This window comes from Citrobacter sp. Cf125 (assembly GCF_030333935.1).
GTDB lineage: Bacteria > Pseudomonadota > Gammaproteobacteria > Enterobacterales > Enterobacteriaceae > Citrobacter > Citrobacter freundii.
This window is the reverse complement of sequence record NZ_JAOWEY010000025.1, coordinates 1-230686: the sequence shown is the minus strand read 5'-3', so window position 1 is coordinate 230686 and position 230686 is coordinate 1. Positions and strand designations below refer to the sequence as shown.

General features: G+C 51.3%; 203 protein-coding genes, 2 tRNA genes and 2 pseudogenes (1 of these 207 cut by a window edge). 92 read left to right on the top strand and 115 right to left on the bottom strand.

Features of this window, described 5'->3' with window-relative positions:
- Positions 1–1351, top strand: the 3' portion of a protein-coding gene (locus OGV89_RS17790; protein WP_032936972.1) for an SgrR family transcriptional regulator. It extends 350 nt beyond the left edge of the window; only the last 1351 of its 1701 coding nucleotides appear in the window; its start codon lies off the left edge, out of view; it ends in the stop codon at positions 1349–1351.
- Positions 1352–1416: 65 nt separating this feature from the next.
- Positions 1417–2112, top strand: a complete 696-nt coding sequence (gene queC, locus OGV89_RS17785; protein ID WP_286559047.1) for a 7-cyano-7-deazaguanine synthase QueC — start codon at positions 1417–1419, stop codon at positions 2110–2112.
- A gap of 117 nt (positions 2113–2229) precedes the next feature.
- On the opposite strand, the gene fadM is transcribed toward queC, so the two are convergent.
- The 9 genes from fadM to bolA form a co-directional block, all read right to left on the bottom strand.
- Positions 2230–2628, bottom strand: coding sequence for a long-chain acyl-CoA thioesterase FadM (gene fadM / locus OGV89_RS17780; RefSeq protein WP_003021636.1), 399 nt, complete (start codon positions 2626–2628; stop codon positions 2230–2232).
- A 102-nt stretch (positions 2629–2730) separates the two neighbouring features.
- A complete protein-coding gene (locus OGV89_RS17775; RefSeq protein ID WP_003835951.1) occupies positions 2731–3105 on the bottom strand; it encodes a helix-hairpin-helix domain-containing protein in 375 nt (124 codons plus the stop codon).
- A gap of 146 nt (positions 3106–3251) precedes the next feature.
- On the bottom strand, positions 3252–5126 hold the full coding sequence (ppiD, locus tag OGV89_RS17770) for a peptidylprolyl isomerase (protein ID WP_016149702.1): 1875 nt from the start codon (positions 5124–5126) through the stop codon (positions 3252–3254).
- Positions 5127–5393: 267 nt separating this feature from the next.
- Entirely contained in the window at positions 5394–5684 is a 291-nt protein-coding gene (gene hupB / locus OGV89_RS17765; RefSeq protein ID WP_219352570.1) for a nucleoid-associated protein HU-beta, read from the bottom strand.
- 190 nt (positions 5685–5874) lie between these two features.
- Positions 5875–8229 (bottom strand): endopeptidase La, encoded by a 2355-nt coding sequence (gene lon, locus OGV89_RS17760; RefSeq protein WP_003021627.1) that lies wholly within the window; start codon positions 8227–8229, stop codon positions 5875–5877.
- Between the two features lie 184 nt (positions 8230–8413).
- Positions 8414–9688 (bottom strand): ATP-dependent protease ATP-binding subunit ClpX, encoded by a 1275-nt coding sequence (gene clpX, locus OGV89_RS17755; RefSeq protein WP_003831013.1) that lies wholly within the window; start codon positions 9686–9688, stop codon positions 8414–8416.
- A 126-nt stretch (positions 9689–9814) separates the two neighbouring features.
- The gene (gene clpP, locus OGV89_RS17750; RefSeq protein ID WP_003021624.1) at positions 9815–10438 is read right to left on the bottom strand and encodes an ATP-dependent Clp endopeptidase proteolytic subunit ClpP; all 624 of its coding nucleotides are present in this window, start codon (positions 10436–10438) and stop codon (positions 9815–9817) included.
- A gap of 247 nt (positions 10439–10685) precedes the next feature.
- On the bottom strand, positions 10686–11984 hold the full coding sequence (gene tig, locus OGV89_RS17745) for a trigger factor (protein WP_003021622.1): 1299 nt from the start codon (positions 11982–11984) through the stop codon (positions 10686–10688).
- A gap of 343 nt (positions 11985–12327) precedes the next feature.
- Positions 12328–12645, bottom strand: coding sequence for a transcriptional regulator BolA (gene bolA / locus OGV89_RS17740; RefSeq protein WP_003021619.1), 318 nt, complete (start codon positions 12643–12645; stop codon positions 12328–12330).
- A gap of 305 nt (positions 12646–12950) precedes the next feature.
- Between bolA and OGV89_RS17735 the strand changes: the two genes are divergently transcribed.
- From OGV89_RS17735 to OGV89_RS17700, 8 genes are all read left to right on the top strand, one after another.
- The gene (locus OGV89_RS17735) at positions 12951–13529 is read left to right on the top strand and encodes a lipoprotein (RefSeq protein WP_003021617.1); all 579 of its coding nucleotides are present in this window, start codon (positions 12951–12953) and stop codon (positions 13527–13529) included.
- A 44-nt stretch (positions 13530–13573) separates the two neighbouring features.
- A complete protein-coding gene (gene ampG / locus OGV89_RS17730) occupies positions 13574–15049 on the top strand; it encodes a muropeptide MFS transporter AmpG (protein ID WP_016149701.1) in 1476 nt (491 codons plus the stop codon).
- A gap of 458 nt (positions 15050–15507) precedes the next feature.
- Positions 15508–16455 (top strand): cytochrome o ubiquinol oxidase subunit II, encoded by a 948-nt coding sequence (gene cyoA, locus OGV89_RS17725; protein ID WP_003021613.1) that lies wholly within the window; start codon positions 15508–15510, stop codon positions 16453–16455.
- 19 nt (positions 16456–16474) lie between these two features.
- Positions 16475–18466: a cytochrome o ubiquinol oxidase subunit I gene (gene cyoB, locus OGV89_RS17720; protein ID WP_003021610.1), complete on the top strand. Its 1992-nt coding sequence runs from the start codon at positions 16475–16477 to the stop codon at positions 18464–18466.
- Complete coding sequence (locus tag OGV89_RS17715; RefSeq protein WP_003831007.1) at positions 18456–19070, top strand: cytochrome o ubiquinol oxidase subunit III; 615 nt, start codon at positions 18456–18458, stop codon at positions 19068–19070. The genes cyoB and OGV89_RS17715 overlap by 11 nt, the downstream gene beginning before the upstream one ends.
- Complete coding sequence (locus tag OGV89_RS17710; RefSeq protein ID WP_003021607.1) at positions 19070–19399, top strand: cytochrome o ubiquinol oxidase subunit IV; 330 nt, start codon at positions 19070–19072, stop codon at positions 19397–19399. The genes OGV89_RS17715 and OGV89_RS17710 overlap by 1 nt, the downstream gene beginning before the upstream one ends.
- 11 nt (positions 19400–19410) lie before the next feature.
- Entirely contained in the window at positions 19411–20301 is an 891-nt protein-coding gene (gene cyoE, locus OGV89_RS17705; protein ID WP_003835956.1) for a heme o synthase, read from the top strand.
- A gap of 221 nt (positions 20302–20522) precedes the next feature.
- Positions 20523–21887 carry an MFS transporter gene (locus OGV89_RS17700; protein WP_286559045.1) on the top strand — a complete coding sequence of 455 codons (1365 nt, stop codon included), beginning with the start codon at positions 20523–20525 and terminating at the stop codon, positions 21885–21887.
- An 80-nt stretch (positions 21888–21967) separates the two neighbouring features.
- Here OGV89_RS17700 and OGV89_RS17695 read toward each other — a convergent pair whose 3' ends face one another.
- Positions 21968–22459 carry a YajQ family cyclic di-GMP-binding protein gene (locus OGV89_RS17695; RefSeq protein ID WP_003831002.1) on the bottom strand — a complete coding sequence of 164 codons (492 nt, stop codon included), beginning with the start codon at positions 22457–22459 and terminating at the stop codon, positions 21968–21970.
- A gap of 174 nt (positions 22460–22633) precedes the next feature.
- On the opposite strand from OGV89_RS17695, the gene panE reads away from it, so the two are divergent.
- From panE to OGV89_RS17680, 3 genes are read left to right on the top strand one after another with little or no spacing between them, the layout of a single operon-like run.
- Entirely contained in the window at positions 22634–23545 is a 912-nt protein-coding gene (gene panE / locus OGV89_RS17690) for a 2-dehydropantoate 2-reductase (protein ID WP_003021593.1), read from the top strand.
- Positions 23508–24098 (top strand): protein deglycase YajL, encoded by a 591-nt coding sequence (yajL, locus tag OGV89_RS17685; RefSeq protein ID WP_003847587.1) that lies wholly within the window; start codon positions 23508–23510, stop codon positions 24096–24098. Before panE ends, yajL begins: the two co-directional genes overlap by 38 nt.
- A 32-nt stretch (positions 24099–24130) precedes the next feature.
- On the top strand, positions 24131–25213 hold the full coding sequence (locus tag OGV89_RS17680) for a hypothetical protein (protein WP_032941217.1): 1083 nt from the start codon (positions 24131–24133) through the stop codon (positions 25211–25213).
- A 65-nt stretch (positions 25214–25278) separates the two neighbouring features.
- Here the strand turns inward: OGV89_RS17680 and thiI are convergent, their stop codons facing one another.
- On the bottom strand, positions 25279–26727 hold the full coding sequence (gene thiI / locus OGV89_RS17675) for a tRNA uracil 4-sulfurtransferase ThiI (RefSeq protein ID WP_003835961.1): 1449 nt from the start codon (positions 26725–26727) through the stop codon (positions 25279–25281).
- Between the two features lie 208 nt (positions 26728–26935).
- On the opposite strand from thiI, the gene xseB reads away from it, so the two are divergent.
- From xseB to yajO, 4 genes are read left to right on the top strand one after another with little or no spacing between them, the layout of a single operon-like run.
- On the top strand, positions 26936–27178 hold the full coding sequence (gene xseB / locus OGV89_RS17670; protein WP_038638224.1) for an exodeoxyribonuclease VII small subunit: 243 nt from the start codon (positions 26936–26938) through the stop codon (positions 27176–27178).
- Positions 27179–28078 (top strand): (2E,6E)-farnesyl diphosphate synthase, encoded by a 900-nt coding sequence (ispA, locus tag OGV89_RS17665; RefSeq protein ID WP_003021584.1) that lies wholly within the window; start codon positions 27179–27181, stop codon positions 28076–28078.
- A 24-nt stretch (positions 28079–28102) separates the two neighbouring features.
- Positions 28103–29965 (top strand): 1-deoxy-D-xylulose-5-phosphate synthase, encoded by a 1863-nt coding sequence (gene dxs, locus OGV89_RS17660; RefSeq protein WP_032936978.1) that lies wholly within the window; start codon positions 28103–28105, stop codon positions 29963–29965.
- 56 nt (positions 29966–30021) lie between these two features.
- On the top strand, positions 30022–30996 hold the full coding sequence (gene yajO / locus OGV89_RS17655) for a 1-deoxyxylulose-5-phosphate synthase YajO (RefSeq protein ID WP_003847594.1): 975 nt from the start codon (positions 30022–30024) through the stop codon (positions 30994–30996).
- Positions 30997–31099: 103 nt separating this feature from the next.
- Here the strand turns inward: yajO and pgpA are convergent, their stop codons facing one another.
- The 6 genes from pgpA to nrdR all read right to left on the bottom strand — a co-directional run bounded on the left by pgpA (position 31100) and on the right by nrdR (position 35207).
- A complete protein-coding gene (gene pgpA / locus OGV89_RS17650) occupies positions 31100–31618 on the bottom strand; it encodes a phosphatidylglycerophosphatase A (RefSeq protein ID WP_003021578.1) in 519 nt (172 codons plus the stop codon).
- On the bottom strand, positions 31596–32573 hold the full coding sequence (thiL, locus tag OGV89_RS17645; protein WP_003835968.1) for a thiamine-phosphate kinase: 978 nt from the start codon (positions 32571–32573) through the stop codon (positions 31596–31598). The genes pgpA and thiL overlap by 23 nt, the downstream gene beginning before the upstream one ends.
- A gap of 77 nt (positions 32574–32650) precedes the next feature.
- Positions 32651–33070: a transcription antitermination factor NusB gene (gene nusB, locus OGV89_RS17640; protein ID WP_000801129.1), complete on the bottom strand. Its 420-nt coding sequence runs from the start codon at positions 33068–33070 to the stop codon at positions 32651–32653.
- Positions 33071–33089: 19 nt separating this feature from the next.
- Positions 33090–33560 carry a 6,7-dimethyl-8-ribityllumazine synthase gene (gene ribH / locus OGV89_RS17635; protein ID WP_003021575.1) on the bottom strand — a complete coding sequence of 157 codons (471 nt, stop codon included), beginning with the start codon at positions 33558–33560 and terminating at the stop codon, positions 33090–33092.
- 90 nt (positions 33561–33650) lie between these two features.
- A complete protein-coding gene (gene ribD, locus OGV89_RS17630) occupies positions 33651–34754 on the bottom strand; it encodes a bifunctional diaminohydroxyphosphoribosylaminopyrimidine deaminase/5-amino-6-(5-phosphoribosylamino)uracil reductase RibD (protein WP_003021573.1) in 1104 nt (367 codons plus the stop codon).
- 3 nt (positions 34755–34757) lie between these two features.
- Positions 34758–35207 carry a transcriptional regulator NrdR gene (gene nrdR, locus OGV89_RS17625; protein ID WP_003021571.1) on the bottom strand — a complete coding sequence of 150 codons (450 nt, stop codon included), beginning with the start codon at positions 35205–35207 and terminating at the stop codon, positions 34758–34760.
- 153 nt (positions 35208–35360) lie between these two features.
- On the opposite strand from nrdR, the gene OGV89_RS17620 reads away from it, so the two are divergent.
- Positions 35361–35900, top strand: coding sequence for a SadB/YajI family lipoprotein (locus OGV89_RS17620; protein ID WP_003021567.1), 540 nt, complete (start codon positions 35361–35363; stop codon positions 35898–35900).
- 298 nt (positions 35901–36198) lie between these two features.
- A complete protein-coding gene (locus OGV89_RS17615) occupies positions 36199–37062 on the top strand; it encodes a nucleoside-specific channel-forming protein Tsx (protein WP_003021561.1) in 864 nt (287 codons plus the stop codon).
- A 45-nt stretch (positions 37063–37107) separates the two neighbouring features.
- Here OGV89_RS17615 and OGV89_RS17610 read toward each other — a convergent pair whose 3' ends face one another.
- From OGV89_RS17610 to queA, 7 genes are all read right to left on the bottom strand, one after another.
- Entirely contained in the window at positions 37108–37800 is a 693-nt protein-coding gene (locus OGV89_RS17610) for a helix-turn-helix transcriptional regulator (RefSeq protein ID WP_003021558.1), read from the bottom strand.
- A 23-nt stretch (positions 37801–37823) separates the two neighbouring features.
- Complete coding sequence (locus OGV89_RS17605) at positions 37824–38189, bottom strand: VOC family protein (protein ID WP_003021554.1); 366 nt, start codon at positions 38187–38189, stop codon at positions 37824–37826.
- Between the two features lie 169 nt (positions 38190–38358).
- Entirely contained in the window at positions 38359–39330 is a 972-nt protein-coding gene (secF, locus tag OGV89_RS17600; protein ID WP_003021550.1) for a protein translocase subunit SecF, read from the bottom strand.
- A 10-nt stretch (positions 39331–39340) separates the two neighbouring features.
- Positions 39341–41188 (bottom strand): protein translocase subunit SecD, encoded by a 1848-nt coding sequence (gene secD, locus OGV89_RS17595; RefSeq protein ID WP_003021547.1) that lies wholly within the window; start codon positions 41186–41188, stop codon positions 39341–39343.
- 27 nt (positions 41189–41215) lie between these two features.
- Entirely contained in the window at positions 41216–41548 is a 333-nt protein-coding gene (gene yajC / locus OGV89_RS17590; protein WP_003021544.1) for a preprotein translocase subunit YajC, read from the bottom strand.
- 22 nt (positions 41549–41570) lie between these two features.
- Complete coding sequence (gene tgt / locus OGV89_RS17585; RefSeq protein WP_003021535.1) at positions 41571–42698, bottom strand: tRNA guanosine(34) transglycosylase Tgt; 1128 nt, start codon at positions 42696–42698, stop codon at positions 41571–41573.
- A 55-nt stretch (positions 42699–42753) separates the two neighbouring features.
- On the bottom strand, positions 42754–43824 hold the full coding sequence (queA, locus tag OGV89_RS17580; RefSeq protein WP_003021529.1) for a tRNA preQ1(34) S-adenosylmethionine ribosyltransferase-isomerase QueA: 1071 nt from the start codon (positions 43822–43824) through the stop codon (positions 42754–42756).
- A gap of 90 nt (positions 43825–43914) precedes the next feature.
- Between queA and acpH the strand changes: the two genes are divergently transcribed.
- Complete coding sequence (acpH, locus tag OGV89_RS17575) at positions 43915–44496, top strand: ACP phosphodiesterase (protein ID WP_003847601.1); 582 nt, start codon at positions 43915–43917, stop codon at positions 44494–44496.
- Positions 44497–44664: 168 nt separating this feature from the next.
- Complete coding sequence (locus OGV89_RS17570) at positions 44665–45267, top strand: peroxiredoxin (RefSeq protein WP_003021524.1); 603 nt, start codon at positions 44665–44667, stop codon at positions 45265–45267.
- 121 nt (positions 45268–45388) lie between these two features.
- Here the strand turns inward: OGV89_RS17570 and OGV89_RS17565 are convergent, their stop codons facing one another.
- From OGV89_RS17565 to OGV89_RS17555, 3 genes are all read right to left on the bottom strand, one after another.
- Complete coding sequence (locus tag OGV89_RS17565; RefSeq protein ID WP_003021520.1) at positions 45389–47257, bottom strand: amidohydrolase; 1869 nt, start codon at positions 47255–47257, stop codon at positions 45389–45391.
- Positions 47258–47278: 21 nt separating this feature from the next.
- Complete coding sequence (locus tag OGV89_RS17560; RefSeq protein ID WP_003021516.1) at positions 47279–47824, bottom strand: antibiotic biosynthesis monooxygenase; 546 nt, start codon at positions 47822–47824, stop codon at positions 47279–47281.
- A 173-nt stretch (positions 47825–47997) separates the two neighbouring features.
- Positions 47998–48639, bottom strand: a complete 642-nt coding sequence (locus tag OGV89_RS17555; protein ID WP_003021513.1) for a hydrolase — start codon at positions 48637–48639, stop codon at positions 47998–48000.
- 273 nt (positions 48640–48912) lie between these two features.
- On the opposite strand from OGV89_RS17555, the gene OGV89_RS17550 reads away from it, so the two are divergent.
- Positions 48913–49815 carry a LysR family transcriptional regulator gene (locus tag OGV89_RS17550; RefSeq protein WP_049002390.1) on the top strand — a complete coding sequence of 301 codons (903 nt, stop codon included), beginning with the start codon at positions 48913–48915 and terminating at the stop codon, positions 49813–49815.
- On the opposite strand, the gene malZ is transcribed toward OGV89_RS17550, so the two are convergent.
- From malZ to phoB, 5 genes are all read right to left on the bottom strand, one after another.
- Positions 49809–51626 carry a maltodextrin glucosidase gene (gene malZ, locus OGV89_RS17545; protein ID WP_286559042.1) on the bottom strand — a complete coding sequence of 606 codons (1818 nt, stop codon included), beginning with the start codon at positions 51624–51626 and terminating at the stop codon, positions 49809–49811. The two genes, OGV89_RS17550 and malZ, sit on opposite strands and share 7 nt — an antisense overlap.
- Before the next feature lie 138 nt (positions 51627–51764).
- On the bottom strand, positions 51765–53138 hold the full coding sequence (gene proY, locus OGV89_RS17540) for a proline-specific permease ProY (protein WP_003847609.1): 1374 nt from the start codon (positions 53136–53138) through the stop codon (positions 51765–51767).
- An 81-nt stretch (positions 53139–53219) separates the two neighbouring features.
- Positions 53220–54539 (bottom strand): branched-chain amino acid transporter carrier protein BrnQ, encoded by a 1320-nt coding sequence (brnQ, locus tag OGV89_RS17535; protein ID WP_003021501.1) that lies wholly within the window; start codon positions 54537–54539, stop codon positions 53220–53222.
- Positions 54540–54944: 405 nt separating this feature from the next.
- Positions 54945–56240: a phosphate regulon sensor histidine kinase PhoR gene (phoR, locus tag OGV89_RS17530; RefSeq protein WP_003847611.1), complete on the bottom strand. Its 1296-nt coding sequence runs from the start codon at positions 56238–56240 to the stop codon at positions 54945–54947.
- Between the two features lie 50 nt (positions 56241–56290).
- Positions 56291–56980 (bottom strand): phosphate response regulator transcription factor PhoB, encoded by a 690-nt coding sequence (gene phoB, locus OGV89_RS17525; protein ID WP_003021496.1) that lies wholly within the window; start codon positions 56978–56980, stop codon positions 56291–56293.
- 190 nt (positions 56981–57170) lie between these two features.
- On the opposite strand from phoB, the gene sbcD reads away from it, so the two are divergent.
- The 3 genes from sbcD (at position 57171) to araJ (ending at position 62878) form a co-directional block, all read left to right on the top strand.
- On the top strand, positions 57171–58373 hold the full coding sequence (gene sbcD / locus OGV89_RS17520) for an exonuclease subunit SbcD (protein WP_003847614.1): 1203 nt from the start codon (positions 57171–57173) through the stop codon (positions 58371–58373).
- On the top strand, positions 58370–61513 hold the full coding sequence (gene sbcC / locus OGV89_RS17515; protein ID WP_286559039.1) for an exonuclease subunit SbcC: 3144 nt from the start codon (positions 58370–58372) through the stop codon (positions 61511–61513). Before sbcD ends, sbcC begins: the two co-directional genes overlap by 4 nt.
- Before the next feature lie 192 nt (positions 61514–61705).
- Positions 61706–62878 carry an MFS transporter AraJ gene (gene araJ, locus OGV89_RS17510; RefSeq protein WP_032937081.1) on the top strand — a complete coding sequence of 391 codons (1173 nt, stop codon included), beginning with the start codon at positions 61706–61708 and terminating at the stop codon, positions 62876–62878.
- A 7-nt stretch (positions 62879–62885) separates the two neighbouring features.
- On the opposite strand, the gene mak is transcribed toward araJ, so the two are convergent.
- Entirely contained in the window at positions 62886–63794 is a 909-nt protein-coding gene (gene mak, locus OGV89_RS17505; protein ID WP_060855542.1) for a fructokinase, read from the bottom strand.
- Between the two features lie 91 nt (positions 63795–63885).
- Here mak and rdgC point away from each other — a divergent pair, with 91 nt between their 5' ends.
- Positions 63886–64797: a recombination-associated protein RdgC gene (gene rdgC, locus OGV89_RS17500; RefSeq protein WP_003021479.1), complete on the top strand. Its 912-nt coding sequence runs from the start codon at positions 63886–63888 to the stop codon at positions 64795–64797.
- Positions 64798–64846: 49 nt separating this feature from the next.
- On the opposite strand, the gene ppnP is transcribed toward rdgC, so the two are convergent.
- From ppnP to OGV89_RS17475, 5 genes are all read right to left on the bottom strand, one after another.
- The gene (ppnP, locus tag OGV89_RS17495; RefSeq protein WP_003021477.1) at positions 64847–65131 is read right to left on the bottom strand and encodes a pyrimidine/purine nucleoside phosphorylase; all 285 of its coding nucleotides are present in this window, start codon (positions 65129–65131) and stop codon (positions 64847–64849) included.
- Between the two features lie 71 nt (positions 65132–65202).
- The gene (locus tag OGV89_RS17490) at positions 65203–65880 is read right to left on the bottom strand and encodes an AroM family protein (protein WP_003830963.1); all 678 of its coding nucleotides are present in this window, start codon (positions 65878–65880) and stop codon (positions 65203–65205) included.
- A 246-nt stretch (positions 65881–66126) separates the two neighbouring features.
- A complete protein-coding gene (gene yaiA, locus OGV89_RS17485) occupies positions 66127–66318 on the bottom strand; it encodes a protein YaiA (RefSeq protein WP_003021472.1) in 192 nt (63 codons plus the stop codon).
- Between the two features lie 26 nt (positions 66319–66344).
- Positions 66345–66890, bottom strand: a complete 546-nt coding sequence (gene aroL, locus OGV89_RS17480; RefSeq protein ID WP_003836009.1) for a shikimate kinase AroL — start codon at positions 66888–66890, stop codon at positions 66345–66347.
- Positions 66891–67076: 186 nt separating this feature from the next.
- The gene (locus OGV89_RS17475) at positions 67077–67532 is read right to left on the bottom strand and encodes a YaiI/YqxD family protein (protein ID WP_003021467.1); all 456 of its coding nucleotides are present in this window, start codon (positions 67530–67532) and stop codon (positions 67077–67079) included.
- A 189-nt stretch (positions 67533–67721) separates the two neighbouring features.
- On the opposite strand from OGV89_RS17475, the gene proC reads away from it, so the two are divergent.
- Positions 67722–68531 (top strand): pyrroline-5-carboxylate reductase, encoded by an 810-nt coding sequence (gene proC / locus OGV89_RS17470; protein WP_003021462.1) that lies wholly within the window; start codon positions 67722–67724, stop codon positions 68529–68531.
- 17 nt (positions 68532–68548) lie between these two features.
- Here proC and adrA read toward each other — a convergent pair whose 3' ends face one another.
- The 5 genes from adrA to OGV89_RS17445 all read right to left on the bottom strand — a co-directional run bounded on the left by adrA (position 68549) and on the right by OGV89_RS17445 (position 73381).
- Positions 68549–69664, bottom strand: a complete 1116-nt coding sequence (adrA, locus tag OGV89_RS17465) for a diguanylate cyclase AdrA (protein ID WP_199998546.1) — start codon at positions 69662–69664, stop codon at positions 68549–68551.
- Between the two features lie 91 nt (positions 69665–69755).
- A complete protein-coding gene (gene psiF, locus OGV89_RS17460; RefSeq protein ID WP_003021454.1) occupies positions 69756–70076 on the bottom strand; it encodes a phosphate starvation-inducible protein PsiF in 321 nt (106 codons plus the stop codon).
- Positions 70077–70173: 97 nt separating this feature from the next.
- The gene (gene phoA / locus OGV89_RS17455) at positions 70174–71589 is read right to left on the bottom strand and encodes an alkaline phosphatase (protein ID WP_003021451.1); all 1416 of its coding nucleotides are present in this window, start codon (positions 71587–71589) and stop codon (positions 70174–70176) included.
- 104 nt (positions 71590–71693) lie between these two features.
- Entirely contained in the window at positions 71694–71936 is a 243-nt protein-coding gene (locus tag OGV89_RS17450) for a sigma-S stabilization anti-adapter protein IraP (RefSeq protein WP_003021448.1), read from the bottom strand.
- A 248-nt stretch (positions 71937–72184) separates the two neighbouring features.
- Positions 72185–73381, bottom strand: coding sequence for a multidrug efflux MFS transporter (locus OGV89_RS17445; RefSeq protein WP_003021445.1), 1197 nt, complete (start codon positions 73379–73381; stop codon positions 72185–72187).
- A 301-nt stretch (positions 73382–73682) separates the two neighbouring features.
- On the opposite strand from OGV89_RS17445, the gene ddlA reads away from it, so the two are divergent.
- Positions 73683–74777: a D-alanine--D-alanine ligase gene (gene ddlA / locus OGV89_RS17440; protein WP_003021442.1), complete on the top strand. Its 1095-nt coding sequence runs from the start codon at positions 73683–73685 to the stop codon at positions 74775–74777.
- A 23-nt stretch (positions 74778–74800) separates the two neighbouring features.
- Here ddlA and OGV89_RS17435 read toward each other — a convergent pair whose 3' ends face one another.
- Positions 74801–75019, bottom strand: coding sequence for a DUF2754 domain-containing protein (locus OGV89_RS17435; protein ID WP_003021440.1), 219 nt, complete (start codon positions 75017–75019; stop codon positions 74801–74803).
- Positions 75020–75283: 264 nt separating this feature from the next.
- Between OGV89_RS17435 and OGV89_RS17430 the strand changes: the two genes are divergently transcribed.
- A complete protein-coding gene (locus tag OGV89_RS17430; protein WP_003021437.1) occupies positions 75284–75607 on the top strand; it encodes a DUF2755 family protein in 324 nt (107 codons plus the stop codon).
- Here OGV89_RS17430 and OGV89_RS17425 read toward each other — a convergent pair.
- Both OGV89_RS17425 and sbmA read right to left on the bottom strand, forming a co-directional pair.
- Positions 75592–76695, bottom strand: coding sequence for a DUF1615 domain-containing protein (locus OGV89_RS17425; protein WP_003847631.1), 1104 nt, complete (start codon positions 76693–76695; stop codon positions 75592–75594). The genes OGV89_RS17430 and OGV89_RS17425 overlap by 16 nt on opposite strands.
- Positions 76696–76710: 15 nt before the next feature.
- The gene (gene sbmA, locus OGV89_RS17420; protein WP_200002978.1) at positions 76711–77931 is read right to left on the bottom strand and encodes a peptide antibiotic transporter SbmA; all 1221 of its coding nucleotides are present in this window, start codon (positions 77929–77931) and stop codon (positions 76711–76713) included.
- Between the two features lie 384 nt (positions 77932–78315).
- On the opposite strand from sbmA, the gene ampH reads away from it, so the two are divergent.
- Positions 78316–79473 (top strand): D-alanyl-D-alanine-carboxypeptidase/endopeptidase AmpH, encoded by a 1158-nt coding sequence (gene ampH / locus OGV89_RS17415; protein WP_003021428.1) that lies wholly within the window; start codon positions 78316–78318, stop codon positions 79471–79473.
- A 1-nt stretch (position 79474) separates the two neighbouring features.
- Here ampH and iprA read toward each other — a convergent pair whose 3' ends face one another.
- Together iprA and OGV89_RS17405 are read right to left on the bottom strand one after the other, a co-directional pair.
- Positions 79475–80098, bottom strand: coding sequence for a hydrogen peroxide resistance inhibitor IprA (iprA, locus tag OGV89_RS17410; RefSeq protein ID WP_003847633.1), 624 nt, complete (start codon positions 80096–80098; stop codon positions 79475–79477).
- A gap of 89 nt (positions 80099–80187) precedes the next feature.
- Positions 80188–83091 (bottom strand): autotransporter YaiT-related protein, encoded by a 2904-nt coding sequence (locus OGV89_RS17405; protein ID WP_286559036.1) that lies wholly within the window; start codon positions 83089–83091, stop codon positions 80188–80190.
- Between the two features lie 507 nt (positions 83092–83598).
- Here OGV89_RS17405 and hemB point away from each other — a divergent pair.
- Positions 83599–84573 carry a porphobilinogen synthase gene (gene hemB, locus OGV89_RS17400; RefSeq protein ID WP_003021420.1) on the top strand — a complete coding sequence of 325 codons (975 nt, stop codon included), beginning with the start codon at positions 83599–83601 and terminating at the stop codon, positions 84571–84573.
- Positions 84574–84632: 59 nt separating this feature from the next.
- On the opposite strand, the gene tauD is transcribed toward hemB, so the two are convergent.
- The 4 genes from tauD to tauA are packed head-to-tail and all read right to left on the bottom strand — an operon-like array spanning position 84633 to position 88049.
- Positions 84633–85481: a taurine dioxygenase gene (gene tauD, locus OGV89_RS17395; RefSeq protein ID WP_003021417.1), complete on the bottom strand. Its 849-nt coding sequence runs from the start codon at positions 85479–85481 to the stop codon at positions 84633–84635.
- Entirely contained in the window at positions 85478–86308 is an 831-nt protein-coding gene (gene tauC, locus OGV89_RS17390; protein WP_003021414.1) for a taurine ABC transporter permease TauC, read from the bottom strand. The genes tauD and tauC overlap by 4 nt, the downstream gene beginning before the upstream one ends.
- A complete protein-coding gene (tauB, locus tag OGV89_RS17385; protein WP_003847641.1) occupies positions 86305–87072 on the bottom strand; it encodes a taurine ABC transporter ATP-binding subunit in 768 nt (255 codons plus the stop codon). Before tauB ends, tauC begins: the two co-directional genes overlap by 4 nt.
- A gap of 14 nt (positions 87073–87086) precedes the next feature.
- Positions 87087–88049: a taurine ABC transporter substrate-binding protein gene (gene tauA / locus OGV89_RS17380; RefSeq protein WP_196005417.1), complete on the bottom strand. Its 963-nt coding sequence runs from the start codon at positions 88047–88049 to the stop codon at positions 87087–87089.
- A gap of 303 nt (positions 88050–88352) precedes the next feature.
- On the opposite strand from tauA, the gene OGV89_RS17375 reads away from it, so the two are divergent.
- From OGV89_RS17375 to fbpC, 6 genes are all read left to right on the top strand, one after another.
- On the top strand, positions 88353–88982 hold the full coding sequence (locus OGV89_RS17375) for a response regulator transcription factor (RefSeq protein WP_003021406.1): 630 nt from the start codon (positions 88353–88355) through the stop codon (positions 88980–88982).
- Positions 88982–90523 carry an MASE1 domain-containing sensor histidine kinase gene (locus OGV89_RS17370; RefSeq protein WP_286559033.1) on the top strand — a complete coding sequence of 514 codons (1542 nt, stop codon included), beginning with the start codon at positions 88982–88984 and terminating at the stop codon, positions 90521–90523. The genes OGV89_RS17375 and OGV89_RS17370 overlap by 1 nt, the downstream gene beginning before the upstream one ends.
- A gap of 85 nt (positions 90524–90608) precedes the next feature.
- Positions 90609–91913 (top strand): MFS transporter family glucose-6-phosphate receptor UhpC, encoded by a 1305-nt coding sequence (uhpC, locus tag OGV89_RS17365; RefSeq protein ID WP_044714438.1) that lies wholly within the window; start codon positions 90609–90611, stop codon positions 91911–91913.
- Positions 91910–92941, top strand: coding sequence for an ABC transporter substrate-binding protein (locus tag OGV89_RS17360; RefSeq protein ID WP_003021397.1), 1032 nt, complete (start codon positions 91910–91912; stop codon positions 92939–92941). Before uhpC ends, OGV89_RS17360 begins: the two co-directional genes overlap by 4 nt.
- Before the next feature lie 69 nt (positions 92942–93010).
- The gene (locus OGV89_RS17355; protein WP_003838617.1) at positions 93011–95089 is read left to right on the top strand and encodes an ABC transporter permease; all 2079 of its coding nucleotides are present in this window, start codon (positions 93011–93013) and stop codon (positions 95087–95089) included.
- Positions 95090–95100: 11 nt separating this feature from the next.
- Complete coding sequence (gene fbpC, locus OGV89_RS17350) at positions 95101–96147, top strand: ferric ABC transporter ATP-binding protein (RefSeq protein ID WP_071687712.1); 1047 nt, start codon at positions 95101–95103, stop codon at positions 96145–96147.
- A gap of 103 nt (positions 96148–96250) precedes the next feature.
- Here the strand turns inward: fbpC and mmuM are convergent, their stop codons facing one another.
- The 9 genes from mmuM to OGV89_RS17305 form a co-directional block, all read right to left on the bottom strand.
- Positions 96251–97183, bottom strand: a complete 933-nt coding sequence (gene mmuM / locus OGV89_RS17345) for a homocysteine S-methyltransferase (RefSeq protein ID WP_061549851.1) — start codon at positions 97181–97183, stop codon at positions 96251–96253.
- A complete protein-coding gene (gene mmuP, locus OGV89_RS17340; RefSeq protein WP_046669946.1) occupies positions 97170–98573 on the bottom strand; it encodes an S-methylmethionine permease in 1404 nt (467 codons plus the stop codon). The genes mmuM and mmuP overlap by 14 nt, the downstream gene beginning before the upstream one ends.
- Positions 98574–98847: 274 nt before the next feature.
- On the bottom strand, positions 98848–100062 hold the full coding sequence (gene mhpT / locus OGV89_RS17335; RefSeq protein ID WP_008320943.1) for a 3-(3-hydroxy-phenyl)propionate transporter MhpT: 1215 nt from the start codon (positions 100060–100062) through the stop codon (positions 98848–98850).
- 68 nt (positions 100063–100130) lie between these two features.
- Entirely contained in the window at positions 100131–101144 is a 1014-nt protein-coding gene (gene mhpE, locus OGV89_RS17330) for a 4-hydroxy-2-oxovalerate aldolase (protein WP_003021379.1), read from the bottom strand.
- Positions 101141–102091, bottom strand: a complete 951-nt coding sequence (gene mhpF, locus OGV89_RS17325; protein ID WP_003838629.1) for an acetaldehyde dehydrogenase — start codon at positions 102089–102091, stop codon at positions 101141–101143. The genes mhpE and mhpF overlap by 4 nt, the downstream gene beginning before the upstream one ends.
- Positions 102088–102897 (bottom strand): 2-keto-4-pentenoate hydratase, encoded by an 810-nt coding sequence (gene mhpD, locus OGV89_RS17320; protein ID WP_061549853.1) that lies wholly within the window; start codon positions 102895–102897, stop codon positions 102088–102090. Before mhpD ends, mhpF begins: the two co-directional genes overlap by 4 nt.
- 9 nt (positions 102898–102906) lie before the next feature.
- Positions 102907–103773 (bottom strand): 2-hydroxy-6-oxonona-2,4-dienedioate hydrolase, encoded by an 867-nt coding sequence (gene mhpC, locus OGV89_RS17315; RefSeq protein ID WP_016149676.1) that lies wholly within the window; start codon positions 103771–103773, stop codon positions 102907–102909.
- 28 nt (positions 103774–103801) lie between these two features.
- Complete coding sequence (gene mhpB / locus OGV89_RS17310; RefSeq protein WP_049002702.1) at positions 103802–104746, bottom strand: 2,3-dihydroxyphenylpropionate/2,3-dihydroxicinnamic acid 1,2-dioxygenase; 945 nt, start codon at positions 104744–104746, stop codon at positions 103802–103804.
- A gap of 1 nt (position 104747) precedes the next feature.
- On the bottom strand, positions 104748–106412 hold the full coding sequence (locus OGV89_RS17305; RefSeq protein WP_286559031.1) for a bifunctional 3-(3-hydroxy-phenyl)propionate/3-hydroxycinnamic acid hydroxylase: 1665 nt from the start codon (positions 106410–106412) through the stop codon (positions 104748–104750).
- 191 nt (positions 106413–106603) lie between these two features.
- Here OGV89_RS17305 and OGV89_RS17300 point away from each other — a divergent pair, with 191 nt between their 5' ends.
- The 3 genes from OGV89_RS17300 (at position 106604) to OGV89_RS17290 (ending at position 108398) form a co-directional block, all read left to right on the top strand.
- Entirely contained in the window at positions 106604–107416 is an 813-nt protein-coding gene (locus OGV89_RS17300) for a DNA-binding transcriptional regulator (protein WP_286559358.1), read from the top strand.
- A 135-nt stretch (positions 107417–107551) separates the two neighbouring features.
- Complete coding sequence (locus OGV89_RS17295; protein ID WP_049002700.1) at positions 107552–107857, top strand: putative quinol monooxygenase; 306 nt, start codon at positions 107552–107554, stop codon at positions 107855–107857.
- Positions 107858–107876: 19 nt separating this feature from the next.
- The gene (locus OGV89_RS17290) at positions 107877–108398 is read left to right on the top strand and encodes a hypothetical protein (protein ID WP_003838645.1); all 522 of its coding nucleotides are present in this window, start codon (positions 107877–107879) and stop codon (positions 108396–108398) included.
- Between the two features lie 82 nt (positions 108399–108480).
- On the opposite strand, the gene OGV89_RS17285 is transcribed toward OGV89_RS17290, so the two are convergent.
- The 3 genes from OGV89_RS17285 to OGV89_RS17275 all read right to left on the bottom strand — a co-directional run bounded on the left by OGV89_RS17285 (position 108481) and on the right by OGV89_RS17275 (position 109956).
- Positions 108481–108912: a hypothetical protein gene (locus tag OGV89_RS17285; protein ID WP_003838647.1), complete on the bottom strand. Its 432-nt coding sequence runs from the start codon at positions 108910–108912 to the stop codon at positions 108481–108483.
- Positions 108913–109147: 235 nt separating this feature from the next.
- Positions 109148–109624, bottom strand: coding sequence for a cold-shock protein (locus OGV89_RS17280; RefSeq protein WP_003021353.1), 477 nt, complete (start codon positions 109622–109624; stop codon positions 109148–109150).
- 86 nt (positions 109625–109710) lie between these two features.
- The gene (locus tag OGV89_RS17275) at positions 109711–109956 is read right to left on the bottom strand and encodes a YmjA family protein (RefSeq protein ID WP_003021350.1); all 246 of its coding nucleotides are present in this window, start codon (positions 109954–109956) and stop codon (positions 109711–109713) included.
- Between the two features lie 377 nt (positions 109957–110333).
- On the opposite strand from OGV89_RS17275, the gene OGV89_RS17270 reads away from it, so the two are divergent.
- Together OGV89_RS17270 and OGV89_RS17265 are read left to right on the top strand one after the other, a co-directional pair.
- On the top strand, positions 110334–111110 hold the full coding sequence (locus OGV89_RS17270) for an MBL fold metallo-hydrolase (RefSeq protein WP_286559028.1): 777 nt from the start codon (positions 110334–110336) through the stop codon (positions 111108–111110).
- An 18-nt stretch (positions 111111–111128) separates the two neighbouring features.
- Positions 111129–112079 (top strand): GlxA family transcriptional regulator, encoded by a 951-nt coding sequence (locus OGV89_RS17265; RefSeq protein WP_044714418.1) that lies wholly within the window; start codon positions 111129–111131, stop codon positions 112077–112079.
- Here the strand turns inward: OGV89_RS17265 and OGV89_RS17260 are convergent.
- Positions 112076–112684, bottom strand: coding sequence for a class I SAM-dependent DNA methyltransferase (locus tag OGV89_RS17260; RefSeq protein WP_378141286.1), 609 nt, complete (start codon positions 112682–112684; stop codon positions 112076–112078). The genes OGV89_RS17265 and OGV89_RS17260 overlap by 4 nt on opposite strands.
- A 164-nt stretch (positions 112685–112848) precedes the next feature.
- Here OGV89_RS17260 and OGV89_RS17255 point away from each other — a divergent pair, with 164 nt between their 5' ends.
- The 4 genes from OGV89_RS17255 to OGV89_RS17240 all read left to right on the top strand — a co-directional run bounded on the left by OGV89_RS17255 (position 112849) and on the right by OGV89_RS17240 (position 118866).
- The gene (locus tag OGV89_RS17255) at positions 112849–113931 is read left to right on the top strand and encodes a LacI family DNA-binding transcriptional regulator (RefSeq protein WP_286559025.1); all 1083 of its coding nucleotides are present in this window, start codon (positions 112849–112851) and stop codon (positions 113929–113931) included.
- Positions 113932–114052: 121 nt separating this feature from the next.
- Positions 114053–117136 carry a beta-galactosidase gene (locus OGV89_RS17250; RefSeq protein ID WP_286559023.1) on the top strand — a complete coding sequence of 1028 codons (3084 nt, stop codon included), beginning with the start codon at positions 114053–114055 and terminating at the stop codon, positions 117134–117136.
- A 51-nt stretch (positions 117137–117187) separates the two neighbouring features.
- Entirely contained in the window at positions 117188–118441 is a 1254-nt protein-coding gene (locus OGV89_RS17245) for an MFS transporter (protein ID WP_003847667.1), read from the top strand.
- A 152-nt stretch (positions 118442–118593) separates the two neighbouring features.
- Positions 118594–118866 (top strand): YceK/YidQ family lipoprotein, encoded by a 273-nt coding sequence (locus OGV89_RS17240; protein ID WP_003838662.1) that lies wholly within the window; start codon positions 118594–118596, stop codon positions 118864–118866.
- 44 nt (positions 118867–118910) lie between these two features.
- Here OGV89_RS17240 and prpE read toward each other — a convergent pair whose 3' ends face one another.
- The 4 genes from prpE to prpB form a co-directional block, all read right to left on the bottom strand.
- Positions 118911–120797 carry a propionate--CoA ligase gene (gene prpE / locus OGV89_RS17235; protein ID WP_130714939.1) on the bottom strand — a complete coding sequence of 629 codons (1887 nt, stop codon included), beginning with the start codon at positions 120795–120797 and terminating at the stop codon, positions 118911–118913.
- Positions 120798–120837: 40 nt separating this feature from the next.
- Positions 120838–122289 carry a bifunctional 2-methylcitrate dehydratase/aconitate hydratase gene (locus tag OGV89_RS17230; RefSeq protein WP_016149668.1) on the bottom strand — a complete coding sequence of 484 codons (1452 nt, stop codon included), beginning with the start codon at positions 122287–122289 and terminating at the stop codon, positions 120838–120840.
- A 163-nt stretch (positions 122290–122452) separates the two neighbouring features.
- Positions 122453–123622, bottom strand: coding sequence for a bifunctional 2-methylcitrate synthase/citrate synthase (prpC, locus tag OGV89_RS17225; RefSeq protein WP_003838667.1), 1170 nt, complete (start codon positions 123620–123622; stop codon positions 122453–122455).
- Between the two features lie 80 nt (positions 123623–123702).
- Complete coding sequence (gene prpB, locus OGV89_RS17220) at positions 123703–124584, bottom strand: methylisocitrate lyase (protein WP_057064072.1); 882 nt, start codon at positions 124582–124584, stop codon at positions 123703–123705.
- Positions 124585–124836: 252 nt separating this feature from the next.
- Here prpB and prpR point away from each other — a divergent pair, with 252 nt between their 5' ends.
- Positions 124837–126447 (top strand): propionate catabolism operon regulatory protein PrpR, encoded by a 1611-nt coding sequence (prpR, locus tag OGV89_RS17215; protein WP_016149666.1) that lies wholly within the window; start codon positions 124837–124839, stop codon positions 126445–126447.
- Positions 126448–126479: 32 nt separating this feature from the next.
- Here prpR and yahO read toward each other — a convergent pair whose 3' ends face one another.
- Positions 126480–126755 (bottom strand): DUF1471 family periplasmic protein YahO, encoded by a 276-nt coding sequence (gene yahO / locus OGV89_RS17210; RefSeq protein WP_003021310.1) that lies wholly within the window; start codon positions 126753–126755, stop codon positions 126480–126482.
- A gap of 272 nt (positions 126756–127027) precedes the next feature.
- Between yahO and OGV89_RS17205 the strand changes: the two genes are divergently transcribed.
- The 4 genes from OGV89_RS17205 to OGV89_RS17190 all read left to right on the top strand — a co-directional run bounded on the left by OGV89_RS17205 (position 127028) and on the right by OGV89_RS17190 (position 131138).
- On the top strand, positions 127028–127660 hold the full coding sequence (locus OGV89_RS17205) for a LysE family transporter (protein WP_003847678.1): 633 nt from the start codon (positions 127028–127030) through the stop codon (positions 127658–127660).
- A 79-nt stretch (positions 127661–127739) separates the two neighbouring features.
- Positions 127740–129128, top strand: a complete 1389-nt coding sequence (locus tag OGV89_RS17200; RefSeq protein WP_143114134.1) for a diguanylate cyclase — start codon at positions 127740–127742, stop codon at positions 129126–129128.
- Positions 129129–129347: 219 nt separating this feature from the next.
- The gene (locus OGV89_RS17195) at positions 129348–130445 is read left to right on the top strand and encodes a 4Fe-4S binding protein (RefSeq protein WP_200002989.1); all 1098 of its coding nucleotides are present in this window, start codon (positions 129348–129350) and stop codon (positions 130443–130445) included.
- Positions 130446–130628: 183 nt separating this feature from the next.
- Complete coding sequence (locus OGV89_RS17190) at positions 130629–131138, top strand: hypothetical protein (protein ID WP_225624061.1); 510 nt, start codon at positions 130629–130631, stop codon at positions 131136–131138.
- Between the two features lie 99 nt (positions 131139–131237).
- Here OGV89_RS17190 and foxA read toward each other — a convergent pair whose 3' ends face one another.
- The 3 genes from foxA to OGV89_RS17175 all read right to left on the bottom strand — a co-directional run bounded on the left by foxA (position 131238) and on the right by OGV89_RS17175 (position 135481).
- Positions 131238–133346, bottom strand: coding sequence for a ferrioxamine B receptor FoxA (foxA, locus tag OGV89_RS17185; protein ID WP_286559017.1), 2109 nt, complete (start codon positions 133344–133346; stop codon positions 131238–131240).
- 121 nt (positions 133347–133467) lie between these two features.
- The gene (locus OGV89_RS17180; RefSeq protein ID WP_061549897.1) at positions 133468–134451 is read right to left on the bottom strand and encodes a helix-turn-helix transcriptional regulator; all 984 of its coding nucleotides are present in this window, start codon (positions 134449–134451) and stop codon (positions 133468–133470) included.
- Between the two features lie 124 nt (positions 134452–134575).
- Complete coding sequence (locus tag OGV89_RS17175; protein WP_286559014.1) at positions 134576–135481, bottom strand: LysR substrate-binding domain-containing protein; 906 nt, start codon at positions 135479–135481, stop codon at positions 134576–134578.
- A 109-nt stretch (positions 135482–135590) separates the two neighbouring features.
- Here OGV89_RS17175 and OGV89_RS17170 point away from each other — a divergent pair, with 109 nt between their 5' ends.
- On the top strand, positions 135591–136220 hold the full coding sequence (locus tag OGV89_RS17170) for a LysE family translocator (protein WP_121539774.1): 630 nt from the start codon (positions 135591–135593) through the stop codon (positions 136218–136220).
- Between the two features lie 100 nt (positions 136221–136320).
- Here OGV89_RS17170 and OGV89_RS17165 read toward each other — a convergent pair whose 3' ends face one another.
- The 4 genes from OGV89_RS17165 to pepT all read right to left on the bottom strand — a co-directional run bounded on the left by OGV89_RS17165 (position 136321) and on the right by pepT (position 140220).
- Positions 136321–136557, bottom strand: coding sequence for a hypothetical protein (locus OGV89_RS17165; RefSeq protein ID WP_003838687.1), 237 nt, complete (start codon positions 136555–136557; stop codon positions 136321–136323).
- 96 nt (positions 136558–136653) lie between these two features.
- Positions 136654–137283, bottom strand: a complete 630-nt coding sequence (locus tag OGV89_RS17160; RefSeq protein WP_032937024.1) for a DUF2913 family protein — start codon at positions 137281–137283, stop codon at positions 136654–136656.
- Positions 137284–137605: 322 nt separating this feature from the next.
- A complete protein-coding gene (gene dcuC, locus OGV89_RS17155) occupies positions 137606–138967 on the bottom strand; it encodes a C4-dicarboxylate transporter DcuC (RefSeq protein ID WP_003830889.1) in 1362 nt (453 codons plus the stop codon).
- A complete protein-coding gene (gene pepT / locus OGV89_RS17150; protein WP_071698317.1) occupies positions 138964–140220 on the bottom strand; it encodes a peptidase T in 1257 nt (418 codons plus the stop codon). Before pepT ends, dcuC begins: the two co-directional genes overlap by 4 nt.
- 1316 nt (positions 140221–141536) lie before the next feature.
- Between pepT and OGV89_RS17145 the strand changes: the two genes are divergently transcribed.
- A complete protein-coding gene (locus OGV89_RS17145) occupies positions 141537–141794 on the top strand; it encodes a YjhX family toxin (RefSeq protein WP_003021255.1) in 258 nt (85 codons plus the stop codon).
- A gap of 10 nt (positions 141795–141804) precedes the next feature.
- Positions 141805–142551: an SAM-dependent methyltransferase gene (locus tag OGV89_RS17140; protein ID WP_046669781.1), complete on the top strand. Its 747-nt coding sequence runs from the start codon at positions 141805–141807 to the stop codon at positions 142549–142551.
- Positions 142552–142607: 56 nt separating this feature from the next.
- On the opposite strand, the gene OGV89_RS17135 is transcribed toward OGV89_RS17140, so the two are convergent.
- Positions 142608–143171 (bottom strand): DJ-1/PfpI family protein, encoded by a 564-nt coding sequence (locus OGV89_RS17135; protein WP_003838695.1) that lies wholly within the window; start codon positions 143169–143171, stop codon positions 142608–142610.
- A gap of 403 nt (positions 143172–143574) precedes the next feature.
- Between OGV89_RS17135 and OGV89_RS17130 the strand changes: the two genes are divergently transcribed.
- The 4 genes from OGV89_RS17130 to OGV89_RS17115 all read left to right on the top strand — a co-directional run bounded on the left by OGV89_RS17130 (position 143575) and on the right by OGV89_RS17115 (position 153843).
- Positions 143575–144687 carry an agmatine deiminase family protein gene (locus OGV89_RS17130; RefSeq protein WP_286559012.1) on the top strand — a complete coding sequence of 371 codons (1113 nt, stop codon included), beginning with the start codon at positions 143575–143577 and terminating at the stop codon, positions 144685–144687.
- A 503-nt stretch (positions 144688–145190) separates the two neighbouring features.
- On the top strand, positions 145191–147413 hold the full coding sequence (locus OGV89_RS17125; protein ID WP_286559010.1) for an EAL domain-containing protein: 2223 nt from the start codon (positions 145191–145193) through the stop codon (positions 147411–147413).
- Positions 147414–147951: 538 nt separating this feature from the next.
- A complete protein-coding gene (locus tag OGV89_RS17120) occupies positions 147952–149508 on the top strand; it encodes a hypothetical protein (protein ID WP_032937030.1) in 1557 nt (518 codons plus the stop codon).
- Positions 149509–149514: 6 nt separating this feature from the next.
- Positions 149515–153843 (top strand): AAA family ATPase, encoded by a 4329-nt coding sequence (locus tag OGV89_RS17115; RefSeq protein ID WP_048241478.1) that lies wholly within the window; start codon positions 149515–149517, stop codon positions 153841–153843.
- Between the two features lie 159 nt (positions 153844–154002).
- Here the strand turns inward: OGV89_RS17115 and OGV89_RS17110 are convergent, their stop codons facing one another.
- Positions 154003–155391: an APC family permease gene (locus OGV89_RS17110; protein WP_003838705.1), complete on the bottom strand. Its 1389-nt coding sequence runs from the start codon at positions 155389–155391 to the stop codon at positions 154003–154005.
- A 343-nt stretch (positions 155392–155734) separates the two neighbouring features.
- Positions 155735–157153 (bottom strand): glutamine synthetase family protein, encoded by a 1419-nt coding sequence (locus tag OGV89_RS17105; protein ID WP_032937032.1) that lies wholly within the window; start codon positions 157151–157153, stop codon positions 155735–155737.
- A gap of 212 nt (positions 157154–157365) precedes the next feature.
- Here OGV89_RS17105 and puuD point away from each other — a divergent pair, with 212 nt between their 5' ends.
- The 13 genes from puuD (at position 157366) to cbdX (ending at position 170229) form a co-directional block, all read left to right on the top strand.
- Positions 157366–158130, top strand: coding sequence for a gamma-glutamyl-gamma-aminobutyrate hydrolase (gene puuD / locus OGV89_RS17100; protein WP_032937033.1), 765 nt, complete (start codon positions 157366–157368; stop codon positions 158128–158130).
- Between the two features lie 25 nt (positions 158131–158155).
- The gene (puuR, locus tag OGV89_RS17095) at positions 158156–158713 is read left to right on the top strand and encodes an HTH-type transcriptional regulator PuuR (protein ID WP_003830877.1); all 558 of its coding nucleotides are present in this window, start codon (positions 158156–158158) and stop codon (positions 158711–158713) included.
- A 138-nt stretch (positions 158714–158851) separates the two neighbouring features.
- On the top strand, positions 158852–160339 hold the full coding sequence (gene puuC, locus OGV89_RS17090; RefSeq protein ID WP_286559008.1) for an aldehyde dehydrogenase PuuC: 1488 nt from the start codon (positions 158852–158854) through the stop codon (positions 160337–160339).
- Between the two features lie 2 nt (positions 160340–160341).
- Positions 160342–161622, top strand: a complete 1281-nt coding sequence (locus OGV89_RS17085; RefSeq protein ID WP_003838714.1) for an NAD(P)/FAD-dependent oxidoreductase — start codon at positions 160342–160344, stop codon at positions 161620–161622.
- A 210-nt stretch (positions 161623–161832) separates the two neighbouring features.
- Entirely contained in the window at positions 161833–162960 is a 1128-nt protein-coding gene (gene hyaA / locus OGV89_RS17080) for a hydrogenase 1 small subunit (RefSeq protein WP_071524462.1), read from the top strand.
- Positions 162957–164750 carry a Ni/Fe-hydrogenase large subunit gene (gene hyaB, locus OGV89_RS17075; RefSeq protein ID WP_286559006.1) on the top strand — a complete coding sequence of 598 codons (1794 nt, stop codon included), beginning with the start codon at positions 162957–162959 and terminating at the stop codon, positions 164748–164750. Before hyaA ends, hyaB begins: the two co-directional genes overlap by 4 nt.
- Positions 164751–164768: 18 nt before the next feature.
- Positions 164769–165503 (top strand): Ni/Fe-hydrogenase b-type cytochrome subunit, encoded by a 735-nt coding sequence (hyaC, locus tag OGV89_RS17070; RefSeq protein ID WP_044699252.1) that lies wholly within the window; start codon positions 164769–164771, stop codon positions 165501–165503.
- The gene (gene hyaD, locus OGV89_RS17065; protein ID WP_060855518.1) at positions 165500–166081 is read left to right on the top strand and encodes a hydrogenase 1 maturation protease; all 582 of its coding nucleotides are present in this window, start codon (positions 165500–165502) and stop codon (positions 166079–166081) included. The genes hyaC and hyaD overlap by 4 nt, the downstream gene beginning before the upstream one ends.
- 5 nt (positions 166082–166086) lie before the next feature.
- On the top strand, positions 166087–166491 hold the full coding sequence (gene hyaE, locus OGV89_RS17060; RefSeq protein WP_003847722.1) for a hydrogenase-1 operon protein HyaE: 405 nt from the start codon (positions 166087–166089) through the stop codon (positions 166489–166491).
- On the top strand, positions 166488–167345 hold the full coding sequence (locus OGV89_RS17055) for a hydrogenase expression/formation protein (protein ID WP_032937039.1): 858 nt from the start codon (positions 166488–166490) through the stop codon (positions 167343–167345). Before hyaE ends, OGV89_RS17055 begins: the two co-directional genes overlap by 4 nt.
- An 88-nt stretch (positions 167346–167433) precedes the next feature.
- Positions 167434–168978, top strand: a complete 1545-nt coding sequence (gene appC, locus OGV89_RS17050; protein WP_121539767.1) for a cytochrome bd-II oxidase subunit 1 — start codon at positions 167434–167436, stop codon at positions 168976–168978.
- Between the two features lie 11 nt (positions 168979–168989).
- Positions 168990–170126 (top strand): cytochrome d ubiquinol oxidase subunit II, encoded by a 1137-nt coding sequence (gene appB / locus OGV89_RS17045; protein WP_003838730.1) that lies wholly within the window; start codon positions 168990–168992, stop codon positions 170124–170126.
- Between the two features lie 13 nt (positions 170127–170139).
- Positions 170140–170229, top strand: coding sequence for a cytochrome bd-II oxidase subunit CbdX (cbdX, locus tag OGV89_RS17040; protein ID WP_003838732.1), 90 nt, complete (start codon positions 170140–170142; stop codon positions 170227–170229).
- 52 nt (positions 170230–170281) lie between these two features.
- On the opposite strand, the gene OGV89_RS17035 is transcribed toward cbdX, so the two are convergent.
- Complete coding sequence (locus OGV89_RS17035; protein ID WP_106901984.1) at positions 170282–170995, bottom strand: GNAT family N-acetyltransferase; 714 nt, start codon at positions 170993–170995, stop codon at positions 170282–170284.
- Between the two features lie 192 nt (positions 170996–171187).
- Positions 171188–172657 carry a MocR-like pyridoxine biosynthesis transcription factor PdxR gene (gene pdxR / locus OGV89_RS17030; RefSeq protein WP_270921555.1) on the bottom strand — a complete coding sequence of 490 codons (1470 nt, stop codon included), beginning with the start codon at positions 172655–172657 and terminating at the stop codon, positions 171188–171190.
- A 123-nt stretch (positions 172658–172780) separates the two neighbouring features.
- On the opposite strand from pdxR, the gene OGV89_RS17025 reads away from it, so the two are divergent.
- From OGV89_RS17025 to OGV89_RS17010, 4 genes are all read left to right on the top strand, one after another.
- Positions 172781–173230 (top strand): GNAT family N-acetyltransferase, encoded by a 450-nt coding sequence (locus OGV89_RS17025; RefSeq protein WP_286559004.1) that lies wholly within the window; start codon positions 172781–172783, stop codon positions 173228–173230.
- Between the two features lie 167 nt (positions 173231–173397).
- A complete protein-coding gene (locus OGV89_RS17020; protein WP_003838740.1) occupies positions 173398–174402 on the top strand; it encodes a LacI family DNA-binding transcriptional regulator in 1005 nt (334 codons plus the stop codon).
- A gap of 153 nt (positions 174403–174555) precedes the next feature.
- Positions 174556–176007: a Na+/H+ antiporter NhaC gene (gene nhaC, locus OGV89_RS17015; RefSeq protein ID WP_286559002.1), complete on the top strand. Its 1452-nt coding sequence runs from the start codon at positions 174556–174558 to the stop codon at positions 176005–176007.
- A gap of 12 nt (positions 176008–176019) precedes the next feature.
- Positions 176020–177201 carry a MalY/PatB family protein gene (locus OGV89_RS17010; RefSeq protein ID WP_286559000.1) on the top strand — a complete coding sequence of 394 codons (1182 nt, stop codon included), beginning with the start codon at positions 176020–176022 and terminating at the stop codon, positions 177199–177201.
- Between the two features lie 165 nt (positions 177202–177366).
- Here OGV89_RS17010 and OGV89_RS17005 read toward each other — a convergent pair whose 3' ends face one another.
- The 14 genes from OGV89_RS17005 to proB all read right to left on the bottom strand — a co-directional run bounded on the left by OGV89_RS17005 (position 177367) and on the right by proB (position 193368).
- Positions 177367–178482: a hypothetical protein gene (locus OGV89_RS17005; protein WP_286558998.1), complete on the bottom strand. Its 1116-nt coding sequence runs from the start codon at positions 178480–178482 to the stop codon at positions 177367–177369.
- 739 nt (positions 178483–179221) lie between these two features.
- Positions 179222–179297 (bottom strand) — tRNA-Thr (locus OGV89_RS17000).
- 164 nt (positions 179298–179461) lie between these two features.
- Positions 179462–179926, bottom strand: a complete 465-nt coding sequence (locus OGV89_RS16995; protein ID WP_003843778.1) for a methyltransferase family protein — start codon at positions 179924–179926, stop codon at positions 179462–179464.
- Positions 179927–180118: 192 nt separating this feature from the next.
- The gene (locus OGV89_RS16990; protein ID WP_286558996.1) at positions 180119–181567 is read right to left on the bottom strand and encodes an EAL domain-containing protein; all 1449 of its coding nucleotides are present in this window, start codon (positions 181565–181567) and stop codon (positions 180119–180121) included.
- A 341-nt stretch (positions 181568–181908) separates the two neighbouring features.
- A complete protein-coding gene (locus OGV89_RS16985) occupies positions 181909–182382 on the bottom strand; it encodes a FidL-like protein (protein WP_003838775.1) in 474 nt (157 codons plus the stop codon).
- Entirely contained in the window at positions 182357–183088 is a 732-nt protein-coding gene (locus OGV89_RS16980; RefSeq protein ID WP_003843779.1) for a winged helix-turn-helix domain-containing protein, read from the bottom strand. Before OGV89_RS16980 ends, OGV89_RS16985 begins: the two co-directional genes overlap by 26 nt.
- A gap of 144 nt (positions 183089–183232) precedes the next feature.
- Positions 183233–183928 carry a fimbrial biogenesis chaperone gene (locus OGV89_RS16975; RefSeq protein ID WP_003031358.1) on the bottom strand — a complete coding sequence of 232 codons (696 nt, stop codon included), beginning with the start codon at positions 183926–183928 and terminating at the stop codon, positions 183233–183235.
- The gene (locus OGV89_RS16970; RefSeq protein ID WP_003843780.1) at positions 183925–185541 is read right to left on the bottom strand and encodes a fimbrial adhesin EcpD family protein; all 1617 of its coding nucleotides are present in this window, start codon (positions 185539–185541) and stop codon (positions 183925–183927) included. Before OGV89_RS16970 ends, OGV89_RS16975 begins: the two co-directional genes overlap by 4 nt.
- 4 nt (positions 185542–185545) lie before the next feature.
- A complete protein-coding gene (locus tag OGV89_RS16965; protein ID WP_003843781.1) occupies positions 185546–188038 on the bottom strand; it encodes a CS1-pili formation C-terminal domain-containing protein in 2493 nt (830 codons plus the stop codon).
- A 58-nt stretch (positions 188039–188096) separates the two neighbouring features.
- Positions 188097–188774 (bottom strand): EcpB family pilus assembly chaperone, encoded by a 678-nt coding sequence (locus tag OGV89_RS16960; RefSeq protein WP_003031363.1) that lies wholly within the window; start codon positions 188772–188774, stop codon positions 188097–188099.
- A 52-nt stretch (positions 188775–188826) separates the two neighbouring features.
- Positions 188827–189414: a common pilus major fimbrillin subunit EcpA gene (gene ecpA, locus OGV89_RS16955; protein WP_003031365.1), complete on the bottom strand. Its 588-nt coding sequence runs from the start codon at positions 189412–189414 to the stop codon at positions 188827–188829.
- 595 nt (positions 189415–190009) lie between these two features.
- Positions 190010–190729 (bottom strand): Crp/Fnr family transcriptional regulator, encoded by a 720-nt coding sequence (locus OGV89_RS16950; RefSeq protein WP_003843782.1) that lies wholly within the window; start codon positions 190727–190729, stop codon positions 190010–190012.
- A 270-nt stretch (positions 190730–190999) separates the two neighbouring features.
- The gene (proA, locus tag OGV89_RS16945) at positions 191000–192253 is read right to left on the bottom strand and encodes a glutamate-5-semialdehyde dehydrogenase (protein WP_003031370.1); all 1254 of its coding nucleotides are present in this window, start codon (positions 192251–192253) and stop codon (positions 191000–191002) included.
- A gap of 11 nt (positions 192254–192264) precedes the next feature.
- Positions 192265–193368: a glutamate 5-kinase gene (gene proB / locus OGV89_RS16940; protein WP_003031373.1), complete on the bottom strand. Its 1104-nt coding sequence runs from the start codon at positions 193366–193368 to the stop codon at positions 192265–192267.
- A 289-nt stretch (positions 193369–193657) separates the two neighbouring features.
- Between proB and phoE the strand changes: the two genes are divergently transcribed.
- Entirely contained in the window at positions 193658–194713 is a 1056-nt protein-coding gene (gene phoE, locus OGV89_RS16935) for a phosphoporin PhoE (RefSeq protein ID WP_003843783.1), read from the top strand.
- Positions 194714–194769: 56 nt separating this feature from the next.
- Here the strand turns inward: phoE and crl are convergent, their stop codons facing one another.
- The 3 genes from crl to gpt all read right to left on the bottom strand — a co-directional run bounded on the left by crl (position 194770) and on the right by gpt (position 197032).
- A complete protein-coding gene (crl, locus tag OGV89_RS16930; RefSeq protein ID WP_003031376.1) occupies positions 194770–195171 on the bottom strand; it encodes a sigma factor-binding protein Crl in 402 nt (133 codons plus the stop codon).
- A gap of 57 nt (positions 195172–195228) precedes the next feature.
- Positions 195229–196473 (bottom strand): esterase FrsA, encoded by a 1245-nt coding sequence (gene frsA, locus OGV89_RS16925; protein WP_003031378.1) that lies wholly within the window; start codon positions 196471–196473, stop codon positions 195229–195231.
- Between the two features lie 100 nt (positions 196474–196573).
- Entirely contained in the window at positions 196574–197032 is a 459-nt protein-coding gene (gene gpt / locus OGV89_RS16920; RefSeq protein ID WP_003031380.1) for a xanthine phosphoribosyltransferase, read from the bottom strand.
- A 261-nt stretch (positions 197033–197293) separates the two neighbouring features.
- Here gpt and pepD point away from each other — a divergent pair, with 261 nt between their 5' ends.
- Positions 197294–198751, top strand: coding sequence for a cytosol nonspecific dipeptidase (gene pepD / locus OGV89_RS16915; protein WP_286558993.1), 1458 nt, complete (start codon positions 197294–197296; stop codon positions 198749–198751).
- 100 nt (positions 198752–198851) lie between these two features.
- Here pepD and dinB read toward each other — a convergent pair whose 3' ends face one another.
- From dinB to lafU, 3 genes are all read right to left on the bottom strand, one after another.
- Complete coding sequence (gene dinB / locus OGV89_RS16910) at positions 198852–199907, bottom strand: DNA polymerase IV (protein ID WP_286558992.1); 1056 nt, start codon at positions 199905–199907, stop codon at positions 198852–198854.
- A 66-nt stretch (positions 199908–199973) separates the two neighbouring features.
- Positions 199974–200615 carry a hypothetical protein gene (locus OGV89_RS16905; RefSeq protein ID WP_003838789.1) on the bottom strand — a complete coding sequence of 214 codons (642 nt, stop codon included), beginning with the start codon at positions 200613–200615 and terminating at the stop codon, positions 199974–199976.
- 56 nt (positions 200616–200671) lie between these two features.
- Positions 200672–201586 carry a putative lateral flagellar export/assembly protein LafU gene (gene lafU, locus OGV89_RS16900; RefSeq protein WP_197081265.1) on the bottom strand — a complete coding sequence of 305 codons (915 nt, stop codon included), beginning with the start codon at positions 201584–201586 and terminating at the stop codon, positions 200672–200674.
- Between lafU and OGV89_RS16895 the strand changes: the two are divergent.
- A pseudogene (locus tag OGV89_RS16895) lies at positions 201498–203216 on the top strand (flagellar biosynthesis protein FlhA); the annotation flags it as partial. The gene lafU and the pseudogene OGV89_RS16895 sit on opposite strands and share 89 nt — an antisense overlap.
- A gap of 37 nt (positions 203217–203253) precedes the next feature.
- On the opposite strand, the gene OGV89_RS16890 reads toward OGV89_RS16895, so the two are convergent.
- Entirely contained in the window at positions 203254–204015 is a 762-nt protein-coding gene (locus OGV89_RS16890; protein WP_003843845.1) for a C40 family peptidase, read from the bottom strand.
- A gap of 349 nt (positions 204016–204364) precedes the next feature.
- Here OGV89_RS16890 and dpaA point away from each other — a divergent pair, with 349 nt between their 5' ends.
- Positions 204365–205105 (top strand): peptidoglycan meso-diaminopimelic acid protein amidase, encoded by a 741-nt coding sequence (dpaA, locus tag OGV89_RS16885; protein WP_003843847.1) that lies wholly within the window; start codon positions 204365–204367, stop codon positions 205103–205105.
- On the opposite strand, the gene OGV89_RS16880 is transcribed toward dpaA, so the two are convergent.
- Both OGV89_RS16880 and lpcA read right to left on the bottom strand, forming a co-directional pair.
- Positions 205076–205843: a class II glutamine amidotransferase gene (locus OGV89_RS16880; RefSeq protein WP_003031388.1), complete on the bottom strand. Its 768-nt coding sequence runs from the start codon at positions 205841–205843 to the stop codon at positions 205076–205078. The two genes, dpaA and OGV89_RS16880, sit on opposite strands and share 30 nt — an antisense overlap.
- A 111-nt stretch (positions 205844–205954) precedes the next feature.
- Positions 205955–206536, bottom strand: a complete 582-nt coding sequence (lpcA, locus tag OGV89_RS16875) for a D-sedoheptulose 7-phosphate isomerase (RefSeq protein ID WP_003031390.1) — start codon at positions 206534–206536, stop codon at positions 205955–205957.
- A gap of 239 nt (positions 206537–206775) precedes the next feature.
- Between lpcA and fadE the strand changes: the two genes are divergently transcribed.
- From fadE to OGV89_RS16835, 9 genes and pseudogenes are all read left to right on the top strand, one after another.
- Positions 206776–209220: an acyl-CoA dehydrogenase FadE gene (fadE, locus tag OGV89_RS16870; protein ID WP_003031392.1), complete on the top strand. Its 2445-nt coding sequence runs from the start codon at positions 206776–206778 to the stop codon at positions 209218–209220.
- 110 nt (positions 209221–209330) lie between these two features.
- On the top strand, positions 209331–210098 hold the full coding sequence (locus OGV89_RS16865; RefSeq protein WP_286558990.1) for an amidohydrolase: 768 nt from the start codon (positions 209331–209333) through the stop codon (positions 210096–210098).
- A 179-nt stretch (positions 210099–210277) separates the two neighbouring features.
- A complete protein-coding gene (locus OGV89_RS16860; protein ID WP_016149590.1) occupies positions 210278–210688 on the top strand; it encodes a Spy/CpxP family protein refolding chaperone in 411 nt (136 codons plus the stop codon).
- A 288-nt stretch (positions 210689–210976) separates the two neighbouring features.
- Positions 210977–211801 carry a PRD domain-containing protein gene (locus tag OGV89_RS16855; protein ID WP_106902010.1) on the top strand — a complete coding sequence of 275 codons (825 nt, stop codon included), beginning with the start codon at positions 210977–210979 and terminating at the stop codon, positions 211799–211801.
- Positions 211802–211832: 31 nt separating this feature from the next.
- Positions 211833–213105 (top strand): annotated as a pseudogene (locus tag OGV89_RS16850) (PTS transporter subunit EIIC); the annotation flags it as partial.
- The gene (locus tag OGV89_RS23035) at positions 213078–213419 is read left to right on the top strand and encodes a PTS sugar transporter subunit IIB (protein WP_395149632.1); all 342 of its coding nucleotides are present in this window, start codon (positions 213078–213080) and stop codon (positions 213417–213419) included. The pseudogene OGV89_RS16850 and the gene OGV89_RS23035, both read left to right, overlap by 28 nt.
- Positions 213419–214603 carry a MalY/PatB family protein gene (locus tag OGV89_RS16845; protein WP_286558985.1) on the top strand — a complete coding sequence of 395 codons (1185 nt, stop codon included), beginning with the start codon at positions 213419–213421 and terminating at the stop codon, positions 214601–214603. Before OGV89_RS23035 ends, OGV89_RS16845 begins: the two co-directional genes overlap by 1 nt.
- Positions 214596–215192: a KpsF/GutQ family sugar-phosphate isomerase gene (locus OGV89_RS16840; RefSeq protein ID WP_003843858.1), complete on the top strand. Its 597-nt coding sequence runs from the start codon at positions 214596–214598 to the stop codon at positions 215190–215192. The genes OGV89_RS16845 and OGV89_RS16840 overlap by 8 nt, the downstream gene beginning before the upstream one ends.
- Before the next feature lie 73 nt (positions 215193–215265).
- Positions 215266–216216: a phosphoglycerate dehydrogenase gene (locus OGV89_RS16835; RefSeq protein ID WP_200003299.1), complete on the top strand. Its 951-nt coding sequence runs from the start codon at positions 215266–215268 to the stop codon at positions 216214–216216.
- A 49-nt stretch (positions 216217–216265) separates the two neighbouring features.
- Here OGV89_RS16835 and OGV89_RS16830 read toward each other — a convergent pair.
- Together OGV89_RS16830 and dnaQ are read right to left on the bottom strand one after the other, a co-directional pair.
- A tRNA-Asp gene (locus tag OGV89_RS16830) sits at positions 216266–216342 on the bottom strand.
- A 134-nt stretch (positions 216343–216476) separates the two neighbouring features.
- The gene (gene dnaQ / locus OGV89_RS16825; protein WP_195826924.1) at positions 216477–217205 is read right to left on the bottom strand and encodes a DNA polymerase III subunit epsilon; all 729 of its coding nucleotides are present in this window, start codon (positions 217203–217205) and stop codon (positions 216477–216479) included.
- Positions 217206–217269: 64 nt separating this feature from the next.
- On the opposite strand from dnaQ, the gene rnhA reads away from it, so the two are divergent.
- Positions 217270–217737: a ribonuclease HI gene (gene rnhA, locus OGV89_RS16820; RefSeq protein WP_003838896.1), complete on the top strand. Its 468-nt coding sequence runs from the start codon at positions 217270–217272 to the stop codon at positions 217735–217737.
- Here rnhA and OGV89_RS16815 read toward each other — a convergent pair.
- Positions 217734–218456 (bottom strand): class I SAM-dependent methyltransferase, encoded by a 723-nt coding sequence (locus tag OGV89_RS16815; RefSeq protein WP_003031413.1) that lies wholly within the window; start codon positions 218454–218456, stop codon positions 217734–217736. The genes rnhA and OGV89_RS16815 overlap by 4 nt on opposite strands.
- Before the next feature lie 33 nt (positions 218457–218489).
- Here OGV89_RS16815 and gloB point away from each other — a divergent pair, with 33 nt between their 5' ends.
- Together gloB and mltD are read left to right on the top strand one after the other, a co-directional pair.
- Entirely contained in the window at positions 218490–219245 is a 756-nt protein-coding gene (gloB, locus tag OGV89_RS16810) for a hydroxyacylglutathione hydrolase (RefSeq protein ID WP_003031418.1), read from the top strand.
- A gap of 71 nt (positions 219246–219316) precedes the next feature.
- A complete protein-coding gene (mltD, locus tag OGV89_RS16805; protein WP_003031421.1) occupies positions 219317–220675 on the top strand; it encodes a murein transglycosylase D in 1359 nt (452 codons plus the stop codon).
- 49 nt (positions 220676–220724) lie between these two features.
- On the opposite strand, the gene OGV89_RS16800 is transcribed toward mltD, so the two are convergent.
- The 3 genes from OGV89_RS16800 to OGV89_RS16790 form a co-directional block, all read right to left on the bottom strand.
- Positions 220725–221495: a class I SAM-dependent methyltransferase gene (locus OGV89_RS16800; RefSeq protein WP_286558981.1), complete on the bottom strand. Its 771-nt coding sequence runs from the start codon at positions 221493–221495 to the stop codon at positions 220725–220727.
- Positions 221496–221571: 76 nt separating this feature from the next.
- Positions 221572–222372, bottom strand: a complete 801-nt coding sequence (locus OGV89_RS16795; protein ID WP_003031427.1) for an endonuclease/exonuclease/phosphatase family protein — start codon at positions 222370–222372, stop codon at positions 221572–221574.
- A 131-nt stretch (positions 222373–222503) separates the two neighbouring features.
- The gene (locus OGV89_RS16790; RefSeq protein WP_003838907.1) at positions 222504–223679 is read right to left on the bottom strand and encodes an MFS transporter; all 1176 of its coding nucleotides are present in this window, start codon (positions 223677–223679) and stop codon (positions 222504–222506) included.
- Positions 223680–223783: 104 nt separating this feature from the next.
- Between OGV89_RS16790 and yafC the strand changes: the two genes are divergently transcribed.
- Positions 223784–224698: a DNA-binding transcriptional regulator YafC gene (yafC, locus tag OGV89_RS16785; protein WP_003843865.1), complete on the top strand. Its 915-nt coding sequence runs from the start codon at positions 223784–223786 to the stop codon at positions 224696–224698.
- A gap of 21 nt (positions 224699–224719) precedes the next feature.
- Here the strand turns inward: yafC and dkgB are convergent, their stop codons facing one another.
- From dkgB to OGV89_RS16765, 4 genes are all read right to left on the bottom strand, one after another.
- A complete protein-coding gene (dkgB, locus tag OGV89_RS16780) occupies positions 224720–225523 on the bottom strand; it encodes a 2,5-didehydrogluconate reductase DkgB (protein WP_003843867.1) in 804 nt (267 codons plus the stop codon).
- A 100-nt stretch (positions 225524–225623) separates the two neighbouring features.
- Complete coding sequence (locus tag OGV89_RS16775; RefSeq protein ID WP_286558979.1) at positions 225624–228221, bottom strand: DUF6531 domain-containing protein; 2598 nt, start codon at positions 228219–228221, stop codon at positions 225624–225626.
- A 23-nt stretch (positions 228222–228244) separates the two neighbouring features.
- A complete protein-coding gene (locus OGV89_RS16770) occupies positions 228245–228673 on the bottom strand; it encodes a DcrB-related protein (protein WP_137348615.1) in 429 nt (142 codons plus the stop codon).
- Positions 228670–230652 carry a type VI secretion system Vgr family protein gene (locus OGV89_RS16765; protein WP_286558976.1) on the bottom strand — a complete coding sequence of 661 codons (1983 nt, stop codon included), beginning with the start codon at positions 230650–230652 and terminating at the stop codon, positions 228670–228672. The genes OGV89_RS16770 and OGV89_RS16765 overlap by 4 nt, the downstream gene beginning before the upstream one ends.
- Positions 230653–230686 lie beyond the last annotated feature (34 nt).

The window sequence follows — 230686 nt, the reverse complement described above, 5'->3', positions numbered from 1 at the left end:
AAACGACACGCCAACCCTGCGTATCCCCTATTATCGCCAGCTTGACCCTTTGCACCCTGGATTTCTCCCCGGTCGCGCGGAGCAACACCTTGCTGGACAAGTTTTCTCTGGCCTGACCCGATTTGACAGCACTACGCAACGTCCCTGTGGAGACTTAGCCCACCACTGGAATATCTCCGCTGACGGCCTGCGCTGGGATTTCTATATTCGTTCCACCCTGCATTGGCATAACGGCGATACGGTAAGCAGCACGCAGCTACATCAACAGTTGCTGAAGCTGTTAGAGTTACCAGCGCTGAATAAGCTATTTATCAGCGTAAAGCGCATTGAGGTTACGCATCCCCAGTGTCTGACCTTTATTCTGCATCGTCCCGACTTCTGGCTGGCACACCGTCTGGCGAGCTACAGCAGTCACCTGGCGCATCCTGAGCACCCGTTTGTGGGTACCGGCCCGTTCCGGTTGACACTGTTTACTCCTGAGCTGGTGCGTATCGAGAGTCACGATCACTACCATCTGAGTCATCCGCTGCTAAAAGCCATTGAATACTGGATAACCCCGCAGCTCTTCTCCCAGGATTTGGGCACCAGCTGCCGCCATCCGGTGCAAATTGCGATTGGTAAACCCGAAGAGTTACCTATGCTAAGCCAGGTAAGCAGCGGGATCAGCCTTGGTTTTTGCTATCTCACGCTAAGAAAAAGCGCGCGCCTGAATACGCAGCAGGCTCGTCGACTGGTCGATATTATCCACCGTTCTTCCCTGCTACAAACGCTTGAAGTGGATGAAAATCTGATCACGCCAAGCAATGCACTGCTGCCCGGATGGAGTATCCCGCAATGGGATGAACTCGACGAGGTAGCATTACCGGAAAAGCTGACGCTGGCTTATCATCTGCCGGTAGAACTTCACGCTATGGCTGAACAGCTTTGCCATGCGTTGGCTCTGCTCGGCTGTGAATTAACGCTTATTTTTCATAATGCTAAAAACTGGGATGGCAATCATCCCCTAGCCCAGGCCGACCTGATGATGGGCGACAGGCTGATTGGTGAAGCACCTGAATATACTCTCGAACAGTGGTTGCGCTGCGATCAGCTCTGGTCACATGTATTGAATGCGCCAGCATACACACATTTGCAAACGACCCTGGATGCCCTACAAATCCAGGCCGATGAGGACGATCGCCACGCGGCTTTACAACAAGTTTTCGCCACGCTAATGCATGACGCTACCCTGACGCCACTGTTCAATTATCACTATCGCATCAGCGCGCCACCAGGGGTGAACGGCGTACGCCTGAATCCTCGTGGCTGGTTCGAATTTACCGAAGCCTGGTTGCCACCTCCTTCAGCGTGAAGAAGCTGGTCGGCGACACGCCCAGGCGTTACCATAAGGGCTTCGTTATTTTGTCAGGAAAAGCCATGAAACGTGCCGTTGTTGTATTCAGTGGAGGTCAGGACTCCACGACTTGTCTGGCGCAAGCGCTGCATCAGTATGATGAAGTGCACTGCGTGACCTTTGATTATGGTCAGCGCCATCGCGCTGAGATTGATGTCGCACGTGACCTGGCCTTAAAACTTGGCGCACGCGCGCACAAAGTGCTTGATGTCACGCTGCTCAGTGAACTGGCTGTCAGCAGCCTGACCCGCGATAATATTCCGGTACCCGATTACGAACCGGATGCGAACGGCATTCCCAATACCTTTGTGCCAGGACGCAATATTCTGTTCTTAACGCTGGCAGCGATTTACGCGTACCAGGTGCAGGCAGAGGCAGTCATTACCGGCGTTTGTGAAACGGATTTCTCTGGATACCCGGACTGTCGCGATAAGTTCGTCAAAGCCCTGAACCATGCCGTAAGCCTGGGGATGGCGAAAGATATTCGCTTTGAAACCCCACTGATGTGGATCGATAAAGCCGAAACCTGGGCGCTGGCTGATTACTGGGGCAAGCTGGACCTGGTACGCGAAGAAACACTAACTTGCTATAACGGCATCAAAGGTGACGGTTGCGGTCACTGTGCGGCGTGTAATCTGCGTGTCAACGGCCTGAACCATTATCTGGCGGATAAACCGGGAGTGATGGCGGCAATGAAGCAGAAAACCGGCCTGAAATAATTGAGTGAATAGTGCCGGATGGCGGCGTAAACGCCTTATCCGGCCTACCGACAGCATTCATCGTACACAATATCGCCCGTAGGCCTGATAAGCGAAGCGCCATCAGGCAACGTTGAGCTACTGCACCATCTGCTCCAGTTTTTCGCGTAACTCCCCTTCCAGCGGCAGCGCTTTTTGCGTTTTCAAATCAATACAGACGAAGGTAATCAACGCGTCGGCCACTACCTGCCCTTCCGGTTCCAGGGTAATAGTCTGGTTTAACACCCCGCTTTTGCCATTTAGCTGTTGCACCTGACTAGTGATGGTCAGCAGGTCGCTTAGCACCGCTGGACGACGGTAGTTAATATTTATATTCACGACCACAAAAGCGATGTTATGTGCAGTCATCCATTGAAAGCTGTCGCTGTTTTCCAGACCATCCCAGCGGGCTTCTTCCAAAAACTCGAGATAGCGGGCGTTGTTGACGTGCTGATAGACATCAAGATGAAAACCACGGACTTTGATTTGTGTTTGCATAGCGCAGGAACCTTACGTTTTTATAAGAATATATTCAGGGTAGTGAGGTCATAACTGGTATGACCTCTCTAGTCTGGCAAATTTTCAGCGCTGTGCAAGTTATTAAAGTGTTAAAAATGCCAAATTACGCTCCACCAGCGAACTGCCCATACCCGGCACCTGCTTTAAGTCCTCCACCGTTTTAAACGGTCCGTACTCCTCACGATAGCTCACAATCGCCTGCGCTTTCTTCAGACCTACGCCATTCATGACTCGCGCTAAATCCTCCGCAGAAGCGCTGTTGATGCTTACCCTGGTGCCTTCATCGTCGCTTGCTTTAGCGGGCAGTGTGGCTTTGCTTTGTGCCGCCCCTGAGTTTTCCGCTTTGGTTTGAGTCGCCTGGCTTTTGGCGACAGGCTCAGCCGCCAATGCAGTTTGGGCCATACCAGCGCAGGTCAATGAAAGAGTGATAAGCAGGGCTTTGATTCCATGTTTCATACTGTTTTCTCCTTGTTTGTTAACAGTGGAATCACGATAGCGAGGTGCAGAACGGCAGACAAATGGCAAATATCAGAAATGGAAAAGGCCGCGAAAGCGGCCTTTGGTAGATACAACTTTTTGCAATTTTTTGCGAACTGCCTCGGTTATTGCTGCTGTTCCAGCGCATCACCGATTTTAATTTTTGCGGCTTTACGCAGGTTGCTCATCAGCGCTTCGAAGACAATCTGCGCGTTGTTCTGAGTGATCCCCTGAACCATCGCTTTCTTCTGCGCTTCAGGCATAGAACCGGCTTTCACCTCGTCCAGCGCCAACAGAACAACGTTACCCTGCATGTCGTTCGCTACGCCGTAGCTCGGCTTGTCTTTCGCCGGCAGGCTCAGGCCAAAGGCAGCCTGGCTCAACGGATCCTGACCCGTACGGCTCAGCGTTTTTGCCTCGCCAAAGCTCAGACCCGCAGCTTTCATCGCTTCATCACCTTTACCGGCTTTCAAATCCGCCAGCAGTTTATCGGCATCAAGCTTCGCCTGCTGCTCTGCTTTATTGTGCTTAACGAGCGCAGTTACCTGCTCTTTCACTTCAGCCAGTGGCTTCACGGCTTCAGCTTTGTGCTCTGCAATACGCAGCACGAACGCGCGATCGCCATCCACGGTGATGATATCGGAGTTACTGCCAGGTGTACCGTTCTCGCCAACCAGACCACCATTGAAAATGATGTCAGCGACTGGTTTGAAATTCAGTTCTTCCGGCAGGCTGTCACGGCTAAACCAGCCCGTTTCAACCGCTTTCATACCTGCTGCCTGCTCTGCACCCGCCAGAGATTCGTTATCGTTGCTGGCCGCATCGCTGACTTTCTGTTGCAGCGCATAGTAGGCATCCAGCGCTTTTTCCTGCTTCACTTTTGCCGCAATGTCGTCACGGGCTTCGCTCAGCGGTTTAACCTGTGCAGGCTGTACGTCGTCAAGACGCGCAACGAGGAAACCAACGGAAGACTTAATTACGCCAGACAGTTGGCCTTTTTCTTTCAGACCGGCATTTTTCAGCTCATCCGGGGTGGTTGAATCTTCCAGCCATCCCATATCGCCGCCTTTACGGGCAGAGATGATATCGGCAGATTTTTCTTTCGCCAGCGCAGCAAAATCACCGCCTTTATTCAGCTCGTCCAGTACCGCTTTGGCTTCATCTTCAGTTTTGGTCTGAATGATGCTATAGCGGTTACGCTGCGGCTGAGTGAACTGATCCTGATGCTGGTCATAGTAAGACTGAATATCAGCATCGCTGGCCGTCTCCTGCATAGCAGCAGCATCCAGCTTGATATAGCTCACGCGGAACTGTTCCGGCGTCATAAAGTTGTTTTTATTCTGCTCGTAGTAGCTGGCAACTTCCTGCTCGGTAACAGACTGCTTCGCGGCCAGTGCGTTAACGTCAATCGTCGCCTCGCGCACGATCCGCTGCTGTGCGACCAGCGCCGCCAGTTCGTCCGTTTCGCCTTTCAGCATAAAGTCCGTACCGGCAACACCGTTAATCAGCTGCTGGGTAGTAAGCTGATTACGTAATGCCTGAGCGTACTGGTCTGCAGTCATGCCCATCTGATTAACAATTGCGTTATAGCGGTTGTTATCAAATTTACCGTCGACCTGGAAAGCAGGCGTGGCAAAAATAGCCTGTTTAATCTGATCGTCGCTGATGTTGAGCTTAAGCTCGCGGGAATACTGATCCAGCAGCGCTTCGTCAACAAGACGATTCAGCACCTGCTGACGCAGCGTTTTCATGTAACCTTCGTTCGCGGCCAGCTCGGAGTATTGATCGCCCAGCTGTTGCTGCATGCGGTTACGTTCGCTGTTGAACGCATTCTCGAACTGCCCGCGGCTGATCTCCTGGCCATTCACTTTGGCGGCGAAGTTATTGCCCCCGCCAATCAGGTAACCACTCACGCCGGTCAAAATGAACGACACGATAATGATACCGAAAATAATCTTGAGCACGAGACTGTTAGCAGCCGTGCGTAAGCTGTCCATCATGGTGTAACCACACTCCGCTGTAGATGACTATACGCGTTATCTCTAAAGCCGCCTGCGCGTTGACACAACAACGGCGGCAAGGATTATGAGTATATATGCTTCACGCAGCATAGCGTTTCCTGAACGCTGCGCACAAAGGCCTATTGTGACAAGAAACAGGGGTAATTGTCAGCCCACAACACGTAGAAAGTACCGGAATTACAAATAAAAAAGGCACATCAGTCGATGCGCCCTTGTACTTCGTCACATCCCCAAAGGGGAAATCACTTAGTTTACCGCGTCTTTCAGTGCTTTACCTGCACGGAAGCCCGGTACTTTAGCCGCGGCAATGGTGATCTCTTTACCTGTTTGCGGGTTGCGACCAGTACGGGCAGCACGCTCTTTAACGGCAAAAGTACCAAAACCTACCAGCGCTACGTCATCACCTTCTTTCAGAGATTCGGTAACAGAAGCAATAATTGCATCTAACGCACGTCCAGCCGCAGCTTTAGAGATATCAGCCCCTGCAGCAATTTTGTCGATCAGTTGAGATTTATTCACTCTTCTCTTCCTCTTTATAATTTATATCGCACCTGAATCCTTCAAAGTGCGACCGCGCAGCAGTTATATCAGGCCTGCCATGCCCTTACAACACCCGTTAATGATGGCAAGCCTAATCCGTCATCTAAATTAGCTATACAAAAAAAGGCTGGCAAGCCCGAAATGGCCTGCCAGCCCTGTTTTTATTAATGCTCTTTGCGCGAGGTCACTATTTTGCCGTCACAACCTGCATTCCAGAGGGTTCATTTTGCAACGCAAGAGCCAGAACTTCCTCAATGCGTTTCACCGGATGGATGTCCAGATCGGCAATTACGTTATCCGGAATCTCTTCCAGGTCACGTTTGTTCTCATCAGGAATTAAGACCGTTTTAATACCGCCACGGTGTGCCGCCAGCAGTTTTTCTTTCAAACCACCGATTGGCAGAACCTGACCACGCAGGGTGATCTCGCCGGTCATCGCCACGTCGGCGCGAACCGGGTTACCGGTAAGACAAGAAACCAGCGCGGTACACATGGCAATACCCGCACTTGGGCCATCTTTCGGCGTCGCTCCTTCAGGTACGTGAACGTGAATGTCGCGTTTTTCGTAAAAGTCCGGATTAATACCCAGTTTTTCCGCACGCGCACGTACCACGGTCAGTGCAGCCTGAATAGATTCCTGCATGACTTCACCCAGAGAACCGGTGTAGGTCAGCTTACCTTTACCCGGTACGCAGGCGGTTTCGATGGTCAACAGATCGCCGCCCACTTCCGTCCACGCCAGGCCGGTTACCTGACCAACGCGGTTTTCGTTGTCCGCGCGGCCATAATCAAAGCGCTGTACGCCCAGATAGTCGTGCAGATTATCGCCATTGATCTCGATATGTTTCAGCGACTTGTCGAGCAACAGCTGTTTCACCGCTTTACGGCACAGTTTGGAGATTTCGCGCTCCAGACTACGCACGCCCGCTTCACGGGTGTAGTAACGAATAATGCCTACAATGGCGCTATCGTCGACCGTCAGCTCACCTTTTTTCAGCGCGTTACGCTCAATCTGTTTCGGCAACAGGTGACGTTTTGCAATATTCAGCTTCTCGTCTTCGGTATAACCGGACAGACGGATCACTTCCATACGATCCAGCAACGGCGCCGGAATATTCATGGAGTTAGAGGTCGCAACGAACATCACGTCGCTGAGATCGTAGTCCACTTCCAGGTAGTGATCGCTGAACGCCACGTTCTGCTCTGGATCCAGTACCTCAAGCAGTGCGGAAGCCGGATCGCCACGCATGTCGGAAGACATTTTGTCGATCTCATCAAGCAGGAACAGCGGGTTTTTAACACCCACTTTAGCCATTTTCTGGATCAGTTTACCCGGCATAGAACCGATATAGGTCCGGCGGTGACCGCGAATTTCAGCCTCATCACGCACGCCGCCCAGCGCCATACGGATGTATTTACGCCCGGTCGCCTTGGCGATGGACTGCCCCAGAGAAGTTTTACCTACCCCCGGCGGCCCAACCAGACACAGGATCGGCCCCTTGATTTTATTCACACGGCTTTGGACCGCGAGATACTCAAGGATACGATCTTTGACGCGTTCCAGACCGTAATGGTCGGTATCGAGGATTTCCTGCGCCTGACGCAGGTCTTTTTTGACCTTGCTACGCGCATTCCACGGTACCTGAACCATCCAGTCGATGTAGCCACGCACTACGGTCGCTTCCGCCGACATCGGAGACATCATTTTCAGCTTCTGCAGTTCCGCTTCCGCTTTCTCTTTTGCCTCTTTCGGCATTTTCGCCGCGTCGATCTTACGCTTCAGCGCTTCGTTTTCGTCCGGCGCATCGTCCATCTCGCCGAGCTCTTTCTGAATAGCTTTCATCTGCTCGTTCAGATAGTACTCACGCTGGGATTTTTCCATCTGCTTTTTCACGCGGTTGCGAATGCGTTTCTCAACCTGCAGCAGATCGATTTCAGACTCCATCATCGCCATCAGATATTCCAGACGTTCGTTAACGTCGGACATCTCCAGCACGGACTGTTTGTCAGCCAGCTTCAGCGGCATGTGCGCTGCGATGGTGTCCGCCAGACGTGCAGGATCGTCGATGCTGTTCAGCGACGTCAGCACTTCTGGTGGGATTTTCTTGTTCAGCTTGATGTAGCCTTCGAACTGGCTGATAGCAGTACGCACCAGCACTTCCTGTTCGCGCTCATCAATAGCAGGCGAGTCAAGGTACTCTGCTTTCGCAGAGAAATGCTCGCCGTTGTCAGACAACGCTGAAATACGCGCGCGCTGTAACCCCTCGACCAGCACTTTTACGGTGCCGTCAGGCAGTTTCAGCATCTGCAAAATAGAGGCCACGGTCCCGACGGTGAAAAGATCGTTTACACCCGGCTCATCCGTTGACGCTTCTTTCTGTGCGACCAGCATGATTTTTTTATCATGGTCCATAGCCGCTTCCAGACAACGGATAGATTTTTCCCGCCCTACAAATAAGGGTATGACCATGTGCGGATAAACCACCACATCGCGCAACGGCAATACGGGGATTTCAATGCGTTCAGAACGCTCAGGATTCATAGAGCTCTCTCTTAGTTTAGTTTCCGCCAGGTAATCAGGTGGTACGACTGTGCTTCACACCACCTTTAACATGTATGTCAGTATATGGGGATGTTTCCCACACATTCAACGCCATGTTTACGGAAAAATAAAAGGGGAGATAAAATCCCCCCTTTTTAATTAAATGTCTGTATGAATTGATGAATTATTCGCCAGATGCCTGCTGTGCTTCCGGCTTACCGTAAATCAGCAATGGCTTGCTCTGGCCGCCAATCACCGACTCGTCGATCACCACTTTTTCGACGTCTTCCATAGAAGGCAGATCGTACATGGTGTCGAGCAGCGCGGCTTCGACGATAGAACGCAGACCACGGGCACCGGTTTTACGCGCCATCGCTTTCTTGGCGATCGCATCCAGCGCTTCCTCACGGAACTCCAGATCAACACCTTCAAGATTGAACAACGCCTGGTACTGCTTGGTCAGGGCATTTTTCGGCTCTTTGAGGATCTGAATCAGCGCTTCTTCACTCAGTTCGCTCAGGGTTGCCACAACCGGCAGACGACCGATGAACTCAGGGATCAGACCAAATTTGATCAGATCTTCCGGTTCGACCTGCGACAGCAGTTCACCTTCGCTGGCTTTATCAGACTGTGCTTTTACCGTTGCGCCAAAACCAATGCCGGAGCCAGTTTCAACACGGTTAGCAATCACTTTATCCAGACCGGCAAAGGCACCACCGCAGATAAACAGGATCTTGGAGGTATCAACCTGCAGGAATTCCTGCTGAGGATGTTTACGACCACCCTGCGGCGGAACGGCAGCAACCGTACCTTCGATCAGTTTCAACAGCGCCTGCTGTACGCCTTCGCCAGAAACGTCACGGGTAATGGACGGGTTATCAGACTTACGAGAAATCTTGTCGATTTCATCGATATAGACGATCCCACGCTGTGCTTTCTGCACGTCGTAATCGCACTTCTGCAACAGTTTCTGAATAATATTTTCAACATCTTCACCCACATAACCGGCTTCGGTCAGCGTAGTGGCATCAGCCATAGTGAACGGCACATCCAGCAGGCGCGCCAGCGTTTCAGCCAGCAGCGTTTTACCGGAACCCGTCGGGCCAATCAGCAGGATGTTACTTTTGCCCAACTCAACCCCATTGCTGGTGTCGCCGTTGCGCAGACGTTTGTAATGGTTGTATACCGCGACCGCCAGCACTTTCTTCGCCTGCTCCTGACCGATAACGTAATCGTCCAGGTGGTTGCGAATTTCATGTGGCGTCGGCAGCGCACTGCGTTCACGGTGCGGTGCTACTTCCTTAATCTCTTCGCGAATGATGTCGTTGCATAAATCAACACATTCGTCGCAGATATACACGGATGGACCGGCAATCAGCTTACGCACTTCATGCTGGCTTTTGCCGCAAAAAGAGCAGTACAACAATTTGCCCGAGCCATCTTTGCGTTTATCTGTCATGGGTCAAAACCTCTTCTTTGTTCTTTGTGCCGCACACGACGACGCAAATGCCATTCTCAGGCGCAAGACGCTAGTCAGCGTTGTGCCGCTCCAGGTAATTATAGCGGCACACCTGCGCACTGGGCATTAATTACGATGGGTCAAAATCGAGTCGACCAGACCGTACTCTACCGCTTCAGAAGCGGAGAGGAAGCGATCGCGCTCGGTATCACGTTCAATCTGCTCAAGAGATTGACCCGTATGATGCGCCATAAGTTCGTTCATGCGCCCTTTTACCTTCAGGATTTCACGGGCATGAATTTCAATATCCGTTGCCTGGCCCTGGTAACCGCCCAGAGGCTGGTGGATCATGACGCGAGAGTTAGGCAGGCAAAAACGTTTGCCTTTCGCCCCGGCGGTCAGCAGGAACGCCCCCATTGAGGCCGCCTGGCCCATACAAATGGTGCTGACGTCCGGCTTAATAAACTGCATGGTGTCATAGATAGACATCCCGGCAGTGATCACTCCACCAGGGGAGTTGATGTACAGGTAGATATCTTTTTCTGGGTTTTCTGCTTCCAGGAACAGCATCTGCGCCACGATCAGGTTAGCCATATGGTCTTCGACCTGGCCGGTCAGAAAAATGACGCGTTCCTTAAGTAGACGAGAATAGATATCAAAAGAGCGCTCACCACGTGAGGTCTGTTCAATGACCATCGGCACCAGCGCCATATGGGGTGCAAAGTTATCTCGTTCGCCGCTGTATGACATTTCCGTCTCCTGGATAAAATTTGAAAAAACCTGCTGTGCTGATTGTAACCTTATGGACGGATTATCAGCTAGTCCCTCAGTAATGGGTACGACATCGCCATAATTCAAGCATAACAATCTTTTGTTGTAACGCTAACACTGAAACGCTGTTTTCGCACTCTTCCCATGCAAAATGCGTGACAAAAAAAAACCCGCCACCAAAAGGTGACGGGCTTGCGTACGAAATTCGTGCTAAAAAAGCGACGAATTACGCCTGCTGGTTCATCAGCTCGTTGAAGGAAGTGGCTTTTTCAGTCACTTTCGCTTTCGCCAGAACGGCTTCAACAGCCTGCTCTTCCAGAGCGACGTTACGCATGTTGTCCATCAGCTCTTTATTTTTGCTGTAGAACTCAACCACTTCTTTCGGATCTTCGTAAGCAGAAGCCATCTCTTCGATCAGGCCTTTAACGCGATCTTCGTCAGCTTTCAGTTCGTTGGTGCGAATCACTTCGCCCAGCAGCAGACCAACAACTACGCGACGCTTAGCCTGTTCTTCGAACAGTTCACGCGGCAGTTCCAGAGCTTGTTTCTCGTTGCCGCCGAAACGCTGTGCAGCCTGACGACGCAGAACGTCGATTTCGCTGTCGATCAGCGCAGCCGGAACGTCGATGTCGTTAGCTTTTACCAGACCTTCGATCGCCTGAGACTTAACGCGGTTACGCACAGCGCCTTTCAGCTCGCGTTCCATGTTTTTGCGTACTTCAGCGCGCAGACCTGCTACGGAACCATCTTCAACGCCGAAACGTTTGATGAATTCTTCAGTCAGTTCCGGCAGTTCGCGTTCTTCAACTTTCTTCAGGTTGATAACGAACTTAGCGGCTTTACCTTTCAGGTTTTCAGCGTGGTACTCTTCCGGGAAAGTCACGTCGATAGTGAACTCTTCGCCAGCTTTGTGGCCTTTAACGCCTTCTTCAAAGCCTGGGATCATACGACCCTGGCCCATCGCCAGTACGAAGTCAGACGCTTTGCCGCCTTCGAACTCTTCGCCGTCTACAGAACCGGTGAAGTCGATGGTTACACGGTCTTCTGCATCAGCAGCGCCGTCTTTGTCTTTCCAGGTAGCCTGCTGCTTACGCAGGGTATCCAGCATCACGTCAACGTCAGCGTCGGTGACTTCAACAACCGGTTTTTCAACTTCGATTGCTTCCAGACCAGTCAGCTCAACTTCCGGGTAAACTTCGAACTCTACCGCGTAAGTAAAATCTTCACCCAGTTTGTATTCGCCCGGAACGTAGTTCGGTGCGCCAGCCGGATTGATTTTTTCTTTGATGATCGCGTCAACGAAGTTGCGGCTCATCAGGTCGCCCAGAACGTCCTGGCGAACAGATGCGCCATAACGCTGAGCAACAACATTCATCGGTACTTTTCCTTTGCGGAAACCGTCAATACGCACTTTCTTCGCTACGTTGACCAGCTCGCTTTTCACAGCGGTCTCGATGCTGTCAGCAGCGATAGTAATCGTTACACGGCGGCCAAGGCCTTGAGTGGTTTCAACTGAAACTTGCATCTTGTTACCTCAAAAAATCACAGTGCTCGGTCAACTCTTCTCCGCAAGCACAGGTTGTTGGCTTCGCGGAACTGGGATGTTCTCATAAGCAATCACATTCCCTGTCGTCAGAATCATCCCGAAGACATTCCGAAAAATAAGACGCGCATTATAGCGGCATCACTTTTATGAGTCGAGAACGGTTATCGCGCGTTGCTGCGGCTTTTTTCACAATTCCCGGCTAATTTTTGTCTGAATACTGTACGACTGCCCCAGAATTCAGACAAAACAAAACGGCCCGCAGGCCGTTTTCACATAATCTGTAGCAACATACTGGAAAAGCGTCGGTTGTTGCAAATCCGTTTTACGCGATGCTTCCCGCCCCACGACACGGAGGCGATGCAAAAATCGTATCCTGCAACGCTTCCCACTCCTTAATGGTGTAGGTATGCAGGGCAAGAGCATGAACGGTTGTGGAAAGCTCCGCCGTTAACGTGCTGTAAATCATCCGATGACGATTAAGAAAACGTTCACCTGTAAAGCGATCGCTAACCAGCACAACCTTAAAGTGGCTTTCAGAACCAGCCGGGACATTGTGACGATAGCTTTCATCCACAACTTCGAGGAACACGGGTTCGAACGCTGCCCTTAATTTTTCTTCTATTTGCTCACGAATCATCATGAAATTTTCCTCCGACAACGCTGAGATGTCACCCATCCCTTTAAATACTAGCCGCTTTTACCGTTTTCATTACACCTTAGCAACAAAAAATTAGCGCTTGTCTGATTTTCTCAGCCAAACGGATGAAGTTCACTGAATCCTCACTTCGATTTATTGCAAAAAGTCCGTTTATGGTCTCCACAAAGCCATAAAACGGACAACACAATGAATTTACATGCGTTACCCACTTCCCCTCATCGTTGGCGATGTTATGATGGCGGGAATTTTCTCCAACCATACAATTTAGATTCGCTGAGAGCCCTGGCATGTTTAAAAAAATCCTCTTCCCGTTAGTCGCGATGTTCATGTTAGCTGGATGCGCAACGCCGCCGACCACTATTGAAGTCTCCCCGAAAATTACCCTGCCACAGCAGGACCCAAGCCTGATGGGCGTGACCGTTAGCATCAACGGTGCCGACCAGCGTCAGGATCAAGCGCTGGCAAAAGTCACCCGCGACAACCAGCTGGTTACGCTGACTGCGTCCCGCGATCTGCGCTTCCTGCTGCAAGAAGTACTGGAAAAACAGATGACCGCACGCGGTTATATGATTGGACCAAACGGCGCTGTAAACCTGCAAATCATTGTTAGCCAGCTGTACGCTGACGTGTCTCAGGGTAGCGTGCGCTATAACATTGCCACCAAAGCAGATATCGCCATCATTGCGACCGCTGCTAACGGCAACAAAATGACCAAAAACTACCGCGCAAGCTATTCTGTTGAAGGCGCACTGCAGGCCTCTAACAAAAATATCGCTGACGCCGTTAACAGCGTGCTGACCGACACCATCGCTGATATGTCTCAGGACACCAGCGTTCACGATTTCATCAAGCAGAACGCTCGTTAATTTCTGCCCATATGGCCCGGCGTTCGTCGGGCCTATAGAAGCCCATGTCCAGTCATTACTTACGTATTTTTCAGCAACCACGCTCAGCTATCCTGCTTATTCTGGGGTTCGCCTCCGGTTTACCGCTCGCACTCACCTCCGGTACGCTTCAGGCGTGGATGACGGTCGAGAATATCGATCTTAAAACCATCGGTTTCTTTTCCCTGGTAGGTCAGGCCTACGTATTTAAGTTTCTCTGGTCCCCGTTGATGGACCGTTACACGCCACCGTTTTTAGGTCGACGTCGCGGCTGGCTGCTGGCGACCCAGGTGCTGTTGTTAATTTCTATCGCCGCGATGGGCTTTCTGGAGCCTGGCACACAGTTACGCTGGATGGCCGCACTCGCAGTGGTGATCGCTTTTTGCTCGGCCTCGCAGGATATCGTCTTTGATGCCTGGAAAACCGACGTGTTGCCCGCAGAAGAGCGCGGCACCGGCGCGGCTATCAGCGTGCTGGGCTATCGATTAGGGATGCTGGTTTCAGGCGGACTGGCCCTGTGGATGGCCGATCGCTGGCTGGGCTGGCAAGGGATGTACTGGCTGATGGCAGCGCTGTTGATTCCTTGTATCATCGCCACCCTGTTAGCACCCGAACCGACTGACACCATTCCGGTACCTAAAACGCTGGAACAGGCGGTTGCGGCTCCGCTGCGCGACTTCTTTGGTCGTAACAACGCCTGGCTTATCCTGCTGCTTATTGTGCTGTATAAGCTCGGGGATGCCTTCGCCATGAGCCTGACCACCACCTTTTTGATCCGCGGCGTTGGATTTGATGCGGGTGAGGTTGGTGTGGTGAATAAAACGCTCGGGCTTCTGGCAACCATCGTTGGTGCATTGTACGGCGGGATCCTGATGCAGCGCCTTTCGCTGTTCCGCGCATTGCTGATATTTGGCATTCTGCAAGGGGCGTCAAATGCAGGCTACTGGCTATTGTCCATCACTGACAAACACATGTTCAGTATGGCGGCCGCCGTCTTCTTTGAAAACCTGTGTGGCGGAATGGGCACGGCGGCGTTTGTCGCTTTATTAATGACGCTGTGCAATAAGTCCTTCTCAGCGACCCAGTTCGCCCTGCTCTCCGCGCTTTCAGCCGTTGGTCGCGTTTATGTTGGCCCGGTGGCGGGTTGGTTTGTCGAAGCACACGGCTGGCCGACGTTTTATCTGTTCTCCGTGTTTGCCGCGATCCCCGGCCTCATACTGCTGCTGGTATGTCGCCAGACCCTGGAACATAGCTGGCAAAATGAAAGCTTTATTCCGCGTACGGAATTTCGTGGAGCGTACAGTCTGGCATTAATGACGTTGGTAGTAGGCTGCTGCCTGCTGCTGGCTTGGCTGCTGCTGTTAACCATGAATGCGCTGGATTACACCAACTTCTCCTTCCTGCCGGAACTGCTTGAAGTCTCGGTGGCGGTCGCGGTCTGCGGGGTGATTTTTGGCGGATTGCTGGATTATCTGGCTCTGCGCAAAAACCGTCTGGCATAAAAAACCGTATTAATAAGCCGTTGTAATCACCTTGCGTAATTATAACGGCTAAATAAACAACAATTGATAAAAATAATATTTGTTATTTTGTGCGCCAAAGAATTTGGAAATTATTGACGCCTTTTATATATTTTATTTTCCTTACTCGATTCAGCCACTACAGATTTATTTTTTGTTCCCAAATTGTCTTTTTATTGATAATCAATTGTTAAGCAATTGTTTTATTTTCGTATTGGTTATACCAATTGCCCTCAGCCTGTCCCCTACCTGCCTGCTTTCGTTATAACGTGATGTTGCAACAGGTTCTTAAAGTCAAAGCGACATATATTGCAACATATGTGACATGCACGGCAGAACCCAGTAACACAGATCCAAGGATGTTTACAGTAATGTAACCTTCCCGTAAAATGCCCTCACACTTTAAACGCCACCCGGTCCCGTGGAATTGAGGTCGTTAAATGAGACTCAGGAAATACAATAAAAGTTTGGGATGGTTGTCATTAATTGCAGGCACTGCGTTACTCAGTGGCTGTAATTCTGCGCTGCTTGACCCTAAAGGACAGATTGGACTGGAACAACGTTCACTGATACTGACGGCATTTGGCCTGATGTTGATTGTCGTTATTCCTGCCATCTTGATGGCTGTTGGTTTTGCCTGGAAGTATCGTGCAAGCAATAAAGATGCGAAGTACAGCCCGAACTGGTCACACTCCAATAAAGTGGAAGCTGTGGTCTGGACGGTGCCGATCTTAATCATCATTTTCCTTGCCGTTCTGACCTGGAAAACCACTCACGCTCTTGAGCCAAGCAAACCGCTGGCGCATGACGAGAAGCCCATTACCATCGAAGTGGTTTCCATGGACTGGAAATGGTTCTTCATCTATCCGGAACAGGGTATCGCTACCGTGAATGAAATCGCCTTCCCGGCGAATACTCCGGTTGAGTTCAAAGTGACATCCAACTCCGTGATGAACTCCTTCTTTATCCCGCGTCTGGGTAGCCAGATTTATGCCATGGCCGGCATGCAGACTCGACTGCATCTGATCGCCAACGAAGTCGGTACTTATGATGGTATCTCCGCAAGCTATAGCGGACCAGGCTTCTCCGGTATGAAGTTCAAGGCTATCGCAACAAAGGACCGCGCCGAATTCGACCAATGGGTTGCTAAAGCTAAACAGTCCACGAACACCATGAGCGACATGGCTGCGTTCGAGAAAGTGGCTGTGCCAAGCGAATACAACCAGGTGGAATACTTCTCCAACGTGAAACCCGATTTGTTTAAAGATGTTATTAACAAATTTATGGCTCACGGTAAGAGCATGGACATGACCCAACCCGAAGGTGAGCACAACGCACACGAAGGCATGGAAGGCATGGACATGAGCCACGCGGAATCCGCTCACTAAGGGGCCGAGGAAGAATACGATGTTCGGAAAATTGACGCTGGATGCAGTGCCGTTCCATGAACCCATTGTCATGGTTACGATCGCTGCCATTATCATCGGTGGTGCGGCCTTACTGGGCCTAATCACTTACTTCGGTAAGTGGACCTACCTGTGGAAAGAGTGGCTGACTTCGGTTGACCACAAACGCCTTGGCATCATGTATGTCATTGTTGCAATCGTCATGTTGATTCGTGGCTTTGCCGACGCCATCATGATGCGTAGTCAGCAAGCGCTGGCTTCTGCAGGTGAAGCGGGCTTCTTGCCACCTCACCACTACGATCAGATCTTCACGGCTCACGGCGTGATTATGATCTTCTTCGTGGCAATGCCATTTGTTATCGGTCTGATGAACCTGGTGGTTCCACTGCAGATCGGTGCACGTGACGTTGCATTCCCGTTCCTGAACAACCTGAGCTTCTGGTTCACCGTTGTCGGCGTAATCCTGGTTAACCTGTCTCTGGGCGTGGGTGAATTCGCGCAGACCGGTTGGCTGGCGTATCCGCCGCTCTCGGGAATAGAGTACAGTCCAAGCGTCGGGGTCGATTATTGGATATGGGCAGTCCAGTTGTCCGGTATTGGTACAACCCTGACCGGTATCAACTTCTTTGTGACCATCATTAAGATGCGTGCACCAGGAATGACCATGTTCAAGATGCCGGTATTCAGCTGGGCGTCTCTGTGCGCGAACATCCTGATTATCGCTTCTTTCCCAATCCTGACGGTTACCGTCGCGTTGCTGACCCTGGATCGCTATCTGGGTACCCATTTCTTTACCAACGATATGGGCGGCAACATGATGATGTACATCAACCTGATTTGGGCCTGGGGCCATCCGGAAGTGTATATCCTGGTTCTGCCGGTCTTCGGGGTGTTCTCCGAAATCGCAGCAACCTTCTCACGTAAACGTCTGTTTGGTTACACCTCGCTGGTGTGGGCAACCGTGTGTATCACCGTTCTGTCGTTCGTTGTTTGGCTGCACCACTTCTTCACCATGGGTGCAGGCGCTAACGTAAACGCCTTCTTCGGTATTACCACCATGATTATCGCCATCCCGACCGGGGTGAAGATCTTCAACTGGCTGTTCACCATGTATCAGGGCCGTATCGTATTCCACTCAGCGATGCTGTGGACGATTGGCTTTATCGTGACCTTCTCAGTCGGCGGCATGACCGGCGTACTGCTGGCGGTTCCGGGTGCAGACTTCGTACTGCACAACAGTCTGTTCCTGATTGCGCACTTCCATAACGTTATCATCGGCGGCGTCGTATTTGGCTGCTTCGCAGGTATGACCTACTGGTGGCCAAAAGCGTTTGGCTTCACGCTGAACGAAACCTGGGGTAAACGCGCATTCTGGTTCTGGATCATCGGCTTCTTCGTGGCATTTATGCCGCTGTACGTGCTGGGCTTCATGGGTATGACCCGTCGCCTCAGCCAGCAGATTGACCCGCAGTTCCATCCGATGCTGGTCGTTGCCGCCTGCGGTGCCGCGCTGATTGCATTGGGTATCCTGTGCCAGCTGATTCAGATCTACGTTTCTATTCGCGACCGCGAGCAGAACCGTGACCTGACCGGTGACCCATGGGGTGGTCGTACGCTGGAGTGGGCAACATCTTCCCCGCCTCCGTTCTATAACTTTGCCGTTGTGCCGCACGTTCACGAGCGTGATGCCTTCTGGGAAATGAAAGAAAAAGGTGAAGCGTACAAGCAGCCTGCGCACTATGAAGAAATTCATATGCCGAAGAACAGCGGTGCCGGTATCGTCATTACCGCCTTCGCAACACTGTTTGGTTTCGCCATGATCTGGCATATCTGGTGGCTGGCGATTGCAAGCTTCGCAGGCATGATCATCAGCTGGATTGTGAAAAGCTTTGATGAAGACGTGGATTACTACGTGCCGGTCCCGGAAGTCGAAAAACTGGAAAACCAGCATTTCGATGAGATTACTAAGGCAGGGCTGAAAAATGGCAACTGATACTTTAACGCACGCGACTGCCCACGCGCACGAACACGGGCACCACGATGCAGGCCAGACCAAGATCTTCGGATTCTGGGTCTACCTGATGAGCGACTGCATTCTGTTCTCTATTCTGTTTGCAACCTATGCCGTTCTGGTGAACGGCACCGCAGGTGGCCCAACAGGTAAAGACATTTTTGAACTGCCGTTCGTTCTGGTTGAAACATTCCTGCTGTTATTCAGCTCCATTACTTACGGCATGGCAGCGATTGCCATGTACAAGAACAACAAGAGCCAGGTTATCTCCTGGCTGGCGTTGACCTTCTTGTTCGGTGCCGGATTCATCGGGATGGAACTCTATGAATTCCATCACCTGATTGTTAACGGCATGGGCCCGGATCGTAGCGGTTTCCTGTCTGCGTTCTTCGCGCTGGTCGGCACGCACGGTCTGCACGTCACCTCCGGTCTTATCTGGATGGCGGTTCTGATGGTGCAAGTCGCTCGTCGCGGCCTGACCAGTACTAACCGTACCCGCATCATGTGCCTGAGCCTGTTCTGGCACTTCCTGGATGTGGTATGGATCTGTGTGTTCACTGTTGTTTATCTGATGGGGGCGATGTAATGAGTCATGCTAACGAGAGCGGCGGCGCATCCCATGGCAGCGTAAAAACCTACATGACAGGTTTTATCCTGTCGATCATCCTGACGGTCATTCCGTTCTGGATGGTGATGACAGGTTCTGCCTCTCCGGCCGTCATTCTGGGAACTATTCTGGCAATGGCAGTGGTACAGATTCTGGTGCACCTGGTGTGCTTCCTGCACATGAATAGCAAATCTGATGAAGGTTGGAACATGACGGCCTTTGTCTTTACTGTGCTAATCATCGCCATCCTGGTTGTGGGCTCCATCTGGATTATGTGGAACCTTAACTACAACATGATGATGCACTAAGAGCGGCGATTATGATGTTTAAGCAATACCTGCAAGTAACGAAACCAGGCATCATCTTTGGCAACCTGATCTCGGTGATTGGGGGGTTCCTGCTGGCCTCGAAAGGCAGCATTGATTATCCCCTGTTTATCTACACGCTGGTTGGGGTGTCACTGGTTGTGGCGTCGGGTTGTGTATTTAACAACTACATCGACAGGGATATCGACAGGAAGATGGAGAGGACCAAAAACCGCGTGCTGGTTAAAGGTCTGATTTCCCCTGCGGTCTCACTGGTATACGCCACCCTGCTGGGTATTGCTGGCTTTATGCTGCTGTGGTTTGGCGCGAACCCTCTGGCCTGCTGGCTGGGGGTAATGGGCTTCGTGGTCTATGTGGGCGTCTATAGCCTGTACATGAAGCGCCATTCCGTTTATGGCACGCTGATTGGCTCACTCTCCGGCGCTGCGCCGCCGGTGATTGGCTACTGCGCCGTAACCGGTGAGTTCGATAGCGGTGCGCTGATTCTGCTGGCTATTTTCAGCCTGTGGCAGATGCCGCACTCTTACGCGATTGCGATTTTCCGCTTTAAGGATTATCAGGCTGCCAACATCCCGGTACTGCCGGTGGTGAAAGGTATTTCCGTCGCGAAAAACCATATCACGCTGTATATCATCGCATTTGCTATCGCCACGCTGATGCTAACCCTGGGCGGCTATGCAGGTTATAAATACCTGATTGTTGCTGCGGCGGTGAGCGTCTGGTGGTTGGGCATGGCGCTGCGCGGTTATAAAGTGGAAGATGACAAAGTCTGGGCGCGCAAGCTGTTCGGTTTCTCCATCATCGCCATTACCGCGCTTTCCGTGATGATGTCCGTCGACTTTATGGTGCCAAACTCGCAGAACCTGCTGACTTACGTCTGGTAAGTTAATCGTCACATCTTCTATGCCGGATGGCGGCTGACGCCTTATCCGGCCTACAAAAAAGCACATTGCTTGTAGGCCGGATAAGATACGTGAGTATCGTCATCCGGCATTTTCGTTTCCAGCCGACTCCCCTCACAACCCCAACATTTGTTAATAAAGCGCATATTTACCCAGCCTGCTTAGCGCTTTACACTAGGCGCGAAATTAATACAGAGGTGGGAATGAACGATTACAAAATGACGCCCGGTGAGTTGCGCGCCACCTGGGGTTTAGGGACCGTATTCTCGTTGCGCATGCTTGGCATGTTTATGGTTCTACCGGTTCTGACCACGTACGGTATGGCGCTACAGGGCGCCAGCGAAGCGTTGATTGGCCTTGCCATCGGCATTTACGGCCTGGCGCAAGCCGTCTTCCAGATCCCCTTTGGTCTGCTCTCTGACCGCATTGGTCGTAAGCCGCTTATTGTCGGCGGACTGGCGGTATTCGTTCTCGGCAGCGTGATTGCTGCCCTCTCCGATTCAATCTGGGGCATTATTCTTGGTCGCGCATTGCAAGGTTCCGGAGCAATTGCCGCGGCCGTGATGGCGCTGCTTTCCGACTTAACCCGCGAGCAAAACCGCACCAAAGCGATGGCGTTTATCGGCGTCAGCTTTGGTATCACCTTTGCCATTGCGATGGTGCTGGGGCCAATCGTTACCCATGCGCTGGGGCTCCACGCGCTGTTCTGGATGATTGCCGCCCTTGCTACCACGGGTATCGTGCTGACCATTTGGGTCGTTCCCAATAGCACCAGCCACGTACTAAACCGTGAATCGGGCATGGTAAAAGATAGCTTCAGCAAAGTGCTGGCGGAGCCCAAACTGCTGAAGCTCAATTTCGGCATTATGTGCCTGCACATTTTGCTGATGTCCACTTTCGTCGCGTTACCAGGACAACTGGCGAAAGCCGGTTTCCCCGCCGCAGAACACTGGAAAATTTATCTGGTGACGATGCTGCTATCCTTTGTTTCCGTGGTGCCGTTCATCATTTACGCCGAAGTGAAGCGCAAGATGAAACGCGTGTTCCTCGCCTGCGTGTTACTAATCCTTATTGCAGAGATTGTATTGTGGAGCGCTAACATTCGTTTCTGGGGTCTGATTGCGGGCGTGCAGATTTTCTTCCTCGCCTTCAACCTGATGGAAGCTCTCCTCCCCTCGCTTATCAGCAAAGAATCGCCTGCGGGTTACAAAGGCACGGCAATGGGTGTTTACTCCACCAGCCAGTTTCTTGGCGTGGCGATTGGCGGTTCGCTCGGCGGTTGGGTGGTTGAAATGTTTGATGGTCAGGCCGTATTTCTGGCCGGTGCGCTGCTGGCGGCAGTTTGGTTGATTGTGGCAAGCACAATGAAAGAGCCGCCATATGTCAGCAGCCTGCGTGTGGAAATTCCACCAGAAATTGCCGCAGATGACACGTTAAAGCAGCGCCTGCTGGCAAAAGAAGGAATAAGCGAAGTGTTAATTGTGGTGAAAGAGCATTCGGCCTACGTGAAAATCGACAGCAAAGTCACCAATCGATTTGAGGTTGAGCAGGCCATCAGCCAGACGTGATGATTACCGGATGGTAACTAACGTCTCGTCCGGCCTACAAATAGCGTGTGCGACCTGTAGGCCGGATCAGGCATTACGACTTAATCGCGGAAGTTTTTAAACTGGAATGGCTGGCCGAGATCGCCACCGCGAACCAGCGCCATGACGGATTGCAGATCGTCACGCGCCTTACCGGTCACACGAATTTCTTCGCCCTGAATCTGCGCCTGCACCTTCAGCTTGCTGTCTTTGATCAGCTTAACGATTTTCTTTTGCACCGCGCTTTCAATGCCCTGCTTCAGCTTAGCTTCAACAAACCAGGTTTTACCACTGTGCACGAAAGTTTCTGGTACGTCCAGCGAGGTGCCTTCAATACCGCGTTTCAGCAGCTTGGCACGCAAAATATCCAGCAGCTGATTAACCTGAAAATCAGACTCGCTCAGCACCTTAATCGTCTTATTTGACTCATTCAGCTCAAAAGTGGCTTCAACGCCACGAAAATCAAAGCGTGACTCGACTTCACGGCTGGCGTTATCCACCGCGTTACGGGCTTCCTGAAGATCAACTTCAGAGACAATATCGAAAGATGGCATCTTTTCCTCTCCCTTCATTTTTGATGCGAAGCATAATACCTGCAAAGTTACTCAACAGACAGCGCTATACTAGGCTGTATCCTTTCATTGTACGTGGTAGCGACATCTGCGAACAATAATAGGGTGCGGTCGATATGGATTAACACCTGGTGCTGTTGCAGGTGAGGAGGAAGAATGAAAATTACCGTACTGGGATGTGGAGCGTTAGGACAGCTATGGCTTACAGCGCTGTGCAAACATGGACATGAGGTGCAAGGGTGGCTGCGCGTACCGCAACCCTACTGCAGCGTAAACCTGATCGACACGGATGGCTCAGTTTTTAATGAATCCCTGACGGCAAATGACCCCGACTTTTTGGCAAAAAGTGACCTGCTGCTAGTCACCCTGAAGGCCTGGCAGGTTTCTGATGCGGTAAAAGGCCTGTCTGCAATTCTGCCTGAAACCACGCCCATTCTGCTTATTCACAACGGCATGGGGACGATTGAAGAGTTACATAACATTAAGCAACCCTTGCTGATGGGAACCACCACCCACGCAGCACGCCGTGACGGGAACGTCATCATTCATGTCGCTCAGGGAACAACGCGTATTGGGCCGGCGCGTGAGCAAGACGGCGATTTCAGCTATCTGGCTGAAACCCTGCAAGAGGTGCTGCCGGACGTCGCCTGGCATAACACTATTCGCGCCGAGCTTTGGCGCAAGCTGGCCGTCAACTGCGTCATTAACCCGCTGACCGCATTATGGGATTGCCCAAACGGTGAGTTACGCCATCATCCGGAAAAAATAGCGCTCATCTGCGAGGAAGTAGCAGCGGTGATCGAACGCGAAGGCCACCACACATCAGCGGATGATTTACGCTATTATGTCGAGCAAGTGATTGACAGTACGGCGGAAAATATCTCATCTATGCTGCAGGACATTCGCGCCATGCGTCATACCGAGATCGACTACATTACCGGTTATTTGTTAAAACGTGCACGCGCGCACGGCATCGCCGTTCCGGAAAATGCCCGCCTGTTTGAAATGGTTAAAAGAAAGGAAAGTGAGTATGAGCGCTCAAGCACTGGTATGTCTCGCCCCTGGTAGTGAAGAAACCGAAGCGGTTACTACTATCGATCTACTGGTTCGCGGCGGAATTAAGGTCACAACCGCCAGCGTCGCCAGCGATGGCAACCTGACGATCGTGTGCTCGCGCGGTGTGAAACTGCTGGCGGATGCGCCATTAGTCGAAGTTGCTGACGGCGATTTCGACATTATCGTACTGCCGGGCGGTATTAAAGGCGCCGAGTGTTTTCGCGACAGCCCTCTGCTGGTCGAAACCGTGAAGCAGTTTCATCGCTCCGGACGCATTGTCGCGGCAATCTGTGCCGCGGCTGCCACCGTCCTCGTCCCGCACGATATTTTCCCCATCGGTAACATGACCGGTTTTCCGGCGCTGAAAGACCAAATCCCCGCTGATCAATGGCAGGACAAGCGCGTCGTATGGGATCCGCGCGTCAACCTGTTAACCAGCCAGGGACCGGGAACCTCAATCGATTTCGGTTTGAAAATCATTGATCTTCTGGTCAGTCGTGAAAAGGCTTACGAAGTTGCATCACAACTGGTGATGGCAGCGGGAATCTATAACTACTACGAGTAAATCTTCAGGCCACTCCCTTATAAGGAATCATAATGAAAGGATATCTGAGTGGAGTGGCTTTATTGCTCCTTTCCGGTTATGCCACAGCGACGCAACTCGACATAAAGAGTATTGAGTATCGCTATCCCGGAAGCACTGAAATGCAATATCGCGTGCCATGGTTTTCCTCGACGGATAACCCCAAGGTTGCGAAACGTATTAACGATTATATTTTCGCAACCTTTATCAATCAGCTACCGGGTAATACTCCGCAGGCCACAGTAAACCAGTTTGCGAAATCAGCCATGAATCCCACCGCAAACCTTAACTACACGGTTGAATTTCGCGACGAAAAAATCCTGACCATGAATATGTTTGTCGAAGGTTGCGGAGCGTATTGCGAATCGTACAATGTACCGCTCAGCTTCGATTTAGCCAACGGCGCGGCAATTACCCTCAACGACCTCTTTTCCCGTTCTACGATGGCCGAATTAAATACTCGCATCAGAAAAGATATCCGTGGCCAAATCGACACATTTGTTGATGCGCATAAATCGCAAACACCAGAACAAATAAAAGAAGAGAAAGGTGAAGTTTTTAACTACGCCGAATTCTACGCATCGTGCGCAACCTACACCGACGGTTTGTACTACATCGACAAATTCTCCCTGCAAAAAGACCATCTGGCCTTCCTGAACGGACGCTGTAGCAACCACGCCAGCCGCGCACTCGACGAGTTGGGTGATTTCACCACGAAAATCCCAACCGCGGAACTGCAAAATCGGCTCACGCCGTACGGCCAGTATCTGACTGGAGCAAAGAGTACAACACAGGTTTCCCCAGCGCCCGGCATTGACGGCAAAGTCATGTACGGCACGCTGGGAAAAAGCATGCGTATTGTGTTGAAGGTGGACTGCAAATACGGTGATTTTTTTGAAGGGGCTTACTTTTACCAGAAATTTGGCGCACCGATTGAATTAACCGGCAAATGCGATACAGCCGACAATCAACATTATGAACTGAAGACATCTGCTGCTGAACAAGCGCAAGAGAAGATAACGCTGGAGTTAAAAGACGGTGTCTATCAAGGCGTCTGGGAGTCGAACGGGAAGACGCTTCCTGTGCGTTTTGAATAATATCGTTGCATTGCCGGATGGCGGCGTAACCGCCTTATCCGGCCTACAACACGGTGTTTACTCAATTACGGGCGATACACCTTCACGTTCTCAAAGCCCTGCTCGCGCAGATAAAGCGCCTGCAGGCGGCTCATCACCCCGCGTTCACACCACAGCAGCCAGGTTTTGCTCTGGTCCAGATCGCCGAATTTGGTGCTCAGCTTGTAGAACGGCAGAGAAACGACGTCCACGCCGTCAACCTTCAGCGGTTTATCATCCTGTTCATCCACAGAACGGATATCCAGGATCACATCGTTCGGGCCGAAACCGCTCACGGTTTCCACTTCTACCACGGTTTGCTGCGTCTGCTGGGCGATATCGCGAATATCAATATTATTCGCTTCTTCAACCACTTTATCGAGGATAGAGAAATCGAAGTTTTCTTCTTCGGCCTCAATCTTCGATTTGATCGCTTTCACCGTCGGGCTTTTTGAAATTACACCGCAGTATTCCGGCATGGTACGAGCAAAATCCTCGGTGCCAATTTCACGCGCCAGATTGATGATGTGCTCTTTATCATGCGAGATAAGTGGGCGCAGGATCAGGGTGTCTGATACGTTATCGATCAAACGCAGGTTGGTCAGCGTCTGACTGGACACCTGGCCCAGTGCTTCACCGGTTACCAGCGCCTGTACGCCGTAGCGCTCAGCGACTTTCGACGCCGCGCGAACCATCATACGCTTGAGAACCACGCCCATCTGGCCGTCATCAACTTTCTCCAGGATCTCACCGACCACCGGTTCAAAGTTGATAGCAACAAAACGCACGCGATGCGAGCTACCAAAGCGGTTCCATAGATAATGCGCCACCTGGCGAACGCCGATTTCATGCGCTGCCCCGCCCAGGTTGAAGAAGCAGTAGTGCACGCGGCAACCACGACGCATCAGCATGTAGCTGGACACGCCGGAGTCGAAACCACCGGAGATCAGCGACAGTACGTCTTCCTGCGTCCCAATCGGGAAACCGCCAATACCTTCATAGCGGCCTTTAACCAGCAACAGGCGGTCGTTTTCGATTTCAAGATTAACCGTCACGTCCGGCTTCGTCAGCTTCACGCGCGCGGATTCAATATGCTGGTTCAGTCCACCGCCAACATAACGTTCCACCTCAATGGAGCTAAACTCATGCTTACCACGACGCTTAACGCGTACGCAGAAGGTTTTACCTTCCAGTTGGTCGCGATACTGCACCAGTGCTTTCTCGAAAATATCGTGCATATCGGTAAACGGCACGTCTTCTACTTCGAGAATGTGGTGGATCCCCGGAATACGGGTCAGCGCGTCGCGAATGTCCAGGCGCTGGCTTTCATCTTTAGCGCGAACCTCAACGTGATCCCAGTGACGGACAACGGCAAGGTCTTCATCGTAGTGCTTTAAAACGTTACGAATGTTCCCTGTCAGAATTTTTATAAAGCGCAAACGCACAGATTGGCTTTTGATGGTGATTTCTGGGAACAATTTAATGATAAACTTCATGGCGGCAATGGTTCTTTGGCAAGTCTGAATGACTTGTAATGGAAAAAAATACAGCAGCCCATACCCTGCGGCTGCATCCAGGCGCGCAAGTATACCACTATCATGGTCATCCTGTGCACATCGCCTTACCATTGCGCGTTATTTGCTTATCAGTGCGAGTCCGTTACCATAGTCTTGTGCTGCCAATACAGAGAGTCAGACATTCATTATGCCGAAGAAAAATGAAGCGCCCGCCAGTTTTGAAACCGCGCTGAGCGAGCTGGAACAGATTGTTACCCGCCTGGAAAGCGGCGACCTGCCGCTGGAAGAAGCGCTGAACGAATTCGAACGTGGCGTACAACTGGCGCGTCAGGGACAGGTCAAATTGCAACAGGCTGAACAGCGCGTACAAATCCTGCTGTCAGATACTGAAGACGCGGCCCTTACGCCTTTTACACCGGATAATGAGTAAATGGATTTTACGCAGCAGTTACAGGCTTGCGTTGAGCAGGCCAATCAGGCACTGAGCCGTTTTATCGCGCCACTGCCCTTTCAGAACACTCCCGTGGTCGAAACCATGCAATATGGCGCATTATTAGGCGGTAAACGCCTGCGCCCGTTTCTGGTGTATGCGACCGGTCAGATGTTTGGTGTCAGCCTGAGTACGCTTGATGCTCCCGCTGCCGCCGTCGAATGCATTCACGCCTATTCGCTGATGCACGATGATTTACCCGCGATGGACGACGACGACCTGCGCCGCGGTCTGCCGACTTGCCACGTAAAATTTGGTGAGGCAAACGCGATCCTGGCCGGAGATGCGCTGCAAACGCTGGCATTCTCCATTATCAGCGACGCTCCAATGCCGGAAGTATCTGACCGTGACCGCATCGCGATGATCTCTGAACTGGCTCAGGCCAGCGGTATCGCCGGTATGTGCGGCGGTCAGGCGCTGGATCTGGAAGCTGAAGGTCATCAGGTTGAGCTGGATGCGCTGGAGCGTATTCACCGCCATAAAACCGGGGCATTGATTCGCGCCGCCGTACGTCTGGGAGCATTAAGCGCAGGCGATAAAGGGCGAGAATGCCTGGCAATACTCGACAAATACGCAGAAAGCATCGGTCTGGCCTTCCAGGTTCAGGATGACATCCTGGATGTGGTAGGCGATACTGCAACATTGGGTAAACGTCAGGGTGCTGACCAGCAGCTTGGCAAAAGTACCTATCCTGCACTTCTGGGTCTTGAGCAAGCCCAGAATAAAGCCCGGGATTTAATCGAGGATGCCCGCCAGTCGCTAAGTTTGCTGGCCGCACAGTCACTCGATACCTCGGCACTGGAAGCGCTAGCGGACTACATAATCCAGCGTGATAAATAAACCAACATATCCCATGAGCTTGCGATGAGTTTTGATATAGCCAAATACCCGACCCTGGCGCTGGTCGACTCCACCCAGGAGTTACGTCTGCTGCCAAAAGAGAGCCTGCCAAAGCTTTGCGACGAACTGCGCCGCTATTTGCTCGACAGCGTAAGCCGTTCCAGCGGGCACTTCGCCTCTGGTCTGGGCACGGTGGAACTCACCGTCGCGCTGCACTATGTCTACAATACCCCGTTTGACCAGTTAATCTGGGATGTAGGACATCAGGCTTACCCGCACAAAATACTGACCGGTCGCCGTGATAAAATCGGCACCATTCGTCAGAAAGGCGGTTTGCATCCGTTCCCGTGGCGCGGTGAGAGCGAGTATGACGTACTGAGCGTTGGGCACTCTTCAACCTCCATCAGCGCAGGTATCGGTATTGCGGTTGCCGCTGAGAAAGAAGGCAAAGAACGTCGTACCGTATGTGTGATTGGCGACGGCGCTATCACCGCCGGGATGGCGTTTGAAGCGATGAACCACGCAGGCGATATTAAGCCCGACATGCTGGTTATCCTCAACGACAATGAAATGTCGATTTCAGAGAACGTTGGCGCGCTGAACAATCATCTGGCGCAACTACTCTCTGGCAAACTCTACTCCTCGCTACGCGAAGGAGGGAAAAAAGTCTTCTCCGGCGTACCGCCGATTAAAGAGCTGCTCAAACGTACCGAAGAACACATCAAAGGCATGGTTGTGCCGGGTACGCTGTTTGAAGAACTGGGATTTAACTATATCGGTCCGGTGGACGGTCACGACGTGCTGGGGCTTATCACCACACTGAAGAACATGCGCGATCTGAAAGGCCCGCAGTTCCTGCACATCATGACCAAAAAAGGTCGTGGTTACGAGCCGGCAGAAAAAGATCCAATCACCTTCCACGCGGTACCAAAATTCGATCCATCCAGCGGATGCCTGCCGAAAAGCAGCGGCGGCCTGCCGAGCTATTCAAAAATCTTCGGTGACTGGCTGTGCGAAACCGCGGCGAAAGACAATAAGCTGATGGCAATCACCCCGGCGATGCGCGAAGGCTCCGGTATGGTGGAATTTTCACGTAAGTTTCCGGACCGCTACTTCGATGTGGCGATCGCCGAACAGCACGCGGTGACGTTTGCTGCCGGTCTGGCGATTGGCGGCTATAAGCCGGTCGTGGCTATTTACTCGACCTTCCTGCAGCGCGCCTACGATCAGGTGCTGCATGATGTCGCCATCCAGAAACTGCCAGTTCTGTTCGCCGTTGACCGGGCAGGAATTGTTGGCGCAGATGGACAAACCCATCAAGGGGCGTTCGATCTTTCCTTCCTGCGCTGCATCCCGGAAATGGTCATTATGACCCCGAGTGATGAAAACGAATGCCGCCAGATGCTGTTCACCGGCTATCACTATAACGACGGTCCAACGGTCGTGCGTTATCCGCGAGGTAACGCGGTGGGCGTAGAGTTGACCCCGCTGGAACAACTGCCTATCGGGAAAGGTATAGTGAAACGTCACGGGGAGAAAGTGGCAATTCTCAACTTCGGTACCCTGATGCCGGAAGCCGCTCAGGTCGCAGAGTCGATGAACGCCACGCTGGTCGATATGCGTTTTGTGAAACCCCTGGATGAAACGTTGATCCTTGAAATGGCTGCCCAACACGAGGTGCTGGTTACCATTGAAGAGAACGCCATTATGGGTGGTGCTGGCAGCGGTGTAAACGAAGTGCTGATGGCCCATCGTAAGCCCGTCCCGGTGCTGAACATTGGCCTGCCAGACTTCTTCATCCCGCAGGGAACTCAGGATGAAGCTCGCGCCGATCTGGGTCTGAATGCCGTCGGAATTGAGGCCAAAATCAAGGCCTGGCTGGCATAAACCCCTCCCCGCTCCTGCTATGCTTAATTCATCACGAGCTAAGCAGGAGTGGATTGATGAAATACAACATCTTAGGAAAAACCGACCTACGGGTCTCCCGCCTTTGCCTGGGCTGCATGACGTTTGGCGAGCCTAATCGCGGCAATCACGCCTGGACGCTACCTGAAGAAAGCAGCCGCCCGATAATCAAACACGCCCTTGAGGGCGGCATTAACTTTTTCGATACCGCCAACAGCTACTCCGCTGGCAGTAGCGAAGAGATTGTCGGTCGCGCGCTGCGTGATTTCGCCCGCCGCGAAGATGTCGTCGTCGCTACCAAGGTTTTTCACCAGGTTGATGATTTAGCAGAAGGATTATCCCGCGCACAAATCCTGCGCTCAATCGACGACAGCCTCCGACGTCTGGGTATGGACTATGTCGACATCCTGCAAATTCACCGCTGGGATTACAACACACCTATTGAAGAAACCCTTGAGGCTCTAAACGACGTCGTGAAAGCCGGTAAAGCGCGCTATATCGGCGCCTCCTCCATGCACGCTTCGCAATTTGCTCAGGCGCTGGCCTTACAGAAGCAACACGGTTGGGCACAGTTCGTTAGCATGCAGGATCACTACAATCTGATCTACCGCGAAGAAGAACGCGAAATGCTGCCACTGTGCTATCAGGAAGGCGTGGCAGTGATCCCCTGGAGTCCGCTGGCACGTGGACGCCTGACGCGCCCATGGGGAGAAACGACAGCACGCCTGGTTTCCGATGAAGTCGGTAAAAATTTGTACAACGAGAGCGATGAAAACGACGCGCAAATTGCCGCACGACTGACCGGTGTCAGTGAGGAGTTGGGTGTTACGCGGGCGCAGGTTGCGCTGGCCTGGCTGCTGAGCAAACCGGGGGTGGCAGCGCCGATTATCGGCACATCGCGCGAGGAACAGCTGGATGAGTTGCTCAATGCGGTGGATTTAACGCTGAAGCCGGAGCAGATTGCCGAGCTGGAAACGCCGTACAAACAGCATCCGGTGGTGGGATTTAAATAAGTATTGGCGATGGCTAATTGTAGGCCCGATAAGCATAGCGCATCCGGCACTGATTGCCCGATGGCGCGACGCTTATCGGGCCTACAACAGCCCCCCAAAAGGGTTAAATGATACCTACCGGCCAGTGATGACCGATAAAATACAAAATTCCGGCAGAGAGTATTCCGGCCACAATATCATCGATCATGATCCCCGTCCCGCCATGCACGTTGCGATCGAACCAACGAATCGGCCACGGCTTCCACATATCCAGAATACGGAAAATCACAAATCCGGCGGCAACCCACTGCCAGTCATTGGTCGGCAGCGCCATTAGGGTAATCCACATCCCGACAAACTCGTCCCAGACAATGCTACCGTGATCGTGCACACCCATATCTTTCGCCGTTTGATGGCACAGATAAACGCCGATACAGATAGATAACATCACCACCAGTGAATACAGCTGCCACGGTAGAAAGGTCATTAAATACCAAAAAGGGATCGCCGCCAGCGATCCCATCGTGCCAGGAACAATTGGGCTCAACCCGCTGCCAAAACCGGTGGCTAGCAGGTGCCACGGATTGCGCATACTCAGGCGGCTTTTGGCGACATCTTTTTTAAGGCGCGGCAAAATGGTCATATCCTTTCCAGTCAAACGTGACGGATTTTCCATCGCGCGTAAAGTGAATGCCTTCCACGTCTGCGCTCATCTGCCCAATGCAGGTAAACGCTGCGCCGAGATTTCCCAGCGCCACATCCAGCGCACCACGGTTAATTTCCGGTACGGTAAAGCATAACTCATAATCTTCACCGCCCGAGAGCGCCCAGCGTAGGGCCTGTTCCGGCTCAACGTGCCGGGCGAATGCCGTGGAGTAAGGCAGCGCATCGACGTTAACCCGCGCGCCACAGCCGCTGGCATTAACGATATGCCCCAGATCGGAAATCAGGCCATCGGAGATATCGATAGCCGCACTGGCCAGATCGCGCAGGGCTTGTCCCTGCAAAATACGCGGCGTGGGACGCAGATGGCGTTTAAGCAGATAGTCTGCGTCTTTTGCATCTCCAACCTGCAACCGATTCTGTAAAATCGCCAGCCCCGCCGCGCTGTCTCCCGGCGTACCGGTAACATAAATCCAGTCCCCCGGCTTCGCACCAGAGCGTTTTAAGGCCCGTCCTACAGGAACGTAGCCATGGATACCCAACGTCATCGACAGTGGCCCACGCGTGGTGTCACCGCCAATCAGCTGCATATCATAGTAATTAAGCAGTTCAAACAGGCCATCACTGAAGGCTTCAAGCCAGGCTTCATCAACGTCAGGTAACGTGAGTGCCAGCGTCAACCACGCAGGATCGGCCCCCATCGCCGCCAGATCGCTCAAATTCACCGCCAGTGCTTTCCAGGCGAGATCGGTGGGATCAATGTCGGGGAGGAAGTGATTGCCTGCCACCAGCGTATCGGTACTGATCGCCAGCGTCTGTTTTTCAGGGATATTCAGGAGTGCGCAGTCGTCACCAATACCGGTTTCGACATCAAGACGAGACGTTCTTACGCGGTCAAAATAACGGGCAATCAGGGAAAACTCGCCGCATGCCATACGTTATGCCTCAGCAGAAAAAAAAGAAAAAGCCGGGGACAGCGGAAACAGGTTCCACCATCCAGCCGGCCTCGGGATTACTTTTTGTTGGGGCGAATCACAGGTGCTGCTTTATCCAGTACGCCGTTCACGAATTTATGGCTATCTTCAGCGCCGAAGGTTTTCGCCAGTTCAATCGCTTCGTTGATGGCCACTTTGTACGGCACATCACTACGTTTAGACAGTTCAAACAGCGCAATACGCAGTACGGCTTTTTCTACCTGACCCAGCTCTTCTAACAGACGAGACAGGTAAGGCTTCATTAATCCATCCAGGTACGCGCTGTTAGTCGCCACCCCGGACAGCAGTTCGCGGAAATACAGAACGTCGACATCTTTAACGTCCTGTTCCGCCAGGAACTGGTATTCAACATCAGCGATGTCGTTCTGGGACAACTGCCAGGAGTAGAGCGCCTGGACGGCACACTCACGGGCGCGGCGACGAGCAGCAGGTTTCACGGATTTCCCCTTACAAAAATCAGGCCTTAATGGCTTTCAATACATTAATCATTTCAAGCGCAGTCAGTGCAGCTTCTGCGCCTTTGTTGCCGGCTTTAGTGCCAGCACGTTCGATGGCTTGTTCAATACTTTCGGTGGTCAGAACACCGAAGGCTACCGGAATGCCACTGTCCTGAGCGACATGCGCCAGGCCATTGCTTGCACCGCCAGCCACATATTCGAAGTGCGCGGTACCGCCACGGATCACCGTACCAAGCGCAATTACCGCGTCGTATTTACCGGTTTTTGCCAGTGCGTCAGCGGCCAGCGGCAGCTCATATGCACCTGGAACCCAAACAACGGTAATGTTTTCATCTTTAACCTGGCCAATACGTTTCAGGGCGTCGATAGCCCCTTCCAGCAGGCTGTCATTGATAAAGTTGTTGAAACGCGCAATGGTGATGGCGACGCGAGCGTCCGGGGTAGCAACGTTAGCTTCAATAATGTTCATATTCTTCCTTCGGGTTCGATTTATGGCCCCGTAAGGGGGGCGGATTTTATCATAATATTCTGTGCGCTGCTTCCTCTAAATCAGAAAGCCTCACGCAGTCGTTAAATGCAGGCAAACGTCCGGGCCCACCTGGCGTATCTCATTGAATTTAAAATGGGGTGCGTCAGCCAGTTTCTCAAGGCCTGGAAGCACACATAATCCTCGCGCATCGCTGCCTAACAGTTTAGGCGCAACATACACGATTAGCTCATCGACCAAACCGGCCTGTAATAATGCCCCCGCGAGCGTTGGACCTGCTTCAACCCAAATGCTGTTAATTTGCTGTTTGCCCAGTTGCATCATCAGCACCACCAGATCCAGATGCCCGTTATGTTCCGGCACCTTCAGGCTACGAACCGTCTCCGGCCAGCTACGAGGGTCGTCTTCAGTCCGGACAATCCAGGTTTCTCCAGGCTGTTGCACAATACGATGCTCCGGCGTGACCTGATTCTGGCTATCCAGAACAATGCGGATTGGCTGGCGCAGCTCTTCCTGCGGGTAACTCGCCTGAGTTGACTCCCCAAGCTCCGACCAACGCACGGTAAGCTGAGGGTCGTCTGCCAGCACCGTAGCACTGCTGGTTAAAATGGCATGGCTTTGCGCGCGCAAGCGTTGCACATCGCGGCGCGCCTGTGGTGAGGTAATCCACTGGCTTTCACCGCTGGCCATCGCCGTACGGCCATCAAGCGACGCGCCAAGCTTAAGCTGCAGATACGGGAATCCCGTACGCATGCGCTTGAGAAAGCCTTTATTCAGTTGCTCAACTTCGCTCATCATCAGCCCGTGGCTGACGTCGATGCCCGCCTGCTGCAAACGGTAGAGCCCACGTCCTGCGACCTGCGGATTGGGATCCTGCATCGCCGCAACCACTCGCGATACACCCGCCGCAATCAGCGCATCGCAACACGGCGGCGTGCGACCATGATGACTACAGGGTTCAAGCGTCACATAGGCCGTTGCCCCTTGCGCTTTTTCTCCAGCCATCCGCAGAGCATGAACTTCGGCATGCGGTTCGCCCGCACGGTGATGATATCCTTCACCGACGATCTCCCCATCCTTCACAATCACGCAGCCTACGTTGGGGTTGGGGTGAGTGGTAAAACGTCCGCGCGCAGCAAGCTTCAGCGCACGCGCCATGTACAATTCATCCTGCATGGCTTAGTCCTGTAGGCGAGCAATCTCTTCGCCAAATTCTTTGATATCTTCGAAACTCCGGTAGACAGAGGCAAAGCGGATGTAGGCGACTTTATCGAGCTTTTTCAACTGCTCCATCACCAGGTTGCCAATCATCTTGCTCGGCACCTCACGCTCACCAGTCGCACGCAGCTGTGATTTGATATGGTTTAACGCCATTTCGACGTCATCCGCACTAACAGGCCGTTTCTCAAGCGCTCTGAGCATGCCGCTACGCAGCTTTTCTTCATTAAAGGGTTCACGCACGTCGTTGCTTTTCACAACGCGCGGCATGACAAGTTCAGCCACTTCAAAAGTGGTGAAACGTTCGTTACAGACCAGACACTGCCGACGGCGGCGTACCGAGGAGCCCTCGCCTACAAGACGAGAGTCAATTACCTTAGTGTCTACGGCGAAACAGAATGGGCAATGCATACGGCGTCCTGTACCTCAGTGGTTAACAGAATCTATTTTACCCTGAACTGCCGTGACAACAAAGGCACTGCGCTTTTGAGACAAAGGATCGATGCCTTCGTGCTCAGTCCACACTACCATTATGCTATCGCGACAATGAAGGAAGTAATCACAATGACAAGACGTTACCTAAGAATTCTCCTGGTGGGAAGTCTCTTTAGTCTTAGTGCCTGCGCACAGCAAAGCGAAGTACGCCAGATGCATCAAAGCGTTAGCACATTGAATAAAGAGATGGCGCAGCTTAATCAGGAAACAGTAAAAATTACGCAACAAAATATGTTGAATGCAAAATCAACCAGCGGCGTCTATCTGCTACCGGGTTCCAAAACCCCGGCACGACTGGACAGCCAGATTGGCACTTTACGCATGTCGCTGGTAAACATTGCACCGAACGCGGATGGTACGCGCCTGACGCTACGGATTCAGGGTGAATCCAACACGCCTTTACCCGCCTTTAGCGCCACCGTCGAATACGGGCAAATTCAGGGCACCACGGACAACTATCAGGAAGTGAACGTTCACAACCAGTTGGTCAACGCTCCGGCGAGTATTCTTGCTCCCAGCGACGTAGACATTCCGTTGCAGATAAATGGCCTCACTCCAGATCAGTTAGGATTTGTTCGCATCCACGACATCCAGCCTGTTAGCCAATAAACTTTTTTGCGGAACGTTTTGTGCGTTCCGCAACATCACTCCGCTCCATTTTGTTACTCCCCTGACATAACCGATATTTCTGGTAAAACTTGGCAACATTCATGAGAGCCAGTACAATTCGCCGCCTAAAGTACGCAAACGTGAACGCAATCGATTACGCAAATGATAGAACTGTGAAACAAGACATATTTTTGTGAACAATGATTTTTATAATAGGCTCCGAAGAATTACGAAATATTTAGAAACGCAAATTGCGCATTTTTCACTCCCGAAAGGGATTTCAAACAGTGGCATACATATGAAAAAAACATTACTTGCAGCCGGTGCAGTGCTGGCGCTCTCCTCGTCATTTACTGCCAACGCAGCAGAAAATGACAAACCGCAATATCTGTCCGACTGGTGGCACCAGAGCGTTAACGTGGTGGGTAGCTATCACACCCGTTTCTCTCCGAAACTGAACAACGACGTGTATCTGGAATACGAAGCATTTGCCAAAAAAGACTGGTTTGATTTCTATGGCTACATCGATATTCCGAAAACCTTCGACTGGGGTAACGGCAACGATAAAGGTATCTGGTCTGACGGTTCCCCATTGTTTATGGAAATCGAACCGCGTTTCTCCATCGATAAACTGACCGGTGCTGACCTGAGCTTTGGTCCGTTCAAAGAATGGTATTTCGCCAACAACTACATCTACGACATGGGTGATAACAAAGCCAGCCGCCAGAGCACCTGGTATATGGGTCTGGGTACCGATATCGATACCGGTCTGCCGATGGGTCTGTCCCTGAACGTCTATGCTAAATACCAGTGGCAGAACTATGGCGCATCCAACGAAAACGAGTGGGATGGCTACCGTTTCAAAGTGAAATACTTTGTGCCGATCACCCAGGTTTGGGGCGGCCAGCTGACCTACATCGGCTTCACCAACTTCGACTGGGGCTCAGATTTGGGTGATGACCCGAACCGCACCAGCAACTCTATCGCTTCCAGCCACGTCCTGGCGCTGAACTACGATCACTGGCACTACTCTGTCGTAGCACGTTACTTCCATAACGGCGGTCAGTGGAAAGGTGGGGATACTCTGAACTGGGGCGAAGGCGACTTCAGCGCGAAATCTACCGGTTGGGGTGGTTACCTGGTCGTAGGTTACAACTTCTAATCCAGACAATTTATCGCAAACAAGCCAGCTTAACCGCTGGCTTTTTTATGGCTGGTCTTCACAGCGTACTTTACGTAAAAAGTCACTTAGCGAACGATCCGCAGATTCGCGAAAGTGCCTGTCGAGTGGCGTGATCTTCAGACATCGATCAACGCGAAAACAACGATAATCATCACGCTTCTCGCACCAGCCAACCAGCAGCCAGTGCTCGCCCCAGAAAAATAATCCCAGCGGCTGAACGTCGCGCCACGAGAGGTTCCCGGACTCATCGCGATAATGCAGCGCCAGCACCTGCTGAGCTGAAACCGCGCGATGTATGAGATCGAACGCACTGCGTGAATGCGGCTGATTACCAAAATCTGGCGCGAAAATCCGCGTTTGCTCGGCTCTGCGCCGACTCTCTGGCGGCAATATCGCCAACACTTTTTCCTGTGCTGATTCCAGCGCCTGTGAGAGTGAATCCCCGCCCCATGTTTTCAGCAACCGAATCGCTACCATCAACGCTTCTGATTCGTGCTGGGTTAACATCAACGGCGGCAGATCAAACCCCGCCATTAAGCGGTATCCACTGCCCACTTCGCCTTCAATGGGCACGCCGGATAAAGAGAGATCGCGGATATCGCGATAAATCGTCCGTTCAGAAACTTCAAGACGTTCTGCCAGCAGCGCCGCCGTTGTCACTCGCCTGCCACGCAGGATTTGTACAATCTGAAACAAGCGGTCGGCGCGTCTGCTCATTTTAATCCTCAGTGCTGAAAATATTACGCGGGTTGATGTAAACCAACACGATTGCCTTCGCTGTCAGTAAATAGCGCAATCGTACCAATGTCCTGCCCCAGTTCGAGTGGGCCAAACACACACTGACCGCCAGCAGTGGCGACGCGTTCAAGCGTTGCCGCCAAATCGTCCGTATGCAGATAAATAATAGCGCCCTGCGCTGAAGGAGTAATACCGTCAAATTTAGCCAGCGCCCCGCCGGGAGCGGGATCCTGATGCGGAAATACGGCCAGCTCAGCGCAGTCCATATTTTCCCGACGCAAAGAAACCTGCATCACTGGTTCATAAAAAGCGATGGCGCGATCCATTTGTGCTACAGGGATTTCAAACCAATTAATTACGTTGCTCATACTTCCTCCTGCCTGTGTGGGTAATCTCAGAAGGACTATAAGACAGGGCTACTGACAGCATACTGTCAGTAGTGTGGCGACAGGAAAAGATAATTGCCTGTCGCTAATTCACAGGCAAAAAAAAATCCCGACCTTACGATCGGGATTCCAGTATCTTCACTCTTAATGGTTAAGGAAGAATCGACGGTTGATCCGCCCCTTCTTTCTCGACCTTCTGCTGCAGCATGTGCTCACGCTTCATACCCAGCTTCAGCGCCAGCGCCGATGCCACGTAGATAGAAGATGCGGTACCGATGGAAACACCGATCAGCATCGTCAGCGAGAAGCCTTCCAGTACCGGACCACCGAACAGGAACAGCATCAGAATAACCATCAACGTTGTACCGGACGTAATCAACGTACGGTGCAGCGTTTGAGTCAGTGACACGTTAAAGATTTCGTAAGGAGTACCGCGACGAATTTTGCGGAAGTTTTCACGAATACGGTCAGATACAACGATACTATCGTTCAGCGAGTAACCGATTACCGACATCAGTGATGCGACGATAGTCAGGTCAATCTCGATATGGAACAACGACAGGATCCCAAGTGTGATAATCACGTCGTGCGCCAGAGCGATAACCACCCCCGCCGCCAGTCGCCACTCAAAGCGGAAACCGACGTACACCAGGATGGAGATCAGCGCCGCCATCAGCGCCATCGCACCGGTTTGCGCCAGATCAGCCCCCACGCTCGGACCCACGAATTCAATTCGCTTCACCGCGGCGTTTTGGTTGGTGGATTCGTTAATCACACTCAACACTTTGCTGCCCAGCACCTGACCGCCGTCTGCACCTTCAGTTGGCGGCATACGTACCATAATGTCGTGGCTGCTGCCGAAGTTCTGCAGAAGCGGATCAACGAAGCCCGCTTTCTCCAGTGCATCGCGCATCACGTCCATATCGGCCGGTTTTTCCAGCGTGATTTCAATAACCGTACCACCGGTGAAATCGAGACCCCAGTTAAACCCGCGTACGCCCATCACCACGATGGCCGCAATCAGCAGGAAACCTGAAATGCCGAAAGCCCAGTAGTCCCAGCGCATAAAGTCCCAGACTTTACGGCCGTGGTTTAATTGTTCAACAGTATATTCCTGTGCCACTTCGCACTCCTCAGATTGACAGCTTTTTGACGCGCTTGCCGCCATACAACAGGTTTACGATGGCACGTGTACCGACAATCGCGGTAAACATCGACGTCGCCACACCAATACCGGTAGTAATCGCGAACCCTTTAATTGCCCCGGTGCCAACTGCGTACAGGATGATGACCTTGATCAGCGTCGTAATGTTCGCATCAAAGATGGAGCTAAATGCGCCCGCATAACCTTCGTTGATGGCCTGCTGCACCGAACGCCCGTTACTCAACTCTTCTTTGATACGTTCGTTGATCAGTACGTTCGCATCGACCGCGACGGCAAGGGTTAAGACAATCCCCGCAATCCCCGGCATACTTAGCGTAGCGCCCGGCAGCAACGACATAATACCGACAATCAATACCAGGTTAGCAATCAGCGCACTGGTCGCAATCAGACCGAACTTCTTATAGAAGAAGATCATGAACAGGATAGACACCACCAGACCGGCCAGACACGCTTCCAGACCCTGTTTAATGTTCTGCATACCCAGGGTTGGGCCGATGGTACGTTCTTCCACAATCTGAATCGGCGCAATCAACGCACCGGCACGTAACAGCAGAGAAAGCTGACGCGCTTCGTTCGGGTTGTTGATACCGGTGATACGGAAGCTGTTACCCAGGCGAGACTGGATATTGGCAATGTTAATCACCTCTTCCTGTTTCACCAGTACTGCACGACCGTTAGCATCTTTCTTACCGCTGTCTTTGTACTCCACGAACAGGGTCGCCATCGGCTTACCGATGTTGTCCTTGGTGAAGTTGGACATGATGTTACCACCCGCGCTATCCAGCGAGATGTTAACCTGCGGCTGATTGTATTCGTCCTGGCTGGAAGTGGAGTCGGTGATATGGTCACCGGTCAGGATCACGCGCTTGTACAGCACAACAGGCTGACCTTCACGAGACTGTTTCACTTCCGAATCACCCGGAACACGACCCGATGCTGCAGCGGACTGGTCAACGTTGGTGTTTACCAGACGGAACTCCAGCGTCGCGGTTGCGCCCAGAATTTCTTTCGCACGCGCGGTATCCTGAATACCCGGCAGTTCGACCACGATGCGGTCAGCGCCCTGACGTTGTACCACCGGCTCAGCAACACCCAGTTGGTTAACACGATTACGCAGAATGTTGATGTTCTGCTGTACCGCGTACTCACGGGCTTCGCTCAGGCGCGCATCGGTCATTACAGCACGCAGTGCATTGCTGCCCTGGCTGGAAATAACCAGATCCTGGTGACGTTTGCTCAAGTAAGAGATAGCTTCATCACGGGCGCTGCTATCACGGAAAGTGATGCTCAGACCGTAGTTATCTTCTTTGCGAACGGTAGTATAAGGAATGCCTTTTTCACGCAGATCGCTGCGCAGGCTATCGATATTTTGTTCCTGCAACTTACTCAGCGCGGTATCCATATCCACTTCCATCAGGAAGTGAACGCCGCCACGCAGGTCAAGACCGAGTTTCATCGGTTCTGCATGAATGGCAGCCAGCCAACGCGGGGTTGCCGGAGCAAGGTTAAGCGCCACGACGTACTGATCGCCCAGTACGCCCATTAATACTTCACGTGCGCGCAGTTGGGTATCAGTGGAGTCGAAGCGCGCGAGAATAGCACCCTCTTCCAGAGCCACAGACTTAGGTGTGATTTTATCTTCTTGTAACGTTTTCTGGACCTGGATCAGCGTTTGCTCACTGGCGGCGGCACCGCGCACGCCAGTGATTTGAACAGCCGGATCCTCACCATACAGGTTGGGAAGCGCATAGAGCAGACCGACGACAATAACGACGATCAGCATGACATACTTCCACAAAGGATAACGGTTTAACACGGCAGTTCCCTTTGGGAAAACAATAAATTACAGCGCCTTCATGGTGCCTTTCGGCAGAACGGCAGCTACGAAATCACGTTTAATAACCACTTCAGTGGTGTCGTTCAGCGCGATAGCGATGTAGCCAGATTCTGCTACTTTGGTCACGCGACCCACCAGACCACCGTTAGTCAGCACTTCATCGCCTTTCGCAATGGAGTTCATCAGATTTTTGTGTTCTTTGGTACGCTTTTGCTGCGGGCGCAGGATCATGAAGTAGAAAATCAGACCAAACACCACCAGCATCAGAATCAGAGACATCGGGCTGCCCTGCGCCGGAGCACCTGTTGCCGCTACCGCATCAGAAATAAAAAAGCTCATTCAAATTCCCTCATTATTAAAATTAATCAACGTTCACAGGTGGAACTGGTCTACCCTGACGTTGGTAAAAATCGGTCACGAAGCTCTCTAATTTACCCTCTTCAATAGCCTTGCGTAAACCCGCCATCAAACGCTGGTAGTAGCGAAGGTTATGAATCGTGTTGAGACGCGCGCCCAATATTTCGTTGCAACGGTCGAGATGATGCAAGTAAGCGCGCGAATAATTGCGACAGGTGTAGCAATCACACTCAGCATCGAGCGGACTGGTGTCGCTTTTATGTTTCGCGTTACGAATTTTTACCACGCCGTCAGTCACAAACAAATGACCATTACGGGCATTTCGCGTTGGCATCACACAGTCAAACATATCGATACCGCGACGCACGCCTTCAACCAGATCTTCTGGTTTACCGACGCCCATCAGGTAACGCGGTTTATCTGCCGGAATCTGCGGGCAAACATGTTCCAGAATGCGGTGCATATCTTCCTTCGGCTCACCGACAGCCAAACCGCCGACAGCGTAGCCATCAAAGCCGATATCTACCAGACCTTTGACGGAGATATCACGTAAATCTTCGTAAACACTGCCCTGAATGATGCCAAAAAGCGCATTTTTGTTGCCGAGGCTATCAAAACGGTCACGGCTGCGCTTCGCCCAACGCAGAGACATCTCCATCGAGCGTTTAGCATAGTCCCAGTCGGCCGGATACGGTGTACATTCGTCGAAGATCATCACGATATCGGAACCGAGATCGTATTGAATCTCCATCGACTTCTCGGGATCGAGGAAAATCGGATCGCCGTTGATCGGGTTACGGAAATGCACGCCTTGTTCGGTTATCTTCCGGATATCGCCCAGGCTGAACACCTGGAAGCCGCCGGAATCGGTGAGGATCGGCCCTTTCCACTGCATAAAATCGTGCAGATCGCCGTGCAGTTTCATGATTTCCTGCCCCGGTCGTAGCCACAGGTGGAAAGTGTTGCCGAGGATGATCTGTGCGCCGGTCGCTTCAACTTCTTCCGGCGTCATGCCTTTTACTGTGCCGTAAGTACCGACCGGCATAAAAGCAGGCGTTTCTACTACGCCACGATCAAAAACCAGGCGGCCGCGGCGAGCGCGACCGTCTGTGGTATCCAGTTCAAATTTCATCTTCACTCCTGCGTCAGAAAAACAGTCCGACGTTTTAAACACTCATGCCGGAAACTTATTCCCCGACACGCTCAGAAATAGCCTGCGGATTGTACGTGATAAACATCGCATCCCCGTAACTAAAAAAGCGATATTCCGCTTTTACCGCTTCATGATAGGCGTGCATGGTGTTTTTATAACCAGCAAATGCGGAAACCAGCATAATCAGTGTCGATTCCGGCAGGTGGAAGTTGGTGACCAGAGCATCAATCACCTGATATTTATAGCCTGGATAAATAAAGATTTGTGTATCGCCGAAGAACGGCTCGATTAGATCGTTTTTGGCCGCCTGCGCCGCACTTTCCAGTGAACGTACGGAGGTGGTGCCCACCGCAATCACACGGTTACCGCGCGCTTTCGCCGCCAGCACCGCGTCCACCACATCCTGCGGCACTTCCGCATATTCGGAGTGCATAATGTGGTCTTCAATAGTGTCTACGCGCACCGGCTGGAAAGTACCTGCTCCAACGTGCAGGGTGACGAACGCCATTTCAATGCCTTTATCGCGCAGTTTAGCCAGCAGCGGATCGTCAAAATGCAGACCCGCGGTCGGCGCAGCGACGGCACCCGGTTTTTCGCTGTACACGGTCTGGTACAGCTCGCGGTCGGCGTCTTCATCCGGACGGTCGATATACGGCGGCAACGGCATATGGCCAATCGCGTTGAGGATATCCAGCACGCTGCGTTCGTCGTTAAACTCAACTTCAAACAGCGCGTCATGGCGCGCCACCATCGTTGCTTTAATGCTTTCGTCATCGCCCAGCAGCAGCTCGGCGCCCGGTTTCGGCGCTTTCGAGGCACGAATATGCGCCAGAATACGTTTGTCATCCAGCATACGCTCGACCAGCACTTCAATTTTACCGCCGCTGGCTTTACGACCAAACAGACGCGCAGGAATAACGCGGGTGTTGTTAAAGACCAGCAAATCGCCAGGGTTGAGCTTATCGAGCAAATCGGTGAAAGTACCGTGCGTCAGCGCGCCCGTCGGCCCGTCCAAAGACAGCAAGCGACAGCTACTGCGCTCAGCTTGCGGATAGTGGGCAATCAGGGATTCGGGTAGTTCAAAGGTGAAATCGGTAACGCGCATGACACTGACTCAGACTAAAATAAGAGGCGGGTAGTCTAGTGCCGGGGCGTTCTCCCTGCAACCTTTACCCCTCTGGATAAACATTTAACTATGAATTTTCTTGCACATTTGCATCTCGCTCACCTTGCCGACAGCTCGCTTTCCGGCAATCTGCTGGCCGATTTTGTCCGGGGTAATCCGGAAACGCACTACTCGCCTGATGTGGTAGAAGGCATCTTCATGCATCGTCGTATCGACGTGATGACAGATAACCTGCCGCAGGTGCGTGAAGCCAAAGAATGGTTTCGTAGCGAAACGCGCCGCGTCGCGCCGATTACGCTGGATGTCATGTGGGATCATTTTCTGTCGCGCCACTGGTCGGAGATCTCCCCTGAGTTCCCGCTGACGGACTTTGTGCGCTATGCCCGTACCCAGGTAACCACTATTTTGCCAGAATCGCCGCCACGCTTTATCAATCTGAATAACTATATATGGTCAGAGAAATGGCTTGAGCGCTACCGGGACATGGATTTTATCCAGAACGTCCTGAACGGCATGGCCAGCCGCCGTCCACGGCTCGATGCCCTACGCGACTCATGGTATGACCTCAATACGCATTACGATGCGTTAGAAGAACGATTCTGGCAGTTTTATCCGCAAATGATGGACCTGGCGCGGCGTAAAACCCTTTGATTGCAACCCGCATTCCCCGCCGGATAAGCCGTAGCCGTCATCCGGCAAAAGATTGATAGACAAAACCTGTCTCATTGATTGCCAGCGCCTCTTTGTCTTATTCACGAACACTCTCTATACTGGCCCGCGTTGCGTTCCAAAAACCCCTTAACATTGCAGGAGAATTATATGGTACTGGTAACTCGTCAGGCTCCGGATTTCACAGCAGCTGCGGTACTGGGTAGCGGTGAGATCGTTGAAAACTTCAACTTCAAACAGCATACCAACGGTAAAACTACCGTTCTGTTCTTCTGGCCGATGGACTTCACCTTCGTTTGCCCGTCTGAACTGATCGCATTCGACAAACGTTACGAAGAATTCCAGAAGCGCGGCGTTGAAGTTGTTGGCGTTTCCTTCGACTCTGAATTTGTCCACAACGCATGGCGTAACACCCCTGTCGACAAAGGCGGCATCGGTGCAGTGAAATACGCAATGGTTGCTGACATCAAACGCGAAATCCAGAAAGCCTACGGCATCGAGCACCCGGAAGCTGGCGTTGCTCTGCGCGGTTCTTTCCTGATCGACGCTAACGGCGTTGTTCGCCACCAGGTGGTTAACGATCTGCCGCTGGGTCGTAACATCGACGAAATGCTGCGCATGGTTGACGCGCTGCAGTTCCACGAAGAGCACGGCGACGTATGCCCGGCACAGTGGGAAAAAGGTAAAGAAGGTATGAACGCGTCTCCGGACGGCGTAGCAAAATACCTGACCGAGAACGTTTCCAGCCTGTAATTGGCATGAATCGACAAAAGGCCCGCTAGTGCGGGCCTTTTTTATTGTTCGTAGGTCAGGTAGGCAATTGCGTCACTCTCTGTAAGTATCACCCGCGACAATACACTTATCCAAACCACAATTAAAACGCGAAGCAGGAACAGCCAAGCGCGCCCCAGAAAGCCCGGTCATCTGACACCGGAATGCCTGATTGACGCGCAATATCATGCTGATGACCGTGTACGCCACAGCTACCACAGCACTGATGCATCTGCACCATTGCGCCAATTTTAGCCGCAGCAGGCGGCGCTGAGCGATAGTGCCCCGGCACCTTCACCACCGGCGACCAGTCCGGCACAACTGGGATGGCTGGTGGTGCCAGCGGGGTGAAATGCCCTGCCGCATACACGACTTTGCCATCGACAATGGTCATCACTGACTCAATGCCTTTGATCTCTTCTTCCGCCACGTTGAAGTAATCTTTAGACAGCACCACCAGGTCGGCCAGTTGATCTTTCTCGATTCGCCCTTTCTTACCCTGCTCACTGGAGAACCAGGCGCTGCCAGCGGTCCACAGTTCCAGCGCCACGTCGCGCGGCAAGCGGTTGTTATCATCGTACATCGCCATACCGCCAACGGTGCGGCCCGAAACCAGCCAGTAGAGCGCGGTCCACGGGTTGTAGCTAGCCACACGGGTGGCGTCAGTCCCCAGCCCTACCGGAACTTCAGCCGCCAGCATTTTCGCCACCGGCGGCGTGTGTTTGACCGCATCTTTGCCATAACGATCGACAAAATATTCGCCCTGGAACGCCATTCGGTGCTGAACAGCAATCCCGCCGCCCAGCGCTTTAACGCGCTCGATATTCCGTTCAGTAATGGTTTCGGCATGATCGAAGAACCAGTGCAGGCCATTGAACGGGATATCACGATTCACCTTCTCAAACACGTCCAACATGCGGCTGATAGATTCATCGTAGGTGGCGTGCAGGCGGAACGGCCAGCGGTGCTCCACCAGGTGTCGCACCACGCGCTCCAGCTCATCTTCCATACCCTCCGGCAGGTCCGGGCGCGGCTGGAGAAAATCTTCAAAATCCGCTGCCGAAAAGACCAGCATTTCCCCGGCCCCATTGGCGCGGTAGAAGTCGGTTCCCTGCCCCGGTTTGAGCATATCGGTCCAACGTTCAAAGTCTTCCAGTTCCTGTTTTGGACGCTGGGTAAACAGGTTGTAGGCAATACGCACAGTCATCTGCTTGTTGGCGTGTAACTGCTCAATGATCTCGTAATCTTCCGGATAGTTCTGGAAGCCGCCGCCCGCATCGATGGCACTGGTCAGCCCCAGACGGTTCAGTTCACGCATAAACTGGCGGGTCGAGTTAACCTGCATTTCCAGCGGCAGTTTGGGTCCTTTTGCCAGCGTCGAATAAAGGATCATGGCGTTTGGTTTAGCGATCAACATCCCGGTCGGGTTGCCGTTGCTATCACGCACAATCTCACCGCCCGCCGGATCCGGCGTCGCTTTGGTGTAGCCGACGGCTTTCAGCGCAGCGCGGTTCAGCAAAGCCCGGTCGTAGAGATGCAGAACAAAAACCGGGGTATCCGGAGCAGCTTCATTTAGTTCTTCCAGGGTTGGCATGCGACGTTCGGCAAACTGGAATTCGCTCCAGCCGCCCACCACGCGTACCCATTGCGGCGACGGCGTTCTGTCCGCCTGGTCTTTGAGCATACGTAGGGCGTCCGCCAGCGACGGCACGCCTTCCCAACGTAATTCCAGGTTGTAATTCAGTCCACCACGAATAAGGTGCAGGTGCGAATCGTTCAGGCCCGGGATCACCGTATGTCCTTGCAGATCGACAACCTGCGTCCCTTCGGCAGCAAAGCTCATTACCCGCTCGTGGCTACCGGTCGCCAGGATCTTTCCGTTGGCAATCGCCACCGCCTCGACCTGCGGGCGTTGCCTATCGAGAGTATGAATTTTTCCGTGAGTCAGAATCAGTGTGGCAGTTTGAGACATAACAATCTCCTGAGATACCGGTCAGGCTTTTTTCAGCCATCCGGCAAACAGACGGGTTACGATGGGCATCCAGAACCAGACCACCAGCGCAACCACACAGGCATCATTGATGAGATGCAGGAGTAACGAGCCCTTCATTGCAGGCAGCACAATGCCGGTCAACCACGGCACCAGATTGGTGCTAGGAAATATCACCAGCAGGGTTATCAGAAACTGTTTCCAGCGTTTGGGCTGGCGTACATGGGGCGCTGGCGGCGTAAACCAGAATGCCGCTTCGGTACGAATTTCGGTTTTATCACCTTCCGCCAGCAGTGGGACGATCTCTTCCACCAGCACGCGGCGCGTATCAGACTGGGTCCAGTTATACAGATGCTCAAGCGTGTCGAAGCGAATAATGATATTCCACAGGTTGTCGCCATCCGCAGGGCGAATCACGTTCGCCCCGAGATGACCGGGAAACTCGGCCGCCACCGGCATAATTTTCCCCAGCCATTGCTCATACCGCTGCGCCTGCTCAGGCAGCAGGGTGTGGGTAATCACCAACGTCACATGTTTGTTCTGCGCCATGAAGGATTCCTTGTTGAGAGGAAACAGGCCGCTTAGGCCAGGAAAGCAATACACAAAATCATTCATGGTGCATCGAGGCGGCAAGGTTGTGGATCCCCGGGAGCTTACATAAGTCAGTGACTGGGGTACGCAAGCGAAGCCAACAAAGATGCAACATGAAGGATGACGTGTATTTAGGCTTTACGTTCTGGCGCGCCATGCACCATGGTATAGGCATAATCCACGCCCATACCGTAGGCACCGCTGTGCTCGCGTACCAGATCCATGACGGCGTCGTAGGTTTCTTTGCGAGACCAGTCGCGCTGATACTCAAGAAGAACCTGTTGCCAGGTTACGGGTACGGCACCAGCCTGTACCATGCGGTCGATAGAACGCTCATGGGCATCCACGGACGTGCCGCCGGAAGTGTCGGTCACCACATATACTTCATAACCCGCTTCCAGCGCCATCAGTGCCGGGAAAGTCAGGCAGACTTCGGTCCACAGCGCGGAGATAATCAGTTTTTTACGCCCAGTCGCTTCCACGGCCTTCACAAACGCCGCATCTTCCCAGGAGTTCATTGAGGTGCGTTCAATGGGTTTTACATCAGGATGAACCGCTAACAGTTCTGGCCAGATATATCCGCTAAAACTTTTCGTTTCTACAGAAGTATAAATCACCGGAACATTGAATATTTTCCCGGCTTTCGCTAATGCCACGGTATTATTTTTTAAAGTCTGGCGATCGATATTCGCTACACCAAATGACATTTGCGGCTGATGATCAATAAAAATAAGCGTAGAGTTTTGAGGGTCAATCAGTTCCCGAATAGACATATCACACCTTCTTAATCAATAAGTTAAAAGGCAACGGTCTGTATCTGCCGTCAGCAGCAGGATCCTGAATCAGAAAGCTTGTTGAGTATAGCGGGAAATTTCTAACGAGTTATTAAAGAAAACTTACCATCCTGTGAAACTATTAATTCTGTGTTGCGATATATCCTAAACAACATCAAAAAAATGCGCATGATTCATCTAATTTATTCACTGGCATTGTTTTTCTTCATTCGGTACAACAGAAGGGTTTAATTTTCAGGATCTTTTCTGGCTATGCGCATTAATCTGGATGTTTTGCTTATTCTCGACGCACTCGACAAACAGGGTTCATTTGCCGCGGCGGCCGAATCGCTGTTTAAAACGCCTGCGGCACTCAGCTATATGATTCAAAAGCTGGAAAGCGACCTGAATATCGAGTTGCTTGACCGTTCCGGACACCGGGCTAAATTTACCGACACCGGACAGATGATGCTGGAAAAGGGACGTTTATTGCTAAGTGCGGCAAAAGATCTCGAAAAACAGGCGGTACAGCTGAGTTCAGGCTGGGAAAAAGAGCTGGCGATTGCGCTGGACGACTCCTTTCCTTTCGCCTCGCTGTTACCCATTATCGATGAATTTCACGCGCTGAATAAGCAAACCCGCCTCAGTTTTACCCATCATACGCTGGCGGGTTCCTGGGAGGAGCTGACCCATAATGGAGCAGATATTATTCTGGGGGCGATTAATGAACCACCAACGTCAGCGGCCTGGTCCTACAAAATGCTCGGTACATTGGACAATGTGTTTGTCGTTGCGCCTGAGCATCCGCTGGCCGCAGCACCTGATGGCCTGACCAACGAGCAGTTGTGCCTGCATCGGGCGATTGTTATCAGCGACAGCGCCCGCTTCTGCCATCCGTTACAAACCAATCTGCTGGAGGAGCAGGCGCAGATCCGTGTCGATGACTTCCACAGTAAAGTGATGCTACTGCGAGCCGGCATGGGCTGCGGATTTCTCCCCCGCCATATTGCCAGCCCGTGGCTTGCTACGGGCGAGCTGGTGGAAAAAACAGTTATCTCATTTCGCCAAAAAGACGTGGCCTATATGGCATGGCGTAATAACCGTGATGGGCTGGCGCAGCGCTGGTGGCGAGACGCGCTGCTGGCAAGCCCGGCGATTGCGCACTTATATCAATGACCTGACCATACAGAGGCGGAAATCGCCGGCAACGTCAGGATATCGTCGGCAAGCACACCTTTGCCTTCTTTGTGCTGCCAATGACTCACGCTCAGTAATGGCGAGGCTGGCAGGACCACTTCACAAGCCTGGCCACGGTTAATCGCCACTAACACGCGCTGGCGGTTTAGCACCCGTACAAACACCACCACGTTATCCTCGGCGTAAATCACCTGACAACCACCGTGGCGTAGCGCCTGGCTCTGGTGGCGTAATTTTGCCAGCCGCTGGTACAACGCCAGCAGGTTAACGTCCTGTTTTTCAGGCTGCCATGGGAAAGGTTTGCGGCAAAACGGATCGTTGTTGCCATCCAGCCCCACTTCGTCGCCGTAGTAAATACAGGGCACGCCAGGCCAGGTAAATAGCCACACCACCGCCAGCGGTAAACGTGCGACGTCTTTACCGAGCAGAGACTTAAAGCGAGCGGTATCGTGGCTGTCGAGCTGGTTAAACATGCGCAATTGCTGTTGATGCGACAACCCCGCGCGGTAGTTATCCATCCAGGCCATACAGGTCTGAGCGTCAATAGATTGTGGGTCGTATGAAATATCGGTATTGGCGAGGAATCCCCAGAGAGGGAAAGTAAAGCCGCGATAGTTCATGGCGGCATCTTCCGCGTCGGCCTGCAACCACTGGCGAGCATCGCCAAAATGTTCACCCACCACATACGCCTCTGGCTGGGTTTCTTTAGCCGCCTGCGTAATGCCGGCCACGTGTTGTAGGTTGTTACGTGCGCCTCCTGCCTCTCCCAGCATGTGCACCACATCAAGACGCCAGCCGTCCATACTCCACGGCGCTTTCAGCCAGTGACGGACGATACTGTCTTCGCCGCGATAAATTTCATTTACCAGGCTTTCCGAAGAAAAGTCCAGCTTGGGCAGGCTAGAATACCCCAGCCAGTCGAGCGCAACGCCGTCGGCTGAGAAATGATACCAGTCGCGCCAGGGGGATTCTGGGTTATGGCACGCCCCATCCGTTCCCCTACTATGCCGGTCAAACCAGGCGTGCGAATCGCCGCTATGGTTAAAAACACCGTCCAGAATCAAGCGCATGCCCTGCTGTTGGGTGTTGTGCCGCAGGCGTAGCAGCGCCGTGTCGCCGCCAAATTGCGGATCAACATGACGGTAATCTTCGGTATCGTATTTATGCACGCTCGGCGCGGTAAACACAGGATTCAGGTACAGCGCCGTGACCCCTAACGTTTTCAGGTACGGTAGCTTTTCGCTGATGCCGTCCAAATCGCCGCCATAGAACGTGGAGCCACCGGCCTGAGCCGTAAGCGGTTCGTCCCATTCGCGCCGCACGATGTCGTGCCCGGCCGCGTGATGGTAATAGACGTTATCCTGGCCCGCTTCACGCGACTGGCTGCGGGCAAAACGGTCCGGGAAAATTTGGTAAAAGACCTGGTCAGCGACCCACTGCGGACCGTTATCCGGCACATCGACGGCAAACTGCTCCAGACGCGCAGGCGGAAAACGGCTGAATCCCTGTGGGGTGAACCACAACTGACGATCGAGCCAAAGTAATTTAAAGCTATAGCGTCGACGAGGCTGCCCGCTGGAGAGATCGATCGCCGCTCGCCACGCGGTCACGCCCGGCTGCGGCTGGCTGCGCTGCTTGTGCATAGCCAGCGAAATTTCTTCGTTATCGTTTTCTGCGCGTAGCGTCACCCGCTGGGGTGGATTTTCCCCCGCCAGCCATAATGTAATCGTCAGTTGATCTTTGTTTTGCTTAACAAATGGGGCAACCGGAAGGTGCCAGGCGTTCAACATCACGTATCCCCTTTGATGATAATGACGTCACCTTGCCATAGCGAAGTGCAGGATCACTCATCATCTTAACGTTTATTGGGGGAGGAGTTCGGGGGAGGAGAAAATTGCCGGGTAACGCAAAGCTACCCGGCAAAAATATTACTGTGCTTCAGCCAGTTGGCGCTCGCGACGGCGCTTGAATCCCCAGCCGACCAGCAGCAGGACAATCCACGCAAAGCCGACGTACAGCGAAATGCGGGTATCCGGATGATAGCCGATAAGCGCGATGATAAAGACCAGGAAAATCAGGCCAACAATGGTCGTCGTTACCCCACCCGGTACTTTAAATTTCAGCGCTTTGACCTCTTCTGGCGGCAGACGACGACGGAAAGCAATCTGCGACAGCAGGATCATAATCCACACCCAAACCGTGGCGAACGTTGCCAAAGAGGCGATCACCAGGAAGACGTTTTCCGGCATGATGTAGTTAAGATAAACCGCAAACAGCAGCGCGATGGTCATCACCATCACCGTAACCCACGGCACGCCACGACGCGACGTCTTGGCAAACATTTTTGGGGCACTGCCCTGCTCCGCCATGCCGTGTAGCATACGTCCCACACCGAAGACGTCAGAGTTAATTGCCGACAGCGACGCAGTCAGAACCACAAAGTTGAGGATCCCGGCAGCAAAGGTAATGCCCATATGCTGGAACGTCATAACGAACGGGCTACCGTCGGTACCCACCTGGTTCCACGGGTAGATAGACATAATGACGAACAACGTCCCCACATAAAACACCAGGATACGCATTGGTACGGAATTGATAGCGCGCGGAATAGATTTTTCCGGGTCTTTGGCTTCGCCTGCGGTAATCCCGATAATCTCAATCCCGCCGTAAGCGAACATCACCATTTGCAGCGACATCACCATGCCGAGCCAGCCGTTGCTGAAGAAGCCACCATTGCTCCATAAGTTATGGATACCGGTCGGTTGCCCGCCGTTGCCAATCCCCCAAATGATGATACCGAAACCGGCGACAATCATGATGATAATGGTGGCGACTTTGAAGAACGAGAACCAGAACTCCAGCTCGCCAAACACCTTCACGCTCATCAGGTTGATGGCGCAGATAATCAGCACTACGCTGAGTACCCAAATCCAGTGCGGTACGGTCGGGAACCAGACGCCCATGTAAATACCAAAGGCAGTCACATCGGCAATGGCGACAATCAGGATTTCAAAACAATAGGTCCAGCCGGTGATATAGCCTGCCAGCGGTCCGAGGTTTTCCTGCGCATAGCGCGAGAAGGAGCTGGCTGCAGGGTTATGAACAGACATTTCGCCCAGCGCGCGCATAATAATATACGCCGCTACGCCGCCGATAATATAGGCCAGCAACACGCTTGGCCCCGCCATTTTGATGGCATCGGCCGACCCATAGAACAGCCCGGTACCAATTGCTGAACCTAATGCCATAAAGCGGATGTGCCGGGTGCTCAGCCCACGCTTTAGCTTGTTATTACTTTCCATCGATTCCTAACCTGTTAACACAATAAAAAAACCACGGGGCCATGTTAATAGCCCCGTGGTTAAAACTTATTGTCAGTGATATTAGTGTGCGCTGGAGGTCACTTGTCGACCCGCGGCGCGATCCCAGATAACTGCCAGGACCACCATCACGACTGTTGGCATCAACCACGCCAGCCCCTGCTCCGCCAGCGGTAAACGCTGGGTCCAGGCCGGTAACACGTCGCCAATTGCAGAAGCTTTAATGCCATCAAGGATACCAAAAATCAGGCTGATAAACATCGCAGGTGCAATGACGCGGGAAGAATTATGCCACCATGAGCGGGTAAAGCTTAATACAACCAGTGCGATACATGGCGGATAGATAGCCGTCAGCACCGGAATAGAGATCTGAATCAGATGGCTCAGACCCAGGTTAGAAACCACCATCGAGAAGCCGCCGAGGATAAATACCAGCGTACGATAAGACAGTGGAACGTACTGGGCAAAGAACTCTGCGCACGCACAGGTCAAGCCAACCGCGGTGACCAGACAGGCGATGAAAATCAGCGCCGCCAGCAGGAAGCTTCCTGCACCGCCAAAGGTGTGCTGAACATACGCATGCAGAATCGCCGCGCCGTTAGCAGACTGATCGACCAGAATCGCGCTATCAGAACCCAGACGGAACAGCGCGAGATACAGCAGAGTTAAGCCCACACCCGCCATTAAACCCGCCCAAACGGTGTAACGGGTCAGCAGACGCGCTTCAGTAACACCACGCGAGCGAGCGGCGTTAACGATAACAATACCAAACACCATCGCGCCCAGCGTATCCATGGTCAGATACCCGTTCACGAAGCCATTAGAAAATGCCGCAGTTTGGTAGGCTTCCATCGCATTACTGATCGGGCCTGCTGGCCAGACGATTGCGGCGACAGACAGAACAACCAGCGCCAGGATTTTCAGCGGCGCCAGGAAATTACCCACCGTATCCAGCAGTTTGCCCGGATACAGCGAAACCAGAATCACAATCGCGAAATAGATAACGCTATAGATAAACAGCGGCAGCGCAGAGTCTCCGGTCAGCGGTGCAATCCCGACTTCGAAAGAGACCGTCGCGGTACGCGGGGTAGCAAATAACGGCCCAACGGCCAGATAGCAAACAGTCGCCAGTAGCAGACCAGCAACTTTACCGATAGGTGTGCTCAGTCGGTCCACACCACCACCGACTTTCGCCAGCGCGACAACGGTAAGTACCGGCAGGCCAACGGCGGTAATCAAAAAGCCAAAAGCCGCAGTCCAGACGTGTTCACCTGCCTGCAAACCAACCATTGGGGGGAAGATGATGTTACCTGCACCAACGAACAGTGCAAATGTCATAAATCCCAAAGCGATAATATCGCGCGATTTTAACTGATGGGTCATAAAGTCTTACTGCCTGTGGATGTGGTGTTGAAAATAATAAATTTTTGCCTTTCCCTGGGGGACAATACAGCGGCATTTTTGCTCAATTCCAGCGGGAAACACTCCCGACCTGGCGCGGCGAAGAATAGTTTTTCGATTTACCGCGTAAATGCAGTCGGTATGACAGCATCTGGAGCGCAATTTAAACGCTTATAACGTTTTAAAGCAAGGTGGGATCCAAAAACCAGAACAATATAGCGATATGAAAAATTTGGTTAGCACAAAACACCATTTCATGGAAAAAGGTATGGGTAATAGTTCGAACAAAAAACAATCAAACGTCGTAAAATTCAGGAGTCATATATTGACCGTATAGAAAAAGCCAGCTTGTGCTGGCTTTTGGAAAGATAATCTTACGAATGTGCTTTAACCGTTACTTTTGGCAATCAAACGTTCCGGGATCACGAAACTAAATCGCGTCCCTTTGCCTGGTTCGCTTTCGATATTCAAACGGCTGTCGTGATGATGCAGCGCATGTTTCACGATGGCAAGGCCCAACCCGCTACCGCCCGTTTGCCGCGATCGCGCCTTATCTACCCGATAAAAACGCTCGGTCAAACGTGGAATATGCTCGGCGGCAATGCCTGGACCGTTGTCTTCCACACAAAATTCCGCCCCCGAGACCACATGCTGCCAGCGTACGGTAATGTGCGTTCCCGCTGGTGTGTGGTTCACCGCGTTGTACACGAGATTCGAGATAGCGCTACGCAACTGCTCCTCGTTGCCCCGCACGTTCAGGCTGTTATCGACATCAAAGGTAAACGTATGTTTATGCTGGCTCAGGGTTTGCGCTTCGTGCTCGATCACGCGCAGCATCATGGGCACATCGACTTTCTCATTCAGTTGCAACGTCGGAGCAGCTTCAATTTTTGACAGCGTCAGCAGCTGCTTCACCAGGCCTTCCATACGGTACGTTTGTTCGCGCATGGTATGCAGCGCTTTTTCGCGCGTTGTCCCTTCCAGCGGATGCTCCTGCATCATTTCCAGATAACCTTGCAGCACCGTCAGCGGTGTGCGCAGCTCATGGCTGGCGTTGGCGAAAAAGTTTCGCCGTGAACCTTCCAGTTGGTGCATCTGGGTAACGTCGCGCGCCACCATCAGCAGTTGCTTATCCGTGTAGGGCATCACGCGAATTTCCAGATGCCGTCCGGTATTGAGCACCAGATTGATAGGCCGGCTAAAGTCGCGCGTTTTCAGATATTGTGTGAATTCCGGGTATCGCAGCAGGTTAAGAATATTTTGCCCGCTATCGTCCGGCCAGCGCAGTCCCAGAACCTGCTGAGCCAGTCCGTTACACCAGAAGATACCGCCTTCTTCGGTGGTCAACACCACCGCGTCGGGTAGTGATTCCGCCCCGCTGCGAAAACGTTTGATCAGGTTACCCAGTTCTCGACGGCGCTTTTTGTTGCGCAGCTGCATTTGATGCAGCCCATATAACAACGGCTCCCAACTGCCTCGCCCCGGCGGCGGCGTCATGCTTCTGTCAACCCATAGCCACCAGGACAAACGCAATAGATTCCAGAAATGCCAGGTAAGCAGGCCCGTTACCGACGCCAGTAAAAACCAGGGCAGGTAACCGAAAAAAGCGCTAAGGATAAATGCCGGTATGCAGCACAGGATCAGCTCCAGTACCAACCTTTTCCATGACAATCGTTCTAGCAAACGTCTTACTCCATAAACGGCCTAATCCATCAGGCCCTGATTCTTGTCAGTCAGAAGCGGGTCGAAAAACGATATCCCGTCCCGCGAACTGTCTGCACCATTCGATCATGTCCGCTGTGCTCCAGCGCTTTACGTAAGCGGCGGATATGCACATCCACTGTCCGGTCTTCCACGTAGACATTGGTTCCCCAGACATGATTGAGGAGTTGTTCACGGCTGTAGACGCGCTCAGGGTGGGTCATAAAGAAGTGCAACAGTTTGAATTCGGTCGGCCCCATATCCAGCGGATCCTCGCCGGTCATCACGCGATGCGAGGTCGGATCAAGGCTTAGCCCCTGCATCTCAATAACCTCTTCCACCGCCATCGGTGAAATACGACGCAGAACCGCTTTAATACGCGCCACCAGCTCCTTGGGAGAAAACGGCTTGGTAATATAATCATCCGCACCGGTTTCCAGACCCCGGACGCGGTCTTCCTCTTCACCTCTCGCCGTCAGCATCATCACGGGGATATCCCGCGTCATGGCTTCGCGCTTGAGATGTTTAATAAACTGCAGACCCGAGCCGCCGGGAAGCATCCAGTCAAGCAGGACGAGATCCGGCCAGGGTTCATTGAGTTGGTTCACAGCACTGTCATAGTCTTCGGCTTCTACGGGTTGAAAACCGTTTTGCTCGAGCACGAAGCAGACCATTTCACGAATTGGAGCTTCATCTTCTACGACCAGAATACGTCTCGCCATGATTTGCCCTGTTTATAATTAAATCGTTTGCCATCAATACGGTGCCATTATGCGTCAGTTTTATGACAGATTTATGAAAAGATAGCCCAGGTTTAACGCAGCCCGGCGAATTATGACAGCCCGGAGACAAGATATTACCGTCCTTGAAAGGTTATAATCCCCACCACTGTTTTATCGTCATGGAACTCTTATGCGCATCCTTCACACGTCTGACTGGCATCTGGGCCAAAATTTCTACAGCAAGAGCCGCGCCGCTGAACATCAGGCCTTTCTCGACTGGCTGCTGGAAACGGCACAATCCCACCAGGTGGATGCCATTATTGTGGCGGGTGATATTTTCGATACCGGCTCACCGCCAAGCTACGCTCGTGAGCTGTATAACCGTTTTGTCGTTAATTTACAGCAAACCGGGTGTCATCTGGTGGTGCTGGCAGGCAACCACGACTCCGTCGCCACACTCAATGAATCCCGCGATATACTGGCGTTTCTCAACACCACGGTCGTTGCCAGCGCCGGTCATGCGCCGCAGATTCTGCCGCAACGTGACGGCACGCCGGGGGCGATTCTGTGCCCGGTTCCTTTTTTACGTCCACGCGACATCATTACCAGCCAGGCCGGGCTAACCGGGCAAGAAAAACAGCAGCATTTGCTGTCAGCCATCACCGACTATTACCAGCAGCAGTATCAGGATGCCTGCACACTGCGTGGTGATCAGAATCTGCCCATCATCGCGACCGGGCATTTGACCACCGTCGGCGCCAGTAAAAGTGACGCCGTCCGTGACATTTATATCGGTACGCTGGACGCCTTCCCTGCACAAAACTTCCCTCCAGCGGACTACATCGCGCTGGGCCATATTCACCGGGCGCAGGTTATCGGTGGCACGGAGCATATTCGCTACTGCGGCTCGCCGATCGCTCTCAGTTTTGACGAGTGCGGCAAAAACAAATGCGTGCATCTGGTGAGCTTTGAAGCAGGGAAACTCAACGCCGTCGAGAATCTCACCGTACCGGTCACCCAGCCGCTTGCGGTACTGAAAGGCGATCTCGCCGCCATTACCGCCCAGCTTGAGCAGTGGCGCAACGTACAGCAAGAGCCGCCGGTGTGGCTGGATATTGAAATTACCACCGATGACTATCTGCATGATATGCAGCGTAAAATCCAGGCCTTGACCGAAGATTTACCGGTAGAGGTGTTATTGGTGCGCCGCAGTCGCGAACAGCGCGAACGCATTATGGCCAATGAACGTCGTGAAACATTAAGCGAGCTGAGCGTGGCGGAGGTTTTTGACCGCCGCCTGGCGCTGGAAGAACTCGAAGAACCGCAGCGCGAGCGGCTTAATCAGCTGTTTAGCGCAACCGTACAGACGCTTGCCGGGGAGGCTGAAGCATGAAAATTCTCAGCCTGCGCCTGAAAAACCTCAACTCCCTGAAGGGAGAATGGAAAGTCGATTTCACGGCAGAACCTTTTGCCAGCAACGGGCTGTTCGCCATCACCGGGCCCACAGGCGCGGGGAAAACCACCCTGCTGGACGCAATTTGCCTTGCGCTGTACCACGAAACGCCGCGCCTGAATACTGTGTCACAGTCGCAAAACGACCTGATGACCCGCGACACAGCGGAGTGTCTGGCCGAGGTGGAATTTGAAGTGCGGGGCGAAGCCTACCGCGCATTCTGGAGCCAGAACCGGGCACGCAACCAGCCTGAGGGCAACCTGCAGGTCCCGCGCGTAGAGCTGGCCCGCTGCGCCGACGGTAAAATCCTCGCCGATAAAGTCAAAGACAAGCTGGAGATGACCGCCGAGCTTACCGGGCTGGATTACGGTCGTTTTACCCGTTCCATGCTGCTCTCTCAGGGCCAGTTTGCCGCATTTCTTAATGCCAAACCAAAAGAGCGCGCCGAACTGCTGGAAGAGCTGACCGGCACAGAGATTTACGGTCAAATCTCCGCTATGGTGTTTGAAAAGCACAAATCAGCGCGTACGGAGCTGGAAAAACTGCAGGCCCAGGCCAGCGGCGTGGCGCTGTTAGCGCCAGAGCAGGTGCAATCCCTGACGGAAAGTTTGCAGGTACTTACTGACGAAGAAAAACAATACCTTACCAGCCAACAAACCCAGCAACAGCACCTCAACTGGCTCATTCGGCAAAATGAGCTACAAACGGATATAAACCGTCACCAGCAGGCATTACAGGCAGCGCTTCAGGCGCAAGAAGACGCGCAGCCGCAGTTGGCGGCACTGAGTCTGGCACTGCCGGCCAGGGCGTTACGCCCGCACTGGGAGCGAATTCAGGAACAAACGGCTACTATCGAGCGTACACGCCAGAAGATTCAGGAAGTGAATGCTCGCTTACAAAGCAGCTTAACGCTGCGCGGGCGTATTCGCCAGCAGGCGCAAATGCAGTCGACCTTGATACTAGCCGAACAACAGACGTTAACCGACTGGCTTAATGAGCATGATCGCTTCCGCTTATGGAGTAGCGAACTGGCAGGATGGAAAGCGCTGCTGGCCCAACAGTCCGACGCCAGCGCCCAGCTACGCCAATGGCAGCAGCTGCGAGAGAACGACACGCGTAAGCTCAATGCACTAACGCTTCCCGCGCTGACCCTTTCGCCGCAGGAGGTAACGGATGCGCTGGCGCAACATGTGCAGCTTCGTCCATTACGCCAGCGGCTGAGCAATTTACACGGGCAAATCACCCCGAAGCAAAAACAACTGGCACAGTTACGCGCCACGCTTGTACAGCGTCAACAAGAGTTGACCCAGCGCAACGCGGTGCTTGCCGAAAAACGTCAGCGCTATAAAGATAAAAATCAGCAGCTTACTGATGTGAGAGTCATTTGCGAGCAAGAAGCCCGCATCAAAGATCTGGAAAGCCAACGGGCATTGTTGCAATCCGGCATGCCTTGCCCGCTATGCGGCTCCATCGCACATCCGGCGATTGAACGCTATCAAACGCTCGAACTGAGCGTGAATCAGACGCGGCGTGAGGCACTGGAAAAAGAGGTCAAAACGCTGGCCGATGAGGGTTCAACGTTACGCGGCCAGCTTGAGGCGATAACCCAGCAACTTCAGCGGGATGAACGCGAAGCACAGACGCTTTCTCAGGAGGAGCAAGCACTTACTCAAGAGTGGCTGACCGTCACCGCCAGCCTCAACGTCACGCTACAACCGCAGGATGACATTGCCCCGTGGCTGGCCGCTCAGGAAGAGCACGAACAACAGCTTCACCAGTTGAGCCTGCGTCATACCCTGCAGGCGCAAATCACCGCGCATACCGAGCAGATTACCCAGCTCCAGCTGCATATTGACCAGCGCCAGGCGACGCTAACCGCCGAGCTTTCCCGCTATGGTCTGGCCCTTCCACCCGAGGATGACGTCGCCTCATGGCTAAGCGAACGGGCGAACGAAGCACAAATGTGGCAACAGCGTCAGAATGAACTGGCCGAGTTACAGGCCCGGATTGCCCAGCTTGCGCCGCTGCTGGAAACGTTGCCTGAAACCGAGGCGCTTTCTGAAAACATTGAGGATTTGTCGCTGGAAAACTGGCGGCAGGTGCACGACGATTGCCTCTCTTTACAGGGACAGTGGCAAACCTTGCAACAGCAGGAGGCGCAGGACGTTCAGCGCGCCGCGGAAATCCAGGCGCAGTTTGATGCCGCATTGCAGGCCAGCATCTTTGCCGATCGCGACGCCTTTATTGCCGCCCTGCTGGACGAAGAGACCTTTAATCGCCTGGAGCAGTTGAAGCAATCACTGGAAGGCCAGCGACAGCAGGCGCAAACGCTGGTTAATCAGGCCCAGCAGGCACTGGCGGCTCATCAACAGCAGCAACCAACAGAAGTGGATCTCACGCTGACGGCGCAGCATCTGCACGACGCGCTGGCGCAGCTCACCCAACTGCTACGCGATAACACTACTCGTCAGGGCGAAATTCGCCAGCAGCTCAAACAAGATGCTGAAAACCGCCAGCAGCAGCAGGCGCTGATGCAGGAGATTGAAAAAGTCGCGCAGCAGGTCGAAGACTGGGGGTATTTGAATGCGCTGATCGGCTCGAAAGAGGGAGATAAGTTCCGCAAATTTGCCCAGGGGCTGACGCTGGATAACCTCGTCTGGCTTGCCAACAACCAGTTAACCCGTCTGCACGGTCGCTATTTGTTGCAGCGCAAGGCCAGCGAAGCGTTAGAGCTGGAAGTGGTTGATACCTGGCAGGCCGATGCCGTACGTGATACGCGTACGCTTTCCGGCGGCGAGAGCTTCCTCGTGAGTCTGGCGCTGGCGCTGGCGTTGTCCGATCTGGTCAGCCACAAAACCCGAATTGACTCCCTGTTCCTCGACGAAGGTTTCGGCACGCTGGACAGTGAAACGCTGGATACCGCACTGGACGCGCTTGATGCGCTCAACGCTACCGGTAAAACCATTGGCGTGATCAGCCACGTCGAAGCAATGAAAGAACGCATTCCGGTGCAGATCAAGGTGAAAAAAATCAACGGTCTGGGCTACAGCAAACTCGACAAAATGTTTGCGGTGGAGTAATCGGCCAGCGGATATGGTGTCACAGGCCGGATAAGCGCTAACGCTATCCGGCACGCTATGTAGCACAATATTGCATACTCAGGGACGGATATGAAATGGCATTCCACTTCGCTTATCCGCAAGCTATCGCTATTGGCGGCGAACGTTCGTCGCTATGACGCATATCCTGCGTCTTTCTTGTTGGCAGGTGGTATGAAAAAAGTCATTTTCTCTTTAGCGCTCGGAACATTTGGGCTGGGCATGGCCGAGTTTGGCATCATGGGTGTCCTCACTGAGCTGGCGCGGGACGTGGGAATTTCCATTCCTGCCGCTGGCCATATGATTTCATTTTACGCCTTTGGCGTAGTGCTTGGCGCGCCCATTATTGCGCTCTTTTCCAATCGCTTTTCGCTCAAACATATTTTGCTGTTTCTGGTCACCCTGTGCGTGATTGGCAACGCCATCTTCACCCTCTCTTCCTCGTATTTTATGCTGGCGGTGGGCAGGCTGGTTTCCGGCTTCCCTCATGGCGCATTTTTCGGCGTGGGCGCGATTATCCTGTCGAAGCTAGCCCGTCCAGGAAAAGTCACCGCCGCCGTCGCGGGCATGATTTCGGGGATGACCGTTGCCAATCTGGTTGGCATTCCCGTCGGCACCTGGCTGAGCCAGGAATTTAGCTGGCGCTACACGTTTCTGCTGATAGCCGTCTTTAATATCGCCGTAATAGTCTCGGTCGCTTTTTGGGTCCCCAACATTAGCGATGAGGTAAAAGGGAAACTGCGCGAACAATTTCACTTTTTGAAAAGCCCCGCCCCGTGGTTCATTTTTTCCGCCACCATGTTTGGGAACGCCGGGGTTTTCGCCTGGTTCAGCTACGTCAAACCGTACATGATGTATATCTCCGGCTTCTCCGAGGCGCTAATGACCTTCATCATGATGCTGGTGGGATTGGGAATGGTGTTAGGAAATCTGCTAAGCGGTAGGCTGTCAGGCCGTTATACGCCGCTGCGAATTGCGGTAATAACCGACTTCGTGATTGTGCTGGCTCTGCTGCTGCTCTTTGCCTTTGGCGGCATCAAAGCCGCGTCGCTGACCTTCGCTTTCATTTGCTGCGCGGGTCTGTTTGCTCTGTCGGCGCCGTTGCAAATTTTGCTGCTGCAAAATGCTAAAGGGGGAGAACTACTGGGCGCGGCTGGCGGGCAAATTGCCTTCAATCTCGGCAGCGCGATTGGCGCGTACTGCGGTGGCATGATGCTGACGCTGGGATTTGCCTACAACTACGTGACGCTGCCGGCTGCGCTGCTGTCGTTTTCTGCGATGTCCTCGCTGCTGCTCTATGGTCGCCTGAAGCGCGGCGTGCAACAACAGGTTGCACCCGCGACATAACAACCGTTTATACGTGCGGCCACAGCCAGGCCGCGCCGCGCACGCCGCTGGAGTCACCGTGCAACGCCTTGCGTAGAGGCGTTTCACACTCGCCGCCAAAAACAAATTGCTTCATCAACGTCGGAACGTTTTGATACAGTCGGTCGACATTGCTCATTCCGCCACCCAGCACAATGACGTCCGGATCGAGAATATTCACCACATGTGCCAGTGATTTCGCCAGACGAAGCTCATAGCGGCTCAACGCTTGCTCCGCAAGAGTATCCTGCGCATTAACAAGGCTGATAATTTCACTGCCTTTGAGCGGCTTACCGCTCAGGCGCTGGTAGTCGGTGGCAAAACCGGTCCCGGAAATGAAGGTTTCAATGCAGCCTTGTTTGCCGCAATAACAGGGGACTTCCTGCCGATAACGCAGCTCATCTTCGTCCATCCACGGCAGCGGATTATGCCCCCACTCCCCTGCGGTACCGTTACCGCCCGTGTGTGCCCGACCATTCAGCGCCACGCCTGCGCCACATCCGGTGCCGATAATCACCGCAAACACGGTTTGCGCCCCCGCCGCTGCACCATCCACCGCTTCAGAAACCGCCAGACAGTTGGCATCATTTGCCAACCGCACTTCGCGATTCAGACGCGAACTCAGGTCTTTGTCAAAAGGTTGCCCGTTAAGCCAGGTCGAGTTGGCATTCTTTACCACCCCGGTGTAGGGCGAGATTGAACCGGGAATGCCCATTCCCACGGTTCCCGTCTGCCCGGTGGCGTTTTCCGCCATCTCCACCAGCATGGCGATGGTTTCTATCGTTTGCCAATAATCATCACGCGGCGTGGGCAGGCGATGGCGAAAAAGCTGTTCGCCCGCATCGCCAAGCGCAATAACTTCCGTTTTCGTACCGCCCAAATCGATACCTATACGCACTGTTTGCTCCTCTTCCCGATTAACAATGCAAGCATAGCGACAATTCGCTATCATGCCCGCTGGATTTAACGACAAGGCCGTGGAAATTATCATGCTGTGGTTCAAAAATTTAATGGTTTACCGTCTTAGCCGCGATGTTTCTTTGCGTGCCGAAGAGATGGAAAAACAGCTGGCATCAATGACGTTCACCCCTTGCGGTAGCCAGGATATGGCAAAAATGGGCTGGGTTCCGCCGATGGGATCGCACAGCGATGCATTAACGCATACCGCCAATGGCCAAATTATTATCTGCGCCCGCAAAGAAGAAAAAATTCTGCCGTCGCCGGTTATCAAACAGGCGCTGGAAGCCAAAATATTCAAACTGGAAGCTGAGCAAGGTCGCAAACTCAAGAAGACCGAAAAAGACTCACTGAAAGATGAAGTTCTGCACTCATTGCTGCCGCGCGCCTTTAGCCGCTTCAGCCAGACAATGATGTGGATCGACACCGTCAACGATCTGATCATGGTCGACTGTGCAAGCGCGAAAAAAGCGGAAGATACGCTGGCGCTGCTGCGTAAAAGCCTCGGTTCGCTGCCGGTCGTTCCGCTGACAATGGAGAACCCTATTGAGCTGACGCTGACCGAATGGGTTCGCTCCGGCACAACAGCACAAGGATTCCAGTTACTGGATGAAGCTGAACTGAAAGCGATCCTTGAAGACGGCGGTGTGATCCGCGCGAAAAAGCAGGATCTGGTCTGCGACGAAATCGCCGTGCATATCGAGGCGGGCAAACTGGTCACCAAGTTGGCCCTCGACTGGCAGCAGCGTATTCAGTTCGTTATGTGTGACGACGGCTCCATTAAGCGTCTGAAGTTCAGCGACGAGCTACGCGATCAGAACGAAGATATCGACCGTGAAGATTATGCTCAGCGTTTTGATGCCGATTTCATCCTGATGACAGGTGAACTGGCGGCGCTGATTAAAAGTCTGGTGGAAGGATTAGGCGGCGAAGCGCAACGTTAGCCCTGTTTAGCGAATGGCGACACAATATCGCCATTCGTCATTTTTACGCTTACAAATAGCGGCAAAGATAGGATGTTGGCTCTGCTACTTGCAGATGAAACTCACTGTTGCCCGGTACGTTAAACACGTCTCCTGCGGCATAGACTTTCCACTCGGTTTCCCCTGGCAGCAGCACGTTCAGTGCGCCACTAACCACCGTCATCTCTTCAGGCGCCGCAGTACCAAAGGTATATTCACCTTCAGCCATCACGCCTACACTGGCGCGGCCAGTACTGCTGCTGGTAAAACCGATCGATTTTACTTTGCCGGAAAAGTATTCATTACTTTGAAGCATACAACTGGCCCTATCTCGTGATTAAGTTAGGAACCAATATAGGGGGCTGACGTTCCACCTGTCACGCAAAATTACGCCAGCAATTCCGAAGCTAGCCGGGCAATCAACACATTGGACAGCAGAACCGGGACATCCAGCGACTTTTGCAGTAAATCACGATGGCGTTGATGAAAACCCAGGCAGTCCAGCATGAGAACATCAGCGCCTTGCTCAAGGAGATATTTCCCGGCATCAATCAGCTGTTGTTCAGAACCTTCTACTGGATTAGCTACGGCATACACTGGTGGCGTTTGTAACACCTGCCACTTTTGTGTCTGGGCTTTGAGCAATTCAGCAACAGGTACTATGACCCCAACCTGATGCCCTTCGACAATCGAAGCCACTAACGGGGGAATAATGCGTATGGGTTCCAACAAGATGCTATTGCGGGCGGTCAGACGGGTGATTGAGGCGGTACTCATCAGCAGGATCACATCAAATCCCTGATTATCGAGAACCTCCACAATGCTTTGCAGCGAGCGTTCCACTTTCTGACGTGAGACATGAGCAAGTTGGTGGTCGCTAAGCAGTGTTAATAACAGCTCGTCACCGGGTGAAGCCCCGTACTCGGCCATCACATCTTCTCGCTGCATCTGCCCCAGCAGACTGTGGTGAGTAATGTGCTGTTCATCAATATATTCCGTCAGGAGCGGTAACATCTCACACATCGGCACAACGCCAATCGTGAGGATAGCCAACGACGTACTCATTTGTTGCTCCACCGTCTTCTTACTTTGCTGTGAAATCCCGGATAAGTGCCGGGCGCTGACCTGTGCTACAAATGCTCAAAAGCGTAGCAGTAGATCGGCGGTGTATTGTGTAAAGATTCCAGATCATTCCAGTACTGGATTGTTATTGTTTAATTTTCAATTTTTACTGTATACAGCGAAATTTAAAAAAATGTGATGCACGCCCGGACTGGCACTTTTAAGACTCGTGCCAGGGCGGTCTTCGTATCAGGTTTTATCGGGGTCTTCGTAGCGTTTTTTAGCATCCATCGCTTCCTGAGCCGAAGGATGCTCACTGATCAACGAATTCGGTTTAGGGTGATCGGCACGAAGTTGATACCAGGTTACCGTCTGGCCTGGCGTCCCTTTTTCAACCGTAACAATGGTCGCTTGACGTGGGTAAGGTGGTTGTGTCGGCATAGTTCTTCCTTTTCACTGGATGAACATTAAGTATAGACACCGCCCTGCAACCGTGGCGCTGCCTGCGCCAGTATCCCAAGAATGTCTTCCACCACCTGCGCAGGCGCATTAGTGGCATCAACGATATAGTGCGCGGCTTCGCGATACAAAACATCTCGCTGGGCGAGCACTTCCTGCACTTCTTCAGTCAACGGCTTGCCGGTTAAGGTCGGTCGTAATCCTTCTTCAGGCGTCGCCTCCAGACGATCAACCAGTACCGATACCGGTGCGCTTAAATAGATAACCACGCCGTGGCTGCGCATGTAGTGACGGTTAAATTCGGTAAGAATAATACCGCCGCCGGTCGCAACAACCGTTGCTGGTGCTGTGACAGCCTGCAGAGCGGTCGTTTCCTGGGCACGAAACCCTTCCCACCCTTCTCTTTCGACGATTTCCGCCACGGTCATTTGCACGTGCGATTGCAACCAGCGATCGGTATCAACGAACTGGAAATCAATAGCCTTTGCCAGCGCCATACCGGTTGTCGTCTTACCACACCCCCGGGGGCCAACAAGAAAAAGAGGTTGCGTCATCACAGAATTTCCCCAGAGAGCCGCCAACAAGCGGGATCTGATGCGGTTAAAAATATAATCATATCATCAAACTAGTACACAGCCAAAACCGTAAAGAAAAAATTACATAAAGAATGGCGAGATGAGTTAACCCCTACTATAACAAGAATTCACAACGAATAAAGTGTAAATAATAAATTACACACACTATTTTCTACGCTGAACTTCCAGCCACCACTTATCCAGTTCAGCTGCAAAATGCTGTCTGTCGCGGGACGAAAGGCTGTCCGGCCCCCCGGTCTGAATACCGCTAGCGCGTAGCGTATCCATAAAATCACGCATCATCAGACGCTCGCGGATCGTGGCTTCGGTATAACGTTCACCACGCGGGTTAAGCGCCGCCGCACCTTTTTCAATCACTTCAGCCGCCAGCGGAATATCTGCCGTTATCACTAAATCACCAGCACTGCACTGACGCACAATCTCGTTATCAGCCACGTCAAAGCCCGCAGGCACACGTAATGTGCTGATGAAACGCGAAGGCGGGACGCGCAGGCTTTGGTTGGCCACCAAAACAAGCGGCATTTGCATGCGCTCAGAAGCGCGGTACAAAATGTCTTTAATCACATTCGGACACGCATCGGCATCCACCCATATTGTCATAACTTCTCCCCACTGTTGTGCTGCCGCACATTGTCGCGTGCTTTTACTTTCAGGCAAAGTGCTGTTTCTCCTTCTGAACATATTCATTCCGCGCTAAGCTTAGCTTTCCCAGATTTACCCCAAATAATTCAAGTTACTTGAAGTAATTAGGGTATAAAACAATGAATATCATCCATAGGGAGTGACAAGATGGACAAGAAAATTGGTTTTATCGGCTGCGGTAATATGGGCAAAGCCATTCTTGGCGGCATGATCGCCAGCGGTCAGGTTCTCCCCGGACAAATCTGGGTCTATACCCCTTCCCCCGATAAGGTCGCCGCGCTACACGACCAGTACGGCATTAATGCGGCGCAGTCTGCACAAGAAGTCGCGCAGATCGCTGATATTGTTTTTGGGGCCGTAAAGCCAGGCATTATGATTAAGGTGCTGAGCGAAATTACCTCCAGCCTGAACAAAGACTCCCTGGTCGTCTCAATTGCCGCAGGCGTCACCCTCGATCAGCTTGCCCGCGCGCTGGGTCACGACCGTAAAATCATTCGCGCGATGCCAAACACGCCATCGCTGGTGAACGCCGGAATGACCTCCGTCACGCCAAACGCCTTAGTCACGCCGGAAGATACGGCTGACGTGCTGAATATCTTCCGCTGCTTTGGCGAAGCTGAAGTCATTGCGGAGGCAATGATTCATCCGGTCGTTGGTGTCAGCGGTTCAGCACCGGCCTATGTATTTATGTTTATCGAAGCAATGGCAGATGCCGCCGTTCAGGGGGGAATGCCCCGCGCGCAGGCTTATAAATTTGCGGCACAAGCGGTAATGGGTTCGGCGAAGATGGTACTGGAAACGGGAAAACATCCTGGCGAATTAAAGGATATGGTGTGCTCGCCAGGTGGAACCACCATTGAGGCGGTACGCGTCCTGGAAGAACGCGGTTTCCGTTCATCAGTAATTGAAGCGATGATTAAGTGCATGGAGCAATCGGAAAAACTCAGCCGCTCCTGAGTTAACACCGCCGGACGTCATGCCGCCGCTTCAGTGCGGTTACGTCCGGAATTCTTTGCTTTATAGAGCGCCATATCTGCTGATTTTAACCATTCTCTATAGTGTTCAGTTTCAGATGTCAGCGGCGCAACGCCCACGCTAATGCGCAGGTCAACCTGCGGCGCGCAAGATAAACGCAGTTGGGTAAGCCGTTCGTGAACACGAGACATCGCTGCAATCGCGCTGCTCGCCGACGTGCCACACATGATTACCGCAAACTCATCACCGCCAAAACGCCCAATCACATCGCTACCGCGTAAGGTCATCTGTAACTGGCGGGTCAGTGCAACAATGGCCTGATCCCCTACGTCATGGCCCCAGGTATCATTGATACTCTTAAAATGGTCGATATCGATGATAAGAAGCGTGGCATCACGCTGATGGCGACGACAATTATCAAACTCATTACGCAGCAACAGTTCCCAATGACGTCGGTTATACACCCCGGTCATCCCATCTCGCGTACTCATAACCTGTAAGCGGCGTTTATGTTCTGCCAGCCGGATGAGCGTCTTATAACTCACCCAGGCAAACAGCAACGGGTAAACCACTAACACTGGCAGTGACAGCAGCACGCTCTGCTGCGTACTGCTAAAAGCCATGGGGATATCCGTTAACTGTAACGTCACCAGGCAGGAAACCACCAACAACACGGCGCCTGCGATGAAGACTCGCATACCTCCTGCGCCCATCAGGTTGATACAGATAATCATCAACAGCGCCGTGGATGGCAGCAAGTTTATCCCCATAATCCCCATCCACATCCCGGCGAGGATGGCATCGGCTTTTAAGTTGGTATATTCGCTATGCAGTGGATCGACAGCTTTACTTGCCATTTGCCATGCCAGATGTGGCCAGACAAATGCCCATCCCACCAGCAAAAGCCACCAGCCTCCGGTTATTGGCTGAGAAACTAATACCGACGCGATAGGGAAAAACATTCCCCCCAGTCCCACCGCTCGCGGCAGCCTGATTCGTCGGGCAAATCGCAGACCGGAACGTTGGTGGTCATTTTGATGAAGCAATATAAATGCTTCATTTGAGACGACCTTCTTTTGATAAAAATTTTCATCATTCATCGTATTTGGGAATATTCTGAAACAAATTTCCCAAATTATAGGAAGGGGTCTGGCGGCGGAAGTATGATATTTCGGGTGAGCGATTTTATCTGCTCACCCGGAAGTGCTAAGCAGATTTTTTCAGGCAAGCACTCATAAACTTATTACGGTCATCGCCTTTCAGAGACTGCTCCGTCGCCTTGACGTTGCATTCACGCATTTTCTGCTGCTGCGGCGTCAGACTCTTTTCCTCAGGCCCAGATTTACTGTTTTTCAGGCAATCACTCATATACGTCTTACGCGCATCCCCTTTTAAGGTCTGCGCCGTTGCCTGCTGATTGCAGGTGGTCATACGTTGTTGTTGCGGGGTTAATGTCTTCTCGGCAGCACCGACGGTAGTTAAAAAAATAAGACCAAAAAGCAACGTCATTAATAATGTAATTTTCATAGCACCATCCTTTTCTGAACGACGACACACAGGTAAGTTTGGCTGCTAACGATAAAAATACCACCCGACGGCAAAAGTATTGCCGCCGGGCGTCGGGTTATTTCAGTCCTAACGCCGCTTTCATGGTGTAGAACAGGTCGGTTTGATCGGTCAGGCCAACCACATTCGCCGCATGAGGGCCATAGGCTGCAATACGCAGTTGGCTGCCGGTGTGCTCCTGGGACTCTTCTTCAGAGTTGCCATAGCTAATGACCATCACCGCACCATCTTTGGTGTTCAGCGCTTGCGTTAAACCGGGTGCTTTAGTATCCGGTGCGACTATCTGGCTGGCATGCGCGTGGTCAGCGGTTACCACGACCAGGGTGTTGCCATCTTTCTTCGCAAAAGCAAGCGCACGCTGCACCGCTTCATCCAGATCGACAGTTTCACCAATTTGTCCACACGGGTTAGCGGCGTGATCTTGTTTGTCGATTGACGCGCCTTCCACTTGCAGGAAGAAGCCTTTCTCATTTTTGCTTAACAGCTCAATCGCTTTATCCGTCATCTGTGCCAGAGTCGGCACGCTGTCGTTACGTTTTGGATTTGGCGTGCAGGTCACTACCGGCTTATCCAGATTTCCGTGATAAGACGCTTTCGGGCCTTCCCAACGCACTGGCATATTACCGTCAGAGAACAGACCCAACAGCGGTTTATCCTGATTCGCTTCGGTAATCGCCGCCAGCGTCGCGGTATCACTCACCATCTGGTAACCACGGGCCTGTGCTTGTTCACGCAGCGTTTTACCCTGCCACTCACCTGCCGTAGCTGTTTCAGTAAAAGTTTTTGCCCCGCCACCTAACGTAACATCCGCACGGGCATTCAATAATTGTTCGGTAATCGACCCTTTACCGCCTTTTTCCAGCGCGTTCGTCGGGCATTTTTCAGCCGTCACGCTCGGGCCATAGCATTTACGCGAAGTGACATGGGCAACCAGTGCGGCAGGCGTGGCATCCTGCAATTCAGCCGTGGAAACGTTACCTGTCGCCAGACCCGCCGCTTTGGCCATTTCCAGAATAGTAGCGTGATCTTTCTCATGAATATCAACGCCCAGGGCACCATTGTAAGTTTTAACACCGGTCGTCCACGCCGTCGCCGATGCTGCAGAATCTGTCACATAATCGGGCTTGCCGGTTTTCTTATCCAACGCATAATGTGTGTATTGTCCGGTCAACGGTAAAGCATCAATACCTTTAAAAAAGCCGCCCGCGCCTTCAGCATAATTTCGCGCTGCCGTTATTTCGGAATCACCCATCCCATCGCCAATCAGTAAAATAATATTTTTGGCCGGTTTGTCGTTCAGCGATTCGCGCAGAGCCGCGGTTTGGTCGGCAGACAATCGGCGAGCGCCACCCGGCGTGGAGATATCACCTTGAGCGGCACGATTATCCAAAACCGCTACAGTAGATGTTTCTGCATTAATAACCGGGGTAAACAGCAAAGGTAACAGGGCAATAGCGAGTGCGCTTTGTTTCACTTTATATTCTCCATGTATAAATACGGTAAAATTAAAACAAAGCGACTATAAGTATTTGATGTGACACTTTTATGATAATTTGTGGGTGCCCCGCCACAGATGGTTCAAAACGCTTTTGGTACGATCTCGCAAGCGTTATGTATGTTCGTGAGAAACGCGGGCATGCGGTTTACATCAGCCAGCGCCCCCTCAATTTGACGAATAAATATTTGCCGATCGTTCCACGCCATATTGCGCAGCATTTCGATGATTACCCGCTCTAACGTTTCGACCTGTACCGCCAGATCTTGCGACTCTTCTTCTTTTTGCGCGAGTTTAAGTAACAACTCAGTGACGAGGTTTTTCATTTGCCTATTCCCTTAACAAAATATGGGTCACGTTATCATTAAGGCTCACGACTGCCTAGAGGATGAAAGTTGTATTTTTATAAGTAATAAAACGATTTGCGAAAACAATCACAACACAAAATAAGGGTAAATGCGTCTTGACGCAGAATGATTCAATATAAAAAGGTAAGAAAATTAATAATCACACAAATATACAATACACAATTATGGATTAACAACGCTGACAGGCAGCGTTGTTAATCAGGAGCTCAACGCCCCCCGCGCCGACGTCGCAACGCAATAGCCAATTGCCAGATATTGATAAGCACAATGCTTGCTGTAGCAATGAACACCCAACGGAACCCCGCCATTGCCGAAACCGTCGCCCCCATTAATGGCCCGGCGACGTTGCCGAGATACATAAATGACTGGTTATAACCAAAGATGCGCCCGGTTATCTGGTCGCTGGAGTATTTCACTAACAGCGTCTGCACCGCCGGCAACATCGCACCGTCGGCAAAGCCAAGCAGAAAACGGAGAACTCCCAACTGCAACGGCGTGGTGACCCACGACATAGCGAAAAACAGCACCACCGCGAAGATTAACGTCGCCATTAAAATCCGCTCAGTACCAATACGGTCGCCTAATTTACCAAGTCGAGGCGCGGAAATCAGAGCAGAAATGCCCGGTACTGAGGCTATCAGCCCGCTGAGAAAGGCAATATTCGAACTATCTGGGACCATTGATTTAATAAACAGCGCCAGAATTGGCCCAATTGAACCGTTACACAGTTGAATCACCATGGTGGTAAAAAACAGGCTGATCACCAGCGCCGGATGTGAAAGCGAGGCAAATACGGCCTTCCCACTCAGACGTTCGCTTTTTTTAATCGTCGGACGAACGCCCTCTTTGATCAAAAACAGTGTGACCAGAAAACTCACCACCAGCAAAGCGGCGGTAATACAGAATACCGCCCGTAAGCCAACGTGATCGGCAATAAAGCCCCCCATTAACGGTCCACCAATGACACCGCTAATTTGCGCCGTCGACAGCGTACTCAGCGCCCAACCGCTGCGTTCACGCGGAACCTGTGACGCGACCAGCGCCATCGCATTAGGAATATAACCGGAGGTTAACCCCATCACCCCGCGCAGCAGAAAAAGCTGCCAGACGTTAGTAGCAAATGCCTGTAGCAAAATCGCAATGGCCATACCCAGTGAGGCCCGCAGCAGCATTAGCTTGCGTCCTTTGCGGTCGGCTAAACTGCCCCACATTGGAGAGACAATAGCTGAAATCAGGAAGGTGACGCTGAACGTTAATCCGGACCACATTGAGAGCGCTTCATGCGAAGTAACGCCCAGTTGGGAGATATAGAGTGGTAAAAAAGGCAAGATTTGGCTAATCGCCAGTCCGGTAAAAAAGCACCCGAACCAAACGGAAATAAGGTTAACTCTCCAGGATTCCATAAGGACTCATAACGATAAGTAGCTGAAAACTGCGAGCAGCTTAACAAATTACTTAGCTGAATAAGGGTCCACAGGTGCGATAAATCACAGTTTAGTATTTTATCTTCCCGCTCATCATATTTGTGATACAGCTCACATCAAACCCATAATATAAGCAGGGGATTATGCTTCGCGTGCGGGCCGTTTGTTTGTTCTGTTCTATTCCCCTGTCGTCAGCCAAAACAATCTGCCAGAAGCCGAGGAAACCTGCGTTTTGTCGTGGTAATGTATGTGCTTTGCATTCATGGAATGGGTTTTTAAGATGGCAAAGTTGCGGGTAGGAATCGTATTTGGTGGTAAATCAGCGGAACATGAAGTGTCATTGCAATCGGCAAAAAATATTGTCGATGCCATCGACAAGACTCGCTTTGACGTTGTGCTGTTAGGTATTGATAAACAAGGGCAATGGCACGTCAGCGATGCCAGTAATTATCTGCTCAATTCAGACGACCCGGCGCATATTGCGTTGCGACCTTCTGAGACCAGCCTGGCGCAGGTACCGGGTAAACAAGCGCACCAGTTGATCGATGCACAAAACGGTCAACCGCTGCCGACGGTCGATGTTATTTTCCCGATCGTACATGGCACTCTGGGTGAAGATGGCTCTCTGCAGGGCATGCTGCGCGTGGCAAACCTACCGTTCGTAGGTTCTGATGTGCTGGGTTCTGCGGCCTGTATGGATAAAGACGTGACCAAACGTCTGCTGCGTGATGCCGGATTAAACATCGCGCCATTTATTACGCTCACTCGCGCCAATCGCAACAGCATCAGCTTTAGCGAAGTGGAATCCCGCCTGGGTCTGCCGTTGTTTGTAAAACCGGCCAACCAGGGATCGTCCGTTGGCGTCAGCAAAGTAACCAGCGAAGCCCAATACGATCAGGCCGTTGCGCTGGCATTTGAATTCGATCATAAAGTCGTGGTGGAGCAAGGGATCAAAGGCCGCGAGATCGAATGTGCGGTACTGGGCAACGATCATCCGCAGGCCAGTACCTGTGGAGAGATTGTGCTGAACAGCGATTTTTACGCTTACGACACTAAATACATTGACGATAACGGTGCCACAGTTGTCGTTCCGGCAGCAATTGCACCAGAGATTAACGACAAGATCCGCGAAATCGCCATTCAGGCCTACCAGACACTGGGCTGTGCCGGCATGGCGCGCGTGGACGTTTTCTTAACTGCTGAAAACAACGTTGTGATCAATGAGATCAACACGCTGCCAGGCTTTACCAATATCAGTATGTATCCGAAGCTGTGGCAGGCGAGCGGTTTAGGCTATACCGATTTGATCACTCGCCTGATCGAACTGGCGCTGGAACGCCATGCTGCGGATAGCGCGCTGAAAACCAGTATGTAAACCCGCCAGGATGCCTGATATAGCTATTGGGCATCCTTTACTTCATCATCTTCAACGCGGCGACGGATGATTAATCCGGCCAGCCAAAAGCTAATCACCCAGGTCACCAGCCCCACCGCATAGGTTTGCCACCCCTGCGCTTCAAAACCGAGTAAGCCCACCACGCCGTTGAGAATAAAGATAAGCCCAATAGCGAAGGCATAATAGTGCCAGTCTCGGCGGATTTTAACAGGCAGGTTCATAACGGCTCCGGTGGATATACAACATGAAAACGCATCCTCGCACATTTCCTCATACACGTCTGTGGCCTGTGCGGAATTTCTGAAATGTAAATTAATTTCACTTAAGATTGCGTAATTGTGACGATAAGCAAAAAAACTAAATCCAGGAATAATCTCTACCTGAAATTACCATCATTCTGATATTGACATTGCCGATCACCTGTCAGACTCACTTTCAGTTACAGGCATTACGTCAAAAAAAGCAGGTTATTTCCGGAGGTCTTTATGGCTGATTTTACGCTCTCAAAATCCCTGTTTAAGGGCAAGCATCGGGACCCCTCCTCCCTGCCCGGCAACATTGCGTATGCCGTATTTGTGCTGTTTTGCTTCTGGGCAGGCGCGCAGATTTTAAATCTGTTGGCCCACGCTCCCGGCATCTATGAGCAGTTGATGCAGTTGCAAATGCAAGAGACAGGGCGCCCGCGAGTTGAAATCGGCCTGGGCGTCGGAACCCTTTTTGGACTGGTCCCTTTTCTCGCCGGAAGCCTGATTCTTGGCGCCATCGCAGCATTCGCGCGCTGGCGCCGCCGTCATCATAACGATGACTGACCCATACATTTCGCCCGACGATCGTCCACGCGTTTAGCAAACCACGCGGTAGTCAGGTTACGTGTGATCTTCGGGCTTTCCAGTTGAATGCCAGGCAGCATCTCACGGGGAAGCGTTTTCCCGGCCTTCGCTTCCGCCAGCTTATAGACTTTCTCGTACAGCGCGGTCTCTTCAAAGGCCAGACTGTCGCCTTTTTGCAGCTGACGGCGGATCTCACTCTCGCTCATGTCCAGCTTCCCGGCCAGTTTACGTACCGCCAGCTCCGTTTTGCCCGGCTCGCTGCTGCCATAGAGAATTAAATCACCGTCCATCGCCAGCTTCACGCCGCTGGCTTTACTGACCGCATTCTGGAAAGCTGCATTGCGGCTGGCATACCACCCGGCATTGAAATCGGCGAAGCGGAAAATTGGCGCACTGTAATTCGCCGGGTAGTTAAGCAGATGATACGTACCGAACCACAGCCCACCGCGGCGGCTAAATACTTCCTGGCGCACGGTTCCCGCCATTTTCCACGGGTAGCCGCTGGCATGCTGCTCAGCAAAGGCGATGCTAACCTGCATCGGCCCACCGGTATGCACCGGATTAAGCGAACCAAATAACGTCTGCCCCATCGGTACCATGTTGATAAAATCATCAAAGATCGCGCTAAGCTGTTTTTCGGTTTTCACCGTATCCAGGCGCTCGCTGTAGCTTTTCCCCGTTGGCGAGTTAATCTTCAGCGCGGTATGCACCACAAATAGCGGGATGTGCATACGCTCGGCACGACGATCGATCTCTTTCCAGGCGATTTTACTTAAGTTCGGCACGGCTGGATCCGCCTGGTAATTTGACTCCTGTTGCGCGACCGCCAGCACCGAACAGATATTTTCAACCGTCGGCGCCAGCTTCTGGCTTTCAAAAGTCTTTGCCAAATCCTGCGCCCATGCGTCCCGGTCTTTCACGCTGGCGGGCATTTTCTGGCGCACCACGCTCGCCACATCGACGGCTTTCTCCCCCTTTTTTAGCGGCTGCGCGGGTTGGCTACTACATCCCACCAGCACCAGTGCTGCCAGACCAGACAAGGGGTAAAGACGGGAAACCGTCGACATAACATCTCCTTATTATTAACTCAGTGTATGGGTAACTTCCTGAATATCCTGACCATCAAGCTCTCGTTCAAAGCTGCGCAGACGCTTATAAATAGACATCAGTTCCACTAACGTTGTCCAGGAGTTAATCAGATACTGGAACGAGCCGCGCACCTGTCCAAACACGTTGGTGATTTGCGTCATCAGGCCGAGCGTAATCGTACCGGCAACAATCGATGGAAACAGCAGGAACAAACCGAAAACGTTATCAACCTGCAGGTAAAGAATACGGGCGATATTGAAGTACATATAGTGAAAATAGAGACGGAAGTAATTTTGGCGTACCGCATGAAACAGTTCACGCACCGTCGGTGGCGTCGCACGGTTGCCATCATCTTCGCCATAGACCAGTTCTTTACGATAGGCCGCTTCCACGCGCTGGTTTTTAAACTCCAGCCCTGGAAGTTTTATCCCGACCACGGCCAGCAAACCGGTTCCCATCAGCGACCAGACAATCGCGGCAATCACCAGGCCATAAGGCACATGTCCAACAATCGGCAGGTCAGGAACATGGGCAGAGAGCGTAACCAGTACAGGCAGGAAGGCAATCAGCGTCATAATCGCGTTGATAAAGCTGACGCCCATATCTTCCAGCGTAGAAGCAAAACGCATGGTGTCTTCCTGCACACGCTGCGCTGCGCCTTCGATGTGACGCAAATGCTGCCAGTGCGCCATATAGTGTTCGTTCATCGCGGTACGCCAGCGGAATACGTAGTGGCTGACGAAGAAGTTGTTCATCACGCCAATGACCACGGCTATCAGCGCAATGCCGAGAAAAATGCCAACCTCATGATAGAACTGCTCAATCTTCACCTTGTGTGGTGTGCTGAGCGCAGTTTGAATTAGGTCATAAAATGGCGCGTACCAGGCGTTGACAGCGACGCCGACTTCAACCAGAAACCAGGTCACAAAAATAATCAGCGATGTGCCCAGAATAGACCAGTACTGCCAGCGGTGTGGGCTGTAGAGAAACCAGAACAGCGCGAACACCCCGACACAAATAATGTAGTACGCATAAAAAATCAGATAATCCAACGACCAGAAACGCGCTGCGCTAATAGGTACGTCTCCCGACGCGCCGGTAATATGTGCAACCCAGGCTCCCCCACCTGCTTGCCAGAATACAACGGCGACAAGTGCCCAAATAAATGCCGAAATAAAGAACGGCCCCGGCTTTGGGAAAAAAGACTTAAACATAGTGCTCTCCTGCTAACTTCTTATCGTTATGACGACTGCTGTGCATTTGCCACCGTGGAGTGCGGAGGCCAGACGGCTTACGCCCAAAAACACAAGCTGAAACCGACAATTGTGACCAAAACCGAGGCACTTAGTTCGCACCTCGGTTATGAAGAATTGTTTCTGTGGTTTTCACACTCGACAACGTTCCAGTATGTGCAGATTATCACAGCGTAAGATCACAAAAGCGAACATCCGCAATCCAGGAAACTCCTACGTTTACTCATCGTTACGTTTTTCCCACTATCATTGGTTGATAAGCGCTTTGCAATACGCCGATGAGTAGTATAAATACGCATACGCACGACATCCTTTTTCACTTTCTCTAACTCATGGACACCACCGTTGAAACGTAGTCTGCTTTTTTCTGCCGCGCTGTGTGCGGCGTCATTGACATCAGTCCAGGCGGCACAGCCTATAACCGATCCGGTTTTCGCCTCCGATATCGTCGATCGTTATGCCGACCATATATTTTACGGCAGTGGTGCTACGGGGATGGCGCTCGTGGTGATTGATGGTAATCAGCGCGTATTTCGCAGCTTTGGCGAAACGCGTCCCGGTAACAACGTCCATCCACAGCTTGATTCCGTGATTCGAATTGCCTCAATCACTAAATTAATGACCAGCGAAATGCTGGTGAAATTGCTCGATCAGGGCACGGTCAAACTTAACGATCCATTGAGTAAATATGCACCTCCAGGTGCACGCGTGCCGACTTATCAGGGCACGCCGATTACGCTTGTGAATCTGGCGACGCATACCAGCGCGCTGCCGCGCGAGCAGCCTGGCGGCGCGGCAAAGCGCCCGGTGTTTGTCTGGCCAACCCGCGAGCAGCGCTGGAGCTATCTCTCTACTGCCACGTTGAAAGCCGCACCGGGTTCACAGGCATCTTATTCCAACCTGGCGTTTGACCTGCTGGCCGATGCGCTGGGAGCGGCCTCTGGTAAGCCTTATCCGCAGCTGTTTGAAGAAAAAATCACCCGTCCGCTGGGGATGAAAGACACCACCTTTACCCCGTCCCCCGATCAATGCCGACGCCTGATGGTCGCGGAAAAAGGCGCCAGCCCCTGTAACAATACGCTGGCGGCAATGGGCAGCGGCGGCGTCTATTCTACGCCCGGCGATATGATGCGCTGGATGCAGCAGTATCTCTCTTCTGACTTTTATCATCGTAGCCAGCAGGCCGACCGGATGCAGACGCTGATTTATCAGCGTACGCAGTTAACTAAAGTGGTGGGAATGGATGTTCCAGGCAGAGCCGATGCGCTTGGTTTGGGCTGGGTCTACATGGCGCCGAAGAATGGCCGGCCGGGAATTATTCAAAAAACCGGCGGCGGTGGTGGTTTCATCACCTATATGGCGATGATCCCACAACAAAACGTCGGGGCGTTTATCGTGGTGACCCGTTCTCCGCTAACCCGTTTTACTAATATGAGTGACGGTATCAACGATCTGGTTGCAGAGTTGAGCGGGAACAAACCGCAGGTTATTCCCGCATCCTGAGTTAATACTCAAAAGGCAAACGGTTAATGCTCACCAGTTTGCCTTTATTCATTTCAATGTAACCACCTTTACGCAAAGCCGCGAGAACCTCAGCGACAACCGAGCGGGAAATTCGCGTGCGTTGGTGAATATAGTTCATGACGCCGATACGCGAACGCAGTACGTCGTCCCATTTCATCATGGATATCAGCGTCGCGCGAATCTGATCGTAGGAGTTATTGCCGATCAACTGCAGATCTCGCAATTCAAGCATGGAATTTTGCCATGCCAACCAACAAAAAGCTTCACGCCAAAGTTGGCACTCTTCAATTATATTAATTGTTTGTGAGGCAGGTAGATGGTATCCCGTACAATCGCTTTCCGTGATTAATCTGTATTGTATATCTGTTTTCATCACGCCATCTGAAAGCCCCATAATAAACGGTGCCTGTGCAATACCGACCAGCACATTCTCCCCTCGCCTCAGGGAAATTACACCATTTAAAATGATAAAGGTATCGTCACTGTTTATATCACTGGAATAAATTATTTCTTTATCATTATCACACTCAAAGTGTTTACCATATTTCGACAAACATTTATCAAGCTTACCAAATTCTACAAGCGGTTTATTTGCAGACAACATCTGAGCATTCCTTGCAATAAATGCCCGTCAAATCCGTGACGGGCATTTTTCTGAGTTAGATTATCTTTTCTTTAACAACGAGAGATGTCTTACCAGGTATATTTAACGCCAACATTTGCAGACCAGTCTTGATCTACATCACCACCACCAAGATAGTTAGCATCGGTGTAGGCGCTGAAGTTTTTGGTAAAGCTGAACTGAGTACCCAGTCCAACACGTACCGCAGAACCTTCTACACCGTTGTCGATAGAATCGCCGTTTACGTCAGAATCGTTGTTAGAGTCGTCGTAAACGTAGGCCAGTTTGAAGTACGGAGTCAGCGCCTGATCTTCGCTATAGGCGAAGGTATAACCTGCATCTACACCGAGTTCATAGCGCATGCTGTCATAAGACTGACCGTCAACTTTCATGTCGTTGCTCAGCTTATAATCATCACCAGACTGGAACAGACCGGATACGCTGCCGTATGGCGTTACGTAGCCTGCGTCACCCAGCTTCAGGTCATAACCCAGTTTCAAGCCAAAGCCCCAGGCATCAGAAGAGGTGCTGCCATCAACATACTGACCGTTGCTCATGTTAGCAGACAGATCGTTGTTGAAGTGGGAGTAGCTTAAGTTACCGTCAACAAAGATGTTGTTGTCAAAGCGAGCAGAAGAGTAGATGTAGGCAGTCTGGCTATCCTGATCCACCTGACCGGTACGGTCGCTCATATCACCTTTCGCGAAGCCTGCTGCAGCACCGACAATCCACTTAGCGTTGTTACCATCAATTTTGGAATCAACACCAACCATGATGCCGTTAACATCCTGATCGTAGTTAATGGTGCCGTTATCTGCATCGAAGCTACCACCGAAGTAGCTTACCCATGCACCACCGTTATCAACCAGACCATGACGTGCGTTAGTCAGACGAGTACCAACGGTGTCTTGTTCCAGGTTCCAGATATTGGTGTTAGCAGACGGGATGCTCAGCGCCATGTTCGCGTAGTCTGTCAGTTCCATCTGCTGCAGAACAACGGTGTTACCCTGCTGCTGTGCCTGATAGGTGTAAGCACCGAGGTCAGCTTTGTTGGCTGCAGAGAAGGTGGCAGTGGTATTCACATCGTTAACGTAGATCAGCTCTTTGCCTTTGTAATCAGCAACGGAGCCAGCGCCGGTCGCATTGTCGACACGCACTTTGTAGTTACCGGATGCCGCAACAACGTTGTCAACAGAGCTGTTATCCAGTTCGTCGCCATTGTTGATATCGCCGTTACCGTTAACGGTCAGGTGACCGTCAGAGTTCATTGCGATAGTACCGTAACCGTAGTTAGCCTGAGTGGTATCCCAGGTACGATCGTTCACCAGATCGGCATTCAGAACATAGTCGCTGCTGTGGATGTTGAATACACCAGAAACAACATGGTTGCTGTTATCAGCATAATTGCCGCTGGTCAGTTCCAGTTTATCGGTGTTGAATACTTCAGTATCAAATTGATCAACATTAACATCCAACACACCACCATTCGTTACAGTGATGGTATTGGCATACAGGTTAGAACCCGTCGCCCATCCAGTGGACTCGGTCAAATTAACAGTACTATAGCTGTTAATTGTCAGATGATCTGTATCAACTTGACCACCTTCACCAATATTCAATGAAGAGCTATTGGTTAAATCAATAGTATCTGAAGTCAGCATTGAATCAGAAACGTTAACCTGAGAACCATTGTTCACAGTCAGAGTATCAACTAATGAATCCCCAACGGTATCCCACTCAGAACCGTTGTTCAGCGCTACGTTGAACACACCGCTCTGGAAGACTTTATTATCAACAACACGTCCCCAACCATTGGCTTCAGCGGTTCCACCCGGAGTCAGACTATTGGTTGCAACATCAAACATATTTGCTGGGTAGATAGTCTTAGCATCGAAAGTAGCCTGGCCTACCCACTTACTACCATTATCAAGAGTCAGGTTCAGTTCATCAACATTCAGGCTATCGTCAGCCCAACCAAGGTTGGTATCCGCCACACCGTCACCGTTGGAATCATGACCAATAGTGTCAAAATTGGCATTCCAGTTACTGGTAAATGCAACATCACCAATCAGCGTTGAGTCGCTGAAGTACACATTGTTTTTCATTGCATAGTCTGAAGAAGAGCTATCGGTGAAAGACAATGCAACATCGCCCGGACCAGTGTAATCACTTGGCTCATCGGAATTACCAAAGAAAGCAGTATTCGATTCCAGAATGTAATCTGAGCCAGAAGTTACAGTTGAGTTGTAGACGTTGATGTTGTTATCCCAGGTATGGGATTCCGTCGTATAGGTGTTGTTGTAAGTATTCCCTTGAGACAGAGCAATGCCAGCAACACGTGAGTTGTTGGAAATATTGATATTGCTTTCTACATCAAGATTAACCGCAACACCTTCGCTGGTATCAAACGTTTCATTGGTATATTTAGTCACATCAACAGATAAATAAGAATCGGTGAAATACAACGCTTCATAATCATCATCAATGGTGGAATTAGCAATATTCAGAGTAAAAATATCACCGTCATACCAGTTTCCGTCAACAACGGTAGTGTTGTTAAATTCATATCCACCAAAGCCATTGCCATCAACATCAAAACGATCGTAGTAACCGCTTGGCAACATAGATGTAATTGAACCATGAATAACAGAGTTACTGATATTCAGCTGATTCACTGCGCCATCAGTGTAGTCATGATTCAGATAATAGGTAGAAATCGTGCCGTTAACGGTATCGCCGTTAAAAGACTGATCAAAATCACCAGCCGCATTATTATAGTAAACAAAGCCACTATAATTCACGTAGTTACCATCTACAGTTCCGGCTGCATCCATATTGTCCCAGTTCAGGGCCGTAGTGGGATTGTCGTAGTAGGTCCAGGTATCGTAAGTAGAAGCATTCGCCTGAGAAGTGATTGCCAGAGTGCAGGCTAATGCTAATTGTGAGACTACGAGTTTCTTTTTCCAAGTGTGCATTTGTCATCCCTCCTCAGGGACGTAATATAGTTGATCCATCAATTATCAATGCAAAGAAAACATTTTATGTTTCGCAGGGACGATTATGCGGTTTCATTAAGGAAAGGTTCAATTATTCTTTGCCCGTTGTCCGAAAACGGACAACGTAATAAATCCAAGTTACGCCATTTAAGAAATATAAAAACCAACACTTTCAATCAATTAAAAGCTACCCAACATTCAAATCATACAATTCACTAATGAATCAGAACGCAAACAAATATATAGCTAATAAATAAACAAAATCTATACGCCACGCTATAAAAGCAAACACATAGATATTTAAAATAATAAAAAATAATAAACAAAATAATGAATATAAATAAATTGCTATGCTTGTGAATAAATTGTGCTAATGATTCATCCCTTCGTTACAGGAAATCCAGATATAACGCCAACTTTCGTAAACCACACGCCCTCAGGTTCGGGTATACTACGGCCTTCGATTCCACAAACATCAGGCATACCATGACAGACCTAATCCAACGCCCTCGCCGCCTGCGCAAATCTCCCGCGCTGCGCGCTATGTTTGAAGAGACAACACTCAGCTTAAATGACCTGGTGTTGCCGATCTTTGTTGAAGAAGAACTCGACGATTACAAAGCTATCGACGCCATGCCAGGCGTGATGCGTATTCCAGAGAAACACCTGGCGCGCGAAATTGAACGCATTGCTAATGCTGGCATCCGCTCGGTGATGACTTTCGGCATTTCCCACCATACGGATGACACCGGTAGCGATGCCTGGAAAGAAGACGGCCTGGTGGCGCGCATGTCGCGTATCTGCAAACAGACCGTGCCGGAAATGATCGTCATGTCCGACACCTGCTTCTGCGAATACACCTCACACGGCCACTGCGGCGTGTTATGCGATCACGGCGTGGATAACGATTTAACCCTTACCAACCTCGGCAAGCAGGCGGTGGTTGCCGCCGCAGCGGGTGCGGACTTCATCGCGCCTTCCGCCGCAATGGATGGTCAGGTACAGGCGATTCGCCAGGCGCTGGACGCCGCGGGCTTCACCGATACCGCTATCATGTCCTACTCCACTAAGTTTGCCTCATCTTTTTACGGCCCATTCCGTGAAGCCGCGGGCACCGCGCTGAAAGGCGATCGTAAAACCTATCAGATGAACCCGATGAACCGTCGGGAAGCGATTCGCGAATCGCTGCTGGATGAAGCCCAGGGCGCAGACTGCCTGATGGTCAAACCGGCTGGCGCATACCTCGATATTCTGCGTGATATCCGCGAGCGCACCGAGCTGCCGATTGGCGCTTATCAGGTCAGCGGTGAATACGCGATGATCAAATTCGCGGCGCTGGCGGGGGCTATAGATGAAGAGAAAGTGGTGCTGGAAAGCTTAGGGTCGATCAAACGCGCTGGCGCGGATCTGATCTTCAGCTACTTCGCACTGGATCTGGCTGAGAAAAAAATTCTGCGTTAATAACGCCTAACCGGGCCTACAGGTCGTAGGCCCGGCAAGTGAAGCGTCTCCGGTAATCATCACGCCCGATAAAACGGCTTATCTCCCAGAATCGTTGCCCGATGCATAATGCGCCGCTGCGGCAGATAATCCGCATTCGCATAATGCTGCGTCACGCGATTATCCCAAATCGCCACATCGTTGGGCTGCCAGCGCCAGCGCACCTGAAACTCCGGTTTGGTGATATGCGCGAACAAAAAGCTCAGTAACGCCTCGCTCTCTTTTTCCGTGACATCAACAATTCGCGTGGTAAATCCTTCATTCACGAACAGCGCCTGCTTCCCGCTCACCGGATGCGTGCGCACCACCGGATGCAGCAACGGTGGATGTTTAGCGACGGCCTCCAGCCAGCGCAGGTGCTCCTCTGGGGTCTTGCGATATTTATATTCCTGAAATGATTTACGGAAATCATGCTCTGCCCGCAGGCCACTCAGCAACTGACGGAACGGCTCAGACAATGCTTCATAAGCGGCAATCCCACTGGTCCACAGAGTGTCGCCCCCGGTTGATGGCAGCTCTTTCGCCGCTAAAATCGCCCCGGCAGGCGGCGTGTCGATAAAGGTGACATCGGTGTGCCAGTTGTCGTTATCCGGCGGATTATCGTTATGGGTATCCAGCACGATAATTTCTTCTACTCCTTCGGCATGCGGATAGACCGGGTGAATATGCAGATCGCCAAAACGCAGCGCCAGCGCCCGCTGTTGTTGCGGCGTAATAACCTGCTCGCGCAGAAACACCACCTGGTGGCGCAATACCGCATGATAAAGCTGTTCAAACTGATTATCGCTCAGCGGACGCGCCAAATCCGCACCAGAAATTTGTGCGCCAATATACGGCCCCAGCGGGGTTATGCTCAGACGTTCACTCATTGTACTTCTCCATGCCAGGGCGTCAGACGGCGCTGAAGCGCACGCAGACCCAGTTCTAAAATAAACGCGATAACGGCAATCACCGCGATCCCCGCCAGCACCACATCCGTTGCCAGAAACTCACCGGCAGACTGGACCATAAATCCTAAGCCTCGCGTGGCGGCAATCAGCTCTGCGGCCACCAGCGTCGACCAGCCCACCCCAAGTCCGATACGTAATCCGGTGAGGATCTCAGGTAATGCCCCCGGCAAAATAACAAACCACAGCACCTGCGCACGGCTGGCTCCCAGCGATTGCGCGGCGCGCACTCTCACCTGCTGCGCACTTTTCACTCCCGCCAGCGCCGACATCGCTACAGGGGCAAAAATCGCCAGATAGATAAGCAAGATCTTGGACGTTTCACCGATGCCAAACCAAATGACCATCAGCGGTAGATAGGCCAGGGGCGGAACCGGACGATACAGCTCAATGATCGGATCGAGAATGCCGCGCATCGTCGGACTCAGCCCCATAGCGATTCCAACCGGAACGCCCAGTAGCACCGCCGCCAGCAGCGCGATAACAATACGTGTCAGACTCGCCGCCAGATGCTGCCACAGCGTGGCATCCATAAATCCCTGCGGACCGGCAATAACGATCAGCTTTTGTAAAACCTGTCCCGGTGGCGGTAAAAACAGCGGACTGACTAACTGCAGCGCCGCCACCGTCCACCACAACGCCAAAATAACGGCCAACGTACCAAGGCTTAAGGTAATCTGCCGCGAGAACGGCCAGCGCCAGTTGAGCGCGCGCTGGCGACGGGGTTTATCATTAATCACCACGCTCATGAAAATGCCTCCCGTTGTTCAAAGACTCGACCTAACACGTACTCGCGCATGGCGATAAACTGCGGATCGGACTTAATGCTGCGACTCGACTCTCCAGCCACAAAGCGACGGGCGAAATTCAGCGGCAGACGCTCCAGTACCCGGCCAGGGCCTGGCGACAGCAATACCAGCTCTGTCGCCATAAACACCGCTTCTTCAATATCGTGCGTAATCAACAGCACCTGTTTGCCAGTCTCATGCCACAGCTTCAGCAGCAGGGTTTGCATCTGCTCACGAGTAAAGGCGTCGAGCGCGCCAAAAGGTTCATCCAGCAACAACAACTGTGGATTGGCCGCCAGCGCCCGCGCAATGCCGACGCGCTGCCGCTGTCCACCGGAAAGCTGCCAGATAAAGCGTTTTCCCGCGTCCTCCAGCCCGACTTTCTGCAACATCTCCAGGGCAATACGCTGACGCTGTGGTTTATCCACCCCCGCCAGCTGCAGACCAAAAGCCACGTTGGCCTGCACGTTACGCCAGGGCAGCAGACCTTCATTCTGGAACACGACCCCGCGATCTGCCCCCGGACCATCAACCCTGTTACCCGCCAGCGTGATGCTGCCATGCTGATACGGCACAAATCCGGCAATCAGATTTAACAATGTGGTTTTCCCGCAACCGGAAGGTCCGAGTACCACCAGCAGCTCACCGCTATCGAGCGTCAGGTTGATATCCTCCAGCGCCGGTTTTCCACCGTAGCTGGCGGCAAGATGAGAGATTTGCAGCATCAGCGCCTCCTTATTTATTGCACGAAGCGATCGGTCACATACTGGCTGTAATCCGTCGCAACAGCGGGGACTTTGCCCTGCTCTTTGAGGAACTGCGCGGTGTCGATAATGGCTTTGTTCACCGGTCCGGTCAGTTCGGCAGTCTGCTGTTGCGGCGTCAGGTAAGTGTTACCTTTCACCAGTCCCGGCACATCCTCTTCCGGCACGCCGCTTAAACGCGACAATTTGCTGATATTCTCCGGCTGCTTCAGCCACTCATCGGGATTAGCGATATAAGGTTGCTGCGCATCGATAGCGCTTTTGGCAAAGGCTTTCACCACCTCAGGATGCTTCTCGGCAAAATCTTTGCGTACCACCCACACGTCCAGCGTGGGTGCGCCCCACTCACCAACCTGCGATGAGTCGGTTAACACCTTGCCGTCTTTTTCCAGTGCATTGACCGCAGGAGCCCAGACGTACGCGCCGTCAATATCCCCGCGCTGCCATGCGGCAATAATCGCAGGTGGTTGCAGGTTCACAATCTCCACCTGACCGGGTTTAATCCCCCAGTGTTTCAACGCCGCCAGCAGGCTGTAATGGGTGGTGGAGATAAACGGCACCGCAATGCGTTTGCCAATCAAATCTTGCGGTTTACTGATGTTTTTCTTCACCACTAGTGCCTCTGAGTTACCAAGCTTTGACGCCAGCAGAAAAACTTCAATGGGTACTTGCTGACTGGCGGCGACCGCCAGCGGGCTGGAGCCAAGATTACCGATCTGCACGTCGCCGGAGGCCAGCGCCCGGACGATGCTCGCGCCGCTGTCGAATTTGCGCCAGTCAACGGTAGCGCCGCTCTCTTTGGCAAAAGTATTATCCGCCTGCGCCACTTTGGCGGGTTCGGCGGAGGTCTGATAAGCGACGGTTACGTTCACCGCCTGCGCCTGAAATGCGATGAATGCCAGAGCACCGAGAAGTGCGTTACGCGATGAAATAGCCATGATTGTCTGCTCCCCTGTCTTGTTATGGAGGCAGTATTTCGTTGCGGCACAATTTGATAAAGGAATTAAAAATTCTGGCTAAGAACAAAGCGTTTTTAGAAAAAAAGCGGCAATAGTTAGCGATTTTGCTCATTACAGATGGAATTCGTAGGCCTGATAAGGCGCTTGCGCCGCCATCAGGCCTACAACACCCGGCAAATTATTGCGATTTTGTTACATTCGTTACATAACTACACTTGGATGATTGCCAGCGCGGCGCTGACCGGCATCATAGACGCCATTATCAGGCAAGAGAATAAAATCATGATTCATGTTGTGCTGGTGGATGACCATGTGGTGGTGCGTTCCGGCTTTGCGCAATTACTCAGTCTCGAAGACGATCTCAACGTTACCGGTCAGTACAGCAGCGCAGCGGAGGCCTGGCCTGCACTTCTGCATGATGACGTCAACGTTGCGGTGATGGATATCGCCATGCCGGATGAAAATGGTCTGAGCCTGTTAAAACGACTGCGGGCACAGAAGCCCGGTTTTCGCGCCATCATTCTCAGCATCTATGACTCACCCACGTTTGTGCAAAGTGCGCTGGATGCCGGCGCCAGTGGCTACCTGACCAAACGCTGCGGACCAGAGGAGCTGGTGCAGGCGGTACGATCGGTCGGTATGGGCGGGCATTACCTGTGCGCCGATGCGCTGCGGGCGCTACGCGGCGGCGAACAGCCCGCGCAGGTACTGGAAGTACTGACCCCACGCGAGCGCGAAGTGTTTGAGCTGTTGGTCAAAGGCGACAGCGTAAAAGAGATCGCCTTCAAGCTCGACCTCAGCCACAAGACGGTACACGTTCATCGGGCGAACGTGCTGGGCAAACTGCAATGCCACAGCACCATCGATCTGGTGCATTTTGCCCTCGACCACCAGCTATTAACGGGGCATTAATGTCGCGTAGCCTTCGGCATTGGGTTATTTCTCTGTTTATTCTGCTGGCCTGGGGATCGGGCTGGCTGATGCTGTGGACGCTGGGGTTTTACCTGACCCACAACGGCCAGCAGGCGGCGCTGTTCCTGCCGCACGGCGTCTATCTCGCGCTGCTCATCCTGCTTTCTCGCCGTTACTGGCCCGCGCTGGTAGTGCCGCCGGTGCTGATGTTGTTCTGGCTGCACAGTGAGCAATTATTGAATGGCTATATCCTGCTGGCCGCGCCGTTTATTAGCCTGATTCCGGCAAGCATCGGTCAGTCATACTGGCACCGTTTCCCCCTTTACTGGCAGCGCTTAACGCTGCTGCTGTCCGGGGTGACGATCACCTCATTGCTCAATACCGCCCTGCTTTCACCGTTTATCCAAAGTCCGGCAACGTTAATTGGCCTGGCGTCATTTACCGGCGGCGTGCTGCTGACGCCGTTTGTCTATCTGATCTATGAATTTCTGCGCCAGCAGCACCGCTATCATTTGCTCGGATTGGATACCACCAATCCCCCGCTGCGCACCTCGCTTATCATCTGGTGCAGCCTGTTTTTTATTATTGGCATCGGCACCCAGATGGTGTTGTCGCCGGAGATCGAGCGCCTGTTGCTGATCGTGGTGTTCTTACCGAACGTGGTGATGGCGTGGAAATTTGGCTGGCAGGGCGGCGTGTTGTCCGGATTGCTCGGCAGTATGATGATCACCATCGCCCGGCAAATCGGCGTCGGGTTCAGTAATTTACTGGAGCTGGAGATTTTCCTCACCACCCAGGCGCTGCTCGGCATAGGGCTGGGGATCGCCATCAGCCGCCAGCAGCATCTGGCGCAAAACCTGCACCATTATCGCCAGCGTCTGGAAACTGAACTGGCGGCGCGTCGCGCGCTGACCGAACAGCTGATCCGCACCGAAGAAAACACGCGCAAAAGCCTGGCGCGGGAACTGCACGACGAAATTGGTCAGAACATCACCGCCATTCAAATTCAATCACAATTGGTCAAACGCGCACCGGGTCGCGAGCAAACGCTTGAGGCGGCAAATCAGATCAACGACCTGGCCCGGCGCATTCACCACTCCACCCGCCAGCTGCTGCGCCAGCTGCGCCCACCCGCGCTCGATGAACTGTCTTTTAAAGATGCACTACATCATCTGGTGAATGAATTTGCTTTTGCTGAACGGGGTATTCGCTGTCGCTTTGATTATCAGCTAGAGAATACGCCAGAAAACGAAACGGTGCGCTTCACGCTGTATCGCCTGTTGCAGGAGTTACTCAATAACGTCTGTAAACATGCCGATGCCAGCGATGTGTCGATTACGCTGCGCCAGCAGGAACAGCGCTTGTTTCTGGACGTCGCTGACAACGGCGTGGGTATTCTGCCGGAAAAAATTCCCGGTTTCGGTATCCAGGGAATGCGTGAGCGGGTCAGCGCTCTTGGCGGCGAACTGACGCTCGAATCAAACGGTGGCACGCGGGTAATTGTTAACCTGCCCACAAATTTGCAACAAATCAGCCGCTAACCAGGAAAAAGTCTTAGCCACTCTGGACTTTCTCTCATCCTCTTTTGCTTTCACTTTCCTATAGTCAGCACAAACGGAGACAGCCATGCACGCACGCCCAGCCAGCGAAACAGATCAACAATACCGGGCGCTACGCCCTCGGCTGCTGATGTGTATGGTCATTGGTTACGCAGCGTTTTATCTGACGCGCAAAAGCGTTAACTACGTCCTCCCGGCGCTACAAACGGACCTCGGTCTGGATAAAGGCGATATCGGTCTGCTGGGGTCGCTGTTTTACCTGACCTATGGTCTGTCGAAATTTACCGCCGGACTGTGGCACGACAGCCACGGACAACGCGCATTTATGGGCATTGGCCTTTTCGCCACCGGTGTTTTGAATGTGCTGTTCGCCTTTGGTGAATCGCTGACGCTGCTGCTGGTGGTCTGGACGCTGAACGGTTTTTTCCAGGGTTGGGGCTGGCCGCCCTGCGCCCGACTACTGACCCACTGGTACTCGCGCAACGAACGCGGATTCTGGTGGGGCTGCTGGAATATGTCGATCAACATTGGTGGGGCAGTTATCCCGCTGATTAGCGCCTTTGCCGCCCACTGGTGGGGCTGGCAGGCAGCGATGCTGGCACCGGGGATTATCAGCATGGCGTTAGGCATTTGGCTCACTCTGCAACTGAAAGGCACGCCCCGGGAAGAGGGATTACCGACGGTTGGGGAATGGCGGCATGACCCGCTGGAGCTGCGTCAGGAACAGCAAAGTCCGCCGATGGGGCTGTGGCAAATGTTACGTACCACCATGCTGAAAAACCCGATGATCTGGCTGCTCGGCGTGTCGTATGTATTGGTCTATTTGATCCGCATTGCGCTCAACGACTGGGGCAACATCTGGCTGACGGAAAGCCACGGCGTGAATCTGCTCAGCGCCAATGCCACGGTGATGCTGTTTGAAGTTGGCGGTTTGCTGGGGGCGCTGTTTGCCGGATGGGGATCGGATCTGCTGTTCAGCGGTCAGCGTGCGCCGATGATTTTGCTGTTCACGCTGGGGCTGATGGTCTCCGTCGCCGCGCTGTGGCTGGCGCCGGTGCACCACTACGCGCTACTGGCAATGTGTTTCTTTACGGTGGGCTTTTTTGTGTTTGGCCCACAGATGCTGATTGGCCTCGCGGCAGTGGAGTGCGGACACAAAGCGGCAGCAGGTTCAATTACCGGTTTTCTCGGGCTGTTCGCCTATCTGGGGGCCGCGCTGGCGGGTTGGCCGCTGTCGCTGGTCATAGAACACTACGGCTGGTCGGGAATGTTCAGTTTGCTCTCGGTCGCCGCTGTCTTTATGGGTTTATTGCTGATGCCACTGCTCATTGCAGGCATTACCCCTTCTCTCAGTCAAAGGATAAAACAATGAAACTGACGCTTACCTCTACACTAATTGCCTCCGCTCTGACGCTGGCAGCCTTCAGTAACGCAGCTCAGGCGCAGGGCCGTCTGGTGGTGTATTGCAGCGCCACTAACGAGATGTGCGAAACCGAAACCAAAGCCTTCGGTGAAAAATATGATGTGAAAACCTCATTCATTCGCAACGGTTCGGGCAGTACGCTGGCGAAAGTGGATGCCGAGAAGAAAAATCCACAGGCGGATGTCTGGTACGGCGGTACGCTGGATCCGCAGTCCCAGGCCGGGGAAATGGGCCTGCTGCAGCCGTATAAATCACCCAATCTCGAACAGATCATGGAGAAATTCCGCGATCCCGCGAAGGTGAAAGGCAATCTCTCCTCAGCGGTTTACGTCGGTATTCTGGGCTTTGGCGTCAATACCCAGCGCCTGAAAGAGAAAAACCTGCCGGTGCCAAAATGCTGGAAGGATCTGACCAAACCGGAATACAAAGGTGAAATCCAGATTGCTGACCCGCAAAGCTCCGGTACCGCCTATACCGCGCTGGCGACTTTTGCCCAGTTGTGGGGTGAAGATCAGGCCTTTGACTACCTGAAACAGCTCAACGCCAACGTCTCTCAATACACTAAATCAGGCATTGCCCCAGCGCGTAACGCCGCCCGTGGCGAAACGGCGATTGGCATTGGCTTCCTGCACGACTACTCGCTGGAAAAAGAACAGGGCGCACCGCTGGAGCTAATTTCACCGTGCGAAGGTACTGGCTATGAGATCGGCGGCGTTAGCATTCTGAAAGGCGCGCGCAACCTCGATAACGCCAAACTGTTCGTTGACTGGGTACTGTCAAAAGATGCCCAGGAACTGGCGTGGAAGAAAGGTAAGTCCTATCAGATCCTGACCAACACCACCGCCGAGACGTCTCCTAACTCGCTGAAGCTCGACGACCTGAAACTTATCAATTACGACATGGATAAGTACGGCTCGACCGACGTGCGTAAAGCGTTGATCAATAAGTGGGTCAGCGAAGTGAAGATGGGTAAATAAGCCTACATCGGCGATCATTTGCCGGGTGCGGCGTTAATACCGCATCCGGCCTGGAATACCGGAACCGCTATGTCACACACACTTGCACTCCATCCCGTGAAAAAACGGGATGCGATATTTCTTTGGGTTTTGCTTGGCTGGCTGGCGTTTGCCCTGTTGCCAAGCTGGAGCCTGGACTACGGTCTGCTGGAATCGACAGGCGAGGAAATACTCGCCGCCTACGGCTGGTCACAGTTCAATATCAGTTGGTTATGGTATCTGCTGCCGAGCCTGCTACTGGTGCGTCCGTTCCATGAGGCCAGGCGCGAACAGCGCGGCCGCCATTATCTTGATGCGGGCTGGGCTTTTTTCTGTATGGCGTTTATCGTCGCCAGCGCGACTCTTGAGGGGCGTGGCTTAGGCTATGCCACCATTGTGTTGTTTGTAGCACTTGGCGCGATCATGACCCTGGCGCTCACCCGTCTGGAATGGCTGGGCGGCGACCGTTTCGTCATCGGTTCGCTCACCGCGATTGTCGCGCTAATCGGTATTTTTATCGTCTGGCCGAGTATCGCTATTTTTATTCCGATGTTCACCAACGACGCCGGGGAATTTGCCCCGCTGGCGTTTATGAATGTGCTGTCGCAGGCACATATCATTCAGGTGATCCTCAACTCGATTATGCTGTCGATTGCCGTCGGCATCGGCTGTACCTTCTTTGGTCTGGTACTGGCTATCTATACCACCCGGATCGCCAGACGCAGCGCCATAATCGGACGTATCTTCTCGATTTTGCCGATCGTCACCCCGCCGTTTGTCGTGGGTTTAGGCGTCACGCTGATGATGGGACGCTCCGGCTACATCACCGAATTTATGGTCGAATGGTTTGGCTTAACCAACACCAACTGGCTGTACGGTTTTACCGGCATCTGGCTGGCGCAGGTGCTGGCCTTCACTCCGATGGCGTTTATGATCCTCGACGGAGCAATTAAAACCATTCATCCGTCGCTGGAAGAAGCGTCATATACCCTGCGTGCCAGCCGCTGGCAGACCTTTAACGGCGTGTTTGTCCCGCTACTGAAACCAGCACTGGCCAACGCCTTTTTGATTGTGGTTGTGCAGTCGCTGGCTGACTTTAGTAACCCGCTGGTGCTCGGCGGAAACTTCGACGTGCTGGCAACGCAAATCTACTTCTACATCACCGGTTCGCAGCTCGACTACCAGGCCGCCAGTACGCTGGGCGCATTCCTGCTGCTGTTCTCGCTGCTGGTGTTCTGCGTGCAATATATGTGGATTGGTAAACGCTCATACGTCACCGTTTCCGGTAAATCCTACCGGGGCGACGTGCAGCCGTTACCTGTGACGCTGGTATGGAGCGTGGTCGCGCTGCTGGCGGTGTGGATTGCCTTTAACGCCCTGCTGTACGGCAGCATTTTCTACGGCAGTTTCACCGTTAACTGGGGCGTGGACTACACCCTGACGTTAGCGAACTTTACCAAACTGTTCGGTCAGGGGATGAGCGACGGCGCATGGCCTTCACTGCTCGACACCCTGCTCTACGCCGGTATTGCCGCGCCGATCACCGCCATCTTCGGCCTGCTGATCGCCTGGGTAGTCGTGCGCCAACAGTTTAAGGGCAAGAAGACCATCGAGTTCACCACCATGCTGTGCTTTGCCGTCCCGGGCACCGTCGCGGGCGTATCGTACATTCTGGCCTTTAACAGCGCCCCGGTGTACCTCACTGGTACGGCGGCGATTGTCATTATCTCGATGGTAATGCGTAACGTCCCGGTCGGCATTCGCGCGGGTATCGCGGGCTTAGGCCAGATCGATAAATCACTGGATGAAGCCTCGCTCAGCCTGCGCGCCGGTTCGCTGCGTACCATTACGCATATCCTGCTGCCGCTGCTACGCCCGGCGATCCTTTCGGCGCTGATTTACAGCTTTGTGCGCGCCATTACCACCGTCAGCGCCATTGTGTTCCTCGTCACGCCGGATACCCGCGTGGCCACGGCCTACATCCTGAACCGCGTGGAAGACGGCGAATACGGTGTGGCGATTGCCTACGGTTCCATTCTGATCGTGGTGATGCTGGCGATTATTTTCATCTTTGACTGGCTGATCGGTGAATCACGTACCTCCCGTTCAAAAGCCAAAAACCAGGCGTAATGGAGCGCACTATGACTCAGAAAAATTTCGTTGAACTGCGCAACGTCACCAAACGATTTGGCAGTAATACGGTAATTGACAATATCAACCTCACCATCCCGCAGGGGCAAATGGTGACGCTGCTCGGCCCGTCCGGTTGCGGTAAAACCACCATTTTGCGCCTGGTCGCCGGGCTGGAAAAACCGAGCGAAGGGCAGATTTTCATTGATGGCGAAGACGTCACCCATCGCTCAATTCAGCAGCGTGATATCTGTATGGTGTTTCAGTCCTATGCCCTGTTCCCGCATATGTCGCTGGGAGAGAACGTTGGTTACGGCCTGAAGATGCTCGGCGTGTCCCGCGCTGAGGTGAAAACCCGTGTCAAAGAGGCACTGGCGATGGTCGATCTGGAAGGATTCGAAGAACGCTATGTTGATCAGATCTCCGGCGGTCAGCAGCAGCGCGTAGCGCTGGCCCGCGCATTGATCCTCAAGCCGAAAGTGCTGCTGTTTGATGAGCCGTTGAGTAACCTCGACGCCAACCTGCGTCGCAGCATGCGCGACAAGATCCGCGAACTGCAAAAGCAGTTTGATATCACCTCGCTGTACGTCACCCACGATCAAAGCGAAGCCTTTGCGGTTTCCGATACCGTGCTGGTGATGAACAAGGGACACATCATGCAGATCGGTTCACCGCAGGATCTTTACCGCCAGCCCGCCTCGCGCTTTATGGCAAGTTTTATGGGTGACGCCAACCTGTTCCCGGCCACCTTCAGTGACCAATACGTTGATATCTACGGCTACCACCTGCCGCGCCCGCTGCACTTTGATACGCAAGGCGAAGGCATGGTCGGCGTGCGCCCGGAAGCGATCACGCTCAGCGATCGCGGCGAAGAGAGTCAGCGCTGCGTGATCCGCCACGTGGCCTATATGGGCCCCCAGTATGAAGTCACGGTGGAATGGCACGGGCAGGAGATCTTATTGCAGGTCAACGCTACGCGTTTACAGCCGGACGTCGGCGAGCAGTATTATCTCGAAATCCATCCGTACGGCATGTTTGTTCTGGCGGATGCAGCATAACGTTTTGTGGCTTTGTAGGCCGGATAAGGCGCTTATGCCACCATCCGGCAATGCCTGATGCGCTTATCAGGCCTACAGTGAACGATGCAGGCCCGATAAACTCTCAGCTTCGCGCTTTTAGCGCGGCAATATCTTTCGGCGTGGTGCGACAGCACCCGCCAATCAACCGTGCGCCAGCGGCCTGCCACTGCGGCAGATAATCCGCCAGATGCGAACAATGCTCACCGTGATGATGCCAGGTTTTGCTCACGGCATCATACTGCTCGCCCGAGTTCGGATACACCACCAGCGGCAGCGCCGTTAAACTGTGTAAATGCTGCAACGCAGCGGTGGTGTTTTCCAGCGCAATGCAGTTAATACCTAGCGCCACCACCTGCGGATAATCCGCCAGCAACGCAACCACGTCACGCAGCGGCGTACCGTCGCTCAGGTGCTCGCTGTCGCGCAGGGTAAATGAGAACCACGCCCGCGCACGCGGATATGCAGTCAATAACTCAGCCAGCGCGCTAATTTCGGCAAAATTTGGCAGGGTTTCACAGGCCAGAAGATCGGCCCCGGCATCCAGCAAGGCTTCCACGCGCGGGCGGTGAAACGCCTGAAACTCTTCAGCGCTACGTTGGTAATCACCACGGTATTCAGAACCATCCGCCAGATACGCACCGTAAGGCCCGACCGATCCTGCTACCAGCAGCGTGCCCGCCTGCGGGTTCTCTGCCAGATACGCTTCGCGGGCTTTACGCGCCAGCTCCACGCTTTTGCCAATCAGCGCTTTCGACTGCGCTTCATCCAGATCTCGCGCGGCAAAGCCCGCCGGCGTCGCCTGATAGCTGGCGGTGATCGCGCACTGCGCCCCCGCCCGGTAGTAATCGAGATGGACTTCGCGGATAAGCTCCGGATTTTCGACCAGCACTTTGGCTGACCACAGACTATCGGCTAAGTTACAGCCACGCGCTTCCAGCTCCGTCGCCATCGCACCATCGAGCAGCAGGAAATCCTGTTTATCGAGGATGGCGCTTAACGGATTATTCTGCGACATGTTCGGGCTCCTGTTTGGTTTTACGCGGTTGAGTAAGGAAATAAGCACCATAACACACTGCCACAAACGGTAACCCGCACCACAGCGCAATTCTCTGCGCTGGATCGAATGCCAGCCCGACACAAGCCACCAGGCACAGCACAAATCCCAGTACCGGCACCAGCGGATACCACGGCGCGCGATAATGCAATTCACTCAATGCCTTACCCTGCTGCAGATGACGGCGGCGAAAGACGAAGTGTGAAGCGCAAATACTCAGCCACACCGCCACCACCGCAAACCCGGAGATTGCCGACAGCGCGACAAATACCGTATCCGGGGCCACCACGCTGGAAAACAGCGCCAGTACACCACCGAGCATACTGACCGACAGCGCCGTCAGCGGCACGCCGTTTTTCGTTACTCGCGCAAAACAGGCCGGTAGCGTACGTTCATTCGACAGCGACCACAGCATGCGCCCGGAGGCATACAGCCCGGAGTTCGCCGCGGATAGAATAGCCGTCAGGATCACGAAGTTAAAAATATCGGCGGCGTAAGGAATACCCACCTTCTCAAACACCAGCACAAACGGGCTTTTCTCCACGCCCGCCTGCTGCATCGGGATCAGCGCCGCCAGCACAAACACGGTGCCGATAAAGAAAATAATCAGTCGCGCGATAGTGGTACGAATCGCTACCGGAATGACCTTGCGCGGGTTTTCTGTTTCTCCGGCGGCAATGCCGATAAGCTCGGTTCCCGAAAAAGCAAAATTCACCGCCACCATCGTCATCAGGATCGGTAAGCCACCGTGTGGGAACCAGCCTTCCGCCGTGATATTACTCAGTCCAGGCGCGGGTGAGCCATCCTGCATCGGGATAAAACCAAAAATCGCCGCCCCGCCGAGGATTATAAAGGCGATGATAGTGACCACTTTTACCAGCGAGAACCAGAACTCCCCTTCGGCAAAAAAGCGCGTGGAGATGACGTTCAGACCAAAAATAATCGCGCAGAACACCACACACCAGACCCAAACCGGCACCTGTGGAAACCAGTACTGCATACAGAATCCGGCGGCGGTAAAGCTCGACCCCAGCGCCACAGTCCAGGTCAGCCAGTAGAGCCAGGCTACGGTATATCCCGTTGCGGGGCCGAGATAACGCGCAGCATAGACGTGAAACGCCCCAGTCTCCGGCATCGCGACCGAAAGCTCGCCCAGACACTGCATAACCAGCCAGACCACCAGCGCGCCAATCAGATAAGCCAGCAGCGTTCCCGCCGCCCCGGTAGTGGAGATGATGTACCCGGTATTGAAGAATAACCCTGTGCCAATCACGCCGCCTAAGGAGAGCATTATCAGGTGACGCGTTTTCATTGTGCGCTTCAGTGGCGCATTTTGTTGTGTTGTTTGCATATAACCTTCTAAACGTATGGACATCTAAACATCCAAAGAAGGTTTGTTATACCGCGTTTGTTAACAGAATGCAAAGTCAACCCTGCACCAGGCGCAAATGCCCGCGCCGGGCGCTTAATATCGGATGGGGATTAATAATCAAATACAAAAAGGGCCGCCAGCTCATAACGCCTCCGTTGCCAGGCTTTATGTAAACTCTGGCAACGTCCTCACCGGCTGGCGTTCACCCGGAAGTGGGAACCGTATCTCCCTGCTCATACTACCGAATGAGCGTTTAAGCACCGCTGGCAGGGATCGGCATCTGCGATTTGCGACTCATCAGAATAAATACCGCCAGCCCTGCCAGCAATATCCCCGGCGCAGAAGCCGCCATCACCCCTACCGTTCCGGTGCCGAGCGCTAACATTTTTCCTGCCAGCAACGGACCACTCATCGCGCCCAGACGCCCGACGGCGACAGCGGTACCAACGCCGGTGGCGCGGATCTGCGTGCTGTAAAACAACGGTGCCAGCGCATACAACACGCTTTGCCCACCGGTGGCAAACATCCCCGCCACAAATCCAGCCATCAACATGCCGCTCAATGACGATACCGTGCCCAGCGCCAGCAGTGATGCCAGCATCCCGGTGTAGATCAGCAGCGACATCACCACCGGACGCAGTTTGTCCATCAACGCCCCGAGAATTAACGTCCCGCTGGCCGCGCCGATTTGCAGAGCAAACATCACGCCTGCTGCCTGCGAGGGCTGAAAGCCCTGCTCGACCAGCAGCATCGGCAGCCAGTTGATCAGCATATACACCACCAGCAGGGTGAAGAAATAGCACAGCCACAGCAGCAGCGTGGCTGTCGCGGTGGTTGGCGCAAACAGAGCGCGCAGCGGCGCGGCAGCCACCTGCGTTTGTTGGGTATAAACCTGTGATTCCGGCAGCCAGCGCATTAACAGCGGAACCAGCAGCAGCGGGATCACCCCGCCGACCCAGAACACGGTTTGCCAGGCAGAGGCCAGACCGCTAAAACCGAGTGCTGCCGCCAGCGCCGCGCCAATCGGCACACCGCAATACATCAGGCTCACCGCCGTACCACGAAAACGCGGGCCCGCCGCCTCAGAAGTCAGCGCGATCAGATTCGGCAACGCCGCACCCAACCCAACACCGGTCATCAGGCGAGCAAACACCAGCGATGAGAAATCCCAGGATATCGCCGTCGCCAGTGAGAACAGGCCGAACAGCGCCACGGAGGCAATAAGAATGCGTTTGCGGCCATAGCGATCGGCCAGCATGCCACCCACCAGCGCGCCGGGCAGCAGCCCAAGAATGCCCGCGCTGAAGATCCAGCCCATCTGCATTTTATCCAATGCAAACGCATGGGCGATACCGACGGCAGCGATCCCGGCGGCCTGTAAATCCAGCCCTTCCATCAGGGCGACTAAAAAACACAGCCCGACGGTCAACGTCAGGCGGGATGAGGATGCGGGGGTACGGGTAGTCATAAGATGTACCTCTGAGGTCACGATGCAGGTGAATCGCGGCTGATACGTTGCCAGCCGCGTAATCATTTTTATTTTCTGTTGCGCAGATCCAACGCCACGTCGACGATCATATCTTCCTGGCCGCCCACCATCCGGCGTTTGCCCAGTTCAACCAGAATATCTACCGCGCTCAGGCCATAACGCGCCGCCGCCACTTCGCAGTGGCGCAGGAAGCTGGAGTACACGCCGGCATAGCCCAGCGCCAGCGTTTCGCGGTCCACCCGCACCGGGCGGTCCTGCAGCGGACGCACCAGATCGTCGGCGGCGTCCATCAGCGCATACAGATCGGTGCCGTGCTGCCAGCCAAGCTTATCCGCCGCGGCGATAAACACCTCCAGCGGCGCGTTGCCTGCGCCTGCGCCCATACCGGCCAGGCTGGCATCGATACGATCACAACCCTCTTCTACCGCAGCAATCGAGTTCGCCACGCCAAGGCTCAGGTTGTGGTGGGCGTGCATCCCGGTTTCTGTTTCCGGCTTCAGCACCGCTTTCAGGGCGCGGAAGCGGTCACGGATATCAGACATGTTCATCGCCCCGCCTGAATCGACCACATAGATACAGGTCGCACCGTAGTTTTCCATCAGTTTCGCCTGCTGTGCGAGGTTTTCCGGCGTGGTCATATGACTCATCATCAGAAAGCCGACGGTGTCCATGCCCAGTTCACGCGCATACTGAATATGCTGGGCCGACACGTCCGCTTCGGTGCAGTGGGTCGCCACGCGTACGACGCGCGCCCCAGCCTGATACGCATTTTTCAGGTCATGAATCGTGCCGATGCCCGGCAACAGCAGCGTGGCGATCTTGGCGTGCTTGACCACGTCCGCCGCCGCTTCAATCCACTCCAGGTCGCTGTGCGCGCCAAAGCCATAGTTAAAACTGGAACCCTGCAGACCGTCGCCGTGCGCCACCTCAATGGAATCCACCCTCGCGTCGTCCAGCGCTTTGGCAATCTGGCGCACGTTTTCCAGCGAATATTGATGACGAATGGCGTGCATGCCGTCGCGCAGGGTCACGTCAGAGATATAGAGTTTTTTACCGTTCATGCTGCTTCTCCTGCCTGACGAGTGAGTGACTGCGCCATTTTCTCAGCGGTCGCCAGCGCGCTGGAGGTCATAATGTCGAGGTTGCCCGCATAGGCAGGTAAATAGTGCGCCGCGCCTTCCACTTCCAGATACACCGCGGTTTTCAGCCCGGAGAACTGGCCGATGCCCGGCAGATTGACCGGTTTATCCTGCGGGATGACTTCAAACTGGACACGCTGTTTCAGACGATAGCCCGGCACGTACGCCTGCACCGCCGCCGCCATCTCATTAATCGATGCTTCAACTTCAACCTCAGAGGCCGCTTCGCTCAGCACATACACCGTGTCGCGCATCATCAGCGGCGGCTCGGCTGGATTAAGGACGATAATCGCTTTACCTTTTGCCGCGCCGCCAACCACTTCAATCGCCTTCGAGGTGGTTTCGGTAAACTCATCGATATTAGCGCGCGTGCCTGGACCCGCAGATTTACTGGCTATCGAGGCGATAATTTCGGCGTAATGGACTTTTGCCACGCGAGAAACTGCCGCCACCATCGGGATAGTCGCCTGCCCGCCGCAGGTCACCATATTAACGTTCTGCTGATCAACGTTGGCCTCCAGATTCACCACAGGCACGCAGTACGGGCCGATTGCCGCGGGCGTCAGGTCGATCAGGCGGATCGCTGGTTTAACGGCGCGCAGCGCGGCGTCGTTCTTCACATGCGCGCCTGCGCTGGTGGCATCAAAAACAATGTCGATGTCGGCGAATTCCGGCATGGCGATAAGCCCTGTCACCCCTTCATGGGTGGTGGCAACGCCCATGCGTCGGGCACGCGCCAGACCATCAGAATCTGGATCGATACCGACCATCACCGCCATTTCCAGATGCTTCCCGTGACGCAGAATTTTTATCATCAAATCGGTACCGATGTTGCCGGAGCCGATAATGGCGACTTTACGCTTACTCATGACTGACTTCCTCTTGTAACCGCCGCTGAAAAAGTGGCGGCAACTGAACCAATACCGTCGATATGGGCCTCGAAACGATCGCCCGCATTCACCGCCACCATCGGGCCTAACGCACCGGTGAGAATGATATCTCCGGCACGTAGCGGCTCGCCGAGGCTGGCCATTTTGCGCGCCAGCCAGACGGCGGCGTTGATCGGATGTCCCAGGCATTCGCTGCCGCGTCCGCTGGAAACCTCTTCGTTGTTGCGCGTCATTTTCATCGCGCAGTTTTTCAGATCTAATCCTGCCGGACGCTGTGCCGGGCCGCCGACCACATACACCCCGCAGGAGGCGTTATCCGCCACGGTATCAACAAACTTGATTGACCAGTCACGGATACGGCTGCCGACCACTTCCAGCGCGGGCAGCACCCACTCGATGGCGTTATACAGCTCGTCAAAAGTAGTGTCGGCATTGGGCAGATCGCGGTTCAGCACCAGCGCGATTTCCGCTTCAATACGCGGTTGCAGCACGCGCTCAAACGCAATGGTGTCGTTATCGCCGTAGCACATGTCGGCAAACAGCGTACCGAAGTCCGGCTGATCGACGCCAAGCTGCTGCTGCACTTTCGGGTGTGTCAGCCCTACTTTGCGCCCGACCACGCGACGCCCGCGCGCCACTTCATACTGCACGTTGATGCGTTGAATGGCGTAGGCCGCTTCGCCGTTGTCCACACCAATCAATTCACGCAGTGGGGCGATAGCTTCCCCTTTTTCTTCAGCCTGACGTAAATCGGCGGCCAGCTGCTCAATATTATGATTCGTCATGTCCGTTCCTTAAGGGCGTGCGAGGAAATTCAGCACCAGCTGGTTAAAGGCATCCGCATGCTCCCACTGCGCCCAGTGCCCGCAGTCGCGGTAGATATGCAGCTCAGAACCGGCAATTCCGGAGAGCAGGCGCAGACCGGCATCCATCGGCACAAAGCGGTCATTGCGTCCCCAGACAATCAGGGTCTGGGCTTTGATTTCACCCAGACGCGGGCTGAAATCCGGGAACTGTTTCGGGTTGGCCTCCAGACTCTGGACAAAGTTTTCCAGGTGATCGCGACGCGACAGCATGTTATTCAGTCGTGCCTCAAACAATGCCTCGGTCAGGTCGCTGGTGTCGAAGACAAAGATCTCCATCATCAGCTTCAGGTTCTCGATGGTCGGCTCGCGGTATAGCTGATTCAGGCGCTTGATACCTTCGGTCGGCATCGGGGTAAACAGACTCATGCCGCCCGTTCCGCCACCCATTAGCACCAGTTTGCCCACGCGCTCCGGCCAGCTCAGGGTAAACGCCACAGCACTGTGACCGCCCATCGAGTTACCCAGCAGGTGGACTGTTTGAATATCCAATTGATCGACTACGCTTTTCAGAATGCGAGCGTTGAGATCAGATCGCGAACCGCGGTTAACGATCCCATCGCTTTTGCCCCAGCCAGGACAATCCAGCAGGATCACCCGGTATCCGGCCTGTACCAGCGGATCAATATTGCGGCTGAAGTTTGCCCAGCCCGTCGCGCCAGGACCGGAGCCGTGCAGCAGCACGACGGTCTCTTCGCCCTGTCCACAGTCATTGAAATGCACGCGTAGTGTTTCGCCTGCTTCCTGCACCTCCAGAAAACGACTGGTAGCGGCTTCGGTTTGCGGTTGATAAGTCATGATGTTCTCCTGCATATTCAGTTCTGTTTTAGTTCTGCGTAGTGGCACTCAGAGAGCCGAATCCGGCGATCCACTCCGGGATCGGGCGGTAATAACGACCTTCGCTGCGCCAACTGCCAAAGGCAGAAATGGCGGCAAAGGCGGCAACCCAGGTTTTAACTTCGTGCGTTGATTTGCCCGCCATCGCGGACAGCTCTTCGTTACTGACCGCGTCCAGCTCCTGCAAACGCCCCTGCTCAAGCAGGCTCATAAAGCGGTTATCCCAGACAGGGTTCAGCGGGTGCAGCGTGTTTTGATCGACCACGAACTTCTCGGCGGCGCTGATCACCCGCTGCTGGCGCAGCTCGCGCTCGTTTTCAGGTAACTGTTTGCCGCTGCCGAGCAGGCGGTCACGCATATGGGCATCAGCCTTCGCCAGCTCCGGGACCGGCGGTTGATGCGATAGACCACCGGAGCCTAAAAACAGCACGCGCTTATTCAGCGAGCTGGCGAAACGGCCAATCGCTTCCCCGAGCATGCGGGTACGCTGAAAGCCCGGCAGCGGCGTGGCGACGCCGTTAATAAACACCGGCAACACCGGCACCTTATCCAGACCGCCGAGCAAAAACTCCAGCGGCTGCGCGAAGCCGTGATCGACCTGCATGTTGTAGGACACGGCAAGATCGATGCCGCTTTTCATCACCGCGTGGGCGCAGGCTTCAGCGAGATCTGTCGGCACCGGCAGTTCCCCCGCCGCGCTGCCGAAATCGCCGATCGCCGTGGCTCCCACGCCTAAACAGAACGGCGGCATCACGTCGTAGAAAAAACCGTTGTAGTGATCGGGGGCAAACAGCACTACCAGTTCCGGGTCGAACGCCGCAATACGTGCCCGGGCGCTGGCGAGCACGCCGTTAACCTCGTCAAGCACAGCCTGAGCCGGGTCGACATAGCCCACCAGCGGCGAGTGGGAAAGACAGTGAAGATAAGCGTGCATATCAGGCAACCTTTTCAACAGGAATATCGGCAGTAGCGCGGGTAAGTGTCATCACCGACGCCAGTTTATTCAGGGTGCTGCCCAGGGTTTGCGGAATGGCGATGGCGGCCACGAAGCGGTCCGGGCGCATTACCACCAGCGCGGCGTTGTGCTGGGCAAACCACGCGCGCAGGCGGTTTTGCGTATCACCAATGCGGGTAACGCCGTCGTGGTTATCCTGATCGGTATGTATCTGCGTATCCGGCACGACCTGGATAAAACGCGTCCCCAGCGCCTGCCACTGTTGGATCTGCGACTCGCTCATGCCCCATAGCGGGTTACAGCCCCAGCCAATCACCGCGAAATTCGGTCCAATAACGTTGTCGAGCAGCGTCACTTCGCCCGATTCCAGCGTCACCTTCGGCTGGATAAACATCTTGCCGACCGGAGACGTTCTCACGTCACCCTCACGCACCAGTGCTCCCACATGGTATTGCGGCATCGGCTTAAAGCGCATTTCGAGGAAGTAGCGTTTGACCGGCGGAATATAATTCAGCAGCCAGGAAACCCCGTCGCGCACCGCACCGTGCCAGCGTTTTGGCGGCGCCAGCACGTTGCCAGCGGTCACGGAGAGATCGATCATTGCTTTGGCGTGGTCGCGGCGTTCCTGCTGGTAGGTATCCAGCAGCGCATCACCGGCTTTGCCCTTAATGACCAGCGCCAGTTTCCACGCCAGATTGAAAGCATCGCGCATGCCGCTGTTGTACCCCTGCCCCTGCCAGACCGGCATAATATGCGCCGCATCGCCCGCCAGCAGCACGCGGTCAATGCGAAAACGTTCGGCCAGACGGGCGTTATGGGTATACACGCGCTGGCGGATCAGCTCGACGTTGTCCGGGTTCGGCAGCACTTTGCTCAAAAGCTGACGCATATTCTGCGGTTCACTGAGCTGCGCTTCGGTTTCCCCCGGCATCACCATAAATTCAAAGCGACGCACCGCGTGCGGCAGCGCAGCGGAGACATACGGGCGCACCGGATCGCAGCACAGATACACATGCGGTGTGCTGAGCGGATCGTTGGCAATATCCACCACAATCCACTGATTCGGCGCGGTTTTGCCTTCAAACGGCACATTCAGCGAGCGTCTGACGTTGCTGCCGCCGCCGTCGCATGCCACCAGCCACTGGGCCTTCACCGTTTCGCGCTGGCCGTCCGGAGCTTTCAGATTCAGCGTTACTTCACCGTTCTGTTGGCTAAAGGCTTCCAGTTCGCGGGAGAACAGGCAGCGCACGTTGGGAAAACGCGACAGCCCTTCCAACATCACCGCATCCACCTGTGGTTGAATAAACGCATTGCGGCGCGACCAGCCAAATTCGTCGGTCATCGGCTGGATATCAGCAAAGCAGCGGCCTTTCGGCGTGAGAAAGCGCATCGCGTGCCACGGCGTGGTGTGCGGCAAAACGCGCTCGACCAGCCCCACAGACTGCATGGTGCGCAACGCTTCATCGTCAATGCCGATGGCTCGGGGATAGTCGATCAGCGTGTCGAGCTTCTCCACCACCAGCACGTCAATGCCCATCTGGCCAAGATAGTTGGCCATCATTAGCCCCACCGGGCCGGCACCAGCAATCGCGACCTGAACGGTGTGCTGCACAGCGGGTTGGATATCCGGGTTTTTTGTTGTCATTTCAGAACCTCACGACTCGGACAAAACGCAATTGCGGACCCTGGTGAGGCGCAATTTGTTTTGTTAAAAATATGTGAATAATTTTTTGTTGTGCGGTCAGTATAGGAGTGAGTTTTTGCGCTACAATCAAAACATGCCTGGATGTGCACTAAGTGCACAACGTTGTTTTACCTGTAGATTTGTCAATGAATATGAAAAATGACGAGAGCACTGAGTACAAAACCGTACGCGGATTAACGCGCGGATTAATGTTATTAAATATGTTAAACCGGCTCGATGGTGGGGCCAGTGTTGGCTTACTTGCTGAGTTAAGCGGCCTGCATCGCACCACGGTCAGACGGCTGCTGGAAACCCTGCTGGACGAGGGTTATGTTCGGCGCAGCCTGTCCGATGACAGCTTTCGCTTAACCATTAAAGTCCGCCAGCTCAGCGAGGGATTTCGTGACGAGCAGTGGATTTCCGCACTAGCCGCCCCGCTGCTGGGGGATTTGCTGCGCGAGGTCATCTGGCCGACCGACGTTTCCACGCTGGATGTGGACGCGATGGTGGTACGTGAAACAACCCACCGCTTCAGCCGCCTGTCGTTTCACCGGGCGATGGTCGGGCGTCGTTTGCCATTGCTGAAAACCGCATCCGGCCTGACCTGGCTGGCATTCTGTCCGGAGAATGAACGTCAGGAACTGATTGAAATGCTGGCCTCCCGACCAGGAGAAGCGTTCCAGCTTGCGCGCGAACCGCTGAAGCTCAATGCCATTTTAACCCGCGCGCGAAAAGACGGTTTTGGCCAGAACTTTCGCGGCTGGGATCAGGAGGAGAAAATCGCTTCTATCGCTGTCCCCATCCGTAGCGAACAGCGGGTGATCGGCTGCCTGAATCTGGTGTATATGGCCAGCGCCATGACCATCGAACAGGCCGCGGAAAAGCATCTTCCGGCCTTACAAAAGGTGGCGAAACAGATAGAGGACGGCGTCGAGTCGCAGGAGATTTTGGTGGCCGGGAGGTGAGATGGATCACAGTTATGCGGATCATCTGATTGATAGCTGGGATGACTCACTCACCTGCCGATATAACATTGTGGTGTCTTGCCCAAGTGATATCTACATTACATAGTGTGCATTCGTTTTCTGCCAGGAGGCTGCATGTTAAAGGTCATTGCTGAGGATTTCATCAAACCTGAGTTTATTGAAACCGTTCTCCCGTTGTATCGTGAGCTAATATCGGCAACGAAGAAAGAACCGCATTGTATTGCTTACGACCTCTATATTGATGAAAAAGATCTGGGTCATTTTATTTTTATCGAAGAATGGCCAAACCATGCGGCTCTCGATGAACATTGTGCCAGTGAGCATTTCCGACGACTTGTACCGTTAATTGATCAATACACGCGACAGGAAGCACGTTACATATTGATGGATGGCGTGGTAAATCCAACGGTCATATCATAATTAAGAAATAGGATAGGTAATGAAGAAAGTACTTGGTTTACTATTAATTATGTTTTTAACAGGATGCTCCACACCAGGCAAACCAGCCTTTTACTACCCCTGGACACAGTACAAAACGGGCATCGATATTCAGCTGCCAAAAGATCCTAAATATAATGATGCTTTCCATGGGACTTTACGCCTCGATGACGATGGCGATTATGCAATGATCGTTATTTATAACGGCGGTAATGTGGTTACCCAATTCGGCTATGTCACGAAAAGCAATCTTGAAAACTGGATCACACTTTATTCTGGCTTCTTAAAATGGGATCCAAATGATTCAGGTGTAACAACAACGTTCACCATTCCTGATACAGGCTCAACGTTTAACAAAGAATACGATGTTGAGTATCGTGTTGTTCAGAGCAAAAAGCTCTTTGTCATTAATAAACATAGCTCCGGTACCTGGTTTATCGACTTCTCAGAGATATCGATGGACGAGGCAAATGTGCAGAAAGCACTGGATGTCTATGAAGGATTACGAGGCAAGCTTAAGTAGCCAGATGCTGAACCTGGTCTCTTGTAAAGAGGCCAGGGCCATATCAATAAAGAGTGGCGTCAATAGTCTCTCCTTCTGCTTTTCATAATCGCAACATCAATTTTAATTTTTTAATATTTTCATCATCCGGAACCTGGTGTATGTCAACACAGTAGCTCTCTTCATACTCTTCAATTATTCTTTGGGCCTCTCCTCTACGGTTTCGGCCATTCATCCATAACTCATCTCTGGCATCCTGACCTATTCTCATCATGTCATAAGAGCTAATATGCGGTGGTGAGCGGCCAAATATAGCCGTGACACCGTTTTTTTCGTAATTTTCTTGTGCCAGGGAATTACCTATCTCATTAACTGCCAAACCACACTTTAGTAATTTTTTAACTTTCGTTTCCTGACTATCACAACCCTGCAAAACAAACAAACCCGCTATAATGATCACTATTTTATATATTTTCATCTTTCGCCCGAAAAATTCATATAAACTCATTACGAAGTGATCAATTCCGACAGACATTTATGTCCTCATAATGAGGTAAGCATCAGACCTCGGTTTAGTCACTTTCGGGATAACTGTATCATCTGGAATGCTTACAAAACAATTCAATATAATCAAAAGCATTCTTATGCTGCTGCAAGTGTGATTAGGGTTGTCAAAGAAAGCTATTCTTATTTCAACCCATTCACACAATACTAAACCGAAACCCGTCTGAAAAGAGCAGCGTTCCGGTTTTTATTCAGTCTGAAGGGCTTCAGACCTTAAGCAGTTTCACCGTCTCGTCAATGTCGATTTCATCTTCAGAGAAAATCAGCGTCGTGCCCTGAAAGGTGGTGATAGCCAGCTTTTTCAGCGTGCGCATTTCACCAGGCTTCACGTCTGATTTTGGTCGGATGCTGTTCATCAGCACGCCGACAGACAGCACTGCATTTTCTTTGTCGATACGGGTCTCTACAGGGACTTCTTCGCTGTAGACCAGGAATGACTTGATCGAGGTGAGCTTCAGACGCTCGCCTGCGATATAGATGTACTTGCTGTCTGGTATGACTTTTACCGCGTAGGCAGACAAGCCTTTGTTATTGGTGGTGGGCTCAAAAGTCACCGCCGCGTCTTTCTTGATCAGCTCAGGATTAGCAACCTTAATCACATGAAAATAGCGATTGTCGCCGTTTTCATCTTTGATAAATCCAAAGCCTTTATCTTTAAACCACGTTGTGATTGTTCCGTTCATTGCTGTTTCCGCCTGATTAAACCTATTATTCGTAGAGTATACCTACTCAATTTGCGCGCAGTGTAAAACACAGGCCATACCTTTGGCTACTCGTTACCCCAACGATTGAGGAACTCCGCGATATCATCGATACGCTGAGCGTCGACACCGGCCACGGTTGCCATCTCCTGCTGCGCTTCTTCGCTGATCTCTTCGTTGTTCATCAAACGGGTAATCAACTGCTGGAAGTAGTGCGCCAGCGCGTCACGTTCTGTGTCGCTCACCGGCTTTGCGGCCTCGGTCGCGTACTCGTCGGCGATATCATAATATTTAAGCGGAATGTCGTTGTTCATCAGTTGCTCCGGGGGGATATGCGTGTGCCAGCAGTTGCCTGCCGCGTCTGATGTGAATGATAGCATTCTTATTTCATGGTTCGCGATCTGTTTTATTGGTCACTATGCATTACATATATCAATAATGTTTTCTGGCACTGCTTCGTATTTAATAAAATTTTCCGTATTTAAGTAACAGCACTCTTATTCATTTCGATATAATGGCAGCAAATTAAATAACGAGTTACAAAGGAAATATTAAATTACTTTAATTACATAATTGATATATGTAATCTGTTATTGGCCCAATCCCATCGCTAGTCGCCCATTTGCCCACATTCATCTTCTGGACAACACTCTACGATGACACCACTGATCCAACACGTGGAGCAAACATCATGAACATCACGCAAATCCGTAACGCCACGCAGCACATCACCTTTGGCGGTAAAACTTTTCTGATTGATCCGATGCTAGCGGATAAAGGTACTTATCCGGGCTTTGCCGGAACGGCTCGCGCCGAGATCCGCAACCCGACCGTTGATCTGCCTGTCGATATCGACACGCTGCTCAACGTTGATGCGCTGATCGTGACCCATCTGCATGAAGACCACTGGGATGAAGCAGCGGCTCGTGTCGTGCCGAAAGACAAACCGATTTATGTGCAAAACGATCGCGATGCGCAGGTACTGCGGGAACAAGGTTTCACGCAACTGACCGTACTGACGCAAAACACCGCGCTTGGTGATATCACCCTGCGTAAAACCGGCGGCCAGCACGGTTCGGATCGCGCTTACGCCATCCCGCAAATGGCTGAGCGTCTGGGTGATGCCTGCGGGGTTATCTTCCAGCATCCGGCGGAAAAAACGCTGTATCTGGTCGGGGACACCATTTGGCGCGACGAGGTGGAAACCAACATGCGGACTTTTCAACCAGGCGTGGTCATTCTGAACGCAGGCTTTGCCCACGTTATCGGGTTTGGCCCAATTATCATGGGCGCGGAAGATGTGCTAAAAACCCACTTCGTACTACCTGAGGCACAAATTGTGGCGACCCACATGGAGGCGATTAACCACTGTCTGCTTACCCGCGCGGCCTTGAAAGAGTACACCCGCGACAACCAGATTGCGCAATTCATTAACGTGCCGGAAGATGGCGAAACCCTGACGTTTTAAACTCCACAGAGGAATCGTATGCAACCGCTTAACGTCGCCATTGTCGCCGTGGAAGATTTCAGCCCGTTTCACTTCTCAGTGCCGTGCATTATTTTCAGTGACAAAGTGGCGGCGAAAAAGCGCTTTGAGGTACAACTGTGCGCCGAACAGCCGGGCATAGTTTCCTCGCAGGATGGCTTCGCCATTACCGCAGCCTACGGCTATGAAGCAGTGGAGGCCGCCGACATTGTAGTGATCCCCTGGTGGGGCACCACGGCACATCGACCACCACAAAGACTGCTTGATGCGCTCAACTGCGCACGACAAAACGGCGCGCAAATTGTTGGGTTATGTCTGGGCGCGTTTGTTCTCGGCTATGCCGGTCTGCTGGATGACAAACGGGCAGCTACGCACTGGGAGTTCGAGCAGGATTTTCAGGCGCGATTTCCGGCGGCCCGTCTGGATATCAACGCGCTATACGTGGATGACGACGGTATTATTACCTCGGCAGGGACCGCAGCCGCGCTGGATTGCTGCCTGTACGTCATCCGCCAGCGTTTTGGCAGCACGGTGGCGAATCAGATTGCCCGACGGATGATTGTGCCGCCACATCGCGAGGGCGGCCAGGCACAGTTTATCGAACAACCGGTAGCGAAAAATACCCAGGATCAGCGCATCAACGCCCTGCTCGACTATTTGCGCCAGCATCTCCACGAACCGCATAATCTCGACGAGCTGGCGCAGCGAGTGATGATGAGCCGTCGTACCCTCACTCGTCATTTTATGAAGGCCACCGGGTCAAGCGTAGCCGAATGGTTGATTGCCGAGCGCCTGCGCCGTAGCCAGACGTTGCTGGAGTCCAGCCAGTTACCCGTTGAACGCATTGCAGAACAGGTTGGTTTTCAGTCGCCTGTCACCTGGCGTCAGCATTTTAAATCCCACTTTGGTGTTAGCCCGGCTGAATGGCGTAAAACCTTTCGCGGCGATTAGCCTCTTTTTTGCGCCAGCCAGACAGTGTGCCCGGCGCATTGCGGATCTTCCATCACCATCTCGACTACCGCAAAACCATGCGCTGACAGCAATGCGCGGTATTCGTCCGGCGCGAGGCTGGCGTGAAACAGCGGCTCACCCTCAAATTGCCCCATCGCGATGCCATTGTCCGTACCGCTGGTAAACATCAGCGCGCTGCCGGGATGGCTGAGGCGGTCAAAAATCGGGAACATCTTTTGCTGGTCCTGCTGAGTTAAATGGAAAAAACTGTCCCAGGCGATCAGACCATCGAAAGTCTCATTGAGTGCCAGTTCGCGCATATCCTGCTCCAGCCAGCGCTGTGCGGGAAAAGTGTTTCGGGCCCGCGCCAGCATCGCCGGGGAACCATCAACGCCGGTAAGCTGAAAACCTTGCTGGATAAAATAACCGGCAATCGGCTGACCGTTGCCGCAGCCAATATCCACAATGCTGCCCTGCCCGCCCATCACGGAAATGAATTTATCGAGCCAGCTTTTCTCGAACAAGGTGCGCGAGCGCTGGCTGGCAAAGGCATCCGCATGACGTCGGTAGATGGACAGAATATTATTTGCCGCAGAGTCGCTCACAATGTCCTCACTTTTTTCTTCTGTTAAGAAGAACGACGATAAATGCTCCAGCACACGATCCGCAACCCTGGAATGCGCCTCGCAGAACCTATGCGTAAATCCCCCAAAACCGTCCCGCTGTGGCATCATAGCGCGCAGATAACGTCATGACAGGGGTGATAAACGTGAAACCGGTAACGCTATACGATGTGGCAGACCATGCATGTGTCTCTTACCAGACCGTCTCGCGCGTCGTTAATCAGGCCAGCCACGTTTCCGCAAAAACCCGACAAAAAGTTGAGGCCGCGATGGCGGAACTCAATTACATCCCTAACCGCGTCGCACAGCAGCTGGCTGGCAAACAGACGCCGCTGATTGGCGTTGTGACGGCGAACCTTGCCCTGCATGCCCCCTCACAAATCGTTGCCGCCATAAAATCCCGTGCCGACCAGTCCGGTGCCAGCGTGGTGATCGCCATGGTCGAGCGCAGCGGCGTTGAGGCATGTAAAGCCGCGGTCCACAACCTGCTTTCTCAGCGCGTAACCGGGCTTATCATCAACTATCCACTGGATGAAGAAGACGCCATTGCCGTGGCCGCCGCCTGCGGTACGGTGCCGGTGCTGTTTCTCGATGTCTCTGACCTGACGCCAATTAACAGCGTGATTTTCTCGCATGACGACGGCGCGCGCCTCGGCGTTGAACATCTGGTGCAGTACGGACATCAGCGTATCGCCCTGCTGAGCGGACCGCACACTTCCGTTTCGGCAAGGCTTCGCCGTTCGGGCTGGCACAAGTATCTGGCACATTACCAGCTACAACCCGTTATGGAGCTGGAAGGCGACTGGAGCGCGATGTCTGGTTTTCAGCAAACGATGCATATGCTGAATAACGGTAACCTCCCTACCGCCATGCTGGTCGCTAACGATCAAATGGCGCTGGGCGCGATGCGCGCAATCAGCGAGTTCGGTCTGCGGGTGGCGGTAGATATCTCGGTGATTGGCTACGATGATACCGAAGACAGCGCCTGCTACATTCCACCGCTGACCACCATCAGGCAAGATTTTCCGTTATTGGGTGAAACCAGCGTCGACAGGCTGCTGCAACTTCCCCGTGGCGAATCAACCGTGGGCAACCAACTGCTGCCCGTCACCCTGGTTAAGCGCAAAACGGTTCTGCCACCCAACACCCAAACCACCTCACCCCAGGCGCTGGCCGATTCATTGATCCAGCTCGCGCGGCAAGTTTCTCAGCTCGCACCCAAATTGTGAACGCACAACAATTGTGTGAGTCAGTTCACTCATTGAACGCCCCAGCCTTTACAGTTGGGATCGCTTATCCGTATTTTGATTGAAATTGTGAGCGAATAACAAATTCAAACAGGATACCGTTATGAACCTGAACACAGATTCACTCTCCGCTGTTCTGGCCCGCCGTGACTGGGAAAATCCCGGCGTCACGCAGCTCAACCGCCTGGAGGCGCATCCACCGTTCTGTAGCTGGCGTTCAGCAGATGACGCACGTACGAATCAGCGTTCAAGTCAGTTACGCTCGCTGAATGGCCGGTGGCAATTTGCCTGGTTTGCCGCGCCGGAGGCTGTGCCGGAAAGCTGGCTTACAAGCGATCTGCCACAAGCTGATACTGTCAACGTCCCCTCGAACTGGCAGATGGACGGTTACGATGCGCCAATTTATACCAACGTCACCTACCCAATCCCGGTTAACCCTCCGTACGTTCCGGCACAGAACCCGACGGGATGTTACTCGCTCACATTTCATATTGACGATGCCTGGTTAGATGAGGGTCAGACGCGCATTATTTTTGACGGCGTGAACTCCGCATTTCATTTGTGGTGCAACGGCCGCTGGGTCGGCTACGGACAGGACAGCCGCCTGCCATCTGAATTCGATCTTAGCGATTATCTGCAGCACGGCGAAAACCGTCTGGCGGTGATGGTGCTGCGCTGGAGCGATGGCAGCTATCTGGAAGACCAGGATATGTGGCGCATGAGCGGTATTTTTCGCGACGTATCTTTGCTGCATAAGCCCACAACGCAAATTCGCGACCTGCGCATTAATACCCGGTTTAACGACGACTTCAGCCGCGCCATGCTGGCAGTGGAAGTCAGAGTAGCGAGCAACGAGAGCGAAGATTTACGCGTAGCCCTGCAATTGTGGGAGGGAGAAACGCTCACAGCCGAAACGAATTCCCCACTCGGCAGTGAGATTATTGATGAACGCGGTGCTTATCATGACCGGGTGACTCTGTGTCTGAACGTCGAAAAACCGGCTCTGTGGAGTGCCGAAACGCCCAATTTGTACCGCGCCGTTGTGCAGCTGCGCACCGCGGACGGAGCGCTGATAGAAGCGGAGGCCTGTGACGTCGGCTTTCGTCAGGTTTGCATTGAAAACGGACTGCTGTTACTCAATGGTAAGCCGCTGTTGATTCGCGGTACCAACCGCCATGAGCACCATCCGATCAACGGTCAGGTGATGGATGAGGCGACGATGGTGCAAGACATCATCCTGATGAAGCAGAATAACTTCAATGCCGTGCGCTGCTCCCATTACCCAAATCACTCGCTGTGGTACACCCTGTGCGATCGTTACGGCCTGTATGTCGTCGACGAAGCCAACATTGAAACCCACGGCATGGTGCCGATGAATCGCCTCACCGACGATCCCGCATGGTTGCCTGCCATGAGCCAGCGCGTCACGCGTATGGTGCAGCGCGATCGCAACCATCCGAGCATTATTATCTGGTCTCTGGGCAATGAATCCGGCCATGGCGTCAATCACGACGCGCTCTACCGCTGGATAAAATCAGAAGACCCGTCACGCCCGGTACAATATGAAGGCGGCGGCGCAAATACCGCAGCGACCGATATTATTTGCCCGATGTACGCCCGCGTCGATCAGGATCAGCCCTTCCCCGCCGTCCCCAAATGGTCGATTAAAAAGTGGCTGTCGATGCCCGGCGAGCAGCGTCCGCTGATCCTTTGTGAATATGCCCACGCCATGGGCAACAGTTTCGGTGGCTTCGCCAAATACTGGCAAGCATTCCGTCAGTATCCGCGCCTGCAGGGCGGCTTTGTCTGGGACTGGGTGGATCAGTCGCTGATTAAATATGATGAAAACGGCAAAGCATGGTCAGCCTACGGTGGCGATTTCGGCGACACGCCTAACGATCGTCAGTTTTGCATGAACGGGCTGGTGTTCGCCGATCGCACCCCACACCCGGCGTTATACGAGGCCAAACATGAACAGCAGTTTTTCCAGTTCACGTTACTGCCGGGCGCTGAACGCCAGATTGAAGTGACCAGCGAATATCTGTTCCGCCGCAGCGATAACGAAGTTCTGCACTGGTCTATTGCCCAGGACGGCAACCCGCTGGCCGCCGGAGAAATCGTTCTGGATATCGCTCCACAGGGTCGCCAGGTGATTACCCTGCCAGATGTCCCGATGCCGGAAACCGCAGGTCAGCTGTGGCTGACGGTACGCGTAGAACAACCTCAGGCAACCGCGTGGTCAGACGCCGGGCACATCAGCGCCTGGCAGCAATGGAAGCTTCAAGAGAAGCTCAGCCTGACGCAACTGCCGTCTGCCCGCACCGCGCCACAGCTCAATGTGAGCGAAAACGTCTTTACCGTTGAGAACGACAACAAGCGCTGGCAATTCGACCGTCAGTCTGGCCTGCTGACACAGTACTGGATTGGCGATTCAGCCCAACTGTTAACTCCGCTTACTGACCAGTTCACCCGCGCCCCGCTGGACAACGACATCGGCGTGAGCGAGTCAACCCGCATCGACCCTAATGCCTGGGTCGAACGCTGGAAGGCCGCCGGTCACTATCAGGCTGAAGCAACGTTACTACACTGTGCTGCCGACACGCTGAGCGATGCGGTACTGATCACCACTGAACATGCGTGGCAGTATCAGGGCGAAACGCTGTTCATTAGCCGAAAAAGCTACCGCATTGACGGCAAGGGTGAAATGCAGATAACGGTGGATGTCGACGTTGCCAGCGGTACGCCGCATCCGGCCCGCATCGGCCTGAGCTGCCAGTTAGTGCAGGTCGCAGAGCGAGTGAACTGGTTAGGTCTCGGTCCACATGAGAACTACCCGGACCGTCTGGGCGCCGCCTGTTTTGATCGCTGGGATCTGTCGCTTGATGAGATGTACACCCCGTATGTTTTCCCAAGTGAAAACGGTCTGCGCTGCGGCACGCGCGAACTGCACTACGGCGCGCACCAGTGGCGTGGGGACTTCCTGTTCAACATCAGCCGCTTTAGCCAGCAGCAACTGATGGAAACCAGCCACCGCCATTTGCTGCAGCCTGAGGCGGGCACCTGGCTCAATATTGATGGCTTCCATATGGGCGTTGGCGGCGATGATTCGTGGAGCCCTTCCGTGTCGCCGGAATTTCTGCTGAGCGCCGGACGCTACCACTTCCAGTTCGTCTGGGGCCAAAAATAATAATATAAGTTGGGCAGGCCCAAACCTGCCCGCATTTATAGGAAGTCTGTTATGTATTATTTAAAAAACACTAACTTTTGGATGTTCGGCTTTTTCTTCTTCTTTTACTTTTTTATTATGGGCGCGTATTTCCCCTTCTTCCCTATCTGGTTACACGAGGTAAACCACATAAGCAAAGGCGATACCGGCATCATCTTCGCTTGTATCTCACTGTTTTCTTTGTTATTCCAGCCAATTTTCGGACTACTATCCGACAAGCTTGGCCTGCGTAAACATCTACTGTGGGTAATTACCGGCATGCTGGTAATGTTTGCCCCGTTCTTTATTTACGTTTTTGGTCCGTTATTACAAGTTAATATTTTACTGGGTTCAATTGTCGGTGGGATTTACCTTGGCTTTATTTACAATGCCGGCGCTCCGGCGATTGAAGCCTATATTGAAAAAGCCAGCCGCCGAAGCAACTTTGAATTTGGTCGCGCGCGCATGTTTGGTTGCGTAGGCTGGGCGCTGTGCGCCTCGATTGCCGGCATTATGTTCACCATCAATAACCAATTTGTCTTTTGGTTAGGCTCCGGATGCGCGGTCATTTTGGCATTGCTGCTGTTATTTTCAAAAACAGATGCCCCCTCTTCAGCAAAAGTCGCGGATGCGGTAGGCGCCAATAACTCGGCATTCAGCCTGAAGCTGGCGCTGGAGTTATTTAAACAACCAAAACTTTGGTTCCTTTCCCTGTACGTAGTTGGCGTTTCCTGTACTTACGATGTGTTTGACCAGCAGTTCGCCAACTTCTTTACCTCGTTCTTTGCCACCGGCGAACAGGGTACCCGCGTGTTTGGCTACGTCACGACGATGGGAGAATTACTCAACGCCTCAATCATGTTCTTTGCGCCGCTGATTGTGAATCGCATCGGCGGCAAGAACGCCCTGCTGCTGGCTGGTACGATCATGTCGGTAAGGATTATTGGCTCCTCATTCGCCACCACTGCGCTGGAAGTCGTTATTCTCAAAACGTTGCATATGTTTGAGATACCGTTCCTGATCGTCGGTTGCTTCAAATACATCACCAGTCAGTTTGAAGTGCGTTTCTCGGCGACGATTTATCTGGTGTGTTTCTGCTTCTTCAAACAGTTAGCAATGATTTTCATGTCAGTTCTGGCCGGGAAAATGTATGAAAGTATTGGTTTCCAGGGAGCTTATCTGGTGCTGGGGATCATTGCGCTGAGCTTCACGTTGATTTCCGTATTTACCCTAAGTGGACCGGGGCCGTTTTCCCTGCTGCGTCGTCGCGAAAGCGTCGCGCTGTGAAAGCATCTTTGCCGGATGCACCTCACGTGGTTTATCCGGCCTACAACGCGTCATCTTCACACGACCATCCTGACCTGGAGGTTTAAGTTCTGCGGGCAACAAACCGCTTTTTTACCGTTATGGTAAAACGGGGCGAGAAGCCAGGTCATAGCATGAGCAGAAAGACAATTGCGGTAACGGCGCTCTTTATCAGCGCACTACTTTCAGGATGTGGCAGCATTGATGCACGCACGGCAGGCGAGAATTCAGATACCTATTACGTGGGTATGCATCATGATATTGATAAACTAAAAAACCCAGGCGCTTACGATTATAACTATTTCGATTTAGCGCTGTTGTTTGTTGATGTGCCGTTATCGTTCGTGGCCGATACGGTTTATGCGCCGTTTGATTACTATCACGGGCCGTATAAGAAAGTGGATTAGAACGTAGGCCCGGTAAGCATTGCGCCACCGGGCATCACACGATGTTACTCCTCGATCGCCTGACGGATTTGCAGCAGCGACGCGGGATCGTCAATGGTCGTCAGATCGCCGGGATCGCGGCCTTCGCAGATCGCCTGGATCGTCCGTCTGAGCATTTTACCGGAACGTGTTTTCGGCAACTGCGACACAAACCAGACGTGTGCCGGACGGCCAAAGTTGCCAATCTGGCTGTCCACCAGCGCCATAATCGCCTTCTCTTCCGAATGTGCGATGTCGCGATCTTCAAGGCTGTCGCTCTGTTTCGGAATAACAAACGCGACCGCTACCTGCCCCTTCAGCGCGTCCTTCACGCCGACTACCGCCACTTCCGCAACGTTCGGATAGCTGGAAATACTCTCCTCGATCTCGCGCGTCCCCAACCGGTGCCCTGCCACGTTTATCACGTCATCCGTACGCCCCAGAATGAAGTAATAGCCGTCAGCGTCACGAATGCCCCAGTCAAAGGTGGCGTACACCTGGCGAGAAAACAGCGACCAGTAGGTATTCACAAACCGCGCGTCATCGCCCCAGATGGTCTGGATACAGCCCGGCGGCAGCGGCCCTTCAATCACCAGCATACCCTTCTCATTCGCCGCACAAGGTTCACCGGTCACCTCATTGAGCAGTTGTACGTTGTAGCCGTACATCGGCACGCCGGGACTGCCCAGACGCGACGGCCTGTCGTCCAGCCCGCGGGCAATTGCCATAATCGGCCAGCCTGATTCGGTCTGCCAGTAGTTATCGATAACCGGGACGCCCAGCGTTTCTGTTACCCAACTGGCGGTTGGTTCGTCCAGCGGTTCCCCCGCCAGATACAACACCTCCAGCGAGGAGAGATCGTGATTACGGATTTGCGCGGTCGGGAATTTCTTCAGCACGCGGATGGCGGTCGGGGCGGAGAACATCCGGCAGACCTGATACTTCTCAACAATTTTCCACCATACACCACAGTCCGGATACGTTGGCAGACCTTCGTAAACCACCGTCGCCATCCCCGCCAGCAGCGGGGCATACACGATATACGAATGCCCAACTACCCAGCCGATATCCGACGCGCAGAAGAACACGCCGCCCGCTTTACCGCCGAAAATGGTGTCCATCGAGGTCGCCAGCGCGACCGCATAGCCGCCAACGTCGCGCTGGACGCCTTTCGGTTTACCGGTTGTCCCGGAGGTGTAGAGAATGCAGGATGTTTCGTTTGATTCCAGCCAGACAACTGGTACCCGCGCGCCGAGATGCTGTTGGCGCAGGGCGGCAAAGTCGAGGTCACGTCCCTCGACCCGCGCCATTTTCGCCAGACCGCGATCGACCAGCACCACATGACGCGGTCGGTGCTGCGCCTGTTCGATCGCATCATCGAGCAGCTTTTTATACGGCAGGATCTTGCCCCCGCGCGCCCCGGCATCCGCCGAGACGATAACCACCGGTCTGGCGTCGTCGATGCGCGCCGCCACGCTGTGCGAGGCGAAACCACCGAACACCACCGAATGAATTGCCCCAATGCGTGCGCAGGCCAGCAGCGTAATGTGCGCCTCGGCGATCATCGGCATATACACCAGCACCCGATCGCCACGCTGTACGCCCAGCGACAATAGCATCGCCGCCGCGACGTTCACTTCGTCATACAGCTGACGAAAGGTAAAAGTGCGTTCTTCTTCAGTTTCTGATGACACAGCAATCAGCGCCAGCGCGTCAGGCTGTTTCTCCAGCCAGCGGTCGATAGCGTTATGGCACAGATTGGTCGTGCCGCCGCAAAACCAGCGGGCAAACGGCGGGTTGCTGTGGTCCAGTACCTGCGTATACGGCTGCTGCCAGTCAATACGCTGGGCCTGCTCGGCCCAGAACGACTCCGGTTGCGTTATAGAACGTTGATAAAACTCGCTATAAGACATAATGCTCTCCTGTTGAACTTACGCCTTGCTGCACGCTGGTTTAAATAATGAAGAGATCCATATACTCATTGACCGGCATCTGCTCCAGGCGAGTTCTGTCCAGGGAGACATCCAGGATGCGCTGCTGCTGACGGGTCGGGAACTGACGCGCCAGGTTGATTTTGAACTTCTCGACCAGCTTCGGCATGCCGTCAGTACGACGACGCGCATGGCCGATTGGGTATTCCACTACCACTTCTTCAAAGCGTGAGCCGTCGGTGAATTCCAGAGTGATGGCGTTGGCGATGGCGCGTTTTTCAGGGTCGTGGTAATCGGCGGTAAAGGCCGGATCTTCGAAGCAGTTGATCTTCTCGCGCAGTGCATCAATACGTTTGTCCTGCGCCACGCCGTCTTCGTAATCTGCCGCCGTTAAGCGCCCGAACAGCAGCGGAATGGCCACCATATACTGGATACAGTGATCCCTATCCGCCGGGTTATTCAGCGGGCCTTTTTTATCGATGATGCGGATACAGGCTTCGTGCGTACGAATGGTCACTTTTTCGATATCGGCAGCGGTCTTACCTGCGGCCTGTAGCTGCTCGTACAGCGTCATGGCCGCTTCTACCGCGGTCTGCGAGTGGAACTCGGCCGGGAAGGAGATTTTAAACAGCACGTTTTCCATCACATAAGAGCCGTACGGGCGCTGGAAGCGGAAAGATTCGCCTTTGAAAGAGACGTCATAGAAGCCCCAGGTTTTCGCCGTCAGCGCAGACGGATACCCCATCTCACCGGTTTTAGCCATCAATGCCAGACGTACCGCGCGCGAGGTCGCATCGCCTGCGGCCCAGGATTTACGCGTGCCGGTATTTGGCGCATGGCGATAAGTACGCAGCGACTGGCCGTCGACCCACGCCAGCGACACGGCGTTGAGAATTTCATCCCGGTTCAGGCCAAGCATCTCAGCGACCACCGCCGTGGAAGCCACTTTTACCAGCAGGACGTGATCGAGACCAACACGGTTAAACGAGTTTTCCAGCGCGATACAGCCCTGAATCTCATGAGCTTTGATCATCCCGGTCAGCACCGTTTTCATGGTCAACGGCGCTTTCCCCACCGCCACCGCATTACGCGACAGCCAGTCAGCCGTGGCCAAAATACCGCCGAGGTTATCAGAAGGATGACCCCACTCAGCGGCAAGCCAGGTATCGTTGAAGTCCAGCCAGCGGATCATCGCACCGATGTTAAACGCCGCCTGCACCGGGTCGAGCTGGAACTGGGTGCCAGGTACGCGCACGCCGTTCGGTACCACTGTACCTGGGACGACCGGCCCCAGCAGTTTTTTACAGGCCGGATATTCCAGCGCTTCCAGGCCGCAGCCTAAGGTATCAAGCAGGCAATAATGCGCAGTGTCATACGCCACCTTCGAAGTGATCTCGTAGTTCATGACGTAATCAACGATATCAACGATTTCACGGTCAAATTCGGGGCGGACGTTCGAAATATGTGCGGACATAGGGTACATTTCCTGTTTTTTATCTTTATACCCGTCATACTTCAAGCTGCATGCGCGTTGGCTACGCTCGCTCCCCCCAGTCACATAGTTCGCTATGCTCCTGGGGATTCACTCACTTGCCGCCTTCATGCAACTCGAATTATTTAGGGTATGAGGTTTTGAATTAGCAACGTTTTTCAATCGGGACAAATTCGCGATCTTCCGGGCCGGTATAGTTGGCGGAAGGACGGATAATTTTATTGTCCTGGCGCTGTTCGATGATGTGCGCCGCCCAGCCGGTGACGCGGGCGATGACAAACAGCGGGGTGAACATTTCGGTGGGAACGCCCATCATGTTGTAAGAGACCGCCGAGAACCAGTCGAGGTTGGGGAACATCTTTTTCGTTTCCCACATTACGTCTTCCAGACGGTCGGCGATGTTGTACATTTTCAGCGAACCACCTTCCTGAGAAAGCTGTTTCGCCACGCGCTTGATCACCTGATGGCGCGGGTCGGCGATGGTGTAAACCGGATGACCAAAGCCAATCACCACTTCTTTGTTTTCCACGCGTTTACGGATATCTGCTTCGGCTTCGTCCGGCGTTTCGTAGCGCTGTTGGATCTCCAGCGACACTTCATTCGCCCCGCCGTGTTTCGGTCCACGCAGTGCGCCAATCGCGCCGATAATCGCGGAATACATATCGGAGCCGGTCCCGGCAATCACGCGGCTGGTAAAGGTGGAGGCGTTAAATTCGTGCTCGGCGTACAGCACCAGCGAAATATGCATCGCTTTTTCCCAGCTTCGCGACGGTTTTTCGCCATGCAGCAGGTGCAGGAAGTGACCGCCAATGGAATCATCGTCAGTTTCCGGCTGAATACGCTCGCCGTTATGGCTGTAGTGATACCAGTACAAAAGGATTGAACTGAGCGATGCCAGTAGCTTGTCGGCAATATCGCGCGCGCCTGAGACGGTATGACCTTCTTTTTCCGGCAGCGTACAGCCCAGCGCGGAGACGCCGGTGCGCATCACATCCATCGGATGCGAGGCAGCAGGCAGCGCTTCCAGCACGGTGCGTACGTTAGCGGGCAGTCCGCGCAGCGCTTTGAGTTTGCTTTTATAGGCGGTGAGTTCATCGCGGGTGGGTAATTTCCCGTGGATCAGCAGATGCGCGACTTCTTCAAATTCGCACTGCTGCGCCAGGTCGAGAATATCGTAGCCACGATAGTGCAGGTCGTTACCGCTTTTGCCTACGGTACACAGCGCAGTATTTCCGGCGGCAACACCTGACAGCGCAACCGATTTTTTAGGTTTAATGACATGGGTACTATTTTGCAGGATCGTTGTGTCGCTCATGTTGTCCTCGTCATTTTTATAATATGTAGGGTACAAATTTATTGCCGGATGGCGGCTGTGCCTTATCCGGCCTACGACGGTTACTTTTTGCTATACAGCGCGTCGAGTTTCTCTTCGAACTGGTAGTAATTGATGCTTTCGTACAGCTCGTTACGCGTCTGCATAATGTCGATCACGCTCTTTTGCGTTCCTTCCTGACGCAGCACGTTGTAAACCTTTTCCGCAGCGCGGTTCATAGCGCGGAAAGCCGACAGCGGATACAGCGCCATCGCGACGTTTGCGCTGCGCAGTTCATCGGTGGTGAACAGCGGCGTAGCGCCAAATTCGGTAATGTTGGCGAGGATCGGCACCTGCACCGCGTCGGCAAACTGGCGGTACATCGCAAGCTCGGTGATAGCTTCCGGAAACAGCATGTCCGCGCCTGCTTCGACGTACGCCTGGGCACGATCGATGGCTGCCTCTAACCCTTCTACCGCCAGCGCATCGGTCCGCGCCATGATGACAAAGTTGGGATCGGTACGTGCATCCACCGCGGCGCGGATCCTGTCGACCATCTCTTCTTTAGAGACGATCGCTTTGTTCGGGCGATGGCCGCAGCGCTTGGCGCCGATCTGATCTTCAATATGCAGCGCGGCAGCCCCGGCTTTGGCAATCGACTTCACGGTACGCGCCACGTTGAACGCTGACGATCCAAATCCGATATCTGCATCCACCAGCAATGGCAGCGGGCAAACATCCGTAATGCGACGAATATCAGTCAGCACATCATCAAGGGTTGAAATACCAAGATCCGGCAGCCCCAGCGACCCCGCAGCGACGCCGCCGCCGGAGAGATAAATCGCCTGATACCCGGCGCGTTGGGCCAGCAGAGCGTGATTGGCGTTGATGGTGCCCACGATTTGTAATGGATTTTCTTTGCTGAGCGCAGCGCGAAACGCCAGCCCTGGGGAGTGTAGAGACATATCCCGTCCTCTTGTTATCAACTTGTTAGCATTCGTTGATTTACTTAAAGCAAGGGGTATGCCAAAGACCTTAATTTTTAATTAATTTATATATTTCCCTTAAAAAACAATACATTAATATAAGTTACTGTATCTTTATTGCACAAAAGCGTGTCAGCTATCGTTTCATGAAACGTTCCTTCATGTTTCATTGCAACATTTATGAAACACAACTAAACCCTAATACTCGGTTCCTTACTTTTTGGGTTAGTTATGGCTGATACGCATCTTCCACCGCGGGTGAACGACGACAAACCGGTTATCTGGACGGTTTCTGTCACGCGCCTGTTCGAACTGTTTCGCGACATCAGCCTGGAGTTCGACCACCTGGCGACCATCACCCCCATTCAGCTTGGTTTCGAAAAAGCGGTGGCGTATATCCGCAAAAAACTGGCTACCGAGCGTTGTGATGCCATTATTGCGGCTGGCTCCAACGGGGCGTATCTGAAAAGCCGTTTATCGATCCCGGTGATCCTGATTAAACCCAGCGGATTTGACGTGCTACAGGCGCTGGCAAAAGCAGGAAAGCTCACCTCGTCGATTGGCGTCATTACCTATCAGGAAACCATTCCTGCGCTTCTCGCCTTTCAAAAAACCTTTAATTTGCAGCTTGAACAGCGCAGCTATATCACCGAGGAAGATGCCCGCGGGCAAATCAACGAGCTGAAGGCTGGCGGCACGCAGGCGGTAGTTGGTGCGGGATTGATTACCGATCTGGCAGAAGAAGCAGGTATGACCGGCATCTTTATCTATTCGGCGGCCACCGTGCGCCAGGCCTTTGTCGATGCGCTTGATATGACCCGCCTGACGCTGCGTAGAAACGGTCAGTACGCTTCTGGCGATACGTTACGCACCCGCTACGCGCTCGGTGATATGCGCGGTCATTCTGCGCAGATGGAACAGGTGCGACACACCATTATGCTCTACGCCCGCTCGCGTGCGCCGGTGCTAATTCAGGGTGAAACCGGTACGGGCAAAGAGCTGGCGGCACAGGCCATTCACCGTGAGTTTTTCACTCGTCAGGAGAATCGGCGCGGTAAACCCTCGCCGCCGTTTGTTGCCGTCAACTGCGGAGCAATCACCGAATCATTGCTGGAAGCGGAGCTGTTCGGCTATGAAGATGGCGCCTTTACCGGCTCTCGTCGGGGAGGACGCGCGGGCCTGTTTGAAATTGCTCATGGCGGAACCCTTTTTCTTGATGAGATAGGCGAGATGCCGCTGCCGTTACAAACCCGGCTGCTGCGCGTACTGGAAGAAAAAGAGGTCACCCGAGTCGGTGGGCATCAGCCTATTCCGGTCGATGTCAGGGTGATTAGCGCCACACACTGTAATCTGGAGCAGGAGATGAAACAGGGGGAGTTTCGTACCGATCTGTTTTATCGCCTGAGCATTTTACGCCTCAAGCTGCCGCCGCTACGCGAGCGATTGCCCGATATCCTGCCGCTGGCGGAAGGTTTTTTAAAACAGTCGCTGGCGGAACTGGATGTGCCGTTTTCTGAGCCAGTACGCAAGGGGCTGGGTTTAAGTCAGCCGACGTTACTGAATTATGGCTGGCCGGGGAATATCCGCGAACTGCGTAATATGATGGAGCGCCTGGCGCTATTTTTAAGCGTCGAGCCGCAGCCGGAGCTGAATGTTGATTTTTTACAACAGCTATTACCGGAACTGGCCATTGTTGCAGACTCACCACAATCATCGTCATTGCTGACGCCGCAGCAGGTGTTAGCACAATTCAATGGTGATAAAACCGCGGCTGCACGCTATCTCGGAATTAGCAGAACCACGTTCTGGCGCAGATTAAAAGAAAACCCGCCGGTACAATGACCGGCGGGAATCGTGATTTTTACAGCAGCGTATTATTTTTTCTTGTAGATATTGGCTGTGCCATGGATTTTATTATCCGTTTGACCGGAAGTTAATACCACAACATCGGCACCTTTCTCTTCGGCTTTCTTCAGCAGTTCTTCTTTGGCATCTGCGACAGAAACTTCATTGCTCGTTGAGATATCACCGATTTTTGTGTACTGCGACTCAACCTTTTCAAACTCAAGCTTTGTCATAAACTCCGCGGCATATGCGTTGGTCACGACAAAAGCTAACGCACCAATAAGTACTTTAATTCCAGTTTTCATAGACCAGCTCCAGGTTTTGTTATGACGCCATCATCGATCCCTGAACATGAGATAACGCGATTCAAGGATGATTAATAACTAGTCCAGCCTGGATAAAAAATCCACACTCAGCAGAAATATATAGAAATTTTGCAGCGCAGAAAAACCGGCCGTCGAGTATCAGCACATCAACCAGATCAAAGTTTCAATAGCCAGTGTGAGTTGATCCTCAGAACAGCCAGCTCGCTGAAATTATAGTGTTAACTTTATGAATATTTGAGGAATGGTTGCCTATGGAACCGCTACACGCCGTCATGCTCACTGTTAGCCTGTTTGTTTTAACCTTTTTTAACCCCGGCGCAAATCTGTTCGTAGTGGTACAAACTAGCCTGGCATCCGGACGACGCGCAGGTGTGATGACCGGTCTGGGGGTCGCCTTAGGTGATGCGTTTTACTCCGGCCTTGGGCTTTTTGGTATGGCAACGCTAATCACCCAGTGTGAAGAGATATTTTCATTGATTAAGATTGTCGGCGGCGTCTATCTGCTGTGGTTTGCCTGGAACAGCATCCGCCATCAGGCCACGCCGCAAATGCCCACGCTACAGCAGCCGATTTCCGCCCCCTGGTATGTATTTTTCCGCCGAGGATTACTAACGGATTTATCGAACCCGCAAACCGTACTGTTTTTTATTAGTATCTTCTCGGTCACCTTAAGCGCAGACACACCTACGTGGGCCAGACTGATGGCCTGGGCAGGTATTGTGTTGTCTTCCGTTATCTGGCGTATTTTTCTCAGCCAGGCATTTTCTTTGCCTGCAGTGCGACGGGCGTATGGTCGCATCCAATGCGTTGCCAGCCGAGTCATTGGCGCAATAATAGGTGTCTTCGCGCTCAGGCTTATTTATGAGGGTATTAGCCATCGATAAAAGAGTTTAACTTGACCATCGTGAGGTAATTGTCCGTAATACTGCCTGAATTTTTAATCGCACGTTGAGTGGCAGCGAGATGGAACAGATTGAACCGGTAAACGACACATTACTCCTTACAGAATGGCAGGCGCTGATACGACAAACATCGCCTGACGTTCACACGCTCCTCACATCGTTAAGCGATGAAGAGATCCACCATTTAGTGACCGTTTTTTATGACTATATGCTCTCTCATGCCCAGAGTGCATTGTTCCTCAATACAGAACAGGTCAGTACCCGCCTCAGCGGCAGTATGTTTGACTGGTTACGCAGCGTGCTCGGCAGCGCGCACGAAGATCTCTCACAGCTGCTGGCCAAACAACGCAAAATTGGCGTAGTGCATGCCCGTATCGGTCTGCCCATCGATCTGGTGAACCGCGGCGCGCGTAAGCTTAAAGATGAGCTGTATCGGGTGTTGAAAACCAAAGCTGACGACTCGTCTTCCCTGCTGAGCAATGCTATCTGTTTCAGCAGTCTGGCAATGGATACTGCGCTGGAGGCCATGACCGTCTCCTATTCCCCAAGCTACCAAAACTCCCTGCATACACAAGAGCAGTATCGTCTGCAGACTATTTACGATGACGTTAACGTCGAGCGCGAACGGCAAATACGTTCGTTTACCGACTGGGAAAACCAGTTTATCTATAACATTGCCACCGGAATGCCTTTCGGTGAAATGGTGTTTCTGGCGAACTCTGATTTTGGTATGTGGTTCTCGCATAAGGGAAAACATATTCTTGGCAACAGCAATTTGCTCAAAGAAATGGAATCACTGATTGCAGAGATCGACACCCGTCTGACGACAACCCTGTCACCTCAGCATCAGCCCACAGAACCCGAGCGGATGAGCTTATTACAGGATGTTCGCCAGCTGTCGGCAAAAATCCATTTCCTGCTCGCTTCAATGTTTGAGGCGCTGGTTAAGCAGGAAAATGGTAAAGATTCGCTGACCCAGTTGCTTAATCGCCGCTTTATTCCGACCATCATGCGACGTGAAATCTCGCTGGCGTTACATGCGCATAAGCCTTTTAGCCTGGCGATGCTGGATATCGACTACTTCAAGCAAATTAACGATAACTTCGGGCATAATATCGGCGATCTGACGCTCAAAAATGTCGCAGCGGTCATTTATGAACATATCCGTAGCAGCGATTACGTGTTCCGCTACGGTGGTGAAGAATTTATGATTCTGCTCGTCGAGTCAGATGAATCGCAGGCCAGTATTATTCTGGAAACGCTGCGCATGAAAATTGCTGAGATGCGCATGGCAGCCTCTGCGACAGAAACGTTTTCTATTACCGTCAGTATCGGTATTGCCGAATATGATTATCATCCCGACTACAAACAGCTGGTTGATAAAGCCGATCGCGCACTTTATCTGGCAAAAAGTAATGGTCGCGACCGCGTTGAGGTTTATCAGGAATAACCATTGCCCTGCAGAGAAATAAATACCCCGTTCAGGGTATTTATCTGGCTTGCGATAAATATCGAGCTGTTATTTTTATTCAGGCATATTTGCATGATGAAAATAACAGCCACGTAATAAGATGCAAATCAAATACACCAAATCTAAATAGCGCTAGCATATCCCGGTGATAACGCCTTCTGAATGCAGAAGGGGAAATATGAGGGATAGTAAAAAATCATGAATGGGAAGAAGAGAACGCGCTGGCAGCGCCGTCCTGGCACAATCGGAGGCAAACTGCCGTGGAATGACTGGCGCAATGCCAGCAGCTGGCGAAAAGCCACCCAGTTTCTCCTGCTGGCTATTAATATTTATATTGGCGTAACGTTCTATTACTGGGTCCGCTATTTCGAAACCGCCGGCACCAGCATCTATATTCCAAGGCCTGGTGGTATTGAGGGATGGCTACCGATCGCGGGCTTGATGAATATCCGCTATACGCTGGAGACTGGTTTTCTTCCTCCCATCCATGCCGCCTCCATGTTGCTGTTAGTTGCGTTTATCCTGATTAGTCTGTTGTTAAAAAAAGCCTTCTGTTCGTGGTTATGTCCAGTGGGCACACTGTCCGAACTGCTCGGCAATCTGGGGAAAAAAGTCTTTGGTCGCAACTTCACGCTGCCGCGCTGGCTGGATATCCCGCTGCTCAGTCTGAAGTATCTGTTGCTGAGTTTCTTTTTGTATATCGCCCTGTCGATGCCTGCACAGGGGATTCAGTATTTTCTAATGTCGGCCTATGGCATGATTATCGACGTGAAGATGCTCGATTTCTTTCGCCATATTGGCCCCGCTACGCTCATCTTTGTTGTCGTTATCAGCGTCCTGAGCCTGTTTATTCGCAATGCCTGGTGCCGCTATCTGTGCCCTTATGGCGCGCTGCTCGGCCTGTTCTCGCTATTCTCGCCGTTTAAAATCCGCCGTAACGCAGACAGTTGCATCGACTGCGGAAAATGCGCGAAAAACTGCCCGTCGAATATCCCGGTCGACAGACTGATTCAGGTGCGTACCGTGGAATGCACTGGCTGCATGACCTGCGTTGAATCCTGCCCGGTAGCCTCAACGCTGAGCTTTTCACTGCAGACTCCGCCTGGAGCACAAGGCAACGGTGGTAAATCGTTATGGCGTCAGAGGACGCTGTCAGGTGTTGCCATGACGCTACTGGTGCTTGGCATTCTGTTTGCCACCATTGGTTATGCGGTTTATGCCAATGTCTGGGATACGCTAGTACCCGATCATATGTATTTCCAGCTGATCCCGAAGGCAAAGATGATCGGCCATTAATTTTTGTATCAGTATGTTCAAAACCCTGCCAATTCTGGCAGGGTTTCCCGTCTGTCCTGCCATTTTAAGACAATTGAACTTGTGCCATCGTGCTCTCGTTTATACAACCTTAAATATCATCCGTAATAATTTTTCTATTTTGTTATGGGCGACTGGGATCAAAATAATGAACGGGATAACATCATGACTAAAATAAAACTGGTACTGCTATTACCTCTGTTTCTGGCAGGTTGTACGATGAGTGACGGAGAATTAAGAAACGCTTACGCTCAGCATTATCAGCAACCTACCGCCTATGTAGATGCTTATAAACAGAAAATAGCCAGTATGGATATTCATGCGCTGGCCCAATACGCCGCCGCAGAAGATAAGAAAAAAATGCGTGGGCAGCCAAGGCTGAAAATCGACGAATTTATTACCATTGAGAACGTGCAGGCGAAAGGAAATCGGGTGGTTTACGATTACTCACTGTCCGAAAACTGGCTGGCGCTGTCCGCAGATAAACAGCGCGAGAAGCAGACCAATATGAATAAAGACCTGATCTACCGTACCTGCTCGCTGGAAACGGTACGCCTGGCGCAGGCAAAAGGGCTGGAAGAAGAGCATAACTATTACAGTCAGTACCCAGACAAAGTCGCCTTTACTCTGAGAACCAGCGCACAGATTTGTATGCAAAACGGTTTTACACAATAACCGCAATCCACTATGCCTGATGCGCTACGCTCATCAGGCATACAATTTGCACACTGCACCAGGCCGGATAAGGCGCCAGCGCTGCATCCGGCTAAAACATCAGAATTTCCAGGACACACTGCCGACAATGCTGCGCTCGGCGCCGAAGTAGCAGTATGAGAGCGAGTTACAGGCCGCAACGTAGCGCTTGTCGGTCAGGTTGTTAACGTTCAGCTGCGCGCTCAACCCTTTAATACCGATATTCGTTAAGTCGTAACCAATCACCATATCCACCAGAGTGTAGGACGGCAGGGTGTGAGTATTCAGGCGATCGCTGGTAATACCGTTAACGTAGCGCACGCCTGAACCCAACGTCAGACCGTCCAGCGGACCACTTTTTACATCGTAGCTCAGCCAGGCACTGGCCTGGTTACGCGGGGCGTACACTGCGCGCTTGCCCTGCTCTTCCGGGCTGCTTTTCTTATAGCGAATGTCGGTATAGGTATACGCCGCCTGCAAACGGAAGCTATCCGTCAGTTGGCTAATTGCCTCCAGCTCCACCCCTTCAGATTCAATTTCCCCAATCGAGCGGTATGGATCGGTCGGCTCTTCTTTAGTGGCTATATTCGTCTGATTGATACGGAACACCGACGCGCTGAACTGACTGTTAAGTCCTTCCGGCTCATATTTCAGCCCGGCTTCCCACTGCTTGCCTTTCATCGGGTCCAGCAGATTACCGTTCTCATCGGCAAAACTGGTGGGCGTAAAGGCAGTGGAGTAACTCACGTACGGCGCAAAGCCGTTATCGAACAAATAGAGCAACGCGGCGCGGGTGCTGAAGTTGTTTTTATCCAGATCGCTGCGAGTATCCTTGATCTTATCAATATTAGAAACGCTGACCTGATCGTAGCGACCACCGAGCGTAATACGCCAGCGATCCCATGACATCTGATCCTGCAAATAGTAACCCGTCTGGCGCAGCTTGTGTTTCTCACGCGCATACATGTCGATGTAATCAGGCTTCGCGCCGTACACCGGATTAAAGGCGTCAATCGGCGGGAAAGTCCCGTAGTAGCCGGTGGTATTGTTGCTGCGATCCTGATAGTCGATCCCCACCAGCAGACGGTGGTTTACCTGCCAGGTATCAAAGCTGCCGTCGAGCTGGTTATCCAGCGTAATCGCCGACATTTTTTCATCGGAGCCGGAGTAGCCGCGATTAAGCTCGGTTTCATTCAACCAGCCCACCGCATACACCTGGTTCAGCTCAACGTCGGTATGCAGATAGCGCAGCTTTTGCCGCACCGACCAACCGCTATCAAACATATGCTCAATGTTGTAGCCCACCATGTTTTCACGGCGATCGTATTTGTCATAATCATCCTCGCCTTCGTAAAAGGTATTGGAGATCTTTTGCCCGTAATGCGGAACCACGGTGCCGTCATACGGCAGACCGGAGTGGCTTCCGCCTTCCGGGTCACGGTGCAGATAGGCCATCAGATCCAGACGCGTCTGGTCGGTGATACGCCAGGTCAGGCTGGGCATCAGCGCGTAACGTTCTTCCTTCAATGGACCAAACTGCGAGTCCGCGTAACGCGTCATCCCGCTCAATCGCGCCGCCACTCGATCGTTATCATCCAGCGCCCCGGTGACGTCAAACGCCGCGCCGCGCTGGTTATTGTTGCCGGCAAACAGCTTCACTTCACCGCCCGCATCAAACGACGGCTTACGTGAGGTCAGCGCCACAATACCGCCCGGGGACGAACGGCCATACAGTACGGAAGCCGGGCCACGTACGACTTCGATATCTTCGAGGAACCACGGATCAACCACCAGCGAGCTGTGTGAGTTGGTGTCGCCCATCATCTTCAGACCATCGAGATAGACGTTATCCAGGCTACCGTCAGAAAAGCCACGCAGCACGATGTAGTCAAAGCGGTTGGAGGCGCCAATCTGATTGCTGTACACCCCCGGCGTATAGCTGACAGCCTGGCGCACGCTGGTTGCGCCTTGCTCTTCAAACTGTTCACGGGTAACGATCGATACCGACTGCGGCGTTTCAATATCCGGCGTGGCAAGTTTCGTGGCCCCGCTCTGCATCTGCGAGGTGACAACCACCGTATCGTTTTTTGTTGTTTCCTGCGCCAGCAGAGGAAAAGCCACGCTGCCGGTCACCCATCCCACCAGCAGCGCCAAGCGAGTCTTCGCGAACATGAATATCTCCAAAGGCATGTCTAATTGTAAGTGAGAATTATTACCTTTTTGCTGACGGAGATAGCTATGCCGGATGCCAGGTTGCCTATGCGCAGTGCCAAATTGTCAGGAAATCACGTGCGTAAAACGCAAATATGGATTAGCAAGGTTTGAGCAAATCGCCGGGCGAAAAGCCGTAACGGCGACGAAAAGCGGTAGAAAAGTTGGTGGCGTGCTGATAACCCGACATCCAGGCCGCCTGCTGTACGCTATATCCTTCCAGTAGATAGCCGCGCGCATGTTCCAGACGGCAATCGCGCAGGTAGTCGAATACCGAACAGCCATAGGCTGCACGGAACTTACTGCGCAGGCTGCTGGGGCTCATCGCCGCGCGTTGGGCCAGTTCATTAAGGGTGTAGTCATTTTCGGGACTCTCCTCCAGCAGTCGGCGAACGACCTCCAGCCGCTGCTGCTCACCGCTCGCCGCAAGACGTTTACCGCTCTCGACCTGACACATGCTGAGGCCATGACCGAACAGTTGTAATATCAGCCCTTCCAGCATCAGCTGACGAGAAACATGGCTAATGGTACTCTGCTGCGCGAACTGCAGCCCGCTGAGTAAAAACCCCGGCACCTGCCAGATAAGCGTCGGCGTCTGGCATCTTTCCCACTCGCGCATCAACGATTCAAGCAACCCCGTGCGATACGCGCCGTCAGGATACAAACCGAGCGATAATGTACGGAGTTTACTATCAGCATGATGACGGGCACGCATCGTCTGGTGCTCACTCAGGCGCGAGCTAAACGCCATGCCGGAGCGCACCACATGCTCCTGTCCGTTAAGCGTCAGGATCACGCAGCCTTCCAGTACCACCAGCATATACAGAGGACTGTCGTGGCGAGAAGTGGTTTCGTAGGGTTGCAATACCTGTACGTCGGAGTGCGTCACGCACATCCCGCAAGGGAGAGTCATCTCCTCAATTTCACCTTGCAGAACAGGGCTGCCAGACGGCAAATCCGGTCTCTGTGCCAACAGGGGAAAGCGGTAATCGATCCCGTAGCGCTCACCAAAATCCATAAACTCGCTGACGGAGAAAGTGCGAGCGACACGTCCGGAGGCATTCAGGGCGGTGGTGTTGTTCATGCTGTCTTCTGCACAGGAAATGGGATTAACGGTTTATAACTGAAGCAACATTACCATTACCTGCACAATACGACAATAATAATGAGAACCATTATCAATATAGGTAATCAGCAAAATAAACAGCTTAATCCAGCCAGTTTAGATCTGCCGAGGAGGCACACGGCGCAGCCTCTTTTAACCAGCGATACAGCAGCTCAATATTTCTGAGCCGTGTTGAAGCCTTTGGCCAGACAAGGTAATACCCCTCGCCAGTCGCCACAGCATCTTTAAACGGTAACGCCAACATCCCTGCCTGAATGGCCGCCAGGCTTAACAGCAGGTCGGCAACAGACACGCCATGACCACTCATCGCGGCAAGACTACCCTGCTCCAGGGTGTCGAACACTTTGCCTCGCGCGAGATTCAACGCCGGAAACTTCCCTGTGCGGTGCAGCCACCGACGCCAGTCGCGGCGATCCGCTGAGGGATGAATCAGTTCACAGGCAGAAAGATCGCGCTGCGCCTGCACCAGCAGTGCGGGTGAACACACCGGGATAAGCCACTCCTGAAACAGCAACCGGCTGTCGGTATCGTCACCAAAATGGCCATTCCCTAACAGGATCGCACAGTCATACGGTTCACGACTGAAGGATACCGAATCGGTATCCATCCAGACGCTGGAAATTTCGATCACCGGGGTCGGATGCGCTTCACGGAAAAGACGCAGCACATGCAGAAGCCAGCGCATTGTCAACGTAGACGGCGCTTTCAGCCGCAGCTCATGACTGCTGCTGCGAAAGGCATGACACGCGTGTTCCAGACTCTGAAACCCAGCCGTCAACTGCTGCGCTAACCCTTGGCCAGAAGGTGTTATCTCGATACGCGGGCCGCTGCGGATAAATAACTCACAGCCAAACCATGCCTCCAGCGTGCGAATATGACGGCTTACCGCGCCCGGCGTCACGTTAAGTTGAATAGCGGCTTTGCTGAACGTTCCCAGACGGGCTGCGGCTTCAAAAGCCCTCAGGGCATACAAAGGAGGTAGCGTCATCGAGAGTTTCTATGTTGAGTTTTACTCACAGTAGAGCGCAGTTTTATTCGTTTTTCAATGCGCTACGTAAACGGAATACTGGTGGAAAATATCATCAGGATAATCAGGTATGAATTTCACTTTACTGGCTGCCTATAGCCTCAGCGTAGTAACCCTGCTGTTAACGCCGGGTCCTGTCGTGGCGCTGATTACCACCACCGCGGCGCAGCACGGCTATCGCCGGGCTTTTCTCACGCTGATTGGCACTAACGGCGCTTCTTTAGTACTGATTGCTCTGGCTGCACTGATGCTAGCTGGCGTGGTTTCAATCTCTGCGATATGGCTTGGCGTACTGGGTCTTGTGGGATCGTTGTATATCGGAGTGATGGCGATTAACGGCCTGCGGGCCAGGGCCTCAAACCCCGGACTGGGTGCGCGAAAACGCAATAACAGCGGGCTTATCCACGGATTTCTGACCGGGGTCGCCAACCCAAAGGACATTTTGTTTTTCGTAGCGTTTTTCCCCCAGTTCATTGCCATTACGCAAGATTTCACCACCAGCATTCTGACGCTAACGCTGGTGTGGGTTATTTTTGATCTGACGGTGCTGTCTTTTTACATCGTGGTTTTCAAACGCTGGATACCAGAGCGCTTTGCCAGATGCAGCGGTTTTATCTCCTCTCTTTTTCTACTCGCGGTGGCGGTGTTTGGCATTATTTATAATGTACACGCACTACAAATGCTCTCACCCGCGCTGTGATCCTCAACAAATTGTTCAGCCAGACATCTCATCTTGCACCGGAAGGATAAAATAAGAACAAATCGACATTAATATTATTAATGGATTAATAAACCCGGATTCAGAAAATATAGACGATAACATTTTCATGGCGTTCAACTGGCACCCTCACCCATGATAACGCATCAACGGCGATAGGTGCCATGTCATTTTCTAAACGAAGTAGAGGTGTATTGTCATCTGGCACAACCGTGCTTTCACCGATCTCAAGAACGCCCCGAAAAGAAATGGACATATTGTCTGACGTATCCGACAACCTTATCCATTCGGTTGTAATCACTAACTTTCGAGTAAACATTCGCTATCCTTTGCGCGTGGTATATATCCGATACTTTCACAAGTAGATCACTGCTCTTTGAACAAACAGAAATTTTTCCTCTATATCAGTTAAGCATTACTTAACAGAAAGGAAATTGAAATAATGAAACTCATTCGAAATGTGTTTCACAAATTCAACCGGCAGGTTATGTTTGATGAACGTTAACTTTGCAAACTCAACATCGCCGTACACTCGAATACAGAAAGGTTTGACAATCTCGCCCTGCACGCCAAAGCACTCCTGAAGCCGGGCATCATCCATAAAGATAAAGTCACCTTTTCTGACCTTAATACTTTCATGAAGTCCTTGCCACTTCTCTGGAGTGAGCAGAAAGCTCTCCCATCCATTATTTCTCAATACTTCAATCGTATGAGTAAATTTAAAATAGTCGTTTTGCATTGTCACATCACCACTCGACGTGGCGTACAAATATTCTATTTTAAATTTAAGTTGTGCATTGATGCTTTTTTTCTTCCCCTCATCAATTAGCCACTGAAGCTCACTGACAATACTCTTCGAAAATATTTTTCTTTTTTTGGCAATAGCCAGCCAATGCATAATGAATAGATGCTCTGACATTTTAGAGTAGATCTTATGATCCTTTATTGCGATACCAATTGCAACTAACGCACTCCAGGTAAATGTTTCCAGATCATCCTGATAATGATGTCGTAACGTACTAACTCTTCCAGAATCCCTTACCACTTAAACCTGCCCAAATAAATCGTCATTGTTATTCCACGTTATTCTTGTATTACTCTATTAAAAAATTACTACAACTAAAATCGCCAAAATATGATCCAGGTTAACTTATTCCTATGTAATAAACGTGCAAATACAATACATCATACTTATTAATCATTAATCCAGAATAGCTCAACAATGTCCAATAAGAATAATGCGATAAAGATAAAAGTTAATAATAATCACCAGTAATCAATATCATCTGCGGTGATGAGAGCTGTAATCAGAAAAAGCAAACTACCGGACATTTAGCAAGCCGGAAGTTTGCTTGTTACAAACGAAGTTAATAGAAAATACCGATGATCAGGGTATGAGTTACAAAGCCCACAATCAGCGGTACGGCGGTACGTTTAACCACATCAAATGGCGTTATTTTCGCCCCACTGGAAACGGCAATCACCACGCCGGAAACCGGTGAAATTGCCCGCCCCATATGTGATGCCTGCTGCATCGGCAGGATCATGGCAACAGCGTTAGCGCCCATACTTGCCGCGATTTGCGGGATCAGCTCAACGAAAGCAAGGAATGGCGCATTACCCGATCCCATAATAATTGCTGCCGCCAGCGTCACCAGCGCAAACACCACCGCCATAGCAAATGGGGGTAATCCCACGTGCTCCGCCATCAGGATTAATTGATCAATGGCACCAATAACTTTAATCCCGTGAGCAAAAACACCTGCCGCAACCAGCAGCCCAACTACCCCGGTAAAGGCAGTGCCCATGCCTTTAAGGAAATGGCTGAATCCTTCGCATACTGACTTTAAATCACGCACCCGCAGCCATTCAATCAACATACAGACAGCCATCGAAATGAGCACAATGGTGATAATATTCAGGTTAATACCACTGACAAACATTTCCGATGATCCCACCGCCATCAGTATCGGAAGCATCGGGAGCAACGCATAAAAAGCCGGGGCTTTTCCTGAGTCAGTCACCTCAGCGCTACCGATTTCTCGTGGAAGCGTCCCCGCTTTACGGTCGCAATGCCGCTGCCAGAAGAAATGGCAGACGCCGACGACCAGCACGGTTGCCAGCGCTGCGGGTCCCTGGTGGTAAACAACGTATTCCACCACATCCATATTGACCGCTTTAGATCCCCTGATAGCATCGATGGCCGTCGGGGTATATGCCACACCAAGCGAGGTGGCAATAACCCCAGCGGCTGAGGCCGCAGAAAGCCCTAACCCCAGCATAATGGGGAACATCGTCCCCATCAGCAACACGGCTAGCCCAGTGGCGGATGGAATGGCCAACTGCAGGAGGCTGGCGAGCAGATAGGAGAAAAATAGAAGCACATAGGGCGAACGCAGCGCACGCAAAGGTTTCGTCACAACCCGCACAACCGCTTCATTTGCCCCGATATGATCCATGTAATGCGCAAATCCCATGAGCGCCATGATCATCAGGCCGAGATCGGCGGCACGCGTACTAAAGAGATCGCGCATCACCTCGAAAGGATCGAGAAATGAAATCCCCGTACTGGCAACGCCCTTCGGTAATACAGAACCCCATCCGGTTAACGCCGTACAAATCATCAACACCAGGCCAGCAATGAACAACACGGGTTCAGCGCGATAACCTTTCAGGATAAGACGCGCGACCACTACGATAACCAGTAGGGCAATTAACACCTGAATCATGACTGAGCTCTCCCCTGCGCGAACTCAGAAAAGGTTTCCTCAATGACCGCTACCACGACATCGCTGGCGGCCCGCAGTGAACGCACCGGCAGGTATTCATAAATCGAATGAAAGTTATGGGCACCGGTAAAAATATTCGGGCAAGGTAGTCCTTTCTGCGATAACACTGCGCCATCATATCCACCACGCATGGCGACAGGTTGCGGGGTAATGCCACACTTCTGATACGCGCGTAACGCAATATCAATCGGGTAGTGAGCATCGCCCTGCAAGCTATTGAACACATTGGCATAGCGATCGGTTAAATGGCAGACCACGCTGTTTTCTCCCCACAGCGCGCAGGTGCTGACGGCCAGCTGGCGGATATATGCCATACGCGCCTTATACCCCTCTTCGGTAAAATCCCGGATATCCAGCTTAAGTACCGTACGGGCGCTGTTACCCTGAAGTTGTTTTACCCAGTAATACCCTTCGCGTCCTTCCGTATACTCAGGCGCCTCTCCTCCGGGCAGCATCGCAATAAACTTATGCGCCATCAGCAGAGAGTTCTTAAGCTTACCTTTGGCCGACATAGGGTGTGCGGACTGGCCGGTAAAGATGATTTCCGCATCACCCGCGTTCCAGTTCTCATAGACAAATTCTCCAATGCCGCAGCAGTCCAGGGTATAGCCAAAATCAGCCCCAAACGCCGCAACATCAAATGCTTTTGCACCTCGTAATCCCTGCTCTTCATCAGGAACAAAACCGACCTTCACTGGCCCATGCTTAATCTCCGGATGTGCGACAAGGTACTCCAGGGCATTCATAATCGCGGCGATGGCGGCTTTATCATCTGCCCCCAACAGACTGGTACCATCCGTCACCAGCAGGTCATCACCGATATAATTTTTCAGTTCTGGAAATTCACTTTCGCGCAGATAAATTTTTAGCTCCTGGTTCAGACACAAATCCCCACCGCTGTAGTGAAGACGTTGTGCTTTTGTGTCCGCAGTCTGTTCCGCACTGGTATCGAGATGACCAAAAAAGGAAACGACAGGGATCGCGTCTTCCGTATTTGCAGGTAATGTCGCTGTCACAATAGCGGTATCCCTGACCTCAATGTTTTCCATTCCTAATGCTTCAAGTTCTACTGCCAGCAGTTTTGCCAGTTCCATTTGACCAGGTGAAGAAGGCATTATCCCATTAGCACCATTTTCCCTTGAGGTCGTGGTATTGATTTTCGTGTAGTTAATAAAGCGTTCAACAATATCCATTCCAGGAGATCCTTTAATGTATCATTTACGAGGTACTGCAAGAGAAGACCTGCATACAGCGTGGGTTGAATAATCTGAGAACAAAATAAAATCAGCATTCATCCCAGAATGCTGATTTTATGGGCATTACGACAACGATTTATAAAAAGGAAGATAAAAAGCCAGTAATTATGCCAGTAATTAAAAGCTCCGTTCTGATTGATAAAATCATATTCCCTGTCTGTTTTTACTGCATTTTCCATGGTGTTAAGCTAACAGAAGTCATAAACGGCATTCGTATATCTAAGAGATAATAAAAATCATTTAGATTCTTGCACCCAATACCGACACAAGATATACCATCGCTATATTTTTTAATGAACGAATGCTGTAACAGCAAAATGCAACCGTTTGCACCTCTCTACAAATAGCCACTTAACGCACTAAAATCCGTGAACAAAATCACAATTATTTCAAAAGCGAGAATTAACATAACGCTGAAAAACAGGCAGTTATAAGAAAAACTATATAATACCATTATAAATAAATACAAAATTATACTATTCACTATAAAATAGATTCATAGCGATACTATTTCAATAGTACCGTATGGTTCACAGAAAAAAATCTGTCGTCATCACTAATGTAAAGCAACAAGAACAATAATATTAAATTATCTATTTATGACGACTATCAAAATAATATACAGAAAAAAACCTCTGCCCTGAGAAGAGATACAGGGCAGAGGTAATACGGGTGTTAAGGACATTTTTATAGTTTTGATGATAACAGAAGAGCTTCTTGCAGGATTGAGTATACACACTTCATGACGTTAAGAAAATTCCTAAATAGAATTAAACACAAACACCATTAAAAATTCCTTTTATAATAAAGACCTGTTTATCAAATAAAACAAAATTAAGATAAGAAAAGATTAAATATCACTAATCTATAGTGTGACGCAAGTGAGACCAACTACACATCATTACGACCAATACCGCTACTGACGATGTCTGAAAATTCAATAAATTTAATACATTCATACACCGCTCAGCTAGCTGAGAGTTAAAAAATTATAAAATAAGCTAAACGCAATTTTTCGTCATAGATCACATTTTCCCGACAGGACGATTCCCCTACTCGTCCAGGCTGGTATGATTCAGCAGGTAAATATCTATCAACTCAACCCGAGGCTTTGATGCTGGAGAATGTAATCATCAGATAATCAGCTTACCGACCTTTTCAGGCCGGACTGGTTATCAATGCGCCGAAATCGAATGCGGACACCACTGTGTGTTTGCACGTTTTGCACATGATGATTAAACAGGTTTTCCAGTATGAATTTATCCCGTCAGGAACAACGTACCTTACACGTACTCGCCAAAGGTGGCCGTATTGCTCACGTCCGTGATGCATCAGGTCGTGTCACTTCCGTCGAATGCTATAGCCGCGAAGGGTTACTGCTCTGCGACTGCACGCTCGATGTATTCAAAAAGCTCAGAACGAAAAAACTGATCAAATCCGTCAATGGTCAGCCCTACCGCATCAATACCACTGGGCTGAACAACGTTCGCGCCCAACTGGATAATCGCTAAGGAGAGAGAGATGGATATCCCGAAGATTTTTACAATCAGCGAAAGCGCACATCGCATTCATAATCCATTCACCGCGCAGAAATATGCAACGTTAGGTCAGGTTTTACGGATGGCCCCAGGAACCCGCATCCTGGATCTCGGCAGCGGCTCTGGCGAGATGTTGTGCACCTGGGCACGCGATCATGGAATTTCCGGCGTTGGTATCGATATGAGCCAGTTATTCAGCGAGCAAGCCACCCTGCGGGCAAGTGAATTAGGCGTCACTGAGCACGTGCGTTTTATTCATGCCGATGCAACAGGTTATATCGCCGAAGAAAAATTCGATATTGCCGCCTGCATTGGTGCAACCTGGATTGCCGGCGGCGTTGCCGGAACGGTCAAACAGCTGGAACAAAGTCTCAAATCAGGCGGTATCCTGCTCATCGGCGAACCGTACTGGCGCCAGATACCCGCAACGGAGGAGGTCGCTAAGTCTTGCGGCGCGACCTCAGTGACTGATTTTCTCTCTCTGCCAGAACGCGTTTCGTCTTTCGACCAGCTCGGTTATGACGTGGTTGAAATGGTACTGGCGGACCAGGAGGGTTGGGACAGATACGAGGCGGCAAAATGGTTGACGATGCGCCGGTGGCTGGAGGCAAATCCGGACGATGAGTTTGCCGTCGAAGTCAGAGAGCAACTGAGAAGTTCACCAGCACGCCACGTTACCTTCACCCGGGAATATATCGGGTGGGGCGTGTTCGCACTCATGCAGAGGTAATATCTCCTGTCGGTATAGCCAGGCTGGTTATACCGACTTTTTCATCTCATCGTCGCTTACTTCATTAATACTTCAACAAATTTAGCTAACCATTGCGGATGCGCGGGCCATGCTGGTGCCGTCACCAGATTGCCATCAACGTGGGCCTGATCAATGCCAATATCGGCATAATGTCCACCGCTCAGACGGACCTCAGGCGCACAGGCCGGATAAGCGCTACAGGTACGGTTTTCTAACACTCCCGCCGCCGCTAATAGTTGGGGCCCATGACAAACCGCAGCGATAGGCTTATCGGCAGTGTTGAAATCTTGCACCAGCTTAATGACATCAGGATTCAGTCGAAGATATTCCGGAGCACGCCCGCCGGGGATCAACAGTGCGTCGTAATCGGCGGCCCGCGCCTCGGCAAAATTCGCATTCAACGTAAAGCGATGTCCCGGCTTTTCACTGTATGTCTGCGCCCCATCAAAATCGTGAATGGCGGTTTGAACGTAGTCACCCTGACTTTTATCCGGACAGACGGCATCCACACGATGCCCAAGCATTTGCAAAGCCTGAAAAGGCACCATCGTTTCATAATCTTCGACATAATCTCCGACCAGCATCAGTATCTTCTTCATTCACATCCCCCACTCACGGTTATTAATGATGAGAAATAACGGCCATCTTTACTATAGTCCACACGGTTCATGGCATTAATAAATACAACAGAACAATCGGCCAGATCACAATCCGCGGCAAGGCCCGTCAGACGAGGCTTCAGAGCCTACGGCGTGACACATGTTCATGCTGATAAATATAAATTATATATAAATATATAGTTGATAAATTTTAATAGTAGTCAGCCTCACTCATAATATAAAAAGAAGAGATTGCAACGAATATCTCCTGTGCTATATTCCGCATGAAACTTACCCGCAATCAATCTATTTATTATTCAATATTTAAAATACGCAGAACATTAATTATCTATTATTATTTTATTCATCCAATATCAGATAAATATACGCAAAGGTTAATCCTATGATGACAAGACGTTCGTTCGTCTGGCAAGGTCTGGTGACTTCAACGAGTATGCTACTCGCCGGTATGACAGGCATCAGTTTTAGCCAATTTGCCCGCGCAACAGAGGACCGCCGCTGGCAAATGCCGGATGAAGGCGCACCGCATGCGGCAACCTGGATGGCGTTTGGTGCCAGTGCCGAGATCTGGGAGCCTCATCTGCTACCAGTGGTGCAGGAAAACCTGGCGCTAGTTGCTAAAACCATCGCCGCATTTGAACCCGTAAATATGTTGGTACGCGAAGAAGACAGCGAACTCGCCGCGCGTCTGTGCGGACCGTCGGTCAATCTTCTGGTTCACCCGATAGACGATCTGTGGATCCGCGACACCGGGCCGGTGTTTGTGAAAAGCGCCAGCGGCGCGCTCGGCGGTGTGGGATTTAATTTCAACGGCTGGGGCAATAAGCAAGAGCACGAACGTGATGCCGATATGGCTGAATTCGTTACTGATTACGTTCATGCCGAGTTCATCCGCTCGGCGCTGATTCTGGAAGGTGGCGGTATTGAGGTAGACGGCGAAGGCACGGCGATTATTACCGAGAGCTGCGTGCTTAACTCCAACCGTAATCCCGGCGTCAGCAAAGCCGAATGCGAAGAAGAACTTAAGCGACTGCTAGGTCTGGAGAAAATCATCTGGTTGCCGGGTATTGCCGGCAAGGATATTACCGACGGGCATACAGATTTTTATGCCAGGTTCACGCATCCGGGTACGGTGGTGACAGGTCTTGAGCAGGATCCGTCGTCCTTTGATTACGCGATCACCCGACGTCATCTGGACATATTACGAGCCGCCACGGATGCCAAAGGCCGACGGTTGAAGGTCGTCACGCTGGAAGGACCTTCTACCATCCGCCAGACTTATGCGAGTGATGATTTTGCCGCAGGGTATATCAATTTTTATCTGTGTAATGATGCCGTCATTGCACCACAATTTGGCGATAAGCGCACCGATCGTAATACCCATGCTATTTTGCAGGAGCTGTTTATCGATCGTGAAATTATACAACTGAATATTGATGGCATTGCAGCTGGCGGCGGCGGCATTCACTGCGCGACACAGCAGCAATCTCGTTAATGATTAACAATTGAGTGTATTGTGGGAAGGTGGGGAAACTCACTTTCCTGCCAATATCATAATAATTCCTTTAGAAGGATGCCTGCATAGGTTAATTTTTAATAAACAAAGTGCTCAATTAACATTTATGAAATAAACACCTTTAAAAAATAACATTTTAATAGATTTTATCGATCTTTCGTGGTATTTATGATCTGCCAAACCTATCGATAAAATCTATCAAAAGATTTATATTGATCGTTTTTATCGATCGTCTATTCTGTCTTAAATAATGGCTACTGACGGAATTTTTATTATCAGTACAGTCACAAAAATTGTTCTTCCCTGCGTTGTGAAACACACGGAAATTATCGAGGTTACCTTTAAAAAATTTACATAACATATTTTAGAATGGTTTTCAATTAGCGAAAACATCCAAAAATACACATTTCAAACCTCCAGTCTAACCTTTTTTAAGTAGATGACTTAAATCGAGAACGGTGATAACTCACTGAAAATTGCGAATGATGATATTGCTAAGAAAAACTGAAAATATAAATTTCATTAATACATTTAGAGGCTATTTTTGTGTAGGCATCGCGTTTTTTGCATTACAGCTGGTCGCTGGTCATCTCAGTAAGCAAGAGGATGTTGCGGGTATAACACTGCATTTTTACGATCTCACTTTACCTCTTATTTCTGCACTGCTGGTTTTATACCGGCAAAAGGCGCTGCCAATTTTGGGTGCCTTTTTCTTGTATGCCCTTTATTCTTACTCTTTATCTTCGGTATTCACGCTAACGGCACAGCTGCTGGCTGCTCTCATTAGCCAGACACTCTACTTTTTCTCGACAGGTAAACGAGGCGCGGTTAGCTTTGGTCGTAGCCAGCTTACAACCCTGCGTATTGTCTGGCTCGTGTGTTGCAACGCCTTACTATTCATCTCGATTGATTACTGGCTCCAGTCGAACACTGCCTCAGCACCGATCACAAACCTTTTTACACTACAAACACTAATTAACTTACAGTGGTTGATGAACTCTTGCCTGACTGGCATCCCTTTTTGTTATCTGTTGCTTAGAAGCGTTCAAAACCCTGCATGGTGCATTTTATACATCAAACAAGTGAAGACGCTGATAAAATCCGGCCCTCCTATTCTGTATCAAGTATTATGGCTGGTGCTGTTACTCTGCATTATGTCCGCTTTGATCGTCATCAGAGAAGATATTCTTATATTTACAGACTATTCATTACTGTGGTTACTTCCAGTAATGCTGTGGGGAGTGATCTGCATTGGCCATGCTTTTATATCCCCTGTATGGGTAACAATGCTCATCCTGTTGGGATATTATATAAACAGTTATATTTCGCCGGATAACTATAATAATTATTTACATAGTCTCGTGATTTCCTCCACGATAGTGTTTGTCTTTTCTCTTACGATTGTTGTTACCGGTGTACTTGTGGTCCGTAACCGAAAATATCTCCGCCGCCTCAAACAACTTTTTAGATCAGAGCCTAATACCGGACTGCCTAACTTTCAGGCCCTGCAAATGGACATCCGTAAACACGCAACAGAGTGCTTGTGTTACATCCGTTGTACAGAGTTGAATACGCTGGAGCAAACTCATGGAATAGAATTCCGTTTTGAATTTGTAAAAGCGCTAAGCGCATATGTACGTAAATTGATTAAGGATACAGGTAACATTTATTACGCACCAGGTCATGGAATAATTCTTCGCCTTAATACTGTCCCTGACATTCCTACTCTTTACAAAGACCTAAACTCTTTTCGTTTTATCTGGAAGGATTACCAATTGGGACTATCTTGTGGTGTGGCATATACCACCGAGAAAAACCTGATTAAAAATTTATCACAAGCAATTAAACATCTTAATACCCAAAGCTACATCTCGTTAATGCAGGGACAACCGTTGTTACTCAGCCCGCAGGTGCCAGGTGATAAAATTGTCAGTCAGGCTGTCATTCGTCATATGTTGCAAAAAGCAATTGACAGAAAATCGTTTGAGCTTATGGCTCAACCCATCGTATCAACGATGCTGGTTGTTCAGCCTATCGTTTCAACTACGGGACTGACACGTTATCACGAGATACTTATTCGGATAAAAATGGTTGATGGTAAGTTAATCTTTCCAGACACCATCCTACCGGTTGCTCGCGAGGCAGGATTACTTCCTGCACTGGATATCACTGTTATTGAGCAAACATTTCGTTTTATACAGTCACGGCAGAAATCTGACCCGAACAGTCATTTCTCCATTAATCTGACACCTGACTCGCTTAATAAAATTGATTTTCTTGATAATGTTTTCACATTGTTTAGAAAATATTCCATCGCACCTAAACGTATAATTTTTGAAGTCATTGAATCAGATATCATTGACAACGCTAATGTCACTGATGTTCTGAGAGCATTACGTAAAGCCGGTTCTAAAATTGCTATTGATGATTTTGGCACAGGGGCGTCAAGCTATTCACGACTCAGAACATTAGACGCAGATATTCTGAAAATTGATGGCTCCTTCATCCGTAATATACTGACCGATGAATTTAGTCGATGCGCCGTCAGATCCTTCTGCGAAGTAGCAAAACTCAAAAACATGGAAGTAGTAGCTGAGTTTGTTGAAAATGAGGAAATTGAAAAGATGCTAATTAACATGGGTATTGGTTGGTTACAGGGATACCATATAGGGAAACCCGTTCCTATTGAGTTGGCTGAATTATAATAATAATTATATTCCTACATTGTTCCACTTACCGGCTCCCGTGCCGGTTTTTTTATTCCCTTAACTAAAACTGCATATTAATTAAGCAAAACACCATACAACTTAACGTCATAACATCGTGTTGTTGCTACCTATCAGTCTACAGATATTGCCATACAGCCATGAGTTGTAGAGCCTCCCCCCTCCTAAAAATAAGGGTTTTTTTAGAGAATCTTTGAAATTTATATGGAGATTAACGCTCCTCCATATGGAGGTTTTGTATTGTGCAAAAAAAACGGCGAGAAGGATTTTCCTGCATGATAGGCTGGTTTAGCCTTAAAAACATGGCATTTCCCCGAAATTAATCCCTAATGAGAAACTGACCAAGAAGCTTTAAATCGGGTGGCAACCTGAAGATTTTGGCTACCTCAGTCATAGAGTTCATAATCAATATTAGTGATCGCTGCGCTAGTCTGCATTTAGCATTACGGCTAATATCATTTGCGTCAATTATCATAGTCATTTGATGATATATCACACAGCAGATTTAACGGTAAAAATGATGACACAACAAAATAATAATCTCGCTCAGAATATTAACGATGATGAATTTTCCTCCATCACACAGGTAGAATTGCAAGTTGTAGAGGAGATTAATGCTCCCGAGCAGACCGCATCCATTATTAGCTCTTTCGTAACCTCCTGCCAGGCTCGCGGCGATCAGCCATTGGGGCAATGGTTGGATGATGAATTTCGTAAATATCCACAGATCTGGAAAAACGAAGAAGAGTTACTAAACACTCGTCGGCAGATAATACGGTCTACGGAAGCCTTTAATCAGTCTCGCGACTCATTACAGCAGCATATGGATAAAGGTCGTAGCCGTGCCTCCTGGTTGGCTGGCGAGATAGAAAAAAATGCAGCAGTTTCCGGTTCGGTACACGTAGGCCAATACGCCAGCCTTATCGATAGCGCCTTGGTAGACGCTAACGAAAATGCGCGCAAAACAATCACCACGCTGGCCGGGAATATCAACCAAAACCCCAATCTAGATGGTCTTGTTGCGGAACAGCATCACGTCGATACATTTAATATCGATGCAACCACCAAAGGCAGTCCGTATCGTGCACGGGTTGTTGGTTCACAGGAGCTAAACTCCGTTGATATTGAGATTGTTGACGGCAACGGCAATGTGGTCTGCAAATATCAGTCGAAATATGGTGCTGACTCAAACGCCACAAATACACAGCTCAATCGGGGCGACTATAACGATCAACAAGCGCTAGTTCCCGAGGGGCAAGGCGCAGATGTGGTCAACAGCACAGAGGTTATTGAAGCTGACGGAGTGTCTTCTCAGCCACTTTCTAAAGAGAAAGCAAAAGAATTACAGAAAAAAGCTCAACAAGATGCCGAAGCACGTCAGTACGACTGGAATGACACTAATCGTATTGATATTGCCAAGCAAATTGGTAAACAGGCTGTGCTCGGTGCCTGTATTGCGGTGGGTATGCAGGGAACCAGAATCCTTGCAAGGCGTGCCTGGAATCGCCTGAACGGTCGTGAAAATCCATCCACTAGTGAAGACCTCAACGATTTTTTCGAAAGCTCGCTGCGTACCGGTACGCAAACAGCTATACAGGTTGCTGTTTCCGGAGCGGTCGTAGTCGCTGTCAAGAACGGCTTTCTTGGCGCAGCCTTACGCAGTACACCTGCGGGCCTAATTACCAATATCGTCTGCGTGGGCATACAGAATGCAAAGGTACTTTATAAACTGGGCAAAGGTGAACTGACTGGAGAGGAAGCGCTCGATGCCATCGGTAACACCACTATAACCACGACAATGGCTATTGCTGGTGCAACGGAGGGGGCCACGTTGGGCGCAGCGATTGGTACCGTATTTGGTCCAGTCGGTACAGCCGTTGGAGGGTTTGTTGGCGGTGTCGCAGGTGGTATAGCGGGTGGGCAAATTGGTGAAATCGTCTATAACGCGGGCAAGGTTGTTGCCAAAACAGCTGCCAAAGTCATTGCCAGTGTTACTGAAAATACGAGTCATGTCATTAAGTCCTTTAGCCGGGGTATCAGTAACTTTGCCTCAAACCTTTTCTCATTCTGGTAAATACTGATGAATCTGCTCGAACTTAAGACCAAGATAAAATCCCATATCCTCGCTGGATATCCAGGGCTTTACATCCACTCCGGCGAAGAAAGCCGAGTCGATACGCTATTGCAGGAAATAAGTACAGAACTGACACTGTCTCCCAAAGAGTGGAACCTTGGATATGGCTGGGTTGATTTCCATAACAAGCAGCCTCGGAACACGCAGAGTCAGGCCACCGAACTAGCAGAAAGTTTACCTTCGCTGCTCGATGACGATTTGGACGGAAAACTCCTCATCATTAAAGATGCCCGCAGTGCACTGGAAAACCAGCCACTCGCCGTTGCACGGTTAAAGCAATTGCTCAACCGCATTCAGCGCCACCACCGGAGCAAAACGGCTGTAGTACTTGTTTCAGAAACTTTGCACATCCCAGTACAAATCGAGTCGCAAATCACCTTGCTCCCCCTGTCACTGCCCCAGGGTGAGGAAATTAACCAGCAGCTCAGCAGTTTTTGCCAGATGCTTGATCTGTTTGTCCCGGAAAATATGCATCAGCGTCTGCATACTGCGTGTTGCGGACTGAACCAGGAAGAGATCCGATCAGTATTAGCACTAGTTCGTCAACAGCATGAACAAATTAATGACGAGGCGTTGGCTCTTATCCAGCATGGGAAAGAGCAGATTATCGCAAAAAGTGGCGTGCTTGAGATGCTGCACGTAATCGAAAATGCAACTGACATCGGCGGTCTTGAGAACCTTAAAACCTGGCTCACTCGCCGCGCCCAGATTTTCCGCCGCCTGAGTGAAGCTCGCGATTCACGCGTACAGGCGCCTAAAGGTGTACTTATCGCCGGTATGCCCGGTTGTGGGAAGTCTCTTGCAGCCAAAGCAGCGTCCGGTTTATTCCAGTTGCCACTCCTACGTCTTGATATCGGCTCATTATTGGGTAAGTACGTCGGAGAAAGTGAACATAATATGCGTCGGGCGCTAACAATGGCAGAATCAATTAGCCCCTGTATTTTGTGGATCGACGAACTGGAAAAAGCCTTTGTCGGCATGAACAGTGGCAGTGGTTCGGAGGTTTCCTCACGACTTTTCGGCTATTTTTTGACCTGGATGCAAGAAAAAACCGGTGCGGTATTTGTCATTGCCACTGCTAACAATATTACCGTGCTCCCTCCAGAGTTGCTGCGTAAAGGACGGTTCGATGAGGTGTTTTACGTCGGATTCCCCAACGGCGTAGAGCGAGCAGCTATTCTGGACATCCATCTGAAAGGTGAGTCGCTTGAACTGACCCAGAATGAACGCAATAAGCTGGTAACACAGTGCCGTGATTATGCAGGTGCAGATATTCAGAATGCTATCAACGAAGCTCGAGAAATAGCATTCCTTGAAAACCGCCAGTTGGAGCTGAAAGATCTGGAAGCTGCTATCCAGCTTACAGTTCCGTTACGTGAGACCCTGCGTGAACAGGTTGCCCAATACGAAGAGTTGTTTGAGAAACTCAAGCTCAAACCAGCTTCCACCAGCGATGGTCTTAGCGTAGCGCAGATGATTCAGATGGCGGATAGTGCAAACTCGTTGCGCCGCGCAGAGGTCGCTAATAGCGAAGATTGTCCGGATGATTTACTGGAAAAACTGGCGGCAGATGCAGACCTGAACGTACGCAAAGCAGTATATCGTAACCCGAACTGTCCTGAGCAGGTACTCACCCAACGTATTAACATTGTTAATGACCAGCCTGAGTTTGACATCGATCTTTTACATCTGGCCTGTATACATGCAAATGCACCGCATGATCTGATGGCAACACAATTCGAACGGCTTCAGCTCACTATTCAACATCGACTCCAGCTCGCCAGCAACAGCACAGATAGTACATTGCTTCAACATTTAATGCGTGATCCAGAATTAGACGTTTGCGAGATGCTGATTACCAATAAAAATCTCAGTAAATTAATGCAATTACAACTTGCGAAGGATTCCAGGGTCTCTATTCGCCGACGTTTGGCGCGCAATAGCAATCTTCACCCTGAGGCGCAGGAAATACTGGCAAGGGACCGCGATTTTACCGTGCGTGAAGATCTAGCAGATCTTGATGGGCTTAGCGAAAAGGTACAACAGATCCTGACGCTGGACAGCGATCAGGACGTGCGTGAAACACTGGCTAAACGCCGCCGTGAAGGATTACTCGCGGAAGCTGTACAACTAGAGTTAGCAAAAGATGAATGTACGGAAGTTAGGGAGTCATTAGCGTCTAACCCCAACCTGACTGCAACCGCACAGATACGGCTGACTCAGGATACGCGTGTCTCGGTTCGTCGCAAGCTTGCCGAACACCCTAATCTGTCCAATCCCGCATTAAACTCTTTGCTCAAGGACACAGATGAAGTTCTTAGAGAACTCGCCGGTAGCAAACACTTTGATAGCGCCCTGTTGCAAAACAATTTGAGCCAGCATCCGTCAGAAAAAATTCGTATTGCCCTTGCCAGCAATTACGCTCTTCACCCTGAGGTTCAGGAACAACTGACCAAAGACAGCTGCACAGAAGTACGTGAGACATTAGCTGGCAATGCTAACATTGCGGACGACACGATCTGTACCTTAATGGATGATAGCGATGATGATGTTCGTGCACGCCTGGTACACTGGCGCAATTCGCTGCCAGAGAAAGCTATACATCATCTCGCGATGGATCAAAACCATCAGGTTCGAAAATCGTTGGCTTACACTGAAAATCTACCGAGTGAAGTACAGCAGCGACTAGCCAATGATATCTACGATGTTCAAAAAGAGCTGGCAAGTAACGCCACTATAAGTGCATTAACTCAACAGCAATTACTGGATAACGGTAACCAGGAAGTGCATTACGCGTTAGCAGGTAATCGCAACCTGACGGGTCCAATCATGGCGCAGCTCGCTGAAATGCATGATAGCGAAATCCGTGTTCAACTGGCCAGGAACAATGCCCTTACCGCTCCAATCATTGGTAAATTAATAAAGGATGAAGAGGAAGTACAACTGGCGCTTGCACTAAATCAGCATCTCAATGAAGAGTACTATACGCAGCTTTACGACACGGGCTCAGCTGCGATACGCGAGAATCTAGCGGGCAACCCACAAATCGGCGAACCGTTAATGGAACGCATCTATAAAACAGAATTGGCGGTAAACAATCTGGCCACGGCGATGGAAAGCGTACAGTCGATTTTAGCCAGCATGAGGGCAAACTCAGGTTTACCATCAACGAAGAATGTGACAAAAATCGCGCTAGCGCTGGCTGGTAATTCCGCGCTATCGGAAACCCTACAGAATAAAATCCTGAATCTGGAGAACTGCAGCGTAGAGATACTCGAAGCGTTAGCCAGTAACCCGGCGTTGAGTAGGGATGGGCAAGAAGAGTTGGTTACGCACAAAGAGGCCAATGTGCGTCAGAAACTGGCGGCCAACCAAAATACGAATACTAAGATTCTCCACGAGCTGCTCCTTGATGATGAAGACAAGGTTCGCATCGCCCTGTTACGTGATTGGTGGACAGATCGCGAGATCGAATGGCAACTGGCGAACGATAAATCGGTCAAAGTACGCTGCGCAGTTGCGGCCTCACAAAGCCCAGGAAAAGCAGTTCAGGTGAAATTGGCAAACGATAGAGACCAAAGAGTACGTGCCCACCTGATACCAGAGGAGGAAAACTATCTCTTTACACTGAATCCTCTAACACAAACCCTTCTTGCCAGAGATAGCGATCTGTCAATTCGCCAGAAAATGGCCTCTTATCCTAAACTGCATCCGTCGGCACAACTCATACTGGTAGAAGATGATGCCATCTGTGTTAGGGAAGCACTGGCTAGAGGTTCGGAAGGACTCTTCAATTCGCCACTGAGTGAAGAAGTGCAGCATCGGTTGATAAAAGATAACGATCTCAGAATAAGGCTCGCATTGGCGAAAAATAAAAGGTTAACGCCAGAGGTCCAGATATTGTTAGCAAAGGATATAGATAACAGCGTTAAAAGAAAGTTGATTGAAGAATCAGATCGCATGAATCCGCTCTCTCTTCTGGTGCAAGAGCAACTGGCAAATGATCCTGATGTCACGATTCGAAGCGATTTGGCTCGGTGCCTGTTTAGTGGGCTCCTTGCTCCACGAAGCAGCCAGAAAATCCGACTGAGACTTGCTAACGATCCAAATGAAGCGGTTCGCGATATTATCATTAAGATGGGGTTATTTGAATTAACCTATTCAAGTGAACAATATAACGATGCCGTTCTGGACGGTTTGTTGGTAAGGGCAACCCACGAGCAAATGGAATTGATCAATCGCATCAGGGAAAAAAATCGACTTGCGGTTCAGTAAACAACACCGCTAAGCAGGTATGCCACGACTTTCCACCGTGGCATACCGTTTTCATTTGACTAGCCGAAAGCTACGGCCGACTTTCACATCCGATGGTGTAAATCTGGCCACTGCTAAATATTAATCGTCATTACCAGATCTCTGCCGATTCCGTTTCCATCACTCCCATGCGCGCTCAGATTTCGCGGCGTCAAACTGCGGAGGCGGTTTACGAAAGCGTCCGGTCAGGTACGCGAGATACACCAGCCCAACGCCGGCCCATACCAGTCCCAGCGTCAGCGATGTCACTTCCAGATTCACCCACAGTACGGCTACCGTGGCGGCACCGACCATTGGCAATACCAGATAGTGCAACTTTTCCTGCCAGGTATGCTTACGTCCTTCACGACGCCAGAAGTGGTTAAACACGGACAGATTAACGAAGGTAAAGGCCACCAGCGCGCCAAAGTTAATCAGCGCCGTGGCGGTCACCAGATCAAAAAACAGGGCCGACAGCGCCACAATCCCGACCATGATGACGTTCAACGCGGGAGTACGCCATTTGGGATGGACATAACCAAAGTATTTCTCCGGGAAGACGTTATCGCGGCCCATCACGTACAGCAGGCGCGAAACGCTGGCATGCGACGCCAGACCTGACGCCAGCGTATTCACAAAGGTGGTGCACAGAAAAATAGACTGGAACAACTTGCCGCCGACGTACAGCGCAATCTCCGGCAGCGCCGCATCCGGGTCTTTGAATCTGCTAATGTCCGGAAAGAACAGTTGCATAAAGAACGAGGCGGCAATGAAGATCAGTCCACCGTACAGCGCGGTAAGAAAAATGGCTTTTGGAATGGTGCGCGCAGCATCTGGCGTCTCTTCAGAGAGGGTCGTTACCGCGTCAAAACCGAGAAACGAGAAGCAGACAATGGTCGCCCCGGTGATAATCGGAATCAAATGCGCATTCTGACTGATAAACGGTTGCAACGACCAGACGGTCCCGACCCCTTCGCCTTTGTGCAGCCCCTGCACCACGAGGAAAATAAACACCACGATAATCGCCACCTGCACCAGGACAAACAGGGCATTGAAGTTCGCCACCAGGTTAACGCTTTTCAAATTGGCCGCGGTAAGGATCGCCACAAACAGCACTACCCAAATCCATGGCGCAACCCCCGGGAATAGCGCGGAAAGGTAAATTTTCGCCAATAGTACGTTAATCATCGGCAGGAAAAGGTAGTCAAGCAGTGAAGACCAGCCGACCATAAACCCCACATGCGGATTAATCGCTTTTTGCGCATAGGTATAGGCCGAACCGGCCTGCGGAAACTGGCGCACCAGCTTTCCGTAACTGATGGCGGTAAACAGTACGCCCGCCAGGGCCAGCAGGTAGGAGGCTGGAACATGGCCATTGCTGATACCCGAAACAATGCCAAAGGTGTCAAACACTGTCATCGGCGTGAGATAGGCCAGCCCCATCACCACTACCTGCCACAGCTTGAGAGATTTACGCAGCTGTGCTTTGCCCGGCTGGGCTGCAAGATCCACAGAAGAATTAGTCGACATAGCTTTCCTCCCCGCGACGAGCCCAGATCTGCGTTCGAAATGTGGGAACAGCAGACCTGGGTCGTATCGGGGTAGAAAGCCATAAGAAAGGCGTCAATGTTGCACGGCACAGATGCGGCCCGTACTTACTGCGGGAGCCATGGATGCTCACGCGGGGCTGGTTTTTAAACATTGGCATCATCACATTTCCTCGTCACAAACTCTGTCGGTTATCTGAAGACCCGTTGTCGCCCGCGCTCCATTACGCGACATCCGGGAAATGGCAGGTATTCCTGCAATTTTGACGGGCTGGCTCCGCTCAGCCCGCATGATGCGACTTCTTTTTAAATGACCTGTACGACTGTCAGGCGTTTTTCAACATCCACTCAATTTCAGTGTCGGTGATAAGACGTTCAAACTGGATTAATTCATCGTTTTTACAGGCGTGATACACGTGGCTAAAACGCTCACCCAATAATTCACGCAGACTGTCGTTTTGCATAAACTCCCACAGCGCATCGCTCTGGCGGATAGGAAACGGTAGCCCTTCCTGCTCCAGTCCGTTGCCTTCCACCTCTTCCTGCAGCGGCAGATCGTTATCCAGACCGTGAAGGATCCCCGCCAGGATGGTCGACATCACCAGATACGGGTTGGCATCCGCCCCTGCCACGCGATATTCAACCCGATGGTTATCACGATCGCCGCAGGGAATACGCAGCGCCACCGTACGGTTGTTATGCCCCCAGGAAGCCTGAGTCGGCACATACATACCCGGCTGGAAGCGGCGATAGGAGTTCACATTCGGCGCCAGCAGCGCCATTGATGCGGGCATCAGATCAATCATCCCGGCAAGCGCACGCTTAAGTAACATGGAATCATCGCCATTCGCATCGGCCAGCACGTTCTCGCCTTTGTTATTCATGACGCTGATGTGGATATGCATCCCGCTACCGGCATGCTCCTCATAAGGCTTTGCCATAAACGTGGCATGCATCTTATGTTTCTCCGCCACCAGCCGTACCAGACGTTTCAACGCCAGCGCGTCATCGCAGGCGTCGAGCACGTTATCGGTATGGTAGAGGTTGATTTCAAACTGCCCAGGGGAGGCTTCAGCCACTGCGCCGTCAGCCGGGATCAGCTGTAAACGGGCCAGTTCATCGATATCGTTTAACACATCAGCAAAATGGTTCAGGTTATCAACCGAGTAAACCTGACTTTGGGTATTGCGATCGTCCGTACCCGGCGCGCACGGCGGCTGCAGATAACCTTCGGGATCGCGCTTACGATCGAGTAAATAGAACTCCAGCTCTACCGCTACGACGGGGAACAGACCGCGCTGGCGAAGTTTCTGCCAGAGTCGGTTCAGTACGTTCCGCGGCTCAACGTCAAAGGGAGCGCCATCTTCATCCAGCATCGTCAGCATCATCTGTGCAATAAATTCAGGATCGGCGGCCGAAGGGGTTAACGTGCCTGCCACCGGTACACAAGTCCGATCCGGTTCGCCAAGCTCCTGGCCTAATCCCGCCTCTTCGACCACATTGCCAAGAATATCCATCGCGAAAACAGATGCCGGGAAATAGCAACCTTTCTCTAACTTATGCAATCCAGCAACCGGGAGGCGCTTACCGCGAAAACAACCATTAAGGTCGGTTAACAGCACATCCACATACTGCGTATTAGGATAGCGTTCCAGATACTGCTTAACTTCGCGCGCAAACGCGCTACTTCGTCTCTCTTCAGAATGCTGAACAAAATTCTCAACTTCTACGATATTGGTTTCCATGATTCACCGCCGTTGGCCTGGTAAGCTGCTCTGTGATTTGACTGTTAAATATAATGTCCACCATTCGACTCTGGATGCAAACAAATTGTTTGTCAAATGTTAAATTAAGTTTGCTAGAAGGTTATTCCGCTGCTAGATTGAGAAAATAATGAACGGAATTGCACAACAAGGAACCGTTTGGCAATAATTTATTCCAAAACGTGAGGTCGATCATGGGCAATATATTTGACAAGCCAGTTATTGGTGTAGTGATGTGTAGGAACAGGCTTAAGGGTCATGAGACCCAGACTCTGCAAGAAAAGTACCTGAATGCGGTATTAAATGCCGGTGGATTACCGATAGCGCTGCCCCATGCGCTCGCGGAACCCGAATTGCTGAACGCGCTGTTACCGAAACTGGATGGTATCTTCCTGCCAGGAAGCCCAAGCAATGTGCAGCCGCACCTCTATGGTGAAAATGGCGATGAGTCTGACGCCGATCCCGGGCGTGATCTTCTGAGCATGGCGCTAATTACCGCCGGGCTCGAAAGGCGCATTCCCATTTTCGCCATCTGCCGGGGCTTACAGGAAATAGTTGTCGCCACTGGCGGGACTCTGTATCGTCGCCTGTGCGATCACTCACAGTTCCTGGAACATCGTGAAGATGCGGAACTCCCGGTGGAGCAGCAATATGCGCCATCTCATGAAGTCCAGGTTCAACAGGGAGGATTGCTATCTCAGTTAATACCAGGTTGCAGCACGTTTTGGGTTAACTCCTTGCATGGTCAGGGCGCAAAAACCCTTGGCCCGCAGCTGCGCGTGGAAGCACGCTCGCAGGATGGATTAGTGGAAGCGGCCAGCGTCCATGACCATCCTTTCGCGCTCGGCGTGCAGTGGCACCCGGAATGGAACAGTAGCGAATACGCCCTGTCGCGTTTGTTACTTGAAGGTTTTATCACCGCTTGTCAGAACCACCTCGCTGAAAAACAGCGACTCTGACCACTACAGTTAAGGAAATGCAATTATGAGCGATGACGGCCTGGCGCCGGGTAAACGTTTGTCAGAGATCCGCCAGCAATTGGGTCTTTCGCAGCGTCGTGCCGCCGAACTGTCTGGGTTAACGCATAGCGCCATCAGCACCATAGAGCAGGATAAAGTCAGTCCTGCCATCAGTACGCTGCAAAAGCTATTGAAAGTATATGGGCTGTCGCTCTCCGAGTTCTTCGCGGAACCGGAAAAGCCTGACGAACCGCAGGTGGTTATCAATCAGGATGATTTGATTGAGATCGGGAGTCAGGGAGTATCCATGAAGCTGGTACACAACGGAAATCCGAATCGTACGCTGGCAATGATGTTTGAAACCTATCAGCCAGGCACGACAACCGGGGAGAGAATTAAACATCAGGGTGAAGAGATTGGCACAATACTGGAAGGTGAAGTGATACTGACCATCAACGGTCAAACGTATCCTCTTGTTGCAGGGCAAAGCTATGCCATTAACACCGGCATACCACACAGCTTCAGCAACACCTCGGCGGGGATCTGCCGCATCATCAGTGCCCACACTCCCACCACGTTCTAATCAGTAACGGCCTGAGTTTCTCAGGCCTTCTTAAATAACGCGCATTAACAGGGTACATCCCTGGGGTATCGTGCAGCCTGATTTTGCCTGAAAAAGATCAGCAACGAACTTTATCTTATTGATATAAAAGGAGTAGCTATGAACTTTCAGAATCTTAAATATTGGCGTGAGAAAGCCAGCCATTATTCACCGGAAACCCGTTTATTTATTAACGGCGAATATTGTGCCGCCGCCGATAACGAAACCTTTATTACCCAGGATCCGGCAGGACAACGCCCGCTCGCCAAAGTCGCCCGCGGCAAAAAAGCGGATGTTGACCGCGCGGTCACCGCAGCCCGCACCGTGTTTGAACGCGGGGACTGGTCGCAGGCATCACCCGCAGAGCGCAAAGCGGTGCTGCACAAACTCGCCGATTTAATGGAGCAGCATCACGAGGAGCTGGCGCTACTGGAAACGCTCGACACCGGTAAACCGATTCGCCATAGCCTGCGTGATGATATTCCCGGCGCGGCACGCGCCATCCGTTGGTACGCCGAGGCGATAGATAAAGTCTATGGTGAAGTTGCCACTACCTCGGTGAACGATTTAGCGCTGATTGTCCGCGAACCGGTGGGCGTGATTGCGGCCATCGTGCCATGGAATTTTCCCCTGCTGCTGGCATGCTGGAAGCTCGGCCCGGCTCTGGCTGCGGGTAACAGCGTGATCCTCAAGCCTTCCGAAAAATCACCGCTGACCGCGATTCGCCTGGCCGCACTGGCTAAAAAAGCAGGTTTGCCCGATGGCGTGCTCAGCGTTGTGAGCGGGTACGGTCACGAAGCGGGCCAGGCACTGTCGCTGCATCCGGATGTTGATGTGATCACCTTTACCGGCTCGACCCGCACCGGCAAGCAACTGCTCAAAGATGCTGGCGACAGCAACATGAAACGCGTCTGGCTGGAGGCCGGCGGTAAAAGTGCCAACATCGTATTTGCCGACTGCCCGGATCTGCCGAAAGCCGCCGCTAATGCAGCGGCAGGTATTTTCTATAATCAGGGCCAGGTTTGTATCGCCGGTACACGTCTGCTGCTGGAAGAAAGTATTGCCGACGAGTTTATCGCGCTTTTAAAAGAGCAGGCGAAAAACTGGCAGCCGGGCAACCCGCTGGATCCGGAAACAACGATGGGCACGCTTATCGACAACACGCATGCCGACACCGTTCACAGTTTTATTCGCGACGGTGAAGCGCAAGGCACGCTGGCGCTGGATGGCCGCAGCCACGTACACCCGGCGGCCATCGGCCCGACTATTTTTGTCGACACCGCGCCGCAAGCCCACGTCAGCCGCGATGAGATCTTCGGCCCGGTACTGGTCATCACTCGTTTTAGCAGTGAAGCCGAAGCTCTGGCGCTGGCCAACGACAGCGACTACGGTCTGGGCGCCGCGGTCTGGACCCGCGATTTGTTGCGCGCGCACAGCATGAGTCGCCGCCTGAAGGCCGGTTCGGTCTTCGTGAATAACTACAACGACGGTGATATGACCGTGCCATTCGGCGGCTATAAACAAAGCGGTAACGGACGCGATAAATCCCTGCATGCGCTGGAAAAATTTAGCGAATTAAAAACCATCTGGATCTCCCTGGAGTCTTAATCATGACTGAACATACCAGCAGTTATTACGCCGCAAGCGCCAATCAATACGAACCGTTCCCGACCCTTAGCGAATCGGTAAGCTGTGATGTTTGCGTCGTGGGCGGTGGTTATACAGGACTCTCCTCCGCCCTGCATTTATCAGAGATGGGTTACGACGTGGTGCTACTGGAATCCGCACGAATTGGCTTCGGAGCCAGCGGGCGCAACGGTGGTCAGTTGGTGAACTCCTACAGTCGCGATATCGACGTCATTGAACGCACCTACGGCCCGGACGCCGCTAAAATGCTTGGCAGTATGATGTTTGAAGGCGGCAATATCATTCGCGAACGTATCAAACGTTATCAGATCGACTGCGACTATCGTCCTGGCGGGCTGTTTGTGGCCCTGAACCACAAACAGATGGAAACGCTGGAGGAGCAGAAATCGAACTGGGAACGCTACGGCAATACGCAGCTTGAACTGTTGGATAGCAGCGAAATTCGCCGCGAAGTCAGCAGCGATCGTTATGTCGGCGCGCTACTCGACCACAGCGGTGGTCATATTCATCCGCTAAACCTGGCGATTGGCGAGGCTAACGCCATTCGTCTGAACGGCGGGCGCGTCTTCGAACAATCGCCTGTGACGCGTATTCAGCACACCACCCCGGCGGTGGTCAGCACCGAAAAAGGTCAGGTTACGGCACGTTTTGTGATTGTCGCGGGCAACGCCTACCTCGGCGACAAACTGGAACCTGCGCTGGCAAAAAGCAGCATGCCGTGTGGCACGCAGGTGTTAACCACCGAACCGCTGTCGGCGGAGATGGCGCGCTCGCTGATCCCGAAAAACTACTGCGTTGAAGATTGTAACTACCTGCTGGATTACTACCGTCTGACCGGCGATAACCGCCTGCTGTACGGCGGCGGTGTAGTCTACGGCGCTCGCGATCCGGACGATATTGAGCGTCTGGTGATGCCGAAACTGCTGAAGACCTTCCCGCAATTGCAGGGGGTAAAAATTGATTACCGCTGGACCGGTAATTTCCTGTTAACGCTGTCGCGCATGCCGCAGTTCGGCCGTCTTGATACCAACATTTACTATATGCAGGGCTACAGCGGCCACGGCGTGACTTGTACCCACCTGGCAGGACGGCTGATTTCGGAACTGCTGCGCGGGGATGCCGAGCGTTTTGACGCTTTCGCCAAACTGCCGCATTACCCGTTCCCGGGAGGCCGCAGCCTGCGCATTCCGTTTACCGCCATGGGCGCGGCCTATTACAGCTTACGCGATCGCCTTGGGGTTTAAGTTCTTCCGCGATAAACCCGACGCACAGGGCGGTCCCCCCTGTGCGTTTTTTTATTGCCGAATAAGCGAAAAACAGATAACAGGCACGAAAATATCGCAATAGGACATAACCACACACTTTGCATTGTTTCTCCCCGCTAATCGGATAGGCTTTTTTAGATTATCGCTGGCGGCGTGCGCCAGAACTCAACGGGGGAAGAAACGCGTGTTATGAATACGAATAACGAGGAGACCTTTTATCAGGCGATGCGCCGCAAGGGCGTGAGCAGGCGCAGTTTTCTTAAATATTGTAGCCTCGCGGCAACATCGCTAGGGTTGGGAGCCGGAATGACGCCCAGAATCGCCTGGGCGCTGGAAAACAAACCCCGGATCCCGGTCGTCTGGATCCACGGTCTGGAATGCACCTGCTGTACCGAATCATTTATCCGCTCCTCTCACCCACTCGCCAAAGACGTCATCCTCTCTCTGATTTCCCTTGATTACGACGACACACTGATGGCCGCCGCCGGAACACAGGCCGAAGAGGTCTTTGAAGACATTCTAAGCCGCTACCACGGCCGATACATTCTGGCCGTCGAAGGTAATCCTCCGCTGGGAGAACAAGGGATGTTCTGCATTAGTGGCGGGCGACCGTTTATTGAAAAGCTTAAAAGAGCCGCCGCCGGTGCCAGCGCGATTATCGCCTGGGGCACCTGCGCCTCCTGGGGCTGCGTGCAGGCTGCCCGGCCTAACCCAACTCAGGCAACACCGATCGATAAAGTGATTACCGATAAGCCGATCGTGAAAGTGCCCGGTTGCCCGCCGATTCCAGACGTCATGAGCGCCATCATTACCTACATGGTGACCTTTGGAAGGCTGCCGGAACTCGATCGTCTGGGGCGTCCGCTGATGTTTTATGGTCAGCGTATTCATGACAAATGCTACCGCCGCGCCCACTTTGACGCCGGGGAGTTCGTTGAAAGTTGGGACGATGACGCTGCCCGCAAAGGCTATTGCCTGTACAAAATGGGCTGCAAGGGGCCAACCACCTATAACGCCTGTTCCACCACCCGCTGGAATGGCGGTGTTTCCTTCCCCATTCAGTCCGGCCACGGTTGTCTGGGATGTTCGGAGAACGGCTTCTGGGATCGCGGTTCGTTCTACAGCCGCGTGGTCGATATTCCACAGATGGGAACGCATTCTACCGCTGACACCGTGGGCCTCACCGCGCTTGGCGTAGTGGCGGCTGGCGTCGGCGTCCACGCAGTCGCCAGCGCCGTCAATCAACATAACCGCCACAAACAGCAGTTAACTAAAGCCGAACAACCGCAGCCGGACAAAGAGGATAACCAGGCATGAGCAACTCGTATCAAACCCAGGGATATACGTTAAACAATGCGGGTCGCCGCCTGGTTGTGGACCCCATAACCCGCATTGAAGGCCATATGCGTTGTGAAGTGAACATTGATGAGCAGAATATCATCACCAACGCGGTTTCCTGCGGCACCATGTTCCGCGGGCTGGAGATCATTCTACAGGGGCGTGACCCGCGCGATGCCTGGGCGTTTGTTGAACGGATTTGCGGAGTATGCACCGGCGTACATGCCCTGGCATCGGTGTATGCCATTGAAGATGCCATTGGCATCAAGGTGCCCGACAACGCCAACATCATTCGCAATATTATGCTGGCGACGCTGTGGTGCCACGACCATCTGGTGCACTTTTACCAGTTAGCCGGAATGGATTGGATTGACGTGCTGAATGCCCTGAAAGCAGATCCGCGCGCCACATCACAGCTGGCGCAAAGCCTTTCTGCCTGGCCGAAGTCCTCCCCTGGCTACTTTTTTGACGTCCAAAATCGCCTGAAGAAATTTGTCGACGGCGGTCAACTGGGGATTTTCCGCAACGGTTATTGGGGTCACCCGCAGTACAAACTGTCGCCTGAGGCTAACCTGATGGGCTTTGCCCATTATCTGGAAGCACTCGATTTTCAGCGCGAGATCATCAAAATCCATACGGTGTTTGGCGGTAAGAACCCGCATCCTAACTGGATTGTCGGCGGTATGCCGTGCGCGATTAATATCGATCAGCGCGGCGCGGTTGGCGCAGTCGATATGGAACGCCTGAACCTGGTGCAGTCGATCATCACCCGCACCACTGATTTCATCAACAACGTCATGGTGCCTGACGCGCTGGCTATCGGCCAGTTCAATAAGTCCTGGAGCCAGATTGGCACCGGGCTTTCTGATAAGTGCGTCTTGAGCTACGGCGCGTTCCCGGATATTGCCAATGACTTCAGCGCGAAGAGCCTGTTGATGCCAGGCGGTGCGGTGATTAACGGTGATTTTAAAAACGTGCTGCCAGTGGATCTGGCCGATCAGCAACAAATTCAGGAGTTTGTCGATCATGCCTGGTACCGTTATCCGGACGATCAATTAGGTCGTCACCCGTTCGAAGGGATTACTGAACCCTGGTATAACCCGGGCGATGTCAAAGGCAGCGATATTGATATCAAACAGCTCAACGAACAGGAACGCTATTCGTGGATTAAAGCCCCGCGCTGGCGCGGACACGCCATGGAAGTTGGACCACTGGCGCGCACGCTGATTGCCTATCACAAAGGGGATGCCGCCACGATTGAATCCGTCGATAGCATGATGTCTGCCCTCAAGCTGCCGCTTTCGGGTATGCAGTCGACGCTGGGGCGTATTCTGTGCCGCGCGCACGAAGCCCAGTGGGCCGTGAGCAAACTGCAATATTTCTTCGACAAGCTAATGACCAACCTGAAAAACGGCAATCTGGCGACCGCAAACACCGAAAAATGGGAGCCTGAAAGCTGGCCGCAGCAGTGTCGCGGGATCGGCTTTACCGAAGCACCGCGCGGCGCGTTAGGTCACTGGGCATCGATTCGCGACGGGAAAATCGATCTCTATCAGTGTGTGGTGCCGACCACCTGGAATGCCAGCCCGCGCGATCCGAAGGGACAAATTGGTGCTTACGAGGCGGCGCTGATGGGCACCCAAATGGCGATACCGGATCAACCGCTGGAGATCCTGCGCACCTTGCACAGCTTCGACCCCTGCCTGGCATGTTCAACCCACGTACTCGGCGACGACGGCAGCGAACTTATCGCCGTCCAGGTTCGCTAAGCGTTAAGGAACGGAACGATGACTGGAAAAACATCCCCACGCGTCGGGGAGGCGCGTGATACCGCTATCAGCCACTATGTGTTTGAAGCGCCTGTACGCTTGTGGCACTGGCTGACGGTGGGCTGCATGTTGGTGTTGATGGTGACCGGATACTTCATTGGTCGACCGCTGCCGTCGGTCAGCGGTGAGGCCACTTATCTGTTCTATATGGGCGACATCCGGCTGATACATTTCTCCGCCGCCATGGTATTCACGGTGATCCTGCTGATGCGCATTTACTGGGCCTTTGTCGGTAACCGCTATTCACGCGAGTTGTTTATCGTGCCGGTCTGGCGGCGCAGCTGGTGGCGAGGCGCGTTTTCGGTGGTGCGCTGGTATCTGTTTCTGGAAAAAAAACCGGGAGATGATATCGGTCATAACCCCATCGCGCAGGCGGCGATGTTCGGTTATTTCCTGCTTTCCGTTTTTATGATCCTGACCGGTTTTGCCTTATACAGCGAACATAGCCAATACGCCATTTTTACCCCTTTCCGCTATGTGACGGAGTTTTTCTACTGGACCGGTGGGAACTCTCTCGATATCCACAGCTGGCATCGGTTGGGGATGTGGTTCATCGCCGCCTTCATCGTAGGCCATGTGTATATGGCGATTCGTGAGGACATCATGTCTGACGATACCGTCATCTCCACCATGGTCAATGGCTACCGTAGCCACAAATTTCCCAAAGGTCAGCACGACAAGGAGGCGTCATGAGCGAACCACACGTCATCGTGATGGGTCTAGGCAACCTGCTGTGGGCAGATGAAGGCTTTGGCATTCGCGTCGCCGAACGCCTGTACGCCCATTATCACTGGCCGGAATACGTTGAGATCGTCGACGGCGGCACGCAGGGGCTGAATCTGCTGGGCTACGTTGAGCAGGCCAGTCATCTGCTGTTGCTGGACGCCATCGACTACGGTCTCGCGCCGGGCACCCTGCAAACCTACGCCGGTGAAAAAGTCCCCAGTTACCTCAGCGCCAAAAAAATGAGTCTGCATCAGAACAGTTTCTCCGAAGTGCTGGCGCTGGCGGACATTCGCGGCCATCTGCCCCCGCACATCGCCCTTGTAGGACTTCAACCGGTACAGCTGGACGACTATGGCGGCAGCCTGACCGACATCGCGCGTGCTCAGCTTCCGGTGGCGGAGCAGGCCGCACTTACGCAACTGGCTGCGTGGGGGATTGTGCCACAGACCAACGATGAAACGCGTTGCCTGAACTATGAATGCCTGTCGATGGAAAACTATGAAGGCGTGCATATTCGCCAGTATCGCGTAACGCTGGAGAGATAAGCAACATGTTGAATGACAATCCTTTTCCTGCTCTATGGCAACGTATGCTGGCCAGGGGCTGGCAGCCGCTAACCGCGCCCGAACTGGATGACTGGATAACCCACGTTCGCGACGGTGTGGTGTTACTCAGTAGCGATCCCCGCCGTACACCGGAAGTCAGCGATAATCCAGTGATGATTGCCGAGTTGCTCCGCGAGTTTCCCCAGTTTGACTGGCACATCGCCATGGCGGATCTCGAGCATAGCGAGGCGATTGGCGATCGTTTTGGCGTATTCCGCTTCCCGGCTACCCTGGTATTTACCCAAGGTGAGCTGCGCGGCATTCTCAGCGGCATCCACCCGTGGGCCGATCTGCTCAACCTGATGCGCCCCTTAGTTGAACCACGCACGCCGCCGGAGTCTGAACGATGAGCGACACTTTTTTTCATCTGCTGGGGCCGGGAACGCAGCCGGACGATGACAGCTTCAGCATGAATCCCTTACCCCTCACTTGCCAGGTCAACAGCGACCCCAGCATGGCATCACTGGAAAACTGTCCGCACAGTCCGGCGGTGATGGCATTGTTAGCCGATGTGCGCCAGCAGCTCAGGAGGCGCATACCCGCCAAACAGGACGTGCTGGGATGGGATTTATCCGCGCTCAACGCAGACGATCTCACGTTTTTGAATACGCTGCTCGGCGAAGGCGAAGTTTCAGTGCGCATCCAGCATGCTGACGGCAGAGCGTGCGAGATCCAGGAGTCGATTTTCTGCGGCATCTGGCGGGTGCGTTGTCAGAATGACAAGGGACAGTGGGAGGAGCATCTGGAAGCAGGCAGCGCGCCGCGTGCACTGTGGCTGGCGGCAACGTTCAATACACTGCCGGACGACAGCCTGTTGCCCCCGCCGGTGGACGGGCTAATGAATGGCCTGACGCTGGCTCAGGAACTGCTGGCGCACGTGCGCGATCCGGCCTTGCAACCCCATAGCATTAACCTCACCCAACTGCCGATTAGCGATGCGGATCGCCTGTTTCTTGCTCGGTTATGTGGCGAAGGACACATCCAGATCCGCACTATCGGCTACGGTGAGAGCCAAATCGACGCCACGGCGCTGCGCCATGTCTGGCATGTGCGCTGTCTGGATACCCTGAAAGGGCTTCTGCTCGAAAGTTATGAGATCTGTCCATTACCGGAACTGGTGCAGGCTGCGCCGGAAGATCTTCGCGACTCGCTCCAGCGTCTGGATGAAGTCTGCGGCTGGCTGGCATCCGGTCCACCGGCCTGACCCTCTCTCCCGGCCCGCATGCTTTTATGCTGCGGGTCTGGCGTTTTCTTCCTTATCTATTCACTCTCTAATGCCTGATGGAGTTCGCATGTGGGACGTCATTGACTTATCGCGTTGGCAGTTTGCGCTGACCGCGCTGTACCATTTTCTGTTTGTTCCCCTGACGCTGGGGCTAATTTTTATGCTGGCCATCATGGAAACCATTTATGTGGTGACGGGCAAAACAGTCTACCGCGACATGACGCGTTTCTGGGGCAAGTTATTCGGGATTAACTTTGCGCTCGGCGTGGCAACCGGCCTGACCATGGAGTTTCAGTTCGGTACTAACTGGTCGCTCTATTCTAACTATGTGGGCGATATTTTTGGCGCGCCTCTGGCAATGGAAGCCCTGCTGGCCTTCTTCCTCGAATCCACGTTTGTTGGTCTGTTCTTCTTCGGCTGGCAGCGCTTAACCAAATACCAACACCTGATGGTCACCTGGCTGGTCGCGTTTGGTTCCAATATCTCGGCCCTGTGGATCCTCAACGCCAACGGCTGGATGCAATATCCAACCGGCGCTCACTTTAATATTGATACCCTGCGTATGGAGATGAGCAGCTTTAGCGAGCTGGTCTTTAACCCCATCAGCCAGGTGAAATTTGTGCATACCGTGATGTCCGGTTATGTCACCGGCGCCATGTTTGTGATGTCCATCAGCGCCTGGTATCTGCTGCGCGGTCGCAATTGCGAGTTCGCCCGGCGTTCCTTCGCGGTGGGTTCCATTTTTGGCACACTGGCTATCCTCGGCACTCTACAACTGGGTGATAGCTCAGCCTATGAGGTTGCCCAACGCCAGCCGGTAAAGCTGGCGGCAATGGAAGGCGAATGGCAAACCGAACCGGCACCCGCGCCCTTTCATGTCATCGCCTGGCCGCAGCAGGAGCAAGAACGTAACGCCTTTGCTGTGAAGATACCGGCTCTGCTGGGCATCCTGGCCACGCACTCTTTAGACACGCCGGTTCCGGGGCTGAAAAATCTGATGGAGGATGCTCTCCCCCGCCTGCAACGAGGTCGGGAAGCGTGGCTGCTGATGCAGGAAATCGCCAAAGGTAACCGCACGCCTCAGGTACTGAACGCTTTTCACGCTGTGGAGAAAGATCTGGGTTACGGCATCCTGCTGGCGAACTACGCGCCTGATATGAACCATGTCACTCCGGAGCAATATCAGGCCGCGCAACGCGGTGCGATCCCGCAAGTAGCACCGGTATTCTGGAGTTTTCGCATCATGATTGCATGCGGTTCACTTCTGCTGCTGGTGATGGCGATTGCTCTGATACAGACCTTACGCTGGCGTATCGACCAGCATCGCTGGGTACTGCACATGACACTGTGGAGCTTGCCGCTACCGTGGATTGCCATTGAAGCGGGCTGGTTTATGACGGAGTTTGGCCGCCAGCCGTGGGCGATTCAGGATATTTTGCCGACCTGGTACGCCCACTCCGCGTTAAGCGCAGGCCAACTGGCCTTCTCCATGGGGCTAATTCTCACGCTTTACACCTTGTTTTTAATTGCCGAAGTCTACCTGATGCAGAAATACGCGCGCCTTGGCCCGGATGCAATGCATAACCAACAACCAGCGCAACAACAGGGATAAAGGAGATAATCATGTTGGATTATGAAACGTTGCGGCTCATCTGGTGGCTGCTGATTGGCATCATCCTGGTGGCATTTATGGTCACCGACGGGTTTGATATGGGGGTTGGCTGCCTGTTGCCGCTGATCGCGCGTAACGATGATGAGCGTCGGGTACTAATCAATAGCGTCGGAGCGCACTGGGAAGGTAACCAGGTGTGGCTCATTCTGGCGGGCGGTGCATTATTCGCGGCCTGGCCACGGGTCTATGCCGCGGCATTTTCAGGGTTTTATGTGGCGATGATTCTGGTGCTGTGCGCCCTTTTCTTTCGCCCGTTGGCCTTTGATTATCGTGGAAAAATAGCCAATGCACGCTGGCGCGCCATGTGGGACACCGGGTTGGTGATTGGCAGTCTGGTCCCTCCAGTTATCTTCGGCGTCGCGTTCGGCAACCTTTTTTTGGGCGTGCCTTTTATCTTCACTCCACAGCTTCATGTGCAATACCTGGGCACCTTCTGGCAGTTACTCTCACCCTTTGCCCTGCTGTGCGGCGCATTAAGCCTGATGCTGGTTATTCTGCAAGGGGGCGTGTGGCTCCAGTTGAAGACCGACGGCATTCTTCACCAACGTGCGCTGTCTGCTACCCGCCGCAGCGCGATGCTGGTCGTGCTCTGCTTTCTGTTAGCCGGTTACTGGCTATGGACGGGGATCGATGGCTATGTGTTGCTAAGCCAGGATCCTAATGGTCCTTCCAACCCGCTATTAAAAGCAGTAACTACCTCGCCGGGCGCGTGGATGGCGCACTTTTATCAGTCACCACTGCTGTTAATTATTCCGCTGCTTGGCATGATTTTCCCGATGCTCGCGATCTATGCCTGCGGACAACGTCGGGCCGTATGGGGATTTTTGTTTGCTTCACTGGGCCAGGCCTGCGTGATCTTCACCGCTGGAATCACCCTGTTTCCGTTTGTGATGCCTTCAAGCGCGTATCCGCTCTCCAGCCTGACGGTGTGGGACAGCACCTCCAGCCAGATGACACTCAGTATCATGCTGGTTATTGTGCTGATTTTTCTACCGATCGTTCTGCTTTATACCGTGTGGAGTTATTACAAAATGCTCGGGCGCATCAATGTAGAAACGATCCGCCGCCACAACCACGAACTTTATTAAGGAGGACTGTACGATGTGGTATCTGTTTTGGTTTGTCGGCATTCTGCTGATGTGCGGACTCTCCACGCTGGCGCTGGTCTGGCTTGAGTCGCGGCAGAGATAATTCTACACGGGCGCTACGCTTTCTGGCTCCCCGGTTTATTCGGGGAGCTTTTTTATCCCCTTTCCATCAGCTCGTCAAGACGCCTAATCTGCCGTCCCTGATTATCGAAATTACGCTCATCGAGCCACATATCGTAGGCCGGTCGAAGTGACGGGTACTCACCGTCAATGATTGAGTACCATGCGGTATCTCGATTACGCCCCCGCGTGACGACAGCCTGACGAAATATGCCTTCAAAACTGAAGCCAAAGCGCTCCGCCGCCTCACGGGAAGGAGCATTGAGAGCATCGCATTTCCATTCAAAACGGCGATAGCCCAGATCCTCAAAAACGTACTTTAAAAGCAATGAGATGACTTCTGTTGAGATTCGCGAACGTTTCATGCGTACGGAGTAGGAAACATGGCCAACCTCGATCACGCCATTTGAGGGATCAATCCGCATCAGTGCAAACGTACCAACAGTTTTCATACTGGTTAAATCGATCACAGCAAAATGCATCGGATCGGTCTGTTCTTCCATCTTTTTTACATAATCCAGGAAGGTATCGAAGGTCTCAAAAGGCCCGACCGCCAGATATGTCCAGTCACGACAATCGCTTGCTTCGCAGTACGCTTCATACAACTCTTTTGCATGGCGTTCGGCGTTAATACGTTCAAGCTTACAATAGCGACCTGTAATTTGCTGAGCCTGTGGAAAGGGTGCGCCTTTCCAGTCAGACAAAGTCATACCAACGGGTTGATGAAATTGATTAAAGATGCCCGACATATCCATACCTCTTACAAAACAGGGCTAAACCAGCGCAGAGTATGATCAAACTGGGCAGTCCAAAAGAACCACAATGCGTGTTTTTAACAGATCCACACTATTTATCTGTACAAAAAACAGGCGCAATATTTTTACACGTAGCAAAAGAAACGTATTTACTGCATTAATGCTTAGAGCTGAATAAATTATAAGTTAAATAACCTGAGCCAGACGGCGAATCCCATCAACAATTGCCTCTACCGGATGATTTGCAAAACCAATCAAAATTCCCTGTCGTGAAACATCGCTCTGGTAATAACGACTTAGTGATAGTATTCCCATCCCTAGTAATCTGGCTTTCTCTTCAACTTCACTCCCAGTCATCCCATTTTGCAACCAACATACGATATGAACGCCTGAGTCTGAAGGTTGAATAATCATTTTATCAGCAAGATAGCATTGAATAGCATTGACCAACGCAGTTCTTCTTTCATAGCATGCTTTGCGAATTCGACGCACATGACTGGCATAGTGCCCCTCCTCAATAAAATTTGCCATCACTGCTTGTTCAAGATAACTGGTACCGAGATCGGAATAATATTTGGTCACCATAATCTGTTCTTGTAAATCCGGCGGAACAACTAAAAAACCTAAACGGAATTCCGGGTACATCATTTTAGAAAATGTTCCGGCATAGATTACGCGTTGATTCTGATCTAATCCTTGCAGAGCTTGTAAAGAACGGTCGGCATAACGGAACTCACTATTATAATCATCTTCAAATATCCATGCCTGATTCGACTTCGCCCATTCCAGCAACTCAAAACGCCGGGATAAACTCAACGTTCCACTTAATGGATATTGATCCGACGGGACGACATAGGCCAGCTTAGCGTCAGGAAAATGATCAATACCATAGCGGACGTTCATTCCTTCGCTATCTACCGGTACCGGCCTCACCATAGCACCAACAGACATGAAGGTTCCGCGGGCGCCTTTGTAACCCGGGTCGTCCAGCCAAACTTCATTTCCTGCCGACAGCAATGCTCGTGCAGTAATGTTCAATGCCTGCTGAATACCATTTACGATGATTATTTGATCTTCGTTACAGTTCACTCCACGCGTTGTTTTAATGTAGCGGCAAACCGCTTTTCTCAAAGGAAGGTACCCGCAAGGATGAGTGTGGGCTCCCAGTTGATGCCGGGATTGTCTCCAGACTCGTTGCAGTAGCTTTCCCCATAACCCATGCGGGAAGAGATCCGTACACCCGACACCAACCGCAAATAGACGGTTCATGCCGCGCCCTTCATACTCATTTGACCATAAATCGCGAGCAGGATTATTTCGGCTGTGAACCTGCTCATCAGGCGATACGACGTCCACCAACGCCATCTCTGGATAGCTATTGCTGATACTCCGATCCGGAATATGATGTGAGACATACGTTCCAGACCCTTTACGAGTCAGGATATACCCTTCATCTAATAGCCGGTCATAACCGGCGATCGCTGAGTTTCGTGAAATTGACATCATTTCGGACAACGCCCTGGTTGACGGCATTTTTGTTCCTGGCGGCAATCGCCCTTCGAGGATGTGATCGCGGAGGATGTGGTAAACCTGCTCCTTAACCGCACCTTTTCCTAAAACAAATCCTTGAAATAAAGGCGCATTGTTTTTCTTCATTGTATTAACCTTTATACTAAAGTGGATCCTATCAATATATCGAAAGTGTCTCTTTACGAGAGTTTATAAAATTCTTAGTATCATCATACTAACACATTACTCGTATAAAATATCAGGATATATATGATTAACATGAATGCCGTTACTATTGAAAGTGCAGAACAAAAAGACTACGCCAGCTGGCTTCCTTTATGGATAAACTATCAAACATTTTACCGCACTATAATTTCAGATGAAGTAACAAAATTAACGTGGGAGCGTTTCTTTACCCCGAGCGAACCTGTTTATTGTGCTGTTGCAAAATATGATGGGAAAATAGTGGGACTGGTTCATTATCTCTTTCACCGCTCAACCTGGGCAGAATCAAACTATTGCTATCTCGAAGATTTATTTGTTAGCGAAGATGTACGCGGCCAACACATCGGTAAACAACTTATCGAACATGTCCAACAACAAGCCAAAAAACATCACGCGTCAAGATTATACTGGCATACGCATGAAACCAATCTCCGTGGGCAACGACTGTATGACTGGGTGGCCAAAAAGAGCGGGATGATCGAATATCGCATGTAAGTATAATAATACTCAGGATAGTATTGAATAATTAAATACTAAAAATAAGCCTCTGAGTAGATATACTCAGAGGATGTATCGGTGACAAATCCCCCCAACCTGAATAAGATAAGGAAAAAAACCAGCGATAAGCAAATTCTTAAGAATTAAAAAGGTAAAGAGCCAGCATGGCAACGATAAAAGATGTTGCAGAGTTAGCGGGAGTGTCCACCGCAACAGTTTCACGTGTTATTAATCAAACCGCATGGGTTGAACCCGTGACGCGTGAGCGTGTTGAAAAAGCCATGCGCGAACTGAACTATCATCGCAATGCTGCCGCTATTGCATTAGCGAAACGCAGCGGTGACATGCTCGGGTTATTGACCGGCAATCTTGCCGATCCCTTTTTTGCCAGGCTTGCACGAGGCGTGGAAGAAGTATCACGCCAGCAGCAGTTTCGGCTGATGGTATGCAGCGGCGGTCACGATGAAGGAATGGAGAAATCAGGACTCGATTTCCTGATAAACCAGGGCTGCGAAGCTATTGTGGTCCATGCCAGTAGACTGTCTGAAAAGGAACTGTTGCGATATGCCGCTCATTTTCCTGCCATGGTGGTCGTAAATCGCTATATTGCCGGGATGGCCAATCGCTGCGTGTGGCTGGAAAATAGTCAAGCAGCTAAAACAGCCACGCTACACCTCCTGGAGCAAGGACACCGTTGTATTGCCTGCGTGACAAGTGACTTACCGATTATCGATCGCCGTGAGCGGCTGGAAGGTTATCGCCAGGCGCTGGCTGAATATGGTATTACGCCAGATAAAAATTGGGTGATTAGCGTGCCCTTTAATGAAGAAGGTGGCGAACGCGCTGCACATCAGCTGCTTAATTGCGGCATTCCTTTCACCGCAGCGGTGACGTTTAATGATGTGATGGCCGCTGGGATTATGCGCATCCTCCATCAGCAGGGAATTACTCTTCCGCAACAGCTTTCGATCGTTGGATTTGATGATGTGGTGATGGCCCGCTATCTCTACCCAGCACTCACAACAATGCATTATCCCGTTGAGCGCATGGCTCGCTGCGCTTCGCAGCTGGCGATACAGCTTTTTAAGGGCGCAACTCAGCGTCCCAGCGTGAATAGTTTCACTGCAGAGCTGGTGATCCGCGATTCTGTTCTTCCCCCCTCTCTCTGAAATCAATGCGTAAATCGTCAAGCCCCTGAGTTGTGATCAACTTCAAATTTAGCGCCCTCATGTAATCGCTTACATGAGGGCCAATGAACGATCACAGTCAGACAAAAGAGTGTTCTCTACTCTTGAGCGACCTTACAGACTGGAGATTCATGAATGAATGCCTCTCAAAATCAGAAAAAAGCACTCTCATTTGGACTGGCAGTGATCCCTATTTTAGCCATGCTACTGCTGTTAATTATTGGCTACGGCATCATGGGGCTACGTATTGAACCTTTATTGCTTTGTTCTGCTGCAGTCGCCGCGGGCATGGCCTGGTGGCAAGGGTATTGCTGGGAAGACATCATTAATTCGGTGGTGGATAAACTCGCCAAAGCAATGCCGGTTATCATGATTCTTATCTGTGTTGGCGGCCTGATTGGTACATGGATGTTCAGCGGCACCATCCCTTACATGGTGTACTGGGGACTTAAACTCATCAGCCCCGAATACATTCTCATCGCCGCGTTCTTTTTGACCAGCGTCGTATCGGTGTGTACCGGAACCTCCTGGGGTTCCGCCGGAACGGTTGGCGTAGCGCTGATGGGGGTTGCCGCCGGGCTGGATGTCTCATTGGCAGCAGCGGCAGGTGCCGTTGTTTCTGGCGCTTACTTCGGTGACAAGATATCGCCGTTGTCAGACTCCACCAACTTTGCGGCTATTGTCGCAGATACCACCCTTTTCGAGCATATCCAGCACTTATTGTGGACCACTATTCCCAGCTTTCTGCTTGCCGCTGTGGTTTATCTTATTGCGGGCTACAGCAATATGCTCGGCGAGGTCGCCACGCCGCAACGGGTTACCGATATTGTCAACGCTCTGGAGTCGCTATACCACTTCAATATCATTCTGATTTTGCCACCGGTTATTGTGTTGTGGGGCGCGGTTCGTAAAAAGCCGGTCATTCCTTTAATGCTGAGCGCATGCGTATTAGCCCTGATTCTGGGCGTTGTCATGCAAGGACTCAGCATCAAGCAGGGGCTGGATGCCTTTATAGATGGGTTCAACATTACTATGTTCCCGCAAGGGAGTGAGGGCATTATTGCTGATGTTCCGCGCCTGCTGAACCGTGGCGGAATGTTCTCAATGATGAGCACTATTCTTCTGGTATTTTGCGCATTTTCTTTTGCCGGTGCCTTAACGTTAACGGGCGCACTCAACATTATCATTAACCGCTTACTGACGGTCATTCACAGCGTCGGTCAGTTAATTGCGGCAACCATTGGTACCACCCTTCTTGTTACCGGAGCGACAAGCGACGGCAAGCTGGCTCTTCTGGTTCCAGCTGAATTATTTAAAGACGCATACCGCCGCATGGGACTGGATACCAAAAATCTGTCCCGCACAATTGAAGACGCTGGCACCGTCATTGAGCCGTTGTTGCCATGGACCGCCGCCGGAGTTTATATGGCCACAACATTAGGAGTGAGCACACTGGATTTATTGCCATGGGCGATTCAGTGCTATGCCGCAATCTTCTTCGCCTTGATTTACGGCTTCACGGGAATCGGTATTGCGAAGGCGCCATCAGTGACAGAAACAGAAAAAAATATTACGGCAACAGAATAGGGAGAGCATGTAATGGATTTTAATAAGATTATCGATCGCCACGATACCGCCTCGCTGAAATGGGACTTTATGGCGCGATATTTCGGCGAGGATACACATCAACTGTTGCCAATGTGGGTGTCTGATTTTGACTTTACTTGCCCGCCCGCTGTTCAGGAGGCTTTAACTCACCGCGTCGGGCACGGTATTTTTGGTTACAGCGAACGGCCACAAAGCTACTTTGATTCATTAATCTCATGGCTCTCAACCCGGCATCAGCTGGAAATCAAGCAAGAATGGATCTGCAGTATTGAAGGTGTTGTTCCGGGATTATCGCTACTCGTACAAATGCTGAGCCAACCCGGTGAAGGCGTAGTCGTTCAGGGGCCTTATTATGGCTCATTCGCTAAAATTATCTCTTTGAACGGCAGACAGTTGCTGGAAAATCCGTTGTATGAGGACCCGGCTACCGGTTATCAAATGGATTTTGCTCACCTGGAAATGTTATTCCGGACTGAACGTCCACCGTTGATGATTTTATGTAATCCGCATAATCCAACCGGCCGTTGTTGGTCTGTACAGGAGCTGGAACAGCTACTTACGCTGTGCGAAACCTATGATGTGACGTTGCTGTCTGATGAAATATGGGCAGATTTATTGCTTCCTGGAGAACAATTTACTTCAGTTCTGCATCTGGGAGAACGCTGGTATTCGCGTGTAATTTCAGCCACTTCAGCCAGTAAAACGTTTGGTTTGTCGACATTGCGTATTGCTAATTTTCTGATACCGGCACCGGCATTGCGTGAACACTTTTTACGCCGTCTGGATGCTCATGGGCTGGATGTATTCAATGCGCTATCCGTCGAAGCGAGTACGGCAGCATGGCAACATGGTGCACCATGGTTAGACGAGTTACTTGGCTATCTGGCTGAAAATCGACGCTGGTTTATTCAACAAATTGATGAACATCTCCCGTGGGCTCGGGTTGTTCCTTCCCAGGCAACTTATCTACTGTGGATAGATTGCAAAGCGCTTGGACTGGATGATGAGCAGCTCAAATGGGTAATGCTTGATGTTGCCGGTATTGCGCCTTCAATGGGAAATAGCTTTGGTCCTGCTGGAAAAGGTTTTATCCGCCTGAACATGGGATGTCCACGCGCCTACCTCGAAAAAGCGGTAGAGGGGTTGAAGCGTATTGCATTTACATCTTGCTAAATCTGCTCAGTAAACGAATCGGCCCTGGCGCAGGGCCGCTCGATATTATCAGCCATTTTAATAAACAACCAAGTGATATAGTACCAGTTAGCCACCAACATACAGGGGAGTTTAAGCGCGTTTTTGCTATTTCAAGCTAAAACGAGGATTCAGGCAACATTATTTTCATTCACTATCTTCTTGTTTCATTTTCATTAAAAAATGCAACACATTAGGATTATTATCTACAATATTTGTGAATTTCCCCAATAACCTTGAAGCATCTTTTTTGCGATTGTGATTAACATACCAAGTATGGCATACACCGTATAACAATGCGCTTTTTAACTCAATGAATTCATCATCCATGCCTGGATGTTGGTAAAGAAAATTATCCGTATAATCTTCTATTTCTTTAATTTCATGAATTTTTTTAACTGGTATATCAAGAAGTGAATTACTGGCTTTGATCATTTCTAACATTGAATAAAAAATCGTAGGCGATTGGTTTTGAAGAAAAACCTGATTTTTAAAGTCATCAATGATCTTTTCTTTTTTCTTAGTATCTTCAATAAAACATGTCAACTGCGCCAAGTGGCTTAATAAAGTCACATCATTTTCAGCGTCGTTAGTTAGTTTCCATTTATCATAACTATTTTTGACATAAGCGCGTTGAAAACTCTCCTTATCTGGATAAGGATAATACGGATGAAAGCTGAGTGCCTGCACTAAAAACCCAGCAGCGACGTCATCAGATAGTTCTGCACTATAAACATCTACGAAAGAAGCTGTCAGACCAGCCATCAAAAAGTTGAGCTCATCGTCTATAAAAGGATATCTCCCTTTTAAATCAATGACCTCACTTCTTATCTTAACGACCAGGTTAGCCATACCAATAGCGTCCATTTCATCTTTTCGGGCACTTAGTGTACGGGCATTTATATCAATGAAGAGGATCTTAGCTATTATCTCTCGCTTTTGAGCATCAGTTAACTGTGATTGCGAAATAATTTTATCAAAAATCTGATTAAACCATCTACTCTCTAAATTAATGCTATGCGCATTGGGTGATAACAACTTCCCGTTCAAACTATAGTGGATTTTCTCTATTTTATTATCACGTGTAAACCCTACCAACGTTACGACTGAGCGAGAATTCGCTTCAGCCAAATTAATTATTTGCTGTTTAGAACGATGAGTCAAAAACAATGTCGGAAATTGCCAGTTCTCAACCGCAAACGGGGGCACAAATTGGAATGAAGGATTCTCTTTAGATGTGGCCCTTTTCCACGTCTCCTCCATCTGGTTAGTGATGTCATAAGCATTTTATCTGTATTACTACTGTTCCACCCCCCATCTTTTTCATTATAGAAGCCAGAAATGCTTATCTGTGCAAATTCAGGGTATGGTTGGTAGAAAATCGCACAACCCATTGCAAAAAACAACACAAGCAATGAGAAACAACTCGACTTGTTGGGATAACGTCTTTTTTTTCGATGATAAATTAATGTAGTTATTAGAATGACAACAGAACCACATATGAAAGGAATCTTCCATTCATTCAGAAAAAACAAAAAAGAGGAAAAATTAAAAAAAATCAGTGCTGGCAATCCCAAAAAGGTGAGAATATTTCCGGAAAAAGTAGCAATGTCCTGGAATTTCATGAGGGGCCTATCTTCTGGTAGATATTGAAGATAGATTAAAAAATACAGCGCAAGATGACAAGGATTTCTGCCAATAAGTTTATGTTAGTCGCTTGTTTTTTCTAGGTAAATGTTCTTATTCATGTAAAATCACCCCATCCCTAAGTAAAATTGTGGTTTTCATGTAATTCGGAGCTAAAATCTCCGCTCACAGAATGGCGAGGACCTGCGATTGCACGTCTTACAAAACTCCCACGTTGCATTGTTCAACTCATTGAAACAAATATATTGATCATCAGTTCCCTCCATTTTGTCACATCCGCAACGCGCAAAATGCACATTAGTGCTGAACAAAGCAAAACACTGCAATAGTAACTTGATGATTTTACGAGAAAAGGTGGTGCCGATAATAGGAGTCGAACCTACGACCTTCGCATTACGAATGCGCTGCTCTACCAACTGAGCTATATCGGCCCTGAAAAGGACATGTCCACGAATGTGAGCACGGGGTAGAAGGTTAAAACTAACCGGGCGACGCGTCAATGGCCTTGCGAATCAAACGCCTATTTTTGCATCATCCGGATTCAATTACGCACGAATCGTGTCGTCACAGGCATCCTGTACGCGGCAAGGGAACGCTATAACCAGCGGCGAACACGCTGCTCATAGTGTTTCCATTCCAGCCCGAAATGTTTTCGCAGTTGTTCCTCTTCAAAATCAATGTGCAATCTGGCAACCGCCAGCATAAACAGTGGTGCAACCAATATTCCAATCAGGCTACCGACGTAGAGAGCAAAAGCTAACTGGAGTCCACTCATTCCAAGATAGATTGGATTGCGGCTCCAGGCATAACATCCGCCAGTAACAAGCGTGGTCGATTTCTCTGCATGCAGTGGGTTTAGCGTCGTACGTTTCTTCCGCATCTGCCACGCGGTATGCAGTATCATCGCCAAACTGGCGCTAGCCAACAATGCACTTATTACGATAGTCGCCGCGCCAAATGTGAAACGCGGGATCGCCGTCAACGCATCCGCGATGAGGAATAATATTAAGATGAGTGGTGGTGGAAGCCAGACTCTTAATTTTGTCAGGAAATGACGCATGGCTATAGACTAACCTCGGAAGCGGTTTGATTAACGCTGATACCGCTATAAATACCCTGTAAAAGACACATAAACAAACAATGTTTCACTCAGAACTGGCTATCGTCTTCACCAGACAGGCAGGATCTGTAGTACCAACCTCGGCAAAAAAACCGGCATCAGAGGCATCCGCCCCTGATGTTCACGACAGGTTTACGCTGAAAAAGTTGAATCCGACGCTGATTCAAACAGCCCTACAGACTGCTTGTAAAAACGCATAAAATCATCAAACATCACTGGCGGTAAAAATTGATAACCCTGCAGGTAATCCACATTATTTTTCCGCAACCATTGCTGCTGATAGCCATATTCAACGCCTTCCGCCACCATGCGTAATCCCAGGAGTCCGGAAAGATGAATGATTGACTCGAGCATAGGGATATGTTGCTCAACTTCTTTAATAGCCTTGATGAACGTTTTATCAATTTTGATTACATCCAGGTCTAACTCATTGAGATAGCAGAGATTAGCGTATCCCGTTCCAAAATCATCTAAAGCAAACAGCACCCCTCTGTTTCGCAACGATCGTATCAGCTCTTTGAGAGCTGGAGTGATAGTTAGAGTCTGATTTTCGGTTATTTCAATCATTAATTTTATCGGTAGTCTTTGCGTTATCTCCATAAAGTTAAGGCATTCCCAATAAAAAACAGGATTACTTAAACCTGATGGACTGACATTAAAGGAGACGAATAGCGTTTTATTAATATCCTCGCTTCCGTCAACCAGATTACGCGCGACGGTGGTCATTAAATAGCTCGTTAACTCATTCATTAAGCCACTTTTTTCAGCCAGAGGTATAAACTCACGCTGAGAAATCGCATAATTATGGCCCTGTGGCCACCGAGCCAAAACCTCAACACCACAGACGTCCCCATTGATATTTACGATGGGCTGAAAATAAGGAATGATTTCTTCATTCCTTATTGCCATACTCAGTCGGCCAGAATCTGAAACATCATATGCATCGCCATAAATTACATTCTCACCAGAATGACTGTTTGTCGGGTAGCCTTCATGCAATAAATTATTCCTGGTTAAAAAAATGATAGTTTCATTAAAATGAGAAAATCCCAGACGAGCGGTTATCCGCTCCCGATATCGATAAACTGACTTAGTTGTTAGTGAGTTAGCAATACAAAAGTCGTGCAATTTTTCTTTTGTGAATGATGAATACAACATTTCCTCTTCAAATTCAGTCAAATGAAAATTAAAAATCGTCGAACCTTTAGTGACCTCCACAACCTCATTGGGTGCCATTAAATTGGCTCTTAGCTGAGAAATCAATTGATCAGATAATTCTCGTCCATTAATGAAAGCATACTCCTCGTATCCTCGATTAACAGAACGAGTTTCATTCATCCGAAGAACAATACAGTTGATGTTGATAAACTGCGTGCTATTTCTCTGAAACCATTTCCTGACCAGTAGCAATGGTAACCGGTTATCGATCACCAGCATACAGGACGGGTATCGTGGAATAACTGACTGTGTACCAGAAATAAATGATCGCGCATCAACCAGTACCAGATTTGGCAGCCACGCTTTTATCCCTGAGAAAAGAAAAATATCATAACTGAGCAGAAAAACCTTTTTCGTATTCATAGTTACCACCAACTTAAATTTATGGCATAGCAGGTCCCTCGTTATATACACGAGAGAATATACAACACCTTCAGCCTCCAGCAATTATAAGGCGGTTCGTGAATTAACTTTATCCATAAGCCATATCACGTAATTTCAGAGTTTATAATCACAATTATCCATATGCGTATTCCCATTAAATGGTAAATCCATTTCAAATATCGAAAAAGGAAAATTCCTAATTTTCATCAGTACAAATCCTTTTACTCATTTTCACTACAAGGCAAAACAAAAAACCACAAATGCAAGAAACAACAAAATATACAACCACAAAAATCAAAATACTAACACATTACCTTGATTTATGCTGCCCGACAAACCATGAGCGTACGTCGCAGATCTCTTATCGCATAGACATTTCCTGCGATACGGATGACCTTATAATAGAAAATATCCTGTTGAGACATAAGCAGTTCGGTAATGTCATCGGGAACATTGTCATTTTTATTTTTGACAATAGCCAAGCGACGAGTCTGCAGATATCCGTCGCGGTCTTTGCCAATAAAATTCAGGACAACATTACGATCTACAGCATAGTGCTTACCCTGAATATTAAGGCTCCCTATCTGGGATACCCGCCCTTCGGTAGCGGAAGAAATACGAAAAACCAACAGAACTTCACCTTCAATTTTTACGCCCTGAGTTTGCGCCTCCAGATGCAGGTAATTCTTGGCAGAGCAGGTCAGCGTCTCAGGTTCTTGATGGCGATAAAAAAAGTATGCTGTTATCACCGCAAGAAAGATCGCCCCGCTAATAAAGATAATTTTCGCATTCACGGGCAGCCCCTCCTTTATCCAGCGTACAGACCCCCAAAAAATTCTCTTTAAGATCATTACCTGCCGATAAATTATTATCATCATAAAAAACAATTGTTTTCTTGCCATCATGACAAGTCGCATTTATTTTTCGCCACATATCGGAAGATAAAAACGCTTTCGTTTTATCAGCATTATTGTCATCGGCAGTATAAAGTTCACAATCACCTATTGCCCTGATATAGATAAAATTCGTGGCACCAGAATTAAGAGCTGGCAATATCAAAACAGAGCACCCAAGAAAGGTAAACAATAAAATGAACAGAACAATATTTTTGCGTTTCGGTGTTGCGGGTGAGTTCACCGTTTCTGTTACCGAACGAACAGGTACATCTCCACTGAAAGATGACTGTTCATCATTGACCGAAGCATGGAACAAAAATCCCTGCCGGGGCAATGTTTCAATGGGATTATCGGCCCCCAACTCACTAAATGCTTTTCGCAATATACTGATACTTTTATTAAGGCTATGACCCGATGGGGCCATGCCATGCTTTTTCCATACTTCTTCAATGATAAACTCACGATGGAGTTGTTGATTTTTATGGGCAATGAATAGCTCAAGTAGTCTCGCTGTAGATGCCGAAAGGATTATTGTAGTATTGCGATGTTTCAGGCTTTTTCTGGTGGAATCGTACTCAACCTGATCATTAATTATACTTTTCATACTACCTGACTCTTGAATACCGTGACATGGAGTACAAATGACCAAAGTTTCATCTGTGCTGAGCTGAATACTGCATTGTATAAAGATAGTTACAGTATAGGTTCGATATCTAACCATGACATATCGGATCAGACTCAATGCTTACTATTGATTGAGTTTGAAGCACCCCTGACCTACTGGGATGTATTTCTGCAACGCTACGATAAACTTTCGGTTTTTTGTTTTGAGCTCACTACTACGCCAGGTTTCACCCGGCAACACATAACGCATGGTGGCTTCATCATCGGTTGAATTGCACCCTTGGTGTACGATGATTTTAAAAAAAGTATTCCCAGTGTTTTTCAGTGTTCCGTTAGCCTCATCAATGGTGTAGGCCAGATTTATGTTTCTCGGGCGAACAACCAATATGGTGTCCATAGCGATCACCGGGAGAGCCTGCCCGCCTTTCCCTTGATTACGTTCGGTAAACAGCGTGATCGGCATTTCACGAAACAGAATTCGGTAATAGCGTTCTTTATCATCCTGCGGCCCGCGGTAGAAAATCTTAAAAAACTCACTCGCCTGCGGAGCCAGTGAAAAATTCAGCGGAGTAAACAGAAGTTCGCCTTCAGCAATAGCACTTCTGTTTTCACCTCCCGGTCCCGGCTTATCAATTTTTACTGCGCCGATACTGTATAAATTCTGTTTCTGGCTATCGTTATAGATTCGTTTACTGATAAATGCTTTATCCGATGGCATCTCATAAATGGTCGACTCCAGGTAGACTGCCTGTGTAGAGAATGCTGTCAGACCGGAAAGTAGAATAAATACCCATCTAAGCGCCAGACGACGGCGGTTCATGGCGTCACTCCCACCCAATTCGCCGTGACTTTTATCTCTCCACTGGCGCTGACGACACCTTCCCAGTCAGCGCCGGAAACGGTTAACATCGAACGCGAATCATTCATTGGGAAAAGCAATTTCAAATCAGTAGCATAATAGCTTCCATCGTCATTGTTATTTGCGTCCCAGGGCGTCTGTTGCCACTGCGCATCTCTCATACTGACTGCCGCTTCACTGCAGCTATTTCGTTTTTGCACCACGCCCCCCGACTGACTGTTGTACTGCAGAAAAGCGGGAATGGGGACGGACAGCCCGCCTTGCGCAGACGTAAACAGACAGTAAGGGACACTGTTTATCGTCGTACTTTCCCCAATAACTTGCGCGGTAATACTGTCTGCTTGACGGGGACCTGAGACGGTTACGGTGTACTCCATTTCTATAGGAGCGGCATCGCCAATCGTGCCACTACCGCTCGCAGAAGTTGTGTTGTCCGAAGAGACGATACTGATCCCATACTCCTTCGGCACAATATTGAGCTGTAGCGAAGGGGTAAACTGGTAGTGTCCTGACTCTGGTGTTAAGCCATTATAAAAGCCGAAGGTAAAGGGCTGACTGTTAGTAATGCTGATCCCTGAATCGACAAGATTCTTCAAAAATGCTTTTGACAGAAAAATATAAATGTATTCTCCGGAGGTCGTAAAAACGTTGTAATAAGCAGTTGAAGTACCATAGTTATACCAGTTTGAACCATTCCCGGAGTATCTCACGGTGGCCGCTCCGGGCGTAAAACCAAGCATCGCCGTATCGACAAAAGCGCGAAACGTCAAGGAGGCGGTCAGATTGGCCGTTTGTTGCAGGTTATAACTCACCATTTTGCAAATCACACCGTCAGTACCGCCTACCACGCCAAGTTCGCAATAACCAGAGTCTTTGGTGATGCTCGGCGTACCGTCGCTGGCAACCCAAAGCTCCTGAAATGCGTTAGTCGAGACAAGTGACAGATGACCGCGTTTAGTTAACGTGTAATTGACGTAATTCCATGATCCTGTCGATTGGTCTTTGCACCGTTGCCCGGAAGAATAATCATAATTTACAGAAGTATAACAGCGGTTGAACACGTAGGTTTCGCTGCTACCGGTAGGCACATTGCGAAAGTACTCATAAGCAGTATCGGTCAGGGAAGCGAATCCGTAGGCGCCACCAATAACGCCTGCGACAGAGCCGACCTGCGCATGATAAAAACCGTTTTTGTCAGTGCCCAATCCGGCAATAAACCCGGTTGATGGGCATTGGGTGCCACTATAACAACGGATTCCCCGGAAAGGCCCGTTAATCGGGGAGTTATCAATCCACATGTCCTGATAATAATTTCCAGGCGCAGTCCAGCCGACAAAACCTAAATACCCGAGACTCACCTGAGAGGTACCGTATTTTATCCACGTGTTTGACCCGCTGAAACGCGGATCAAGTGCCGATGGGGTAATAAAGTATTCACTATCAATGGCATTTTCGATAAACAAATAGTTATTGCTAACTGAGCCGGAAGAGATTGCATTCAACGCCAAAGCAGGCACAGGTGAAAAACTCCCTACGGCACAGATTACAGTAGCTAATTTAATTAATGCTTTCATTTTATTACCTCTGCGCCATCGTGGTTTGCGTTGCACATTTCACATCGCCAACCCACGCTGCGCCGCGTGCTTTTTCCAAATCAAGATCGGCTTCGCATATGCTGCCATTGGCTGAAATTAACGTGATGACCGGATACTTTTTATCGATATCGATAGCAAACTCACCCTTTTCATCCGTACGCGTTTTACCGATGTGGTTATGGATATCGGTATTTGCAGCCAATTGTCCATCGGGATAACGAATGCGCCCGAATACGGTAACCATGCTTTTCACTTCAGGGTTGATAACACCCACGTTACCCGGATATAGCGTCAGCTCCTGTTTGCGTCCTGAAACAATATCGAAGCTGTCCTCAGAGTTTTTATCATTGAGGATTTCCAGCTTGTACTGAGCATAGGGCGGCAGTGCAATGAAATTTGATTTACCGCTGAGAAGATAATTGCGGTTATTAATCTTCGCAGCCAGTTTCCCTTCACCGGTCAAATCTGTTTTCACAATGATGCCGGACCGCTGCCGCTCTTTACTCAGGCCGAAATCTTTACCTGCCCACGCCAGAGAACCTTGGGAAGAGAAGTTCATATTGGTGGAGTTGTCAGCAGAACGCGTTACCGATACGGTGCCGGCGTTATATTTCGTGTCATAACTCAAATTGCCGTTTACCGAATAATTATTGTCGTAATACTGTTCGCCACTCAGACGCGTTGATGCCGACAATCCGACCGATTTAATCGGGCCCTCAGCATACTGCTTACGCGCGCTGAGATTACCCTGAGTACTGCCATAACGATCCCGGGAGACGCCCATGCTCAACCAGGTCGCCAACGGCAATGATAAATCCAGACTGACATAACGTTCCTGTCGCCCATCGTCATTCCGATTGTTGTAGTAATAACGCTGAATACCTGCACGCAACCCAACCGTGGCATACCTGCCTGAATAAAGGGTCGTGCTGTAGTCCAGATTACGATATTTATTTCCCGAGTAGCGATTCTCCGTCTGACTCACGGTGAGCGAGCCGCCATGAGGAATAAACTTTCCGAGGTTAAGAGTCCCGCCAATGGAATAATTATCACGCTCCTGTATAGGCAGACGATCGCCAATTTTACTGTCTTCACGAGATGCCCATAGGGAACCGTATCCCTCAGGGACATTAAGGTTGATGTTACTGATATTTCGCCATGACGAATCGTTCGCCACTAGCGTCTGATTGCCAATGCTTACGTATTCACTCACATTGAGCGTGACATCCGTTTCATTAACCGCATTGTTGTCAAAACCGTAGAGCGTGGATTTCAGGCCCAGCCCCGATAATATCGCCAGCGTCACCGATGCGGCCCCCCCGGCAATCCAGGTCTGCTCGTTGCCCAAATCTTGATAATGATTTCGCTTGTAACTCACACGGTCATAATCCAGTGAGCCACCAAACAGTTGCCACGAAAGCTGATCAATCCCGGCGGCTTGTTGGCGGGCAAAGATTTTATTAACCCTGCTGATACGACTATTAATTGTCCGGCCATTGACCACGATATCTACCGTGACGTCATACACACCATACGGAAAACGACTGGTATCAATTTCATAACTGCCCATATTAAAGTTCTGCACGCTGAGCAAACGCCCATCACGGAAGACATGAACCTCGCCAGCGGCTGGCAAAAATACGGTAATCGGCGTGAGTGAAAGCGCAGTATTCTCAACAACCGTACTTCCTTTGTTTCCGTAGCTCACACCGTAAATTTTCCCACCATTCAACGCATTCAAACTAGCAATAGACTGCACGTTCCAGGTGTCGAGCATCCCGAGCGCCAGTCGATACCCGTCATAATCACGCTCATACATCGCACGATAGAGTTTACTGGTGCCGTTGCTGTCGCCGATGCCGTAAAACGAACCGTTAATATTGATATGGTGCTCACGCAGCGATGTTGTATTGTCCACCGTCAGATAGCTGCGGGTACTGCTGCCATTATGATAATCGTTGTAGTAGGTACCAAAGTTATAGTTCAGGACGTTAGAGAGAGACTCCACGCTGGAAGGTCCAAGCAGGCTACTGCGTGCGACAATCGCTTCAGTTAACGCATCTTTGCTGACTATCATCTCCAGGTGAAATGAAGAGACGTTGAGTTGCAGGCGTGCATTGTCCGATAGCTCGATATTGGTGTTATCGTGAAATTTCACATCACGAATTTTTTCTACCAACGCACGAGTTTTTCCAGATAACACGGCATTATTAGGCAATTCAGCAAGAGTCAGGGCTTTAACTGTAATATTGCCATCAACAAGCGAAATCATCGCATCGGCAATTTTTTGCTGACTTTTCTCGTCAGTCTCGTTGTAACGAATATATACCGGCACCGTCATTCCCTGCTCCAGTGAACGGGCGAAAGCGCTGGGAATAACGTAATTACCCACTTTTACTGGGGCTGCATGTGAAGTTCCTGGTGTCAGCGCAAGAAAAAGACAAATGCTACCGCCGACAATATATTTTGTTGTCATATGCATCCTTACAATCCGGTATTTTTATTTATCCCGTACAGATGGCTGCTATTGACCATCACTTCACTGTAATAAACTGCTTACCGTGCCAGATACCAATGCGTGAGCGGCTATTACTAATGTCGGTGAACTGCAGTTTTATTTTTGTACCTGGCATAATGTAATAGCGTTCGCGACAACCTCGTCCCTGATCGCGAGCCTTATCCTTACAGGCGCCATAGGCGATCACACGAAACGAAACATTGCCAGTATTGGTAATAACATCGCCATTTCGGCTATATTCAAAACGTTCTTTTCGCGGCGCGACCACCAGAATAGTGCCAATTTCTGCCGACGCTGTTGCTACCGCCATTTTATTCGCCCGGGTTTCCGCGCTCTCGGTGACCGGCTCATCTATCCATTGCAGACGATAATAACGTTCGAGATCATCTGCTGGTCCTTTATAAAAGAAGCGGAAAACATCCTTTGCTTGACCAGGAAGAATAAGATTGGCAGGTGTAGAAAGTAACTCTCCGGAATTGACAGGCTTTATTTCGACTCCCCCCGCCAAAGGTGATGACAATTGTTTTACCGAAACACTGACATAACGCGCCGCATCAGTTGTATTAGTAATTTCTTTCGATAATGAACTCTCAGCAGAAGTCATTATCGATGTGATTTCACCCACATTAATTGCCCATCCGGGAAAAGATGCTACTAACCCTACCAACATCACTGCCGGTAAATATTTTTTCATGACGCCATTCCTGATAAATTCGGGAGAAAAAATTCTCCCGAATTTTTATTACTTAGGCAGACGGAGTCGTCCAGGTTGCATTAAACTGTACTTTTACATCGCCAGTCCAATAGCCGTCTGGCAGAGCAGAGTAATCCGTTACTGCCTGGCTACCATCAGAAGTCGCTGACGCGATGGTGAATTTGAAGTTGGATTGATCGCTGACACGAGCAGCACCGTTATAAGCGCCATCAGCCATCAGGCTTTCAAGACCAGAAGTCGAGCTGGAGTTAACCAGGACAGTATCTGATGAGTTAGTCAGCGCGGTGCCATTCCATGCCACCCCTACGTTCAGGGTAGACGCATCGCCACTGGCGTTGGTCAGCGTGTTACTAATGATCTGAGCAGTCAGCTCAAAATCAGTTGCCGTTTCCTGACCCTGAATAGTCACATCAAAAGCACCGTCCTGAGAGTTGAAGGCTTTCAGTCCTTCAGCATACTGGAAAGTCAAAGAGTTCAGCGGGGTGACAACCAACATACTGGTGGTATCTTTTGTTGCCGTCGCGTCCCACGAGGCAGTTGCAGAAGCAGTAACGTCTGCCATTGCATTTGCTGCAACAAATACAGAAGCCAGAGAGGTTACTAATAATAATTTTTTCATTTTTATCTTCTCCTAAGAACAAACTCACCACCGAGTCTTATTTTTAAGTCACTCCAGCGGTTCCATTAATTGCGAGCCAGAATTGCCGCGCCAAAAAATTATCATTTGAATTAAGTAACATCTCAACAAACCCTGAAACGCAAAAATTACAAAAAACTAAGAATTTTCCCACAAAAAATTTTATCTAAGAAGTCTCCTAAGACAGAATTACTTGAAATGTGCCTTATTTCAGAATTATCACCCACATAAATAAGCAATACCAAACAATTCATCTTTTTTATGTTTTTGATAAATATCAAAAAGATCATACAAATACCACCTAAGCAAAACCCTTACAAAACATAAAGATAATTAACGCCTCCATATTTTCTCTATAATGCTTATTATTTGTTGCAATTATGCTAATTTTTTAACTTCACAAGAAAATTCTCATGAAATATTCATATGAGGGGGAATATTCTTATAAAAGAATCGCTAAGCTGGAGGATTAGTATTCGAATTGATAATTATTTCACAGAAATAAAACCAGGAATTTTCCATATAAAAAGAATATTCCTGGAATATCAAGAGTTATATAACGTTCAACAGGAGAGATTTAGCTGAAACCTTTTAATCCCAAATAACTATTAAGTGTTACCGTTCGCACCCGATGTAGGGTAATCAAATTTTGTTGTTCGAGGGATTTAAATGACCGGCTAACGGTTTCAATCTTAAGGTCGAGATAACTGGCAATTTCCTCCCGGGAGAATGGCAAGTGAAGCGTCGTTTCTGGCCTGCCAATACGTAAATGCATCTCGTAAAACTCCACCAGAAAAGCAGCGATCCTGGCCTCAGCATGTTTATTCGCATAGCGCCGCAGTTTTTCAACAATGAATCCATTGTCCCTGCAGAGAAACTTGATGACTGCGGCAGCAACCGACGGATCCTTTTCTGCTACTTTGAACAACCGCGCAATATCGATATGACATACCTCCGCAGCCGTTGCCGCCTTAATCGTTGTCAGGTACTTCCCCCCTTCGACAGCATCCAGCGCCATGATATCTCCCGGAACATAAAAGCGACTGATAAAATCGTTATCACCGCATTCCACGCTGGACTTGCAGTATCCCTCGTGAATAACAAAAAGCATGTTTGCGGCTTCATCCTGCCGGGCGAGTATCTCTCCTGATTTAAACCTTCTTCTTTTGTCTATTAATCGGTGTTGATTATCACGATCAATTGCCGCTCCCTTTGGACACAGCGAACAATGGCGGGGGGGAAACGGGTTGCCGAGCGGCACTACAGGAATGCGATGTTTGTGAATATCCGATTTCACGCAACAACTCCTCATAAAAATGAGACTGATTCTAATAGATCGGGCCATGGGAACAATACGTGAACTGAAGACCAGGAAAATTCATGCTGGCAGGGAAAATTCTGTGATACATCGCCTTTCTGGCACAGGGACGCATGGGTCAAAACCAGACTGATGATGTTAAAACGCAGGATAGAAAAATGTGGCAGTGGAGTGAAGGTTAGAATTAACAGGGCGATGCCTTAATAGCCTTGAAAATCAGAGTGCTATTATGGAATCGCCCGTTTTCAATTACGCACGGATCGTGTCGTCGCCGAAGCCAACCCATTTGTATGTAGTCAGTGCTTCCAGCCCCATTGGGCCACGCGCGTGCAGTTTTTGCGTACTTACCGCCACTTCCGCGCCCAGTCCAAACTGGCCGCCATCGGTAAAACGCGTAGAGGCGTTAACGTACACAGCTGAAGAATCGACTTCATTCACAAAACGATCGGCGTTGCGTAGCGTACGCGTCAGGATCGCATCGGAATGCTGGGTACCATGCTCGCGGATGTGGGCGATGGCATCATCCAGACTGGTGACGATTTTCACGTTCAAATCCAGCGACAGAAACTCGTCGTCATACTCTTCAGCTTTCACCGCAACCACATTAGCAGGTCCTGCCTTCAATGTAGCCAGCGCCATTTCGTCTCCGTGCAGAGTTACGCCGCTTTGTGCCATCTGCTGGCTCAATGCTGGCAGAAAACGCGCGGCGATATCCTGATGCACCAGCAGAGTTTCTACGGTGTTGCAGGTGCTCGGACGCTGGGTTTTAGCATTGACGATAATCTTCAGGGCCGGGGCGATCTCCGCGGTATCATCAACATAGATATGACATACGCCAATGCCGCCGGTGATGACCGGGATAGTCGACTGCTCACGACACAGCTTGTGCAGGCCCGCGCCCCCACGAGGGATCAGCATATCGATGTACTTATCCATCCGTAGCATCTCAGCGACCAGTGCGCGGTCCGGGTTATCAATCGACTGTACGGCAGCCGCGGGTAAACCGCAGGCTTCCAGCGCTTTTTGGATAACCGCCACGGTGGCGGCGTTCGTCCGGTAGGTCTCTTTCCCACCGCGCAGGATCGCGGCATTGCCGGTTTTCAGGCACAGGGAGGCAACGTCAACGGTGACGTTTGGGCGCGCTTCATAAATTACGCCAATCACGCCCAGCGGGACGCGACGACGCTCCAGACGCAGACCGCTGTCCAGCAGCCCGCCGTCAATCACCTGCCCGACCGGGTCGGCGAGATTACACACCTGGCGTACATCGTCAGCAATCGCTTTCAGACGCGCTGGCGTCAGGGCCAGGCGGTCGAGCATCGCATCGCTCAGGCCGTTGGCTCGCGCCTGCTCAACATCTTGTACGTTCGCGCTGAGGATGCTTTCGGTTTGCGCTTCCAGCTCATCAGCAATGGTTTCCAGTACGCGATTTTTTTCGCGACTGGAGAGCAGCGCCAGCTTATATGACGCGGCTTTGGCAGCAATGCCCATTTTTTCCAGCATATGCCTGTTCCTTAACGGGTGATCATGTCGTCACGATGGACAGCGACCGGGCCGTATTCGTAGCCCAGGATGGTGTCGATCTGTTGTGAGTGATGTCCGGCAATACGGCGCAGCGCATCGCTGTTATAGCGGGTGACGCCGTGGGCAATATCACGCCCTTCGAGATTGCAGATGCGGATCACTTCACCACGAGAGAAGTTGCCTGTCACGCTTTTAATGCCTTTTGGCAATAATGAGCTGCCGCGTTCCAGAATCGCTGCGGTAGCGCCCTCATCAACAGTAATTTCTCCGGCAGGCGGCGCGCCGAAGATCCAGCGTTTACGGTTCTCCAGTGGAGATGCCTGAGCATGAAAACGCGTCCCAACGGAAACGCCTTCCATCACGTCGCCAATGACGCCCGGTTTGCTGCCTGCGGCAATTATGGTGTCGATCCCGGCGCGGCACGCGACATCGGCGGCCTGCAGTTTAGTCCCCATGCCGCCGGTTCCCAGACCCGAGACGCTGTCTCCGGCAATGGCGCGCAACGCATCATCAATACCGTGCACGTCTTTGATCAGCTCCGCCTGCGGATTGGTGCGCGGATCGGCGGTGAACAGGCCCTGCTGATCGGTCAACAGCAGCAGCTTATCGGCTCCAGCCAGAATTGCCGCCAGCGCTGAGAGGTTGTCGTTATCACCCACTTTAATTTCAGCGGTCGCCACCGCATCGTTCTCATTAATGACCGGAACGATGTTGTTATCCAGCAGCGCGCGCAGCGTATCGCGGGCATTGAGGAAGCGCTCTCTGTCTTCCATATCCGCACGCGTCAGCAGCATCTGCCCGATATGAATACCGTAAATCGAGAAAAGCTGTTCCCATAGTTGAATCAGTCGGCTCTGCCCTACCGCTGCCAACAGCTGTTTCGAGGCTATCGTTGCCGGGAGTTCAGGGTAACCAAGATGCTCACGTCCGGCGGCAATCGCGCCTGAGGTAACAATAACAATACGATGCCCTGCGGCATGGAGCTGCGCGCACTGGCGAACCAGTTCTACAATGTGGGCGCGGTTCAGGCGGCGGGATCCGCCCGTTAACACACTGGTGCCAAGTTTTACCACCAGCGTCTGGCTGTCACTCATGATTCTCTGCCATTCAAAATTGGGGAAAATGATATCAAACGAACGTTTTAGCAGGACTGGCCCCGGTTGCCAACAACCAGCGCACAAAGCATGAAATTTTATTGCGCAGGATCAGCAAGCGTAGCGGCAGATTTTGACGCATTTATTACAGAAACAAAAAAACATCCTTTTTTAAAAATATTCTTACTTTGTCATAAAACGTTCATTGCCAGACGTTAAAAACCCTCCTGTCTTTTAACGGGGATCACACCCAGTGAATATTAGCGCGTACTTTTAATCAGGAATGAAAATGAAAAAGAGCACTCTGGCATTAGTGGTGATGGGAATTGTTACGTCGGCATCCGTACAGGCAGCGGAAGTGTATAACAAGAACGGTAATAAGCTGGACTTATACGGCAAAGTAAAAGCCATGCATTACATGACGGATTATGACAGCAAAGATGGTGACCAAAGCTATATCCGTTTAGGTTTTAAAGGCGAAACGCAAATTAACGATCAACTGACCGGTTATGGTCGTTGGGAGGCTGAATTCGCCGGCAATAAAGCTGAAAGCGATTCTAACCAACAAAAAACACGTCTGGCCTTCGCCGGTGTGAAATTAAAAGATTTTGGCTCGTTTGATTATGGTCGTAACCTGGGTGCGCTGTATGACGTGGAAGCATGGACCGATATGTTCCCGGAATTCGGCGGCGACTCCTCCGCACAAACCGATAACTTTATGACCAAACGTGCCAGCGGCCTGGCAACTTACCGTAACACCGACTTCTTCGGCGTCGTGGATGGCCTGGATCTGACCCTGCAATATCAGGGTAAAAACCAGGACCGCGATGTGAAAAAACAGAACGGCGACGGTTTTGGTACTTCCGTTACCTATGACTTTGGCGGCAGCGACTTTGCGGTGAGCGGCGCTTATACCAACTCCGATCGTACTAACCAGCAGAATCTGCAAACTCGCGGTACAGGCGATAAAGCAGAAGCTTGGGCAACTGGCTTAAAATATGATGCTAACGATATTTATATTGCAACGTTCTATTCTGAAACGCGCAATATGACGCCAATTTCCGGTGGCTTTGCTAATAAAACACAGAACTTCGAAGCGGTAGTTCAGTACCAGTTTGACTTTGGTCTGCGTCCGTCACTGGGTTATGTGCTGTCTAAAGGGAAAGATATTGAAGGCGTCGGCAATGAAGATCTGGTGAATTATATTGATCTCGGCGCAACGTACTATTTCAACAAAAATATGTCCGCGTTTGTCGATTATAAAATCAACCAGCTCGATAGCGATAATAAGCTGGGCATCAACGATGATAATATCGTTGCCGTCGGTATGGTCTACCAGTTTTGATATAGCATAAAAAAAGCCGGATGGGGTTGCGCCGCCATCCGGCTTTTCACTGTTCATTATGCCGTTAACTTAACCGGTTCATCCTTAAAGTCGTCAGCAGGTTCCAGCGCCAGATTCAGCGTCGTTAACAAGCCAAGTAATTTTTCATGGAATTCACGTAAGGTGTATTCCAGTCGCTCTACCACTTCAGTCTCTTTCACCGGCACCGCAGTCCAGTTACCGTCTTTATCAAACAAACCAAACTGATAACTATACGTGAAGCGTTTTTCCTGCGCCTCCAGTTCCATCCACCAGCCCCAGAACTCGCGTTTCTCAGGGGCCGGTTTCACGTTGACGCAAACAGCCAGACAATCGAAAAAAAATCGATTATCTTCGCACTGCCCTTCCCGGATGTACGGGCCAAGCGCGGTGAATTTCTTGATCAATCTACTTTTCGGATGCCCACTCGGTAACGTCATTACGATCTCCTTAGGTGAAGCACCTGTTTTACCAAATCGATAAAATTTAGCAAACTTTTAACACAATCTCTGATTGATCCAACTGGTTATTTCCTGCAACCCTTTGTCAAAATTGCGATACACCGGATTGAAGGGGATCTCCAGTAGCTTACCGTCTGAAGATGAAGATGTGATTAAACGTGACTCTTCTTCCGGGCTAAACGGGTCGTTCTTCCAGAACCCCGAAAGCATTGGCGTCGGGCAGCGTCGCCCCAGCAGGCCCTGCACTTTTAATGAATAGCGATTAAGCTCAACGCGCAGCGCTTCATCGGAGGCGTCATGCATCCCCAGGCGGCTAGCCAGTACATCAAGATACATTTCCGGGACGCTCGCCTGACGCTGCGGGTCACTAAGCAGCGCATGAACCACTGGTCCCAGACAGGCCACTGCCTTCAGACGTGATGATTCCAGATATGCCAGACGTACCGCTACGTTAGCGCCAAAGCGGAAACCGAAGGCCGCCACGCGAGTGTGATCCACCCAGGGAACATTAGGCAGCGCTTTTAATACATGCTGATGCAGCAGGCTGGAATCCTGAGTCAGTTTCCATTTTGATGAGAACCCAACTGACGGCATATCCAGCGTCAGCATGGCAATGCCACGCGGAGCAAAGTAGCGCTCATACAGACTGTAATAATCCGTTTGCATGGAATCGAGGCCACCGCACATCAGCACCGTCGGGAACGGACCGTCGCCTTTTGGCATATGCAGGAATCCAGTGATTGGTGCGCCGCCGGTAACGGCAAATTCCATCTCGCGCAATGTCCCCGGCAGTCGCTGCGCGGCCTCTTCATAGGCGCGATTGGCCAAAGCCTGTGCCTGTTCTGCCAGCTCATCGCCTTTCAGGTGTGGGTAAGCGGCAATGTTGTACAACGTAGACGCATGCAGCCAGTGGCGTCCGCTCACCTGCGGATCCTCTTCCATAGACGCTTTCTGTTGCCAGTCCATCGCCTGCTTCGCCCACTCATAGATCCAGTTCCCACCGCGATAGCCGATAACCGTATCGTAGAGTTCTTTATCCGTACGTTCGGCTTCGCTCATCACGATACGTGCCTGCACCTCAAGGATTTCACGCGGGTCGACGCCACGCCAGATCCACATCAGACGATTCACCATGCGATACCAGTGGGGAATGGTTTTACCATCCAGGGCAGATTGTACGGACGGCTGCGCGCCGTGATTAAAACGACGAACCAGCGTTGACGTTTCAGGGTGTTTGAAGCGGGGTTTAAACAGGACTTCGCTGAGGTTAGCCTGTGACATGATTGCAGCCTCCATGAGTACTCACTAAGGCATAGTGTAACCTGACACTGCACAAAAAGAACAACGCCCGGCAGTTGCCAGGCGTTGAAAACTTTTTAGATTAGCGACCAGAGATCGGCGGGACGAACACCACGCCCATATCCCACGGCTGTTCAATCCAGGTATCCTGAGGGATATCAACAACATAATCATTCACCAGCGGGCGACCTGCCGGCTTAGCGAAGATAGTAACGAAATGCGCTTTAGGATACATTTCGCGGATCGCAACGGCGGTACCACCGGTGTCAACCAGGTCATCGATTACGATGAAACCTTCACCGTCGCCTTCGGCACGTTTCAGCACTTTCAGTTCGCGCTGGTTGTCGTGATCGTAGCTGGAGATGCATACGGTATCGACATGACGAATACCCAACTCACGCGCCAGCAATGCGCCCGGTACCAGACCACCACGGCTAACGGCAATAATGCCTTTCCATTGTTCAGAAGGCATCAGGCGGCTTGCCAGTTTACGTGCATGGATCTGCAACATGTCCCAGGTGACGACGTATTTTTCGCTCATGTGAAGTGTCCCAGCCTGTTTATCTACGGCTTAAAAAGTGTTCGAGGGGGAAATAGGTTGCGCGAGATTATAGAGATCTGACGCACTAAAAACCAGTGTTTCGCGGAATCCGCGCCTCTTTTTGCATGCTTTATGCTAGCCGTCAGCGGAGAAAGTGGTATTCTCAATCGCATCGCGCAAGCCTGACTTGTGGTGTTTTTAATTCTGCTAACCCCGTGGCCTGCAAGCAAGTTTTGTAGGACATCGCCAAGGAGACTCAACGTGTCTGAACTGTCTCAATTATCCCCGCAACCGCTATGGGATATTTTTGCCAAAATCTGTTCTATTCCTCATCCGTCCTATCATGAAGAGCAGCTCGCTGAACACATTCTGAGCTGGGCCCAGGAAAAAGGTTTCCACGTCGAGCGCGATCAAGTCGGTAATATCCTGATTCGCAAACCCGCTACCGCAGGCATGGAAAACCGCAAACCGGTCGTTCTGCAGGCGCACCTGGATATGGTCCCGCAGAAAAACAACGACACCGTGCACGACTTCACCAAAGATCCTATCCAACCTTATATTGATGGCGAATGGGTAAAAGCCCGTGGCACCACGCTGGGTGCGGATAACGGTATCGGTATGGCGTCCGCGCTGGCCGTTCTGGCTGATGACAGCGTGGTACATGGTCCTCTGGAAGTGCTGCTGACCATGACCGAAGAAGCAGGTATGGATGGCGCGTTTGGTCTGCAGGCTAACTGGCTGCAGGCAGATATCCTGATCAACACCGACTCAGAAGAAGAAGGTGAGATCTACATGGGTTGCGCAGGCGGTATCGACTTTACCTCTAACCTGCCGCTGTCCCGTGAAGCAATCCCTGCTGGCTTCCAGAGCTTTAAGCTGACGTTAAAAGGCCTGAAAGGCGGCCACTCCGGCGGCGAAATCCACGTGGGTCTCGGTAACGCGAACAAGCTGCTGGTACGCTTCCTGGCGGGCCACGCTGAAGAGCTGGATCTGCGTCTGGTTGATTTCAACGGCGGTACGCTGCGCAACGCGATTCCGCGTGAAGCCTTTGCCACCCTCGCCGTGGCTGCAGATAAAGTTGATGCGTTAAAAGCGCTGGTCAACACCTATCAGAAAATCCTGAAAAACGAACTGGAAGCCAAAGAGAAGAACCTGGCTCTGCTGCTGGATGCCGTTACTCAAGACAAAGCCGCGCTGACCGCTGAGTCTCGCGACAGCTTTGTGCGCCTGCTAAACGCCACCCCGAACGGTGTTATCCGCAACTCCGACGTCGCCAAAGGCGTGGTAGAAACTTCCCTGAACGTCGGCGTTGTAACCATGACTGACGACAACGTTGAAATTCACTGCCTCATCCGTTCTCTGATCGACAGCGGTAAAGACTACGTGGTGAGCATGCTGGATTCACTGGGTAAACTGGCTGGCGCGAAAACCCAGGCAAAAGGCGGATATCCAGGCTGGCAGCCGGATGCCAACTCTCCGGTTATGCACCTGGTTCGTGAAACCTATCAGCGTCTGTTCAACAAAACGCCTAACATCCAAATCATCCACGCCGGTCTGGAATGTGGTCTGTTCAAGAAACCGTATCCAGATATGGACATGGTTTCCATCGGGCCAACCATCACCGGTCCACACTCCCCGGATGAACAGGTTCATATCGAAAGCGTCGGCCATTACTGGACGCTGCTGACTGAACTGCTGAAGTCTATTCCGGCGAAGTAAGTCTGCGCTAAACGCCGGATGGCGCTGTGCTTATCCGGCCTACATGCTGATTTGTAGGCCGGATATAGTTTTTACGCAGCCATCCGGCAATACATCAACATCACAGCCTCAACAGTAGTTGCCTTTCCAGCTGTGGATCCAGCAGCGTGACGTGTAATCCCACCAGCCTTACGCCCCGCCCTCCCCGACGTTCATTCCAGGTTTTGCGCGCCGTCGCAATTAAGTCATCTTTACTTAAGCGCGGCCAGACGTGCTCCTGCGTGGTTTGCTGAAAATCATTAAACTTGAGTTTTACTCCCTGCCGGGCGATCAACAGATCCGGTTTTACCTTGGCCAGACGTCGTTCCAGTTCGGGATATAGCCGCTCAATAATCTCCTCACATTCAGCCCACTCATGAATATCTTCTGCCAAAGTACGCTCGACGCCGACTGATTTGCGCAGTCTGTCATTGTTGACGTCGCGTTCATCAATGCCCTGGCTGCGTTCCCACAACACGCGACCAAACTTACCAAAACGTTTGAGCAACATGGCCAGATCGTATTTTTGAACATCCTCGCAGGTTCGCAACCCCATCGCTTCCAACTTAGCAGCAGAGACTTTGCCAACGCCGGGAATTTTGCCTAACGGTAATGTTCTGAGAAATTCAGGAACATCGGCAGGGGTAATCACATATTGCCCATTGGGTTTGTTGAGATCGGAGGCTATTTTTGCCAGAAATTTGACCGGCGCAATTCCGGCAGAGGCGGTTAACTGTAGCTCGGCAAAAATTGTCTGGCGGATCTCCTGAGCGATCAGCGTAGCTGAGCCATGGCAGTGAGTGCTGTCAGTCACATCCAGATAGGCTTCATCCAGCGAAAGCGGTTCTATCAGCGAGGTATAACGGGAGAAAATAGCCTGAATCTGGCGGGAGGCTTCTTTATAGGCCTCGTAACGACCAGGTAATAACGTGAGATGGGGGCACAGTTTTAACGCCATTCCGGTCGGCATTGCGCTACGCACACCAAATTTGCGCGCCGGGTAATTGGCCGTACTGATGACTCCCCGACGTTCACGACTGCCGCCAATAGCAATGGGAATATCACGCAAGGCGGGGTTGTCGCGCATTTCCACCGCCGCGAAAAAGCAGTCCATATCGACATGTATGATTTTGCGCATCGCTCGCCTCCCACAACACTGTTTAAGTATACAGTATTTTTATGTTGTGAGAAGTCTGTTTATGCCTTAGGCCGGACCATTCATGACGAAGCGTGCATCGCACAGGTAACGCACGATGTCCGTGATCTTATGTTCTGCGGGATTACCCGCCGTACTGACAAAAAGCTTATTCACTTTGCGAATCTTTGCCCGCAGCAGTTTTTCGATCGTCATCAGGCGAAATGCATCATTTTCCACGCAGAAAAGCTCATAGTCGCCCAGACGTTCTCCACAAATTTCACAATGATTCATCCAGTAACGTAGCCCGGTAGTTTTACTTTTATCCAGATAGTAATTGCTGGCTTTGATGTTCTTTTGTATCTCTTCAGGCAGAGAATTAATGTGGAACAGAAAGGTATTCCGCCGAATAGATTGCCAGCCTTTGCCATCCTGATCTTTTCTGATAAAGCGGGTAAACATCACCCCGTGAATATGGGTGAGCTGGTGGCAGCTCCAGCAGTGCATCTTCGAGGTAATCACCAGATAGTACGGCGCAACGATGTTAAAACTGTCGGTGTTGTAGACATAGTCACGAAGCCCCTCATTTAACACATGAGGTTCGGTGTACCAGATACCTGAAACCGGGTCGAAATGCGCGCCCTGACAAGCCCCATCAGTGACATTATCAGTATGAATATCCAATGGAATAATATGGGTTACATCTATCACATTACCTTCCTGAGGGATAATTTGCCCCCACGTTGCGTGGGGGGCGGAAAACAGAATTAATGAGTGACGGGAACAGAGGGCTGACGTAAAGAAGTCACCTGCTTTTGTTTGTCCAGCTTATCAACCAGTGGCTGAACCACTTTCTCGCCGTGCTGACCAAAATATTGATACAGCGTATCGGAAGCACTTTGCGTTAACACCATGATCTCAATACGGCGGTTGCCTGCGCTTTCCGGGTTTTTCGCATCCAGCAGCATTTGGTCCGCCATGGCGCTAACCTGCATGACTTTATCCTGCGGCATGCCGGCATCTTCCAGCACGCGTCGTGCTGACAAAGCACGGTCACCGGAGAGATTCCAGTTGTTGTAAATGTTGCTCTTATAGCTCATCGCATCCGTATGTCCGGTAATGATGAGCTTGTTGTCCAGCGAGTCAAACACGGGGGCCAGCTCAACCAGCAGCGATTTAAAGAACGGCATAATTTTGGCGCTGCCGCGCTCAAACATATTCCGGTTCTGGTCATCTTTAATCAGTACGCGCAACCCCTGAGGAACAATCTCCATCTCGAGGTTGGTTTCCATATGTGCGTTGCGGGCAATGACGTTAATATCGGTCGCCAGCTCACCCAATTCACGCGCTGATTTTTGCTTCAGCAACACCGCTTTTTCATTTACATCCAGCGCTTTTTTGGCGTTATCTTCTGTGATCTTCGCCGTCTCTTGCGGGGTAACCGTTTTATCCAGCTTGTTGCGCGTGACGTTTTTCTTCTGCGCACCCGGCGCTATCGGCTGCTTGCCCAGCTTGTTTAAAGGCGCCATACCGCCACCGTTAAAGATTGACTGGCCGTGCAGCGCCGCCACAATATTTTCTCGGTCAGCCTTGCTGACGCTGTTCACAATTAACTTTATCGTGGTGACCAAAGGTGCGGAGCGTATCTCCGAAGTTTCTGCCCGCTTTACGCTGGACGCCATGCCCGGTAAGCAGATGGCGATCGACGCCGATCTGAACGCAGGACTGATTAATCAGGCGCAGGCGCAAGCGCGACGTAAAGATGTGGCGGGCGAAGCGGATTTCTATGGCGCGATGGATGGTGCGTCAAAGTTCGTGCGCGGCGATGCCATCGCCGGGATGATGATCCTGGCTATCAACCTGATCGGCGGTGTCTGTATCGGGATCTTTAAATACGATTTAAGCGCCGAAGCCGCCTTCCAGCAATACGTACTGATGACCATCGGTGACGGCCTGGTCGCCCAGATCCCTTCTCTGCTGTTGTCGACAGCTGCAGCGATCATCGTCACCCGCGTAAGCGACAGCGGCGATATTGCCACGGACGTACGTAGCCAACTGCTGGCCAGCCCCTCCGTGCTGTATACCGCCACCAGCATTATGTTTGTGCTGGCAGTGGTGCCGGGGATGCCGCATTTCCCCTTCCTGATTTTCAGCGCCCTGCTGGGATTCACCGCCTGGCGCATGAGCAAGCGACCGAAGGTGGCTGAGACCGAAGAGAAAAATCTCGAAACGCTGACCAAAACCATCGCTGAAACCACCGAGCAGCAGGTCAGTTGGGAAACTATCCCCTTAATAGAACCTATCAGCCTGAGCCTGGGATATAAGCTGGTGTCGTTGGTCGATAAATCCAAAGGGAATCCGCTCACTCAACGCATTCGCGGTGTGCGACAGGTGATCTCAGACAGCAACGGCGTGTTGTTACCGGAAATTCGCATTCGCGAAAACTTCCGCCTTAAACCCACCCAGTACGCCATTTTTATCAATGGGATCAAGGCCGATGAAGCCGATATTCCCGCAGATAAGCTGATGGCGCTGCCCTCCAGTGAAACCTATGGCGAGATCGACGGTGTTTTAGGCCACGATCCGGCCTATGGTATGCCGGTCACCTGGATTGTTCCGGCACAAAAAGCTAAAGCGTTAAATATGGGGTACCAGGTTATTGATAGTGCCAGCGTCATTGCGACGCATGTGAATAAGATCATTCGTAACTATATTCCAGAGCTGTTTAATTACGATGACATTACGCAGTTGCATAACCGCCTCTCTTCTATGGCGCCACGTCTGGCGGAAGATTTGAGCGCAGCGCTGAATTACAGCCAGCTCTTGAAAGTGTACCGGGCGCTGCTTATCGAAGGTGTGTCATTGCGCGATATCGTCACCATAGCCACCGTACTTGTCGCCAGTAGCACCGTGACCAAAGATCATATTTTGTTAACGGCGGATGTGCGTCTGGCGCTCCGTCGCAGCATTACCCACCCGTTTGTGCGCAAAGATGAGCTGGCCGTATATACGCTGAATAGTGAACTGGAGAATCTGCTGGCGAATGTGGTGAATCAGGCTCAGCAAAGTGGAAAAGTGGTGCTGGATAGTGTGCCGGTCGATCCCAATATGCTGAATCAGTTTCAGACCAATATGCCGCAGATAAAAGAACAGATGAAAGCGGCGGGGAAAGAGCCTGTGCTGCTGGTCGCGCCGCAGTTACGTCCTTTACTCGCGCGCTATGCGCGCCTGTTTGCCCCGGGCCTACAGGTGTTGTCTTATAACGAAGTTCCGGATGAACTGGAATTAAAGATCATGGGGGCGTTAAGTTAACGCCTGCCGAGGCGGTGTCATTACACCGCCTTTTTGATTACAGAATCGTATTTTCCGTAAGAATACGACGAGCGCCTAGATAATGATCCTGCCAGAAGTCATCGGATAAATTGCTCACCCGAATTGTTTCTCCCGTCCGCGGTGATTCAATAAATTGTCCCTGCCCCAAATAGACGCCCATATGATCGGCAATATCCCGGCTGTGAATATGAAAGAACACTAAATCACCACGGCGAAGATCGCGGTTAGCGACAATAGTAGCCCGTCGATAGTGATACATTTCATTCGCTGTCCGGGGCAATTTTGCCGCCAGGATTTTGTTGTAGGCATAAAAAATCAGCCCGCTACAGTCAAACCCTTCATCCGGATCGGTACCGCCCCACAAATAGGGTTTACCGAGCTGTTGCTCAAGTCGGTGGATGGCCACTTCAGTGATATTGTGTAGATGATTGCTACTGAGAAAATGGTCATTCTCAGCCAGTTCCTGCCAGCGATGGTCGCTGGCTTTTAGTGGGCCAGGGAACCACTCCGGGTGCTGTTTAATCAGCGCTCGGTTCTGCTGGCGCAGCGCGCTTTTACTTTCTGCGTTGCCTTCCACCACGTAGCTTGCCTGCTTTTTTACCTGTGCGTGATACTGCTTCAGCAGCCGGGCGCGGTTACGCATCCGCAAGTGCGCCGCATAGCTTACATGGGCGTCAGATAAATGGGGCTGAACTTTGGCGACAGACGGTAAAGACAGCACAACACACAAAGACAGCAGACCCGGCAAAAAGCGTCGGGGTGCAGAGACAAAAAACATGAAAAGAAGAATACCTGGTCAAACACGTTCGCCGCAGTCTACCGCTATTGCCCATCATTCCTTTTTAATATTCGATTATTAAATAATTAATTTTTTAAATTCAATAGAATAGACATTCTTCACTAATAAGACGAAATGCAGTGTGCTAACCAGCAAAACAAGCCAGTGTCTGACTGCCTTTAAGCACAATTTTCCGTATAAAGGAAAACTAAAGTGTAAACGCCGCACGAGAGACTTGCGAAAAACTCTCTTGGTGCTAATGTGAGCGCTCCAGATCCAGATTTATCCGATTTGGGGACTCTTTTTGCCGTCCTGGCGTGTGTAATCGTTTTATCAAGGAATAAGCAGTATGCGTAAAATCGCATTTTTTCTTGCGATGCTTTTATTGCCGTGCGTTTCATTTGCCGGTTTGCTGAGCAGCAGCAGCCCGACTACGCCTGTCAGCAAAGAATATAAGCAGCAATTAATGGGCTCCCCCGTTTATATCCAGATCTTCAAAGAAGAGCGAACGTTGGATCTGTACGTCAAGATGGGCGAACAGTATCAATTGCTCGACAGTTATAAGATCTGTAATTATTCCGGTGGCTTAGGGCCGAAACAGCGTCAGGGTGATTTCAAAAGTCCGGAAGGATTTTACAGCGTTCAGCGTGGACAGCTGAAACCGGATAGCCGCTTCTATAAAGCGATTAACATTGGTTTCCCTAATGCCTACGATCGCGCACACGGTTATGAAGGTAAATACCTGATGATCCACGGCGCCTGTGTTTCCGTCGGCTGCTATGCGATGACCGACAACGGCATTGATGAGATTTTCCAGTTTGTCACCGGCGCGCTGGTGTTCGGACAATCCAGCGTACAGGTGAGCATTTACCCGTTCCGCATGACCGATGCCAACATGCAGCGCCATAAGTTCTCGTATTACAAAGAGTTCTGGTCGCAGCTAAAACCGGGATACGATTACTTCGAACAAACGCGTAAGCCACCGACCGTTTCCGTCGTCGATGGCCGTTACGTTATCAGCAAGCCGTTGAGTCACGAAGTGGTTCAGCCGCAACTGGCATCAAACTACGCGCTCCCCGAGACAAAATAATGCCCACTCGCCTGGCATAATCTTTTGCCAGGTTTCATTGCCGGTTAACGGTTGAGTGGCAATCACGGTGACCACATCATTGGGTGTGGTCTCTGAGCTAAAATCAATCTCCACATCCTGATCCAGCAATGTCGCCACGCCAAACGGCGCACGCCGCGTGATCCAAAACAAATTGGTCGAGCAGAAGGCCATCACATAACGTCCGTCAGACAACAGCATGTTGAAGACGCCCTTCTCCCGCAGTTCTCCTGCCAGCATCGCGATATATTTAAACACCGCCGTCATATTGCCAGGCGTGCGCGGATAACGCTCCGTCAGCTTGTGGAGCAGCCAGCAGAAGGCTTTTTCGCTGTCGGTTTCACCGACCGGGCGGAAATTACCGGTCTCCAGTGATTTATAACCGCTGAGTTGCCCGTTATGGGCATACGTCCAGTTACGTCCCCATAGTTCACGGGTAAATGGATGGGTATTTTCCAGCGCCACTTCTCCACGATTCGCCTGACGAATGTGGGCAATCACGGAACAGGATTTGATGGGATAGTCTTGTACCAGTTTGGCGATAGGCGAATTAAAGCTGGGTTGCGGATCTTTAAACGTACGGCAGCCCTTACCTTCATAAAACGTAATACCCCAGCCGTCTTTGTGCGGCCCGGTACCTCCGCCGCGCTGGACCAGCCCGGTGAAGCTAAAGCAGATATCGGTTGGCACATTGGCGCTCATCCCGAGCAGTTCGCACATACATCACCTACCTTAAAACCGTGAACTGCCTGATGGCGCTGCGCTTATCAGGCCTACGTGGCGCTCATGTAGGCCGGATACGGCTTCAGCCACCATCCGGCAATCGTCTTCTTATGGTTTAACCATCTCTTTTTCGATCAACTGGATCAGGATATGAATCACTTTGATATGAATTTCCTGAATACGATCAGCGTAGCCAAAGTGCGGCACGCGAATTTCGATATCCGCGCTGCCCGCCATTTTGCCGCCATCTTTACCGGTCAGGGTGATAACTTTCATCCCTTTCTCACGCGCTGCGGCAATCGCTTTAATTACGTTACCGGAATTACCCGAAGTCGAGATGCCTAACAGGACATCTCCCTCACGCCCCACGGCTTCTACGTAGCGAGAGAACACATAATCGTAACCGAAATCGTTGCTGACACAGGAGATATGGCTGACGTCAGAGATAGCGATAGCAGGGTAACCAGGACGGTTTTCACGATAGCGTCCGGTCAGCTCTTCGGCAAAGTGCATCGCGTCGCAATGGGAACCGCCGTTACCGCAAGAGAGTACCTTACCGCCGGCTTTAAAGCTGTCTGCCAACAGGACCGCCGCGCGCTGAATGGCGTGAATATTGGCGTCATCTTTAAGAAAATTAGCCAGCGTTTCCGCCGCTTCGCTCAGTTCGTTACGAATAAGATCCTGGTACATGAGGATATCCTTCAGCATGAATGTAAATGACAAGGTGCAGTGTACCGGATAGCGCTACCAGCGAGAAGTACAAGCCACAGGAATGGTTACGGCTTTTGATTTTTTGTGCCGGTTAAAACAGCAACAATGTGAGCTTTGTTGTAATTATTTTGTAAACACATTGCTAAAAGAATTTACATCCACTACAACCATATCATCACAAGTGGTCAGACCTCCTACAAGCAAGGGAGCTTTTCGTTATGATGATTTTGAGTATTATCGCTACGGTTGTTCTGCTCAGCGTTCTGTTTTATCACCGCGTGAGCTTATTCCTCAGCAGCTTAATTTTGCTCGCCTGGACGGCCGCGCTTGGCGTGGCTGGCCTGTGGTCAGTCTGGCTGCTGGTTCCTCTGGCCATTATTCTCGTACCGTTTAACTTTACGCCGATGCGCAAATCTATGATCTCTGCACCGGTGTTCCGCGGTTTCCGTAAAGTCATGCCGCCAATGTCGCGTACTGAGAAAGAAGCGATTGATGCCGGTACGACCTGGTGGGAAGGTGATCTGTTCCAGGGCAAGCCTGACTGGAAAAAACTGCATAACTATCCTCAGCCGCATCTGACTGCTGAAGAGCAAGCGTTTATTGATGGTCCAGTGGAAGAAGCGTGCCGCATGGCGAACGACTTCCAGATCACTCACGAACTCGCGGATCTGCCGCCGGAACTGTGGGCATATCTGAAAGAACACCGCTTCTTCGCGATGATCATTAAGAAAGAGTACGGCGGGCTGGAATTCTCAGCATATGCTCAGGCTCGCGTTCTACAGAAACTCTCCGGCGTTTCCGGGATCCTGGCAATCACCGTTGGCGTGCCTAACTCATTAGGCCCAGGCGAACTGCTGCAACATTACGGCACCGAAGAGCAGAAAAATCATTACCTGCCGCGTCTGGCTCGCGGTCAGGAGATCCCATGCTTTGCTCTGACCAGCCCGGAAGCCGGCTCCGACGCAGGCGCGATCCCTGATACCGGCGTAGTTTGTATGGGCGACTGGCAGGGCCAGCAGGTGCTGGGTATGCGCCTGACCTGGAACAAACGCTATATCACGCTGGCGCCTATCGCTACCGTGCTGGGTCTGGCATTTAAACTCTCCGACCCGGAAAAACTGCTGGGTGGCGAAGAAGATCTTGGCATTACCTGTGCGCTGATCCCAACCTCAACGCCAGGTGTACAAATTGGGCGTCGTCACTTCCCGCTGAACGTGCCGTTCCAGAACGGTCCGACACTGGGCAAAGATGTGTTTGTACCAATTGATTACATCATCGGTGGTCCGAAAATGGCCGGTCAGGGCTGGCGCATGCTGGTGGAATGCCTGTCTGTGGGACGTGGTATTACCCTGCCATCTAACTCGACGGGCGGCGTGAAATCGGTCGCGATGGCCACCGGCGCGTATGCGCACATTCGTCGCCAGTTCAAAATCTCTATCGGCAAGATGGAAGGTATTGAAGAGCCGTTGGCACGTATTGCCGGTAACGCCTACGTGATGGACGCTGCGGCATCACTGATTACCTACGGCATTATGCTGGGTGAAAAACCGGCGGTGTTGTCGGCCATCGTGAAATATCACTGTACCCACCGCGGGCAGCAGTCAATCATCGATGCGATGGATATCACTGGCGGTAAAGGCATTATGCTTGGCGAAAGTAACTTCCTCGCCCGTGCTTATCAAGGTGCGCCAATCGCTATTACCGTTGAAGGTGCCAACATTCTGACCCGTAGCATGATGATCTTCGGTCAGGGTGCGATTCGCTGCCATCCGTATGTTCTGGAAGAGATGGCTGCGGCACAGAGTAACGATGTGAATGCGTTCGACAAGCTGCTGTTCAAACACATCGGTCACGTCGGCAGTAACAAAGTGCGTAGCTTCTGGCTTGGCCTGACGCGTGGTTTAACCAGCAGCACGCCAACTGGCGATGCGACCAAACGTTACTACCAGCACCTGAACCGTCTGAGCGCCAACCTGGCCCTGCTTTCAGATGTGTCGATGGCTGTACTGGGCGGTAGTCTGAAGCGTCGTGAACGTATCTCCGCACGTCTGGGCGATGTGTTAAGTCAGCTGTATCTGGCCTCCGCGGTGCTGAAGCGTTATGACGACGAAGGCCGTCATGAAGCGGACCTGCCGTTGGTTCACTGGGGCGTTCAGGATGCGTTGTACAAAGCGGAACAGGCGATGGACGATCTGCTGAAGAACTTCCCGAACCGTCTGGTCGCGGGCTTGCTGAATGTGGTTATCTTCCCTACCGGTCGCCACTACCATGCACCGTCTGACAAATTGGATCATAAAGTCGCGAAGATTTTGCAGGTTCCGAGCGCTACTCGTTCTCGTATTGGTCGCGGTCAATATCTGACGCCAAGCGAGCATAACCCGGTTGGTTTGCTGGAAGAGGCGCTGCTGGACGTGATTGCAGCCGACCCAATCCACCAGCGGATCTGTAAAGAGTTGGGTAAAAACCTGCCATTTACCCGTCTCGACGAACTGGCGCACAATGCGCTGGCGAAAGGGCTGATTGATAAAGATGAAGCCGCGATTCTGGTGAAAGCCGAAGCGAGCCGCCTGCGCAGTATCAACGTGGATGACTTTGAACCCGAGGAGCTGGCGACTCAGCCGGTAAAGCTGCCAGAGAAAGTGCGTAAAGTCGAAGCCGCATAACGACACTCGCACGACGTTTAGCCCCGCTTAATGCGGGGCTTTTTATTGCCACATTTTCATTAATGCTCATGCTACAGTGTCAAAATGTTGTTCAACGAGGAGCCTCGATCGTGCCTGGTTTGAAAATTACTCTGCTGCAACAACCATTGATCTGGATGGATGGCCCGGCCAACCTGCGCCATTTTGACCGACAACTGGAAACCGTCGCCGGACGTGATGTCATTGTATTGCCTGAGATGTTTACCAGCGGATTTGCCATGGAAGCGGCAAATAAATCGTTGCCGCAAGAAGAAGTTGTAAGCTGGATGCGTAGCAAAGCGCAGCAGACAAATGCCCTGATAGCAGGTAGCGCGGCGATACAGTCTGAACGGGGGCCGGTGAATCGTTTTTTGCTGGTTGAACCCGAAGGTAATGTGCATTTCTACGACAAGCGCCATCTGTTCCGCATGGCGGATGAGCACCAGCATTACCAGGCGGGTGACGCGCGCGTTATTGTTGAATGGCGCGGCTGGCGCATTCTGCCGTTGGTCTGTTATGACCTGCGTTTTCCGGTATGGTCGCGCAATCGCAACGATTACGACCTTGCGTTGTATGTTGCCAATTGGCCTGCGCCGCGTTCTCTGCACTGGCAGGTTCTGCTTGCCGCACGGGCGATTGAGAACCAGGCTTATGTAGCAGGATGTAACCGCGTGGGCACTAACGGTAACGGGCATCATTATCGCGGTGACAGCCGGGTGATTAATCCGCAGGGTGAGATTATTGCCACCGCCGAGCCGCATCAGGCCACACGCATTGACGCAGAACTGTCTCTCTCAGCGCTGCGTGAATATCGCGAGAAATTTCCCGCCTGGCAGGACGCCGACCCGTTCACGCTATAACTATCGCCTTAACTCCCGCTGCACAACGTTTTTCCGTGGCGGGATTGTTTCACTCCGTAACCAACCGCAAAACAAATTCGCGTGGCGACATGCGGTGGGCATCGTATCCTGCAAAAGATAATCACTCGTAACCAGCGAGTGACTGACAATGTTAATAATTCCCTTATCAGGATCTCGACATGAAGAACTTCTTACGCATGACTTTGCTGGCAGTTACCGTGGCTGGCGCTTCTTTTAGCACGCTTGCAGCAACCACATCTAATGTTCCGGCTCCAGCCCAGGATCCGATAGTACAACATCTTAAGTTGAGCACTGACCAGGTTGCACAGATTAAAAAACTGCACCAGCAGCTTGAAACCAACGTAAGCCAGATTTCGGTGAAGGATGTTAAAGACGGCGCGTTGATTGACGTCATCAAGTCCGGGAAGTGGGATGAAGCAGCCGTCAAAAAACAGCTTTCGGCATTCAGCAACATCGAACAGCAGGCGCGTTATTATCGCGTGAAATACTATTTTGACCTGAACAAAGTGCTGACTCCAGAACAGCGCCAGCAGGTGCAAAAAGACATCGCACAGACGCTGAGCGAGTAATTGCCTACACACTGCTGAAGGAAGGGCGAACAACACTATACATAGGAAAATATCATATATTCCATCCATGAATTCACCACATTAATTATTAGTATGTTGTATGTGTGGCTGGCATCTTAAATTTGGCATGCTAATCCCAAAACAGGACATGCATCTCATTTATTTAAGATAATCCTGTGTAGGGTATACACATCAGTGAGTAATCTTGTAACTGTTAAATCAGGCAAGACAACGTTTGAAGTGATTATTACTTCTTACTTGTCTTGCCTTTTTTTTTGGAGCCATGAAATGATCATCGAAAAAGTCATGAACAATAATTGTGTGCTGGCATCGATGAATGGTCAGGAAGTCATCATTTCTGGCCCTGGCGTAGGTTACAACAGAAAAAATGGCATGTCTGTTCCACCACATCCTGCTAATCGATTTTTTTATGTCAGAAATGAAGAAAAAGGAAAATTATACAAACTGATAGAGAGAGTAGATATTGATTATGTTTTTGTATCTGAAAAAATAGTCCGTTATGCGGAGATAAATCTTGACAAAAAGTTGAACCCATCGCTTTTACTCATTCTTGCCGATCACATTTCGAATGCAGTCTCTCGATGCGCTGCTGGCATCCAAATCAATAATATATTCCTTGATGAGATAAAAGCATTATACAAGTCAGAGTATGCTATTAGTCGGGATGCTTTATCCATCGTCAATGAGTATTTTAACATCCGACTTCCGGATGATGAGATTGGTTTCATCGCCCTGCATATTTTGAATAACTATGAAAACACCTCCAATTATGAATCTCTCAGGACTATAGAGTTCTCACAAAAAATCACAGATATTATTGAAAAGGTTTACGAGAAAAGAGTAGATCGCAACGCATTCAACTACTCACGTTTCATGACCCATTTAAAATATTTCTCCTGTCGGGTGCTATGCAACGAAAAGATAAAGAATAAAGATATCGGTGATATCTATGAACATTTTCTGGAGAAAGATTTAATCTTGCAACATTCTATTATAAAAATAGAAGAGTATTTAAAATCAGAGTTTAACTATGAACTGGCGATGGAAGAAAAGTTGTATCTTTCAATTCGCATTAAGGTATTGATGGACTGATTATATTTCACCTTATCACGAGACAGTTAATATGAAACAGAAAAAAGCCTGGAGTTTTTTTCAGAGCCTGGGTAAGGCATTTATGTATCCAATCGCTCTGCTAAGCGTATGCGGCATGATGTTAGGCCTGGGTAGTGGATTAGCCAGCGAGGAAATGGCCAAATTAATTCCTGTATTAGGATACCCTGTTGTTAAATCATTTTTAGATTTTATTGTTAGCCTGGGTTTATTCGCTTTTGTTAATTTACCGGTATTATTTGCAATCGCCATCCCACTGGGTCTGTTGAAAGAAAAAGAAGATAAAGCATATGGCGCATTTTCCGGCCTGGTCGGGTTTATGGCAATGCATTTGGGAACAAATTTTTATCTTAAAAGTCACGGTCTGCTCGTCCCCACAGATCAGATGTCCACACATGGACAAACTATTATTCTGGGAATTCAGTCATACAATACCAGCGTATTGGGGGGAATCGTTGCAGGGTTGATGGTATTCGCCATGTACAAACGGATCGTCAATCTGCGTATCCCAGAGTCGTTGGGATTCTATAGTGGCCCACGTCTTGTTCCTATCATTACGTTAGTTGTCATGAGTGTTTTCGGCATCATAATCCCTTTTGTCTGGCCTCCTTTCTTTAACATGTTTATGTTAATCGGCCATTGGATATCCACCTCTGGTCCGGTAGGTTACTTCTTCTATGCCGTTGCAGAGCGCGTAACGATTCCCTTCGGACTAAATCATTTAGTCACATCTGTATTCAGATTTACGCCGATTGGCGGATCAGCGATCATCAACGGCGAGGAGTACTACGGCACTCTCAATATGTTTATGGCCTACGTCAAAGAAAACGCCGTCATTCCCTTAGACCTTGCCGGAAAAATGGAACAAGGTAAGCTCATGATCCAGTATGGTTTAGCAGGTGCGGCTCTTGCTATGTATCAGACTGCTCATGTACAAAATCGCAAGGCTATTAAAGCATTATTAATCTCTGCGGTGCTGACTGTGATTATTGGCGGTGTTAGCGAACCGATTGAATTTTTATTCCTGTTTGTCAGTCCTGTCTTATTTGTATTCCATGCCTTTATGAATGGCTTCGCAAATATGTTTTTACCGTATCTCGGCGTGAAAATGGGATTCACCGGCGATTTGATTCAGTTTATAAGCTTTGGCGTATTACGGGGTGCAAGAACTGGATGGCCAGTGGCTGTTTGTGTAGAAATCGCCTACTTTTTCATTTATTACATGGTATTTAAATGGGCCATTCTAAAATACAACTTAATGACTGTTGGCAGAGAAGACAGTGACATGGTTCCATCTGCAACAACAGCTGATTTGATAACACCGACTGTCCAACCAGTGGCAAATAGAAATACAGACGCCAGCACCGCTGAGAATATGATTACGGCTCTCGGAGGAAAAGAAAACATTATCTCTCTGGATAACTGTGTTACACGTTTACGGCTAACAATCAAAGATATAGAAGCAATTGATGAAGCTGCCATTAAAAAGCAGGGAGGGATCGCAATTGTCAAACTCGATAAAAATACCTTACAGGTCATTATTGGTACAAAAGTCATCGCCTTGCGTAAAGATATGGATAAATGTATGGGGTTATGTTGATGGATATTTTTAACACGCCTATTTCGCGAAAAGGAACTTACTGCACGCAGTGGGACTTCTGCGAAGACAGATTTGGTGTACACGATATTATTCCTTTTTCCATATCTGATATGGATCTACCCATACCACAAGCAATTACCAAAGCGCTACAGAAAAGACTGGAACATCCTGTCCTCGGGTATAGTCGCTGGCAACATAACGAATATCTCAACGCGATATGCCATTGGTATGGTCAGAAATATGATACGGTCATTGATGCTAACTGGATTACTTATAGTCCGAGTGTGATGTACTCAATCGCCAAAGCGCTAGAATTATTAACTGTACCTGAAGATAGCATTCTGACTTTCACGCCAGCATATAATGCATTCTTTGATGTTATCAAAAATAGTGGAAGAAAATTACTCACTTCAACATTGATTAAAAATGATGATGGCCGGTATGGCATAGACTGGAACGACTTAAATGCCAGAGCAAAATATGCAAAGGTAATTTTATTGTGCAATCCACATAATCCAACAGGAAAAGTATGGTCTGAGCATGAGTTAATTAAAATTTCAGAGATATGTATAAAAAATAGCTGTTGGCTGTTATCCGATGAGATCCACAGTGATTTCGCTTTTAGCCATAAATTTACGTCTGCACTTAAATTGCACTACGATAAAACGGTTGTTTTTAACTCTATCTCAAAAACATTTAATGTCCCTGCTCTAACGGGCTCGTATCTTATCGCACCTGACATTATCTTTAATGAAAAATTCAGGGTAATAACTCGTTATCGGGATTTTGTGAATTCACCTTCGGTATTGAATATCATTGCCACTATCGTTGCCTACAATGAGTGTGATGTATGGTTACAACAGTTGAAGTCACACCTTCAGTCAAACATTGATTTTGCTGTTCATTATGTTCAAGAAAATCTTTCACCTCTGAAACTCAGAGAATCTGAAGGTTGCTATTTTTCATGGATAGACTGTTCACACATAAGTTGTTCATTCGAAAAATTCTACGCCATGTTAATTCATGAAGGAAAAGTGGGGATCATGGCAGGCAACGTATATGGACCAGGTGGGGAAAACTATTTACGGTTAAATCTGGCTTGCAGCAGGGAAAAACTATACCAGGGCTTATCTCGGGTGGCTTACGTTATTGATAAAATTAATCAGGAAAACAGACATGAATAATACTGAGGTCATCTCACTCATTAAAGGATTTATGCGAAATGAGCAAAAAGCAGTTGAGGAAATTATTAATGCACCGCTTTCAGAAACCGCAAATCTTGTAAAAATACTGCAATCCTGTAGCGGGAAAGTTGTCTTTATCGGCGTAGGAAAATCAGGAATTATTGCAAAAAAATTGGCAGCGACATTTGCCAGCACCGGTACCCCCTCTTTTTTTATTCATGGAACAGAAGCTGTTCATGGCGATCTGGGCATGGTTACCAGTGAAGATGTTGTTATTTTGATATCCAATAGTGGTGAGACAGCAGAACTGTTAGCTACGCTACCAAGTCTGAAAAAAATGAAAAATTTTCTGGTCTCATTTACCCGAAGCCACAATTCGTCGCTGGCTATCTGCTGTGATTTATCGATTGAAATACCCGTAAAGAGTGAAGCCGACACCTTAGGTCTTGCTCCATCCTGCTCTTCTACGGCTGTTCTTGTCGTGGGAGATGCAGTAGCCCTCACGCTGTCAGAACTCAAGCAGTTTACCCGAACCGATTTTGGTTTATTTCATCCAGGAGGTGCTCTCGGCGTTAAAGTAAATTCATAACTTGTGTCATTTTTATTGTAACCGGTCTACGCCATCACAACCTGATGGCGTTCTCAGGTACGAGGTAACAGATATGAAAAATGTATTAATCACCGTTTCCAGTTTTTCGGCTCGTTGTGTAACCGGTTGCAAATTATTGCGCGATAACCAATATAATCTCATTTTCAAGAACAGTGTGAATCATCTTATCGCATCAGAATCAGATAAGTTGAGGGCATCTATTGATGCTGTCATTGCCGGAACGGATTGCTATGACGCCAGTGTGTTTTCTCTTCTACCAAAACTGAAAATCATCTCAAGATTTGGTACTGGCGTTGATAATATAGATACTGACGCGGCAAAAAAATCAGGCATTGTGGTTAATAATGCACGAGGCATCAATGCTAACGCTGTCGCCGAATTTATCATTGGCCTTATATTTTCTGGTCTGAGAAATATTCCCGGTAATCATATGGACATGCAAAACGGCTATTGGGGATACTCGCTGGGAAATGAATTAAATGGTAAACGGGTAGGATTATTAGGTTTTGGGAATATTGCCAAAACGTTGGTTAAGAGGTTGTCCGGCTTCGAGATTGAAATTCTCGCGTACGACAAAAAACCGGATCATGAGATAGCTGAAAAAATGGCTGTTAAGTTTGTTTCGGTTGACGACATCTTCATGCAGTCCAACGTCATTGTCGTGCTTCTCCCTTATACATCATCCTTAGAGAATTTTATCAGTCACAAATACCTTTCTATGATGAGAAATGGTGCCCTGCTCATCAATGCGGCTCGTGCGAAATTAATCGATGAACGCGCTTTGTTGCAGGTGATTGATGAAAGGAATGTGTTTTCCGCCCTCGACGTATTTCAGCATGAACCTTTGCCACAATTCAGCCCTCTGCTACATTCCAGAAATATTATCACGACCCCACACATCGCCGCTGCGACGGTTGAATCGTACCACCAGACAGGTATCCATACCGCGCGGTCAGTTATTGATTTTTTTGATGGTAAAATGATAGATAATATTTTGCAGTGATTAAAACGACGAAAGCCTGAATCATTTCTGATTCAGGCTTTCTGAATAGTGGCGGAATGGACGGGACTCGAACCCGCGACCCCCTGCGTGACAGGCAGGTATTCTAACCAACTGAACTACCACTCCGCGTTGTGTTCCGCTTGGGAACGAAGCGAATATTACGGATTGCCTCGCACCTCGTCAACGCTTTTTCTCACGTTTTTTAATCGTTTGCTGCAAAAATCACCCGAATGGCCATTTTCATACGGTAAATGTACAAACTATGCCCGCCAGAGGCAACTTCCGCCTTTCTTCTGCACCAGGTCAAGGCGTGACTCATGGGCCGCTAACTCTTCATCAGTGGCGAGAACAACACGTAGTTTGCTGGACTGGCGCACAATACGCTGGATCCCCGTGTCATTCCTCTGCTGGCTGTCGCCTTCCATTGAGAACGCCATCGTGGTCTGCCCGCCGGTCATCATCAGATAAACGTCGGCCAGAATCTGGGCATCAAGCAATGCGCCGTGCAGGGTTCGTTTACTGTTGTCTATCTCATAGCGCGAGCACAACGCATCAAGGCTGTTTCGCTTGCCAGGAAACATTTTCCTCGCCAGCGCCAGGCTATCGGTTATTTTGCAGAATTCGTTCGTCTTCGGAATATCCCGCCTGAGCTTCGCGAATTCGTAATCCATAAAACCGATATCGAACGATGCGTTATGGATGACCAGCTCCGCGCCGCGAATGTAGTCGAGAAATTCGTCGGCTACATCAGCAAACGTGGGTTTATCAAGCAGGAATTCGTCTGCGATTCCGTGTACGCCGAACGCTTCCGGGTCCACCAGCCGATCCGGCTTCAGGTAAACATGGAAGTTATTGCCGGTCAGGCGGCGGTTCACCACTTCAACCGCACCGATCTCAATGATCTTGTGGCCTTCATAGTGGGCGCCAATCTGGTTCATACCGGTGGTTTCGGTATCGAGGACGATCTGTCGTGTAATTCCAGTGCTCATAACGGTCATTTATGTCAGACTTATCGTTTGATTTCGATTTGCTAAAACAGGAAGTCTACCAGAGATGCTTAAACAGGTAGAAATTTTCACCGATGGTTCTTGCCTGGGAAATCCCGGACCGGGTGGTTATGGGGCGATTTTACGCTATCGCGGGCGCGAAAAAACCTTTAGCGAAGGCTACAACCTTACAACTAATAATCGCATGGAGCTGATGGCAGCAATCGTTGCGCTGGAAGCCCTGAAAGAACAGTGTGAAGTGATACTCAGCACGGACAGCCAGTATGTGCGCCAGGGCATTACGCAGTGGATCCACAACTGGAAGAAGCGTGGCTGGAAAACAGCAGATAAAAAACCAGTGAAGAACGTCGATCTGTGGAAGCGTCTCGATGCCGCTTTAGGCCCTCATCAAATCAAATGGGAATGGGTTAAAGGCCATGCGGGCCATCCGGAAAACGAACGCTGCGATGAGCTTGCGCGCACCGCGGCCATGAGCCCGACTCAGGATGATATTGGGTATCAGACTGAGGCTTAAGCGTCCGGTTTACGGTATTGCCGGGTCGCGCCAACGGCATGACGGATAGGCGTTTTGCTTTTATTTTGTTTCATCGGGTTGAGTGTAAGCGGAATGGTTCGCTTGCGCGCAACCACCAGCTGTAAACAGCCCAGCGCGGGGATATGGGTGCTTAACATTTTCCCGCCCTTCTTATTCCAGGGCAGAACATGAAAACGACTATAGTGCAGCACTTCAAAATTCAGTAATGATAGCCAGTCCAATTGACGCATGAGGGTAAACATCCGACTGTTATAGGGCGATGTCTTACGCAATACGGGCACCAGTTTACGCAAACCCATCAGGCTTACCGGGTTAAAGCCGCTCAAAATCAACCAACCGTCATCAATCAACACGCGATCGGCTTCACGCAGTAGGCGATGCGGATCAGAACACCACGGTAACGTATGGGCCAATAAACAGACATCCACGGACTTATCGGCAAAGGGAAGATGCAAAGGATCGGCCGTCACCTGCATGGGAGAACCCTGCAAAGAAACATTTACCTGATGAGAAACCGCGCACGCTTCGGAATCGATTTCTGCGCTTAAATTACCAACCTTAAGCAGATGAAAACCGTACATTTTTGCGAACCACGGGTTAAGCTGATACTCCAGCGCCTCACGATAGTGTTCGCCCCAGGGTAGATCATCCCAGCTAACGGGCGCTACGACAGTTTGAGGGATCCTTGCCGGTTTCATCACAACCTTCCGTTACGCATTGAGAGGTAATATATGAATCTTAACAGTATTCCTGCATTTCAGGACAATTACATCTGGGTCTTGTCAAATAATGACCAGCATTGTCTGATTGTGGACCCGGGTGAAGCGGCTCCTGTTTTGAAAGCCATTGCAGAGCATAACTGGGTGCCTGAAGCCATTCTGCTAACCCATCATCATCAGGATCATGTGGGCGGAGTGAAAGAACTTCTGCAGCATTTCCCACAAATAGTGGTATACGGACCGGCTGAAACGCAAGATAAGGGAACGACACACATAGTCGAAGATGGCGATATTGCACTCGTTTTGGGGCATGAATTTAGGGTAATTGCTACTCCGGGTCACACTTTAGGACATATCTGTTACTTTAGCCATCCTTACTTATTTTGTGGTGACACACTCTTTTCTGGCGGTTGCGGTCGACTTTTCGAAGGCACCGCAACCCAAATGTATCAATCACTTAAAAAAATCAACGCCCTTCCTGACGATACATTAATTTGTTGCGCACATGAGTACACATTAGCAAACATGAAGTTTGCCTTAAGCATTCTCCCGCACGATTCGTTCATAAATGAATATTATCGTAAAGTTAATGAGTTACGCGTAAAAAAACAAATGACACTACCCGTAATTCTGAAAAATGAGCGGCGAAATAATCTTTTTTTAAGAACGGAAGATATTGATTTAATTAATGAAATTAACAAAGAAACAATATTGCAACAACCTGAGGAGCGTTTTGCCTGGTTAAGGTCAAAGAAAGATACGTTCTGACAATTCCGGGTTGCCTTTTGAAAACTTCGCCGTTATGATCGGTCGTCTTTTAAGCAACTATTGACACACACATGAAGGCAAAAGCGATATTACTCGCCTCTGTCCTGCTTGTTGGGTGCCAGAATACTGGTAACGTCCAACAACACGCACAGAGCCTTTCTGCAGCTGGTCAAGGGGAAGCAGGAAAGTTTACAAGTCAGGCGCGATGGATGGACGACGGAACATCTATCGCTGCTGATCAAGATTTGTGGGCTTTCATTGGTGACGAGCTAAAGATGGGAATTCCGGAAAACAGCCGGATTCGCGAACAGAAACAGAAGTATTTACGCAATAAGAGCTATCTCCACGATGTAACTTTACGGGCAGAGCCGTATATGTACTGGATAGCCGGGCAAGTTAAGAAACGTAACATGCCTATGGAACTGGTACTACTACCCATAGTGGAGAGCGCTTTTGATCCTCACGCAACGTCTGGCGCCAATGCCGCAGGTATTTGGCAGATCATTCCGAGCACGGGGCGCAATTATGGTTTAAAACAGACCCGCAGTTATGATGCACGTCGCGACGTTGTGGCTTCCACCACCGCCGCGCTGGACATGATGCAGCGTCTGAACAAGATGTTTGATGGCGACTGGCTGCTGACCGTTGCTGCTTATAATAGCGGTGAAGGTCGTGTCATGAAGGCAATCAAAACGAACAAAGCTCGTGGTAAACCCACTGACTTCTGGTCGTTGCCATTGCCTCAGGAAACGAAGCTATACGTGCCCAAAATGCTGGCATTGAGCGATATACTCAAAAACAGCAAACGCTATGGCGTACGTCTGCCAACAACAGACGAAAGCCGCGCGTTGGCACGTGTTCGCCTGAGTAGCCCGGTTGAGATGGCTCAGGTTGCCGATATGGCGGGTATTTCCGTTAGCAAGCTGAAGACCTTCAATGCAGGCGTGAAAGGTTCCACGTTGGGTGCCAGCGGCCCGCAATATGTGATGGTGCCAAAGAAGCATGCAGAGAAGCTGCGTGAGTCTCTGGCTTCAGGCGAAATTGCAGCCGTGCAGTCAACGCTGGTCGCGGATAACACGCCGCTGAACAGCCGTAGCTACAAAGTTCGCTCTGGCGATACGCTTTCTGGCGTTGCTTCACGTCTTGGCGTGAGCATCAATGACCTTAAGCAGTGGAATAATCTGCGCGGGTCGTCGCTGAAAGTAGGCCAGAATCTGACGGTGGGCGCTGGCAGCAGCGCACAGCGACTGGCGAACAACAGCGATAGCATCACCTATCGTGTGCGTAAAGGCGACTCGCTCTCGAGTATTGCCAAACGCCACGGGGTTAACATCAAGGATGTGATGCGCTGGAACAGCGATACGAATAATCTACAGCCAGGCGATCAGCTAACGTTGTTTGTGAAAAACAACGACATGCCGGACTCCTGATAGCATTGTAGAAATGAAGGCACTGGTTTCCCCCCAGTGCCTTTTTCATTTATCCCGCTTTATGTGCCTCAACCATTATCGTGTCGCTGGTAAACGAGCCATCTTCCTGTAACGCAAAGTAGTCTTTCACTTGTGCAGAAGCACTTTGTTGGTAGGCACGAATCGCGTCGCTCAACGCTGCAGGCGCACGCATCCGCGCCACCCACGAACTGAATTCCAGCGCCAGACGATCGGTTAACAAGGTATCGGCAATCAGATTGGCGTCATTGATTAACGACAACCACTCTCCGCTGGAATAGTTGCGTACGTGTGAGGTATCGCGTAATGCCTCCACGGTTTGCAACCAGATATCACGTACTGGGTGGCCAGGCGACATCACATCCATCACAATCAGTACACCCCCGGGCTTCAGAACGCGGTTCACTTCCCGCAGCGCGCGCCCGACATCATGCCAGTGATGCGCGGAATAGCGGCTAATCACCACATCAAATACGTTATCTTCAAATGGCAGGCTTTCAGCATACCCCTGCCGTGTGGCGATATTATCCAGACCTCGGTCTTTTGCCGCCTTAGCAACCACTTCAAGCATCTGCGACGATAAATCATAAGCCATGACCTGCTTTACGTGTTGCGCGGCCACAAAGCTGGCGTGCCCTGCTCCGCATCCCATATCCAATACGCGAGCCTGTGGAAATGCCGACAACCTTTCCCCCAGACGTTGCAAGTCACGGCCAGAGGCGTGCACCGTACTGGTTAAATAGGCATTAGCCTGAGAGCCAAACTGTTTTTCGACGTTGTCATGGTGAGAGCGTGTTGTCATTGTGTTGTCCTTCGGTTGTTGAGAAATATGAAGGGCAACCATCACAGGCCTGCCCTATGGCAGACCTGACACACCGTTATTGTTCAGGTTTGCCGGGACTGAATTCAACGAGTAGCGGGTTGTGATCGGATGCGCGGGTGACCAGCACAGAGGCTTCACTCACGTTCAGACCGCGATAGAACACAAAATCGAGAGGGCGACCAAACGCACGGCGGCGCTGATCGTCAGTAAAGCGAACCTGGCGCAGCGACATTTCACGCGCAAAGCGGTACAGCGCATTCATCCGTCGACGGCTCCAGGCATTAAAATCGCCGGCCATGATCACCGGACCGCTGTGATGAGCAATCTGATCGCCAATAGGAAGTAACTGCTTACTATAGACATCAACGCCAAGGCTAAAGTTAACCGCGTGGATATTCACCACCATTAACAGCCGAGTGTCAGGCAACGGGTACACCGTCACCAGCGCCGATTTCGCCAGCCGTAAAATAGGCTCACGCTCACGCAATGGACAGCAGTAAACAGGATGAGCAGCAGAGAGCGTCATGACGCCAGAGGGATGCTGAGGCAGCACAAAGGCCGGAACCTGATCAGCAGCAAGATAGTTAGCGGTCGCAAACTGCACCAGTTCTGGCGTGGTTTGTGCTTCCTGCAATAACACCAGATGCGCATCTTTGCCAAAATTCTTCAGCACCGACTGCCATTCTGCGCGCTGCTGTTTAAAAATATTCCATACCAGCACGCGAATGCGATCTTCACTGCTTAACGGAACGCCTGCGGGTAATGCCTGGCCAATATGCGCAAACGACCCCGGCGGTAAAATCCGCTCGGCGGGTTGTCCGGCAACATAACGCATGGCATAGGTGTTTTTTCGCACTTTAGACTTTCAAACCTCTGTAACGTCAACCAGTCCGCAGCCGGACTGGTTCTTCTGTTATAGGGATTTTAGCACTCACTTTCAACGAACAATTGCAGTTTGTTTTGTAAGTGGGCGCTTACATCAATGATTTACCCCAAAGCAACGCGCGCGGGCTTATCAAGACGACCGCTGAGTCCCATCAGCAGGAAAGCAACCAGGACAATAAGTGCGCCAATCCACGGCGTCTGCGCCAGACCATAATGCTCGACCGTTTGTCCACCAATCACTGAACCCAGTGCAATGCCAATGTTAAACGCCGCAATGTTCAACCCTGACGCCACATCTACAGCATTAGGCGTAAATTGTTCCGCTTTCTGTACCACGTAGACCTGCAACCCCGGTACGTTACCAAAGGCAAAGATCCCCATTACCAGGATAGTAGCCAGCGCGGCATACTGCGTAGAAGCCGTCAGTTGGAAAACCATCAACAGAACAAACAACGCGGCGAAAATGAATTTCAGCGCAGGAACAGCACCATGCTTATCCGCCAGCTTACCACCCCAGATATTACCGATAGCCACTGAAACACCGTAACCCAGTAAGATCCAGCTTACTGCTGCCGGAGAGAATCCCGCCAGATCCTGCATCATCGGTGCCAGGAAGGTGAATGCCGTGAATACACCGCCGTAGCCCAGTGCCGTAACGGCATAAATCAGCAACAGACGAGGATGAGTCAGCACCTTCACCTGGTCGCGAATGCTGGCGGCTGCACGACCGGGAATGTTGGCGGGGATCAACAGCTGGCTACTGATCAGTGCAATCACGCCTAACATTGATACCGCAAGAAAAGTCTCGCGCCAGCCAAAGTGCTGACCGATAAATGTTCCCAGCGGCACGCCGGTTACCAGCGCCACCGTTAAGCCACCAAACATAATAGCGATGGCGGAGGCCGCTTTCTCTTTCGGCACCAGACTTGTCGCGATGGTAGAACCAATCGAGAAGAATACGCCGTGTGCCAGCCCAGTCAGCAGACGAGCGACAATGAGTGTCATATACCCGGGAGCCTGCCATGCCAGCAAATTCCCCGCCGTAAACAGAACCATCAGCGCAACCAGTAACTGTTTACGTGGCAGGCGTCCGGTCAAAGCGGTCAGTACCGGTGCGCCAATCGCCACACCCAGCGCATAGATGGAAACCAGCATCCCGGCGGAAGGTAACGAGATCGCCAGTTGTTGAGCGATGGTCGGCACCAGACCAACAATCACAAACTCAGTAGTGCCTATAGCGAAGGCACTAATTGTTAGTGCAAATAAAGCGAGAGGCATAAATAACTCCGTAACATCAGTAATCAGATGACACGCAGTATGCCTGGATGTTTTAATGACAAAAATATTCAAAATCTCAATATAATTTTGCGTCAGGTGCAAAAATGAAAGCGACCTCTGAAGAACTTGCGATTTTTGTAGCGGTAGTGGAAAGCGGCAGCTTTAGCCGGGCGGCAGAACAGCTTGGACAAGCCAATTCCGCGGTCAGTCGGGCAGTAAAAAAGCTGGAGATGAAACTGGGCGTCAGTTTGCTTAATCGAACGACCCGACAGCTAAGTCTCACTGAGGAAGGAGAGCGCTACTTCAGGCGGGTGCAGCAGATACTGCAAGAGATGGCTGCAGCAGAAACGGAAATCATGGAGTCGCGTAATACTCCGCGCGGCCTGCTGCGCATCGACGCAGCAACACCGGTGATGTTGCATTTCCTGATGCCACTAATCAAACCGTTCCGGGAGCGGTATCCCGAGATGACGTTGTCTCTCGTCTCCTCGGAAACATTCATCAATCTTATTGAACGAAAAGTGGATGTTGCTATACGAGCGGGTACACTGACTGACTCGAGTCTACGTGCGCGTCCGTTATTTACCAGCTATCGCAAGATTATTGCCTCACCGGAGTACATTGCCCGTTTTGGTAGACCAGAGACCGTCGAGGAGTTAAAACAGCATCTGTGTCTGGGGTTTTCCGAACCGGTTTCGCTCAATACCTGGCCGATTGCCTGTAGCGACGGACAGCTGCATGAGGTCGAGTGTGGAATTTCTTCCAACAGTGGGGAAACGCTAAAACAGCTTTGCCTGAACGGCAACGGCATCGCCTGTCTTTCAGATTATATGATAGATAAAGAGATCGCGCAGGGAGAGCTAGTGGAACTGCTGGCCGATAAACGTCTGCCGGTAAAAATGCCTTTCAGCGCCGTTTACTACAGCGATCGTGCGGTCAGTACACGTATTCGTGCATTTATAGACTTTTTAAGTGAATATATAAGAACAGCTCCCGAAGGAGCTGTGAAAGAGGGTTAAAGTGTACAGAGGGTCAGGCAATTAATCCCAGGCAGGGGCCAGGCCTTCCGGGCTGACCAGACGATCGTTGCAGTCCAGTGCCGCGATCATTTTTTTATCTTCGGCATCCAGATGCAGTTCCAGCGCCAGCAGGTTGCTTGCCAGGTTTTCACGTTTGGTAGAAGAAGGAATTACGGAGTAACCTTCCCCCATTGCCCATGCCAGAATAACCTGCGCCGGGGTCGCGTTATGTTTAGCGGCAATGTGCGCAATCACTTCATCTTTCAGCGCGTTACCGTAAGCCAGCGTCATGTAAGAGGTGATGTGGATAGCGTGTGCTTTCGCCCAGTCAACCACCTTACGGCTCTGAAGATACGGAGAAAGCTCAATCTGGTTGGTCGCAATATTGTCTGCGCCTACTGTGGCAATGGCTTTTTCCATCAGCGCAATGGTGAAGTTTGAGATACCAATTTCACGAGTCAGTCCCTGCTGTTTTGCTTCGAGCAGCGCCAGCATGAATTCCTCAACAGATACAGCATCTCCTGGAGATGGCCAGTGGATCAGCACCAAATCAACATAATCTGTACGCAGTTTCTTCAGGCTTTCTTTCAGACTTGGGATCAATTTTTCTTTGCTGAGATTTTCAATCCAGATCTTGGTTGTGATGTACAGTTCGTTACGCGGTACGCCGCTTTCGGCAATCGCCTGACCAACAGCCGCTTCATTATCATAGATTTGCGCAGTGTCGACAGCACGGTAGCCCAGCTCAAGCGCCGTTTTAACAGAAGCGATAACCACGTCGTCTTTCAGGCGGAAAGTACCCAAACCAAATGCAGGGATAGCCATAGAATTCCTCTTTTTAATCACTATGTTCATCAACTAAGAGGATTATGACTTCCAGCTCTTTATAGAAAAATAGTGATAAATGCAGAGGATTTTTGCGGATTCAGCAATAATAAAATTGCAGGCAAAGAAAAAGCCCTTGGATCAGACGACCGTAAACATCATAAACGCAGGCTTTCTGCCGGAGCTGATGCTGCTGATTATGCTTCAGCGCCTGCCCTGACTGCGAGGCCTCCAGTTGGTTCCCCGCCGCGTCATACTGCCAGTGAACCGGATTGCTGAACCCCTCCCGGTAACTTTCTGGTTGCCCCTGTGGCGTCCAGCTCAGGCTGGTTACATGGCCTTCAGCGCGGAGTACCTTCACCAGTCGCCCGGCCGGGCTGTATTCATAATGCGTACTCTCTCCCGCGGCATCCGTCTCTTCCGCCAGTCGGTAAGCCCCATCATAGCGGTACTGCGTCGTTTTACCTGAACAGTCCTGCGCACTGCTGACCTGCCCGCGTGCATTATAAGTCAACCGTTGCACACCGCCTTTCTCATCCGTGAACGCCGTAACCTGTCCCCAGGCATCACGCTGGTAGTAACAGCACTGTCCCAGCGCATCAATCACCGCGCATAGCCCAAAATGCTCATCATAAAAATACTGATACGTGCTCCCGTCAGGCCCGGTGACTTGTGCAGGCAGCGCCCGCTCTTCGTGCCAGCGGGTACATACCGTTCCCCCCAGGGGATCGGTCTCTGCCGTCAGATTACCTGCATTATCATAGTGATATTCCCTGACGGCCCCGGAGGGATCAACAGTACGGGACAGAAGATCGTTTTCATTCCATTCATAGCACCAGTGTTGTCCGGCTTCATCGGTATATTTTTCCACCAGATAGCGGTCATTCCATTCATGCCGGTGAGTCAGCCCTCCGCCGTGAGTCACGGTGGTCACACGCTGCGTCATGTCATAGTCAATCCGAGCATTTTCACCACTGGTGGCGTCATACTCCACCACCCGCCAGCCATCACTGAATGGCTGCCACCGATAGCGATAATATGCGCCGCCCGGCATCCGGTGTCCGCTCATCAGCGTTTCGGCTGTATAATCAAACTCGCGCAGACACACCCCGTCCGCATCCGTTACGCGACATAGATGCCCCTGGGAAGTATAGTCGTAGCGCATCAGCAACCGCTGTACGGGTTCACCGGTGTGGCTGTCAGTGGAGGCTGTTTGTTCTGCGATCCGGGTCGGACGTTGTGGGAATTGCGAATTCTGGTAGTGCAGTACTATCCTCAGGCTTTCTTCGGTATCCGTAATGACGTGCAGACGATCATGTTCGTCATAATGGAGTTGCAGCCCATTACCGTATTCATCGGACAGCATCAGCAGTCGCAGATGTTCCGGCTTTGACGGATGTGGAACATAGAGCCGCCACTCAGAACCATCCAGATTACCAATAACGATCAACCCCTGCTCATTCTGCGCAAACAATAATCCTTCATCAGGACTGAAACCTGCCTCTCCCGGCTCCGGGCAGATAAAACGGAGTTCCCGCCCGCCTTCATCATAAAAGCAGGTGTATTCAGCCTCCCTGACAACACGGGTTTCAAAGGCTGTCCGCCAGCCCCGGCCAAACAGGCCATCATCCCTGTTACGGCTGTTATAGATACGCTGCCAGCGTAGCGGAAAGCGGGCGGGAAGCTCAAAGTCCAGATCCTCATCCCCGCTGAGAACCTTGGCACCTGTCGCAGCATGCACCGGATTCCACAACGCATGTATGGACTCACCGACCTTGCTGGCAAGCATTGCTGCCGCCATTCCCATAAACATACAGGGAAGTTCTTTCAGTAACTTAGTGGGTTTACAGGTGAGCAGCGACAGCACCAGCAGGGCGGCTTCCACGCCCGGTACTTTGCCATTATGGATCGGGCGAACAACCACCGATTTACCGCCGATAATCACATTGGGTGACACCGCCGTTGATACCGTTCCTCCACAGGTGGTTCTGTCTCCGGCGCGTACAGCCGGTAAATCGTTGATGCTGACCTGGGATGATCCTTCAGCCAGATACTGTATTGGTTGCGGGGGATGTTTATGACAGTCAACAACATCATTCGGCGCTTCCACCACCCCACCAGATGGCCCCGCCACTACGGGATTAAACATCTGCCCCAAAAAAGCTTCGCCGTAGCTGAACAGGTTACCCACCATATTCAGTACCTTCATGCCCGTGGACATCCGGGCTTCTGCCTCCTCCTGCCGCTTTTTCTCTTCAGCCTCGAGTTTTTCGCGTGCTGCATTTTCTGCTTCAGTCATCAGGCGTCCCGCTGCACGGGCAGCGGGTAAATCATTGGTCTGCACATTCTCAGAACCCGTGGCAATTTTTCCCTGTGGCGACGGAGGTGAAATAAAATTCGCCGCGCCCTGCGCGATATCTTCAACCAGGTCGCCTGCGCCGGATATTGTGACGGTCAGTCCTCCGACAAGTCCCGCAGCCGTACAGGTTCCGGCTGCGGCAGCCGTCGCAGCCATTGTTGCGGCTGAAACTCCGGCAGCCGTCGCAGCCGCTGCTGCCAGCGGCGCAGCACAGGCAATAACCACAGCCCCAACAGCCACACAAACAGCCGCTTCGAAAAAACCACCCAGCACATCAGCCAGAATACTGTTATGAATGATATCGTCGCCCTGCCGGGCGGCATGAGCTAAATTCCCCATCGAAAAATGCCTCCTGCGCGACGTCAGTCCATAGCCAGTGTATTTTTAACCTGCTGCCAGAAGATCTCTTCCTCTTTTCCGAAGAGATTCAGCGCAGTACAGGTCAGCATCAGCAAGCGACGTTCCGGCAGCAAAACGGCCGCTTGCCGCTGATAGCAGGTATGTGGCTCACGCAGATATGTCGCCGTTATTTCCCGCGCCGGGCAGTCAGGTAACAGGGGCAGTGTGATGATATCCGGAGGCATCTGATGGTAGTTTTCAATCTGCGCGCTGACCTGCGCCCACTGATATTCCAGTTCCTCATCAAATGTCCTGTCTCCGGCAATATAAGCACGGGTGATAACCAGCGACGCATGAGTTCGGGTATTGCGGATCACCTGCATGGTGCAGTCAAGCCACCCTTCCCCGGCAAGCGTCAGATGACCTTCATTCATTCGGTAAACGTCATTCATTTCCCGCCTCCTGGCTTCTCAGGGAACAGTTTGTCGATAACACTGGTTACATTCTTTTTATGATTGTCCCCCACTACACCAATTTTGGGTGCGTCCCCCCCAGGATTCAGGCCGAGAATAGCTGACCCCGTGGTAATGAGACTGTTTTTTTCCGCGACAATATTGAATGCAGTACCTTTCAGGTTAATAACCCCTCCGGCGTGCAGTTCCAGTGCGCTGTTGCCGCACTCCAGGCGTATCATTGTCCCTGAGCCAATCACCACACTTCCGGCACTTTGCACAACCCTGTCCCCGCCGTTGAAACAGGTAACATCGGTCTTTACATTCACATTCTGAAACTGTCTGATGTTTATCGCCTGATGTCCGTCAATTTTTACATCTTCATCGGCAGTAATAACCTTCAGCCGGTTATTACCTACCGTCAGGCTTTGATTTCGGGTGATGGTCGTACCCTGATCATTGAGCACCTCGGTCTTCATGTCTTTCTGCGCGTGCATCGACAGCAGCTCATTTCCCGTCTTGTCCTCGAACATCAGCTCGTTATAGCCGCTGCCTTTATAGGTTTTTGAACGGATGGTCATCTGCGTCTTCGTTCCCGGTAGCCCCCCCGGCGGCGGGTTATCCGCATGGTACGTTCTGCCCATGATTATCGGCTGGTCCGGGTCGCCGTTCAGGAAGTCCACTATCACCTCCTGGCCCACACGTGGTATTGCCAGGTTGCCGAACCCCGGCCCCGCCCACGCCTGTACCACCCGTATCCAGCACGAACTGTCCTGGTTCGCCGGGTTGTATCTGTCCCAGTTGAACTTCACCCGTACCCGGCCATGCTCGTCACAGAAGATTTCCTCTCCCTCCGGCCCCGTCACCACCGCTGACTGCGGGCCGTCGACCGACGGTTTTGGTAATGGCTGCGGCCGCCATGTCCGGTCTGCCGGTATCACCACAAAGTGGTTTTCAATGGTTGTGCCCGCATGGCGCTGCCCCGGCACAGCCTGCGGCTGACTGCCGCGCAATTCGCTTATCACCACCTGCCACTCCCGGTTCAGGCTGCCCTGCGGGTGCCCCGTCAGCCGGATACGCCGCCCCGGCCATATCTCCGGGGAACGGCTTTTTCCCCGTGCTATTTCCGCACTGTTACGCCAGCCTTCCGTCTGCCAGCGGGCAAAATTCTTACCGTGCTCTCCCTTAAAGCGTCCCGGATAATCAAACACCTCATACTGCGTGCGCTGGTAATCCAGATTTTCCCCCTCGTACTCAAAGCGCCCCGCCCAGCCGGGGCGTTTGAAGGTGTAGTCTTTGGCTATCACGGAAGAGGGGCGTATCTGCGCGCTGTGGCGAAACTGGCTGATACAGGGGGTGCTGACTTCGGTATGCGTGTTCGGGTTCCAGGGGATGTCAAAGGCTTCCGGCAGGAAGCGGACCGTGTCGCACAGCACCAGGCTCTGGTCATCGCTTTTCACAGCATGTTCTTCGTAGAAAAAGATGCCCTCTTCCGCCGCCATCCGTGCCAGAAAATCATAATCCGTTTCGCCATACTGTACGCAGAACTCACGCACCGGATGCGGTTCGCTGAACAACGGACTCCACTCCGTCACACCGTTTTCCTGCACTATCGTGCCCAGGATGCTTTTGATGTCTTCGTTCTGGAAAATGCGGGAGTTTTTTCTCAGCCCCGCTCGCCACAACGCCGGGCGCACTTTCATTCTGTACAGCGTCTGGTGGCTGTCGTTTTCACCCTGCTCAAAAAAAGTCACCAGACCTTTAACCCGGCGCTTTATCTCCGTGCCCTGCCAGATTTTCAGGTGCACCGTTTTTTCCAGTACCTGGGCGAAGTCGATAGTGAGAAGTTGCTGGCTGACCAGCGAGATATCGAGGGAAAACAGCGTGGAGAGCGACTGGTTCAGGTGAAAAGAAACCACCGCCAGCGCATCCGGCGGCAGACCATCCACCTCCAGTGTGAAACGTAATCCTGTTGACATAAGTGCCTCCCGGATGAACAGAAAAAATAAACCA

Bases quoted from the DNA above. Each gene is read 5' to 3' on its own strand.
- queC (WP_286559047.1), top strand. From the start codon at position 1,417: ATGAAACGTGCCGTTGTTGTATTCAGTGGAGGTCAGGACTCCACGACT.
- fadM (WP_003021636.1), bottom strand. From the start codon at position 2,628: ATGCAAACACAAATCAAAGTCCGTGGTTTTCATCTTGATGTCTATCAG.
- OGV89_RS17775 (WP_003835951.1), bottom strand. From the start codon at position 3,105: ATGAAACATGGAATCAAAGCCCTGCTTATCACTCTTTCATTGACCTGC.
- ppiD (WP_016149702.1), bottom strand. From the start codon at position 5,126: ATGATGGACAGCTTACGCACGGCTGCTAACAGTCTCGTGCTCAAGATT.
- lon (WP_003021627.1), bottom strand. From the start codon at position 8,229: ATGAATCCTGAGCGTTCTGAACGCATTGAAATCCCCGTATTGCCGTTG.
- clpX (WP_003831013.1), bottom strand. From the start codon at position 9,688: ATGACAGATAAACGCAAAGATGGCTCGGGCAAATTGTTGTACTGCTCT.
- clpP (WP_003021624.1), bottom strand. From the start codon at position 10,438: ATGTCATACAGCGGCGAACGAGATAACTTTGCACCCCATATGGCGCTG.
- tig (WP_003021622.1), bottom strand. From the start codon at position 11,984: ATGCAAGTTTCAGTTGAAACCACTCAAGGCCTTGGCCGCCGTGTAACG.
- bolA (WP_003021619.1), bottom strand. From the start codon at position 12,645: ATGATGATTCGTGAGCAAATAGAAGAAAAATTAAGGGCAGCGTTCGAA.
- OGV89_RS17735 (WP_003021617.1), top strand. From the start codon at position 12,951: ATGTTTAAAAAAATCCTCTTCCCGTTAGTCGCGATGTTCATGTTAGCT.
- ampG (WP_016149701.1), top strand. From the start codon at position 13,574: ATGTCCAGTCATTACTTACGTATTTTTCAGCAACCACGCTCAGCTATC.
- cyoA (WP_003021613.1), top strand. From the start codon at position 15,508: ATGAGACTCAGGAAATACAATAAAAGTTTGGGATGGTTGTCATTAATT.
- cyoB (WP_003021610.1), top strand. From the start codon at position 16,475: ATGTTCGGAAAATTGACGCTGGATGCAGTGCCGTTCCATGAACCCATT.
- OGV89_RS17715 (WP_003831007.1), top strand. From the start codon at position 18,456: ATGGCAACTGATACTTTAACGCACGCGACTGCCCACGCGCACGAACAC.
- OGV89_RS17710 (WP_003021607.1), top strand. From the start codon at position 19,070: ATGAGTCATGCTAACGAGAGCGGCGGCGCATCCCATGGCAGCGTAAAA.
- cyoE (WP_003835956.1), top strand. From the start codon at position 19,411: ATGATGTTTAAGCAATACCTGCAAGTAACGAAACCAGGCATCATCTTT.
- OGV89_RS17700 (WP_286559045.1), top strand. From the start codon at position 20,523: ATGAACGATTACAAAATGACGCCCGGTGAGTTGCGCGCCACCTGGGGT.
- OGV89_RS17695 (WP_003831002.1), bottom strand. From the start codon at position 22,459: ATGCCATCTTTCGATATTGTCTCTGAAGTTGATCTTCAGGAAGCCCGT.
- panE (WP_003021593.1), top strand. From the start codon at position 22,634: ATGAAAATTACCGTACTGGGATGTGGAGCGTTAGGACAGCTATGGCTT.
- yajL (WP_003847587.1), top strand. From the start codon at position 23,508: ATGAGCGCTCAAGCACTGGTATGTCTCGCCCCTGGTAGTGAAGAAACC.
- OGV89_RS17680 (WP_032941217.1), top strand. From the start codon at position 24,131: ATGAAAGGATATCTGAGTGGAGTGGCTTTATTGCTCCTTTCCGGTTAT.
- thiI (WP_003835961.1), bottom strand. From the start codon at position 26,727: ATGAAGTTTATCATTAAATTGTTCCCAGAAATCACCATCAAAAGCCAA.
- xseB (WP_038638224.1), top strand. From the start codon at position 26,936: ATGCCGAAGAAAAATGAAGCGCCCGCCAGTTTTGAAACCGCGCTGAGC.
- ispA (WP_003021584.1), top strand. From the start codon at position 27,179: ATGGATTTTACGCAGCAGTTACAGGCTTGCGTTGAGCAGGCCAATCAG.
- dxs (WP_032936978.1), top strand. From the start codon at position 28,103: ATGAGTTTTGATATAGCCAAATACCCGACCCTGGCGCTGGTCGACTCC.
- yajO (WP_003847594.1), top strand. From the start codon at position 30,022: ATGAAATACAACATCTTAGGAAAAACCGACCTACGGGTCTCCCGCCTT.
- pgpA (WP_003021578.1), bottom strand. From the start codon at position 31,618: ATGACCATTTTGCCGCGCCTTAAAAAAGATGTCGCCAAAAGCCGCCTG.
- thiL (WP_003835968.1), bottom strand. From the start codon at position 32,573: ATGGCATGCGGCGAGTTTTCCCTGATTGCCCGTTATTTTGACCGCGTA.
- ribH (WP_003021575.1), bottom strand. From the start codon at position 33,560: ATGAACATTATTGAAGCTAACGTTGCTACCCCGGACGCTCGCGTCGCC.
- ribD (WP_003021573.1), bottom strand. From the start codon at position 34,754: ATGCAGGATGAATTGTACATGGCGCGTGCGCTGAAGCTTGCTGCGCGC.
- nrdR (WP_003021571.1), bottom strand. From the start codon at position 35,207: ATGCATTGCCCATTCTGTTTCGCCGTAGACACTAAGGTAATTGACTCT.
- OGV89_RS17620 (WP_003021567.1), top strand. From the start codon at position 35,361: ATGACAAGACGTTACCTAAGAATTCTCCTGGTGGGAAGTCTCTTTAGT.
- OGV89_RS17615 (WP_003021561.1), top strand. From the start codon at position 36,199: ATGAAAAAAACATTACTTGCAGCCGGTGCAGTGCTGGCGCTCTCCTCG.
- OGV89_RS17610 (WP_003021558.1), bottom strand. From the start codon at position 37,800: ATGAGCAGACGCGCCGACCGCTTGTTTCAGATTGTACAAATCCTGCGT.
- OGV89_RS17605 (WP_003021554.1), bottom strand. From the start codon at position 38,189: ATGAGCAACGTAATTAATTGGTTTGAAATCCCTGTAGCACAAATGGAT.
- yajC (WP_003021544.1), bottom strand. From the start codon at position 41,548: ATGAGCTTTTTTATTTCTGATGCGGTAGCGGCAACAGGTGCTCCGGCG.
- tgt (WP_003021535.1), bottom strand. From the start codon at position 42,698: ATGAAATTTGAACTGGATACCACAGACGGTCGCGCTCGCCGCGGCCGC.
- queA (WP_003021529.1), bottom strand. From the start codon at position 43,824: ATGCGCGTTACCGATTTCACCTTTGAACTACCCGAATCCCTGATTGCC.
- acpH (WP_003847601.1), top strand. From the start codon at position 43,915: ATGAATTTTCTTGCACATTTGCATCTCGCTCACCTTGCCGACAGCTCG.
- OGV89_RS17570 (WP_003021524.1), top strand. From the start codon at position 44,665: ATGGTACTGGTAACTCGTCAGGCTCCGGATTTCACAGCAGCTGCGGTA.
- OGV89_RS17565 (WP_003021520.1), bottom strand. From the start codon at position 47,257: ATGTCTCAAACTGCCACACTGATTCTGACTCACGGAAAAATTCATACT.
- OGV89_RS17560 (WP_003021516.1), bottom strand. From the start codon at position 47,824: ATGGCGCAGAACAAACATGTGACGTTGGTGATTACCCACACCCTGCTG.
- OGV89_RS17555 (WP_003021513.1), bottom strand. From the start codon at position 48,639: ATGTCTATTCGGGAACTGATTGACCCTCAAAACTCTACGCTTATTTTT.
- OGV89_RS17550 (WP_049002390.1), top strand. From the start codon at position 48,913: ATGCGCATTAATCTGGATGTTTTGCTTATTCTCGACGCACTCGACAAA.
- malZ (WP_286559042.1), bottom strand. From the start codon at position 51,626: ATGTTGAACGCCTGGCACCTTCCGGTTGCCCCATTTGTTAAGCAAAAC.
- proY (WP_003847609.1), bottom strand. From the start codon at position 53,138: ATGGAAAGTAATAACAAGCTAAAGCGTGGGCTGAGCACCCGGCACATC.
- brnQ (WP_003021501.1), bottom strand. From the start codon at position 54,539: ATGACCCATCAGTTAAAATCGCGCGATATTATCGCTTTGGGATTTATG.
- phoB (WP_003021496.1), bottom strand. From the start codon at position 56,980: ATGGCGAGACGTATTCTGGTCGTAGAAGATGAAGCTCCAATTCGTGAA.
- sbcD (WP_003847614.1), top strand. From the start codon at position 57,171: ATGCGCATCCTTCACACGTCTGACTGGCATCTGGGCCAAAATTTCTAC.
- sbcC (WP_286559039.1), top strand. From the start codon at position 58,370: ATGAAAATTCTCAGCCTGCGCCTGAAAAACCTCAACTCCCTGAAGGGA.
- araJ (WP_032937081.1), top strand. From the start codon at position 61,706: ATGAAAAAAGTCATTTTCTCTTTAGCGCTCGGAACATTTGGGCTGGGC.
- rdgC (WP_003021479.1), top strand. From the start codon at position 63,886: ATGCTGTGGTTCAAAAATTTAATGGTTTACCGTCTTAGCCGCGATGTT.
- ppnP (WP_003021477.1), bottom strand. From the start codon at position 65,131: ATGCTTCAAAGTAATGAATACTTTTCCGGCAAAGTAAAATCGATCGGT.
- OGV89_RS17490 (WP_003830963.1), bottom strand. From the start codon at position 65,880: ATGAGTACGTCGTTGGCTATCCTCACGATTGGCGTTGTGCCGATGTGT.
- yaiA (WP_003021472.1), bottom strand. From the start codon at position 66,318: ATGCCGACACAACCACCTTACCCACGTCAAGCGACCATTGTTACGGTT.
- aroL (WP_003836009.1), bottom strand. From the start codon at position 66,890: ATGACGCAACCTCTTTTTCTTGTTGGCCCCCGGGGGTGTGGTAAGACG.
- OGV89_RS17475 (WP_003021467.1), bottom strand. From the start codon at position 67,532: ATGACAATATGGGTGGATGCCGATGCGTGTCCGAATGTGATTAAAGAC.
- proC (WP_003021462.1), top strand. From the start codon at position 67,722: ATGGACAAGAAAATTGGTTTTATCGGCTGCGGTAATATGGGCAAAGCC.
- psiF (WP_003021454.1), bottom strand. From the start codon at position 70,076: ATGAAAATTACATTATTAATGACGTTGCTTTTTGGTCTTATTTTTTTA.
- OGV89_RS17450 (WP_003021448.1), bottom strand. From the start codon at position 71,936: ATGAAAAACCTCGTCACTGAGTTGTTACTTAAACTCGCGCAAAAAGAA.
- OGV89_RS17445 (WP_003021445.1), bottom strand. From the start codon at position 73,381: ATGGAATCCTGGAGAGTTAACCTTATTTCCGTTTGGTTCGGGTGCTTT.
- ddlA (WP_003021442.1), top strand. From the start codon at position 73,683: ATGGCAAAGTTGCGGGTAGGAATCGTATTTGGTGGTAAATCAGCGGAA.
- OGV89_RS17435 (WP_003021440.1), bottom strand. From the start codon at position 75,019: ATGAACCTGCCTGTTAAAATCCGCCGAGACTGGCACTATTATGCCTTC.
- OGV89_RS17430 (WP_003021437.1), top strand. From the start codon at position 75,284: ATGGCTGATTTTACGCTCTCAAAATCCCTGTTTAAGGGCAAGCATCGG.
- OGV89_RS17425 (WP_003847631.1), bottom strand. From the start codon at position 76,695: ATGTCGACGGTTTCCCGTCTTTACCCCTTGTCTGGTCTGGCAGCACTG.
- sbmA (WP_200002978.1), bottom strand. From the start codon at position 77,931: ATGTTTAAGTCTTTTTTCCCAAAGCCGGGGCCGTTCTTTATTTCGGCA.
- iprA (WP_003847633.1), bottom strand. From the start codon at position 80,098: ATGTTGTCTGCAAATAAACCGCTTGTAGAATTTGGTAAGCTTGATAAA.
- OGV89_RS17405 (WP_286559036.1), bottom strand. From the start codon at position 83,091: ATGCACACTTGGAAAAAGAAACTCGTAGTCTCACAATTAGCATTAGCC.
- hemB (WP_003021420.1), top strand. From the start codon at position 83,599: ATGACAGACCTAATCCAACGCCCTCGCCGCCTGCGCAAATCTCCCGCG.
- tauD (WP_003021417.1), bottom strand. From the start codon at position 85,481: ATGAGTGAACGTCTGAGCATAACCCCGCTGGGGCCGTATATTGGCGCA.
- tauC (WP_003021414.1), bottom strand. From the start codon at position 86,308: ATGAGCGTGGTGATTAATGATAAACCCCGTCGCCAGCGCGCGCTCAAC.
- tauB (WP_003847641.1), bottom strand. From the start codon at position 87,072: ATGCTGCAAATCTCTCATCTTGCCGCCAGCTACGGTGGAAAACCGGCG.
- tauA (WP_196005417.1), bottom strand. From the start codon at position 88,049: ATGGCTATTTCATCGCGTAACGCACTTCTCGGTGCTCTGGCATTCATC.
- OGV89_RS17375 (WP_003021406.1), top strand. From the start codon at position 88,353: ATGATTCATGTTGTGCTGGTGGATGACCATGTGGTGGTGCGTTCCGGC.
- OGV89_RS17370 (WP_286559033.1), top strand. From the start codon at position 88,982: ATGTCGCGTAGCCTTCGGCATTGGGTTATTTCTCTGTTTATTCTGCTG.
- uhpC (WP_044714438.1), top strand. From the start codon at position 90,609: ATGCACGCACGCCCAGCCAGCGAAACAGATCAACAATACCGGGCGCTA.
- OGV89_RS17360 (WP_003021397.1), top strand. From the start codon at position 91,910: ATGAAACTGACGCTTACCTCTACACTAATTGCCTCCGCTCTGACGCTG.
- OGV89_RS17355 (WP_003838617.1), top strand. From the start codon at position 93,011: ATGTCACACACACTTGCACTCCATCCCGTGAAAAAACGGGATGCGATA.
- fbpC (WP_071687712.1), top strand. From the start codon at position 95,101: ATGACTCAGAAAAATTTCGTTGAACTGCGCAACGTCACCAAACGATTT.
- mmuM (WP_061549851.1), bottom strand. From the start codon at position 97,183: ATGTCGCAGAATAATCCGTTAAGCGCCATCCTCGATAAACAGGATTTC.
- mmuP (WP_046669946.1), bottom strand. From the start codon at position 98,573: ATGCAAACAACACAACAAAATGCGCCACTGAAGCGCACAATGAAAACG.
- mhpT (WP_008320943.1), bottom strand. From the start codon at position 100,062: ATGACTACCCGTACCCCCGCATCCTCATCCCGCCTGACGTTGACCGTC.
- mhpE (WP_003021379.1), bottom strand. From the start codon at position 101,144: ATGAACGGTAAAAAACTCTATATCTCTGACGTGACCCTGCGCGACGGC.
- mhpF (WP_003838629.1), bottom strand. From the start codon at position 102,091: ATGAGTAAGCGTAAAGTCGCCATTATCGGCTCCGGCAACATCGGTACC.
- mhpD (WP_061549853.1), bottom strand. From the start codon at position 102,897: ATGACGAATCATAATATTGAGCAGCTGGCCGCCGATTTACGTCAGGCT.
- mhpC (WP_016149676.1), bottom strand. From the start codon at position 103,773: ATGACTTATCAACCGCAAACCGAAGCCGCTACCAGTCGTTTTCTGGAG.
- mhpB (WP_049002702.1), bottom strand. From the start codon at position 104,746: ATGCACGCTTATCTTCACTGTCTTTCCCACTCGCCGCTGGTGGGCTAT.
- OGV89_RS17305 (WP_286559031.1), bottom strand. From the start codon at position 106,412: ATGACAACAAAAAACCCGGATATCCAACCCGCTGTGCAGCACACCGTT.
- OGV89_RS17300 (WP_286559358.1), top strand. From the start codon at position 106,604: ATGAAAAATGACGAGAGCACTGAGTACAAAACCGTACGCGGATTAACG.
- OGV89_RS17295 (WP_049002700.1), top strand. From the start codon at position 107,552: ATGTTAAAGGTCATTGCTGAGGATTTCATCAAACCTGAGTTTATTGAA.
- OGV89_RS17290 (WP_003838645.1), top strand. From the start codon at position 107,877: ATGAAGAAAGTACTTGGTTTACTATTAATTATGTTTTTAACAGGATGC.
- OGV89_RS17285 (WP_003838647.1), bottom strand. From the start codon at position 108,912: ATGTCTGTCGGAATTGATCACTTCGTAATGAGTTTATATGAATTTTTC.
- OGV89_RS17280 (WP_003021353.1), bottom strand. From the start codon at position 109,624: ATGAACGGAACAATCACAACGTGGTTTAAAGATAAAGGCTTTGGATTT.
- OGV89_RS17275 (WP_003021350.1), bottom strand. From the start codon at position 109,956: ATGAACAACGACATTCCGCTTAAATATTATGATATCGCCGACGAGTAC.
- OGV89_RS17270 (WP_286559028.1), top strand. From the start codon at position 110,334: ATGAACATCACGCAAATCCGTAACGCCACGCAGCACATCACCTTTGGC.
- OGV89_RS17265 (WP_044714418.1), top strand. From the start codon at position 111,129: ATGCAACCGCTTAACGTCGCCATTGTCGCCGTGGAAGATTTCAGCCCG.
- OGV89_RS17250 (WP_286559023.1), top strand. From the start codon at position 114,053: ATGAACCTGAACACAGATTCACTCTCCGCTGTTCTGGCCCGCCGTGAC.
- OGV89_RS17245 (WP_003847667.1), top strand. From the start codon at position 117,188: ATGTATTATTTAAAAAACACTAACTTTTGGATGTTCGGCTTTTTCTTC.
- OGV89_RS17240 (WP_003838662.1), top strand. From the start codon at position 118,594: ATGAGCAGAAAGACAATTGCGGTAACGGCGCTCTTTATCAGCGCACTA.
- prpE (WP_130714939.1), bottom strand. From the start codon at position 120,797: ATGTCTTATAGCGAGTTTTATCAACGTTCTATAACGCAACCGGAGTCG.
- OGV89_RS17230 (WP_016149668.1), bottom strand. From the start codon at position 122,289: ATGTCCGCACATATTTCGAACGTCCGCCCCGAATTTGACCGTGAAATC.
- prpC (WP_003838667.1), bottom strand. From the start codon at position 123,622: ATGAGCGACACAACGATCCTGCAAAATAGTACCCATGTCATTAAACCT.
- prpB (WP_057064072.1), bottom strand. From the start codon at position 124,584: ATGTCTCTACACTCCCCAGGGCTGGCGTTTCGCGCTGCGCTCAGCAAA.
- prpR (WP_016149666.1), top strand. From the start codon at position 124,837: ATGGCTGATACGCATCTTCCACCGCGGGTGAACGACGACAAACCGGTT.
- yahO (WP_003021310.1), bottom strand. From the start codon at position 126,755: ATGAAAACTGGAATTAAAGTACTTATTGGTGCGTTAGCTTTTGTCGTG.
- OGV89_RS17205 (WP_003847678.1), top strand. From the start codon at position 127,028: ATGGAACCGCTACACGCCGTCATGCTCACTGTTAGCCTGTTTGTTTTA.
- OGV89_RS17200 (WP_143114134.1), top strand. From the start codon at position 127,740: ATGGAACAGATTGAACCGGTAAACGACACATTACTCCTTACAGAATGG.
- OGV89_RS17195 (WP_200002989.1), top strand. From the start codon at position 129,348: ATGAATGGGAAGAAGAGAACGCGCTGGCAGCGCCGTCCTGGCACAATC.
- OGV89_RS17190 (WP_225624061.1), top strand. From the start codon at position 130,629: ATGACTAAAATAAAACTGGTACTGCTATTACCTCTGTTTCTGGCAGGT.
- foxA (WP_286559017.1), bottom strand. From the start codon at position 133,346: ATGCCTTTGGAGATATTCATGTTCGCGAAGACTCGCTTGGCGCTGCTG.
- OGV89_RS17180 (WP_061549897.1), bottom strand. From the start codon at position 134,451: ATGAACAACACCACCGCCCTGAATGCCTCCGGACGTGTCGCTCGCACT.
- OGV89_RS17175 (WP_286559014.1), bottom strand. From the start codon at position 135,481: ATGACGCTACCTCCTTTGTATGCCCTGAGGGCTTTTGAAGCCGCAGCC.
- OGV89_RS17170 (WP_121539774.1), top strand. From the start codon at position 135,591: ATGAATTTCACTTTACTGGCTGCCTATAGCCTCAGCGTAGTAACCCTG.
- OGV89_RS17165 (WP_003838687.1), bottom strand. From the start codon at position 136,557: ATGTTTACTCGAAAGTTAGTGATTACAACCGAATGGATAAGGTTGTCG.
- dcuC (WP_003830889.1), bottom strand. From the start codon at position 138,967: ATGATTCAGGTGTTAATTGCCCTACTGGTTATCGTAGTGGTCGCGCGT.
- pepT (WP_071698317.1), bottom strand. From the start codon at position 140,220: ATGGATATTGTTGAACGCTTTATTAACTACACGAAAATCAATACCACG.
- OGV89_RS17145 (WP_003021255.1), top strand. From the start codon at position 141,537: ATGAATTTATCCCGTCAGGAACAACGTACCTTACACGTACTCGCCAAA.
- OGV89_RS17140 (WP_046669781.1), top strand. From the start codon at position 141,805: ATGGATATCCCGAAGATTTTTACAATCAGCGAAAGCGCACATCGCATT.
- OGV89_RS17135 (WP_003838695.1), bottom strand. From the start codon at position 143,171: ATGAAGAAGATACTGATGCTGGTCGGAGATTATGTCGAAGATTATGAA.
- OGV89_RS17130 (WP_286559012.1), top strand. From the start codon at position 143,575: ATGATGACAAGACGTTCGTTCGTCTGGCAAGGTCTGGTGACTTCAACG.
- OGV89_RS17125 (WP_286559010.1), top strand. From the start codon at position 145,191: ATGATGATATTGCTAAGAAAAACTGAAAATATAAATTTCATTAATACA.
- OGV89_RS17120 (WP_032937030.1), top strand. From the start codon at position 147,952: ATGATGACACAACAAAATAATAATCTCGCTCAGAATATTAACGATGAT.
- OGV89_RS17115 (WP_048241478.1), top strand. From the start codon at position 149,515: ATGAATCTGCTCGAACTTAAGACCAAGATAAAATCCCATATCCTCGCT.
- OGV89_RS17110 (WP_003838705.1), bottom strand. From the start codon at position 155,391: ATGTCGACTAATTCTTCTGTGGATCTTGCAGCCCAGCCGGGCAAAGCA.
- OGV89_RS17105 (WP_032937032.1), bottom strand. From the start codon at position 157,153: ATGGAAACCAATATCGTAGAAGTTGAGAATTTTGTTCAGCATTCTGAA.
- puuD (WP_032937033.1), top strand. From the start codon at position 157,366: ATGGGCAATATATTTGACAAGCCAGTTATTGGTGTAGTGATGTGTAGG.
- puuR (WP_003830877.1), top strand. From the start codon at position 158,156: ATGAGCGATGACGGCCTGGCGCCGGGTAAACGTTTGTCAGAGATCCGC.
- puuC (WP_286559008.1), top strand. From the start codon at position 158,852: ATGAACTTTCAGAATCTTAAATATTGGCGTGAGAAAGCCAGCCATTAT.
- OGV89_RS17085 (WP_003838714.1), top strand. From the start codon at position 160,342: ATGACTGAACATACCAGCAGTTATTACGCCGCAAGCGCCAATCAATAC.
- hyaA (WP_071524462.1), top strand. From the start codon at position 161,833: ATGAATACGAATAACGAGGAGACCTTTTATCAGGCGATGCGCCGCAAG.
- hyaB (WP_286559006.1), top strand. From the start codon at position 162,957: ATGAGCAACTCGTATCAAACCCAGGGATATACGTTAAACAATGCGGGT.
- hyaC (WP_044699252.1), top strand. From the start codon at position 164,769: ATGACTGGAAAAACATCCCCACGCGTCGGGGAGGCGCGTGATACCGCT.
- hyaD (WP_060855518.1), top strand. From the start codon at position 165,500: ATGAGCGAACCACACGTCATCGTGATGGGTCTAGGCAACCTGCTGTGG.
- hyaE (WP_003847722.1), top strand. From the start codon at position 166,087: ATGTTGAATGACAATCCTTTTCCTGCTCTATGGCAACGTATGCTGGCC.
- OGV89_RS17055 (WP_032937039.1), top strand. From the start codon at position 166,488: ATGAGCGACACTTTTTTTCATCTGCTGGGGCCGGGAACGCAGCCGGAC.
- appC (WP_121539767.1), top strand. From the start codon at position 167,434: ATGTGGGACGTCATTGACTTATCGCGTTGGCAGTTTGCGCTGACCGCG.
- appB (WP_003838730.1), top strand. From the start codon at position 168,990: ATGTTGGATTATGAAACGTTGCGGCTCATCTGGTGGCTGCTGATTGGC.
- cbdX (WP_003838732.1), top strand. From the start codon at position 170,140: ATGTGGTATCTGTTTTGGTTTGTCGGCATTCTGCTGATGTGCGGACTC.
- OGV89_RS17035 (WP_106901984.1), bottom strand. From the start codon at position 170,995: ATGTCGGGCATCTTTAATCAATTTCATCAACCCGTTGGTATGACTTTG.
- pdxR (WP_270921555.1), bottom strand. From the start codon at position 172,657: ATGAAGAAAAACAATGCGCCTTTATTTCAAGGATTTGTTTTAGGAAAA.
- OGV89_RS17025 (WP_286559004.1), top strand. From the start codon at position 172,781: ATGATTAACATGAATGCCGTTACTATTGAAAGTGCAGAACAAAAAGAC.
- OGV89_RS17020 (WP_003838740.1), top strand. From the start codon at position 173,398: ATGGCAACGATAAAAGATGTTGCAGAGTTAGCGGGAGTGTCCACCGCA.
- nhaC (WP_286559002.1), top strand. From the start codon at position 174,556: ATGAATGCCTCTCAAAATCAGAAAAAAGCACTCTCATTTGGACTGGCA.
- OGV89_RS17010 (WP_286559000.1), top strand. From the start codon at position 176,020: ATGGATTTTAATAAGATTATCGATCGCCACGATACCGCCTCGCTGAAA.
- OGV89_RS17005 (WP_286558998.1), bottom strand. From the start codon at position 178,482: ATGGAGGAGACGTGGAAAAGGGCCACATCTAAAGAGAATCCTTCATTC.
- OGV89_RS16995 (WP_003843778.1), bottom strand. From the start codon at position 179,926: ATGCGTCATTTCCTGACAAAATTAAGAGTCTGGCTTCCACCACCACTC.
- OGV89_RS16990 (WP_286558996.1), bottom strand. From the start codon at position 181,567: ATGAATACGAAAAAGGTTTTTCTGCTCAGTTATGATATTTTTCTTTTC.
- OGV89_RS16980 (WP_003843779.1), bottom strand. From the start codon at position 183,088: ATGAAAAGTATAATTAATGATCAGGTTGAGTACGATTCCACCAGAAAA.
- OGV89_RS16975 (WP_003031358.1), bottom strand. From the start codon at position 183,928: ATGAACCGCCGTCGTCTGGCGCTTAGATGGGTATTTATTCTACTTTCC.
- OGV89_RS16970 (WP_003843780.1), bottom strand. From the start codon at position 185,541: ATGAAAGCATTAATTAAATTAGCTACTGTAATCTGTGCCGTAGGGAGT.
- OGV89_RS16965 (WP_003843781.1), bottom strand. From the start codon at position 188,038: ATGACAACAAAATATATTGTCGGCGGTAGCATTTGTCTTTTTCTTGCG.
- OGV89_RS16960 (WP_003031363.1), bottom strand. From the start codon at position 188,774: ATGAAAAAATATTTACCGGCAGTGATGTTGGTAGGGTTAGTAGCATCT.
- ecpA (WP_003031365.1), bottom strand. From the start codon at position 189,414: ATGAAAAAATTATTATTAGTAACCTCTCTGGCTTCTGTATTTGTTGCA.
- proA (WP_003031370.1), bottom strand. From the start codon at position 192,253: ATGCTGGAAAAAATGGGCATTGCTGCCAAAGCCGCGTCATATAAGCTG.
- proB (WP_003031373.1), bottom strand. From the start codon at position 193,368: ATGAGTGACAGCCAGACGCTGGTGGTAAAACTTGGCACCAGTGTGTTA.
- phoE (WP_003843783.1), top strand. From the start codon at position 193,658: ATGAAAAAGAGCACTCTGGCATTAGTGGTGATGGGAATTGTTACGTCG.
- crl (WP_003031376.1), bottom strand. From the start codon at position 195,171: ATGACGTTACCGAGTGGGCATCCGAAAAGTAGATTGATCAAGAAATTC.
- frsA (WP_003031378.1), bottom strand. From the start codon at position 196,473: ATGTCACAGGCTAACCTCAGCGAAGTCCTGTTTAAACCCCGCTTCAAA.
- gpt (WP_003031380.1), bottom strand. From the start codon at position 197,032: ATGAGCGAAAAATACGTCGTCACCTGGGACATGTTGCAGATCCATGCA.
- dinB (WP_286558992.1), bottom strand. From the start codon at position 199,907: ATGCGCAAAATCATACATGTCGATATGGACTGCTTTTTCGCGGCGGTG.
- lafU (WP_197081265.1), bottom strand. From the start codon at position 201,586: ATGGCGTCCAGCGTAAAGCGGGCAGAAACTTCGGAGATACGCTCCGCA.
- OGV89_RS16890 (WP_003843845.1), bottom strand. From the start codon at position 204,015: ATGTTTTTTGTCTCTGCACCCCGACGCTTTTTGCCGGGTCTGCTGTCT.
- dpaA (WP_003843847.1), top strand. From the start codon at position 204,365: ATGCGTAAAATCGCATTTTTTCTTGCGATGCTTTTATTGCCGTGCGTT.
- OGV89_RS16880 (WP_003031388.1), bottom strand. From the start codon at position 205,843: ATGTGCGAACTGCTCGGGATGAGCGCCAATGTGCCAACCGATATCTGC.
- lpcA (WP_003031390.1), bottom strand. From the start codon at position 206,536: ATGTACCAGGATCTTATTCGTAACGAACTGAGCGAAGCGGCGGAAACG.
- fadE (WP_003031392.1), top strand. From the start codon at position 206,776: ATGATGATTTTGAGTATTATCGCTACGGTTGTTCTGCTCAGCGTTCTG.
- OGV89_RS16860 (WP_016149590.1), top strand. From the start codon at position 210,278: ATGAAGAACTTCTTACGCATGACTTTGCTGGCAGTTACCGTGGCTGGC.
- OGV89_RS16855 (WP_106902010.1), top strand. From the start codon at position 210,977: ATGATCATCGAAAAAGTCATGAACAATAATTGTGTGCTGGCATCGATG.
- OGV89_RS23035 (WP_395149632.1), top strand. From the start codon at position 213,078: ATGACTGTTGGCAGAGAAGACAGTGACATGGTTCCATCTGCAACAACA.
- OGV89_RS16845 (WP_286558985.1), top strand. From the start codon at position 213,419: ATGGATATTTTTAACACGCCTATTTCGCGAAAAGGAACTTACTGCACG.
- OGV89_RS16840 (WP_003843858.1), top strand. From the start codon at position 214,596: ATGAATAATACTGAGGTCATCTCACTCATTAAAGGATTTATGCGAAAT.
- OGV89_RS16835 (WP_200003299.1), top strand. From the start codon at position 215,266: ATGAAAAATGTATTAATCACCGTTTCCAGTTTTTCGGCTCGTTGTGTA.
- dnaQ (WP_195826924.1), bottom strand. From the start codon at position 217,205: ATGAGCACTGGAATTACACGACAGATCGTCCTCGATACCGAAACCACC.
- rnhA (WP_003838896.1), top strand. From the start codon at position 217,270: ATGCTTAAACAGGTAGAAATTTTCACCGATGGTTCTTGCCTGGGAAAT.
- OGV89_RS16815 (WP_003031413.1), bottom strand. From the start codon at position 218,456: ATGAAACCGGCAAGGATCCCTCAAACTGTCGTAGCGCCCGTTAGCTGG.
- gloB (WP_003031418.1), top strand. From the start codon at position 218,490: ATGAATCTTAACAGTATTCCTGCATTTCAGGACAATTACATCTGGGTC.
- mltD (WP_003031421.1), top strand. From the start codon at position 219,317: ATGAAGGCAAAAGCGATATTACTCGCCTCTGTCCTGCTTGTTGGGTGC.
- OGV89_RS16800 (WP_286558981.1), bottom strand. From the start codon at position 221,495: ATGACAACACGCTCTCACCATGACAACGTCGAAAAACAGTTTGGCTCT.
- OGV89_RS16790 (WP_003838907.1), bottom strand. From the start codon at position 223,679: ATGCCTCTCGCTTTATTTGCACTAACAATTAGTGCCTTCGCTATAGGC.
- yafC (WP_003843865.1), top strand. From the start codon at position 223,784: ATGAAAGCGACCTCTGAAGAACTTGCGATTTTTGTAGCGGTAGTGGAA.
- dkgB (WP_003843867.1), bottom strand. From the start codon at position 225,523: ATGGCTATCCCTGCATTTGGTTTGGGTACTTTCCGCCTGAAAGACGAC.
- OGV89_RS16775 (WP_286558979.1), bottom strand. From the start codon at position 228,221: ATGGGGAATTTAGCTCATGCCGCCCGGCAGGGCGACGATATCATTCAT.
- OGV89_RS16770 (WP_137348615.1), bottom strand. From the start codon at position 228,673: ATGAATGACGTTTACCGAATGAATGAAGGTCATCTGACGCTTGCCGGG.
- OGV89_RS16765 (WP_286558976.1), bottom strand. From the start codon at position 230,652: ATGTCAACAGGATTACGTTTCACACTGGAGGTGGATGGTCTGCCGCCG.